This window comes from Ensifer sp. VA4 (genome assembly GCF_055710065.1).
The window spans coordinates 1-228,197 of record NZ_JBVQPO010000011.1; the positions used below are offsets into that span (position 1 = coordinate 1).

Annotated in this window: 201 protein-coding genes, 9 pseudogenes and 2 riboswitches (1 of these 212 running past the window's edge); of the genes and pseudogenes, 94 read left to right on the forward strand and 116 right to left on the reverse strand. The window is 62.2% G+C overall.

Annotated elements, in window-relative coordinates:
• The 3 genes from AC0C6X_RS19565 to AC0C6X_RS19575 all read right to left on the reverse strand — a co-directional run.
• The coding region (locus tag AC0C6X_RS19565; protein WP_472954716.1) for an aminotransferase class I/II-fold pyridoxal phosphate-dependent enzyme at positions 1–497 on the reverse strand (497 nt) is incomplete at its 3' end.
• Positions 498–1,607 carry an NAD/NADP octopine/nopaline dehydrogenase family protein gene (locus tag AC0C6X_RS19570; RefSeq protein WP_472954717.1) on the reverse strand — a complete coding sequence of 370 codons (1,110 nt, stop codon included), beginning with the start codon at positions 1,605–1,607 and terminating at the stop codon, positions 498–500.
• The gene (locus tag AC0C6X_RS19575; RefSeq protein ID WP_472954718.1) at positions 1,598–1,966 is read right to left on the reverse strand and encodes a TOBE domain-containing protein; all 369 of its coding nucleotides are present in this window, start codon (positions 1,964–1,966) and stop codon (positions 1,598–1,600) included. The genes AC0C6X_RS19570 and AC0C6X_RS19575 overlap by 10 nt, the downstream gene beginning before the upstream one ends.
• Between AC0C6X_RS19575 and AC0C6X_RS19580 the strand changes: the two genes are divergently transcribed.
• Entirely contained in the window at positions 1,965–2,156 is a 192-nt protein-coding gene (locus AC0C6X_RS19580) for a hypothetical protein (protein WP_246304713.1), read from the forward strand. The two genes, AC0C6X_RS19575 and AC0C6X_RS19580, sit on opposite strands and share 2 nt — an antisense overlap.
• Positions 2,157–2,170: 14 nt before the next feature.
• Here AC0C6X_RS19580 and AC0C6X_RS19585 read toward each other — a convergent pair.
• A pseudogene (locus tag AC0C6X_RS19585) lies at positions 2,171–2,401 on the reverse strand (hypothetical protein); the annotation flags it as partial.
• Positions 2,402–2,536: 135 nt separating this feature from the next.
• On the opposite strand from AC0C6X_RS19585, the gene AC0C6X_RS19590 reads away from it, so the two are divergent.
• Positions 2,537–3,451: a LysR substrate-binding domain-containing protein gene (locus AC0C6X_RS19590; RefSeq protein WP_173519804.1), complete on the forward strand. Its 915-nt coding sequence runs from the start codon at positions 2,537–2,539 to the stop codon at positions 3,449–3,451.
• Between the two features lie 73 nt (positions 3,452–3,524).
• Positions 3,525–4,067 carry a GNAT family N-acetyltransferase gene (locus tag AC0C6X_RS19595; RefSeq protein WP_173519803.1) on the forward strand — a complete coding sequence of 181 codons (543 nt, stop codon included), beginning with the start codon at positions 3,525–3,527 and terminating at the stop codon, positions 4,065–4,067.
• Here AC0C6X_RS19595 and pobA read toward each other — a convergent pair.
• Positions 4,061–5,233, reverse strand: a complete 1,173-nt coding sequence (gene pobA / locus AC0C6X_RS19600; protein WP_173519802.1) for a 4-hydroxybenzoate 3-monooxygenase — start codon at positions 5,231–5,233, stop codon at positions 4,061–4,063. The genes AC0C6X_RS19595 and pobA overlap by 7 nt on opposite strands.
• Before the next feature lie 128 nt (positions 5,234–5,361).
• Between pobA and AC0C6X_RS19605 the strand changes: the two genes are divergently transcribed.
• On the forward strand, positions 5,362–6,249 hold the full coding sequence (locus AC0C6X_RS19605) for a helix-turn-helix domain-containing protein (RefSeq protein WP_173519801.1): 888 nt from the start codon (positions 5,362–5,364) through the stop codon (positions 6,247–6,249).
• Positions 6,250–6,279: 30 nt separating this feature from the next.
• Here the strand turns inward: AC0C6X_RS19605 and vapC are convergent, their stop codons facing one another.
• Positions 6,280–6,690: a type II toxin-antitoxin system tRNA(fMet)-specific endonuclease VapC gene (gene vapC / locus AC0C6X_RS19610; RefSeq protein ID WP_173519800.1), complete on the reverse strand. Its 411-nt coding sequence runs from the start codon at positions 6,688–6,690 to the stop codon at positions 6,280–6,282.
• The gene (gene vapB / locus AC0C6X_RS19615) at positions 6,690–6,923 is read right to left on the reverse strand and encodes a type II toxin-antitoxin system VapB family antitoxin (protein ID WP_173519799.1); all 234 of its coding nucleotides are present in this window, start codon (positions 6,921–6,923) and stop codon (positions 6,690–6,692) included. The genes vapC and vapB overlap by 1 nt, the downstream gene beginning before the upstream one ends.
• Positions 6,924–7,133: 210 nt before the next feature.
• Between vapB and AC0C6X_RS19620 the strand changes: the two genes are divergently transcribed.
• Positions 7,134–8,582: an NCS1 family nucleobase:cation symporter-1 gene (locus tag AC0C6X_RS19620; protein ID WP_173519798.1), complete on the forward strand. Its 1,449-nt coding sequence runs from the start codon at positions 7,134–7,136 to the stop codon at positions 8,580–8,582.
• A gap of 467 nt (positions 8,583–9,049) precedes the next feature.
• Here AC0C6X_RS19620 and AC0C6X_RS19625 read toward each other — a convergent pair whose 3' ends face one another.
• On the reverse strand, positions 9,050–9,712 hold the full coding sequence (locus AC0C6X_RS19625; RefSeq protein ID WP_472954719.1) for a sulfite oxidase-like oxidoreductase: 663 nt from the start codon (positions 9,710–9,712) through the stop codon (positions 9,050–9,052).
• 88 nt (positions 9,713–9,800) lie between these two features.
• On the reverse strand, positions 9,801–10,556 hold the full coding sequence (locus AC0C6X_RS19630) for an IclR family transcriptional regulator (RefSeq protein ID WP_472954720.1): 756 nt from the start codon (positions 10,554–10,556) through the stop codon (positions 9,801–9,803).
• Positions 10,557–10,733: 177 nt separating this feature from the next.
• Here AC0C6X_RS19630 and AC0C6X_RS19635 point away from each other — a divergent pair, with 177 nt between their 5' ends.
• The 3 genes from AC0C6X_RS19635 to pcaF are packed head-to-tail and all read left to right on the forward strand — an operon-like array spanning position 10,734 to position 13,594.
• A complete protein-coding gene (locus AC0C6X_RS19635) occupies positions 10,734–11,594 on the forward strand; it encodes a CoA transferase subunit A (protein ID WP_173519795.1) in 861 nt (286 codons plus the stop codon).
• 12 nt (positions 11,595–11,606) lie between these two features.
• Entirely contained in the window at positions 11,607–12,389 is a 783-nt protein-coding gene (locus AC0C6X_RS19640; protein ID WP_472954722.1) for a CoA-transferase subunit beta, read from the forward strand.
• Positions 12,389–13,594, forward strand: coding sequence for a 3-oxoadipyl-CoA thiolase (gene pcaF, locus AC0C6X_RS19645; RefSeq protein ID WP_173519793.1), 1,206 nt, complete (start codon positions 12,389–12,391; stop codon positions 13,592–13,594). Before AC0C6X_RS19640 ends, pcaF begins: the two co-directional genes overlap by 1 nt.
• 77 nt (positions 13,595–13,671) lie before the next feature.
• On the opposite strand, the gene AC0C6X_RS19650 is transcribed toward pcaF, so the two are convergent.
• The 18 genes from AC0C6X_RS19650 to AC0C6X_RS19735 all read right to left on the reverse strand — a co-directional run bounded on the left by AC0C6X_RS19650 (position 13,672) and on the right by AC0C6X_RS19735 (position 35,163).
• The gene (locus AC0C6X_RS19650) at positions 13,672–14,397 is read right to left on the reverse strand and encodes an amino acid ABC transporter ATP-binding protein (RefSeq protein WP_173519792.1); all 726 of its coding nucleotides are present in this window, start codon (positions 14,395–14,397) and stop codon (positions 13,672–13,674) included.
• The gene (locus AC0C6X_RS19655; RefSeq protein WP_472954725.1) at positions 14,375–15,034 is read right to left on the reverse strand and encodes an amino acid ABC transporter permease; all 660 of its coding nucleotides are present in this window, start codon (positions 15,032–15,034) and stop codon (positions 14,375–14,377) included. Before AC0C6X_RS19655 ends, AC0C6X_RS19650 begins: the two co-directional genes overlap by 23 nt.
• Positions 15,031–15,702: an amino acid ABC transporter permease gene (locus tag AC0C6X_RS19660; protein WP_472954727.1), complete on the reverse strand. Its 672-nt coding sequence runs from the start codon at positions 15,700–15,702 to the stop codon at positions 15,031–15,033. Before AC0C6X_RS19660 ends, AC0C6X_RS19655 begins: the two co-directional genes overlap by 4 nt.
• Before the next feature lie 115 nt (positions 15,703–15,817).
• Positions 15,818–16,603, reverse strand: coding sequence for a transporter substrate-binding domain-containing protein (locus tag AC0C6X_RS19665; RefSeq protein ID WP_472954729.1), 786 nt, complete (start codon positions 16,601–16,603; stop codon positions 15,818–15,820).
• Positions 16,604–16,607: 4 nt separating this feature from the next.
• The gene (locus tag AC0C6X_RS19670) at positions 16,608–17,357 is read right to left on the reverse strand and encodes a GntR family transcriptional regulator (protein ID WP_472954730.1); all 750 of its coding nucleotides are present in this window, start codon (positions 17,355–17,357) and stop codon (positions 16,608–16,610) included.
• A 261-nt stretch (positions 17,358–17,618) separates the two neighbouring features.
• Positions 17,619–19,631 carry a beta-galactosidase gene (locus AC0C6X_RS19675; RefSeq protein WP_472954894.1) on the reverse strand — a complete coding sequence of 671 codons (2,013 nt, stop codon included), beginning with the start codon at positions 19,629–19,631 and terminating at the stop codon, positions 17,619–17,621.
• 120 nt (positions 19,632–19,751) lie between these two features.
• Positions 19,752–20,786, reverse strand: coding sequence for a LacI family DNA-binding transcriptional regulator (locus AC0C6X_RS19680; RefSeq protein ID WP_472954731.1), 1,035 nt, complete (start codon positions 20,784–20,786; stop codon positions 19,752–19,754).
• Positions 20,787–20,870: 84 nt separating this feature from the next.
• Positions 20,871–22,574, reverse strand: coding sequence for an amylo-alpha-1,6-glucosidase (locus AC0C6X_RS19685; RefSeq protein WP_247960665.1), 1,704 nt, complete (start codon positions 22,572–22,574; stop codon positions 20,871–20,873).
• A gap of 4 nt (positions 22,575–22,578) precedes the next feature.
• Positions 22,579–23,391, reverse strand: a complete 813-nt coding sequence (locus AC0C6X_RS19690; RefSeq protein ID WP_173519785.1) for a carbohydrate ABC transporter permease — start codon at positions 23,389–23,391, stop codon at positions 22,579–22,581.
• Positions 23,384–24,340, reverse strand: coding sequence for a carbohydrate ABC transporter permease (locus AC0C6X_RS19695; RefSeq protein WP_472954733.1), 957 nt, complete (start codon positions 24,338–24,340; stop codon positions 23,384–23,386). The genes AC0C6X_RS19690 and AC0C6X_RS19695 overlap by 8 nt, the downstream gene beginning before the upstream one ends.
• 19 nt (positions 24,341–24,359) lie before the next feature.
• Positions 24,360–25,589: an ABC transporter substrate-binding protein gene (locus AC0C6X_RS19700; RefSeq protein WP_247960667.1), complete on the reverse strand. Its 1,230-nt coding sequence runs from the start codon at positions 25,587–25,589 to the stop codon at positions 24,360–24,362.
• A 20-nt stretch (positions 25,590–25,609) separates the two neighbouring features.
• Positions 25,610–26,758: an ABC transporter ATP-binding protein gene (locus AC0C6X_RS19705; protein ID WP_472954734.1), complete on the reverse strand. Its 1,149-nt coding sequence runs from the start codon at positions 26,756–26,758 to the stop codon at positions 25,610–25,612.
• A gap of 193 nt (positions 26,759–26,951) precedes the next feature.
• Complete coding sequence (locus tag AC0C6X_RS19710; protein WP_472954736.1) at positions 26,952–29,984, reverse strand: aminotransferase class III-fold pyridoxal phosphate-dependent enzyme; 3,033 nt, start codon at positions 29,982–29,984, stop codon at positions 26,952–26,954.
• A gap of 14 nt (positions 29,985–29,998) precedes the next feature.
• Entirely contained in the window at positions 29,999–30,658 is a 660-nt protein-coding gene (locus AC0C6X_RS19715; RefSeq protein WP_472954896.1) for an SDR family oxidoreductase, read from the reverse strand.
• Positions 30,659–30,668: 10 nt separating this feature from the next.
• Positions 30,669–32,324 carry an amino acid ABC transporter permease gene (locus AC0C6X_RS19720; RefSeq protein ID WP_472954738.1) on the reverse strand — a complete coding sequence of 552 codons (1,656 nt, stop codon included), beginning with the start codon at positions 32,322–32,324 and terminating at the stop codon, positions 30,669–30,671.
• 80 nt (positions 32,325–32,404) lie between these two features.
• On the reverse strand, positions 32,405–33,151 hold the full coding sequence (locus AC0C6X_RS19725; RefSeq protein WP_173519779.1) for a transporter substrate-binding domain-containing protein: 747 nt from the start codon (positions 33,149–33,151) through the stop codon (positions 32,405–32,407).
• A gap of 25 nt (positions 33,152–33,176) precedes the next feature.
• A complete protein-coding gene (locus AC0C6X_RS19730) occupies positions 33,177–34,241 on the reverse strand; it encodes a LacI family DNA-binding transcriptional regulator (protein WP_246304575.1) in 1,065 nt (354 codons plus the stop codon).
• Between the two features lie 166 nt (positions 34,242–34,407).
• Entirely contained in the window at positions 34,408–35,163 is a 756-nt protein-coding gene (locus tag AC0C6X_RS19735) for an SDR family NAD(P)-dependent oxidoreductase (protein WP_173519778.1), read from the reverse strand.
• Positions 35,164–35,501: 338 nt separating this feature from the next.
• Between AC0C6X_RS19735 and AC0C6X_RS19740 the strand changes: the two genes are divergently transcribed.
• From AC0C6X_RS19740 to AC0C6X_RS19765, 6 genes are all read left to right on the forward strand, one after another.
• Positions 35,502–36,089, forward strand: coding sequence for a L,D-transpeptidase (locus AC0C6X_RS19740; protein WP_173519777.1), 588 nt, complete (start codon positions 35,502–35,504; stop codon positions 36,087–36,089).
• 190 nt (positions 36,090–36,279) lie between these two features.
• On the forward strand, positions 36,280–36,411 hold the full coding sequence (locus AC0C6X_RS19745) for an ABC transporter (protein ID WP_077963089.1): 132 nt from the start codon (positions 36,280–36,282) through the stop codon (positions 36,409–36,411).
• Positions 36,412–36,563: 152 nt separating this feature from the next.
• Positions 36,564–37,136, forward strand: a complete 573-nt coding sequence (locus tag AC0C6X_RS19750) for a hypothetical protein (RefSeq protein WP_173519776.1) — start codon at positions 36,564–36,566, stop codon at positions 37,134–37,136.
• Between the two features lie 227 nt (positions 37,137–37,363).
• A complete protein-coding gene (locus tag AC0C6X_RS19755) occupies positions 37,364–37,951 on the forward strand; it encodes a protein-S-isoprenylcysteine O-methyltransferase (RefSeq protein WP_173520202.1) in 588 nt (195 codons plus the stop codon).
• Between the two features lie 10 nt (positions 37,952–37,961).
• Entirely contained in the window at positions 37,962–38,744 is a 783-nt protein-coding gene (locus AC0C6X_RS19760; protein WP_173520201.1) for a hypothetical protein, read from the forward strand.
• Positions 38,741–39,619: an SDR family NAD(P)-dependent oxidoreductase gene (locus tag AC0C6X_RS19765; protein WP_173519775.1), complete on the forward strand. Its 879-nt coding sequence runs from the start codon at positions 38,741–38,743 to the stop codon at positions 39,617–39,619. Before AC0C6X_RS19760 ends, AC0C6X_RS19765 begins: the two co-directional genes overlap by 4 nt.
• Before the next feature lie 181 nt (positions 39,620–39,800).
• Here AC0C6X_RS19765 and AC0C6X_RS19770 read toward each other — a convergent pair whose 3' ends face one another.
• The 3 genes and pseudogenes from AC0C6X_RS19770 to AC0C6X_RS19780 form a co-directional block, all read right to left on the reverse strand.
• Positions 39,801–42,683 carry a DNA translocase FtsK gene (locus tag AC0C6X_RS19770; RefSeq protein ID WP_173519774.1) on the reverse strand — a complete coding sequence of 961 codons (2,883 nt, stop codon included), beginning with the start codon at positions 42,681–42,683 and terminating at the stop codon, positions 39,801–39,803.
• A 481-nt stretch (positions 42,684–43,164) separates the two neighbouring features.
• A pseudogene (locus tag AC0C6X_RS19775) lies at positions 43,165–44,074 on the reverse strand (nucleotidyltransferase and HEPN domain-containing protein).
• 692 nt (positions 44,075–44,766) lie between these two features.
• Positions 44,767–46,110, reverse strand: coding sequence for an aminotransferase-like domain-containing protein (locus AC0C6X_RS19780; RefSeq protein ID WP_247960672.1), 1,344 nt, complete (start codon positions 46,108–46,110; stop codon positions 44,767–44,769).
• 126 nt (positions 46,111–46,236) lie between these two features.
• Here AC0C6X_RS19780 and AC0C6X_RS19785 point away from each other — a divergent pair, with 126 nt between their 5' ends.
• The 3 genes from AC0C6X_RS19785 (at position 46,237) to AC0C6X_RS19795 (ending at position 50,156) form a co-directional block, all read left to right on the forward strand.
• Entirely contained in the window at positions 46,237–46,995 is a 759-nt protein-coding gene (locus AC0C6X_RS19785; RefSeq protein WP_173519772.1) for a sulfite exporter TauE/SafE family protein, read from the forward strand.
• 690 nt (positions 46,996–47,685) lie between these two features.
• On the forward strand, positions 47,686–48,936 hold the full coding sequence (locus AC0C6X_RS19790; protein WP_247960673.1) for a bifunctional alpha/beta hydrolase/OsmC family protein: 1,251 nt from the start codon (positions 47,686–47,688) through the stop codon (positions 48,934–48,936).
• 557 nt (positions 48,937–49,493) lie between these two features.
• Positions 49,494–50,156 (forward strand): hypothetical protein, encoded by a 663-nt coding sequence (locus tag AC0C6X_RS19795; RefSeq protein WP_173519770.1) that lies wholly within the window; start codon positions 49,494–49,496, stop codon positions 50,154–50,156.
• A gap of 348 nt (positions 50,157–50,504) precedes the next feature.
• On the opposite strand, the gene AC0C6X_RS19800 is transcribed toward AC0C6X_RS19795, so the two are convergent.
• Positions 50,505–51,398, reverse strand: coding sequence for a LysR family transcriptional regulator (locus AC0C6X_RS19800; protein ID WP_173519769.1), 894 nt, complete (start codon positions 51,396–51,398; stop codon positions 50,505–50,507).
• Positions 51,399–51,552: 154 nt separating this feature from the next.
• Here AC0C6X_RS19800 and AC0C6X_RS19805 point away from each other — a divergent pair, with 154 nt between their 5' ends.
• The 3 genes and pseudogenes from AC0C6X_RS19805 (at position 51,553) to AC0C6X_RS19815 (ending at position 53,341) form a co-directional block, all read left to right on the forward strand.
• The gene (locus AC0C6X_RS19805) at positions 51,553–52,203 is read left to right on the forward strand and encodes a hydrolase (RefSeq protein ID WP_173519768.1); all 651 of its coding nucleotides are present in this window, start codon (positions 51,553–51,555) and stop codon (positions 52,201–52,203) included.
• Positions 52,204–52,368: 165 nt separating this feature from the next.
• Positions 52,369–52,461 (forward strand): annotated as a pseudogene (locus AC0C6X_RS19810) (alpha/beta fold hydrolase); the annotation flags it as partial.
• Between the two features lie 247 nt (positions 52,462–52,708).
• Positions 52,709–53,341, forward strand: a complete 633-nt coding sequence (locus AC0C6X_RS19815) for a tyrosine-type recombinase/integrase (RefSeq protein ID WP_173519767.1) — start codon at positions 52,709–52,711, stop codon at positions 53,339–53,341.
• Between the two features lie 87 nt (positions 53,342–53,428).
• Here AC0C6X_RS19815 and AC0C6X_RS19820 read toward each other — a convergent pair whose 3' ends face one another.
• Positions 53,429–54,463, reverse strand: a complete 1,035-nt coding sequence (locus AC0C6X_RS19820; RefSeq protein WP_173519766.1) for an AraC family transcriptional regulator — start codon at positions 54,461–54,463, stop codon at positions 53,429–53,431.
• Positions 54,464–54,841: 378 nt separating this feature from the next.
• Between AC0C6X_RS19820 and AC0C6X_RS19825 the strand changes: the two genes are divergently transcribed.
• Both AC0C6X_RS19825 and AC0C6X_RS19830 read left to right on the forward strand, forming a co-directional pair.
• Positions 54,842–55,537: a glutathione S-transferase family protein gene (locus tag AC0C6X_RS19825; RefSeq protein WP_173519765.1), complete on the forward strand. Its 696-nt coding sequence runs from the start codon at positions 54,842–54,844 to the stop codon at positions 55,535–55,537.
• Positions 55,538–56,296: 759 nt separating this feature from the next.
• Positions 56,297–56,770 carry a YbhB/YbcL family Raf kinase inhibitor-like protein gene (locus tag AC0C6X_RS19830; RefSeq protein WP_173519764.1) on the forward strand — a complete coding sequence of 158 codons (474 nt, stop codon included), beginning with the start codon at positions 56,297–56,299 and terminating at the stop codon, positions 56,768–56,770.
• Between the two features lie 494 nt (positions 56,771–57,264).
• Here the strand turns inward: AC0C6X_RS19830 and AC0C6X_RS19835 are convergent, their stop codons facing one another.
• The 11 genes from AC0C6X_RS19835 to AC0C6X_RS19885 form a co-directional block, all read right to left on the reverse strand.
• Positions 57,265–58,338 carry a lipocalin-like domain-containing protein gene (locus AC0C6X_RS19835; protein WP_173519763.1) on the reverse strand — a complete coding sequence of 358 codons (1,074 nt, stop codon included), beginning with the start codon at positions 58,336–58,338 and terminating at the stop codon, positions 57,265–57,267.
• On the reverse strand, positions 58,328–60,736 hold the full coding sequence (locus tag AC0C6X_RS19840; protein WP_472954744.1) for an ABC transporter permease: 2,409 nt from the start codon (positions 60,734–60,736) through the stop codon (positions 58,328–58,330). Before AC0C6X_RS19840 ends, AC0C6X_RS19835 begins: the two co-directional genes overlap by 11 nt.
• Positions 60,733–61,389 carry an ABC transporter ATP-binding protein gene (locus AC0C6X_RS19845; protein WP_173519761.1) on the reverse strand — a complete coding sequence of 219 codons (657 nt, stop codon included), beginning with the start codon at positions 61,387–61,389 and terminating at the stop codon, positions 60,733–60,735. Before AC0C6X_RS19845 ends, AC0C6X_RS19840 begins: the two co-directional genes overlap by 4 nt.
• A 230-nt stretch (positions 61,390–61,619) precedes the next feature.
• Entirely contained in the window at positions 61,620–61,868 is a 249-nt protein-coding gene (locus AC0C6X_RS19850; protein WP_173519760.1) for a hypothetical protein, read from the reverse strand.
• A gap of 221 nt (positions 61,869–62,089) precedes the next feature.
• The gene (locus AC0C6X_RS19855) at positions 62,090–64,600 is read right to left on the reverse strand and encodes a spermidine synthase family protein (protein WP_472954746.1); all 2,511 of its coding nucleotides are present in this window, start codon (positions 64,598–64,600) and stop codon (positions 62,090–62,092) included.
• A complete protein-coding gene (locus AC0C6X_RS19860) occupies positions 64,597–65,238 on the reverse strand; it encodes a protein-L-isoaspartate(D-aspartate) O-methyltransferase (RefSeq protein ID WP_246304574.1) in 642 nt (213 codons plus the stop codon). The genes AC0C6X_RS19855 and AC0C6X_RS19860 overlap by 4 nt, the downstream gene beginning before the upstream one ends.
• A 562-nt stretch (positions 65,239–65,800) precedes the next feature.
• Entirely contained in the window at positions 65,801–67,690 is a 1,890-nt protein-coding gene (locus tag AC0C6X_RS19865; RefSeq protein WP_173519758.1) for a bifunctional sugar phosphate isomerase/epimerase/4-hydroxyphenylpyruvate dioxygenase family protein, read from the reverse strand.
• 28 nt (positions 67,691–67,718) lie between these two features.
• Entirely contained in the window at positions 67,719–68,579 is an 861-nt protein-coding gene (locus AC0C6X_RS19870) for a shikimate dehydrogenase (protein WP_472954748.1), read from the reverse strand.
• Positions 68,580–68,670: 91 nt separating this feature from the next.
• On the reverse strand, positions 68,671–69,684 hold the full coding sequence (locus tag AC0C6X_RS19875) for a TRAP transporter substrate-binding protein (RefSeq protein ID WP_173519756.1): 1,014 nt from the start codon (positions 69,682–69,684) through the stop codon (positions 68,671–68,673).
• A 59-nt stretch (positions 69,685–69,743) separates the two neighbouring features.
• The gene (locus AC0C6X_RS19880) at positions 69,744–71,024 is read right to left on the reverse strand and encodes a TRAP transporter large permease (protein WP_173519755.1); all 1,281 of its coding nucleotides are present in this window, start codon (positions 71,022–71,024) and stop codon (positions 69,744–69,746) included.
• A 10-nt stretch (positions 71,025–71,034) separates the two neighbouring features.
• Positions 71,035–71,598: a TRAP transporter small permease gene (locus tag AC0C6X_RS19885; RefSeq protein WP_173519754.1), complete on the reverse strand. Its 564-nt coding sequence runs from the start codon at positions 71,596–71,598 to the stop codon at positions 71,035–71,037.
• Positions 71,599–71,894: 296 nt separating this feature from the next.
• Here AC0C6X_RS19885 and AC0C6X_RS19890 point away from each other — a divergent pair, with 296 nt between their 5' ends.
• From AC0C6X_RS19890 to AC0C6X_RS19910, 5 genes and pseudogenes are all read left to right on the forward strand, one after another.
• The gene (locus AC0C6X_RS19890) at positions 71,895–72,548 is read left to right on the forward strand and encodes a TetR/AcrR family transcriptional regulator (protein WP_173519753.1); all 654 of its coding nucleotides are present in this window, start codon (positions 71,895–71,897) and stop codon (positions 72,546–72,548) included.
• 66 nt (positions 72,549–72,614) lie between these two features.
• Positions 72,615–72,821, forward strand: a complete 207-nt coding sequence (locus AC0C6X_RS19895) for a DinB/UmuC family translesion DNA polymerase (protein WP_173519752.1) — start codon at positions 72,615–72,617, stop codon at positions 72,819–72,821.
• Between the two features lie 12 nt (positions 72,822–72,833).
• A pseudogene (locus AC0C6X_RS19900) lies at positions 72,834–73,029 on the forward strand (LLM class flavin-dependent oxidoreductase); the annotation flags it as partial.
• 155 nt (positions 73,030–73,184) lie between these two features.
• The gene (locus AC0C6X_RS19905; protein WP_173519751.1) at positions 73,185–73,418 is read left to right on the forward strand and encodes an AbrB/MazE/SpoVT family DNA-binding domain-containing protein; all 234 of its coding nucleotides are present in this window, start codon (positions 73,185–73,187) and stop codon (positions 73,416–73,418) included.
• Positions 73,415–73,825, forward strand: coding sequence for a type II toxin-antitoxin system VapC family toxin (locus AC0C6X_RS19910; RefSeq protein WP_173519750.1), 411 nt, complete (start codon positions 73,415–73,417; stop codon positions 73,823–73,825). Before AC0C6X_RS19905 ends, AC0C6X_RS19910 begins: the two co-directional genes overlap by 4 nt.
• A gap of 85 nt (positions 73,826–73,910) precedes the next feature.
• On the opposite strand, the pseudogene AC0C6X_RS19915 reads toward AC0C6X_RS19910, so the two are convergent.
• The 11 genes and pseudogenes from AC0C6X_RS19915 to AC0C6X_RS19965 all read right to left on the reverse strand — a co-directional run.
• A pseudogene (locus AC0C6X_RS19915) lies at positions 73,911–74,699 on the reverse strand (IS1595 family transposase); the annotation flags it as partial.
• A 167-nt stretch (positions 74,700–74,866) separates the two neighbouring features.
• Positions 74,867–75,904, reverse strand: a complete 1,038-nt coding sequence (locus AC0C6X_RS19920; protein ID WP_472954753.1) for a Gfo/Idh/MocA family protein — start codon at positions 75,902–75,904, stop codon at positions 74,867–74,869.
• 7 nt (positions 75,905–75,911) lie between these two features.
• Entirely contained in the window at positions 75,912–76,361 is a 450-nt protein-coding gene (gene aroQ, locus AC0C6X_RS19925) for a type II 3-dehydroquinate dehydratase (RefSeq protein ID WP_173519728.1), read from the reverse strand.
• 33 nt (positions 76,362–76,394) lie between these two features.
• Positions 76,395–76,763: a 5-carboxymethyl-2-hydroxymuconate Delta-isomerase gene (locus tag AC0C6X_RS19930; protein WP_173519727.1), complete on the reverse strand. Its 369-nt coding sequence runs from the start codon at positions 76,761–76,763 to the stop codon at positions 76,395–76,397.
• Positions 76,764–76,777: 14 nt separating this feature from the next.
• Positions 76,778–77,638: a shikimate dehydrogenase gene (locus AC0C6X_RS19935; protein WP_173519726.1), complete on the reverse strand. Its 861-nt coding sequence runs from the start codon at positions 77,636–77,638 to the stop codon at positions 76,778–76,780.
• A gap of 18 nt (positions 77,639–77,656) precedes the next feature.
• A complete protein-coding gene (locus tag AC0C6X_RS19940; protein ID WP_173519725.1) occupies positions 77,657–78,430 on the reverse strand; it encodes an amino acid ABC transporter ATP-binding protein in 774 nt (257 codons plus the stop codon).
• A gap of 7 nt (positions 78,431–78,437) precedes the next feature.
• The gene (locus tag AC0C6X_RS19945) at positions 78,438–79,262 is read right to left on the reverse strand and encodes a transporter substrate-binding domain-containing protein (RefSeq protein ID WP_173519724.1); all 825 of its coding nucleotides are present in this window, start codon (positions 79,260–79,262) and stop codon (positions 78,438–78,440) included.
• Between the two features lie 41 nt (positions 79,263–79,303).
• Entirely contained in the window at positions 79,304–79,954 is a 651-nt protein-coding gene (locus AC0C6X_RS19950) for an amino acid ABC transporter permease (protein ID WP_173519723.1), read from the reverse strand.
• 9 nt (positions 79,955–79,963) lie between these two features.
• Positions 79,964–80,632: an amino acid ABC transporter permease gene (locus tag AC0C6X_RS19955; protein WP_247959134.1), complete on the reverse strand. Its 669-nt coding sequence runs from the start codon at positions 80,630–80,632 to the stop codon at positions 79,964–79,966.
• A gap of 45 nt (positions 80,633–80,677) precedes the next feature.
• Positions 80,678–81,499, reverse strand: coding sequence for a sugar phosphate isomerase/epimerase family protein (locus tag AC0C6X_RS19960; protein ID WP_173519721.1), 822 nt, complete (start codon positions 81,497–81,499; stop codon positions 80,678–80,680).
• Entirely contained in the window at positions 81,499–82,236 is a 738-nt protein-coding gene (locus AC0C6X_RS19965; protein WP_173519720.1) for a GntR family transcriptional regulator, read from the reverse strand. The genes AC0C6X_RS19960 and AC0C6X_RS19965 overlap by 1 nt, the downstream gene beginning before the upstream one ends.
• A gap of 252 nt (positions 82,237–82,488) precedes the next feature.
• Here AC0C6X_RS19965 and AC0C6X_RS19970 point away from each other — a divergent pair, with 252 nt between their 5' ends.
• From AC0C6X_RS19970 to AC0C6X_RS19985, 4 genes are read left to right on the forward strand one after another with little or no spacing between them, the layout of a single operon-like run.
• Entirely contained in the window at positions 82,489–83,382 is an 894-nt protein-coding gene (locus AC0C6X_RS19970) for an intradiol ring-cleavage dioxygenase (RefSeq protein WP_173519719.1), read from the forward strand.
• Between the two features lie 24 nt (positions 83,383–83,406).
• A complete protein-coding gene (locus AC0C6X_RS19975; protein WP_018237596.1) occupies positions 83,407–84,189 on the forward strand; it encodes a fumarylacetoacetate hydrolase family protein in 783 nt (260 codons plus the stop codon).
• Positions 84,190–84,197: 8 nt separating this feature from the next.
• Positions 84,198–84,989, forward strand: a complete 792-nt coding sequence (gene hpaI / locus AC0C6X_RS19980; protein WP_173519717.1) for a 4-hydroxy-2-oxoheptanedioate aldolase — start codon at positions 84,198–84,200, stop codon at positions 84,987–84,989.
• Positions 84,976–85,659, forward strand: a complete 684-nt coding sequence (locus AC0C6X_RS19985; protein ID WP_173519716.1) for a transporter substrate-binding domain-containing protein — start codon at positions 84,976–84,978, stop codon at positions 85,657–85,659. Before hpaI ends, AC0C6X_RS19985 begins: the two co-directional genes overlap by 14 nt.
• An 84-nt stretch (positions 85,660–85,743) precedes the next feature.
• Here the strand turns inward: AC0C6X_RS19985 and AC0C6X_RS19990 are convergent, their stop codons facing one another.
• From AC0C6X_RS19990 to AC0C6X_RS20005, 4 genes and pseudogenes are all read right to left on the reverse strand, one after another.
• A complete protein-coding gene (locus tag AC0C6X_RS19990) occupies positions 85,744–85,929 on the reverse strand; it encodes a hypothetical protein (RefSeq protein ID WP_173519715.1) in 186 nt (61 codons plus the stop codon).
• Between the two features lie 113 nt (positions 85,930–86,042).
• Positions 86,043–87,119: a plasmid partitioning protein RepB gene (gene repB, locus AC0C6X_RS19995; protein ID WP_173519714.1), complete on the reverse strand. Its 1,077-nt coding sequence runs from the start codon at positions 87,117–87,119 to the stop codon at positions 86,043–86,045.
• Positions 87,120–87,124: 5 nt separating this feature from the next.
• Entirely contained in the window at positions 87,125–88,378 is a 1,254-nt protein-coding gene (gene repA, locus AC0C6X_RS20000) for a plasmid partitioning protein RepA (protein ID WP_173520199.1), read from the reverse strand.
• 258 nt (positions 88,379–88,636) lie between these two features.
• Positions 88,637–90,039: pseudogene (locus AC0C6X_RS20005) on the reverse strand (M20 family metallopeptidase).
• On the opposite strand from AC0C6X_RS20005, the gene AC0C6X_RS20010 reads away from it, so the two are divergent.
• Positions 89,920–90,273 (forward strand): hypothetical protein, encoded by a 354-nt coding sequence (locus AC0C6X_RS20010; protein ID WP_472954900.1) that lies wholly within the window; start codon positions 89,920–89,922, stop codon positions 90,271–90,273. The pseudogene AC0C6X_RS20005 and the gene AC0C6X_RS20010 overlap by 120 nt on opposite strands.
• 201 nt (positions 90,274–90,474) lie before the next feature.
• On the opposite strand, the gene AC0C6X_RS20015 is transcribed toward AC0C6X_RS20010, so the two are convergent.
• Together AC0C6X_RS20015 and AC0C6X_RS20020 are read right to left on the reverse strand one after the other, a co-directional pair.
• On the reverse strand, positions 90,475–91,377 hold the full coding sequence (locus AC0C6X_RS20015; protein WP_173519713.1) for a LysR family transcriptional regulator: 903 nt from the start codon (positions 91,375–91,377) through the stop codon (positions 90,475–90,477).
• A gap of 141 nt (positions 91,378–91,518) precedes the next feature.
• Positions 91,519–91,905, reverse strand: coding sequence for a BRA0787 family protein (locus tag AC0C6X_RS20020; protein ID WP_173519712.1), 387 nt, complete (start codon positions 91,903–91,905; stop codon positions 91,519–91,521).
• 394 nt (positions 91,906–92,299) lie between these two features.
• On the opposite strand from AC0C6X_RS20020, the gene AC0C6X_RS20025 reads away from it, so the two are divergent.
• A complete protein-coding gene (locus tag AC0C6X_RS20025) occupies positions 92,300–93,517 on the forward strand; it encodes an SfnB family sulfur acquisition oxidoreductase (RefSeq protein WP_472954764.1) in 1,218 nt (405 codons plus the stop codon).
• 80 nt (positions 93,518–93,597) lie between these two features.
• Positions 93,598–94,995 carry an LLM class flavin-dependent oxidoreductase gene (locus AC0C6X_RS20030; protein WP_173519710.1) on the forward strand — a complete coding sequence of 466 codons (1,398 nt, stop codon included), beginning with the start codon at positions 93,598–93,600 and terminating at the stop codon, positions 94,993–94,995.
• An 87-nt stretch (positions 94,996–95,082) separates the two neighbouring features.
• Here AC0C6X_RS20030 and AC0C6X_RS20035 read toward each other — a convergent pair whose 3' ends face one another.
• The 7 genes from AC0C6X_RS20035 to urtA all read right to left on the reverse strand — a co-directional run bounded on the left by AC0C6X_RS20035 (position 95,083) and on the right by urtA (position 102,985).
• On the reverse strand, positions 95,083–96,315 hold the full coding sequence (locus AC0C6X_RS20035) for an acyl-CoA dehydrogenase family protein (protein ID WP_472954767.1): 1,233 nt from the start codon (positions 96,313–96,315) through the stop codon (positions 95,083–95,085).
• Positions 96,316–96,426: 111 nt separating this feature from the next.
• Positions 96,427–96,885: an RrF2 family transcriptional regulator gene (locus AC0C6X_RS20040; protein ID WP_173519708.1), complete on the reverse strand. Its 459-nt coding sequence runs from the start codon at positions 96,883–96,885 to the stop codon at positions 96,427–96,429.
• Between the two features lie 354 nt (positions 96,886–97,239).
• The gene (urtE, locus tag AC0C6X_RS20045) at positions 97,240–97,935 is read right to left on the reverse strand and encodes an urea ABC transporter ATP-binding subunit UrtE (RefSeq protein ID WP_173519707.1); all 696 of its coding nucleotides are present in this window, start codon (positions 97,933–97,935) and stop codon (positions 97,240–97,242) included.
• Between the two features lie 35 nt (positions 97,936–97,970).
• A complete protein-coding gene (urtD, locus tag AC0C6X_RS20050) occupies positions 97,971–98,735 on the reverse strand; it encodes an urea ABC transporter ATP-binding protein UrtD (RefSeq protein ID WP_247959139.1) in 765 nt (254 codons plus the stop codon).
• Between the two features lie 5 nt (positions 98,736–98,740).
• Positions 98,741–99,901 (reverse strand): urea ABC transporter permease subunit UrtC, encoded by a 1,161-nt coding sequence (urtC, locus tag AC0C6X_RS20055; RefSeq protein ID WP_472954772.1) that lies wholly within the window; start codon positions 99,899–99,901, stop codon positions 98,741–98,743.
• Positions 99,898–101,514 (reverse strand): urea ABC transporter permease subunit UrtB, encoded by a 1,617-nt coding sequence (gene urtB / locus AC0C6X_RS20060; RefSeq protein WP_247959141.1) that lies wholly within the window; start codon positions 101,512–101,514, stop codon positions 99,898–99,900. The genes urtC and urtB overlap by 4 nt, the downstream gene beginning before the upstream one ends.
• 178 nt (positions 101,515–101,692) lie before the next feature.
• The gene (gene urtA, locus AC0C6X_RS20065) at positions 101,693–102,985 is read right to left on the reverse strand and encodes an urea ABC transporter substrate-binding protein (RefSeq protein WP_173519703.1); all 1,293 of its coding nucleotides are present in this window, start codon (positions 102,983–102,985) and stop codon (positions 101,693–101,695) included.
• A gap of 379 nt (positions 102,986–103,364) precedes the next feature.
• Here urtA and AC0C6X_RS20070 point away from each other — a divergent pair.
• Positions 103,365–104,713 (forward strand): annotated as a pseudogene (locus AC0C6X_RS20070) (adenylate/guanylate cyclase domain-containing protein).
• Here AC0C6X_RS20070 and AC0C6X_RS20075 read toward each other — a convergent pair.
• The 3 genes from AC0C6X_RS20075 to AC0C6X_RS20085 form a co-directional block, all read right to left on the reverse strand.
• The gene (locus AC0C6X_RS20075) at positions 104,635–104,997 is read right to left on the reverse strand and encodes a hypothetical protein (RefSeq protein ID WP_472954774.1); all 363 of its coding nucleotides are present in this window, start codon (positions 104,995–104,997) and stop codon (positions 104,635–104,637) included. The pseudogene AC0C6X_RS20070 and the gene AC0C6X_RS20075 sit on opposite strands and share 79 nt — an antisense overlap.
• A gap of 92 nt (positions 104,998–105,089) precedes the next feature.
• Entirely contained in the window at positions 105,090–107,024 is a 1,935-nt protein-coding gene (locus AC0C6X_RS20080; protein WP_472954776.1) for a DUF5054 domain-containing protein, read from the reverse strand.
• Between the two features lie 11 nt (positions 107,025–107,035).
• Positions 107,036–108,076, reverse strand: a complete 1,041-nt coding sequence (locus AC0C6X_RS20085) for a LacI family DNA-binding transcriptional regulator (RefSeq protein WP_173519700.1) — start codon at positions 108,074–108,076, stop codon at positions 107,036–107,038.
• Between the two features lie 230 nt (positions 108,077–108,306).
• On the opposite strand from AC0C6X_RS20085, the gene AC0C6X_RS20090 reads away from it, so the two are divergent.
• From AC0C6X_RS20090 to AC0C6X_RS20125, 8 genes are all read left to right on the forward strand, one after another.
• Entirely contained in the window at positions 108,307–109,668 is a 1,362-nt protein-coding gene (locus tag AC0C6X_RS20090; protein ID WP_472954779.1) for an extracellular solute-binding protein, read from the forward strand.
• A 111-nt stretch (positions 109,669–109,779) separates the two neighbouring features.
• On the forward strand, positions 109,780–110,688 hold the full coding sequence (locus tag AC0C6X_RS20095) for a carbohydrate ABC transporter permease (protein WP_173519698.1): 909 nt from the start codon (positions 109,780–109,782) through the stop codon (positions 110,686–110,688).
• Positions 110,688–111,524: a carbohydrate ABC transporter permease gene (locus AC0C6X_RS20100; protein WP_472954782.1), complete on the forward strand. Its 837-nt coding sequence runs from the start codon at positions 110,688–110,690 to the stop codon at positions 111,522–111,524. Before AC0C6X_RS20095 ends, AC0C6X_RS20100 begins: the two co-directional genes overlap by 1 nt.
• Before the next feature lie 13 nt (positions 111,525–111,537).
• Entirely contained in the window at positions 111,538–112,641 is a 1,104-nt protein-coding gene (locus AC0C6X_RS20105; RefSeq protein ID WP_173519696.1) for an ABC transporter ATP-binding protein, read from the forward strand.
• A gap of 7 nt (positions 112,642–112,648) precedes the next feature.
• Positions 112,649–114,052 (forward strand): CehA/McbA family metallohydrolase, encoded by a 1,404-nt coding sequence (locus AC0C6X_RS20110; RefSeq protein ID WP_173519695.1) that lies wholly within the window; start codon positions 112,649–112,651, stop codon positions 114,050–114,052.
• A 181-nt stretch (positions 114,053–114,233) separates the two neighbouring features.
• Positions 114,234–117,617 carry a hybrid sensor histidine kinase/response regulator gene (locus AC0C6X_RS20115; protein WP_173519694.1) on the forward strand — a complete coding sequence of 1,128 codons (3,384 nt, stop codon included), beginning with the start codon at positions 114,234–114,236 and terminating at the stop codon, positions 117,615–117,617.
• On the forward strand, positions 117,604–118,533 hold the full coding sequence (locus tag AC0C6X_RS20120) for a response regulator (protein WP_173519693.1): 930 nt from the start codon (positions 117,604–117,606) through the stop codon (positions 118,531–118,533). The genes AC0C6X_RS20115 and AC0C6X_RS20120 overlap by 14 nt, the downstream gene beginning before the upstream one ends.
• Positions 118,534–118,631: 98 nt before the next feature.
• Positions 118,632–119,132, forward strand: a complete 501-nt coding sequence (locus AC0C6X_RS20125) for a hypothetical protein (RefSeq protein WP_173519692.1) — start codon at positions 118,632–118,634, stop codon at positions 119,130–119,132.
• Positions 119,133–119,174: 42 nt separating this feature from the next.
• On the opposite strand, the gene AC0C6X_RS20130 is transcribed toward AC0C6X_RS20125, so the two are convergent.
• Positions 119,175–119,786 carry a glutathione S-transferase family protein gene (locus tag AC0C6X_RS20130; RefSeq protein WP_173519691.1) on the reverse strand — a complete coding sequence of 204 codons (612 nt, stop codon included), beginning with the start codon at positions 119,784–119,786 and terminating at the stop codon, positions 119,175–119,177.
• Positions 119,787–119,880: 94 nt separating this feature from the next.
• Between AC0C6X_RS20130 and AC0C6X_RS20135 the strand changes: the two genes are divergently transcribed.
• The gene (locus AC0C6X_RS20135; RefSeq protein WP_173519690.1) at positions 119,881–120,600 is read left to right on the forward strand and encodes a helix-turn-helix transcriptional regulator; all 720 of its coding nucleotides are present in this window, start codon (positions 119,881–119,883) and stop codon (positions 120,598–120,600) included.
• Between the two features lie 78 nt (positions 120,601–120,678).
• Here the strand turns inward: AC0C6X_RS20135 and AC0C6X_RS20140 are convergent, their stop codons facing one another.
• Positions 120,679–122,004 (reverse strand): dicarboxylate/amino acid:cation symporter, encoded by a 1,326-nt coding sequence (locus AC0C6X_RS20140; RefSeq protein WP_173519689.1) that lies wholly within the window; start codon positions 122,002–122,004, stop codon positions 120,679–120,681.
• Between the two features lie 228 nt (positions 122,005–122,232).
• Between AC0C6X_RS20140 and AC0C6X_RS20145 the strand changes: the two genes are divergently transcribed.
• The 4 genes from AC0C6X_RS20145 (at position 122,233) to AC0C6X_RS20160 (ending at position 128,321) form a co-directional block, all read left to right on the forward strand.
• Positions 122,233–124,101: an ATP-binding protein gene (locus AC0C6X_RS20145; protein ID WP_472954787.1), complete on the forward strand. Its 1,869-nt coding sequence runs from the start codon at positions 122,233–122,235 to the stop codon at positions 124,099–124,101.
• Between the two features lie 3 nt (positions 124,102–124,104).
• Positions 124,105–125,469, forward strand: coding sequence for a sigma-54-dependent transcriptional regulator (locus AC0C6X_RS20150; RefSeq protein WP_472954789.1), 1,365 nt, complete (start codon positions 124,105–124,107; stop codon positions 125,467–125,469).
• Positions 125,470–125,565: 96 nt separating this feature from the next.
• A riboswitch (TPP riboswitch) is annotated at positions 125,566–125,694 on the forward strand.
• A gap of 90 nt (positions 125,695–125,784) precedes the next feature.
• Entirely contained in the window at positions 125,785–127,605 is a 1,821-nt protein-coding gene (gene thiC / locus AC0C6X_RS20155; protein WP_173519686.1) for a phosphomethylpyrimidine synthase ThiC, read from the forward strand.
• Positions 127,606–127,817: 212 nt separating this feature from the next.
• Positions 127,818–128,321 carry a hypothetical protein gene (locus AC0C6X_RS20160; protein ID WP_247959152.1) on the forward strand — a complete coding sequence of 168 codons (504 nt, stop codon included), beginning with the start codon at positions 127,818–127,820 and terminating at the stop codon, positions 128,319–128,321.
• A 223-nt stretch (positions 128,322–128,544) separates the two neighbouring features.
• Here AC0C6X_RS20160 and AC0C6X_RS20165 read toward each other — a convergent pair whose 3' ends face one another.
• Genes AC0C6X_RS20165 through AC0C6X_RS20175 form a run of 3 tightly spaced genes read right to left on the reverse strand, consistent with a single transcriptional unit; the run spans position 128,545 to position 132,209 of the window.
• Positions 128,545–129,795: an allantoate amidohydrolase gene (locus AC0C6X_RS20165; RefSeq protein ID WP_472954792.1), complete on the reverse strand. Its 1,251-nt coding sequence runs from the start codon at positions 129,793–129,795 to the stop codon at positions 128,545–128,547.
• Positions 129,796–129,824: 29 nt separating this feature from the next.
• The gene (locus AC0C6X_RS20170) at positions 129,825–131,000 is read right to left on the reverse strand and encodes a M20 aminoacylase family protein (protein ID WP_173519683.1); all 1,176 of its coding nucleotides are present in this window, start codon (positions 130,998–131,000) and stop codon (positions 129,825–129,827) included.
• 3 nt (positions 131,001–131,003) lie between these two features.
• Positions 131,004–132,209, reverse strand: a complete 1,206-nt coding sequence (locus AC0C6X_RS20175; RefSeq protein WP_173519682.1) for a diaminopropionate ammonia-lyase — start codon at positions 132,207–132,209, stop codon at positions 131,004–131,006.
• Between the two features lie 157 nt (positions 132,210–132,366).
• Here AC0C6X_RS20175 and AC0C6X_RS20180 point away from each other — a divergent pair, with 157 nt between their 5' ends.
• A complete protein-coding gene (locus AC0C6X_RS20180; protein WP_173519681.1) occupies positions 132,367–132,861 on the forward strand; it encodes an Lrp/AsnC family transcriptional regulator in 495 nt (164 codons plus the stop codon).
• A gap of 188 nt (positions 132,862–133,049) precedes the next feature.
• Positions 133,050–133,499 carry a pyridoxamine 5'-phosphate oxidase family protein gene (locus tag AC0C6X_RS20185; RefSeq protein WP_173519680.1) on the forward strand — a complete coding sequence of 150 codons (450 nt, stop codon included), beginning with the start codon at positions 133,050–133,052 and terminating at the stop codon, positions 133,497–133,499.
• Between the two features lie 73 nt (positions 133,500–133,572).
• Here the strand turns inward: AC0C6X_RS20185 and AC0C6X_RS20190 are convergent, their stop codons facing one another.
• The 7 genes from AC0C6X_RS20190 to AC0C6X_RS20220 form a co-directional block, all read right to left on the reverse strand.
• Positions 133,573–134,409: a universal stress protein gene (locus AC0C6X_RS20190; RefSeq protein WP_173519679.1), complete on the reverse strand. Its 837-nt coding sequence runs from the start codon at positions 134,407–134,409 to the stop codon at positions 133,573–133,575.
• Between the two features lie 142 nt (positions 134,410–134,551).
• Complete coding sequence (locus AC0C6X_RS20195) at positions 134,552–135,796, reverse strand: Gfo/Idh/MocA family protein (RefSeq protein WP_173519678.1); 1,245 nt, start codon at positions 135,794–135,796, stop codon at positions 134,552–134,554.
• 87 nt (positions 135,797–135,883) lie between these two features.
• Positions 135,884–136,900 (reverse strand): LacI family DNA-binding transcriptional regulator, encoded by a 1,017-nt coding sequence (locus AC0C6X_RS20200; protein ID WP_173519677.1) that lies wholly within the window; start codon positions 136,898–136,900, stop codon positions 135,884–135,886.
• Positions 136,897–137,853 (reverse strand): ABC transporter permease, encoded by a 957-nt coding sequence (locus tag AC0C6X_RS20205; RefSeq protein ID WP_173519676.1) that lies wholly within the window; start codon positions 137,851–137,853, stop codon positions 136,897–136,899. The genes AC0C6X_RS20200 and AC0C6X_RS20205 overlap by 4 nt, the downstream gene beginning before the upstream one ends.
• Positions 137,850–138,842: an ABC transporter permease gene (locus AC0C6X_RS20210; RefSeq protein ID WP_173519675.1), complete on the reverse strand. Its 993-nt coding sequence runs from the start codon at positions 138,840–138,842 to the stop codon at positions 137,850–137,852. Before AC0C6X_RS20210 ends, AC0C6X_RS20205 begins: the two co-directional genes overlap by 4 nt.
• Positions 138,842–140,347, reverse strand: coding sequence for a sugar ABC transporter ATP-binding protein (locus tag AC0C6X_RS20215; protein WP_173519674.1), 1,506 nt, complete (start codon positions 140,345–140,347; stop codon positions 138,842–138,844). Before AC0C6X_RS20215 ends, AC0C6X_RS20210 begins: the two co-directional genes overlap by 1 nt.
• A gap of 162 nt (positions 140,348–140,509) precedes the next feature.
• Complete coding sequence (locus tag AC0C6X_RS20220) at positions 140,510–141,535, reverse strand: ABC transporter substrate-binding protein (protein ID WP_247959154.1); 1,026 nt, start codon at positions 141,533–141,535, stop codon at positions 140,510–140,512.
• 426 nt (positions 141,536–141,961) lie between these two features.
• On the opposite strand from AC0C6X_RS20220, the gene AC0C6X_RS20225 reads away from it, so the two are divergent.
• The 6 genes from AC0C6X_RS20225 (at position 141,962) to AC0C6X_RS20250 (ending at position 148,042) form a co-directional block, all read left to right on the forward strand.
• Positions 141,962–142,780, forward strand: a complete 819-nt coding sequence (locus tag AC0C6X_RS20225; RefSeq protein ID WP_173519672.1) for a DUF3100 domain-containing protein — start codon at positions 141,962–141,964, stop codon at positions 142,778–142,780.
• A gap of 15 nt (positions 142,781–142,795) precedes the next feature.
• The gene (locus tag AC0C6X_RS20230; protein WP_472954797.1) at positions 142,796–143,311 is read left to right on the forward strand and encodes a hypothetical protein; all 516 of its coding nucleotides are present in this window, start codon (positions 142,796–142,798) and stop codon (positions 143,309–143,311) included.
• A 69-nt stretch (positions 143,312–143,380) separates the two neighbouring features.
• A complete protein-coding gene (locus tag AC0C6X_RS20235) occupies positions 143,381–144,538 on the forward strand; it encodes a M20 aminoacylase family protein (protein WP_173519670.1) in 1,158 nt (385 codons plus the stop codon).
• 24 nt (positions 144,539–144,562) lie between these two features.
• Positions 144,563–145,480 (forward strand): LysR family transcriptional regulator, encoded by a 918-nt coding sequence (locus AC0C6X_RS20240; RefSeq protein ID WP_247959155.1) that lies wholly within the window; start codon positions 144,563–144,565, stop codon positions 145,478–145,480.
• 118 nt (positions 145,481–145,598) lie between these two features.
• Positions 145,599–146,483, forward strand: a complete 885-nt coding sequence (locus tag AC0C6X_RS20245) for an NAD(P)-dependent oxidoreductase (RefSeq protein ID WP_247959156.1) — start codon at positions 145,599–145,601, stop codon at positions 146,481–146,483.
• A 17-nt stretch (positions 146,484–146,500) separates the two neighbouring features.
• Positions 146,501–148,042 carry an aldehyde dehydrogenase family protein gene (locus AC0C6X_RS20250; protein WP_376741704.1) on the forward strand — a complete coding sequence of 514 codons (1,542 nt, stop codon included), beginning with the start codon at positions 146,501–146,503 and terminating at the stop codon, positions 148,040–148,042.
• Positions 148,043–148,116: 74 nt separating this feature from the next.
• Here the strand turns inward: AC0C6X_RS20250 and AC0C6X_RS20255 are convergent, their stop codons facing one another.
• Positions 148,117–150,018, reverse strand: a complete 1,902-nt coding sequence (locus tag AC0C6X_RS20255; RefSeq protein ID WP_247959157.1) for a methyl-accepting chemotaxis protein — start codon at positions 150,016–150,018, stop codon at positions 148,117–148,119.
• A gap of 291 nt (positions 150,019–150,309) precedes the next feature.
• Entirely contained in the window at positions 150,310–153,930 is a 3,621-nt protein-coding gene (locus tag AC0C6X_RS20260; protein WP_472954800.1) for a hydantoinase B/oxoprolinase family protein, read from the reverse strand.
• A 126-nt stretch (positions 153,931–154,056) separates the two neighbouring features.
• Here AC0C6X_RS20260 and AC0C6X_RS20265 point away from each other — a divergent pair, with 126 nt between their 5' ends.
• From AC0C6X_RS20265 to AC0C6X_RS20305, 9 genes are all read left to right on the forward strand, one after another.
• Complete coding sequence (locus tag AC0C6X_RS20265; RefSeq protein ID WP_173519665.1) at positions 154,057–154,641, forward strand: winged helix DNA-binding protein; 585 nt, start codon at positions 154,057–154,059, stop codon at positions 154,639–154,641.
• Positions 154,642–154,654: 13 nt separating this feature from the next.
• A complete protein-coding gene (locus AC0C6X_RS20270; RefSeq protein ID WP_472954802.1) occupies positions 154,655–156,487 on the forward strand; it encodes an ABC transporter ATP-binding protein in 1,833 nt (610 codons plus the stop codon).
• 106 nt (positions 156,488–156,593) lie between these two features.
• Positions 156,594–158,066 (forward strand): ABC transporter substrate-binding protein, encoded by a 1,473-nt coding sequence (locus AC0C6X_RS20275; protein ID WP_472954803.1) that lies wholly within the window; start codon positions 156,594–156,596, stop codon positions 158,064–158,066.
• A 61-nt stretch (positions 158,067–158,127) separates the two neighbouring features.
• Complete coding sequence (locus AC0C6X_RS20280) at positions 158,128–159,051, forward strand: ABC transporter permease (RefSeq protein WP_173519662.1); 924 nt, start codon at positions 158,128–158,130, stop codon at positions 159,049–159,051.
• 4 nt (positions 159,052–159,055) lie between these two features.
• The gene (locus AC0C6X_RS20285) at positions 159,056–159,910 is read left to right on the forward strand and encodes an ABC transporter permease (RefSeq protein ID WP_173519661.1); all 855 of its coding nucleotides are present in this window, start codon (positions 159,056–159,058) and stop codon (positions 159,908–159,910) included.
• Complete coding sequence (locus AC0C6X_RS20290; protein ID WP_472954806.1) at positions 159,907–161,646, forward strand: M14 family metallopeptidase; 1,740 nt, start codon at positions 159,907–159,909, stop codon at positions 161,644–161,646. Before AC0C6X_RS20285 ends, AC0C6X_RS20290 begins: the two co-directional genes overlap by 4 nt.
• A 363-nt stretch (positions 161,647–162,009) precedes the next feature.
• A complete protein-coding gene (locus AC0C6X_RS20295) occupies positions 162,010–162,684 on the forward strand; it encodes a response regulator transcription factor (protein ID WP_173519659.1) in 675 nt (224 codons plus the stop codon).
• Complete coding sequence (locus tag AC0C6X_RS20300; RefSeq protein ID WP_472954808.1) at positions 162,681–164,018, forward strand: sensor histidine kinase; 1,338 nt, start codon at positions 162,681–162,683, stop codon at positions 164,016–164,018. The genes AC0C6X_RS20295 and AC0C6X_RS20300 overlap by 4 nt, the downstream gene beginning before the upstream one ends.
• 207 nt (positions 164,019–164,225) lie before the next feature.
• Positions 164,226–164,852 (forward strand): outer membrane protein, encoded by a 627-nt coding sequence (locus AC0C6X_RS20305; protein WP_173519657.1) that lies wholly within the window; start codon positions 164,226–164,228, stop codon positions 164,850–164,852.
• Between the two features lie 109 nt (positions 164,853–164,961).
• Here the strand turns inward: AC0C6X_RS20305 and AC0C6X_RS20310 are convergent, their stop codons facing one another.
• The 8 genes from AC0C6X_RS20310 to AC0C6X_RS20345 all read right to left on the reverse strand — a co-directional run bounded on the left by AC0C6X_RS20310 (position 164,962) and on the right by AC0C6X_RS20345 (position 174,885).
• On the reverse strand, positions 164,962–166,491 hold the full coding sequence (locus AC0C6X_RS20310) for an FGGY-family carbohydrate kinase (RefSeq protein ID WP_247959160.1): 1,530 nt from the start codon (positions 166,489–166,491) through the stop codon (positions 164,962–164,964).
• Between the two features lie 162 nt (positions 166,492–166,653).
• A complete protein-coding gene (locus AC0C6X_RS20315) occupies positions 166,654–167,496 on the reverse strand; it encodes a class I fructose-bisphosphate aldolase (RefSeq protein ID WP_173519655.1) in 843 nt (280 codons plus the stop codon).
• Positions 167,469–169,217, reverse strand: a complete 1,749-nt coding sequence (locus tag AC0C6X_RS20320; RefSeq protein ID WP_247959161.1) for a glycerol-3-phosphate dehydrogenase/oxidase — start codon at positions 169,215–169,217, stop codon at positions 167,469–167,471. Before AC0C6X_RS20320 ends, AC0C6X_RS20315 begins: the two co-directional genes overlap by 28 nt.
• Positions 169,218–169,229: 12 nt before the next feature.
• Positions 169,230–170,225, reverse strand: coding sequence for an aldo/keto reductase (locus tag AC0C6X_RS20325; protein WP_173519653.1), 996 nt, complete (start codon positions 170,223–170,225; stop codon positions 169,230–169,232).
• Positions 170,222–171,232 carry a sugar-binding transcriptional regulator gene (locus AC0C6X_RS20330; RefSeq protein WP_173519652.1) on the reverse strand — a complete coding sequence of 337 codons (1,011 nt, stop codon included), beginning with the start codon at positions 171,230–171,232 and terminating at the stop codon, positions 170,222–170,224. Before AC0C6X_RS20330 ends, AC0C6X_RS20325 begins: the two co-directional genes overlap by 4 nt.
• A 1-nt stretch (position 171,233) precedes the next feature.
• On the reverse strand, positions 171,234–172,223 hold the full coding sequence (locus AC0C6X_RS20335) for an ABC transporter permease (protein ID WP_247959162.1): 990 nt from the start codon (positions 172,221–172,223) through the stop codon (positions 171,234–171,236).
• Between the two features lie 28 nt (positions 172,224–172,251).
• Entirely contained in the window at positions 172,252–173,796 is a 1,545-nt protein-coding gene (locus AC0C6X_RS20340; RefSeq protein WP_173519650.1) for a sugar ABC transporter ATP-binding protein, read from the reverse strand.
• A 60-nt stretch (positions 173,797–173,856) separates the two neighbouring features.
• Complete coding sequence (locus AC0C6X_RS20345; protein WP_247959163.1) at positions 173,857–174,885, reverse strand: substrate-binding domain-containing protein; 1,029 nt, start codon at positions 174,883–174,885, stop codon at positions 173,857–173,859.
• A 235-nt stretch (positions 174,886–175,120) separates the two neighbouring features.
• Between AC0C6X_RS20345 and AC0C6X_RS20350 the strand changes: the two genes are divergently transcribed.
• Entirely contained in the window at positions 175,121–176,104 is a 984-nt protein-coding gene (locus AC0C6X_RS20350; protein WP_247959164.1) for a LacI family DNA-binding transcriptional regulator, read from the forward strand.
• A 65-nt stretch (positions 176,105–176,169) separates the two neighbouring features.
• Here AC0C6X_RS20350 and AC0C6X_RS20355 read toward each other — a convergent pair whose 3' ends face one another.
• Genes AC0C6X_RS20355 through AC0C6X_RS20375 form a run of 5 tightly spaced genes read right to left on the reverse strand, consistent with a single transcriptional unit; the run spans position 176,170 to position 181,204 of the window.
• Positions 176,170–177,435 carry an ABC transporter substrate-binding protein gene (locus AC0C6X_RS20355; RefSeq protein ID WP_247959165.1) on the reverse strand — a complete coding sequence of 422 codons (1,266 nt, stop codon included), beginning with the start codon at positions 177,433–177,435 and terminating at the stop codon, positions 176,170–176,172.
• A 23-nt stretch (positions 177,436–177,458) separates the two neighbouring features.
• A complete protein-coding gene (locus tag AC0C6X_RS20360) occupies positions 177,459–178,295 on the reverse strand; it encodes a carbohydrate ABC transporter permease (protein WP_173519646.1) in 837 nt (278 codons plus the stop codon).
• Positions 178,292–179,206: a carbohydrate ABC transporter permease gene (locus AC0C6X_RS20365; protein ID WP_472954815.1), complete on the reverse strand. Its 915-nt coding sequence runs from the start codon at positions 179,204–179,206 to the stop codon at positions 178,292–178,294. The genes AC0C6X_RS20360 and AC0C6X_RS20365 overlap by 4 nt, the downstream gene beginning before the upstream one ends.
• Entirely contained in the window at positions 179,199–180,365 is a 1,167-nt protein-coding gene (locus AC0C6X_RS20370; protein WP_247959166.1) for an ABC transporter ATP-binding protein, read from the reverse strand. Before AC0C6X_RS20370 ends, AC0C6X_RS20365 begins: the two co-directional genes overlap by 8 nt.
• A complete protein-coding gene (locus AC0C6X_RS20375) occupies positions 180,362–181,204 on the reverse strand; it encodes a metallophosphoesterase family protein (RefSeq protein ID WP_173519643.1) in 843 nt (280 codons plus the stop codon). Before AC0C6X_RS20375 ends, AC0C6X_RS20370 begins: the two co-directional genes overlap by 4 nt.
• A 422-nt stretch (positions 181,205–181,626) precedes the next feature.
• Between AC0C6X_RS20375 and AC0C6X_RS20380 the strand changes: the two genes are divergently transcribed.
• The 5 genes from AC0C6X_RS20380 (at position 181,627) to AC0C6X_RS20400 (ending at position 186,727) form a co-directional block, all read left to right on the forward strand.
• The gene (locus tag AC0C6X_RS20380) at positions 181,627–182,715 is read left to right on the forward strand and encodes an ABC transporter ATP-binding protein (protein ID WP_173519642.1); all 1,089 of its coding nucleotides are present in this window, start codon (positions 181,627–181,629) and stop codon (positions 182,713–182,715) included.
• 31 nt (positions 182,716–182,746) lie between these two features.
• Positions 182,747–184,045: an ABC transporter substrate-binding protein gene (locus AC0C6X_RS20385; protein ID WP_173519641.1), complete on the forward strand. Its 1,299-nt coding sequence runs from the start codon at positions 182,747–182,749 to the stop codon at positions 184,043–184,045.
• Between the two features lie 201 nt (positions 184,046–184,246).
• On the forward strand, positions 184,247–185,161 hold the full coding sequence (locus AC0C6X_RS20390) for an ABC transporter permease (protein WP_173519640.1): 915 nt from the start codon (positions 184,247–184,249) through the stop codon (positions 185,159–185,161).
• Between the two features lies 1 nt (position 185,162).
• Positions 185,163–185,984: an ABC transporter permease gene (locus AC0C6X_RS20395; RefSeq protein ID WP_173519639.1), complete on the forward strand. Its 822-nt coding sequence runs from the start codon at positions 185,163–185,165 to the stop codon at positions 185,982–185,984.
• Positions 185,985–185,989: 5 nt separating this feature from the next.
• Complete coding sequence (locus AC0C6X_RS20400; protein WP_173519638.1) at positions 185,990–186,727, forward strand: aspartate/glutamate racemase family protein; 738 nt, start codon at positions 185,990–185,992, stop codon at positions 186,725–186,727.
• On the opposite strand, the gene AC0C6X_RS20405 is transcribed toward AC0C6X_RS20400, so the two are convergent.
• Positions 186,685–187,629: a LysR substrate-binding domain-containing protein gene (locus tag AC0C6X_RS20405; protein ID WP_173519637.1), complete on the reverse strand. Its 945-nt coding sequence runs from the start codon at positions 187,627–187,629 to the stop codon at positions 186,685–186,687. The genes AC0C6X_RS20400 and AC0C6X_RS20405 overlap by 43 nt on opposite strands.
• A gap of 63 nt (positions 187,630–187,692) precedes the next feature.
• Here AC0C6X_RS20405 and AC0C6X_RS20410 point away from each other — a divergent pair, with 63 nt between their 5' ends.
• The 5 genes and pseudogenes from AC0C6X_RS20410 to nrdF all read left to right on the forward strand — a co-directional run bounded on the left by AC0C6X_RS20410 (position 187,693) and on the right by nrdF (position 192,778).
• Positions 187,693–188,070: a hypothetical protein gene (locus tag AC0C6X_RS20410; RefSeq protein WP_173519636.1), complete on the forward strand. Its 378-nt coding sequence runs from the start codon at positions 187,693–187,695 to the stop codon at positions 188,068–188,070.
• Positions 188,071–188,346: 276 nt separating this feature from the next.
• Positions 188,347–188,571, forward strand: a riboswitch (cobalamin riboswitch).
• 290 nt (positions 188,572–188,861) lie between these two features.
• Complete coding sequence (gene nrdH / locus AC0C6X_RS20415) at positions 188,862–189,083, forward strand: glutaredoxin-like protein NrdH (protein ID WP_173519635.1); 222 nt, start codon at positions 188,862–188,864, stop codon at positions 189,081–189,083.
• A 12-nt stretch (positions 189,084–189,095) separates the two neighbouring features.
• Positions 189,096–189,512 (forward strand): class Ib ribonucleoside-diphosphate reductase assembly flavoprotein NrdI, encoded by a 417-nt coding sequence (gene nrdI, locus AC0C6X_RS20420; protein WP_173519634.1) that lies wholly within the window; start codon positions 189,096–189,098, stop codon positions 189,510–189,512.
• A gap of 41 nt (positions 189,513–189,553) precedes the next feature.
• A pseudogene (nrdE, locus tag AC0C6X_RS20425) lies at positions 189,554–191,634 on the forward strand (class 1b ribonucleoside-diphosphate reductase subunit alpha).
• 169 nt (positions 191,635–191,803) lie between these two features.
• On the forward strand, positions 191,804–192,778 hold the full coding sequence (gene nrdF, locus AC0C6X_RS20430) for a class 1b ribonucleoside-diphosphate reductase subunit beta (protein ID WP_173519632.1): 975 nt from the start codon (positions 191,804–191,806) through the stop codon (positions 192,776–192,778).
• Positions 192,779–192,866: 88 nt separating this feature from the next.
• Here nrdF and AC0C6X_RS20435 read toward each other — a convergent pair whose 3' ends face one another.
• On the reverse strand, positions 192,867–194,063 hold the full coding sequence (locus AC0C6X_RS20435; RefSeq protein WP_173519631.1) for a multidrug effflux MFS transporter: 1,197 nt from the start codon (positions 194,061–194,063) through the stop codon (positions 192,867–192,869).
• Between the two features lie 207 nt (positions 194,064–194,270).
• On the opposite strand from AC0C6X_RS20435, the gene AC0C6X_RS20440 reads away from it, so the two are divergent.
• On the forward strand, positions 194,271–194,951 hold the full coding sequence (locus AC0C6X_RS20440; RefSeq protein WP_173519630.1) for a TetR/AcrR family transcriptional regulator: 681 nt from the start codon (positions 194,271–194,273) through the stop codon (positions 194,949–194,951).
• Positions 194,952–195,163: 212 nt separating this feature from the next.
• Here AC0C6X_RS20440 and AC0C6X_RS20445 read toward each other — a convergent pair whose 3' ends face one another.
• A complete protein-coding gene (locus AC0C6X_RS20445) occupies positions 195,164–195,448 on the reverse strand; it encodes an acylphosphatase (RefSeq protein ID WP_173519629.1) in 285 nt (94 codons plus the stop codon).
• A gap of 584 nt (positions 195,449–196,032) precedes the next feature.
• Here AC0C6X_RS20445 and AC0C6X_RS20450 point away from each other — a divergent pair.
• Positions 196,033–196,647, forward strand: a complete 615-nt coding sequence (locus AC0C6X_RS20450; RefSeq protein ID WP_173519628.1) for a type IV toxin-antitoxin system AbiEi family antitoxin domain-containing protein — start codon at positions 196,033–196,035, stop codon at positions 196,645–196,647.
• Positions 196,640–197,185, forward strand: a pseudogene (locus AC0C6X_RS20455) (nucleotidyl transferase AbiEii/AbiGii toxin family protein); the annotation flags it as partial. The gene AC0C6X_RS20450 and the pseudogene AC0C6X_RS20455, both read left to right, overlap by 8 nt.
• A gap of 32 nt (positions 197,186–197,217) precedes the next feature.
• Here the strand turns inward: AC0C6X_RS20455 and AC0C6X_RS20460 are convergent.
• From AC0C6X_RS20460 to AC0C6X_RS20480, 5 genes are all read right to left on the reverse strand, one after another.
• A complete protein-coding gene (locus AC0C6X_RS20460; RefSeq protein WP_472954825.1) occupies positions 197,218–198,462 on the reverse strand; it encodes an MFS transporter in 1,245 nt (414 codons plus the stop codon).
• Positions 198,462–200,858, reverse strand: a complete 2,397-nt coding sequence (locus AC0C6X_RS20465; protein WP_472954828.1) for a TonB-dependent siderophore receptor — start codon at positions 200,856–200,858, stop codon at positions 198,462–198,464. Before AC0C6X_RS20465 ends, AC0C6X_RS20460 begins: the two co-directional genes overlap by 1 nt.
• Before the next feature lie 117 nt (positions 200,859–200,975).
• A complete protein-coding gene (locus tag AC0C6X_RS20470; protein ID WP_173519625.1) occupies positions 200,976–201,926 on the reverse strand; it encodes a FecR family protein in 951 nt (316 codons plus the stop codon).
• A 99-nt stretch (positions 201,927–202,025) separates the two neighbouring features.
• Entirely contained in the window at positions 202,026–202,535 is a 510-nt protein-coding gene (locus AC0C6X_RS20475; RefSeq protein WP_472954831.1) for a sigma-70 family RNA polymerase sigma factor, read from the reverse strand.
• 235 nt (positions 202,536–202,770) lie between these two features.
• Positions 202,771–203,688 carry a LysR family transcriptional regulator gene (locus AC0C6X_RS20480; protein WP_247959172.1) on the reverse strand — a complete coding sequence of 306 codons (918 nt, stop codon included), beginning with the start codon at positions 203,686–203,688 and terminating at the stop codon, positions 202,771–202,773.
• 92 nt (positions 203,689–203,780) lie between these two features.
• Here AC0C6X_RS20480 and AC0C6X_RS20485 point away from each other — a divergent pair, with 92 nt between their 5' ends.
• From AC0C6X_RS20485 to AC0C6X_RS20495, 3 genes are all read left to right on the forward strand, one after another.
• Positions 203,781–204,173: a VOC family protein gene (locus AC0C6X_RS20485; protein ID WP_173519622.1), complete on the forward strand. Its 393-nt coding sequence runs from the start codon at positions 203,781–203,783 to the stop codon at positions 204,171–204,173.
• The gene (locus AC0C6X_RS20490; RefSeq protein WP_210266654.1) at positions 204,160–204,831 is read left to right on the forward strand and encodes an SDR family oxidoreductase; all 672 of its coding nucleotides are present in this window, start codon (positions 204,160–204,162) and stop codon (positions 204,829–204,831) included. Before AC0C6X_RS20485 ends, AC0C6X_RS20490 begins: the two co-directional genes overlap by 14 nt.
• 127 nt (positions 204,832–204,958) lie before the next feature.
• Entirely contained in the window at positions 204,959–205,975 is a 1,017-nt protein-coding gene (locus AC0C6X_RS20495; RefSeq protein WP_472954832.1) for a zinc-binding alcohol dehydrogenase family protein, read from the forward strand.
• A 48-nt stretch (positions 205,976–206,023) separates the two neighbouring features.
• On the opposite strand, the gene AC0C6X_RS20500 is transcribed toward AC0C6X_RS20495, so the two are convergent.
• The 3 genes from AC0C6X_RS20500 to AC0C6X_RS20510 all read right to left on the reverse strand — a co-directional run bounded on the left by AC0C6X_RS20500 (position 206,024) and on the right by AC0C6X_RS20510 (position 208,422).
• Positions 206,024–206,518 carry a GAF domain-containing protein gene (locus AC0C6X_RS20500; RefSeq protein WP_173519619.1) on the reverse strand — a complete coding sequence of 165 codons (495 nt, stop codon included), beginning with the start codon at positions 206,516–206,518 and terminating at the stop codon, positions 206,024–206,026.
• A gap of 184 nt (positions 206,519–206,702) precedes the next feature.
• Positions 206,703–207,755, reverse strand: a complete 1,053-nt coding sequence (locus AC0C6X_RS20505; protein WP_173519618.1) for a serine hydrolase domain-containing protein — start codon at positions 207,753–207,755, stop codon at positions 206,703–206,705.
• A 94-nt stretch (positions 207,756–207,849) separates the two neighbouring features.
• On the reverse strand, positions 207,850–208,422 hold the full coding sequence (locus tag AC0C6X_RS20510) for a TetR/AcrR family transcriptional regulator (RefSeq protein ID WP_173519617.1): 573 nt from the start codon (positions 208,420–208,422) through the stop codon (positions 207,850–207,852).
• 89 nt (positions 208,423–208,511) lie between these two features.
• Between AC0C6X_RS20510 and AC0C6X_RS20515 the strand changes: the two genes are divergently transcribed.
• The 3 genes from AC0C6X_RS20515 (at position 208,512) to AC0C6X_RS20525 (ending at position 212,058) form a co-directional block, all read left to right on the forward strand.
• Positions 208,512–209,420, forward strand: coding sequence for an SDR family oxidoreductase (locus AC0C6X_RS20515; protein ID WP_173519616.1), 909 nt, complete (start codon positions 208,512–208,514; stop codon positions 209,418–209,420).
• Positions 209,421–210,134: 714 nt separating this feature from the next.
• Positions 210,135–211,154, forward strand: coding sequence for a hypothetical protein (locus tag AC0C6X_RS20520; protein WP_376741702.1), 1,020 nt, complete (start codon positions 210,135–210,137; stop codon positions 211,152–211,154).
• 82 nt (positions 211,155–211,236) lie between these two features.
• The gene (locus AC0C6X_RS20525) at positions 211,237–212,058 is read left to right on the forward strand and encodes a L,D-transpeptidase (RefSeq protein WP_173519615.1); all 822 of its coding nucleotides are present in this window, start codon (positions 211,237–211,239) and stop codon (positions 212,056–212,058) included.
• 31 nt (positions 212,059–212,089) lie between these two features.
• Here AC0C6X_RS20525 and AC0C6X_RS20530 read toward each other — a convergent pair whose 3' ends face one another.
• Both AC0C6X_RS20530 and AC0C6X_RS20535 read right to left on the reverse strand, forming a co-directional pair.
• Positions 212,090–212,806: a L,D-transpeptidase gene (locus AC0C6X_RS20530; RefSeq protein ID WP_173519614.1), complete on the reverse strand. Its 717-nt coding sequence runs from the start codon at positions 212,804–212,806 to the stop codon at positions 212,090–212,092.
• Positions 212,807–212,989: 183 nt separating this feature from the next.
• On the reverse strand, positions 212,990–213,745 hold the full coding sequence (locus AC0C6X_RS20535) for a L,D-transpeptidase (RefSeq protein WP_246304567.1): 756 nt from the start codon (positions 213,743–213,745) through the stop codon (positions 212,990–212,992).
• 115 nt (positions 213,746–213,860) lie between these two features.
• On the opposite strand from AC0C6X_RS20535, the gene AC0C6X_RS20540 reads away from it, so the two are divergent.
• The 3 genes from AC0C6X_RS20540 to AC0C6X_RS20550 all read left to right on the forward strand — a co-directional run bounded on the left by AC0C6X_RS20540 (position 213,861) and on the right by AC0C6X_RS20550 (position 216,558).
• Positions 213,861–214,523: a response regulator gene (locus AC0C6X_RS20540; RefSeq protein ID WP_173519613.1), complete on the forward strand. Its 663-nt coding sequence runs from the start codon at positions 213,861–213,863 to the stop codon at positions 214,521–214,523.
• On the forward strand, positions 214,523–215,896 hold the full coding sequence (locus AC0C6X_RS20545; protein ID WP_173519612.1) for an ATP-binding protein: 1,374 nt from the start codon (positions 214,523–214,525) through the stop codon (positions 215,894–215,896). Before AC0C6X_RS20540 ends, AC0C6X_RS20545 begins: the two co-directional genes overlap by 1 nt.
• A gap of 227 nt (positions 215,897–216,123) precedes the next feature.
• Positions 216,124–216,558, forward strand: coding sequence for a GFA family protein (locus AC0C6X_RS20550; protein ID WP_173519611.1), 435 nt, complete (start codon positions 216,124–216,126; stop codon positions 216,556–216,558).
• 1 nt (position 216,559) lies between these two features.
• On the opposite strand, the gene AC0C6X_RS20555 is transcribed toward AC0C6X_RS20550, so the two are convergent.
• On the reverse strand, positions 216,560–218,236 hold the full coding sequence (locus AC0C6X_RS20555) for a SulP family inorganic anion transporter (protein WP_173519610.1): 1,677 nt from the start codon (positions 218,234–218,236) through the stop codon (positions 216,560–216,562).
• 289 nt (positions 218,237–218,525) lie between these two features.
• Here AC0C6X_RS20555 and AC0C6X_RS20560 point away from each other — a divergent pair, with 289 nt between their 5' ends.
• Complete coding sequence (locus AC0C6X_RS20560; protein ID WP_173519609.1) at positions 218,526–218,843, forward strand: potassium channel family protein; 318 nt, start codon at positions 218,526–218,528, stop codon at positions 218,841–218,843.
• 50 nt (positions 218,844–218,893) lie between these two features.
• Here AC0C6X_RS20560 and AC0C6X_RS20565 read toward each other — a convergent pair whose 3' ends face one another.
• The 3 genes from AC0C6X_RS20565 to AC0C6X_RS20575 form a co-directional block, all read right to left on the reverse strand.
• On the reverse strand, positions 218,894–219,496 hold the full coding sequence (locus tag AC0C6X_RS20565; RefSeq protein WP_210266651.1) for a nitroreductase family protein: 603 nt from the start codon (positions 219,494–219,496) through the stop codon (positions 218,894–218,896).
• Positions 219,497–219,542: 46 nt separating this feature from the next.
• On the reverse strand, positions 219,543–219,755 hold the full coding sequence (locus AC0C6X_RS20570; RefSeq protein WP_376741701.1) for a hypothetical protein: 213 nt from the start codon (positions 219,753–219,755) through the stop codon (positions 219,543–219,545).
• Positions 219,756–220,035: 280 nt separating this feature from the next.
• Positions 220,036–220,236, reverse strand: a complete 201-nt coding sequence (locus AC0C6X_RS20575) for a hypothetical protein (RefSeq protein WP_247959175.1) — start codon at positions 220,234–220,236, stop codon at positions 220,036–220,038.
• A gap of 100 nt (positions 220,237–220,336) precedes the next feature.
• Here AC0C6X_RS20575 and AC0C6X_RS20580 point away from each other — a divergent pair, with 100 nt between their 5' ends.
• The 5 genes from AC0C6X_RS20580 to AC0C6X_RS20600 all read left to right on the forward strand — a co-directional run bounded on the left by AC0C6X_RS20580 (position 220,337) and on the right by AC0C6X_RS20600 (position 226,640).
• On the forward strand, positions 220,337–221,227 hold the full coding sequence (locus AC0C6X_RS20580; protein WP_173519607.1) for a LysR substrate-binding domain-containing protein: 891 nt from the start codon (positions 220,337–220,339) through the stop codon (positions 221,225–221,227).
• A 90-nt stretch (positions 221,228–221,317) separates the two neighbouring features.
• The gene (locus AC0C6X_RS20585; protein WP_173519606.1) at positions 221,318–222,142 is read left to right on the forward strand and encodes an N-formylglutamate amidohydrolase; all 825 of its coding nucleotides are present in this window, start codon (positions 221,318–221,320) and stop codon (positions 222,140–222,142) included.
• The gene (locus tag AC0C6X_RS20590) at positions 222,139–224,022 is read left to right on the forward strand and encodes a flavohemoglobin expression-modulating QEGLA motif protein (protein WP_472954840.1); all 1,884 of its coding nucleotides are present in this window, start codon (positions 222,139–222,141) and stop codon (positions 224,020–224,022) included. The genes AC0C6X_RS20585 and AC0C6X_RS20590 overlap by 4 nt, the downstream gene beginning before the upstream one ends.
• A 69-nt stretch (positions 224,023–224,091) precedes the next feature.
• Positions 224,092–225,138 (forward strand): glutathione synthetase, encoded by a 1,047-nt coding sequence (locus AC0C6X_RS20595; RefSeq protein ID WP_173519604.1) that lies wholly within the window; start codon positions 224,092–224,094, stop codon positions 225,136–225,138.
• Between the two features lie 227 nt (positions 225,139–225,365).
• Complete coding sequence (locus tag AC0C6X_RS20600) at positions 225,366–226,640, forward strand: sugar MFS transporter (RefSeq protein ID WP_376741722.1); 1,275 nt, start codon at positions 225,366–225,368, stop codon at positions 226,638–226,640.
• Positions 226,641–226,698: 58 nt separating this feature from the next.
• Here the strand turns inward: AC0C6X_RS20600 and AC0C6X_RS20605 are convergent, their stop codons facing one another.
• Together AC0C6X_RS20605 and AC0C6X_RS20610 are read right to left on the reverse strand one after the other, a co-directional pair.
• A complete protein-coding gene (locus tag AC0C6X_RS20605) occupies positions 226,699–227,451 on the reverse strand; it encodes an ABC transporter ATP-binding protein (protein ID WP_173519603.1) in 753 nt (250 codons plus the stop codon).
• Positions 227,445–228,197: the 3' portion of a FecCD family ABC transporter permease gene (locus AC0C6X_RS20610; protein ID WP_173519602.1), read on the reverse strand. Its footprint extends 318 nt past the window's final position; 753 of the gene's 1,071 nt are visible here — the last part of the coding sequence; the start codon falls outside the window, past its right edge — the gene reads right to left on this strand; the stop codon is at positions 227,445–227,447. The genes AC0C6X_RS20605 and AC0C6X_RS20610 overlap by 7 nt, the downstream gene beginning before the upstream one ends.

The following is a 228,197-nucleotide window of genomic DNA, read 5'->3' on the forward strand; positions in this document are numbered from 1 at the left end:
TTCAGTTCCTCCTCCAGCGCCGCCATGTCGTTGTTGGCATAGCGGAAACGCTTGGCCTTGGAGAGGCGCACGCCGTCGATGATCGAGGCATGGTTGAGCGCGTCGGAGATGATCGCGTCCTCTTCGCTAAGCAGCGTCTCGAACAGGCCACCATTGGCATCGAAACAGGAGGAATAGAGGATCGTATCTTCCATCCCGAGGAAGGAGGAGATGCGCGCCTCGAGTTGCTTATGCTCTTCCTGCGTGCCGCAGATGAAGCGCACGGACGCCATGCCGTAGCCGTAGCGGTCGAGCGCCTTCTTGCCCGCCTCGGCGAGTTCTTCGTTGTCGGCAAGGCCGAGATAGTTGTTGGCGCAGAAGTTGAGCACCCGGTCGCCCGAGGCGACCTCGATTTCGCCCGCCTGCTTCGACGTGATGACACGCTCGGACTTGTAGAGCCCGGCCGTCTTCAGGCCCTCGAGTTCGGAACGAAGATGAGACAGGAAGCGTTCGGTCATTCAGGCACGTCCCTCGGCTCGATCGGCAGCGGCAATGGGCGGAAAGCCGGTGCGACACAGGGCGTCGAGACCTTCGAGACCCAGTCGCTCGAGGCCCAGTTCGGGCAAGAGATCGTTCTCGCCTTCGAAGTCCCGGCCATACATGGCCGAGAAGATGCGGATGCCTGATTCATGCAGGATCGCCGGGCAGCCAGCGAGGCGCGCGAGCTGCGCCGTGACTACCAGGCCGAAGGGGACATCTTCCGTCACGTAGCGGCTGTCCGCTGTCGCAGGGCCGGTGCCGTTGTTTCCGGCCTGGTACATTTCCTGGTTCATCTGCGAGATGGTACTGACGGGCACATGGAACGACAGGTGGAAATGCTGGAAGATGTCGCGCACCTTCAGGTCCAGCTTCTCGGCTATGGCCAGGCGCTCGCGATCGAGCGTCTCCAGAAGGCGGCCGATATTGGGGGTGACGTTTTGCGCCTGCACCCAGCTTTCGCCGCGCTCCATGCGCGACATGTTGCCGAGCGCGATGCCGAGGTGGTTTTGCGGGTTCAGGTTCGAAAGGGCGATGGCCAGCAGGCTGCCGCGGTCGACGAAATGTTCGCCGAACAGCGCCGTGCAGACCGCATGCCCGCGCGCACTCTCCGATGTGGGAACGGTCGCCAGGTCGACCTGCTTGCGGATCGTATTTACGTGCACGACCGCCGGGCCGAGCTTCCGGCCGCTGACGATCGTCGTGCCCCAGGCAACGATCGGCACGGTGATACCGCGCGCCGCAAGCAGCGACGAAAGATAAAGCGCTCCGAACGAGGTATGCGAACTGAAGATCACGACCTGCCCGGCCGTCAGATGCGGTGCGATCGCATCCAGCACGAAGCGGTGGCCGTAGGCCGGCAGCGCGATGAGGACCGCATCCGCATCGATGACCAGATCTTCCGCGCCTTTCGCAACGGCCGGAAGGAAAGTGCCTTTGACGGCACCTTCGGCCGTCAGGCTTTCCCCCTCGGCAAGTGCCAGGGTTCCCGTGCCAGACGGCGACCAGAGCGTTGCCTTGTGTCCGAGCTTTTCCAGAAGGGCGGCAGTGCCAAAGGCAATAGAGCCAGCACCCGCAATACCTACACGCATGTCGTTTTCCATTTCATTTGATAGTCGCCGACGTGCGCCGTCGAGACGTCGTTTCCATGAAGCGTTGCGGGACGGATGAGCGTGGTCGCCTCCGAGGACCAGCCAACCCAGATGTCGTCGCGGCCGAGCCCTTCCACTTCGCTCGGACAAACGAGCGCGTTGAGTAGATGCCCCTCGCCGAATTCGACCTTGAGCGATGTATGGTTGCCCTTGAAAACGCGCTGGCGGATGCGCCCCTTCACCCGGTTGACGACACCCGGTTCGCCTGCCGAACATTGGATCGCTTCCGGCCGCAGCACGACGTAGATCGCGTCACCGGCCTTGGGCGACAGCGCGCCCGCGGACGCCTTGAAAGTCATGCCGTTCCATCGGATTTGCGCCTTCCGCCGTCAGCAGGTTGTGCTGTTTGCCCTGGTGGTCCGTCAGGCGGACGCGAACCTCAATGCCGCTGTCCTTCTGGAACTGCTCGATGAAATCCTGCGGCAGGAACTTGTCATAGGTGGTGATTTGAGAACCGAGCCCTCAGCGCGCGCCGATCGAATGATGTAGGGCGCGGCGAGCACCGTAGCGCCACCTGCGCCCAGCAGCTTGAGCGCGTTCCTGCGATTGATTTTCTGCCCGAATACCATTGTTCCTCCGCTCGCCTCCCAGCGTGACTTGATGGCGCCGGTGCGCGCATGCGCGCTCTTCCGGTCCTGTCGCCAATCGCGCAACCGGATCGATCCGGTTGCAGCCTGCCTATAGATAGGCGCAGCAAATTTGACCCGTCTAATTGTTTTTAAGCCTGCGCCCATTCCAAAAGGTTATAGCTAGACATCTAAGCCGGAACCGCGAAGGGCTATATTTTGCACAGGCCTCGCGAGCTGGATTGTCAACCTCTGCGCGCAAAGCTAGGGTGAAGGCAGGTCGGCCCTGTGAGAAGTTATGGGATGAAGCGCGCACCGAACCTGCGACAAATCGAGGCTCTCAAAGCCGTGATCGAATGCGGCACTGTCAGCCGTGCCGCGGAAGTCCTGCATATCTCGCAGCCCGCGGTGAGCAAGCTCCTGGCGCATCTCGAAGAAGATACGGAACTTGAACTGTTCGATCGCATCAAGGGGCGGCTCATTCCTTCGGAGCATGGGATGCGGCTCTACAAGGAAATCGATCGAGTGTTTGCCGGCATCAAGCAGATCGAGCGTGCCGTCGACCTGATCCGGCGCGAGGAACTCGGGCAGATCTCGCTCGGCGTGATGCCGGCGCTTTCCGGCCTCTTCATCAGCCACACCAACAAGCGCTTTCTCGCCCGGCACGGCGATGCCTACATCTCGGTGGTGATCCGCAGTTCGCAGTTCATCGTCGAATGGCTTCTGTCCAAGCAGGTGGATATCGGCCTGATCAACCGCAATACGGACAACCCCTATATCGAGTGCGTTCCGCTCCGCGGCGGAGACCTCGTCTGCATCGCGCCGCGCGATCATCGCTTCGCTGCGAAACAGGAGATCGTGCCCGGCGACATCCACGGCGAACCCTATATCGGCTTTGCCGCGGACAACCGCATCCGGCAGAAGATCGAAAGCACACTCGATAGCTACGGCACCCGCCTGAACTACATCATGGACGCGACCCTTGCGCCGGCGGTGTGTGAAATGGTCGCCAATGGACTGGGGATCGCCATCGTCGATCCGGTATTCGCCTTTGGCCAGCGCGACCGGCTGACGATCAAACCCTTCCTCCCCAGCATCGCATCGGATCTCAGCCTCTGCTGGCTGCGCGATACGAGAAACCGTCACCTAGTCGACGCCTATGTCGAGGCGACCCGCGCCACGGTCCAGGATATGCGGCTGGCGATGGATGCAATCTGAGACTGCGCGCGGCTGCGGCTTTACAAGCTTCGGCCTGCAACCCAGATTGCTGTCCCGACAGAATTGGTGATCCATGCCGACCGCTCCCCTCCTCGTTGACGCATTTTCCGAAGCGCACATTCCCGAGATGCTCGATTGGTTTTCGAGCCTGGAAGCGCTGGTGCAATGGGGCGGCCCTGGTCTCTCCTTTCCACTGCAAGCCGCACACATCGAGGCGATGCTTGCGGGAACCAAAGCTGCCGAGCCTGAACGGTTGATGTTCGCCGGCCTGGTCGGCGGCAAGCTCGCCGGCCATGCACAGGTCGCGCTTGATTGGCAGAACGGTGTCGGCCGCCTCAGCCGGGTTGCCATTAACCCTGCCATGCGCGGTCGCGGCCTCGCCCGGCCGTTTCTGCGTGAGGTGACCGAGCGGTTCTTCGCCAACCGCTCTTTCGAGCGGCTGGAACTCAACGTCTACACCTTCAACGAGGCAGCGATCCGCACGTACCGTAGCCTCGGCTTTCGTGAGGAAGGCGTGCGGCGTTGCTCGGCCAAGGTCGGGGATGCCCGTTGGGACACAGCAATCTACGGACTGCTCAGGGGCGAATGGCTCGAGCGCGCCCTCTGCTCTCAGTAAGGCAATCCGACATAGTTCTCGGCCAGCACCGTCTCGGCGGCAACCGAGTGGGTGAGGTAGTCGAGCTCGGCTTCCTGGATCCGCTGGTCGAAATCGCCGGTGCCCGGGAAACGATGCAGCATGGTGGTCATCCACCAGGAGAACCGCACCGCCTTCCAGACACGCGCGAGCGCCCGTGCCGAATAGGCATCGATCCCGGCATTCGAGTGATCCTGATAATGCTCGAGCAGGCCTTCGAAGAGATAGTGCACGTCGCTGGCCGCGAGGTTCAGCCCTTTCGCCCCGGTCGGCGGCACGATATGGGCGGCATCCCCGACCAGGAACAGACGACCGAAGCGCATCGGCTCGGCGACGAAGGAGCGCAGCGGCGCGATCGACTTTTCGAAGGAAGGACCGGTCACCATCGCCTCGGCATGGTGCTGCGGCAGCCGCCGGCGCAACTCGTCCCAGAAACGTTCGTCGGACCAGTCCTCGATCCTTTCGCTCACGGAGCATTGAATGTAGTAGCGGCTGCGCGTCTGCGAGCGCATCGAGCAGAGTGCGAAACCGCGGGGATGGTTGGCGTAGATGAGTTCATGATCGACGGGCGGCACGTCGGCCAGAATGCCGAGCCAGCCGAAGGGATAGACTTTCTCGAAGGTGCGGAGCGCCTTTTCGGGGACCGACTTGCGGCTGACGCCGTGAAAGCCGTCGCAGCCGGCAATGAAGTCGCAATCGATGCGCTGCGTCGTGCCATCCTTCTCGAAAGTGACGTAGGGCCGTTGGCCGTCGAAATCATGCGGCTCGACATGGCCGGCCTCATAGATGGTCGTCGCACCCGATCGCTCGCGATGTTCCATCAGGTCACGCGTCAGTTCCGTCTGGCCATAGACCATGACGCGCTTGCCGCCGGTCAGATGCTTGAGATCGATGCGGTGGTCGCGACCGTCGAAGGCAAGCGAGAAACCGTCGTGCGGAAGTCCCTCCTTGTGCATTCGTGCGCCTGCCCTGGCGCGATCCATCAAGCCGACCGTCCCCTCCTCCAGCACGCCGGCGCGCACGCGCCCAAGGATGTATTCCTTGCTGACGCGGTCGAGAATGACGTTGTCGATGCCGGCTTCCCTCAGCAATTGCCCAAGCAAGAGCCCGGATGGGCCCGACCCGATGATGACGACCTTGGTGCGCATGCTCTCCTCCAGAATTGTCTTTTGGCACAATTGTCTTTTGGCAAAATCTGCGCCGAGCGGACTTCGCTCTCAATGGACAAATCCGCCATGAAATTGCACAAATCGAACATGGCTTTGGGATACGTGAGATGAAGAGGACGGTTCCGACCTATGACCTCTATGGCGAAAGGATCGGCGAGCGGCCGGATTTCTGGCTGCATTGCGAGACGATTCCGTCACGCAGCAGCCTCTATCATTGGGAGATCGGGCTCCATCGCCACGAGAGCTTCTTCCAGATCTTGTACATTGCCGCCGGTTCCGGCGACGCCGTCTTTGGCGACGCGGTGCATGCCATAGAGCCTCCGGCCGTGATCATGGTTCCACCGGCGCTCAGCCACGGCTTCCGCTTCTCACGCGACATCGACGGCTTCGTCTTCACCATCCCGGCCTCGCATCTCAAGACATCTCCCGGCGAACGCAGCCGTCTCGGTGCATGGCTGGCCAGCCCGCATCTGACTCGGCTCGACGACCGCGAGGATGCGGCCTACATCGCAGCAACCCTCACCCGCCTGGCCAGGGAATGGGAAACCAACCGCAGCAATCGCGCCGACCTTTTGGATGCCTATCTGACCTCGGCCCTGACGCTGACGGCGCGTCTCGACGAGGCAAGCGACGAGCGGGACGATACGGCCGATAGCGAAAACGAACAGCGGGTCCAGCGCTTCCAGGCGCTCCTGCAGCAACACCACCGCTCGCACTGGCCAGCCGCAGCCTATGCCCGCGAACTTGGTCTGTCGCCGACCCATCTCAACCGCATCACGCGCGCCATCATCGGCCTCAGCGCCCACGAGATCATCTCGCGAAAGCTTGTCGGCGAGGCGCGGCGCGAGCTGGTCTTTACCCGCGCCAGCGTGCAGGAAATCAGCTTCCGCCTCGGCTTTGCCGATCCTGCCTATTTCTCCCGCTTCTTCCTGCGCCACACCGGCATGACGCCGCGTGCATGGCGGCTCGCCGAGCGGGAGAGACTTGGTGCGTAGTAACGCGACGCAGTTTCGTCGGGTTTCGCGTCACGGCGCCGGAACAGTCCAATCCTCGACGCGAAGGCCTGGCACCCGATCGAATTCGCGTCGGTTGTTTGTCACCAGTATCAGCCCCTGCGATCGCGCGTGGCCGGCAATCAATTGATCGTAAGGACCGATCGGCGTGCTGGTGCGCGCAAGCTCGGCGCGCAACTGGCCGCTGTGGCTCGCTGCTGCCTGATCATAGCTGAGGACCTCCAGACGTGCCGAAAGGCCTTCGATTACGGGCAGGTTCTGTTCAGGCATCGCCGATCTCTCCGCGCCATAGATCAATTCCATGAGCGTGATCGAGCTGATGCATAGTTGGCCGTGGTGCCTGTTGAACGCCTCTCGCACCGGCTGCGGCCGGTTCTTGACCGTAAAAATGCAGATATTGGTGTCGAGCATATATTTCAGCATCAGAGAGCCTCGCGCTCCTGGGGCGCCGGCTGCTCTCTCGCTGACATGAAATCGGCCGTTGCAGCCTGACCGTCGAACCAACTGTCCCACGACTCGCCGGCAGGCGTTATGATCCGCGCTCGCCCTACCGCAACAATATCGACACGTTTAACATCATCAGGCAGCGCGACGGCCTTGGGCAGCCGAACCGCCTGACTACGATTGCTCCGAAAAACGGCACCTTGTTCCGCCATAACCGCCTCCGGGATATACCTCGTGTATATCCAATATGATTGCCGCTTCGGGATATATCAAGAGTATACAGATTTCGCTGCCGCGCCCGCGCCGTTGCCGTAGCTGCCACGCGACCGGGCGACGGCAAAAAGACTTTTGCAACGACTCAAAACGGGAGCAGAATCAATGCTCGGGTCCGAGGGGGACCCGGAGGATATACGGAGGAAGACATGGCAGTACGCGATCCGTCGCCCTCGTTGTACAACGAGGATCTGGCACCGGCCGAGGAGCGCCGGTGGGGCGCTTTCAGCATCTTCAATGTGTGGACATCCGACGTACATAGCCTGTGGGGCTATTACCTCGCAGCGAGCCTGTTCCTGCTCTGCGGCAGCTTCATAAACTTCGTCATCGCGATCGGCATCGGGTCGCTGGTGATCTTCTTCCTGATGAGCCTCGTCGGCAATGCGGGCGTGCGCACCGGCGTGCCCTTCCCCGTGCTCGCCCGCGCCTCCTTCGGGACGTTCGGTGCCAACGTTCCGGCACTCGTACGCGCGGTCGTCGCCTGCTTCTGGTATGGCGCGCAGACGGCCGCCGCCTCAGGCGCGATCGTCGCGCTTCTCGTCCGCAACGAAAGTATGCTGGCGTTTCACCAGAACAGCCACATGCTCGGCCACTCGACGCTCGAGGTCATCTGCTATGTCGTCGTCTGGTCGCTGCAATTGCTGATCATCCAGCGCGGCATGGAGACCGTTCGAAAATTCCAGGACTGGGCCGGCCCCGCCGTCTGGGTGATGATGCTGATCCTCGCCGTCTATCTAATCGTCAAATCCGGAACCTTCTCCTTCGGCTCGGAAATCCCGCGCGATGTGCTCATCGAAAAGACCAAGGATGCGGGCGTACCCTGGGAGCCCGGCACCTTCCCGGCGCTTGCGGCGGTCGCTGCCACCTGGATCACCTATTTCGCCGCGCTCTATCTGAACTTCTGCGACTTCTCGCGCTATGCGACGGACGAGAAGACGCTGCGCAAGGGCAATCTCTGGGGCTTGCCGATCAACCTCCTCGCCTTCTGCCTGGTCGCGGGCGTGACGACGACGGCGGCCTTTGCCGTCTATGGCGAGGTGCTGCTGCATCCGGATCAGATCTCGGCGAAATTCGAAAGCTGGTTCCTGGCATTGCTCGCGGCCTTGACCTTTGCCGTGGCAACGCTCGGCATCAACGTCGTGGCGAATTTCGTATCGCCCGCCTTCGACTTCGCCAATGTCTTTCCGCGGCAGATCACCTTCAAGCGCGGCGGCTACATTGCGGCCCTGATCGCCCTCATCCTTTATCCCTTCGCGCCGTGGGAAACGGGAGCCGCGCATTTCGTCAACTTCATCGGTTCGACAATGGGGCCGATCTTCGGGGTGATGATGGTCGACTACTATCTGATCCGCAGAGCCCAGCTCAACGTCGAAGCGCTCTACCATGAGGATGGCGAATTCCGCTTCAAGAGCGGATGGCATAGCAACGCCTTTATCGCCTTTGCGTTCGGCGCCCTGTTTTCGTCGATCCTGCCGACATTCACGAATGTCCTTCCGGCCTGGTGGGGAACCTATGGCTGGTTCTTCGGTGTCGCGATCGGTGGGGCTATCTACTACGTACTGAGGATCGGCGCGCGCAAGCCGGCCTTTGCCTCCTAGCTGTCCAACGCCGTACCTAGCCGAACGACTGGGTACGGCATCCATGCGATCACGAGCCTCGGCTTGGGCAGCCGAGAATTGGGCGAACACCTTCCTCCGACATCGACCAGCGTCGCTTGTAGGGAGATGTAGCGTTCGAGCAGAGCCGACCATCACGACAGGGATCGTACAGATGCTGTGTGCTGCGTTGCGGATCGTTCGCAATCCACAGTCCTTTGTCGTCGGCATGGCCTGCACCCGCGCCGAACAGCATCATCCACATTGGCAAGACGACCAATCGCATCGACAACCGCGCTTGTTTGAAAACGTTGTTGCCGAACTTTGGGGGGAGCGGATTACGGGAGCATTGCGGAAGGCCGGAAGGATCGGCCGTCCATTCAGACGGCATCGAGCTCTTCTGGCGCTACCAGCCCGCGGGCCTGCAGTCGCTGATGGATCCGGAAAAGCCTTGGGAGGCGGCGAAGATATCAGTCGTCGGAATAGCGCTCCTCGCGCCACGGGTCGCCGCGCATGTGGTAGCCGTTCTTCTCCCAGAACCCTGCGGCGTCTCTGGCGCGAAAATCGATGCGCGTCAGCCATTTGGCGCTCTTCCACAAATAGAGGTGCGGAACGACGAGCCGCATCGGCCCGCCATGGGTGCGGCTGATCGGCTGCCCCTCCCAGTCCGTCGCCAGGATCGCATCCTCGGCGGCGAAGTCTTCGAGCGGCAGGTTGGTCGTATAGCCGTCATAGCTCGTGAGCATGACATGGCTCGCTTCGGGCTTCGGCATGACATGATCCAGCAGATCACGCGTCGCGACACCCTGCCAGCGGTTGTCATAGCGCGACCAGGTGGTGACGCAGTGCATGTCCGAGAGCCTGTCACTCTGCGGCAACGCCTTGAAGTCGGCCCAGGCGAGCGATAAGGGATGCTCGGCAAGGCCGGTGATTTCGAGCCGCCAGCTTTCCGTCGGAATGATCGGCTGCTGACCGAGGTCAAGCACCGGCCAATCCTTGACCAGATGCTGACCGGGCGGCAGGCGTTCGTCTTCCGGTCGGGCGATCCGTCCGGTCAGGAACTTGCCGTCCGCGGCCCAGCGCCGCTTCGTCGTCGTGAGCTTGGTTTCCGGCGGATGCGTGTCGTCGGTCATGAATCTCTACTCCCCAGCCCGGGTTCCTCGCCAAGTGAAAGTAAGAAGGGCGCAGCCGCGGAACGTCAAGCACAGGCGGGTAAAGTTGCTATCGCAGGACCACACGCAGGGCGGCCTGCGTTTCCTTGAGCAACGGCAGATAGCGCTCCACCATCTCCGCCGCAGCTACATGCGCGGCCGGTGCGCCGATGTTCAGCGCCGCGACAATCCGGCCGCGATCATTTTCAAGCGGCACGGCAATCGAACAAAGACCGAGTTCCAGTTCCTGATCGATAAGCGCGTAGCCTTGCTCGCGCACGCGGCGGAACTCGGCGATCAATTCCTCCGGATCGGTTTTCGTATAGGGCGTGTTTGCCTTGAGGTTCGAGCGCGAAAGGATGTCGCGCGCCTCTTGCTCCGGCAAAGCAGCGAGCCACACCCGCCCCATGGAGGCGCAATAGGCAGGCAGTCGCGAACCCGTCGTCAGGTTGATCGACATCACCCGCTTCTGCGAGGCCCGGGCGATGTAGACGATTTCGGTGCCATCCAGCACCGAGGCCGAGGCGCTCTGCCCGGCGCGGTCCGAAAGCTGGTCGAGATAGGGCTGGATGATCGTCGGCAGCGGCGTTGCCGAAAGATAGGCATGGCCGAGCCTTAGGATCTTCGGCGTCAGCGCGAAAAACTTGCCGTCATAGTCCGCGTAGCCGAGTTCGGAGAGGGTCAGCAGCGAGCGACGCACCGTCGCCCGGTCGAGACCGGTGATCTTCGACGCCTCGGCGATCGACAGCTTCGGCCGTGTTTCATCAAAGGCTTCGATCACCGCCAGCCCTCTGGCAAAGCCGCTGACGAAATCGGTCTCTCGCATTGTCGCCTCCCAAATCACGACAGTGACTTTGTGCGATATACGAACAAAAGTCAAATAACGCACAAAATATTTGACCGCACTTTCTGATCGGCGCTTATTGGCATGCGGAAGAGCAAGCCGCCTCGCCGCCGAAAAATTGCCGGGGCCGCAAACAGAAAAGCATCAGAGAGAGGAAACATGGCGAAGATCGTTTCGCTCGCCGAGGCCGTCGGCGACAATGTCAGGGATGGCGACACCGTCGCCATGGAAGGCTTCACCCATCTGATCCCCTATGCCGCGGGCCATGAGGTGATCCGCCAGGGCCGCAAGGATCTCTTTCTCGTGCGCATGACGCCGGACATTCTCTACGACCAGTTGATCGGCGTGGGCGCGGCGCGGGGCATGAAGTTTTCCTGGGGCGGCAATCCCGGCGTCGGCTCGCTGCACCGGTTCCGCGATGCCGTCGAAAACCAGTGGCCGCAACCGCTCGAAATCGAGGAGCACTCCCATGCGGCGATGGCCAATGCCTATGAGGCGGGCGCCGCCAACCTGCCCTTTGCGACGCTGCGCGGCTACATTGGCGCCGACCTGCCGAAGGTGAACCCCAACATCAAGTCGGTCACCTGCCCCTTCACCGGCGAAGTGCTGGCCGCCGTGCCGGCGATTCGCCCAGATGTCACGATCATCCATGCCCAGCGCGCCGACCGGAAGGGCAATGTGCTGATCGAAGGCATCGTCGGCGTGCAGAAGGAGGCGGTTCTCGCCGCTAGGCGCTCGATCGTCACGGTCGAGGAGATCGTTGACGAACTCAACCCGCCGTCGCCCAATTCGCTTGTTCTGCCGAGCTGGGCAATCACGGCTGTTGCCCATGTTCCGGGCGGCGCCTTCCCATCTTATGCGCACGGCTATTATCCGCGCTCCAACGCCTTCTACATCGGCTGGGACGAGATCGCCCGCGACCGCGACAGCTTCACCGCCTGGATCAAGGAAAATGTTTTGAACGCCAAGCCGGAAGACTTCGCCAAGCATGCCGGCAACAAGCCGGCAAAGGCGGCCTAAAGGGAGGATAAGATGAGCGACTTCACCCCCACCGAAATGATGACGATCGCCGCCGCCCGGGCCCTTTCCAACGACGACGTCTGCTTCGTCGGCATCGGCGCCCCATCGGCTGCCTGCAACGTCGCGCGGCTGACGCATGCGCCGGATATCACGCTGATCTACGAGAGCGGCACGGTCGGAACCAAGCCGGACGTGCTGCCGCTTTCGATCGGCGACGGCGAACTCTGCGATACAGCGCTTTTCACGGTCTCCGTGCCCGAGATGTTCCGCTATTGGCTGCAGGGCGGGCGCATCACCACCGGTTTCCTCGGCGGCGCCCAGATCGACAAATTCGCCAATCTCAACACCACGGTCGTCGGCCCCTACGATCACCCGAAGGTGCGACTTCCCGGCGGCGGCGGCGCCCCGGAAATCGCCTCCAATTGCGGCCGCATCTTCATCACCATGGCGCTGTCGAAGCGCGGCTTCGTCGAAAAACTGCCCTTCATCACCTCCATGGGCCATGGTGAAGGCGGCAATCATCGCGAACGGCTCGGCATGAAGACCAAGGGACCGACCCGGGTCATCACCGATCTCTGCATCCTGGAGCCGGATCCCGAGACCAAGGAACTGACCGTCGTTTCGGTCCACCCTGGCGTGACGCGCGAGCAGATCGTCGACAATTGCCGCTGGGCGATCAAGTTCGCCGAGCAGGTGATCGAAACGCCGGCGCCAACGGAACTGGAACTTGCGACCCTTCGCGATATCAATGCCCGCACCAAGAAGGCGCATCAGGGCGACAAGGAGGCTGCGTGATGGCCGAGGCATTCATCTGCGACTACGTGCGCACCCCGATTGGCCGCTTCGGCGGTTCGCTTTCCTCGGTACGGGCCGACGATCTCGGCGCGATCCCGCTTCGCGCCCTGATGGAGCGAAACGCCAATGTCGACTGGGACGCGGTCGACGACGTCATCTTCGGCTGCGCCAACCAGGCGGGCGAGGACAACCGCAACGTCGCGCGCATGTCGCTTCTGCTCGCCGGTCTGCCGGTCGGCGTGTCGGGCACGACGATCAACCGGCTCTGCGGCTCCGGCATGGATGCGGTGATTACCGCGGCCCGCGCGATCCGCTCGGGCGAAGCCGAACTGATGATCGCCGGCGGCGTCGAGAGCATGTCGCGCGCGCCCTTCGTGTTGCCAAAGGCCGACACCGCCTTCTCGCGCAACGCCGAGATCTACGACACGACGATCGGCTGGCGCTTCGTCAATCCTGTCATGAAGAAGCAATACGGCGTCGATTCCATGCCGGAGACCGGCGAAAATGTCGCCGAAGACTTCCGCGTGAGCCGCGAGGATCAGGACGCCTTTGCCGTCCGCAGCCAGGCGAAGGCGGCGGCGGCGCAGGCGAATGGACGACTGGCGAAGGAGATCGTTGCCGTGACGATCCCGCAGCGGAAGGGCGAGCCCGTCGTCGTCGATCGCGACGAACACCCGCGCGCAACCACGATGGAAGCGCTTGCCAAGCTCGGCACGCCCTTCAAGAAGGAAGGCGGCACAGTGACCGCCGGCAACGCCTCCGGTGTCAACGACGGCGCAACCGCCCTGATCATTGCATCGGAAGCGGCGGCGAAGAAGTATGGCCTGCGACCGATTGCCCGCATCCTCGGCGGCGCGACCGCCGGCGTTCCGCCGCGCATCATGGGTATCGGGCCAGCGCCGGCGTCGAAGAAACTGATGGCGCGCCTGGGCCTCAAGCAGGAGCAGTTCGAGGTCATCGAACTCAACGAAGCCTTCGCCTCGCAGGGGCTTGCCGTCCTGCGCGACCTCGGCATTGCCGACGACGATCCGCGTGTCAACCGCAACGGCGGCGCCATCGCACTCGGCCATCCGCTCGGCATGTCCGGCGCCCGCATCACCGGCACCGCCGCGCGCGAACTGCACGAAACCGGCGGGCGCTATTCGCTCTCGACCATGTGCATCGGCGTCGGCCAAGGCATCGCGGTGGCGCTGGAGCGCGTCTAGCGCTCCACGACACCGCGACGTAAGACCACGGTTTGGCATAGCGCCAATCTCGCTTGGACCGGGCCGGTCTCGGCCTCTCAATGGAGGCCGAGAAACTGCTTCAGTTCCGGTGTCTGCGGACGGGCGAAAACCTCTTCCGGCGGCCCCACCTCATGGACACGGCCCTGATGCATGAACACGACCCGCGAGCAGACGTCGCGAGCGAATTTCATCTCATGCGTCACCATCAGCAGCGTCATGCCTTCTGCGGCAAGCTCGCGCACGACGGCAAGCACCTCGGCGACCAGCTCCGGGTCAAGGGCCGAGGTGATCTCGTCGCAGAGCAGCGCGATCGGCTGCATGGCAAGCGCACGCGCGATCGCCACGCGCTGCTGCTGCCCGCCTGAAAGCTCATCGGGATAAGCGTCGAACTTGTGTGCAAGACCGACTCGTTCCAGCATCTTGCGAGCGATCGTCTCCGCCTCCGGCTTCGGCGTCTTCTTCACGACCATCTGCGACAGCATGACGTTGCCACCGACCGTCAGATGCGGAAAAAGATTGAACTGTTGAAAGATCATTCCGACCTTCAGTCGCAGTGCCTTCAGATGCACCTCGTCGTCGAGGAGCTGCGCACCGGCAACTGAGATCGAGCCTTTGTTGATCGTCTCGAGGCCATTGATGCAACGAAGCAGCGTCGATTTGCCAGAACCGCTCTTGCCGATGATGGCGATGACTTCGCCCGGCGCAACGTCAAGATCGATCCCCTTCAAAACTTCGTTCTCGCCGTAACTCTTGCGGACTTCAGTGATTTCGATGAGCGACATTGAGCTTCCTTTCGAGGATCTGGCTGCTCTTCGACAGGGGCCAGCAGAGCGCGAAATAGATCAGGGCAACGAGGCCATAGACGGTGAAGGGCTGGAAGGTGGCGTTGGTGACGACGGTGCCGGCCTTCGACAGTTCGACGAAGCCGATGATCGAGGTCAGCGCCGTGCCTTTGATGACCTGAACGGAAAACCCGACGGTTGGCGGAACCGCAACTTTCATCGCCTGCGGCAGGATGACGTAGCGCATCTGTTGCAGCCAGCCCATGCCGAGGCTGGCGGAAGCCTCCCATTGCCCCTTGGCAACCGCTTCGACACATCCGCGCCAAATCTCCCCGAGAAAGGCTGCGGTCCAAAGGATCAGCGCCAATCCGGCGGCAAGCCAAGCCGGCACGTCGACACCGAATAGGCCCAGCCCGAAGAAGGCGATGAAGAGTTGCATCAGCAGCGGCGTGCCCTGAAACAGCTCGATGTAATAGCGGGCGAGTGATCGCAGCGATTTGCGTTTGCTGATGCGCAGGAATAGCAAGCCAAGCCCGACGATGCCGCCGCCCAGGAACGAGACAAGCGAGAGGACGATTGTCCACCGCGTCGCGAGCAGAAGGTTGCGCAAGATATCCCAAATGGTGAACTCGATCATCGCGCGGTCCTCCGTGGGAAAATGAACCCGCCGACGATCGCCAGCGCCTGGCGAAGCAGGATCGCCAGGACGAGGTAGATGATCGTGGATACGATGTAGGCCTCGAAGGCCCGGAAAGTCCTGGATTGAATGAAGTTGGCGGCGAAGGTGAGATCTTCGGCGGCGATCTGCGACACGACGGCGGAGCCGAGCATGACGATGACGACTTGCGATGAAAGGGCCGGCCAGATGCGCTGGAGCGACGGAACCAGCACGACGTATCGAAATGTCTCGAAGCGAGTCATCGCAAGACTGGCGCCTGCCTCGAACTGCCCCCTTGGCGTCGCCTGGATGCCGGCGCGGATGATCTCGCAGCTATAGGCCCCGAGATTGACGATCATGGCGATATTGGCGGCTTGCAGTTCACTAAGCTGCAGTCCCAGGGACGGGAGGCCGAAGAAGATGAAGAAAAGCTGGATCAGGAACGGCGTGTTGCGGATCAGCTCGACATAGGCTGCGACCACCGGCTTGAGCCAGGCTGGACCCAGCGCCCTCGCCCAGGCGCAGCAGATGCCGAGCGAGATGCCGGCGACGGCGCCAACCGCGATCAGTTGAACGGTGATCCCTATCCCTTTGATGATCTGAGGATAATATTCGAGCAGCCAGCCAAATTCGAACTGGTAATTCAAGGCGTACCCCTGGTTTGACGAGTATCCGCCGGCGCCGTCCCGCCTGGAGCATCCCCCGTGCGTTCAGACGAAAGCACTAAGGATGCTCTAGCGGCGAGGCAGCGCGGCTGGTTGGTCAGAGATCGGTCGGCAAGTCTGTGCCGAGCCACTTTTGCGCAATGGCGTTCAGCGAGCCGTCGGCCTTGGCGGCAGCGATGATGCCATTGACCTTTTCAAGAAGGGCAGGCTGCTCCTTGCCGAGCCCGATGTAGCAGGGCGAGTTCTTGATCAGGAACTTCAGCTCCGGCCGCTTCGGCGGGTTCTTGGCGAGAATGGCAGCCGCCACCACGTTGCCGGTCGCGACAGCCTCGACCTGCCCCGACAAGAAGGCGGAGATCGTACCGTTGTTGTCTTCATAACGCTTGATGACGGTATCTGCCGGCGCGATCTTGGTCAGCTCCAGGTCTTCGACCGCGCCGCGGGTGACGCCTACGACCTTGCCGGTGAGTTCCTCCGGCGTGGTGACCGCGAATTCCGCGGGCGCGAACACGCCATTGAAGAAGGGCGCATAGGCGGCGGAGAAATCGATGACCTTCTCCCGATCCGGATTCTTGCCAAGGCTCGAAATCACCAGATCGACCTTGTTGGTCTGCAAGTAAGGAATCCGGTTCGCGCTCGTAACCGGCACGAGTTCGACCTTCACGCCGAGCTTGTCTGCGATCAGATTGGCCATGTCGACGTCATAGCCCATCGGCGCCATATCCGTGCCGACACTGCCAAAAGGTGGGAAATCCTGGGGAACGGCAACGCGAAGCGTGCCGCGCGACGTGATGTCGCCAAGCGCGTCGGCATGGGAAACCGAGCCGAAGCCGATGGTCGCGGCCATCGCCGCCATGGCGATGAACAGTCGTCTTGCGAGCATTGAGTCATTCTCCTTCTTGGGTTTGCGGTGTTTCGCTGCGTGACGTCCTCGACGGCGAAGTCACGGTCCTTGGAGGAAGCGAGAGGGATCGCCGGAGATCGGCCAGAGGATCGGGATGCCTCGTCAGGTCCAGTCCGGTTTCCACCTCGTCCAGGTGCTCGACGGAGAGCGCGGCGGCTCTCGAAAAATCCCCCTGCTCCATCGCTTCGACGATACGGCAGTGCCCGAGGTGTGATTGCAGGGCGTGGAAATCCGACTGATAAAGCATCGAAATCAGAATGGTTCTGGCCGTGAGATCGCGAAGGATCTCGATGAGAACGGCATTGTCCGCCAATTCGGCCACACGAATATGGAAGTCGCCCATCAGGCAGGTGAGGCGCTGGCGGTCGCCGGTTTCGATCGCCGCCTTCTCTTCAGCAAGATGGGCATGCAACCTGTCGCGGCCACTCTCCGTCAGCGGTCGCATGCTGCGTAGCAGCCCGGCTTCGATGACGCGCCGGGCGTCATAGACCATCGTCGCCTCTTCGGCTGATGGTTGCGCAACGAACCAGCCTCTCCGTGGGCTGACATGAACGATGCAGCGTGCCTCGAGGCGCATCATCGCTTCGCGCACCCGGGTCCGCGACACGCCGAAGAGAGCGGCCAATTGGTTCTCGCTGAGCCGCGTTCCGGGTTTTATGCGGCCCGAGAGGATACCGGAGACGATGGATTTCTCGATCGGATTATGGACGGTCGGTGCGGCTCTATCTTGCATACAAGACAGGAATGCAAAGCCTGTGCCAATCTCATATAGCCGCATTTTCAAGAGCTTGCGGGAGATGCACCCTCAGCCTTGGCTGTTCAGGTGCATGCAGCTCGCTTTTTAGGCACCGCATTTCGAGCTGCGGTGCGTCGCTCTTGTTCTTTCGGAATAAATGCCTCCTTCCGTGCACGCGCGCTCACAGCGCGCAGCTGGACCGATGCGCGCTGTGACAAGCGATATCGTTTTGGAAACAGGCGTGTTCCCGCTTCCCGATTACTCCGACCAGATCGCGACATCGACGGGGCCAAGCTTGCGGCCGCCGACATGGAAGGTCGCGTTGGCAGGCGCCGGCACGTCCACGGCCGTCTTGCCGTAGTTGAAGGCGAAGGTGAGCTTGCCGCGGCGGGTGATGCGCAGGTCGCCCAAATCCGCCAGTGCCTCGACCGAGGCCCAGCCCAGCGCATCGCCGATCACCTTCTTCAGCAGTTCGCCGCGGGCGCCGGTTGCGAGGTACCGCGCCTTGTCGTTGCCGACGAGCGCCGGCGCGCCGTTGCGATAGTCGCCTTCGAAGGTCGCGAGCACGATCTCGCTCGTCCTGACGGTCTCGCGCCAGACGCCGGCCGGATAGGTCTCGTTGCCATAGAGCACGCTCTCGCCGTGAAACTCCGGCAGTGACTCGACCCGTGACACGCTGAGGTCGATCAGTGAGGCGAGCGGACCCGGCGGCAGGCCTTCCGGAATGTGCATATCCCTGGTCTTGCTACCGCTGCGTGGTCCGAACAGAATCCTGGCGCCAGACGCGGCGAGCTTCTGAACGAAAGCCTGGTCGGGGATCACAAGGTCGGGCGCGAGTACGAGCTGGTAGCCTTCGAGGTCCGAATGCTGGCCGATGAAATCGACGTCGACGCCGAGGCGGGCAACGGTCGAGTACCAGTCGAGCGCGATTGCCGACGCCAGGTAGGTGCGTCCCTGCGGCAGCGCGCGTGTCGCCCAGCGCGAATTGTAGTCGAGCAGGATCGCGACCTTTGCCTTCTGGCGGCGTTCCCCCTTGGGAAGCCGCTTCATCTCTTCTGCCACCTGCGCGACTTCGAGATAGCCCTGGTCCGCCTCACTGTTTGGCAAGAGCAGTCCGGCATGGAATTGTTCCTGCGCAAACGGCACCTGGCGCCAGCGGAAATAAGAGACCATGTCGACGCCATGGGCATAGGCGAGCCAGGTCCACAGCCGCACCATGCCGTCGGCGGGTGACTGGTTGTGCGACGCCCAGTTCACCGGACCCGGCTGCTGTTCCATCACCCAGACGCGACCATTGCCGACGGCGCGGTAGAGATCGTGGTTGAAGGCGGGCTGGTCCGGATCGCCGACGCGGAAGTAGCGGCCCTTGTCTTCCGACGAGAGCCGGCCGTTCAACAACCCGCCCATCGGATAGACGTCCCAGGACGCGATATCGATATCCTCGCCGACCTTGTAGTGATCGAAGTCGGTATTCTGCGACATGAAGTTGTGCGTCACCGGACGGCTCGGCGAATGCTTGCGGATGATGTCGACTTGCGTCTTGTTGAAGGTTTTCACCTGGTCTGAAGAGAAGCGGATATAATCGACGATATGGGTCGGGCTCGGCTCCTCCACAAGGTTGTTCGGAAGATCGACTTCGTCGAAGCTGAGATAGTTCATCGCCCAGAAGGCTGTGCCCCAGGCGCGGTTCAGTTCCTCGACCGTGCCATAGCGGGCTTCAAGCCATTCGCGGAAAGCGCGGAGCGCCTCGTCGGAATAGCTGTAGATCGTGTCGTGGTCGCCGTACTCGTTGTCCGTCTGCCAGGCGTGCACGAAGGCATTCTTGCCGTAGCGCTCGGCCATGGCTTCGGAGATGCGCGCCGCCTCGATGCGATAGCGGCGACTGGAAAAGCAATAGTGACGACGAGCGCCGAACTTGCGCACCACACCCTTGGCGTCGACGGGCAGAATGTCGGGATAGCGATCGATCAGCCACTTCGGTGGCGCGGCGGTCGGCGTTCCCAAGATCACCTTGAGGCCGGCATTGCCGAGCACGTCGATGGCATCATCCAGCCACGCCCAATGGAACTCGCCCGGCCGCGGCTCAATCTTCGCCCAGGCGAATTCACCGATGCGCACCCAGGCAAGGCCGAGCTCGACCATGCGGCGGGCGTCCTCTTCCCATTTCTCGCGTGGCCACTGCTCCGGATAGTAGCAGACGCCGAGTTCCAGCATGTCCGTCTGCTGCTCTTTGGCGTTGAAGCGGTTCGATCTCGTCAAGGGCATGTGCACGGGTCGGTCCTTCGTCATTCTCTCGGCCGGTTGGGTCCGGCCTGGGGTTTGTCTGGCGCCCAAATATAAACGTTTATATTCTGAAGCATGAGTGAGCGGCCCTTCCGGACCACGGTTCCATCAACGGTTCGGATTCAAGCGATCGTCGCAGCGCTCGATCAGATCGGGCATCAGGAGCGTTTGCAGCGCCTCCGGCGGTTCACCTTCCATGCGCCTCAGGATGTAGGCGCCGAGCAGGCTGCTCGGTTCGCTGATCGGCAGGTAGTAGGTGGTGATCGGCGGCGCGAAATATTGGCTGACATTGAGATCGTCGGTGGCATTGATCACGGCGTCACGCCCATGCACCAGTCCGCGCTCATGGAAGCCCGAGAAGGCACCGAGCGCGGAGGCTTCGTTGGCGCAGATATAGGCGGTCGGCGCATCGCTGAGTTCCGACATCGTCAGCACGTTCTCCCGACCGAAGGCTGGCGTCAGCCGGCCATGGGCAACGAGCGCCGGATCATAGGGAAGCCCCGCCGCCTCCAGGGCGTGTTTGTAGGCTTCCAGCCGCGTGATACCGTAGCTCAGGTCCGAGAGCGGGTTGAGCAAAGCAATCCGGCGGTGGCCGCGCTCGATCAGCCGTGCCATCGACACCCGGATCATCTGCTCGTTGTCGGCATCGACATAGGCATGCGGTGCGTTGTGGATGCTGGTGCCGTAGGTGACGAAGGGGAAGTCCGCCGCCTGCATGGTGCGGATGCGCGGATCGTCGGCGCGCGTGCCTGAGATGATGATGCCGTCGGCCTTCTTCAATGACACGATCTGCTTGATGACCGCCTGGCTTTCTTCGAAATTCCGGACGGCATAGAGCGAGACGCGATAGGGGCTGTCTTCCAGCGCCCAGGAAATACCGCTCAAGAGCTGGGCGTATTCGACGCCTTCCCATTCGTTCTGCTTCGGGCCCGGCGCCGTCATGATCGCGGCGACCTGATAGGTCTTGCCGGTGCGCAGTTGCACGCCATGCATGTTCAGTTCATAGCCGACGCGTGTCGCCGCCGCGATCACGATCGCGCGCGTTTCCGGGCGAACCTGAGGCGAATGCTTCAGGGCCTTGGAAACGGTGGCGATGGAAAGCCCCGTCTCCTGCGCGATGGTCTTGATCGTCGGTCTCTGCATTGCGTCTCGACTCGTCACGGTTTGTTAGATCACGATTATGATAAGTTGGAGAGGGGTGTGTCGGAAAAACGCAACCATTTTTCGTCACCCCGCCCTCATGCTGAGCGATGCCGCCAGCACGAGATAGACTGCGGATGTCCAGGCGAATGCCCGATCGCGAAGGCCCTTCCCCGAGCGCGCATCGAAGTTTTCGGCCATACCGCTTTTGCTTGCAAGTGAACAGAACTTTTCCGCAACCGCATACGCAAGCTCAATCTTCCCTTGTCGGCGCAGACCATCCCAGAGAAGCAGCGTCGTCGGCGCCCAGATCGGCCCGCGCCAATAGCCGTCGTCCTCGTAGAAGGAACTCTGCGGGCTCTCGGTCGCCGGTCCCCATTCGGTAATGAAGCCGCCGGCGACGAGACGAACCACGAGCTTTTCGCGCATGTCGGGTGTCAGTCGCGCGCCCAAGAGCAGTGGCATGAACTGGATGAGATTGTTTCCGGGCAAAACGCGCTCCGGGGCTTGCGCCAAGCGCGCGCCAAAAGTTTCGCCGGCCCACAGCCGCTCGAACAGCAGCGCCTGCAACTCGTCCGCTTTTTGCCGCCACATCGTCTGGCGTTCTGCGTCGTCCTCCAGCAGGTCCGCCAGCGTCTCGCAGGCAAGGATCAGGAAAACCGGCAGGTCCGGCGAAATCACCGGGCCGCCTTCGGCAAAGAAGGTCGCATTGTCCCAGCCGCTGTCATTGCCGTGGAAATAGGACGGCAGGCTCTTCGCATCCTTGCGCCCATAGGTCAGCCAGTAATCGACCTGGCGGCCAACGGCATCACGCAGATAACACTTGCGCTCTGCCGTGAGGAAGCCTGGCTCGGCAGCCGCGATCAGCGACACCGCCCAGCCATGCACAGGCGGCTTGGTGAAAGCGTAGAGCACGTCGCGGTCGTTGATATAGTCCGGCAGCAGACCCGAGGCGTCCTGATGGTCGAAGATCGCCGCGAACTGGTCGAAGGCGAGGTCCTGATCGAAGGCGGCGACACCAAGGGCTGAGAAGGCGTTGTCCCAGCTCCAGATGTTGATCATGTGGTTCTTGGACATGTAGATCGCCGGCCGCGTCAGCGCGCCGCCCGCCGGCACGCCATTCGCCCAGAGCAGATAGCTCGCCAGCCGATGCGCCTCTTCCTGGCCGCGAACGCCCTTCGGAACGCGCGCGTACCATTCAGCAAACTCGGCCGTTGCGCCGGACAGCGCCTCCGCGAAACGGCCGGGCCGATCGACAGGTGGCACGGTGCGGAAAAAGTCCACATTGCCCTCGAAGACGTCGGGCGCTGAAAAGGAAAAGGACACGTCTTCGGAATGATCGCGCTGCCAGGCGCCCGTGACCTTCAATTCCCCAGTGATCGCCCGAGGGATGAACTTGACGTTCTCGACCGCAGCAACGAGGCAATCCTCGCCCTTGGGCGTGCGGTAGACATAGTCGTAGCGCGAGCCCTCCAAATGGAAGCGGACGCCGGCCTGCTTGCCGGATATGTGCAGCCTTTCTCCTTCGCCGATGACGAAGCTGACCATACCCTCGCCGATGCGGGCGTCGAGCCGCTCCGGGGAAAGCACCGGCTCGGGCGTCGCGGTCTTGCCCTCCGCATCGAGAAATTCGACGCGGCAGAGGCGACCGAGCGAGGGCCGCTCGTCGCCACCGGCAACGTGGCGCAGATAAAGCGCCCGCTCGCCATCGCGGCCCGGTACCCGCATCATCGAGAGCGTCAGGAACCGGCCCCTACGGCTGAAGGGGACGTAGTTGATATCGAACAGCATGCCGCTATCCCTTCACCGACGAGCTGACCGCGCCATCCATGATGTAGCGCTGGGCGACGAAGAAGAGTGCCAGCGGCGGCAGGCAGAGGATGACGGTGATCGCGGCGATTGATGTCACGTCCACCTCGTGCAGGCCCTTGAACATGGAGAGGCCGAGCGTCAGCGTGTACTTCGATTGGTCGTTCAGGAAGATCAAAGGGCCGAGATAGTCGTTCCAGGCGTTCATGAAGTGGAAGGTGCCGACCAGCACCAGCGCCGGCATCATCAACGGCAGGTGGATGCGCCAGTAGATGTCGAAGGCATTGGCGCCGTCCATGCGCGCGGCCTCATCGATCTCCATCGGCACGGTCATGATGTACTGGCGCAGAAGAAAGACGAAGAAGGCGTCGGCAAAGTAGGCCGGCACGATCAACGGCTTCAGCGTGTTGATCCAGCCAAGAAGGTTGAACTCCATGTAGAGCGGGATCATCTTCACGTCCCACGGGATCATCATGGTGGCGAGCAGCAGGATGAACAGCGGGTCGCGGCCGGGGAAGCGGAAGCGGGCAAAGCCATAGGCGACGAGCGACGAGGATATGAGCTGGCCGATCGTCGACAGCACCACGACGATCACCGAGTTGGCGAGATAGGTGCCGAAGGGCTGCTTGTTCCAGGCGGCGGCAAAGTTTTCCCAATGCCATTCCGACGGCCAGAAGACCGGCGGAAACTGGTAGAGTTCGGCGGTGCTTTTGATCGCCGTCATGAAGGTCCAGTAGAACGGCGCAATGAACAGCGCCGAGAGCAGGATGAGCGCGGAATAGAGCACCGTCTTACGCATTGTGCTCTCCATCGTTCTGGCGGACTTCGCCTTCGTAATAGACCCAGGCGGCCGACCAGCGCATGACGGCGATGCTGAGCAGAAGGACGATGATGAACATCACCCAAGAGCCGGCGGCGGCGTAGCCCATGTCAAAGTATTTGAAGGCGTTGTCGTAGATATACATGGCGAAGAAATAGGTGGAGCCGAGCGGTCCGCCCTTGGTCAGAAGCAGCGCGATCGTCAGTTGCTGGAAGGCGGAGATGATCGAGGTGATAAAGGTGAAGAGCAGCATCGGCCCGAGCATCGGGAGCGTGATGAACAGCGTCTGCGCCCAGCCAGGAACGCCGGAAACCGTCGCCGCCTCATAGAGTTCCTTCGGGATCGCCTTGAGGCCGGTCAGGAGGATCAGCATCGTGCCGCCAAGCCCCCAGAGGCTGGCGATGATGATCGCGACGATCGCCAGGTTCGGATCGCCGAGCCAGTTCGGCCCCTCGATGCCGACGAAGGAGAGCATGAAGTTCAGGAGGCCGTATTCCTTGCTGTAGATCCAGCTCCAGATCGTCACGAGGGCCACGCCGGAAATGACGCTCGGCAGATAGAAAGCGGTGCGGAAGAAGCCGCTGGCGAAGGTGATATGGTGCAGCATCAGCGCCAGCAGGAACGACATGACGATGTTGAACGGCACGTAGATCGCTGCACACTTCACCGTGATCCAGAGGCTCTCCCAAAACTGCGGGTCCTCGAAGAGCATGGAGCGGTAGTTGTCGAGGCCGACGAAGCTGCGCTCGCCGACGACCGGCCAGTCGTAGAAACTCATCGTCAGTGAGAAGACGAGCGGGCCGAGCGTGAAGAACAGGAACCCGAGGATCCACGGGGAGATGAACAGGTAGGGCGCCGCATAGCGCGCGATGGCGGAGCGCTTGCGCCTTGCCACCTTTGGCTCTGCACCGGCATAGGTCATATCCATCTCCCCATACTCCCTTCGCTTACTTGATCAGACGCTTGGAGCGGTTGACCGCATCGTCGAGATGCTGCTTGGCGTTGCCCTGATCGATCATCGTTGCTTCAATTGCGCGGGCGAGATTGTCCTGGACCTTGCCCCAGTTGGCGTTCTTCAGGAACGCATGGATCTCGGTGTTCGAGGTGGCGAGAATGTCGAAGAAGGGCTTGTAGATTGGGTCCTTGATCATGCCCTTCTCTTCGGCGACGCTGGTGCGCACCGGCAGATCGTTGACGCGCATGGCGACGGCTTCGGGCGAGGAGAAGAACTTGACGAACTCCCAGGCGAGGTCCGGATGGGCCGCATCCTTGGCGATCGAGATCGCCGAAACGCCGAGCGCCGAATGGGCCGTCTTGTCGCCGAACCTCGGCAGTGGTGCCACGCCATACTTGATGCCCGACTGATCGATGCCGGACTTCGACCACATGGCGCTCTGGAACATGGCGATCTTGCCGCCCTTGAAGAGCGTGCTGCCTGATGTGTCGTCGCCGAGGTTCAGCGTGATCGCTTCCTGCTTTTTGGCCATGTCGGCGAACATGTCGAGCACCTGCGCGGCCGCATCGCTGTTCATGTAGCCGTCGATCTCTTTGCCGTCTTCGGAGATGTATTTGGTACCGTTCGACCAGAGGAACTGCTCGAAGTCGTAAGGATCCGGCTTGGCGTCGACGGCGAAGCCATAGACCTTGTTCGGCTCGTCGCGGAACTTGGCCGCCTTGGCGCGCAGATCGTCCCAGGTCCAGCCGTCCTTTGGCTCCTCAATGCCGGCCTTGGCGAACATGTCCTTGTTGTAGAAGACAACTTGCGTGGTGAAGCCCGACGGCATGCCGTAGGTCTTGCCCTCGACGCGCGTCGTATTCATCAGGCCCTTCGGGAAATCGTCCGGCTTGATCTCGGCCGCGTCCTTGGCGATCAGATCGTCCAGCGGCTTCAGCGACGTGTAGTATTGCGGGAAGTTCCACATATACATCACATCCGGCGGATTGCCGGCGCCGAAGGCGGCAATCAACTTCTGATCGTAGCCATCCGCGTAGGGCTCGACCTGGACCTTCACGCCCGGGTGCTTCTCCTCGAACTTCTTGGCGATATCCTGCTGGATCGCCAGGCTTTCGTCGGTATCCCAGGTTGCAAAACGCAGTACTTCTTCTGCCCGGGCTGTCGTGGTTCCGGCCATTGCCAGAACCATCAGCGAGCCGATGATCGACTTCCTGTTGAGCATGCTTCTCCTCCTCATTCGGGTCACGCGACCCGCTTTGCCTTTTCCTGATTGATGAGCGTCTGCGTCTCGACATCGAGCCGTCGCGCGACCGCCCGACCATCGCCGTCGAACAGATGGCAGTGCTCGGCCGGCAGGCGCAGATGCACGCGCTCGCGCGCCGAAACCGGGTGTGTGCCGCGCACGACGGCGGTCATGTCGCCGCCGTTTTGCAGGCTGATATGAACATGGCTTTCTGTTCCGAGCCGCTCGACCAGGCGCACGTCGCCGACGAGATGCCCCGCCTCAGCCGAAACCAGCTCGATCTTGTCCGGACGAATCCCGAGCGTCACCGACTTTGCCCCGGCAATCGGCGCGGCGTTAAGCATCTCGAGCGTCAGCGGATGGGCGAGACCACCGCCGGCAAGCGTCACGGATGCGTCGACCTGCCCGGTTACTCCTGTCGTCACGAAGTTCATGCGTGGCGAACCGATGAAGCCGGCAACGAACAGGTTGGCCGGTTGGTAGAAGAGTTCGAGTGGGGTGCCGAACTGGCTGACCTTGCCCTTGTCGAGCACCACGACACGATCGGAGAGCGTCATCGCCTCGACCTGATCGTGGGTGACGTAGATCATCGTGACGCCCAGGCGCTCGTGCAGGGCTGCAAGCTCGACGCGCATGGTGACGCGGAGACCCGCATCGAGGTTCGAGAGCGGCTCGTCGAGCAGGAAGAGTTTTGGTTCGCGCACGATCGCACGACCGATCGCCACGCGCTGGCGCTGGCCGCCGGATAGCTGGCGCGGCTTGCGGGCGAGCAGTTCCTTGATGCGCAGGATGTCGGCGGCATTCTCGACGCGGCGATCGATCTCGTCGCGCTTCATGCCGTTCAGCGCCAGACCGAAAGACAAGTTCTTGCGCACGTTCATATGCGGGTAGAGCGCATAGTTCTGGAAGACCATGGCGATGTCGCGCTTGGCCGACGCCACCTCGGTGATGTCGCGCTCGCCGAGGTGGATGGAGCCGCCATCCAGATCCTCGAGCCCGGCGATCGAGCGAAGCAGGGTGCTCTTGCCACAGCCCGACGGGCCGAGGAAGCAGACGAACTCGCCATCGGCGATATCGAGGTTGATACCCTTCAGGACTTCGAGCGAACCGAAGCCTTTGCGCAAATTTTCGATGCGGATCGCTGCCAACGGGCCCTCCCTGCCGGCCAGCGCTTAGCAGAGGCCAATGGCATGAGCTATGCGCGTTGTTAAACGTTTATATGAACGATAAAAACGTTTAACTTTCTTGTAAAGGAAAAAATCGCGTTGATCAGATTTTGCTGTCGAAGGTCACGTGCAAAAGCAAAACGGCCGCCGAACGGCGACCGTTTGGTCATTCCTGTCAGGGCGTTAGACGCCTGAGCGTCTCATCCAAAGCGTTGAGGAAGTAATCGCAATCCTCGGCGCTGAAGGGCGCCGGCGGCTTTACCTTCAGCACATTGTGGTGCGGCCCCTCGCTGCTCAAGAGAATGTGGTGCCTGCGCTTCATCTCGGCGATGACGAAGTCCAGTTCGCGCGCGGCCGGCTCCAGCGTCTCGCGGTCGCGCACCAATTCGATGCCGTTGAAGAGGCCGTGGCCGCGGACGTCGCCGACGATCGCATGCTTTCCGGCAAGCGCCCGCGCGCCATCCATCAACCGGTCGCCGACCACACGGCAATGATGCATCAGCCGTTCGTCGCGGATGACGTCGAGCACCGCAAGGCCGATCTCGGCCGAAACCGGGTTGCCGCCGAAGGTGTTGAAATACTCCATGCCATTGGCAAACGAGGCGGCGATTGCCTCCGTCGTCATGACGGCCGCCATCGGATGGCCATTGCCGATCGGTTTGCCCATGGTGACGATATCGGGCACCACGCCCTGCAGTTCATGCGCCCACATGTGGCTACCGACGCGGCCGAAGCCCACCTGCACCTCGTCGGCAAGGCAGAGGCCGCCGGCGGCGCGCACATGCGCATAGGCCTCGCGCAAATAGCCTTCCGGCAGCGTCAACTGCCCGCCGGTGCCAAGAATGCCCTCGCTGAAAAACAGCGCCGGGCGGCGGCCATCGGCGGCAAGCGCTGCCACCTGATTGCGGACGTCCTCAGCATATTTGCGGCCGGCATCCGCATCCCCGTAGCGATAGCGCCCGCGGTAGAGATCCGGCATCTCGGCGACCTTCACATGCGCCTTCTGCCCCTCCCCGCCCCTGCCGGCGAACTTGTAGGGGCTGACGTCGATCAGGCTCGACAGATGGCCGTGATAGGCGTGATCGACGGTGATGATGTCGCGGTTACCGGTATAGGCACGCGCCAGCCGGATCGCCAGGTCATTCGCCTCGCTGCCGGAATTGACGAAGAAGCAGACATTCAGCGGATCCGGAAACTGCGCGGCAAGCCTTCGGGAATATTCGACCAGACTATCGTGCAGGTAGCGTGAATTGGTGTTCAGCCGCTGCACCTGCGCCTGCGCGGCTTTGACGACGCGCGGGTGGCAATGGCCGACGTGACAGACATTGTTGACCATGTCGAGCCAGCGCGTCCCCTCCTCGTCGATAAGATGCGCGCCCTCGCCGCTGACGATCTTCAGCGGTGCTGCGCTATAGGCGATGCTCAGCGACCGGCCGATACGGCGATGGCGCTCTCGCACCAGGAACGCCTTGTCGCGCGCGACGATCACCGACACCGGCACCGAGAGACCAAGCACGACACTCGGGTCCGGGCTCACCTCGCGCCACACCTGCCATTGATCGCGCACGCCGACGCCATGCATGCGGCCGCCAAGGCCGAGATGGTCGGTGACGATCTGGAAATGCAGGTGCGGCGCCCAGTTGCCGTTCTCCGCGACCGTGCCGAAGGCGGCGAAGACCTCGCCCTTGGCGATCGATTGCCCCTCGCAGAGCTTGGCGACGCTTTCGCGCGACAGGTGACCGTAGAGCGTCCAGAAGTGCACGCCGCTGTCGACCTCATGTTCGAGCAACACGGTCGGCCCAAAGCCATAGGCGACAGCATCATCGTGAATGAAGGCAACCTTGCCGGCAAAAGGTGCGGAAACCGGCTCGCCCGCCGGGGCGAAAATATCGACGCCGAGATGCACCGACCGACGTGCGCCCTTCGCTGCCGTTTCGTAGGCCTCGCCCTGATAGATCCCGCGGTCCTCGCCATAGCGACCAATGCCGAAGGCGGCATGTTCGCTGCCGATCTCAGCCGCGATCCTGGCCTCGGCCTCCGCCGCATCGAGGCTTGCCCATTGCGCAGCCTCCGGACCGGAGGCGGAGAAATCGAGCACCGTCACTTTCGCCTTGCTGACCGAGGGCCGTATGATCGATGCGAAGTCATGGGCGTTCTTTTCCAGCCAGCGGACGACCGCGGCCGCCTGCGGGATCGGCGCAAAGCCACAGGCGTCGCGGATGCGCGCCACGGCGATCTTACGGTTCTCGCTCCGCAGGCGATTGAGTTCGCGCCAGACATCCTCCTGACTGACGAGCAGGTAGGTGTTCTCGGGGTTCTCGCGGATCTGCTTGGCCGCCATGCACATGCTGACAGCGTAACGGGTCAGCACCAGATCGAAAACCAGTTCGACTTCCGCTTCGCTCAAGCGATTGACCTGATGGTAAGCACCGGCGAGCGCTGCGATGGTCCCAACCGGATCGTCCGATCCGATCAGCGCATAGGCCGAGGCGACGGCGACTTCGATCACGCGCCAGGTCTCGACCATGTCGCCGAAATCGAGCAGGCCGCTGACCTGACCCGTCTCGTCGAGCAGCACGTTGTAGTCATTGGCGTCATTGTGAATGACCTGCATCGGGCAGGTCGTAAGGCGCGGCAGAACCGCCGAGGTGAAATGATCGAGGATCGCGTCGACTGCCGCACGCTTGTCGGTGCCATCGATCAGCTCGACGGGTTTGCGATGCATGTCGGCCCGGCCGATGTCCCAGGCATAGAGCCGCTTGGCGCCGGCGTGGGAAAAGTCTTCCAGGCTGCGATCAAGGCCTGCCAGCAGGTGCCCGAGGCTTTGCACGCTGGCTGCGCTACGCATCGGCGCCTTCGCCCAGATGTCACCGGGCAGCCAGGAGAGAAGCCGCGCCGTACGCGCGCCGCGAAGTTCGATCTTGCTGGTGACGGCTCCAGAGCGGTCGCGAAGGGCCCGGGAAATCGGCAGGTCCGACGCCTTGGCGGCGAGGTGCTCGAGCACCGCCACCTGCATATCGAGTTCATTCGCGTCGCCGGCTGCGTGCAGCTTCAGAAGGAACTCCTGGCCATCGGCAGCGGAGACGCGATAATTGAGATCGTGCTCACCCGGCAGCGGCGAGAGGCTTGTCTCGATGCCGTAGGTCTCGCTGAGCCAGCCGCGGATCGTTGCCAACTCCTGCTCGGTTCTCAAATCTCTGTCTGCCATTTTCACTGTTCCTGTCACCACGAAACCCGCCGTCCTTCATAGGCGCGGAAGCTGCCGCTATCAGTCAAAACCGTCTTGTCGATGATCGCCTTCAGTCCAGCCGCGCTCTCTGCGACCGAAACGACGGCCTCGCTGCCGCCCATATCGGTCTGCACCCAGCCGGGATGCAGCGAGACGACGGAGATCCCGTCGCTGTTCAGGTCCTGCGCAAGCTTGACCGTCGCCATGTTCAGCGCTGCCTTCGAACAGCGATAGGCATAGTCGCCGTCGTCATCGTCGAGCGTGCCCTCGGCAAGCGAGCCGGCGCGGCTGCTGATGTTGGCGACCACCCGGCGCTCGCCGGCGCGCAGGTTCGCAAGGAGCGCTCGCGTCACCAGCAGCGGCGCCAGCGCGTTCACCCGCATCACATCGAGAAAGCCTTTCGTATCGAGTGTCGCGAGGCCACCAATGTCGCCGCGTACGGCCGCGTTGTTGATCAGCACGTCGATCGCGACGCCCTGGAGCGCCCGTCCAAGCGCATCAATCGAGGCAGGATCGGTAACGTCGAGCGCCAACCGATCCCTTGCATCTGGAGGGACCGGCCCGCGCTGACACGCGATGACCCGCCAGCCGTCCGCGGCGTAGATCCGCGCCAGTTCGGCGCCAAGTCCGCGGGAGGTGCCTGTAATCAGCACCGTCTGAGGTCTAGCGGTGCTTGATGTCATATTTCCGCTCGATCATGTTAACGAGGCTTGCCGCCGCCAGCGTCAGGAAGATGTAGAAGATCGCCGCCGAGTTATAGGGTGCAAACGGCAGGAAGCTTGCCGACTGGAACTCGCGCATGCGCTGGGTGATATCGCGGATCGACAGGATCGACAGCAGCGACGTATCCTTGAGGATCGCGATCAGCTCGTTGCCGAGCGGCGGAATGATGATCCGGAAGCCCTGCGGCAATACGACGAGCCGCGCCGTCTGCCAGCGGTTGAGACCGATGCTGCGCGCCGCCTCGATCTGGCCAACCGGTATGGCGTTGATGCCCGAGCGGAAGATCTCGGCGAGATAGGCCGAATAGGCAAGCGCCATGGCGACAATACCGCGCATCAGGTTTGGCGGGTCGAGCACGCCTTGCGTCGCATCTTTCAGTGCACCGCTCAAAGGCAGGCCGACATAGAGCACGATCACCAGCATCGGGATGCCGCGGATCGTATCGACGATGAATTCCGATCCGATCGCCAGCGGATGGCGCTGATGCAGGTAGCCGCCAAAGCTCAAGAGGCCGAGAATGATGGCAAGCACGGCGATGGTGACGCCGGCGGCGCGATCGCCATCATTCAATGCTTCGCTTTTCCAGAGGACCGGCATGTTGGTTGGTGCGGAGGCCGCCGGCAGCAGGGCCGCGGATACACCTTCGCCCTTGGCGATCGAGGCGAGCGCCTCAGTCGGGCCGACGAAGGTGCGCACCGGCGTTTCCGTCTGCGGGGCGCCATCGTATTGGCCGAAGCGCACGGCGCTGATCAGCCCCGCCGGTGTGTTGGTGACGATGCCGACCTTGCCGTCCAGCGTGCCCGCAAGCACATAGGCGTCGCGCGGCTGCAGCAGGAACCAGCCCGAGGCGAGCGCCAGCACCAGCGTGGCAAGCGCGAAATAGAGGCTGGTTCTGGCCGTTGATCTGAGCTGCAGCAGCCCGACCCAGACGAGGCCCATCAGCGCCGCCAGGATATAGGCGGCGATAGCCGCGCGGATGGTGGTCGCGACCCCTGCTGCAAAGGCGATATGGGCGAAAAAGAAGACGAAGACGAGACCCGCGCCGTTGACGAGGCCGGTGGTCCAGCGGGCAAAACGCCGCGCCTTTCCGTCGGAAGAGGCATCGGAACGACTACTCAGGAAATGGAGACCAAGTCCGACCACAGTGACAGCGAAATAGCTCGGAAACAGCCAGGCCTCGACGCCGCGCACCACAAGGTCGGCCGCCTCGGTCAGTTGCCGGGGCGTCACACCCTTGACGATCAGCGTCGACTTGAACGGATCGACGCCGTTGGCGACGACGGAGGCAACGAAGGGATGGATGTTGTGGCCAACGACGAGCACTGCGGCCGCAGCGAGATTGAGGAGCGCCGCCAGATTGGCCAGGCGCGGACGCGGCGCCTTGGCGCGCGAAAAGATGAGCACGGCAATGCCCGAGCAGAATGCGATTGCCAGTGCCAGAAAACCGGGCACGACGACGGAGGAGCCGTTTTCCACGCCGAGGATCGCCTTGAGCGAGCGCTGGTAGTCGCCGGAGGAGATGAAGAGATAGATGATGAAAGGCAGCGCGGTCAGGATGATCAGATTGCTCGGACGCACGCTTCTCAGGAACGACATTCATTCCTCCGGGGGCATGGACAAACAGACGGAAGACCCGGAGCGCGATGCGCACTCCGGGTCCGATTGGCATTGCGCGCTTATTTCAGGCCCCAATACTTGTTGATGAGCTGGTCGAGCGTGCCGTCGTCCTTGATCATCTTCAGGCCTTCGTTGAAGGCCGCGACGTTTTCATCGCCCTTGCGGAAAACGAGGCCGAGCGGATCTGATTCGAGGTCCTTGATGGCAACGACGAGTTCGCCGGCGAATTCGCGTTCGTAGGCGGCAGCGTTGGCGCCGTTGATCACGACGCCGTCGACGTCCTTGTTCTTGAGCGCGATGATCGCGGCGCTGAAGGTATCATAGGCGGCAACATTCTCCTTGCCGACGACACTCTCGGCAACCTGCGCGTCCGTCGTGTTCGCTTGGGCGGAGAGCTTTCTGCCGGCGTCCTTGAAGCGGTCGAGGGTGATGCCCTGATCTTCAACCCGCATCAGCACGGCCTGGCTGTTGACGATATAGGGATCGGAGAAGTCCATCGCCTTCTTGCGTTCCTCGGTGATCGAGACGCCCGATGCGACGAGGTCGAAATTGCCCTGGTCGAGGGCCGCGAAGATGCCGTCCCAGCCGGTGGTGATGAATTCGGCCTGGCAGTTGATCTTGGCGCAGACGGCATTGACCACGTCGACGTCGAAGCCGACGACCTGTCCGGTTGTCGGATCAATGCTCTCCATTGGCGGCGAGGTCGTGTCGGAGCCGACCTTCAGAAGCTTACCGCCGAGATCGGCGGCGTGGGAAACGCTCGAAGCAAGGGCCGCAACGGCCAGGGCAATCATCAGTCTTTTCATGGTTCTCCTCCTTGGATGATCAACTTTAAAGGCGGCCGCCGAGATTGTCGGGCTGGCGCGCGATCAGTGTCGGCCTGAAGACCTGCCGCAACGCCTTGGGGTCCTCGCCCTCCATGCGCCGTAGCAGGAACTGTCCGAGCGTGCGGCCGAGCACTTCGATCGGCTGGTAGAAGGTGGTGATCGGCGGGGTGAAATAGGCGCTGACATTGATGTCGTCATAGGCGATGACGTCGACGTCGACGCCGACCTGGCGCCCGAGGCTGCCGAGGCCCGAAAGCACGCCGAGCGTGGTGGATTCGTTGATGCAGACGAAAGCGGTCGGGGCATCGTCCAACTGCAGGAAGGCGATCACCGTCTGCCGACCGAAATGGGTCGAGAGATCGCCTTCGGCGATCAGCTCCATCGGCGCATCGAGGCCCGCCTCGCGGAAGGCCCTGACGAATCCGTCCACCCTGTCGAGCGCATAGGAAAGCCGCCGCTCCGGGTTGACGAGCGCGATCCGCCTGTGGCCGCCGGCAATCAGCCGTGCGGTCGCCGCATGCGCCGCCCATTCGTTGTCGATGTCGACATGGGCGTAGACGAGATCCTTGCGGCAGCGTCCCATCGAAACGAAGGGGAAGTGCTCGGCAACGAGCAGATCGATCCGCGGATCTTCCGCGAGAATGCCGGAGAAGATGAGCCCGTCAGCCAGTCCCTGATCGACGATCCGGCGTGCGGCTTCGGCGCCGTCGGCGGCATCGCGGATGACGTGCACCGACATACGATAATCCGTACCTTCAAGCGCCTGACTGATGCCGCTCAAGGTCTGCGTATATTCGACGCCGTCCCATTCGTAGTCGCGCGCTGCGGTCACCGGCATCAGGACCGCCGCTTGGAAGCTCTTGCCGGTGCGAAGCGCCATGCCGCGCGCATTCGCCTGATAGCCGACTTCACGCGCCGCCTTGAAGATGAGGTCACGGGTCGCCGGGGCGACCACGGGAGATTCACGCAGCGCCTTCGAGATCGTGGCGATGGAATAGCCGGTCATCTCGGCCAAGGTCTTGATCGTCGGCGTCGGCGCGCGCTGCGCCCTGTGCATCTCAGTCGCCATGCAACCTCCCCAGGCGTCGGCCTTTCCTGGAGATTAGACGTAGCAGCCAATAAAAACGTTTTCAAGGAAAATAAAAACGTTTTTATTGAAACAAGGCATTTCGCGCCAGAACGCCCGCTGGACCAGCGGATAGATTGTGCTGCAATCAGTGAGTTGTTCAGCCTGCTCAGTGAGCGGTGTAGGCGCCGTCCACGAGATGAACGCTGCCGGTAATAAAGCTCGCCTGCTCCGACAGCAGGAAACAGATCAGGGCCGCAACCTCTTCTGGCGTACCGCGACGCCCCATCGGTTGCAGCGACATCATCCGCCTGCTGCTTGCGACGTCCGCATTGTCCGAGGACAGTGGCGTGTCGATCCAACCCGGCGCCACGGCATTGATGCGAATCCCTGCGCGGGCATACTCGATCGCGGCCGCCTTCGTCAGCCCGACCACTGCGTGCTTGGCGGCCGTGTAGGCGGCGGCAGTCGGCAGAGCAACCGAGCCGAGAATGGAAGCCGTATTGACGATAGCGCCCCCTCCGCACCCTGACATGGCCGCGAGCTCGTACTTCATACAGTAGAAAACGCCGTGCAGATTGACGTTCATCAATGCGTGCCAACCATCAATCGGGTAGTCGGCTGTCGCCTTGCGGACGCCCTCGACCCCGGCATTGTTGACCGCCAGATGTAAGCCGCCACAGGTCTGCAGGGCAAACGCCACCAGCTTCTCCACAGCGACCGCATCGGCAACGTCGACCGCGACGTTATGGGCCTTGCCCCCCTTCGAGCGGATATCCTCGGCGACCAGACGCACAGCGTCAGCATCGACATCGGCAGCGATCACTTCCGCCCCCTCTGCCGCGAGTTGCCGACACACGGCTGCGCCAATTCCGGAACCTGCGCCGGTTACGACCGCAACCTTGCCAGCGAAGCCTAGATTCATTCTATCATTCCTAACTGTCACGCTCCGACTAATCGAGCGCGCACGACATCGCAAGTCATTTCATGACCTTCATTTGGGAGGCAACAACTTTCCAGCTATCCGACCGAAATAACACGCAGAATGGCGATATTCTTTGAGGCAATTCATACCATAACGCCTCGGTCCTCCTAAAGAATATACAATCTTTTCAGTGATTTTCCCCACGGCGCAAGCAAAAAGCGACGACCGTTCAGGCATCTATCCTATCGCCGCTATTGGTTTGACTGATTGGAACTTGGCTGCAAAATATTGTCATGTTAAAAGCGAGTCGAGGGGACCATTTTTCTCAGCAGGTAAAGATGGACAATCACCGCATTACACGGAGAGCCCTGGTCATCGGCAGCCTTGCTCTGCTGACCGGGTGCAGTTCAAGCTGGCAGGGCGTTTCCCTTCCATCCTTGTACGGCGGAACCCCCGGCGTGGACCCTCGCTACCGACGACGGCACGTGCGCTTTGAAGGCGATGAGCCCGCGGGAACTATCCTCGTCGACACAACCCAGCGCTATCTCTATGCGATTGAAGATGGTGGTTGGGCGATGCGCTATGGCATTGGCGTCGGTGAAGAGGGGCTTACACTCAAGGGACGGGCCGTCGTCGGCCGAAAGGCCGAATGGCCATCATGGACGCCGACCGCAAGCATGATCCGACGCAAACCGGAACTGGCGCAATACGCTGGTGGCGTTTCCGGCGGCCCGCACAACCCGTTGGGGGCGTCAGCGTTGTACCTTTATCGCAATGGGCAGGATACCAAGTTCCGCCTCCACGGCACGAATGCGCCTTGGACCATTGGGCAGGCCGTTTCCAATGGCTGCATCCGACTGACGAATAATGATATCGTCGATCTTTATTCCCGAACGCCAATTGGAACTCCGGTATTGATCATTTGATGGCGTACTCTATCTGACTGCGGTATTGGGGTAAGGCCGACATGCTTTTGGCGCACTGTTTAAAATTCGGTAACGATAAACCGGATGACCAGTGTGCCCTTTCCGCACTAGGCCGAATCTTGAATTGCCACTAATACTATGAATGTTGCCTTCGAATACCCATTCCGACCAGAGAGGAAAGGACTTATTGATGAGCAGAATTCTAATCGTTACAGTTGCGTTGCTTTCGGTTGCCAGCCTCGCCGCCTGCGGGACCATCGGCAAAGGAAAAGGCAAGGCGCCGCCACCAGTGGCCGAAGAACCAGCGCCCGTTTACAAATAGTTACAGACCTTAGTTCGGGGAGGGCCTCACGGTCCTTCCCGCCCTATCTGATCGTGGCCGGCCCGGTCACACGTCGCAGCACGGGAGATCGGAACGCCCCCTAAAGTGGCAAATCCAAAGGCTCATCAGAATTCGGGAGATATGGCGCAGTAATGAAGCGTTCACGAGGTCGTATTTCGTTCGCTGTCTTGGCCGCATTGGCGGTTACGGCATGTCAATCGCAAGATAAGAGTCCTCAGCCACGGTTTGTCTCAAGCGTTGCGGGCAGCGCGACACAGCAGCGCGAACAGGGCTATTTCATCGAATTTCGCTCTCGTTATGCGCTCAGCTACGGCCACTCCTATGTGGTTTTTGGCCGCCTCAGCAAGTCGGGGGCAATGGTCAATCCGGAGGTTGCCGGACTTGCCCCGGCAACAAACGATACCGCTCCCTACGTTCTCGGCCATGTTCTGCCCGTCCCGGCTGAAACCGGCGCGAGCGACGGGGACCTGGAGGAACAGTACCGGTCTGCAAGTTGGCGCGTCATGTTGACCGAACCGGAGTATCGGGACGTCGTCGCCAAGATCCGAAAGCTCAAAGGCGAAGCCAAATTCTGGCATGCGTCGCTCTACAACTGCAATGCCTTTGTGGCCGACATCGCGCGCTCCATGGGCTACAAGACTCCCGGCATCTGGCTCAGACCGCAGCAATTCATTACAAGGCTTCGCGAAATGAACGGCGGTTGAATTTGACCTGCCCCAGCGCCGCGCGTCTTATCAGATGCCCAAAGAACGATTGCGCCGCCAACAGTTGCCCTTTATGCCCGTAAACGGCGATCGAAATCCGACCAAGCCATTGTGCCTCGCGACTGCAGCACCGGCACGTGTCAGGCGGGAGCGATCATGCCGTTTGTACTTGACAACCGCAGCGGCGTTCAGCACCGCAGCGGGAACTTAGGTGGTTCAACGTGAACATATCCGTCGCCTCCATCGGCGAAATCCTCTGGGTCATAGGCATTGTGGCTTGGTATGTTGTCCGCTACCCATTCGAGCGCCGCGCAAGGCGTGTACGGGTGATGAGCAGTCGGCGCTCACCAACCGATACTGTGGGCCTGGCCGCCGCCCTGCTGGGCCTTGCCATTGTGCCTGGGCTTTATGTTGCAACGGGAATCCCGAGATTTGCCGACTATCCCGCACTTCCATGGATGGTGGGCCTTGGCGCGCTCATCTTTGCCATGGCGCTGTGGACATTCCGTCGGACCCACAAGGCACTCGGCCGCAACTGGTCGATCTCGCTGGAGATTCGCGAAAAGCATCAGTTGATCAGCAATGGGCCCTACGCCCTCGTGCGCCACCCGATGTATACGAGTTTCCTGCTCATGGGAATCGGCCAGATGTTTTTGCTGTCAAACTGGGTGGTTGGGCTTGCGGGCATCCTCGGCTTCGCTTTGCTTTTTTTCTTGCGCGTGGGCAAGGAGGAGCGCCTGATGCTGGAATTCTTCGGTCCTGAATATCGCGCCTACATGGACAGGACGAAGCGGATAATACCCTATCTTTATTAGAGGTGGCATGATGCGGGGCCGACCGGTCAAGCTTTCTGCAGGACGACGCCTTGTCGGGGATCTCATGAGGTTTTCGATAGCCGTGCCGCGGGTTACGGTACAAAGGCAAATGAACATCCGCGCGCTGCAGAGCGCCAGGATCAGCCAGTCAGAACGCCCGTCATGGACGGTCCTCTTTCTCAAAGGTTATGGGCTTCTTTCGAGGGAGCTCCCGGAGTTTCGTCGGGCTTATGTCAAGCTGCCGAAAACGCAGCTCTATGAATACCCGGGAAGCATTGCGTCCATTGCGCATGAGCGCGAACACGAGGGTGAAAAGGTTGTGCTTCTCAGTACGATCAAAACGCCGGAGCGCCGGTCCATTCCCGAGTTGAGCGTCTTGCTCCAGGAGGCGCGATCACGTCCGGTGCTTGAGATCCGGGAGTTCCGACGCGCACTGAAGATTGCGCGGTTGCCGACGCCGCTGCGACGGCTGCTGATGTGGCTCAGTCTGAACATGGGACGTCAACGGGGTCATCGATTCGGCACCTTTCAGTTGTCCGTCTATTCCGGTCTCGGCGCCGAGTCGCTCAATCCGCTGACGCCGCTCACGACGCTCCTCAACTATGGACCGATCGGCGAGGACGGATCGGTCACTGTGCGCATTCACTATGATCATCGCGTCATGGACGGAGCCAACGTGGCGCGTGCCTTAGTTCGTTTCGAAGAAATACTGAACGGAGAGGTCGCTGAGGAAGTGGCGAGCCTGTCCGAAGTTGGAATCCCGCCAATTGCGGCGTCGGAGTCGTCGGCATGACGTCAGATCAAAAGCCACAGCCGGCAATCGTCGTCGTCGGAGCGTCCAGGGGCATAGGCAGAGCAATTGCCGAGCTTGCCGCACGGGACGGTTCACCCGTCGTCCTGATCGCGCGATCGATGGAAAACCTGCGAGCGGTGGAAACCACGATCGTGCAGGCGGGCGGCACGGCATTCGCCCTTGCGCTCGACCTCACCTCAGACGACGCAACGACGGACCTGGAAGAATTCCTGTCAAGCCGAGACCTCGTCTGCGACGTTCTCGTCAATAGTGCCGGCTACGGGTTGCGCGGCGGGGCGACTGCTTTGCCAATTGCTGACCAGATTGGAATGATCGACGTCAACATTCGCGCCCTGGCTGACCTGACATTGCGCCTGTTGCCTGGCATGGTGGCACGACGCCGTGGTGGCGTCATCAACCTGGCTTCGGTTGCCAGTTTCGTCCCCGGCCCGTACATGGCGATGTATTATGCAAGCAAGGCATTCGTGCACTCCTTTTCCGCAGCACTGCATCAGGAGACCCGAAAGGCGGGCGTAGCGGTGACCTGCGTTGCGCCGGGGCCGGTATCGACCGAATTCCTCGAAAAGTCTGGCGCCAATAGGGCTGCATTGTTCAAGGTTTTGCCAAAAGTCACTCCGGAATATGTGGCAATATGCGCCTGGCGAGGCTTCAAAGCACGCCGGCGGCTGGTCATTCCCGGCATTTCCGCGAAACTGGCGATCTTGACGGCGGGAATACTTCCCTCTGCGGCGTTATTGCCGCTGGTCGGCCGGCTGCAATTGCGCGGCAACGACCCCTGCCCTTGCGGATCCGGCAGGATGCTCAAGAACTGCTGCCGCGCAGGCCACCCCAAAAGCGGGACAGCCTCGGCTTGATCCGTCCGTGTGGACCGCGCAGACAAGCGCGTCGCTATCGCAATACCGTCGCGCACCTTTGCGCGACAGGCCGCCAACCGGATATCTAAGTATAAGAAGAACAAAGAAGCGCTCCGTGTCGCCGCACTGCGGGAACACGGAGCGCTTCAAATCGACACCGGTTGCGGAAGGCGAACCCCAATCAATCCATGTCGTCGTTGTCGGGCGCACTCATGTGATCGCGGTTGCCGTAGATGATCTCGCGCTTGCCGACATGGTTGGCGGGACCGACGAGGCCTTCCTTTTCCATGCGTTCGACCAGCGAAGCGGCACGATTGTAGCCGACGCCGAGGCGGCGCTGAATGTAGGAAGTCGAGCACTTCTTGTCGCGCAGGACCACCTTGACCGCCTGGTCGTAGAGTTCGTTGCCGTCTTCGGAGGCAAGCGCGCTCTTGTCGAAAATGGGGGTCTCTTCCTGGGGCTCCTCTTCCTCCTCGTCGGCCGTGACGGTCTCGAGGTATTCCGGACGCCCTTGGGTCTTCAGATGCGCGACCACGTGTTCGACCTCCAGGTCGGAGACGAAGGGACCGTGGACGCGGGCGATGCGTCCACCGCCCTGCATGTGCAGCATGTCGCCTTGGCCGAGCAGTTGTTCGGCACCCTGTTCGCCGAGGATCGTGCGGCTGTCGATCTTCGAGGTGACCTGGAACGAGATGCGGGTCGGGAAGTTCGCCTTGATCGTGCCGGTGATGACGTCGACCGACGGACGCTGCGTCGCCATGATCAGGTGGATACCGGCGGCACGCGCCATCTGCGCCAGGCGCTGGATCGCGCCTTCGATCTCCTTGCCGGCGACCATCATCAGGTCGGCCATCTCGTCGACGATGACGACGATATAGGGCATCGGCGCCAGATCCATTTCCTGCTGCTCGAACAGCGGCTCGCCGGTGCCCTTCTCGAAGCCGGTCTGAACCGTGCACATCACGGGCTCACCCTTTTCGCGGGCGGCAGCGGCGCGCTGGTTGTAGCCGTCGATGTTGCGCACACCGAGCCTGGACATCTTCCGGTACCGGTCTTCCATCTCGCGCACGGCCCATTTCAGCGCCATCACGGCCTTTTTCGGGTCGGTAACGACGGGGGTGAGCAGGTGCGGGATGCCGTCATAGACGGAGAGCTCGAGCATCTTCGGATCGACCATGATCAGACGGCACTCTTCCGGCTTCAACCGGTAGAGCAGCGACAGGATCATCGTGTTGATCGCCACCGACTTGCCCGAGCCGGTGGTGCCGGCGACGAGCAGGTGCGGCATCTTCGCAAGCTCGGCGATGACAGGCTCACCGCCGATGGTCTTGCCGAGGCAGAGTGCCAGCTTGTAGCCAGTCTTGCGGAAATCGACGGATTCGATCAGCTCGCGGAAATAAACGGTCTCGCGGGTGGCGTTCGGCAGTTCGATGCCGATGACGTTGCGCCCGGGGACAACCGCGACGCGGGCCGAAAGCGCCGACATGGAGCGGGCGATATCGTCTGCGAGGTTGATGACGCGGGACGATTTCACACCGGGTGCCGGCTCGAATTCATAGAGGGTGACGACCGGGCCAGGGCGAACATGGATGATCTCCCCCTTGACGCCGAAGTCCTCTAGCACGCTTTCGAGCAGACCAGCATTCTGTTCGAGCTGCTCCTGGGTCATGAAGAAGCCCTGGCCGACTGGCGCTTCCTGCAACAAGTCTTCGGACGGGAACTCGTAGCTGTCGGCGCTCGAGGCGCGATCGGTGGTGCCAATGGGCGGCAAGGCACTCGGCGCACGCGTGACCTGGGCCGGCATGGTGATCGCCGCCTTGGAGGCGACCGGCGCAGGCTGCTCGATTTCGACCGGTTCGGCATCGATGATTTCCGGTTCGGTGGTAACGACGACCGCAGGTGTCTCGGCAATCGCAGCGGGGGCCGGAGCAATCGCCGTAAGGGGCTCGGCGGCGACAGCAGGCTGCAACGGAGCTGGAACATCCTCTGCCTTCGCGCCGCGGACATCGACGACGCGAAACAGCGAAGTGATCGCCGTCGGCGGCATGCGGCGGATTTCGACCGGACGCACCGGTGCCGACGGGACAGTAGCAACGGGAGGGGGCAACGGCGCAATCTGCACGGGCGCAGGGGTCTCGACGAAGGGCTTTGGGTGCGTGGCTTCCTCGGCAGCGATTTGGACATCATCGGCCGGGCCGAATTCGAAGAAAGCGAAGTCGGACAGGAAGCTCGAACGCACGGCGCTATGATCGGCAGCCGGGCTGGCCGGTTCTGGAGCGGGCGCGGGCTGAACTTCCGCGACAGGTTCGGAAACGACGATCGGCGTCGTGAGAACCGGCGCAAGCGAGACGCTGTCATCGGCCGGAGCCTCGGCGCGCTCGAGCATCGCCGGCTCGATCGTGTTCTGTGCCGCGGTCCAGGTCGGGAGCTGGTTGGTCAGCATGCGCAACAGTTCGGATGGGCTATAGGACGGCAGTGTGACCTCGGCCCGCGGCCCGGCGCCAACAGCAGGAGCGGATGCTTCCGTCTGCACCGGTTCGGCCGGTACCGTCACGGCGAGCTCGATTACTTCGGCAGAAGCTGGCACAGGCTCCACCACCACCTCGACGGTTGCCGCGTCGACTTCGGCCGCCGACGTTTCGCCGGTGGCGGTTTCGCGTTCCCCGACCTGCGGCGCGCGCCGCTTCATGAATTCGCGCTCCGGCGTACGGGTGAAGCGGACGTTCGGCGCCAGGAAGAAATGGCTCTCCCAGGTCGAATCGCCATAGTGGCCGGCAATCTCCGACAACGTCGGCAGCGGCTCGCTGGTCGTCGCGGTCACCTGTGCCGGCGCATAGGCCGAGCCCTGACCATAAAGGCGCGTCGCGCGGCCAAACGTTTCGGCCTGCTGGTTGGCCGGACGGCGGGGCGCCGCCGGCGCCTCGTACAACTGATAGGGGTCGGCGGTTTCCGCCTCATGGGTGGGCATACCGCTCAACGCATCGTCATGCGGACCATCGAAATAATCCGCCTGGTTTGCATCATGCAAAGCAGCCTGTGAGAAGTTTGTCCTGGGAATACGCATGGGTCCTGGAAGAGCTAGAGACATCGCCGCGGGGCCTTCTAAGCGATAGGAAATGAAGGTTAACAAGTCCCTTCCAACGCCCCGTATCGAGCCGACAGCCGGGGTCTATAGCCGCCTTCCCCGAGGCGAGAAACGTCCTCAACGCCCGGCGCCCCAATGGGCCCCGCGGCGTTCCGTCGCCGCGGTCACTGAGAAGAAAAATATTTCTGGAGGAAAGCCAAACTGGCGCATGGGGCCAGCGCATGTGGTGGCGCGCTATCAGTGCCACCGGGAAAACGAATCGGGCCGACGCGCAGTTGAATGGCGGGATTGCAGTCTCTCACCGCCTGCCTCCTTGCGCCGCTGAATTTCCCGAAACCGATCGCGGTTGCGATTGCCGATGGAAGCGGCCTACCCTGAAGAGAAGATCGTCGGGAGTGACGATGCCTTGCATGATCGCGCGGTCGAACCATCGACCCGACCATCCGACCAAGACGAGGGCTCAGGTGGCGTCCGCTGCCCGAGCCAGCTCGGTCAGCCGCTCCTGACAGATCGTCTCGACGAGGCGAAGGAGATGCTCGGTCCGCTCGAGAAGCCAGCTGAGCCCTTCCTCGGTGATCTCGAAGTGCTTGGAGTAGCGTGCCTTCACATAAGCTTCGTTCGAAATGTTGTACCAGGCGCTGAAGCGGTGCTGATCCCGCGGCCAGGCCTCGACGAGCCGCCGATCACGATCCTCGGCGAGACCGCGGAGAAATTTGAGGTTGTGCGACGGCGGGCTGTAGTTGGTAAGGGTGAGGAGCACGCAGGAATAGGCAGTCTCTACTGCTTGGTGCAAATTAAACGCTGCGTGATTTCGTTGCTTGTCAGAGATGGCGTATCGAGCCAACTGACAAAAGTAATTCGCGCTCGCATATTGTCTTTCGAAATGCTCGTTCGCCACCCTAAGCGCGTCGGCCGGCGAGAGTCGTTTCGGCTCGGCCAGCGGCCGGTCATCGAGTTCGTAGAGCACAATGCCCTCGCGCAGAATGTCGACGAAGAAATACTGTCCGTCCGCAAGGAAGTTGTTCACCTCCCGGGCGCCATGGATGATCAGCCCAACCGGCGTCGAGACGCCCTTGTCCCAAATCAGACGGTCGGTCGCCTTGTCAGTATTGCGGTTCTGCGAGCTTCTTCGAATTGACGATGACGAGGATATCGTAATCCGAGCGATAGCCCTTCATCGTATGCGGTTCGTCAACAAAGGTGCCGCGGGCGTAGGAGCCGAAGAGGATGATCTTCAGGATCCGCCCACACTTCTTGAAGTCGGCCGAGCCACCCTCGAGCGTATCGGCAAACTCCTCGTGGATGATCTCCACAACGCGGGCAAGCTCGCGCTGCTTCTTCTCGGGCAGATGTTCGAGGCTCGCTTTCATATGCAACCGATAGGATAAAGACGACTCGTCGTCTACTACAGGAATTATGAGTAAGACACGCCTGCGATCGGTGGCCCAGGTCAGCGTCTCTTAAGCCTCCTCGACCGCGCGCAATTCAACCTTAAGCCAGCCGGAACATCGTGACCAAGCAAGCAGAACGTCTGGGTGCCGTAACGCCGCGGGCGCAAAATCGCGCCGCGCGCCCAGCTCGGTGCAATCGCAAGGGTAAAATGAACCTCCTGGAAGCGCCCACGCTGCGGCACAGCCGAGGGAAACATGAACACGCCGGAAGTCATCAACACCGGCTCGCGCCGATTGGGCGGGCAGCGACTTCGAGCTACTTTTGCACGCAGCGAATGGGGGCCGGATACTGCCCGACCAGTTCGTCAACGGTCAACAGCGTGACACCGACGGAATCTCAAATTAAATGCCAACCAAGAAAGAAACGGCCGCATTCTTATGGTTGGGTGCCAAACGACAGAATACCCGGCATGCAAGAAATGGGGCGATTTCGGTTTCGCCATCGGCAAAGGTCCGTCCAATGGCTCTTTTTGAGCATCGGCCGGATGGTATCGATCGGCCTCGATGACATTGGATTCATCTAAGAGTGCGACAAATCTTCCCTTTCCCATGCGTTCTTCGGGCCCACGTTGCGCCACCGCCGCATATCTACAGGAGGCAGCTCAGAGCCACTATTCCGTAGAATAGAGGTCTTCCTCTCTCGCATTCAACAATCCGGCCAACGTGCGCAGACCGCTATCGAGTTGGTCCATCGTAGGGGTCGCCAGCGCCAGTCTGACAGCATTTGGCGCATGGCCGGGCATGACCGCGAAGGTCGTGGAGGGAGTCAATGCGATATCGCGCCTGGCGGCAGCAACGACGAAACTTTGCGAACGCCAGTGGGGTGGCAGCGTGAGCCAAAGGTGGAAGCAGTTCCGGTTCGCCTGCACTTCGAAGCCAGAGAGGCGGTCGGCCGCGAGTTTCTGCCGGGAACGCGCGTCAAGCCGCTTCAACCTGACCAGCTCGGCAACGGTGCCATCGCCCATCATCCGCAGCGCTGCGGCGAAGGCAAAGCCCGACGTGGACCAGCCGCCGGAACGCACCGATGCCATCATGCTCTCACGCAAGCGCAGCGGCGGGACGATGAATCCGAGCGACAGGCCCGGCGCGACCCGCTTGGACAGGCTGTCGACGACGACGCACGATTCCGGCGCGAGCGCGGCGAGCGGCAGGTCGTCCTCGAGAAAACTGTAGACGCGATCCTCGATGACCGGGAGGTCGAGGGCTTCGACGACCCGGATCAGATCGCTTCGCCGCGCCGGAGACATCGTCGTGCCGAGCGGGTTCTGCGCCGCCGGCTGGACGTAAATCGCCGAGAGCCGGGCCTCCTGGTGCGCCTTCAGCACCGAGTCCGGCCGCACGCCGTCCTCGTCCATCGCTAGTGGCACCAGCATGATGCCCAACCGGACGGCAATCCCCTTGATGAAGGGATAGGTCAACGCCTCCACGCCGCATCGGCCGCCGGTCGGAACGAGGGCGGCGAGCGCCGCGCCAATGGCCTGCCGACCGTTGCCGGTAAAAACGAGCTGCTCGGTCGTTGGGGACCATCCGCCTCGTGACAGAAATTCGGCGGCCACGCTTCGCTCCGCGGCCGTTCCGGTGCTGGTTACCTGCCGCAACGCAACGTCGAGGGCCGCGAGCTTTTCCAAGCCCGCGAGGCTCCTCCCGATCAGCGCAGTCTGTTCGGGCAGAATTGGATAGTTGAATTCCAAGTCTATCCGGATGCCACGCGGTTCGCCGAGCGCCTCCGCGCCGCGCCGGGGCTCACCCGACACGAACGTGCCTCGGCCCACTTCCCCCACAACAAGGCCGCGACGCAGCAATTCCGAAAAGACACGGCTCGCCGTCGAGGCGGCAATCTTGTGCTCATAGGCAAAGCGGCGCTGCGGCGGCAGGCGGTCGCCCGGTTTGAGCGTGCCGTTCGCGATCTCTGCAGCGATGGCGTCGGCCAGCCTGATATAGTCGGAGTTCGACATTTATTGCTCCGAGTACAATGTTTCGATTGCACCGAGTATTATCTGCGATCATTCTTCTCCTATCAACCCATTTGTATTGAAAACGCAGACGCTCAGCGTCGCGGGCGTTAACGCGGAGCCATTGCCATGGAGCTGACCCTTGCGACCATTCTCGTTGCCTTTGCCGGCGTGTTTCTAATCAGCTTCATGCGCGGCGCATTTGGCGGCGGCTTCGCCATCATCGGCGTCCCGCTGCTGTCGATCGTGATGGATCCGGTTGCGGCCGGCGGTCTGCTCGCGCCGTTGTTCATCGCTATGGACGTCTACGCACTGCGTTACTGGAAGCCCTCAACCTGGTCGAAGCCGGACCTTGTGCTGCTTGTTCCCGGGCTGGTGACCGGTATCGGGATTGGTTATTTCGTGTTCCGAGCCCTCGATCATCGGGCCATCGCAATTTTGATGGCGGCGATTACTCTCGCCTTTGTCGGCCTCTGGCTGATCCGGGGCGCCGAGGTGACGCCTCATCCGCGTTCGGGGCCAAAGGCCGTTGCCGCCGGCTTCACCTCGGGGATCACCACCATGGTGGCCCACTCGGGCGGGCCGCCGCTGGCGATGTATCTGCTGCCGCTCGGCCTCAGCAAGGAAATCTATGCGGGAACCACGAGCCTGTTCTTTACCGTCGGCAACGCGACCAAGCTCGTGCCCTGGTTGCTCCTGGCGCAGCCATCGGCCGCGACTTGGAAACTGATGGTGCTGTGCCTCCTCACCATTCCGATCGGGGTGTGGTCGGGCTGGCGGCTGCACGGGGTGCTGGACCAGCGCCAGGTCTATCGCGCCTGTTACGGGCTTCTGGTCGTGACAGCGTTGAAATTGTTATGGGACGGCGTTTCTGGATACGTCGCCTGAATTCAGGCCGCCTGTGTCGCATCGTGCCTCATAATAATTATGCGTTTCGCCGACACACGCTCGTTTTGTCGGTACAATCGTCGATTGGCAGCCTGGCGGGAAGCGGGAAGCGGAGGTGCGCGACAGAGCAAATAGCCCTCCTTCTCGGAGAATCACTCAATCATTCCAGGGACTATGGATGACGGCTGGCGTGTTCGACGCAGTTCGATAAGGGACGAGGTCCTTTCGGAAATGCCCTCAGTCTTCATGTCGACGTGGAGCTGTGAAGCGGGACACGGAAGTGACGCGCTTCCACTTGATACATTATCCGATCTTCGTGGCCCAAAGGGCGAACATCACAGCAACAAGGCTTGCAAGGCTCTTGGAAGCACAGTTCTGTCCGGCCCGTAAGGCGCGTCCACGCTTAGGTCTGCAAACGACAGCATTGCGCCCCAAGTCGGACACTGAGCAGAGCACGGTGGTATCCTAGAAGCGGACATGCATAGATGGCGCCGAGCTGCAGGTTTGCGCCACTTCCAGAGCTTACCTCGGAAGCTGCGATCGACGCGTTTCGACTCCCATGCCCTTGCTTGTCACACGGGGTCCAACGGTAGGCGCCGTCGTGTATGGTGGCGCCTGAAAAGACGCGCAAAGTTGTAGGTCCCTTGGGGATGTAGAATGAGCATTTCCTTCACAGCAAAGGAGCGCACCATGTCTTTCAACACGCAACGGCTCCAATTTCCCGGTCATTCCGGCGCAATCCTTGCCGCCCGCCTCGATCTGCCCAACGGGCCATTACGTGCCTACGCAATATTTGCCCATTGCTTCACCTGTTCCAAGGATCTGGCGTCGGCGCGCCGCGTTGCGGCCGAGCTTGCGCGCGAAGGCATCGCCGTCCTGCGGTTCGATTTCACGGGATTAGGATCGAGCGAGGGCGAATTCGCCTCGACAAACTTCTCGTCCAATGTCGCCGACCTGCTTTCGGCCGCCGACTATCTGCGCCAACACTATGAGGCACCGTCGTTGCTGATCGGCCACTCGCTCGGCGGTGCAGCGGTTCTCGCCGTCGCCGGGGACATTCCCGAAGTGCGCGCCGTGGCCACCATCGGCGCGCCGGCCGATGTCGGCCACGTGTTGAAGAACTTCGGAACGAGCCTTGAGGAGATCGAGAAGAGCGGCGAGGCAGATGTCGATCTTGCCGGGCGCACGTTCCTTATAAAAAAGCAATTCGTCGAAGACGCGCGCGGGCAGCGCATCAAGGATGCCGTTGCCAGCCTGAAAAAGCCGCTCCTCGTCCTTCACGCGCCGCTGGACCAGACGGTCGGGATCGAGAACGCCACCGAAATCTTCCTCGCGGCCAAGCATCCCAAGAGCTTCGTTTCGCTGGACAAGGCCGACCACCTGCTCACCGACCCTGAGGACGCAGCCTTCGCCGGCCGGATCATTTCGGGATGGCTGACGCGCTATCTCGCCGCCGACACGCCGCAGGGCACGCAGCCAATCGAACATGTCAGGGTGATGGAGACGGGCGAAGGCAAGTTCCAGAACGCGGTTCAGGCCGGCGGCCATCGGCTTTTCGCCGACGAACCCGAAACCGTGGGCGGTCTCGATTCCGGCCCGTCACCCTATGATTTCCTGTCGATCGCGCTTGGCGCCTGCACCTCGATGACGCTGCGCCTCTATGCCGAGCACAAGGGGCTCGCGCTCGGCCGCATCGGCGTCGACGTCTCACATGCCAAGATCCACGCCAAGGACTGCGAGGAATGCACAGAGTCGGAGCGCAGCGGCAGCGCCAGGATCGACCATTTCGAGCGCGTCATCTCCGTCGACGGCGAGGTATCGGAGGAGCTTCGCGGCAAGATCGTCGAAATTGCCGGCAAATGCCCGGTCCATCGCACGCTCGAAGCCGTGGCGAAGATAAAAACCGTCGTGAAATCAGGGCCCCGAATGACGGGGCGATAGCATGAACGGGCTCTTGAGCTGGCCATGTCCTCGCGTGTCTCAACGATTAGGCTCTGAATGGGAGCCGAAACGGCTGCAGGATATCTTGAGCGATTCTTGGATAACGAGGGCGATTCCGCTCTTTTCGCAGCATTGGCTTTTTGGCGCGCATTGCGTCGCTCAGCAACTTGCGCGCCAACTTCCGCCTTCCACCCAGCCCCCGCGGCTTCCTCCTTGGGAGGTTTTTCAACGCGGGCCGACGCAGGCCCAGCCGCCACCCTCACGCAGCGGCCCGCATCGAAAAACCTTCACCATTGCGGCCATCGTGTAGATCGAACTCTGATCCCAGAAGCGGCCGCTCCGCAGAGCCGGCAACATCAGCCTTGAAGTCAAGCCGTTGCGAAGGCAGCGAACGGTGAGGCGACTTTCTCCTCGTGGTCGCGCAGCCGTTCCAAATTCTCCGTCCGCGACGTATCATTCGGAGGCGCATTGGGCGCGATGCTTAGAATCGCAACCGCCCAAGCGACTACACAGGAGTCGGCCGATGACGAGCACACGAATTTCGCAGGGTGCCTGACATGGACACGCCTTCTCGCCCCAGAACCACCGGTGTGCGGCAATTCCTTGATCTTGAGCAGCAGCGCGATTGGATAGCGGGCAAGATCGACTTGCCGGACGCGGGCGACCGCTCAGGGTCCCTGGAACAGCGCTTCAAATATGTCGCTCGATTTGAGAAGCTACTTAGTCGCCCGCAAGCGGGGGAAGTGCTGGAGATTCTCGGGCTATACGGTCCAAACTGCATTCCCTTGCTGCGCAAGACCGAGCGCTACTACTGGTCGGTTTCCTGTCTGCCGTCGACCTCGGACAAGCCGCTCATACGCGTCAATGCGAGCTGGATGGAGCTTTTCACGCTCTATGCTCAAGGCGAGGATATCCGCGCCAGATTCATCGTGCATCTTTCGGATTTCACTACAGATCGTTCAGCAACGCCGAGCCGGGTGGACGAACCCTTTCTCGAGCAAAGCGTCGCGATGCCAGAGGACGTCAGTTATTTCTTCCCGCGTGGTGCGGACATTTTCGGCATCAATGTGCGCGGCTCTGTCTCGATCCGCAAACTCCTCGGGAGCCGCCGCGTGGTGCGCGCCATTCGCACGTTCAACCTGACGCACATGAACCGCGGGCGGAACGCCTATCAGGCGAGCCATTGCTACAGCGTGGCGGATTACATGCAGGCAGATTGAGGGGTTCTTTAACGCACGTCATCCTGGTGAACTCACCGTCGCCAGCGGCGGCCGCATCTCGCGAGGTCGAAAAGACAACTGAGGCACACTCGCGCTTGACCAGCTCGGCCGAACGCGAGCACCGACCTCGGCCGGTGTGCGCCCCCACGCCAGTCGTTGAGGTCGATTGGGTTTCGTCCCGAAAACGGCCAGTCAACCATTGCATAAGAAGGCAGCCTCAGGTCCGGAGCCCAGCGAAAGCTGTGTCGCAGTAAGTGGAACGTGTGGGCAATGTCGTCACGCTCGGCGGCTCGCAGTAGAGCGACCGTCGAACGCAATTCTTTGATAAGTCTTCGCCCCGTTCGTTTTTTAACGGTCGAGACCCCAAACGTCCGGGTTCCGTTTGAAGTACTCAGTCAGCATTTCGGTAAGCACACGCACTTTCCGCGTGGGATGCTGACCCGGCGGGCGGACGACATACGCCGCCCCCGGAGGGACCGGATAGCGTGTCATGATCGGGACCAGAGCGCCGGAGGCCACATATTCATATGTGATGCAATCGGGGAGCCAGGCGATGCCGAGACCTGCCGCCGCCGCAGCGGCAAGCGCCGTAGCGCTGTCGGCCTTGAACCTGCCCTGCGGCTGAACCGTGACGATCTTGTCGCCATCCATGAACTGCCAGGCTTCCGTTCCCTGCATGAGGGCCTGATGAGTGACGAGTTCGTCCAGGGTCTCAGGTGACCCGTGCGCTTTGATGTAATCCGGGCTGGCGACAAGCTTTCCATGGATCGGCCCGACGCGCTTCGCGATCAGGTTTGAGTCTTGGAGGTAGGCACCCCGAATCGCGCAATCAAAACCCTCTGCGATGAGATCGACGAAGCGATCGCTGTAGGAGGTATGGATGTGAAGCTGCGGGTGCTGGCGCGCCATGTCCGCAAGCACGGGAGCGAAGTGGGTCGGGCCGAACGTAAGCGGCATGGCAACCCTCAGGCGGCCGCGCAACTCACCGGTGGGGAGGATCGTTTCCTTGGCGGTGTCGATCTCGGCGCTGGCTCTGGCCGCATGGTCCCTGAACGTGATTCCCGCTTCCGTGAGCGCGGCGCCGCGGGTCGTTCGTGCAAGAAGCTGGACGCCAAGCTCCGCTTCGACCCGGAAGAGTCGCCGGCTGACGATCGATTTGGAGACGCCAAGCCGGCGCGCGGCGGCCGATACGCCCCCGGCATCGGCCACTGCGACGAATGTCTGTAGGTCTTCGATGTCCATTCCGGCGTTCCTTATTTCGCGACACAGCTTGCCCGACTATGGCACTACCGCACCACCAAAAGGAACAGCAAATTGCGTCCAGGCAACGTCGCCCGCTGGCGCATGTCTCCCGTGAACCGATCGCCGTCCATAGCGGCAGAGAAAGGAAGTCTTGATGACCCCTCGTAACGGCCTCGATTCGCTTCTTCGTCCCGAAGATTCGGTCCTCGTTCTGATCGATCACCAACCTTATCAACTCGCGAACCTGAACAGCCACGATCCGCATATGGTGGTCAACAACACGACCGCGCTGGCGAAGCTAGCAAAAGCCTTCAATGTTCCGACCATTCTCACCAGCGTGATCGCGGCGCGCGGTGGACTTCTCTTTAAGCAGATCACCGACGTATTTCCGGACCAGGAAGTCATCGATCGCACCTGGGTGAACACCTGGCAGGACGAGAATGTGGTGAACGTCGTCAAGGCGACCGGCCGCAAGCAACTGATCATCGCCGGCCTGTGGACCGAGGTCTGCGTCGCAATGCCTGTCATCCAGGCCGCCGGCGAAGGCTGGGACGTGACCGTGATCACCGACGCGTCGGGCGGGATTTCGAAGGAGTCTCACGAAGTTGCCATCCAGCGCATGGCCGCGGCCGGCGCGAACGTGATGACCGTGATGGCGCTCGCTGGCGAATGGCAACGCGATTGGGCGCGCACCGAGCATGTCGAGGAGCTGACCGATATTCTCATCCAGCACTTCGGCGGCAGCGGCATCGCGTATCTTTGGGAGCAGCAGCTTCTCAACACGCCGGTGCCGAGCGAAGGCTGACCCGGACCGGCATGGCGAGCATTCCGGTGAGGGTCGGAATCGATCCGTTTGCCGGCCCTCGCCATCCTCACCTCACAGGACGCCATGTGATGTCAGCGATGAATGCTATGGCGCAGATGCTGGCCCCGGCCGATCCGGCAGCCGGTGAAGCCTGCCGCCGAAACGGCTCTGAAGACCTATCCCGGTTTCTCGCACGGGATGCTGACAGTGAACGCTGATGTGCTGAACGCCGACCTTCTGGAGTTCATCACGAACTGAAGTGGCTGCGGGGCGTGGCTCCCGGCCCCGTCCCGCAGTTCGAGTCGACGCTTGAAAAGGTGTGCGTGCGTCGGTGGAGCACAAGAACTCCATCTCGTACTACAGAAGCGCTGCGCTCATAGTGGCCTCACTGCGCGTTTGTCAGCTAATTTTATTACTGGGACCGAAACCAGACGGTCTGCCATCGGCCCCCTCACTGTTCTCTCGAGTTCTTCACGCGGCCAAGTTTGGTCAAAGGAGAACAAAAATGGGTGTTGCACAATATGATCCAAACGCACTGGGACGACCGGCTTGGAACGCGGGCCGAAAGGTCGGCGTCAAGTGGCCTTTAAAGCAGCGACAGATTTGGGCGATCCGCTTCTTCCTCGATCGGGAAAGACGCATGAGAGATCGCGCGCTGTTTGATCTCGCAATCGACAGTAAGCTCCGAGGCTGCGATCTTGTTAAGATAAAAATCGGAACCCTCGTCACAGGTCAAGAAATTCGAAGCCGCGCCATGGTCGTCCAGCAAAAGACCGGTCGTCCCGTACAGTTCGAGATCACGGCCGAAGTCAGGGCAAGCCTGCTTGCATGGCTTGAACGGAGAGGCGGAACAATTGACGACTACGCCTTTCCCAGTCGAGTTGATCATGCCGATCATCTCAGCACTCGCCAGTATGCCCGATTGGTCGATGAGTGGGTGACTGCAATTGGGCTAAGACGCGAAGACTACGGCACACACTCGCTTCGACGCACGAAGGCCGCGATGATCTACAAAGCGACGGGCAATCTTCGTGCAATCCAGATCCTGCTCGGACATACCAAGATCGAGAACACAGTCAGGTACCTTGGTGTGGACATCGAGGATGCGCTAGAACTAGCGGAGCATACAGAGATTTGACCGAGGGCGACCCCGCACTCCGCGGGGCCGCACCCATTGGGGAGAATGTTTCCGTTTTAGCAGTTCGATCGAGCGGCTGATCTCTGCTTAACTGTCGTCCGAAACAGCCATTGTCGATGGGGACATGATCCGACGCCACTGGCCGGGCGTCATGTTTTCCCACTCACGGAACGCACGATAGAACGAATTGGTGTCCTGGTATCCGAGCAGGAAGGCCACTTCCTCTATGTCAATCGAGGGATCGGAGAGAAGCTGGGAACCGAGTTCCTGTCTGGCTTCGGTCAGAAGAGCACGGAATGTCGTGCCTTCCGCGGTAATACGCCGCTGGAGGGTGCGCTCGCTCAGCCCCAGTTCGTGCGCCACGGCTCCAACGTCCGGGCGCCCACTGGCCATGGCGCGCTTCAATGCGCCTTTTACTAGGTCACCGAGTGTGGCCCGCGCCTCAATCTCACGCACTGCGTTTGCCAGCGCGGGGGTTAGCATCAGGAGCAGTTCGGGGTTGTGCCCAGGAAATGGCAGGTCGAGGTCCGGCGCATTCAGCACCATGCGATCACGTTTCGCCCCGAAATGGATCGGACAATCGAAGAAAATGCCGTGCTTGTCCGTTCCGGGATTTGGCCGCCGCAATTCCACCGAGATTGGCCGCAGGTGACGGCCAGTGCCGCGTCGGCCGAGTTCCAGCAAAAGGGCAAAGCTTGCGTCCACCGACAGCGGCGGCTCCGGTTCGGTGCCCCCAGGCCACTCGATCGTCACGGCCACTTTGCCGTCGCGCTCCTCGAAACAAAGGCGGTCAGGGCTGCACAGGCGGTTGAAGCGGGCGATCCGCGCCATGCCGTCCCGAAAGTCGGCAGCGTAGGACGCCACCAGAAATGCAAGCTTGTGATTGGCGGTGCTGGTCTCGCTCACCATCCTGATGCTGAAGGCGGGGTCCTCGGAGAGCGCCTCTATGGCATTCCAGATTGCGAAAAACTGTGTCGTGCTGATGACGGCGGAATTGTCGAGATGAAGCGTCGCAGGAAGCCTGGCATGTCGCAGGACCGCTGAAGGCCGCAGTCCCAGTTGTTCTAGCGATTGCCAGAATGGCCTCGGCAATTTGCATCGGTCAGAAGGCACTTTGGTCATGGCTATCTCTCTTTACTCCAGTTGGAGATCGCAGGTGGCGGAATGGCCTACGGCATGCCTTGCCCTGCGGCGGCATGACGCCATCGGCCAAATCACACCGCGGCAATTGCGCTTTTCAAGGCACATCTCGGGGCTAGCGCCCGCCGTACGGACGGCGCAAGTGCTACACACTGGCTGGCGTATACGGTAGCGCTTTTGGCGCTTTTCGCAAGTCCGTTGGCGCCGTCTGCTAGTGCGCGCACTGCGTTCTGTCCTTATCTTCTGCTCTTGTGGTGCCGGTGTTGAACACTGCACCCGGCAACAGCGAAATGTCGACCCGGCAGCCCTGCAACATCACAAGCAAGGGAGCCGATCCGGAACAGCCATCAATCAGGAGATTTGAACGTGACGCTCACATTTTACACCAATCCCAATTCCCGCGGCCGCATTGTACGCTGGATGCTGGAGGAAATCGGCCAGCCCTACGAGACGGTGGTCATCGATTACCAGAAGACCAGCGCATTCGACGCGTGGGGCGGGGCGGCTCTTGAACGACCGGTGTCTGGCGATCCCAATGACGAGCGAGTCCGCTTCTTCACGCAGGTCAATCCCATGGGCAAGGTGCCTGCGATCGTGCATGACGGCCACGCCGTGGCCGAAAGCGGCGCAATCATCGCCTATCTCGCAGAAACCTTTCCGCAAGCCGGTCTGGCGCCTACCGCGGAAGAGCGTGCCGATTATTATCGCTGGATGTTCTTCGCCGCCGGTCCGATCGAACAGGCCGTCACCAATCACCGCGCCAAATTCGTGCCAGCACCGGAGCAGGAGTTCTTCTTCGGCTACGGCAGCTATGAGCGGACGCTGGATGAACTGGAACGCGCGGTCCAGGCGCATCCTTTCATCGCAGGCGATCGATTCACAGCTGCAGACATCTATATCGGCTCGCATCTCGGCTGGGGCCTCGGCCTCCAGACCCTACCTCCGCGTCAGACGTTTCTCGACTATATCGGAAAACTGGTGAACAGGGACGCTTTCAAGCGGGGCGTGGCCAAGGACGAGGAATTGATAGCGCAAGCTGCGGCCCGTGCCGCATAGGCATGTCGCCTTCACGCCCGGGTTCGGAGAATACCGTCTCGAGCATAGCTGCGCCCGAGAGGCAGGCTGAAATATCCGGCAATACCGCGCCGCACGCATGAGACCACGCTTGAGCTACTCCTCCGGGCAACCGCATGCGTGCGCCTCAAGTGGCTCCGGATTTACTCCGGCCGTTGACACGTGGAGGGTTTGAAGCTGCACACGCGAGCGGCGACCCGGAGTCGGAGCATACCGTCAGCCTTACCCGTGTGAATGGCCCCTCTCCCTCAAGTTTACCTGACAGCGGACAGTCAGCAGTCGGCCCCAACTGAGACGCTCGGATTCGTGCCGACTAAGGATCCGTTCTTCCCGCTTACGGACGTTCAGATCAAAGGCGGTAACGCGAACACTCCATCCGCCTGCGATGTTTGGAAGCCGGCAACATGCCGCTCAGTTCGGATCTCTCCGATCCCTCGCCTTGAAGCGTTTCGAACCGTAACCCGCAATTCGAAGGAGCTATTTGCGCTCCCACGATATGTTGGGCGTTGGCATCCTCGTCCATCCAAGATCCTATGAAAATGTCCGATATAATCGACAGACATTCGCGCTAATTTTGCTGACGCAGGCAAGCGTGTCGTTATAGGTTTCGGGTCGACGCCCTGGACATCGCGCACCAATAGGCCGATGCTGTTACTGGTCTGGAGACGCCCACAGATTACGTGGGCAAGGGTATATCGTGAGGGGCAACGAAACGGTTTCGTGAATTCGCCGAGGCTCCATATGGCGTTCACTATCGCATCGCCCGCCTTTAACAATGGCGGAACCATTCCCAGGCGCTACACCTGCGAAGGGCAAGGTATTTCCCCGCCTCTCGAATGGACAGACGTTCCGAACGGAACCAAAAGCCTTGTATTGATCGTCGACGACCCGGACGCACCGGATCCTGCTCATCCGAAGATGACATGGATACACTGGATTGTTTTCAATCTGCCCCCCGACCTGAAGGGGCTTGTGGAAGGGATTTCGCAACTGCCATCAGGCGCCCAGACAGCGAGGAATGGGTGGAACAGCAATGCGTATGGCGGCCCTTGTCCTCCGATCGGTGTGCACCGCTACTTCTTCAAGCTCTACGCACTCGATGACCGGCTCACCCTATCGGCGGCGGCTAGCAAGGACCAAATTGAAGCGCAAATGCGCGATCACGTCATTGCCGGAACCGAGCTGGTCGGCACCTATGGCAAAACAGGGAAGTGACCGATGTCGACCGATGCACTCGACATACCTTGTCGCCGATTGATCTATTGGAAAATGCTGCCTCTATGATTTGATCCGTTATTGAGAACAAAGCTCCAAATCTGGAAGACATACATCGCTAACGCAACAGCCCGTGTCGTCGTTCCATGGGTGGTATGGGCCGGACAACACCTGTGACGATGAGTGGCGGCACCGCCGTATTCAATTCCCGGTGACACACGCTTTCCTCTGCATCACCAGAGAACACCTCCGAGGTCAGACCAGGCGCTGATCGCCATCTACGTGAAGCACCGTTCCTGGGATGAAACCATTGCGCATGCCGCAACCCTCCGCAGGCCCGGCGGTGCGATAGAAACTGCCTCCTGCCCCTCCTGCTACTGCATGTCTCCTTGAATCGACCTCGATTTAAGGACGAAGACATGCAGCAAATCAAAGTCCTACAGCGACCTTTGCGCGTCTGATAAGACGCGCGGCGCTGTAGCCTGTGGTTTGGGCTAGTACCCGGTCATCTCCAGGTAGCCCCTGCCACTGACGCTGCCGTCGAAGACGATCGGGCCTTCCCAATACGGTACCGACGTTGACATCCACGCATGATCGTTCAGAGGCTGGGTTGTGACGTCAAAGCCGCGACTGGGAATCCGGACATTCCAAGAAACAGGAATTTGGCGCCCTGCGACTTTCGCGGTTCGCACGGGAACGATCTTGAGAGCCGCCGCGGGCAAGGGATCCGGTCGCCCGTCGGCAGTGACCCAGGTGGCGGAGGTGTATCCCTCTCCTTCATCTCTGAGACGGAAGCCCATGAGCTTCTCGCCTGTATCGAGATGCAGCGAGAACCAATCCCAACCGATCTGGTCTTCCGCGAGCGGCTGTGACGACCACTCGCGGTCAAGCCAAGCCTTCCCCGTCACCTCTACATTGCCGGCCGGTAGCGAAAGCGAGCCGGTGACCGCATAGAATGGTTGCGAATAGTAGTAGCTGGCCTGTCCCTTCGCTGATTTCAGCGAATAGCCGTTGTCGCCCTGTGGCACCAGCGGACCGGTCGCCGAAAGGCGGAGTTCATAGCCGAATTCCTCTGCCGTCGCAGACAGGCTGAGGTCGGCCAATTGGTCCGCTCCCGGGGCGGCTTGTCCCTTCATCTGCCAGTCATCGATCCAGGCGGAAAACGGCTCCGCGACAACTCCAGCCTGCCCCACTCCCCCGCGGGACATACGTTCTGAGACGAAGTGGTCCTTTGAAGAGGTGACGGCTGCATGCCCCATCCAGAGCTGTGGGCTCGACCACTCTCTGGCCTCACCCGGAGCCAGCGCTGACCGGAAAAGGGTCCACTGCGCTCCGTATTGAGTTCCGTCAGGGGCCTCAAGATTGGCCGTCAGGTACCACCACTCGATCCGGAAGTCCGGATGTGGGCCGTGGTCGGCGGGGAAACGAAACAGCAGGCCGGGCCGTGGCACCGAAAATCCTTCCGCCGGCGAGCCGAGGTCACCAAAGCCCTCGGAGGCCGCATGGCTTCCGGACAAGCTGACCATGGTCGTCACCGCAAAAGCGATCGCAATCGATCTAACGCTCATTGGCGAATACCTTCAGAAGTTCCGATGGCGCGAGTCCTGTCAGTCGGCGAAGCGGAATCAACGCGGAAACGACCGCAGCGGCGAGTGCGACGAGTCCGAGCCTGATCCACTCGTAAGGAAAGATATACATAGGCAGACGCCAGCCGAAAGCTTCGACGTTCACCACCGCGAGAAGCACCCACGCCAGCGCCAGACCGAGGGGCAGAGCGGCAATAAATGTCGCCAGCCAGAGCACCAGCGTCCTTAGAACTTCAAGAAGAGCGAGATCGCGTCTCGTGACCCCCAGGGCCCACACGGGCGCAAGCTGCGGGAGGCGCATTTCCGAAAGCGTGAAGAGGCTCGAGAACATAGCCAATGCCGCAACCCCGAGCGTGAAAATGTTCAACGCGCCCGTAACCAGGAATGTGCGATCGAAGATCCGCCGTGACTGTTCCTTCAGTGCCGCTTGATCGACGACGTTACCGGGTGGTAGGCCGAATTCGTCCGAGAGCCTTGATCGTAGGTCCGCGACCTGATCAGGCTGGATCCGCAGACCGTAGCGCAGGCGCGAGACTTGCGGGTAGCGAGAGGTAAGGGCGTTTAATCCGGCGATGACCTGGCCCTTTGGGTTTCCGTAATCCGAATAGACCCCGACAACCGCCGCCCTCCAGTCACCCGCCAGTTCTAGCTGATCGCCGATGCGGAGCTGGTCCCGCCTCCAAAACTGTTCGTTGACCAGTACGCCTTGACCGGACGCCACCCGATCCCAGACGTCCGGCATGCCAATGATCAGGGGCCAGTGCTTCCTGTAGGTCGGATCGTCAACGACACCGAAGATCTGCATCGGTTGCCCCCGGATCTCGGCATCTACGCTGGAGATCGGCAACAACGAATCCACCTTCGTTGCAAGCCATGTCCTGAGCCTGTCTGCCTCGCCCTCATTCCGGGCCGCGACGTAAAGCTCGGCGGCGAGGCGTTGGTCGAGCCAGCCGACGAACGTGAGACGGAAGCTCGACACCATGGTTCCAACGCCGACGTTTGCCGCCAGCGCAAGAAGCAACGCCATGAGCGCAAGGGAAAGTCCGGGGAGTTGCTGCCGCGCATCCGCCCAGAACCACCTGACAAGCGCGCACGAAGACGTCCGCTGCATCACGGTGAAGAATCCAGAGAGCACGGTGGGGAGAAGCAGCGACGCCCCGAGCAGAAGGCAGCCAAGTATGGCAAAGCCCGCCGCGAGTCCTTCAGCCCACAGAAGAAGAGTTCCCGAAAGGGCTAGCAAAACGGCTGCGGCTAGTACCTGAAACCGCCGCCCCGCTTGCCACGATCGCCCCCAGGTCTGGGGCTGGGCCGCGAGCAAAGGCACCCTCGTCAAGCGCAACATGCTCTGTGCCGACGAAACCAATGTTCCGGCCACCGCGATGGCAAAACCAGAAATCCACCACTCCGGACGCAGGGAAAGCGTGCCAGGCACGCTGGCTCCGTAGAGTCCTTCCAGGGTTGCGGCCACTCCGGGCAGCAACAGCGACGCGACCAGATATCCGATCGCGACGCCGACTGCCCCGGCGGAAAGCGCGAAAAAGACAAGCTCGGCGAGCAGCAGAACGGCAAGCGCACGCAACGAAACGCCGAGGCAGCGAAGCGTTCTGAAGGTCGGCCGCCGTTGCTCGAAGGCAAGACCGATCGTCGAATACACAATGAACAGCCCCACCGCGAAGGCGAGAAAACCGAAGGCCGTCAAATTGAGATGGAAACTCTCGGTTAGATGCTCGACGTCGGTTTCTGCATTCGGCTCGCGAACTGAGAGCGTTGGAACAACCTTCTCAAGTGGTTCCAGACCGGAACGTTGGTTTTCGGCGATCACAATCCGACTGAGTTCGCCCTCTCTTCTCAATAGCCTCTGGGCCATACCGATATCGATGAAGGCGGCGCCGTCCAGCATCCGATCCGAAATACGCAGCGCGAGGTCGGTCTGTCCGCGCAATTTCTCCGCTGTTGCGGGAGAGACGACCAACATGCCCGGCGGCGTGATGAAGGAAAGCAAGTCTCCGCCAATTCCCAGATCGACGGTGTTAGTCTGCGCGGGCATCGTCAGTGGCTCGATGCCGATCACCTTTAACCGGGTGACACCGAACCGATAGTCTCCCTCCAAAACTGGTGATACGTTCCAGCCCGCCCGCCTGAGCCGCACGAAGGCGGATTGAGGAATCGGGCTGCCGTTTGGAGAAACCAGGTTCGCCAATCCGTTCTGGTCGAGCACAGCCGCGGCGCGGCTGTAGCTCGCGCGGGCTTCTGCGTTGATCGCCTGCACTCCGGTCCACAGGGCCGTTGCCAGCGCCAGGCCGGACAAGAGAGTGCCGAGCTGCAGCGGTCGTCGTCGCCAGTGGGACAGAAGTGCCGTGGCTGCGGTCCACATCTTCATTCGATCTTCCCGGACCGCAAATGCAGCTGCCGGTCGAGCCTATCCGCCAGTCTTTGCGAGTGTGTCACCAGGAGCAGTGTCGATCCGGTTCCCTTCGACAGCGAGAGCATCAGTTCCAGGACAGCGTCTCCATTGGCCTCGTCCAGGTTTCCTGTGGGTTCGTCCGCCAGGACTAGGCCGGGACGCGCGGCAAGGGTTCGTCCGACCGCCACCCGCTGCTGTTGTCCGATGGAAAGCTGCTCAGGATATCTGGTCAGCAATGTCCCGATTCCGAGGCGGGCCACGAGTTCATTTTCCCACGGGGGATCATGGCGCCCCGCTAGCTTGGCATGGAACGCGATGTTCGCGGCCACGTCTAGTGACGGGACAAGATTGAACTGCTGAAATACGAGGCCGACTTCTGTTCGCCTGTAAGCAGCGCGTTCCCGGTCATTCAGCTTGGAGATGTCTCGGCCCCCGATCACGATCTCGCCTGAATCCGGACGGTCGAGACCGGCTACGAGATGCAGGAGGGTGCTCTTTCCGCTACCCGACTCCCCTGTCAGGGCAACGCTGTCTCCTTGGTCGAGATCGAGATTGACCCCTCTCAACACTTCGAGCCGCCCTTCGGCAGTCTCATAGGATTTTCTAACGTTGCGGAGAGCGATCACCATGGCGGCCAAGATCAGGACGATAGCACATATTTAATTCTCCACGGCCGCTTGGAAAGGCCGACAGTGCGGAGATGCGAATACTGACCGAGTCGTACGTCAGGTTCATCGCAAACGGCTCGTCTCCCGAAGGATACAAAACTGTTTTCGGCCGTCTTACCGCTTGTTCGGGGATGAGCTTGACCCCGGGGCCCGGACCGGGCTGATGCCCCACTTGAAAAGCCGACAATGTGTCATAGGGTGCCGCGGGAGTCCGGCGGTTGCGAACGTTGATACATCGTCAGCGCCCACTGCGTAAGAAATTCGTCCAGATACAAAATGTAAACGTCACCCTCGCTGCCCCTGACCTTGAAGTAGCGGTAATCGGCGCCATGCCACTGATCGAGGTTTTCGACCACATCGATCTGCCGGCCGTTGAGGTAAAATCGTCGGAGCTTCTTGACACCACCTTCGTCCACGAAGGTTTCGACCTGAACTTGCATGGCGCTCTCGCCGTTCTCTGGGCCGAAAGGCAATGAACCACGCCTTCTGCTAGCCGAGCGGGATCTTTCTTGGACAAATAGCTGAGGGTGGGCGAGAAGAAAGGGGTGCACGGCCCCCTCGCCTCGTGTCTTGGACGCCGTTCGACTGCTTGAGGCGCCTTCCACCTGTTTGCACAAGCTTACGTCGCACGCCGCGATTGGCATCGAACGGTGTGCCAACATCAGTTGCGGGAGGGGCCATTCCGCTTATCTCGCGAACGGTTCAGATTTGAAATAGAGCCTTGCGACGTCCGCTGATCGTGTCGATACCACGACCCGGCGAGTAAAGCCGGCGCGGCAAGATAAAGGATCGTGGCTATAGTCACGACACCCGTGAACCCGATATGCGTTGCAAGCAGTGCGGCGAGGATCGCGCTCAGCACCGACGCACAGCCATTGATCCCCCACGCCCAGGGAAGAAATTCCTCCGAGCATGCGCCGATGTGGCCGAGGCCGAGGGGGAACGGCATGCCCATGAAGACAGCGAGCGGCGCTATGAGGAGGAGCGCGATTGCGATCTTCGCGGCATCCGGAAGTATCAGCAGCCGTTCGAATATCACGGGCAGCGCGAGCAGGTAGCTCCCAGCCAGGAATGCGATCACCACGACAGCGAGGGTTATGCCGCGCACTGCCGATCCGCTTCCGACCGCCACCACCCAGCGTGCGGCCAGGGTGCTACCGAGACCTGCGAAGACAAGGAAACCCGCAAGCACAACAGCGACGGCGTAGAGCGGGTGGCCGAGGAACAGCACGAAGCGCTGGATGAAGGCGATCTCGATGAACAGGAAGGCTAGGCCCAAGGCAAAAAAATAAAGCCCGAAGCGCAGCCGGGGTACGGCACTCCCGAGCGCGCGCCGGCGAAGCCAGAGCGGCAGCAGGATCAGGACGGCACTTATGATCGCGGCCTGCACGAGCGTCGCCGCCAGGATCAGGTAGCCCCAGTCGAGCATCGCTGCCCCTCCTTGAGTGCGCAGCTTCAGGAGTTCGGGCAGGGCTTGCCAACGGAAAAAGTCGAAGAAATAGGGCTTATTGTCAGTGGCCGGCACGATGTTGAACTTGTAGCGCTCGGTGAAGTCGGCTCTCTCAGGGCCGATGAGAGCGAGGGCTCCCTCGTAGAGATATTCCTGGTCGAGTTGATTGTAGCGGTTCACGTCGCTCGCGGAGATGCCCGGCACCCAGGAGACATCAAAGAAATTCTCGGCCGCGAAGGCGCGAATGGCTGCGACGTCCTCACTGCTAAAGGACGACTTGGCGACGAGCAGGGTTGCGGTATTCCAGCTCCGGATCAGCGCCAGGTGCCGGCCGGGCTGGGACACGCCATCCGCGTCAAGCGCGGCGATAGCGGTGGCGAATAGCTTGAGGATGTCGCGCGGAGGCGCCCGTAGCCAGCGCGTGACGGCGACGATGCCATCTGGTTTCAGTACCGCCAGGTAATCCCGCAGTGCCTCCACGGTGTAGGTGTAGTTCTCATGCATGCTTTGTACCCCGGCCGCGGCCGCGCTGAAGGAGTCAAGGAGCGGCATCTGGATCAGGTCGTAACGCTCACCAGCGGACGCAGCGAAGGCGCGCGCCTCGGCTAGATGCAGATGCACGTGCGGAAGGCTGAAGATGCCGCCGATGAACTTCGCGAAACGATTGCGAGCCAGGTCGATCATCTGCGGGTTGATCTCTACAGCGTCCACGATGTTGGCTCCGGCGCGTAGCGCCAGCAGCACCTGCTCGCCGCCACCAGCACCGAGGACCAGCACGCGCGGCCGCGCAAGCATTCGGTACGGGAGCGCCGCCGTTGTCCGCTCGAGATAGGCGACGGTCGCCGGATCGCCGCTATAGGCGGTCATCGCCGTAATACCATCGCCATCGCTGAAGACGGCGAGTTGCGCGGGCGGCTCTTGGGTGTTGGCGAGGCTGAGGCCCGGCGCGTGCCGGAAAGGGACGCTCGGGCTTGCCACGACTGTCAGTAGTCCGAGCGGGCTTGATCGCTCTTCGACCATCTGCGCGCTTGGGACGTCGAGAGCCAGGCTTAGGCCCTTGTACTGCGACATGTGCGGTGCGGTGGCCGTAAAGGACGGTGGCAGCCACACCGCGATGACCGCGGCTGCAAGCCAAAGGCTGCCCGCGGCGAACCGCCGACGGCGAGCCATGCCTGTCGCGGCGAGGGCAGCCGCCGCAAATGCCAACGCCGCGATGTAGCGCAGTGCCACAGAGGGAAAGACCAGGAACAACAGTCCGATGATACCCAGTGCGCCGACCCCAGCGCCGACCAGGTCGAAGGCATAGACGCGTCCGATCTGGCCAGGATGGCGACTGAAGGCAAGGCCGATACAGGTTGCACCAAAAAAGAACGGCAGGATGAGCAGTGCATAGCTGGCAGCGAGCCAACCGAGCTGGCCCGGATTCCAGACGACCTCGAGCGCGTTGAACGGCAGGCGTTCAGCACCCGCGAAGCTGGCGACCGCAGTAATGCCGAACAGCGCTGCCGACGCTGCGAAGGCGGTCGAGTACCGTTTCACCAGAGGACGGCGGGCCAAGGCAACGAACGTACCGCTCGCACCAAAGCCCAGGAGGGCAATGCTTATGATCATATAGGCAATTTGATGCCATTGAATGATCGAAAAGAGCCGCATCAGCAGCACTTCGTAAGCAAGGGTTGCCGCTGATATCAGAGCAACCGGCAGTAGGCGCCCCGCTCTCATCGGGCCCTACCTCCCCTCAGTGGCACAAAGGCCACCGGCAGCAACTGCCGGGTCGTGATGCTTCCGTCCCGTCGCTTCTCGACCAACATGAGAAACTGGGTCGCGAAGGGGCCTCCCACAGGGACGACCATACGGCCTCCCTTGGCAAGCTGCTCGACCAGCGGCGGCGGGATGTGGCTGGCAGCGGCAGTTACGACGATACCGTCGAAAGGCGCGTGCGCAGCCCAACCATAGTAACCGTCGCCCACCTTCACCTCGACATTGTCGAAGCGGAGCTCCGCCAAGCGGGCGGCTGCCCTTTCGCCCAGCTCCGGTATGATCTCAATCGAGTAAACCTTCGCTGCGAGCGGCGACAAGACGGCTGCCTGATAACCCGAGCCAGTACCGATCTCGAGAACAACGTCACGAGGTCCGACGTTGATCAGGTCGGTCATCAGCGCGACGATGAAGGGTTGCGAAATGGTCTGGCCGTATCCGATCGGCAGTGGCCGATCTTGATAGGCCTCGCCGCGCTGCTCCTCGGGCACAAAAAGGTGGCGCGGCACCTTTCCCATCGCCTCCAACACAGCCGGATCGATGCCCTGGCCTTCGACCGCTGACGGCGCCGAGCGGGCGTGCGATTTGATCGTCTCGATCATCGCTGCACGCTCGCCAAGGCGATCCTGAGCGGGCGCGGATGTCGAAACCACGGCGGCAGCGCTTGCGAGAACCGCCGCCATCAACGCTTGGCATTGGGCTAGAGGACGCATGAACGTTCTCCCGGCTGTAACGCGAGAGTATAGTGGCGGCGGCATTTTGAACAAACCTCGCGCGGTCACTCTGCGCAAGGCTGCGATGTCACCTACGGTGTTCCGCTCGATACATTATGCGATTATTTTGGCCCATAAAGAGAAACGGCTGTACAGGCCTGATGTGGTCGCCCAAACCATACCAGGCGAAAACGCTGACCCCCGCGCTGAAGTTCTATGTGGCAGTTTGCGACGTTGGCGACGGTGTGCTTGCGAACTGGGATGCTGTCTTCGCCAACTCGGCGAGGATCGAGGTGCCGAGCAACGTCAAGCATAACCAGCGCCAGACGGAACAGGGGAATGGCAGGTCACACCAAGCATGGCGCCGTTCTCGGCAGCGGAGAATGTCGCCTGACGACCACCGTTACAACTCCCCTGAGCCAATCGGTGTCCCGAGTCTATCGCTTGGCGACTAGCTTTTCGGCAGCCCGTCTGGCCTCAAGTACTTTCTCAGCGCCGCGATGCGAAAGATAGCGTTGGCGGCTCCGTAGCCGCGATAGCCGCGTCTTTCGACGATTTCAAAGAAAAAACCTTCTCCAAAGGTCGGGCTGTAGAGCTGGAAATATTCGCCGCCGTCATCGCGATCATAGAGAATGTTTTCGGACTTCAGCTGATCGATAAGCTCCGCATCGAGACCGAAGCGGGCTTCGACGTCGTCGTAGTAATTCGGCGAGATCGGCAGTGCGTTGAAGCCGTTTTTCCGCAATGCTTGCGCCGTCGCGAAGATATCTTCGGTGGTGAAAGCAAGGTGCTGTACGCCGGAGCCGAAGGTTTCGGCGATGAAGCGGCCAGCCAGCGTATTGCGGTTCTCCGTGCCGTTCAGCGTCAGACGCAGCGTGCCCGCGTCGTTTTCCACGACCTGGCTGCGCACGATGCCGGCCGGATCGATAATGTCGACCATGGGTGTTTTATGCGCATCCAGTAGCGATGTGTAGAAGAGCAGCCAGGTCAACATCTCCTCGTATTTGACGGTCTGAGCGATGTGATCGATGGTGGACAGTCCGGCCGGGATGACCGAGCCTTCGTCTCGCACCGGATCGAATTCGATCTCCCAGATCCTGGAGAGCTCGGATTTTTCGTCCAGGAAATAGATGAGGCCCCCGCCAACACCGTGGATCGCCGGGACCAGGAGTTCACCTGGGCCGACCGGCTGCTCGAAAGGTTCGGCGCCAAGCGCCCGCGCCCGTTCCACGGTCGCGGCCGCATCGTCCACCATGAGGCCGAAGGCATAGGCGGACGTGCCGTGTACCAGATAGGACGCGCTGGCGAAGCCTTCCCGCTCGGTATTGACGACCAGATTGATTGCGCCCTGGCGGTAGACTACCACCTGCTTCGTCCGGTGCTGTGCCGCCTTCTTGAAGCCGATGGAAACGAGCAGCGCTTCGAGCTCGCCTGCTTCTTCCTCGGAGGCACTGAACTCCACGAAGGCCACACCCTTGACATCAACGCGCGGAGGCATCTTTGGAACCGGCAACCGTATATCCGCTTCGGCGCGCCTGACCTGGTCCCCGAGATAGATCAGCGAGCGATATCCGTCGACGGCAATCGCATTGGCGTTGCCGCCACGAAATTGGTCATTGAAGATTTCGAGCGACAAATAGCCGTCATAGCCAGTTGCCGCCACCGCGCGGGTAAAGTCGGTCACCGGCAAGTCGCCCTCGCCCGGCATGTTGCGGAAGTGCCGGCTCCAGTAGAGCAGATCCATATCGATCAGCGGGGCATCGGCGAGCTGGACGATGAAAATCTTCTCCTTGGGAATCGAGCGGATCGAGTTGACTTCGATTTTGCGCGACAGCGTATGGAAGCTATCGAGGATCAGGCCAATGTTTGGATGATCGGCGCGCCGGACAATCTCCCAGGCGTCGCGATGATCGCTGATGTGGCGGCCCCAGGCGAGTGCCTCGTAGCCAACGCGCAGATCCCGCTTCGCGGCGCGTTCCCCGAGCTCGCGAAAGTCAGCGGCCGCCCGGTCAAGTCCACCCAGTGCCGCCGGCGACACATTGGAGCAGACGAGGACGAGGTCGGTACCAAGCTCCTGCATCAGGTCGAACTTGCGCTCCGCCCGGTCGAAAGTCCGTGTCCGAAGCGGCTCGGGCATGCCCTCGAAATCACGGAAGGGTTGGAACAGGCTGATCTCCAGACCGAAGTCACGCACCATCCGGCCAACTTCGCGTGGGCTCTCGTCGAAGGCGAGGAAATCGTTCTCGAAAATTTCGACACCGGCAAAGCCCGCTTTGGCGATGGCATGCAGCTTGTCCTTGAGATCGCCGCTGAGCGAAACCGTTGCTATCGAGGTCTTCATCGTTCATTCCTCGCTGGAGTTCTCGGCGTCAGCCGGTCATCGCCTTGAAATGGTTGAGCATCCGCGCCGCGTCCGGCTCGAGCCCTGTAAACAGGCGAAAGGCGCCGACCGCCTGGAAGACGGCCATTCCGCCGCCGTCGAGCGTGCGGCAGCCGCGTCGTCTGGCTTCCGCGAGCAGCGCCGTTTCGAGCGGGAAATAGACGATCTCGGCGACCCAATGGCGCGGATCGAGAAGGTCGCCGTCGAGCGGCAGCCCCGGATAATTCGCCATGCCCGTCGGCGTGGCGTGGATCAGCCCCGACGCCGATCGCATTGCAGCCGCGAGGTCCGTGCCGGCTGAGATGTCCGCTTCGGGGAACAGGGCGGTCAGCATCTCGGCAAGCGACTGCGCCCGATCCGGCTCGCGATCGAAAACAGCAAGGCGCTTCAAGCCGAGCGATAGCGCGGCGTAAGCGGTCGCGACGCCCGCGCCGCCTGCCCCGAGCTGCACGGCAAAGGAAAGGTCGGCATCCGGCAGCCCGCGCGTGAAACCTTCGGCAAAACCCCACCAATCGGTGTTGTGGCCATAACGCCGCCCACCCTTGAGCACGACGGTATTGACGGCGCCGAGCCGCTGCGCATCAGGTGCAAGCTCATCGAGATAGGCTATGACTGCCTGCTTGCACGGATGGGTGATGTTGAGGCCTGCAAACCCCTGCCGTTCAGCCTCGGCAAGCAGGCGCGGCAGGTTGTTTTCCGTCGCGTCGATTTCGCGAAGGTCGATCAGCTCGTACGCATAGCGAAGCCCCTGAGCTGCGCCTTCGGTCATGTGCATCGCCGGGGTCAGCGACGCTTGAATGCCCGCGCCGATCAGACCGGCCTTCAAGGGTCTTACAAGCGTTTCGGTCATGGTTTGCGTTTCCATCCTCAAAAGCCCGCAGCAACGGGCAGCCAGCCTCCGGCCCGCCGTGCCTTGCGGACGGGCCGGAGTTTTCGCCCTGTTACTGGCCCCGTGCGGCGCCGATCTCCTTGAACAGCGCCTGCACCGTCTCCGTGCCAATCTCGGCGCTAAACTTCTCGATCACCGGCTTGACGGCATCACGCAGCTTCTGCGTCTCCTCGGGGCTGAGTTCGCTGATTTCCATTCCGGTCTTGCGGATTTCCTCAAGGGCTGTGGCATCCGCTTCTCGCGACACCTTGCGCTGATAATCGCGCGCTTCGGTTGCAGCCGCCTGCAGGACGGTCTTTTCCTCGTCGTTCAGCCCATCCCAGAACTTCTTGCTGACGAGCACGATCTGCGGATTGTACTGGTGACGGGTCAACGTCATGTATTTCTGCACTTCATAGAACTTGGCGTTCAGGATGTTTGCGGCCGGGTTTTCCTGCCCATCGACCGTCCCGGTCTCAAGCGCGGTATAGAGTTCGGTATAGGGCAGCGGCACGGCGTTGGCGCCGAGCGTGTTGAAGAGCTCGATCGGGATCGGGGACTGGATCGTGCGGATCTTCAGACCCTTGATGTCCTCGAGCTTCGTCACTGGATGGCGATTGTTGGTGAGATTGCGGAAGCCGAGCTCCCAGTAGCCGAGACCGACGAGGCCGGTATCCGGCAGAAGCTTGAGGAGACTGTCGCCGAAGGCACCGTCCATCACCTTGTCCGCCTCCGCACCGCTGTCAAAGAGGAAGGGAAGGTCGACGGCGCCGAACTGCTTGACGTTGTTGGCAAGAATGCCGGCGTTAAGTACCGTCATCTCTATGACGCCGCCCTGCAGCGCCGAGACGGTCTGGACGTCACCACCGAGCGTGCCGCCCGGAAAGAGCTTCACCTCGATCTTGCCGCCGCTCTTGTCCTTCACGAGTTCGGCGAACTTCTCCATGCCCATTACCTGCGGGTGACCCTTGTTGTTGGCCGAAGCGAACTTGATGGTCTGGTCGCGTATTTCGGCAAGCGTCGGCCCTGCCGTCAGCAAAACGAGCGGCAAGGCAAGCCCTAGGGCCATTTTCGTCAGTTTCAACATGTTCTCCTCCCAGATTTGGCCGGTATTTCCGCCGGTCGTGTTGAAGCGTGCAATTTCTGTCAGTGCCCGAACCAGGTAACCGGAACGGTCACCAAGGCGGGGAACAGGACGAGCAGGAACAGGACGATCAGTTCGGCGACCAGGAAGGGCAACACGCCCTTCATCAGGTCTTCCATCGACAGTTTCGAGACGCCGCAGATAACGTTCAGAACCGTGCCGACCGGCGGTGTGATGAGGCCGATCGAATTGTTGATGATGAACAGCACGCCGAAATAGACCGGGTCGATGCCTGCCTGCTTGATGATGGGCATCAGAACCGGCGTCATCACGAGGATGGTCGGCGTCATATCCATCGCAGTGCCGACGAGCACGATGAGAACCATGATCGTCATCAAGAGAAGCGTCTGGTTGTCCATCAGGGGTTCGATCAACGAGGCAAGCGCGCCGGGGACGTCAGCAACGGTGATCAGCCAAGCGGAGACCGCGGCACAGGCGACCAGGAACATAACGACAGAGGTGATCTTTGCCGCCGACACGAAGACATGAAAGAGCTGCGCCGGCGGCAGTTCGCGATAGACAACCATGGCGACGAAGAGCGAGTAGACGGCAGCAATAACGCCGGCTTCGGTTGGCGTGAAGACCCCGAACTTAAGGCCAACGATGATGATGACGGGCAGCATGAGGGCCCAGATGCTGTCGACGAGCGCCTTGAACCGCACTGCCCCGCTCTGCCTTGGCGGCAACTCGAACTGCTCCTTGCGGGCAACGATCAGCCAGGTGACGCAAAGGGCCACGGCTATCATCAGCCCCGGGAAAATACCGGCGAGAAAGAGCTTGGTAATCGAGACGCCGCCGACGACGCCATAGAGGATGAAGCCGATCGACGGCGGGATGATCGGTCCGATCACCGAGGCGGAGGCGAGCAACCCGCCGGCGCGCGCCGCGTCATGACCGCTCTTCAGCATCATCGGCAGAAGCAGCGCCCCGAGGGCAGCCGCGTCGGCGACGGCCGAGCCCGAGAGACTGGAAAGAATACAGGCGGCGAAGATCGCGACGAAACCAAGGCCGCCGCGGACATGGCCGACCATCGCCATTGCCAGCGCGACGATGCGGCGGGAAAGCCCTCCGGTGTTCATGACCTCGCCGGCGAGCAGGAAGAATGGCACGGCCATCAGCGGAAAGCTATCGGCACCGTTCAAGACGTTCTGTGCCACGATCTGTGCGTCGAAGAGACCTAGGTAGAGCATCAGCGCGACACCGCTGATAATGAGGGCGAAGGCTATCGGCACGCCGAGCGCCATGGGTCCGAGAAGTGCGCCGAGGAATATCGTAACGGTCATCACAAGATCCTCAGCGCTTGACGGAAACGGGGCCGAGCACCGGCTCGGGAAGATCGTCCAGCGCCATCTCGTCCTCGCTGTCGCGCACCAGTTCGGCTGTTGTCACATCGATACGGCCTGTGGCGATGGCGAAGGCGTCGGCAAGCAGGATCAGGAATGCAGGGACACCAAAGGCGAGACCGGCGCCGTAGAAGAAGCCCATCGAGAGCCCGGTCGCCGGCGCGCCGACGTGAAGATTAATCAGCGTCTGTGCCCAACTGCCGCTGATCATCAGCCATGTCGCGAAAAGCATCAGCGCATAGCCCGAGAGCACCGCGATCCTTGCCGCAAGGGGCGGCAGTCGTTTGATGACTGTATCAACGCCAAGATGTCCGTGTTCGCGCATGGCGACGACGGCGCCGAGGAAGGTAACCCAGACGAAAAAGATGCGCGACAGCTCCTCCGAGACCGTGATGCCTTGGTTGAACGCATAACGCAGAACGACATTGCCGAAGACGAGCACAACCATGCCGGCGAGCAGCAGGGCAATCGCCACCTTCAGCGCGAAGAAATAGAAATCGATGATGCGGGTCATGCGCTCCTCCCAAAGCGGCGTGCCGTCTTGACGCCCGAGCGTCGCAGTGGCGACGATGGGCGGCGTCAGGGGCACGGTGCGAGCACGACCTCCTCCGGCCGTCTTCGCTCATTACAAAATGTACGAACTAGTACGTATGTCAAGTGGACTCTCTTGAAAGAGCCCGACAACCTCAATATGACTTCCAAGGGAGACGAAATGAGGAGGCCTGTGGCCCGCCTGTTTCGATTTGGTTTTATTGGGAAAATTTCGGCTGGTGAAAGATATCGGCTGATGTCGGGAGTGACGACGAAAGAATGGCAGGGCGGGCTGAGGCAAGTCGGAAGAACGATCCGGAACGAACCAAGGAAGACATCCTTGTCGTCGCCACGGAGGAGTTCTCGACGCATGGCCTCGCCGGCGGGCGCGTCGATGCGATCGCAGAACGGACCCGAACCTCCAAGCGCATGATCTATTACTATTTCGGAGGCAAGGAGGGACTTTACCTCTCCGTGCTAGAGCGCGCCTATCGCAAGATCCGCACGCTTGAGGAGGATCTGAAACTCGCTAGCCTTGCGCCGGAAGAAGCGTTGCGCACGCTGATCTCCAGTACCTTCGACCACGACGAGGCCAATCCCGATTTCGTGCGATTGGTCAGCATCGAAAACATCCACCACGCAGCACATATGCTTCGTTCCGAAGCCATCCGTGATCTGAATGTCTCAGTCATCGAGACGATCGCTGGCATTCTGGAGCGCGGTGTCGCTGAAGGCGTCTTCAAGCGAAAGGCCGACCCGATCGATGTGCACATGCTGATTAGCGCCTTCTGCTTTTTCCGCGTTTCGAACCGCTACACATTCGGCATGATCTTCCGCCGCGATCTCTCTGAGCCAGAGACGATTGGCAGGCATCGAACCATGATCGCCGATGCCGTTATCAGCTACCTGAAAAATGCAGACGGACCGATTTGACGACTGGTCGAGCGACGGTACTTAGGTCGGCTACGCCCGTGCGACGACAATGTTCCAAAGCCTGAGGTGAAATGGGGTGATTTCACACAGGTCACCCGGAGCAAGGCCGTCACCTTCCCGATCGCAAGCGCCGGCGAACTCGCCGACGTCTCGACGCTCCTGCTCTCGCCGCTTTTCCCGGTCGCGAAAGGTATTCGGCTTTTGGGTGTGTTGCTGTCATCGCTCGACAGTGCAACCATCGAAGACAAACATCAACTCGCGCTCACACTTTGAGCTTGTCCGGCCGCCCCCGGCAGGTTCGGTGGCGGCGGGGCGAGTACCACATGGCTGGTTGGCTGTGCCGAGGATGTCGCCCGCTCGCTGCGCAGGTACGAAGAACTGGGCATCACGCATTTCGTGCTTTACGCCCTATCTCCAGGAAATCAGGCGCCAGGGCAAGCAGTTGCTTCCGCTTCTGCGTGACAACAGTTTATCGGCATGACGGTAATCAGGTTCCGATGCGCCCCGAGCAAGCGCTAGCCAACGTCCAATTTTGGCGCCGGAGCGCTTCCTGGTGATTGTTCGTCGTCCCATTCTCTAGAAAACCGGGCCGCGAAGTAACACTTTCTAGAAATCATTCCTTACAACGGTTCGACAATGACGACAACGGTTACAGCTAAGGGGCAGATTACGATCCCCAAACCGGTGCGCGACCTCTTGGGTATAGTGCCTGGGAGCAAGGTTGATTTCCGCCGTGCACCGGATGGGAGCATAGTGCTCGTCCATGCCGCTAAGAAACAGCAACCCAGCCGCTTCGCACAGCTGCGGGGGCACGCCGGCAAAGGGCTGGATACGGACGCGATCATGGCCCTCACGCGTGGCGAACCGTGACATTCGTAGACACGAACGTTCTTCTCGACATCGTAACAGACGATCCGAAATGGGCCGATTGGTCCATAGCGCAACTCGAAAACGCAAGTCTTGAGGGGACACTGTGGATCAACGATATCGTCTATGCAGAACTCGCCGTTCGCTACGATCGAATCGAAGAAGTCGACGCGCTCCTTGATCAAGCCGGGTTAGAACTCGCGCCAGTCCCGCGGGAGGCTCTCTTTTTGGCAAGCAAGGTTTTCACACGTTATCGCAAAGTAGGGGAAACGAGAACTGGCGTTCTCCCGGATTTCTTTATCGGAGCCCGTGCGGCCGTCAGCGGGCTACCGTTGCTCACGCGTGATGTTGCTCGCTATCGAACCTATTTCCCCACATTGACATTGATTGCGCCGGACTTGCCGACCTAACCGCACCTGATTGAGACAGCGGTCGCACCGGGACGACGCTGCCAAGCGGTGGTGCGCCTTCGTTCCGGTGGATACATGGCCCTTATCAACCAAAGACAGCGACTGCTGATTTGACGATGATCCCACCAGCCGGACTTCTGCGCAGTTGACGGCCGGTCGCGGCGCGAAAGATTTGCGGCAATTGCAGCGCCGGCGGCACTCGCGACCACATGGTTTTCATGCGTTCCCGGCCATTTCGGGTTTTCCGAACAGCCTGGCCCGTCACAATGCGCTGTGACCAGCGGAAACCGATCTCGTGGAAATACAGGTCGGCATGCTGCGGGCTGATATGATGAAAGACGCCGGCAATGGTGCGGCGGACACGGGAATTGAAACCTTCGACCGAATTGACATGGACGGCGTCACGAACGTATTCGCGGCTGGAATGCTTCACGGTGTCATGCCTGGCATAGTTCTCGCCAAGAGCCATGAACGCTGTCGCCTCATCGCTCATCAAATAGGCATCGGGGTCGATCTGCGCTTCGGCGGCGCGCGCCGCTGCCCGGAGCGAAAGACCCGTCACCACCGCAGCACGCGCGTCACCGGCCGGAGTGCCGGGTGTGACGTCATCTGGCCGTTGAACGATCACCATGACCGGCGTCTTCTGGGTATTCGGCAGACCTTTTCGGCCTCGTCCAGGCGGTGGATCATCCGGATTTATTCTTGCTCGCCCACCGAGATAAAAATGTTCGATCTCCACCGTGCCATCGAGCATGTGCTCGCGCGCCACCATGAGACGCAGCGCGTGTCCCATCCGCCAGGCCGTCGGTTGGCTTACCCCCAGAGCCTCGGCCAGGCGCACCGAGGATAAACCTTTATCCGACTGCAGCATCATTTCTGCCTTAAGTCGTTGCCGAAGCAGGCGCGTTTCGATGGCAGCGAAGACAGAGCGGCGACGATTTCCTCCGCCAGAAGCGCGATGCCTAACGTCGGTGTTGAGCCAGCGTTCTCATCGCATCGGATGCAAGGAGCGGGCGAGCAGGCGGTCACATTACTCAGGCGTCAGTTCAACTCGATACGTTGTCCCGTTGCCGCCGAGCTTTTTACCGCATCGATTACCCTCAAGGTTTCGAGCCCCTCACGCCCGCTGACAAGCGGCGGTTCGTCTCCGCGGATCACCTTGCAGAACTGCCTGATCTGCAGGACGAGCGGGTCCTCGTCGTCGACCTCGATACGCTTTTGGTCAAATGGTTCCCACCAACTCCGTTTACCAGGATTGCGCCAGACCTCGAGCGACGGAACAGCCAGCGACCCGTGCGTTCCTCCGATCATGTAACAGGATTGCTCGGTTTTGGGGTAAGCCGGATTCTCTCCGCTTGTCATCTCCCAGCTCCACGGTGCGACCACCGCGTCCGAGACTGTCGCAGTTCCCAAAACTCCATTCTTGAACTCGATCAGGATCACAGCCGTTTCCTCAACTGCGTTGCCGCGCACCGCGCTGGACTCGCGTGCCTGAACCGCGGCCACATCGCCGAAAAGGTAGCGCAGATTATCGACATCATGGATGAGATTGAGGAAAACCGGCCCCGCACCGCGCTCACGACGCCACGAGATGTCGAAGTATTCGTCGGGCTTGAACAGCCAGAACATCGCATTGACAACAAGAACGCGGCCGAGCTTCCCGCTTTCGATGATTTCCTTTGCCTTCTGCGTCACCGGGTTGTGTCGGCGGTGATGGCCGGTCAAAAGAGGAACACCTTTTGCCTCAGCCGCTGCGATCAGCTTTTCCCCGGATATAATGTCGTCGGCGATAGGCTTCTCGATGAGTGCGGGAATGCCGGCTTCAACGGCTTCTAACCCGTTCTGAACGTGAGCCGGGTTTGGCGTAGCCACGATGATCCCATCAGGTCGGTCTGCGGCAATCATGTCCGCAAAGCTTGGAAACCACTTCACGCCGGCTTCCTTGGCAATGGTCTCGCCAACCGGCGTGGGATCGACCACGGCACTGAGTTGCGCCGAGGGCTCGGTCAGGACGTGCTGAATATGGCGCTTACCGATGAGGCCTGCGCCAAGTACGGCCAGCTTAACCCGTTGGGTCATGATCACCTCAGCCCTTGCTCGCGGCCTTGATCATTGTCGCCGCGCGCCGGATGCCAAGCTGGTATCCTTCCGTTCCAAGGCCGCAGATCACGCCGTCCGCGCGGTGCGAAACGAACGAATGGTGTCGGAAGGTTTCGCGCTTGTGCACATTGGAGATGTGGATCTCGATCACAGGCCCTTCAAATGTGTTCAGAGCGTCGAGGATGGCGAGTGAGGTATGGGTGAAGGCTGCCGGATTGATGACGATACCCGCACCGTCCTCGCGCGCCTCATGAATCCAATCGATGATCTCGTATTCCCGGTTGCTCTGATGAAAGCGGATTTCATGGCCGAGTTCGGCTGCCAGCTTGCGACAGTCCGCCTCCACGTCTGCGAGCGTTTCGTGCCCGTAGATGTGCGGCTGGCGTTTGCCAAGCAGGTTGAGGTTTGGTCCATTGAGAACGTATATCAGGCTCATAGTATAGTGTCCTTCTTGAGCACGTTTTTCTGGTCAGACGAACGCGATTGCTTGAACAGCAAAATCAGGGTCCGACTCGTAGAGATCTGCGCGCAAGCCGAGCCTTCCCGCTTCGAGAGCAGGCGAGGCGATCGCCCGCGCGGCCTCGAGAACGGCAGTAAGAAGCTTCTGCTTGGTCTCTGCAGTACGACCCGGTGCCACCCTCAGGATGATTTGGATGAAATGGTTATCGACATGCTCATCGCCCACGCAGGAGTATGTCGCCTCCCGCGCAAGCGTGCGCACGGCGGACGGTTTCACAAGACCGCCATCGCGAACGCAGCGATGCACGGTCTGCGTCAGCCGGTCCATGGCTACATGCTCGCCTGCGCCCCGGCTATAATCGATGATGATATGCGGCATTTGGGATCTCCCCATCAAACCGACAGGCGGCACAAGTCCGTAAAGTGACGGGACATGCGCTCTGCGTCGGGTGTTATCCCGGTGAACAGCTCGAAAGCCGCTGCTGCCTGATAGACGGTCATGCCGCCGCCACGAAGGGTCCGGCAGCCTTTTCTTTCGGCGAGAGCAAGGAGCTCTGTGACGAGCGGCATATAGACGATGTCGGCGACCCAATGCCGTGGCAGAAGCCATTCCGGGTCGATCGGCAAACCAGGATGGCTTTTCATACCCGTCGGCGTCGCGTGGATAAGCCCATCGGCGGAACGCAGGGCGCCGCCGACATCCGTCGTGGCACGAGCGCAATCCCTTGAGAACCGATTGTTCAACTGCCCAGCCAAGGTTTCTGCCCGTTTCGAATCCTGGTCAAAGACCGATAATTTCTCAATACCGAGCTTGATTGCGGCATGCGCCACGGCGACACCGGCGCCGCCGGCGCCGAGCAGGACGGCATGCGCCTTCGCGACGTCAGAAAGGCCGTGCTGGAAATTCTCGTAGAAACCATACCAATCAGTGTTGTGGCCGATCCTCTCGCCGCCCCGAAACACCACGGTGTTGACCGCACCGAGCATCTCTGCATCCTCGGAAAGGCGATTGAGGTGGGCGATCACCGTCTGCTTGCAAGGATGTGTAATGTTGCTCCCGGCAAAACCGCGCCGCTCTTCCTCGTCGAGGAGGTCCGGCAGCGCCGAGGCGGGAAGGCCTCGTTCGGCGAAGTCAAGAAGTTCGTAATGGTAATCGAGGCCCTGGTGTCGAGCCTCCGTTTCGTGCAACGCCGGGGACTTTGACATTTGGATGTCGGCACCGATCAGTCCTACGAGGAATTTCTTGTCGCGCATTGGCATCGCTTTCGAACGTCAGTGGTGAGCCAGGATTTCGCCGAGAAAGGTTTTCGTGCGTTGGTGCTTGGGCGACTTGAAGAAGACTTCCGGTTCGGCCTCTTCGACGATCTCTCCGGAGGCCATGAAGATGACGCGATCAGCGACCTGGCGGGCAAACCCCATTTCGTGCGTGACACAGATCATCGTCATGCCATCACGGGCGAGCCCGATCATGGTGTCGAGCACCTCCTTCACCATTTCAGGATCGAGGGCAGAGGTCGGTTCGTCGAACAGCATGACCTTCGGCTCCATGCAGAGCGCGCGAGCGATGGCAACGCGTTGCTGTTGTCCGCCGGATAGCTGCGCAGGATACTTTTCCGCCTGGTCAAGGATTCGAACCCGCTCGAGATATTTTCGAGCCAGTCGCTCTGCGTCAGTGTGGCTTGTGCCTCGAACACGCATCGGGGCGAGTGTACAGTTCTGAAGTACGGTCATGTGGGGGAAGAGATTGAAGCTCTGGAAGACCATTCCCACTTCGCGACGTATCGCATCGATGGATTTGGTGCTTCCGTCCAGTACCTGACCCTCGACGACGATCTTGCCTTCCTCGATCGTTTCGAGGGCATTGATGCAGCGGATTAACGTTGATTTCCCGGAGCCTGACGGCCCGCAGAGGACGATTTTTTCGCCTTTGCGGACCGACAGACTGATGGATTTCAAGGCATGGAAAGCGCCGTACCACTTCTGCACGTCCTCAAGGGAAATCAGCGTCGGTTGATCGTTTGCGGTATTGAGCACGGAACCCTCCATTTGGGCTTTAATTGACGGTGAACGGGATGTTCGGGATGGATTCCGGGAACTGCGGCAGATCGATCGCCATCCACTTCTTCGTGATGGCGGCCAGGTCACCATTGGCCTTGATCTTGTCGATGAAGGCGTTGACGGCTTCGTTCCAGTCCTTCTCGCCGAGACGGGTCCCGACGCCGTTGTAGGTCGTCAGAAAGTTAATCTTGCGCTCATAGGTGCCAGCACTCGCCCCATCCAGACGCTGACCATAGAACTGGTTGCCGCCAACCGCCTTTACCTGTCCGGAGATGAGAGCCTGGATGGTTGCGGCGTCGTCATCAAAGCGGCGGACCGTTGCGGTGGATCCGACGGCGTCCGTTACTGCCTTATCCTGCGAACTGGACTTCGGAACGCCGATCTCCCATCCCGCAATGTCTTCAGGTTTCGAAACCGTGTCGGACTTCGCGGCATAAAGCGAAATCGTGTTGGCGGCGTAGGGCTTGCTGTATTGAATTGATTTCGCGCGCTCTTCCGTCATCGCCATCGTTGCGAACAAGATGTCGACTTTGCCGGTCGTAAGCGCCGGAATTCGGTTGGCAACGGCGAGCGGCTGGAATTGAACCTTCACGCCTAATTCCTTGGCAAAAAGGTTGGCGACGTCAGCGTCGAAGCCGTCCTGCACGCCGCTTGTGTTGACGAACCCCCATGGCGCATTGTCGCCCTGGATGCCGACCACAAGCGTGCCCTTTGCCTTGATTTCCTCCACACTTGCCGCAGAGGCGGTGGCAGCGCCAACGGTTGCGAAGGCAACGGTTGCCAGTGCAAGTCCGAGAAAACTCCTACGATTGTTATGCATGCTTATTCTCCTCCTCAAGAGTTTTGCTTCGAGCGAAGCGGTTAGCGGGCAGCTTTCGCCATCCGTTTTTCGAGGCCACTTCCGGCATGGGAGAGCGGCCAGCAAATGATGAAGTAGATTGCGCCGACGATCCCGAAGACGAGCAGCGGGCGATAGGTCTGGTTTGATATGATCTGGCCGGCGCGAGTCAGTTCAATGAAGCCGACAATTGCTGCCAGCGACGTGCCCTTGATGAGCTGGACAAGGAAGCCGATCGTGGCCGGCATCGAGATTTTCAGGGCCTGCGGCAGGATGACGTCTTTCATCCGCGAAACATAATGCAGGCCGAGGGCGTTGGCCGCTTCCGTCTGGCCCTTCGGCACAGCCTCGATCGAGCCGCGCCAGATCTCTCCCAGGAAGGCGCTGGCATGAAGCGTGAAGGCGATTGCGACCGCGATCCACGCGTTGACCTCGATGCCCAACAGCGCAACGCCGTAATAGACAACGAAGAGCTGCATCAGAAGGGGCGTGCCCTGGAAGACGCCGATAAAGCCTGCGGTGATCCTCCGGGCGACTTTCGTCTTCGAGGTGCGCAACAGCGCGATCAGGATTCCGAATATCCCCCCGCCGATAAAGCCCACGATCGCGAGCAGCACGGTCCACTTCAAACCCTGCATCAAAAAGAAGAATTCATTTTCGCCGATGGGACCCATGATTGCCTCCTATCGCGTCGGGTAATTGAAGTATTGGCGAGAAATGAGGGCAAAGAGGCCCATCATCAGGCTCGAGATAACCAGGTAGATAGCGGTCACCGTGAAATAGACTTCGAAGCTGCGGAAGGTGTCAGACTCGATGCGCTGAGCGGCCGAGGTCAGTTCGTAGGCGGCGATCGACGTGCAGACAGACGTTGTCAGTGTCAGCATGATGAACTGGCTTGTGAGCGAGGGATAAATCGCCCGCAGCGCCGGCTTGAGCACGATGAGCCGGAAGACGTCCGCCTTGTGCAGACCAAGTGCGAAACCTGCCTCGATCTGGCCGCGCGACACGCTCTCGACCCCGCCTCGAATGATCTCGATTGCGTACGCCCCACCATTGATGCCGAGGGCAATAATCGCCGTAACGGTCGGATTGAGGCGAATGCCCATGAGAGGAAGGGCAAAATATATGAAGAAGATCTGCACGAGGAATGGCGTATTACGCACGACCTCAACGAAGATGATCACGAGAGTGCGCGTGATCTCACTCTTGGAAGTCCTTGCAACAACGCCCAGGATTCCGATGACGAGCGCGAGGAGCATCCCAGCCAACGCAAGGCCAAGCGTTCCAAGCGAACCCCATAGCAATTCCGGGGCGCGGTCGAGGACCGCACCGAAATCGAACGTATAGGACATGTAAGGCTTCCTCCCTCCGACCGGTCACGCCGGGTCGGCGCCGGATCAATGATCCGATTTCAAAATCCCTAGTGCGCTGTCGTGCAGATGTTTTAGATGTGCCTCCGGGTCCGCCGGCCCGACGAGCGGCACTTCAACCGAGATAGCAGCACCGGCTTCGGTTGCCGCCCAGAGGTCCTTCAACGGCAATTCGCCTTCTCCAGGAGCGAGCCTGCCGCTTCTCGCCTCGGCGATCATTGCTTCCGATGTTTTGGGCGCAGGCCCGCGGACGTCGCAAAGCTGGACGTGTTTCACCCTCCCTGCATTCGCGCGAAGCTCGTCGATCGAGGCGCCGTTTCGGAAGAAGTGAATCCCGTCAACGAGGGCACCGGCGTTCTCTGCTCCACAGGAATTCACGACCGCTACGCTGTCGTGAAAGGTTCTTACCGTCCGCCAGCCCATGTTTTCGATGTCGACTGACAGGCCATATCGCGCCGCGAGGGCGCAAAACTCAAAAAAGTTCGTGGCAAGACGGCCGCCGTCTCGATCATCGCCGCAAACACTCAGCCGGCGCGCCCCGATGTTCGCAGCGGCTGCCACAGTCGCCTCGTGGGAGGCCGCAACGAAGTTCTCGTCGATCACGAAGAACTCGATATCGAACACCTTGATGCCTTCGCCATTGGCAATTGTCTTGAACTCCTCGGCACTATGGCTGCCCACCGGCAACTCGTAGAAAGGGGCTCCGGGAAAGGCAGGGTGCAGGCGCAGACCTATCGACGCAAAACCCGCCCGAGCAGCCGTCACGGCGAATTGCTTGGGCGGCAGCGCGATGGATGAAAAATGCGCCACGCCCAGTTCGAGGCTCGGCCCTGGCGTCGCGACGACCATCACAAGATCCCCTTTGTCGCGAGGTGATTGCGCAGATTGGTTCCCGTGCGGTGGATATGCTGACGCAACATATCGCACGAATAGTCCAGATCCCGCGCGACGGCTCCCTGAGCAATCTCACTGTGCTCCTGGCTGACGTTGCGGTCACCCGACGTGCGGGTCAGAAACACCCGACGATAACGATCGTTGAGATTAAGAAGCAATCTGCAGAAATGGAGCAGGATCGGCTTCCCGCAGCCAGCTATGAGTGTCAGATGAAATTCGCGGTGAAGCTCTTCCCAGCGCTCCAGTGTCTCTGGCCGATCCGCGTCACGCTCGGTGCGGTTTAGGCGATGCAGCGCGCGCATGACGTTGCCCTCCCACTCCACATCGCCGAGCCGCATGGACTCGCGAAGCGCAAAGACTTCAAACTCTTCGCGCAGGGTGGTGACTTCTTCCAGATTGGCCAGGGAAATTGATGAAACGCGGTAGCCGCGATTGTCCTCGAACTCCACTAGGCCGTCCGATATCAGCCGTGCCAACCCTTCACGCAGCGGACTGAGGCTCACGTTGAACGTCTTGCGCGCCTTGTCGAGATTAATCTTGCTGCCGGCCTGAAGCTCGCCGGAGATGATCGCCTCGCGAAGTCGGGATGCAAGCTGGCTCCCAATTGTGTTTTTGCCGTCGTCGAGAAAGCCAGAAGACGATGGAGCATCTTCTGTCGTCGGAGCAAGAGCGCCGTCATCATTCGGTACCATCGTTCCTTCCAAGGCTCCCTTAACTAATTGTCGATGATCGATACAATAAACGATTATTGATGTCAACTTTCGCGCGCTAAATTCTGCAAAAAGCAAGGCCTCAGCCTCCCTTGTGCGATTATTATGTAATTAAATCAAAGCACTTCACGTCACTGTCTTTCTTCTCTCGGCTTATTGCTGTCGAACGAATGTTCCGCGGACTTGACAAATAATCGATTATTCTGGTAGTCGGAGAAATCGGGAGGTAGCCATATGGTGATCAAAACTGAAAGCGATCTGACGCCAGCCGTCCTCGCTGTGATGAATCGCACTGAAGAACCCCGCCTGCGGGAAATCCTCGTGGCGATGGTCACGCATCTTCATGCCTTCGTGCGCGAGGTTCGACTGACGGAGGTCGAGTTTCGGGAGGCGACAGCCATACTGAATGAGATCGGGAAGCTGCATACTGACCACCACAACGAGTTTGTGCTGATGGCCGGTTCTCTTGGCGTGTCTTCACTTGTTTGCCTGTTGAACAATGGCGACAGGGGACAGACTGAGACCTCCCAGTCGCTGTTGGGCCCATTCTGGCGCCTCAACTCTCCGCGAGTCGAAAATGGCGGGTCGATCATCCGATCCGAGACGCCGGGCACGCCCTTGTTCGTGCATGCCAGAGTCGTTGACCGCGACGGCAAGCCAATTGCCGGCGCCGAAGTGGATGTGTGGCATGCATCTCCCGTCGGTCTTTATGAAAACCAGGACCCGGACCAGGCCGAGATGAACTTGCGCGGCAAATTCACGACCGACGAGCAAGGTCGGTTCTGGTTCAGGACCGTCAAGATGGTCGGGTATCCGATACCGGTCGATGGCGTGGTCGGACGCCTGCTCAAAGCTCAGGGACGACATCCGTACCGACCAGCGCACCTGCACGCACTGATCTTCAAGCATGGATACAAGACGCTGATTTCCCAGGTCTTCGACCCTAGCGACCCGAACATCGACTCCGATGTTCAGTTCGGGGTCACGGCAGCGCTGACCGGCGACTTCATTCGGCATGAGGAGCCCCATCCGACCGAAGCAGATATTCCCGGTCCGTGGTTCTCGCTCGACTACACCTATGTCATGGAACCCGGCGAAGCCGTTTTGCCGCGTCCCCCAATCAAATAAATCACGATCAGCCGAGCAAACGATATGATTACCGAAGAAGAACGCCGGGCCGCGGCAGACGCGCTGCTCAAAGCTGAAATCGAGCGCAAGCCGATCATACAGCCTAGCGAGACCTACCCGAACCTCGAACTCGAGGACGCCTACCGGATCCAGGCCTTGTGGGCGGAGGCGAGGGTAGCCAAGGGCGCACGGATCGTCGGGCATAAGATTGGCCTGACGTCACGCGCAATGCAGATGGCTTCGAAGATGACGGAGCCGGACTACGGCTGCATTCTTGACGATGCGCTTTACAACGACGGAGCGCAGATCAGGGCTGACTTGTTTATCAAGCCGCGCCTCGAGGTTGAGCTGGCCTTTGTTATGGGTGAGGATCTCGTCGGGCCCGGCACCAGGATCTATGACGTCATGCGTGCGACCGAGTTCGTTGTCCCGGCGCTCGAGATTATCGACTACCGGACCGAAGTCCCTCGAGCGATCACCGATACCATTGCCGACAACGCGGCTTTCGGCGCCCTCGTCGTTGGCGGCCGTATAATTCGCCCGATGGACATTGATATCCGTTGGGTCGGAGCAACTCTTTCCAAGAACGGCATTATCGAGGAGTCGGGCGTGTCGGCGGCGATCATGGGACATCCGGCAGCCGGCATCGCGTGGCTGGTCAACAAACTTCATGCTGTGGGCGGTGGCCTGAAGAAGGGACAAATAGTCCTGGCCGGCTCCTTCACGCGTCCTGTCGACATCGCGAAGGGTGATGTCATTCAAGCCGACTATGGCCCTGTCGGCTCCATCGGCGTGTCGTTCGTGTGAGGTGCCAGATGGAACATCCTGTCAATCGGTTCAAGCGGAAGCTCCTTGCTGGTCAAAGTCAGATCGGGCTGTGGTGTGGCCTGCCGGGAAACTATGCCGCGGAAATCGTCGCGCCTTCAGGTTTCGACTGGCTCTTGTTCGACACGGAACATTCTCCAGGTGACGTTCTGACCGTCCTGCCACAATTGCAAGCGGTCGCACCATACGACGTTTCCCCAGTTGTCCGCCCGGCCATCAACGACACCGTTCTCATCAAACGTTTCCTGGATATTGGTGTTCAGACACTGCTCATTCCCTACGTTCAAAACGCGTTAGAGGCGAAAGCCGCAGTCGCGGCGGTGCGATATCCTCCGGATGGAATTCGTGGTGTTTCTGCCCTGACGCGCGCCACTCGTTTCGGCCGAGTTGCGAACTATGCGCAAAATGCGGAACGGGAAATTTGCCTGTTGCTGCAAGTTGAGACGCGGGAAGCACTCGGCAACCTCGAGTCGATTGCCTCGGTAGAGGGCGTGGATGGGGTATTCCTAGGACCGGCAGACCTGGCAGCGAGTTTCGGACACAGGGGCCAACCGAGCCACCCGGAAGTGGTCGATGCAATTGTCGACGCGATTGAACGCCTGAAAGCGTTGGGCATGCCTGCGGGCATTCTTACCCCGGATGAGAAGTTCGCGGCACGGTGCATCTCACTGGGAACACTATTTACTGCCGTTGGTGTCGATGTCGCTGTCCTGGCAAGGGGATCGGAAGCACTCGCGGCACGATTTGCATCGCAAGGAGCGTACCGCGATGCCGGAACGTGACGAACTCCTCACTGAAATCGCACCGATGGGAGTCATCAGAGCGGCGGTCAACATGTCGAATGCCGCACTTGTCCAACACGATCCAGTGACAGGCGATCTAACAGGGCCGAGCGCGCAGATCGCAATCGCACTTGCGGCAGAACTCGACTGCGGTTTGTCGCTGGTTCAATACGGATCGGCCGCTGACATTCTTGCGGCTGCCGAAGGCAACGAGTGGGACGTTGCGTTCATTGCTTCCGATCCGTCACGTGCCGACAGGTTCTCCTTCTCGCCCCCCTATACCACGGTGACCGCCAGCTTTCTGGTGTCAGACAGTAGCCCGCTAGGTAGCGTGGAGCATGTTGATGTCGAAGGGATGCGCATTGCCGCCGCCAGAACCGCTGCCTATACAAAGCAGCTTGAGCGACAGGTTAGAAATGCAATTGTCCTCCATACTGAAAATCCCGCCTCCGCTTTGGACATGCTTGTATCCTCCCGGTGCGATGCGGCGGCGGGCTTGACCGAGTCCCTGTCACGTTTCTGCGAAGAGAATTCAGGTTTCCGCGTTGTTGAGGGGACATTCTCGAAAGTGCCGCAGGCGATCGCTGTGCATCGGAGGTGCGTTCACGCTTCAACCTTCCTGTCGGAATTCATCCAACAGCATTGCAGTGCGGGTAAGCCGAACAACTGAAGCAGGTGGCGGGACACGGGAGGGAACCGTGCAGAGGGGACGCGACACGTCAAGTCCCAAATAGTTATGGAATCCTGTTCCCTCTCAAGCGTTCCCACTCGGAGGTTCATGCTTCGTTGAGCCTTGGCGTACGATGTCGAGCAACTCTTGTTCCGGAAGGTTGGCGGTGGCCGTGCGCTGGATCATGGGCGCGTGCTTCGTGGTGCTGGCGCGGCGCCGGATGGCGGCAAGAATGGCGACGGCCGCTTGGAATGGCTGGCGGATCGCCATGTCATCACTCGCCTACCATCCTCAAGTATCCCCGATGATTAGACGGGGATCGCGATGGTTTAAGCTGAAATTGGTTGCGGGGCACGACTGCGACCCTAAGCGAGGTCCCGCCGTCAGCCTTCGCGCTCGGATGCAAAGGCGGCATGGTGTTTGGCGAGGAGCGCGGCCACCTCGTCGATGAAAGCCGGATCGACGTCCGACGCAAATTCGATTCGGGCGTTCTTGCCGTCGCGCTTGAGCTTGGCGAAGACCCTTCCGCCGGCGTCGACCAGCGTCTCCGGCTTCACCGTTTCCGACTTCGGCTTGCGCGACAGCCGGGTGAAGAGAATCTGGAAGCGATGATCGCTTTCGGCTTCGAGGAAGCGGCGTGAGCGGCTTTCCTCCTGCGCGACCTGCACCGCAGCCTCGTCTTCGAGCAGCGCGCCAAACGCCATCCAGCGCTCGCGGCCGACCTTGGGCGCCGGGCCGATGGCGCGCGCGATCACCGGCGGCACGCCTTCGGCCACCTGGATCAGACGCGATAGCTCGCTCTTCTGCACGGCAAGCGCCTCGCCGATCACCTTGCGGTCAAAGCCGCGGTCGGCGAGCGCGGAAGCAAACATCGCCCGCTCGATGAAGGAGAGATTGCGCCGCTCGGCGTTCTCCTTGCCCTGGGCGAGCACCAGTTCGTCGTCGGTCAGCGGCCGGACAATCGCCTTGACCTTGATGCCGAGGCTACGGACGGCGTTGAGGCGCCGGTGGCCATAGGCCGTCTGGTAGCGCCCCTGCTTCTCCGGATGCGGTCGCACCAGGATCGGCGATTGCTGGCCGCTGTCGCGAATGCTGTCGGCGAGCGCCAGGAAATCCGGATCATCGGTCTCACCGTCGGTCAGCCGGTCCTCGATGAAGGAGGCATCGATCAGGTCCGGATCGAGTTCGACCACGCGCTCGCCCTGGTGCAAGGCTTCACGGAGCGCGCGCGCCTCTTCCGCTTCGCGGGTGATGGTGCCGAGTGAAAGGCCCATGGCCTTGATCGCGCCAGAGGCTGCCCGCGGCACTTCGGCGAGCGGCGCCTTGGCCGCCAATGGCTTGGCTGGCTGCGCGTTCGTTACAGCGGCGGGCTGCGTTTCGTCAGCCGGTGCGGCCGGGACCGATGCCGGCACGTTGCCGGAGAAAAGGGCGCGCAGTTCGTTCTTGCGGTTACCAGCCATGTCGATCAGCGCCCCCATGCCGCATGAATGAGTGCTTCTATCTCGCCGTTGACGGCGTTCAGCGATTCGACCGCGCGGTCGTAGGTGGCGCGCGTGAAATTCTCGCGCCCCACCTCGTATAGCGTCTGTTTCGTCAGGCCCGCATCGGAGACCGCGGTGGATTTCACCATGGCCGATGTCAAAACACGGTCGCCGAAGAGCGAGCGCATGAAGCCGACAATCTGCGCCTGCGGCCCGTCATTCGGTTCGAAGCGGGTGACGAGATAACGCAGGAAATCGAAATTCAGCTCGCCGCCGGCCTCACGCACGACGCTGAGGAGATCCGACGTCATATAGAGGAACTGGTTCATCGAGGCGACGTCGAGCATCTGCGGATGCACGGTGACGATGACGGATGTCGAAGCGCAGAGCGCCGAGAGCGTCAAGTAGCCGAGTTGCGGCGGGCAGTCGATGATGACGACGTCGTAGTCGTCGGCGACGCTGGCGAGTGCGGTCTGCACGCGGGCGAAGAACAGCGGGCCGGCGTCGCTGCCATTGTGGCGGGCGCTCAGTGCCTGCGGCGTCGTGTGCTCGAATTCCTGAAGTTCGAGGTTGCCGGGCACGAGGTCGAGACCATCGAAATAGGTCTTGCGAATGATGTCCTTCAGTGGCCGCGCTTCGGCGTCGTAGCGGATCGCGCCGTAGAGCGTGTCGTTGCCGGTGAGGTCGAGCTCCGGTTGGTAGCCGAAAAGCGCCGACAACGACGCCTGCGGGTCGAGATCGACGGCCAGCACCCTATGGCCGGTCATGGCCAGATATTGGGCGATATGCACCGACGAGGTGGTCTTGCCGGATCCGCCCTTGAAGTTGGTGACCGAGATGACCTGAAGATGCTCGCCCGCCTCCGCATCGCGCCATTTCAGGTAGCTGCGGGCCTTGGCGGCATTACCCTTGGCCAGCGCCTGTTCGGCCAGATGACGGCGCAGCGCATTGATGTCGGTGAGCGAATAGGAACGGCGACCACCGAGCCCCGTGTCCGGCTGTGGCCCTTCTCCGGCAAGCGAGAGCTGGCGCAGATAGCCGTCGGAGACGCCGATCAGCTTGGCCGCCTCGCCGGAGGTGAAGCTTCGTAGCGTCTTCATCGCGGTCGGCGGGAAAAGCCGCTCACGCATTGCCTTCAGCTGTTCGGAAAGGGCGCGCGCATCCGCGGCGATCGCTTCGTCTGCCGGACGGCGCGCCTGGGAGTGATCCGCGTCCTGCCTTGCCTGGGTTGCCGTCATATTCATTCCGCCATACTCCTTGCATGCACCTGACGGCCCGACGCGGCCGGAGAGCATTAACAGAGATTCCATTCAAATACGGCCATTCAGCACTTATTCGAAAAAGTCCGTAACAGACATGCCCGAGCCTATGATTCGCGTCAAGGCTTGGACCACGATCGGAGGCAACGACGAACGGCAGGCCGAAGATGCCAATCTCGCAAAGAAAAATGCCCGCGACGGCGGCGCGAGCGTTCGATAAAGCCGTCAAATCGGCCTTCAGAGCTTGGGGCCGATGTGAGACGGTATCGGACACTGATAGGGTTTATCCTTGGTTTTTTCACGCCACTCCGCCTTTGCGCGCGCCAGCAGGTCGGCATCAAGGATCAGATCGAGACCCGTCGCCGCCAATGATTTAGCCGCATGGGCGAAGGCCTTGTGCGCGGCCGGGCTCTTGCCCTGTGCGACGACCTGCGAGGTATGCGGCGCGGTTCCGATCGCCCAGGCGGGCGCCCAGCACTGTGCCGTCGGGGTGATCCAGCTCACATCGCCGACATCGGTCGAGCCGGCGCGGAAATGCGACTGCCCCTCGAAATCCCGGAGACCGAGATGCATGCCGGTCGAGCCGTCGAGACGGCTGTAGCGAAGACGTCGCCCTTGATCTGGTAAAGCCGGATGCTGCTCGAGATCGCCTCCGGCGTCAGCGTCTTCTGGATTTCCTTGGCAAATGCGATGTCGGTCTCGTCGAAGGGAACCGGGCCGAGCGTCACCATGTTCTGGTGGATCGCCGTTTCCAAGGCGATGTTGGGCAGGAGGTTCGTGGCTGCCCGCTCGAAGACGATCTCGACCTCGGTCTCGGTCATCATGGCGGCGCCCTTGGCGATCTTATCAATGCGAGCAGCGAGGGCCAGCGCCTCGGGCATCTGCGGCGCGCGAACGAGATAGAGCGCCTCGGCGCGCGCCTGGACGACGTTTGCCGCCTTGCCGCCGGCATCGGTGATCGCATAGTGCACGCGGCAATCCTGCGGCATGTGCTCGCGCAGGAAATTGACGCCGACATTCATCAGTTCCAACGCGTCGAGCGCGCTGCGGCCGAGATGCGCGCTATTCGACGCATGCGCCGAGACGCCCTTGAAGCGATAATAGATTTCGAGAACGGCGAGATTGTTGGTCGAGCGGACACCGTTGAAGGGCGCCGGGTGCCAGGTCAGCGCCGTATCGACATCGGCAAAGACGCCGGCGCGCGCCATGAAGGTCTTGCCGGAACCACCCTCCTCGCCGGGGCAGCCGTAATAGCGTATCCTGCCCGGCAGCCTGTTCTCTTTGAGGTAGCGGGCAAGCGCGACGGCGGCAAGCATCGAGCCGGTGCCGAGCAGATTGTGGCCGCAGCCATGGCCCGTACCACCCTCGACCGCCGCCTGCGGTTCGGAGACGCCGGCAACCTGGCTCAAGCCGGCCAGCGCATCGAACTCGCCAAGGAAGGCGATCACCGGGCCACCGTCGCCGATCTCGCCGACAAAGGCGGTGGCTATTTCGGCGAGCCCGCGCGCCACGCGAAACCCGTGCTTCTCCAGCATGGCGATCTGGGCGGCAGCCGACTTCTCTTCATGAAAGCTCAGTTCCGCATGGCCCCAGATCGCGCTTGGGTCGATTTGCGAGCACGGCGCGAGCGCGGTGAACAGGTCGACTCCAAAAACATAAAAAAGCACGAAGGCGACATTCTACGGCTCTCCCAATTGCTGTCTGATGACGACCGCTTCGAAATCCCTGAGCTGGCGCGGGAGCATCTGAAACAGTTCCTTGAAACGGTGGAAGACAGGTCCAAACGTGATCTCGCGGACATCGGCGTTTCCGACACGATGGATAAAGTAAAAGCCGTTCTGTCGAGTGTCTTTCTGACGAAAGCGGAAGTGTAATGCTGACCCCTATGACAATCGTGCCAAAGTGCACAAACGCGTTTCCGCTTACTGATTTCCCTCAACAATTTCAGCCGAAAATGTCGAAGTTAAAAGGCCTATCGATCAGCCAGGCGAGCACCATCGGGTCGTTCGATGTGCCAAATACAATAGCTAAAGCAAAGTATTATTCGCCGCGGGCGGGTCGATCAGCCCAAACGCTCACAGCTCGTGAACGGTGGCGACCTGTCGCTTCAGGCAGTCGATGAGCGCCTGAGCCGCGAGCGACAAGGGAACACCGGACGCAGTCGCAACGCCGAAATCCTGGGTCAGGTGCGGCGAGAATGGTCGGATCTCGATCGGCAGATGGCGATGCAAGTTGGCGAAGAAGCTGCTGATGATGGCAACGCCAAGGCCATAGGCCGCATAGGCGCATGCCGAACTGTTGCTGTGGGTCTCGATCTTGACCTTCTGCGGCACGCCCGCCTTGCGGAAGATCTCGTCGAGCATGACCCGTGTCGGCCGGCGGCGGCCAATCAGGATCAATGGCACGCCGCGCAGTTCCTTGGGCGTGAGGGTATTGTGTGCCGATAGGGCATGTCCCTTTTCCATCACGCAGACGCTGACCCCGGTTGCGACCGGCTGCATCTCGATGCCGGCGCTCAGTTGCCCCTCATAGCGCAGGAAGCCGAAGTCGATGATGCGCTGTTCAACCAGACGGGCGATGGCCACGGTCGTATCGAAGAAGGTCTCGATCCGCACGCCGGGAAAATCCTTGGCGTAGTCGGAAAGCATCGCCGGAGCAAAGGTTTCGGACATGCTGTTCGGCAGACCGATGCGCACGACCTCGGGACCGACGGCGCCGCTGCGCAGATCTTGCGCCAGGTTGGTGAAGCGGTCGATACCCAAGAGGATGTGCTCGGCATCCTCGGCAAGTTTCATCGCCTCGGGTGTCGGTATCAACCGGCCCTTGTCGCGAGCAAACAGCGTCAGAGACAGGTCTTCCTCGAGCTGCTGCAGGAGCCGGCTGACGCCGGACTGGCTGAGCCCCATGGTCTTGGCGGCCGCGATCGTCGATCCGGTCGCCAGGAGCGTGCGCAACACTTCCAACTGTCGAAAATTCACGCCGCTTCGCCCCTCGAGCTACAACCTTTTCCCGTGTTTACGGGGCGCTCCTTCAAGGAAGAGGGTGGGTTGAATGCGGTAAAATCGAACGGACGCTTCAACTTGAGGAGCGCGCGAACGCGCTCCTCGAAAAGCGTTTCGTCAGGCGTTGGCACGCACCGGATGATTGAAACGCTCGGCAAAGACCTCGATCGATCCGCTGCCGAAGTTGCGCAACTGGCGTCTGGTCAAGACAGACATGACCCTCGCCGCGGTCGACACCGTCATTTCATCGAGCGGACCTTCACCGCTCCAGGGTTTGTTCAGCCGATCCGTGACAATGCCGATGAGGTTCGCCGGCATGATGTCGGTGCAAGGTTTCATCCATTCGAAGACCTCGCTGATCGGAAGCAGCTTACCTTCGAACGCAACGAGCGGCTCGGGCATACCCGCGCCCCAGTCGTCATAGGCCTCCAGAGCATCGCGAAACAGGTTCTGCAGCGTGATGGGGGCGTGCCCTTCGTGTAGAGCAGGCAGGAAATTCGTCATTTGTGTCTCCTTCAGTGTTCAAGGCCGGGAAACGCGAATGGCCAATTCTGTCAGCATGTATTTGTGTTCGTGTCAGGTGGCCGATATTCTGTGGCCACGCGACTGGTCAAACTGCGGGCGATGACGCAATGCGCAAATCGGGCGATGGTTCCCTGTGCCGCAGACATTTTTGGCGGAAAGCCGGCACGCATGAACGCCGCGTGCCTCGACCTAGGTATTGTCTCATGGTCTCCCCCCGACTCGATATTAACGATCCAGCCCCGAAGGTAAACACCGGTCGCCATCGCGGCAGAAAGGAAAATCTCAAATCGATAATTTCTATAGAATATACTATCTTACTCGGTCTTGCCAGATAATTCACTGATATGCACCTCAATCGATAGGGAGCAGTCACATGGGAACGATCTCGCGGCTTTCAGAGAAGACACGAGCCCCGGCGCACCGGATCGAGAGCGAGGAGGAAGCGCTGTCGATCGCCCGGGACTTGGCTGCGGAATTCGCCAAGAGCGCCAATGAGCGGGATACGGATCGCATCCTGCCCTTCGACGAACTCGATGCGCTGGCTCAATCCGGCCTGCTCGCGATCACCGTGCCGCCGGAATATGACGGCATCGACGTTTCCAATGCGGTTCTGGCGGAGATCACCGCCATCCTCTCGGAGGCAGATTCCTCGATCGGTCAGATCCCGCAGAACCATTTCTACATCCTGGAAGCGCTGCGCACCGACGGGACGGAGGAACAAAAGGCCTTCTTCTTCGGCCGGGCGCTGGCCGGCGACCGCTTCGGCAACGCCCTTTCCGAGCGCGGCACGAAAACCGTCGGCGACTATGCGACGCGGCTGACGCCCGATGGCCTCGGCTTCCGACTGAACGGCCGCAAGTATTATTCGAGCGGCGTGCTGTTTGCCGAATGGATCGTCGTCTTCGCACTCGATCCGAATGAAAAGCTGACCATGGCCTTCGTGCCGCGCGGTGCGGAAGGCTTACAGATCATCGACGACTGGGATGGCTTCGGACAGCGCACGACCGGCAGCGGCACGACCGTGCTGCAAGATGTCCATGTCACCGCCGATGCGGTGGTGCGCCACCACCGCGGCTTCGAGCGACCGACGACGATCGGCTCCGTCGGCCAGATCATCCACGCCGGCATCGACCTCGGCATCGCCCGGGCGGCCTTTGCCGAAACCCTCGAGTTCGTACGCAACCATGCGCGGCCCTGGATGGACAGCGGCGTCGAGCGCGCAGCGGATGATCCCCTCACGATCGCCCGCATCGGCCAGCTCGCCATCCGCCTGGCGGCGGCGACAGCCACCGTCGAACGGGCGGGCAAGAAGGTCGATGTCGCGCAGATCAACGGCACCGAGGAAAGCGTCGTCGAGGCAACGCTTGCCGTTGCCGCGGCGAAGGTTCTGACCACCGAGATCGCTTTGGAAGCGAGCAATACGCTCTTCGAACTGTCGGGAACCGCCTCGACGAGGATCGGGCTCAACCTCGACCGGCATTGGCGCAACGCCCGCACCCACACGCTGCACGACCCGGTGCGCTGGAAGCATCACGTCGTCGGCAACTATCACCTGAACGGCGTCAAGCCGCCGAAGAACGGCGCGCTTTGATCCCATCGATAGCGCACAGGCGGCCCGAGGCGTGATCGGCACTTCGGGCAATGCCCAAACCTTGCCCGAAGGAGAGCTCCATGAGTCGCGAAATCCGGCTGAATGCCTTTGACATGAACTGCGTCGGCCATCAGTCGCCAGGGTTGTGGACCCACCCGCGAGACCAGTCCTGGCGCTACAAGGATCTCGACTATTGGGTCCATCTGGCGAAGACGCTCGAGCGCGGCAAATTCGACGGGCTGTTCATCGCCGACGTGCTCGGCGTTTATGATGTGCTGAACGGCAATGCCGAGGCGGCGCTTCGGCATTCCGCCCAGATCCCGGTCAACGACCCCTTACAGCTGGTGCCGACGATGGCCTATGAGACGGAACATCTGGGCTTCGGCCTGACGGCGTCGCTCTCCTTCGAACACCCTTACACCTTCGCCCGCCGCATCTCGACGCTCGACCATCTGACCAAAGGGCGCATCGGCTGGAACATCGTCACCTCCTACCTGAACAGCGGCGCACTCAACATTGGCCAGGCGCAGCAGACGCGCCATGACGACCGGTATGATCTAGCCGAGGAATATCTCGAGGTCTGCTACAAGCTCTGGGAGGGGAGTTGGGAAGACGGAGCGGTGGCGCGCGACCGCGCGACCGGCATCTTCACCCATCCCGAAAAGGTGCATCCGATCAACCATCGCGGGCGTCATTTCACGGTTCCGGGCATCCATTTGAGCGAGCCATCGCCGCAGCGCACGCCGGTGCTCTACCAGGCGGGCTCTTCGAGCAAAGGCAAAGACTTCGCCGGGGCACACGCCGAATGCATCTTCGTCGCGGCACCGTCGAAGGCGGTGCTGAAACGCTATGTCGCCAATGTTCGCGAGGCGGCAGAGCGCGCCGGCCGAAACCCGCGCGAAATCCTCGCCTTCAATCTGCAGACGGTGATCCTCGGCGAAACCGATGCCGAGGCGAAGAAGAAGTTCGACGAGTACCGCAAGCACGTTTCCTACGAAGGCGCTTTGGCGCTGATCTCCGGCTGGACGGGCATCGATTTCGGCCAGTTCGCTCAGAACGAACCCTTGCGCCATCGCTACACCAATGCGGTGCAATCCGCCGTCGAAACCTTCACGACTATCGATCCGGACCGGGTCTGGACCGTTCGCGAAATGGCCGACTGGGTGGGCATCGGCGGCTTCGGCCCCGTCTTCGTCGGCTCACCGGCGACGGTTGCCGACCTCATGCAGGAATGGGTCGAGGACACCGACGTCGACGGCTTCAACCTCGCCTATGCGGTGACGCCCGAAACTTTCGAGGATACGGTCGATCTGCTCGTGCCGGAACTGCAGAAGCGCGGCGTCTACAAGACCGATTATCGCCAGGGCACACTCAGGGAAAAGCTCTTCGGTGGCGGGCCAAGGCTGGTGGCGCCGCATCCGGGCGCCGGCTATCGGGATCTTGGGGCAACGAGAACAGCGATCGCAGCTTCGGCTTAAGGGCAAGGCTATCGTAGAGACGCCGCCGGGACTTGGTCCAGGCGGCGTTTTTCTTGCAGGCAAAGCTAATCGTGCCGGTGGGTAGGTTCAGCTATAGAGACTGACCGGCGGTATCCGCCCGTTCAGCGCGAAGTCGCCAACCTCGCGGGCCTTGTAGGCGACCGGGTCATGCAGCGTGTGGGTGCGGACATTGCGCCAGTAGCGATCGAAGTGATAGTACCCCGCCGTGGCCCGCGCGCCCATCAACTCGAAGACCTTCGTCGTCACGTCGAGCGAGACATGGGTCGAGTGAACCTTGGCCGCGTAGACCTCGATCGCGGCTTGGCCACGCGCCTCGGCCGTCACCGAGCGGCCCTGCGACAGCGCCGCTTCGACGAGGGCGGCCGCCGCATCGGCCAAGGCGATCGACGCCTTCAGATTTGCCTGCAATTCGCCAATCCGTTCGAGAATATAGGGATCATCGCTGGCGCGTTCGACGCCAGATGTGATCCAGGGGCGCGTCGTGCTACGCACATAGTCGAGGGCCGCGGCAAGCGCGCCTTCGGCCGTGCCAAGGTAGAAATTCACGAAGACGAGCTGGATCAGCGGCGTGTTGAATGTTGCCTGCACCGGGGGCGGATCGGAGGGATCGGCCAGCGGCAAGATGAAATCGCGCTCGTAGACGGGAAAATCGCGGAACTCGACACTGCCGCTGTCCGACAGGCGCTGGCCGATATTGTCCCAATCATCGTTGGCGACATAACCCGGCCGATCGGTCGGCACGACAAAGTTGGCGATCTTGCCGTCGATCGCAGCGTTGACGTTGATGCGGTCGGAGACATGGGCGCCGGTCGAAAAGGTCTTGCGGCCGTTCAGCACATAATGGCCACCACGCCGCTCCAATGTCAGGCTCGGATCGCGCGGGTTGACCGCGGCTCCCCAATAGAGCTGCCGCTCGACGGTCTCCGCCCCAAGCACCCAGGCCTGTTTGGGATCGGCAGCGGCCCAGTAGACATACTGGCTGTTGACGTAGTGATAGCCAAGCAATTGGCCGATCGAGCTTTCGCCACGCGCGATGATGCGCACCAGCCGAAGCCCGTCTACCCAGCTCAAGCCCGCACCGCCAACCTCCGGCGAATGCAGCGTGGTCAAAAGGCCGGCCTGGCGGAGTGCCTCGATCTCTTCACGCGGCGGTGCGCCGACGCGATCGAGCTCGGCGCCTCGGCGAGCGAAATCCTGCGATAGTGCCTCGGCGCGGACAAACAGCTTCCGCCGCTTTTCATCTTGTGCGTTGCTACTGCTGGCCGGTGTTTGTTCTCTGAGGAAATGTACGTTGCTCATCCGCCTCTCCTTGGCTGAGGCAGAATAATACAATTATTCTATAGACAATAACAGCAACGTGATTCCACACGGATGCGGCCACTGGAAATGTCCTACCGGCCGTTGACCGCTTCAGCCGGCCTCCGCATCGCGCAGCCCCACGATCTCAGAGGCATTGTCGTTGGCTGCAAACTGCTCCAGCGTCATGTTGTCGAGGATCGAGGCGATCGCGTCGCGGACATCGCTCATCGACTTGCGCACATGACAGTTCACCGGATCGGTGCAATCGTCGCAGGCTTCGAAGGCGGTGCGGCTGGCACAGCGGATCGGCGCGAGCGGCCCGTCCAGCGTGCGGATCACCTGGCCGATGCGAATGTCGGAGGCGGGTCGGGACAGCGAGTAGCCCCCGCCTGGACCCTTCTTCGAACGAAGGATGCCGGCATTGCGCAATTCGAGCAGGATCGCGTCCAAGAACTTCTTCGGAATATTGTTCCGCGTCGCGATCTCGGTGATGAAGGCGGTCTCTCCGGGCTCCAGTTGAGCCAGGTCGACAAGGGCCTTGAGCCCGTATTTTCCTTTTTTGGTCAACATGTGACTTCGCTTTCGTGAACAAGAAGGCCGCCACAAGTCCTTTCCTCGGGCATCCGCCGGAGGCAATGGGTTGTGACGGCCGCACTCTTTCGCTTAGGATGTGTTACACCCAAACCGCACCATTCTCAAGAAATTACGTAAGTTACTGCATAGATTTAGTGCGCTTTGTTGGCGCTTTCATGGCAAGGCGAGAATTTCACCGGGAAGACCGCTGGCGTGCAAGCTTATTCCGCAGGCAAGCAATCGCCAGAAGGCGAAATTTGCAGCCTCTATCGGAACGAAGAGGGAACGAGTAGCGCCGCACTTGAACCGCCAGCGCGTCGAGACCGCCGTCACCGATATCAACGAAAGCGATTACACCGTGAGATGACGCCGCGCTTCTGCCGTGTCCAGCGTCTCGGGCGGCCCCTCGTGAACCACGGCGCCGCGGTCCATGATATAAACGTGATCGGCAAGTTCCCGGCAAAAGTCGAGATATTGTTCGACCAGCAGGATTGCCATGCCGGTCGAGTCCCGGAGGTAGCGGATTGCCCGACCGATATCCTTGATGATCGAAGGCTGGATGCCCTCGGTCGGCTCGTCGAGCACCAGTATCTTCGGGCGCGTAACCAGCGCCCGGCCGATCGCCAGCTGTTGTTGCTGGCCACCGGAGAGATCCCCGCCGCGACGCCCGAGCATCGAGCGAAGAACCGGGAAGAGATTGAAGACGTCCTCCGGTATGGAGCGATCTGCGCGCTTCAACGGCGCGTAACCTGTTTCGAGGTTTTCCTTGACCGTCAGCAATGGAAATATCTCACGGCCCTGCGGCACGTAGCCGATGCCTTCCTTGGCGCGACGGTAAGGTGCCATGCCCGCGAGTGCCACGCCGTTGAAGCCGATCGCACCGGCGCTGACCGGATGCTGGCCGGTGACGGCGCGAAGCAGGCTCGACTTGCCGACACCGTTGCGCCCGAGCACGCAGGTGATCCTGCCCATCTCGGCGTTGATCGACACATTGCGCAGCGCCTGTGCGGCACCGTAGTGAAGATTGACGTTCTCGACGCTCAGCATGACGCGCCCTCCTCAAACAATTCCGGCATCGAAAGTCAGCGCCCGAGATAGTTCTCGATCACCTTCGGATCACTGCTGACGAAGTCGATCGAGCCTTCCGCCAACACCGTTCCTTCGGCAAGACAGGTAACCTTGACCCCCAATTCGCGGATAAAACCCATGTCGTGCTCAACAACGACGACGGATCGGGTCTTGGCGATCTCCTTGAGCAGAACGGCAGTCTCGGCCGTCTCCGCATCGGTCATGCCAGCGACCGGTTCGTCGACCAGCAGCAGTTCCGGCTCCTGAGCGAGCAGCATGCCGATCTCCAGCCATTGCTTCTGGCCGTGCGAAAGGTTGGCGGCGAGATCATCGCGGCGGGTCGCGAGCCGGATGGTCGTAAGGATTTCCTCGATGCGGATCTTGTCCTCGGCCGTCAGACGATAGAAGAGCGTTGGAAATACCCCCCGATTCCGGTTGAGAGCAAGTTCGAGATTGTCCCACACCGTATGGCTTTCGAAGACGGTCGGCTTCTGGAACTTACGGCCGATGCCGAGCGATGCAATCTCCGCCTCGTCCTTCTTCGTCAGGTCGATCTCGCCCTTGAAGAAGACCTGCCCCTCGTCAGGCCGGGTCTTGCCGGTGATGATGTCCATCATCGTCGTCTTGCCGGCACCGTTCGGACCGATGATCGCCCGAAGTTCGCCGGGCTCGATGACGAAGGAGAGCCCGTTCAGCGCCTTGAAGCCGTCGAAGGAGACGGAGACGCCGTCGAGATAGAGAATGCTCGTCGGCTTGCTCTGGCCGATGGTCTGGTTCATGTCGCTTACTCCGCCGCCATGGGTTCAATCGCCAGATTGTCCGGCGCTTCGTTCGCGCGCGCCTTTCGTTCAGCGCGACGGCGGGCGAAATAGGCGCCGGCCGTACCGACGACACCCTTCGGCAGGAACAGGGTAACGAGCACGAAGAGACCGCCGAGCGCAAAGAGCCAGAACTCCGGAAATGCCGCCGTAAAGATGCTCTTCCCCCCGTTGACGAGGATGGCGCCGACGATCGGGCCGACCAGCGTGCCGCGCCCGCCAACCGCCGTCCAGATCACCACCTCGATCGAATTGCCGGGCTCGAACTCGCCGGGGTTGATGATGCCGACCTGCGGCACGTAAAGCGCGCCGGCGATGCCGGCCATCATCGCCGAGACGGTGAAGGCGAAGAGTTTGATGTGTTCAACCCGATAGCCGAGGAAGCGTGTCCGGCTCTCGGCGTCGCGCACCGCCACGAGCACCTTGCCGTATTTCGAGCGCACGATCGCAGCGGTGAGAATAAGGCAGAGCGCCAGCATCAGCGCCGAGGCGGCAAAGAGCACGGCGCGCGTGCCATCCGCCTGGATGTTGAAGCCGAGAATGTCCTTGAAGTCGGTCAGCCCGTTGTTGCCGCCGAAGCCCATGTCGTTGCGGAAGAAGGCGAGCAACAGCGCATAGGTCATCGCCTGAGTGATGATCGAGAGATAGACGCCGTTGACGCGCGAGCGGAAGGCGAACCAGCCAAAGACAAAAGCAAGCACACCCGGCACCAGCACGACCATCAGCACGGCGAACCAGAACATGTCGAAGCCGTACCAGAACCAGGGCAGTTCCTTCCAGTTGAGGAACACCATGAAATCCGGCAGCAGCGGATTGCCATAGGAGCCGCGCGCACCGATCTGGCGCATGAGATACATACCCATGGCATAGCCGCCGAGCGCGAAGAAGGCAGCATGCCCCAGCGAAAGGATGCCGCAGAAGCCCCAGACGAGATCCAGCGCCAGTGCCAGCAGCGCATAGGTGAGATACTTGCCGAACAGCGACACCAGGTAGGTCGGCACGTGCAACGGATGGTTGGGCGCGGTCAAAAGGTTGAGCGCTGGAACGAGGAGCGCAAGGCCGAGGAGGATCGCCACGACAATGAGGATGCTGCGATCGAGCGATTTCATCAGAAACGAGGTGATCATGCTTCGACCGCCCTTCCCTTGAGCGCGAAGAGGCCGCGCGGTTTCTTCTGGATGAAGAGGATGATCAGAACCAGGACGAGGATCTTTCCAAGCACGGCGCCGGCATAGGGTTCCAGAAACTTGTTGAGGATGCCAAGCGAGAAGGCGCCGACGAGCGTGCCCCAGAGATTGCCGACACCGCCGAAGACGACGACCATGAAGCTGTCGATGATGTAGCCTTGGCCGAGATTGGGCGAGACATTGTCGATCTGCGAAAGCGCCACTCCCGCCATGCCGGCGATGCCGGAACCAAGCGCGAAGGTGAGTGCGTCGACGAAGGGCGTGCGGATGCCCATGGAGGACGCCATGCGCCGGTTCTGCGTGACGGCCCGCATGCGCAGGCCCATCGGCGTTTTCTTGAGCAGGAACAGAAGTGCCGCGAAAACCGTCAGCGCGAAGACGATGATCCACAGCCGGTTCCAGGTGATCGTCAGCCCGCCAAGATCGAAGGCACCAGCCATCCAGGATGGGTTGCCGACTTCGCGGTTCGTAGGCCCGAAGATCGAGCGCACCGCCTGCTGCAGGATCAGCGAAATTCCCCAGGTGGCAAGCAGCGTCTCGAGCGGGCGACCGTAGAGAAAGCGGATGACGCCGCGTTCGATCGCAAGGCCGACGGTGCCGGTCACCAGAAAGGCGAGCGGCAGCGCGATCGCCAGCGACCAGTCGAAAAGACCGGGATAAGAGTTGCGTATGACCTCCTGCACGAGGAAGGTCGTATAGGCGCCGAGCATGACCATCTCGCCATGGGCCATGTTGATGATGCCCATGACGCCGAAAGTGATGGCAAGCCCGATCGCCGCCAGCAACAGGACCGAGCCGAGCGACAGGCCGTACCAGACGTTCTGGCCGGCGTTCCAGAACGCCTGGGTCTGTTCGATGCGGGCAATTGCCGCTTCGATGTCGAGTTTGAGCGCAGCATCGGCATTTGCGAGTGCGGATGTCAGAACGGCAAGCCCGGTGCGTCCATTGCCCTTGGCGAGGAGTGTTATCGCCTGACGCTTTTCCTCGTCGCTTCGCTCTGACAGAAGAAGCGTGACGGCGCGTGCCTCGTCGAGAACCTTGCGAACAGTTGCATCCTTTTCGGTCGCAATCGCGGCCTCGATCGCGTCGAGCGCATCGGCGTTCGGCGTCTGCAGCATGGATTGCGCCGCCTTCAGCCGCGCGCTCGTGTCATCGCTGAAAAGGGTCAAGCCGCCAAGCGCGCTGCGCACGGCGCGACGCACGGCATTGTTGACTTTGACCTTCTGCATGGCCGCCTTCGGCGCTTGCCCAGCTTCCATTCCCGTCACTGGATCAATCAGCAGCAGGTCCGCGCCTTGCACTTTGACGAGGAAGACCTTGCCGTCGGACTTGCGCTGGTAGAGTTCTCCCTCGCCCAGCGCCTCGAGCACGGGAATGACCTTGGCGTCGCCTGTCTTGGCGAGCGACGAGATTCGCTCGTCCATATCCGAGAGTTTCGCGACGCCGAGCTGGTCGACCAGCGCGCCAAGGTCGTCCGCCGCACGGGAGCCTACCACATGGGTCGAAATCAACAGGCAGAGCGCAACAAACAGGATCTGCAGAATTCGGTACATTGCCCTCTCGCTCGGGTCTTGCGCGTCGCGTGGGCGACGGGCGCTTCGGTCGAGGTTTTTGCGTTAAGATCCCTCCGCCCGGCCGCATCACCGGACGAAGGGATGCTCGCCCCCGGATTTCGTCATGCAAGGATTGGCCGGGCGGACTGCCCGCCCGGTCTATGACTACGTGATGAAATCAGGAGCCTTTGCCGCCGCATTTGCCGGTGGCGACGTTGAAGTTGCCGCAGGACATCGGCGCGCGCCAATCGGAGATCAGGTCCTTCGAGTCGGGCAGATAGTCGGACCATTCGTCGCCGACGACGAGGCCGGGCGTTTCCCATACGGTCTCGAACTGGCCATCGCCCTGGATCTCGCCGATCAGCACCGGCTTGGTGATGTGGTGGTTCGGCATCATCGTCGAATAGCCGCCGGAAAGGTTCGGCACCGAGATGCCGATCATCGCGTCGAGCACGGCATCCGTATCGGTCGTGCCGGCCTTCTCCACGGCCTTCAGCCACATGTTGAAGCCGATATAGTGCGCCTCCATCGGGTCGTTGGTCACGCGCTTGTCGTTCTTGGTATAGGCCTTCCAGGTCTTGATGAACTCAGCATTGGTCGGCGTATCGACCGACTGGAAATAGTTCCAGGCCGCGAGATGCCCGACGAGCGGGCCTGTATCGAGGCCGGCGAGTTCCTCTTCGCCGACCGAGAAGGCGACGACCGGAATGTCTTCGGCCTTGACGCCCTGGTTCGCCAGTTCCTTGTAGAAGGGCACGTTGGCGTCGCCGTTGATGGTCGAGACGACTGCCGTCTTCTTGCCGGCCGAACCGAACTTCTTGATGTCGGAAACGATCGTCTGCCAGTCGGAATGGCCGAAAGGCGTGTAGTTGATCATGATGTCTTCAGGCTTCACGCCCTTGGAAATCAGATAGGCCTCGAGGATCTTATTGGTCGTGCGCGGATAGACGTAGTCGGTACCGGCGAGCACCCAGCGCTCGACGCTTTCGTTTTCCATCAGATAGTCGACGGCCGGGATTGCCTGCTGATTCGGCGCGGCCCCGGTGTAGAAGACGTTTCGCTGGCTTTCCTCGCCTTCGTACTGGACGGGATAGAAGAGGATCGAGTTGAGCTCCTCGAAGACCGGCAGAACCGACTTGCGCGACACCGAGGTCCAGCAACCGAAGACGGCCGAAACCTTGTCGACCGAGATCAGCTCGCGCGCCTTTTCGGCAAAGAGCGGCCAGTCGGACGCCGGGTCGACGACGACGGCTTCGAGCTTCTTGCCGAGCAGGCCGCCCTTCTTGTTCTGCTCGTCGATCAGCATCAGCATGGCATCTTTCAGCGTCGTCTCGGAGATCGCCATGGTGCCGGAGAGCGAATGCAGGATGCCGACCTTGATCGTGTCATCGGCGGCAAAGGCGCCGTTGAATGCCGTCGTCGACAGGACGGCTGCGAGGAATGCGCCGGTGACGCTTGCCCTGATAGTCATCTGATGGAACCCCTCTCGTTCTGGAGCAGCGCGGCTTTCGAGTTTTTTGCCGTTGCTTGAGGGATCATCGGACAGTCACGCTGCACTGCACATACGTCATTCTACGTAGATGCCGGGGGCAAAGAGGAAGTGCCTGGCGATACGCGCCGCAGACGAGGCCACCCGTTCATTTCCTTCGATCCCGCCAACGCTTGACCTTGCCATCGTTGGAAACGCTAAACCAGACCGACCCACCCTCAGTGGACCTTTTGGCCTCGCCACACATTCGACGCGAATCGAACGGTAGCAAGGCTGATAGTTGGCAACTTTTGGTGACAGCTTTTAGCCGGTGGTCGTCCGCGGGCACGGGCAAGATATTCAAACCTCAGGGCCGACAAACATGACGTCCTCACTACACCCCCAATGGGATTTTGCCCGCGAGATACGCTCGATCTTTCTTCGCTTGGTCGCCTTTGCGATCCTTTTGGCAAACCTGCTGCTCGGCGGCAACGAGGGTGCCGAACGAATGCATTCGATCGTGGTCGTCAGCTATCTGGTCATCAGCGTCGCTTCGGTGGCAATGGCGCGCTATCTGCCCGGGCGCTCGTGGCTGAAGACGGCGTTCGTCGTCCTTGACGCCCTGTTGGTCGCGCTGTTCCTTTACGCACACATCCTCGCCGGGCCGGTCAACGAAAACCACAATCTGACGACGACGAGCCTGGTCGTGGCGTTCATCCTGCTCGTCCATGTCGGCCTCAAGCTGGAAAGACGGCTCGTCCTCATTTTCTGCGGCATCGTGCTCACGTCCTGGGTGGCGATGCTGGCAATTACGGCCGCAAGACATCCTACCGCGGGGGTGTTCCCGCTGCTCGGCTCGTTCTTCAATCAGGATCTCGGCCTGACCGTCAGTTTCGGTTTCACCGCCTTCGCCATCTATCTTCTCGCGCCGGATCACGACCGGACGCGCAAGGAGGCCCTCAAGGCTGACCAGCGGCGCCTCAATCTCTCCCGCTTCTTCTCGCCGCTTGTGGTCTCGGAACTGCAGGAGCGTGGAGGCGCTCTTCGTCTGGAACGCCGGAATGCGGCATCATGTTCGTTGATCTGCGCGATTTCACTCGTTTCGCCGAGACCGCACCTGCTCCGGAACTCGCCTTTGTGCTGGCTGAGTATCGCCAGCTCGTCTCGCAGACGATTTTCGAGCATGGCGGCACCGTCGACAAATTCATTGGTGACGGCGTGATGGCGGTCTTCGGTCAGCCGAGGCCCATGGACGACGATGCAGATCGGGCAATGGCCTGCGCCCTCGATCTCGTCGACGCCCTGACCGACTGGAAAAATCACAACGCCCTCAACGGCCACCCCGCCCTCGATGCCGGCATCGGCCTGCATTACGGCAAGGTGGTCGGCGGCGTGCTGGACAGCGGTTGCCACAGCGAATTCACCGTCATTGGCGACGCGGTCAATGTCGCCCAGCGCCTGGAAAGCTTGACCAAATCGCTTGATGCACCGCTGGCGATATCGGCTGCGCTGATGACGCGCCTCATGGCTCCGGTCCCGCCAGCCAACTGGATGGCGCAGAAGGACGTCACGCTTCCCGGACGCAGACTGCCTGTCGATGTCTGGTATCTGCCCCGCCACGCCGGCGGCCTGTCCGCCGCCGTAACCTCGCCTTACAAGACAGGCACCATACAAACAGCTCTCCAGAGATCGGCTTTCCAATCAACCGGCGCCGACGCCAGCACCGGATAGTCGACGCCCCGGACGGAGACTTTCGCCGGCTCGCTGCACTTCACCAGCGCACGGTGCTTTCCGGGATCATGGTACACGCTCCCATCGACAACCCGCCGGGAGGAGATCGAGATCAGCACATCGTAGTCGTACCCGGGCAGCAGTGCCGCGCGGTTGCCGGCAAGTGCAAGGCTAACGACCGTGTCGTCGCTGAAATGTTCCGCATGGAAGACCGCCAGCTCTCCCGCGATCGCGCTTGTGATGGATAGCCCTCCGATGACGAGGGCGATGACAGGGCGACGCATTCCGACCTCCCATGGTTCGGCCGCCAGGGCATCCTATCATCGATGGCGTAGCCCCGCACTCGGAATGCGCGCAATCGCGGGCCTTGCGCCAATTACCCGTCGACGAAACTGAGCTTGAAGCGTGTGGTGAAATCGCCGCCCCACCACATCGGGAAGTTGGTGCCCCACTTGTTGTTGTGGATGTTGAAGCGGACGCCGGCGGAATAGTCGGGCAGGTCCTTGCAAAAGGCCATGAACGGCCATGCCTGAGGCGCGACCAACGGCGTGTCGAGGTTCTCGACCATCAACTCCACGCCCGATTCCGGCCGCCCCCGCACGGCCGTGACCGCCTGCAATTGGGCGCCACCGGCGCGGGCAAAATTGTCGGTGTCGTGCCAGAGGCCCATTTTGCGCACGGTCCAGGCAGAGCGCCCCTCGGGCGTGAAAGACAGGAAGCTCGCCTCCGGCATACGGTTGGCATTCTTGCCGTAAAGTGTCAGCCGGACGTCGAGGCCGGTTGAGGTCGCGGAAAACTCCAGCGCAATATCAGCCGGGGCACCGCATTGCTCTACCGCCTCGGCCGGCATCGCCGCGACGATCGATGTGGCCGTCGTGCCTCGAAGCTCCGGTCGATAGGCTTGCGAGCGGGCCTCGGTGACGTGAGCAAGTCCGGGCTTGTCATGATCGAGCACAGCCCAGTCCATCCAATGAGTCAGATAGCTATCCATGTGCCGGCGGACATCGCCGGCATCATAGCTTTCATAGCGGTAGGCCATCAGCGATCCATTGGCGCCGCGGACCTTTCGGCCGTCGGGTGCAGTCAGCGCGGCGACGTCGCCCGTCCCCGGATCGAGATCGATGCTCCATCCGCCGACCTCAAGCCGCGTTGCGGCACCGGTGGGCACGGGTCGCGGCGCAACCGTGAGATCGGCAAGGGCTGCCTCGGCGCGGGCCGCATCCTCGACCTCCAGTTCCGCCACCGCCTGGTCGAGATAGGCGCGCTGCTCCCGCCACGAAGCCTCCGTGTATTGAAAGCGCGGATCGGCCCCTCGTGCCGCCTCGAAGGCAGGGCGCGCCCAGGCCTTTTCGTCGCGCAGGAAGGATTTGATATCGACGCCGCAGGTGTGTTCGACGACCAGCGTCAGCTTGCGCCCGAAAGCCTGACGGCTCGCCGTCATCTGCTCTTCCGTGAAGCGACCATAGAGCCGCTGCAACGCGAGATAGCGGGCTATCTTTTCCGGGTCCGTGCCGCTGCCATGGATCCAGCTATCGCCGAGTTCCTTCTCCACGACCGGAAAACGCGCGCGCGCGTCCCACATCAGCGCACCATAATCCTCAAGCGTCGCGGCACGCACGGTGGCGCCGGGCTCGTGCTTCAGAATATCGCGGTACGCCTCGGCCGTCTGCGACACGCTCTGCGGGCCGATATTGTCGCTCGTGTGGGCAAAGCTCAGACCGTCGGAAAGGCCTTGCGGGAAATAGGTCTCGCCATAGGAGCGCTGGTACATGACGACGATTTCCTCGCCGCCCGGCGCCCGCCAGCGGAAGACATCGGGAATTTCCGGCGGCGGCGAAGCCGAGTTCACGCCGATATGCAGGAAGCGTACGCCCGCTTCCGCAAGCAGCGGCACCATGCCGAGTGTATGGCCGGGCACGTCGGTCATCTTGGCGGCGGTCGTCGTCAAACCGAAGCGGCGGTCGAGCTCCTGGGCATAGGAGAGCCCGGCGTGGAAAAGCTCCGGCGACATCAGCTCCGTATGGGTCGTGAAGGGCAGCGCATGCCAGCGGATCAGACCGCGCTCGATCGCCTGTTCCAACCGCGCGACCTCTTCCTTCGAACGCGAATGCAGGTGGTCCCAGATCAGCCAGGCACCGGTCGTCCATATGAATTGCGGTTCGTGCGGATTCTCGTTGTAGAAATGCGCCCCGGTTTCGATCGCCTGCGGAATGAAGCGCTCGTGGTACTGCTGACGGATCTTTTCGGCGTGATCGGTGAAGCCGATGTCGAGATGAGTCTTGAAGACGACGTGAATGCGCTTTTCGATCATGTTCATTACCTTCAGCCGACGGTGCCCCGCACGATCAGGCGGGTGTTGAGTGTCTCGGTGAGCGGCTCGGCATCGGGTGCCCGAAGTCGCATGAGGATCAGGCGAACGAGCGCGCGCACCCGCTCTTCGAGGTCGATGCGCACGGTGGTGAGGTTGTAGCTCTTCCAGTGCGACTGGGGGATGTCGTCGAAGCCGACGACCTTGACGTCATCGGGCACGGAAAGGCCAAGTTCGTGGCGGAGCGCATCGATGGCACCGAAGGCGCCGACGTCGTTGGCCGCGAAGATCGCGTCGGCCCCCTCACCGATCCGAAAGAGATCGAGCGTCGCCTGATAGGCGGTGTCGTAGGTATAGTCGCCGGGAAGCACGATCGGCGCATCCATGCCGCGCTCGGCAAGCGTCTCCTTCAGCGTGCGCTCGCGCTCGGCATTGGCGAGCGATTGCGCCTTGCCGCCGAGATAGGCGATGCGGCGCGCGCCATAGCCCTGAAGCAGGGCCACGGCCTGCTCGATGCCGTTCTTCTGCCGGACAAGCAGCCGATCGTAGAGGGTGCCGGATGCCGCCCCCGCAAACTGCGCGACGTCGTCGTAGATCACATAGATCGGCACGGCGCGATCGAGAAAACCGCACAGCACGTCCGGCAGGATGTTCTCGGTGAAGGCGATTACCGAATCGGGATTGAAGCCGCGCATATAGGTAAGCAAGCGCGGGTCCATGCTGAAATCGGCCTTCACCTTGAAGAGAAGGGTCGCGAAACCTTCCGCCTGCAATGCCGTCGTCAGCGCGTCGATCTCCTGGCTTTCCCAAGGGCTGCAGACGTCGGGCACGATCATGCCGACAAGGTGCGAGCGGCCGGTGACGAGCGAACGCGCCGCCATGTCGGGCGTGTAGTTTAGTTCGCGCGCCACCTTGAGGATACGGTCGCGCTTCTCCGGCTTCAGCGAGGCGTTCGGGTTGAAGGCCCGGGATACGGCAACGCGGGAAACATTGGCTTCGCGCGCCACCTGGTCTGCGGTGGCTCGGGCGGCTTTCTTGTCGGCGCGATCGTTCATCTATCCGTCACAAAATGAAAACGTGTTCACCAACAAAAGAGAACAACCTATCGATTTCGTCAAGCAGAATAGCAATTCTAGTCGTAATCGTAGAAAGAATAGATCGTCTATGTTGACAAAAATGAAAGCGTGTTCATTCTTGATCGTCGTCGGGACAGCGGACCTGGAGGAGGGCCGGACTGTCACAGCCAGACACTTTGGTCCGGAGTGGACCGCCGGGAGGAGAAAACATGCGTACCAGGTTTCATTCCCTGTTGCTCAGCGCGGCCGCAGCCATAGCCTTTGCGGCGCCGGCGAGCGCCACCGAACTCAACATCACCTGCCGATGCGTCGTCGGCGGCGTCAACAGCGGCATGGCAGAGTGGATCGAACAGAAGGTCATTCCAGCCTTCACCGAGAAGATGAAGGCCGAAGGCAAGGACGTCACCGTCAAGCTGACGCAGTTTGGCGGCGAAGACGAGCAGCTGACGCAGCAGCTCGCACTCGACTTCTCCACCGGCGCCGGCCCCGACGTCTCGGGCTTCGACGGCTTCCTCATCCCGAGCTTCGTTCAGGGCAACCTTCTCAAATCACTCGAGGAAGTGGCCGGTCCCGACGTTGCGAAATGGGACGGCTGGCAGCACATTTCCGACGGCACCAAAGCTCTGATGAGCTACCAGGGCAAGCCCTACGGCATCGCGCTTGGCACCGACGCGCGCATGATCTTCGTGCGCAAGGACCTCTTCAAGTCCGCCGGGCTCGACGCCGACAAGTGGCAGCCGAAATCCTGGGAGGATCTGCTCGAAGCCGCCCGCAAGATCAAGGCGGCGGCACCCGAAAGCTTCCCGCTGCAGCTCAATGCGGGAGTCTCGATGGGTGAGGCAACGACGATGCAGGGCTATTGGATGGCACTGCTCGGCACCGGCGAGCAGGTCACCGACGACAGCGGCAAATACATCGTTTCTAGCCAGGGCATTCTCGACACGCTAAAGCTCTACAAGACTATCTATGTCGATGAGAAGCTCGGCGACCAACGCGCGCAGTTGCTTGCTGACGGCCGCAACCGCACCTTCGCCAATTTCCGTGACGGCAAGACCGCAATGCTGGTCGAAGGCGACTGGTTCTACCGCTCCGTCACGGCACCCGGAGCCGAGTTTGCGGTGGCCGATCGCGACAATGTCATGACCTGGAAGAGGATGCCGGCAACAGCACCCGGCAAGGGGCTTCGCGGCCAGGACTTCGTCACCGTCTCGGGCGGCACCGGCTTCGTCATCAACCCGCATACCGATGCGCCTCAGGAATCCTGGGCATTGCTTTCCTTCATGAACAGTAAGGAGCAGCTCACGGCCTTCCAGGAGATCCAGCCGGCGATCCGCATCCGCGATGACGTAGCGATCCCGAATTCGCCGTTCCTGACGGAAACGGCGACGACACTGCTGCCGATCACCACGGCCCGGCCAAACGATGCCAACTACAACAAGATCTCGACCGAGATCCAGCGTATGACGGAAAGCGTCGTTTCCGGCGAGCTTTCGCCCGAGGATGCGATGGCCCAGTACAAGGCGGCGGTCATTGCCATCGTCGGCGAAGAAAACACCGTCAGCACGCTCTGAAAGCCGCGCGGGGTGAAAGCGGAAACTCATTCGGCTTCCTCATCCCGCCCCCATCCAGCGACCAGCGCGCCCGGCCCTCCAGCGGTCGGGTGACCGATCCGGAAAAAGGGCATGAAGAAATTCTCACTGCTTTCGACGCGCGCCGGCGCACTCTTCCTTGCGCCTGCGACGGCTCTCGTCGGGGTCTTCGTCATCATTCCTTTCTTCTGGGTGATCTTCGTCTCCTTCACCAATCGCACGCTGCTCGGCCGCACGGCGGTCGACCCTGATTTCGTCGGGCTGCAGAATTATTTCGCCCTCTTCAACCCCGCGACCTTCTTCACCCGCGGCCAGTTCGGCTTTTCACTGATCCTGACGATCCAGTTCGTGCTGCTTTCGGCGCTGATCGGCCAGGCGCTTCTCGGTCTGCTGCTCGCCTGGCTTAGCCAGTCAGTCACGCCGACGCTCAAATCCTTTCTGCAGACGGCCGTCATCGCCGCCTGGATCCTGCCGGAAGTGGTGATCGGCTTCGCCTGGTTCGCCTTTCTCGACTACGACAACGGCACCCTCAACATGATCCTGCGCGGCCTCGGCCTGCCGCCCGGCGACTGGCTGCTGCAGCAGCCCTTCTGGGTGATCGTGTTTTTCAACACCTGGCGGGGAGCGGCCTTCTCGATGATGCTGTTCAACTCGGCCTTCCAGTCGATCCCGCCGAGCTACTTTCAAGCTGCCGACGTTGCCGGCGCCACCTCCTGGCAGAAGCTGCGCGACATCGCGCTGCCGCTGATCCGCGGTCATGTCGTGACGGACCTGATCCTCATCACCATGTGGACCTTCAACGTCTTCACGCCGTTCCTGCTCACCCATGGCGGGCCGTCCTATCGCACCGAGATCCTCTCGATCTACACCTATCGCATCGCTTTCAAGGATTTCGAATTCGGCAAAGGCGCTGCCGTCGGCGTCGTCATCATGCTGATCAACCTGGCATTCGCGCTCGTCTATCTTCGCATAGCCCATAAGAAGCCGGTGGAGGCGGAATGATGCAGAAGAGGACGCAGAACAACATCTTCGTAAGGCGTACGGTCTTTGCGGCTGCCGCCACCTTCCTCGGCACGGTCTTCGCACTGCCGCTCGTCTGGTTCATCTTCGCCCCCTTCAATGCCCGAGCCGAACTCGGGCTTGCCATCCCTTCGCCCTTCACGCTGTCGAATTTCGCGACCGTCTTTGAGAACACCTTCGCCATGCAGGCGCTCTTGAACAGTCTCATACAGGCGGCAGGCGGCGTGGTGCTGGTCGGCGCGGCGGCGACGCTCGCGGCCTATGCGCTCTCGCGCTCGCCGATCCCGGGCAAAGGCGCCGTCACCTATATCCTGCTGCTCTTTTCGTCCGTGGTTTCAGGTTCGGCGGCAATGGTGCCGATTTTCCTGATCATCTCGGCGGCCGGGCTGATCGACACCCATCTCGCCGTCATCCTCGTCTTCGCCGGCGGGCTGTTACCGACGGCGATGTTCATCCTTCGCGACTTCATCGACGCCATCCCGCGCTCGTATGAGGAAAGCGCGATGGTCGCGGGTGCCTCGCCGCTGCAGGCTTTCTTCGATGTCGCGCTGCCGGTCATCCGGCCCGGCATCGTCGTGGTCGTCGTCTGGGCCTTCGTCAACATCTGGGGCAGCTTCCTCATCCCCTTCATCCTGCTGCGCAGCGACAAACTGATGCCGGCTTCCGTTGCCATCTATTCCTTCTATTCGGAAGCCGGCACGCCGATCGTCACGCTGCTTGCCGCCTATTCGCTGATCTATTCGCTGCCGGTCATCGCCCTCTATCTCTTCGTGAACTGGAAATTCGGTTTCCGGTTCTTCGGTGGCATCAAGTCGTAATCGGAAATCCGCCATGGCCTCTGTCGAATTCCAGAACGTCTCCAAGAGCTTCGGCGCTTTCGTCGCCGTTCCCGACATCAGCTTCCAGATCGCCGATGGCGAGTTCATCTGCCTACTCGGCCCTTCCGGCTGCGGCAAGACGACGAGCCTTCGCATGATCGCCGGCCTCGAAACGCCGACGTCGGGCCGGGTGATGATCGGCGGCCGCGACGTCACCTATCTGCATCCGAAGGACCGCGGCATTTCCATGGTCTTCCAGGATTATGCGCTCTATCCGCACATGAACATCGCCGACAACATCGCCTATCCCTTGAAGGTGCGCGGCGAGCAGGAAACCAAGCGCCACGCCCGGGCCAAGGAGGTGGCCGACGTGCTGAAGATCGGCGATCTCCTGAAACGCCTGCCGAGCCAGATTTCCGGCGGCCAGCAGCAGCGCACCTCGCTCGCCCGCGCGCTCGTCTATCCGAGCGAGGTCTACCTTTTCGACGAGCCGCTCTCGAACCTCGACGCCAAACTGCGCCTAGAAGCGCGCGGTTTCTTGAACCATCTGCAGCGCGACATGGGCATGACGGCGGTCTATGTCACCCACGACCAGGCCGAGGCCATGGCGCTCGCCACCCGCATCGCGGTCATGGACAAGGGCCGGATCGTGCAGTTTGCGCCGCCGATCGAGATCTATCGCCGGCCGGCGACCACCTTCGTCGCCAATTTCGTCGGCAACCCGCCGATGAACCTCGTTGCCGTCGAAGCATCCATCGGCGAAGGCGCGCTGCATCTCAGCGCTGACGGTCTTCAGGTCGCGCCGATCGAACTTAACGACGCCATCGCCAAAGCGGCAAAGGCCGGAAAGATGACGCTCGGCGTCCGACCAGAGCATTTGCGCGTCGCCGGTCCCACCGACCACAACATTCTTTCTGGCGAACTCTTCGCCAATGAGAACATGGGGCCGGAAAGCCTCGTCACCCTCGAGCGCGGCGACAATGGCCGCGTCACCGCGCGCATCTTTACCGACGACGAGATCAAAGTCGGTACCTCGGTGCACCTCGCCTTCGATGCCAGGCACGTCACCCTCTTCGACGACAGCGGCGCGCGCATTCCCGCGGCCGGCGAGCGCTGAGGCGGCCATGCAGGAATTCGCCGTGCGGATCACCCGCAAGCACCAGGCCGCCGATCCCTATTTCTATGTGCCCTTCGATGTGCCGGACGGCGTGACACGGATCGACGTGACGCTCAGCTATCCCAAGTCTGAGGGGTGCATCGTCGATCTCGGCGTGCTTGACCCGCGTGCCACGGACTATCCGACGGAGCGGGGCTTTCGCGGCTGGAGCGGCGGCGCACGCGACCGCTTCTTCGTCGCCATCGACGACGCCACACCCGGCTATATCCATGGCGCGATACCACCCGGACGATGGATGGTCATGCTGGGTCTCTACAAGATCCCTGACGACGGCGTCGAGGCATTGGTGACCGTAGACTATGACAGCAGCCCGCGCGCGATCGCACCGCAGCCGGCGCGACAGTTCCCGATACGCAAGGGACCCGGCTGGTATCGCGGCGACCTGCACTGCCACACCTTCCATTCGGATGCGGCAGGCTCGCCGGAACTGCTGCACGCGGCCGCGCGCCAGGCAGGGCTCGACTTCCTCGCGGTTGCCGACCACAACACGATCACCCAGCGACGCTATTTTCATCCGCACTCTTCTCCAGACCTCGTCTTCGTAAGTGCCATGGAAGTCACCACCGCCATCGGCCACGCCAATGTCTTTGGTGTCGACGACTGGATCGATTTCCGCATGACGAGACCCGAGCACGCCCATACGCTCGCGCGCCTGGTGCATGAGCGCGGCGGACTGCTTTCGATCAACCACGACAAGCCGACGATCCCCTGGGACTACGAGGTGCCGAAGATCGATTGCATGGAGGTCTGGCAATCCCACTGGCTTGCCTGGAACTGGGTGTCCTTGGAGCGCTACCAGCAGCGCCTCGCCTCAGGCCTGAAGATCTCCGCCATCGGCGGCAGCGACTTTCACCAGCCCGCCCGTTTGATGCCGGAAGGCCCCCTGGTCCTCGCCCGTCCGACGACAGTGCTTCATCTCGAGGAACTATCCGAAGAGGCCGTGCTCGGCGCCATGAAATCCGGCCGCGGCTATGTCACGGAGAGCCCAACGGGACCGCATCTGGAACTCACTGCCAATGGTGAGCCGATGGGATCGACCGTCGCCGGCCCCGTGGCAGCGGATGCGCAGGTTCGAGGCGCCAAAGGCGACAAGCTGATGTGGCTCGATGCCTCGGGCGTCATCGGTGACCAGGTGATCGAAGCCGACGACTGGACCGGCCAGTACGTCGGCGCGCCCGATCGCTTCCTGCGCACCGAGATCGTTGCAGCTGCAAGCCGCGGCGGGATCGTCGAGACATTCCGGGAGGCCCTTCGCGGCAAGGCCCTCCCCTGGCAGCTTTGCGAGGACGATCTCGTGAACCGTACGATCCGCCGCGCCATCAGCAACCCGATCTATTGCCGGCCCAGCTAACGGCACACTGCACTCAAGAACTTCCGGGCAGCCATCCGGTTCGGCACTTCGACAGCCAAAACCGGAGGGTCCGGTTTTTCCGTGCGGACCGTCACATTTCTCTGTTGCAGCAATTTTAAGCAGAAAACATCCGTGCTAAGAAAAAGTGCAGAAACTCCCTCGACGGCACGTTAGGAACCCCATGGCGGCACGCCAGCGCATCATTCCCATAAGGCGGGAGTACAATCGTTGGGTCGCCAACCAGACGCTTGAAGACTATGCGTTGCGCTTTACCGCCAAGAGCGCGCGGCGCTTTTCCTCCGAGCGCATCTCGCAGACCGCCATCGGCGCCATCTCCTTCCTGGCACTGGAAGCTATCGGCGGCGCCATCACCATGTCCTATGGCACCACCAATGCGATTGTCGCGATCCTGGTCGCAAGCCTAATGATCCTGACCGTGGGACTGCCGATCAGCCGCTACGCCATCCGTCACGGGGTCGACATCGATCTGCTCACCCGCGGCGCCAGCTTCGGCTATATCGGCTCGACGCTGACCTCGCTGATCTATGCGAGCTTCACCTTCATCCTCTTCGCGATCGAGGCCTCGATCATGTCGGGGGCGCTCGAACTGGCGCTCGGCATCCCCTTGTGGGTCGGTTACATCGTCAGCGCTGCCGTCGTCATCCCGCTCGTCACTCACGGTGTGCGGCTGATCAGCAAGTTCCAGCTTTTGACCCAGCCCTTCTGGATCGTGCTCAACATCCTGCCCTTCGTCTTCATCGCATTCGCCGATTGGGAGAAGGTCGGCTCTTGGCTTGCCTATTCCGGCATTCATCACGCTTCGGGCCCTCCCGGCACGTTTGCGCCGTTCGGTCTCGTCGAATTCGGTGCAGCGTCGGCCGTGATCTTCGCGCTAATGGCGCAGATCGGCGAGCAGGTCGACTTCCTGCGTTTCCTGCCGCCGGACGGGCAGCGCAAGCTGCATCATCGCATCGCCGTCTTCCTCGCCGGTTCCGGCTGGGTGATCGTCGGCGCGCCGAAGCTGCTTGCCGGGTCCTTCCTCGTCGTGCTGGCGCTTTCGAGCGGCGTGCCCTCGACCAGAGCCGCCGATCCGGCGCAGATGTACTACACCGCCTTCGGCTACATGATCCCGTCCGAAGCGGCTGCGCTGCTCTTGATGGTCGCCTTCGTCGTCGTGTCGCAGCTGAAAATCAACGTCATGAATGCCTATGCCGGCTCGCTTGCCTGGTCGAACTTCTTTTCGCGCCTGACCCACAGTCACCCGGGCCGCGTCGTCTGGCTGGTCTTCAATGTCGCCATCGCGCTTCTCCTGATGGAGCTCGGCATCTACCGGCTGCTTGAAGAAACGCTCGGCGTCTTCTCGATCATCGCCATGGCCTGGCTTTGCACGATTTCGGCCGATCTCTTCGTCAACAAGCCGCTCGGCCTTTCACCGCCGGGCATCGAGTTCAAGCGCGCCCATCTGTACGACATCAATCCGGTGGGGCTTGGCGCCATGGCGATCTCGGCGACGGTAGCTTTGACGGCGCATTTCGGCGCCTTCGGAGAGATCGCCGCTTCGCTGGCGCCTTATATCGCGCTCGTCGTCGCCTTCATCGCCTCTCCGCTAATTGCCTGGCTGACAGATGGCAAATTCTACCTCGCCCGCAAACCGCGCCGAAGCTGGGCAAACCAGAACGAAATCGCCTGCTCGATCTGCGAGCATCCGTTCGAGCCGGAGGACATGGCCTGGTGCCCGGCCTATGCTGCGCCGATCTGTTCGCTTTGCTGTTCGCTCGACAGCCGTTGCCATGACATGTGCAAGCCGAAGGCGCGCTTCAACGCCCAGGTCGCAGCCGTCGCCAACACCCTGCTTCCGCGCACCGTCACGGAAAAGCTCGCGACGCGCCTCGGCCGCTACGCGATCTCCGCGGTGCTCTCGATTGCCGGCATCGGCGTGATCCTGGCGATGATCGCGCACCAGACCGCCGGCGCGTCGCCAGAGACTGCCGCCGTCGTCGAACGCACCATCGCCGTCGTCTTCTTCGTCTTTGCCGTGCTCGCCGGCATTGTCTCCTGGTTCTATGTGCTCGCCCATGACAGCCGCGTCGTCGCGGAAGAAGAATCCTCGCGCCAGAACACCCTCCTTCTGAAAGAAATCGCCGCCCACAAGAAGACGGACGCGGCGCTGCAGCAGGCGAAGGAAACGGCGGAGGCGGCCAATCGTGCCAAGAGCCGCTACGTCGTCGGCCTCAGCCACGAACTCAGGACGCCGCTCAACGCCGTGCTTGGCTATGCCCAGGTGCTGGAGCGCGACGAGACCATTCCGCCGGCCCGACAGGGCGCGATCAAGGTGATCAAGCGCAGCGCCGATCATCTCTCCGGCCTGATCGACGGGCTACTGGATATCTCCAAGATCGAGGCCGGCAAGCTGCAGGTCTATTCCAACGAGATCAACATTCACGACTTCCTCGACCAGATAGTCGAGATGTTCCGACCGCAGGCGCAGGCCAAGGGCATCACCTTCGAGCACGAGCGCACCGCGAGCCTGCCGCGCTACGTGAAGACCGACGAGAAGCGTCTGCGCCAAATCCTCGTCAACCTTCTCTCCAACGCGCTGAAGTTCACCGAGCGCGGCGGCATCCGCCTGGAGGTCGCCTATCGAAGCCAGGTTGCGACCTTCATGATTGCCGATAGCGGCCGCGGCATTGCCGAGAAGGACCTGCCGCGCATTTTCGACCCCTTCCAGCGCGGCGAGGCCGAGCATCAAGGCAGCATGCCGGGCCTCGGCCTGGGGCTGACGATCACCAGGCTTCTGACGCAGACGCTCGGCGGCGAAATCGCCGTGACCAGTAAGCTCGGCGAAGGCACCAGCTTCCGCGTCCGGCTGATGCTTTCGGCGGTCGACCGCCCGGCGCTGGCAGCGCCCGTCCGGCGCATCACCTCCTATCTCGGCCCGCGGCGCACGATCGTCGTCGTCGACGATAATGCCGATCATCGCGCCCTGATGCGTGAAATCCTCCTGCCCATGGATTTCACGGTCTTCGCCGTTCCATCCGGGGGCGACTGCCTCTCTCTCCTTGAAGACGTCAGCCCGGACCTCTTCCTGATCGACATTTCGATGCCGGGCATGAACGGCTGGGAACTCGCCGGGCGGCTGCGCGAAACTGGACAAACGGCGCCGATCATCATGCTGTCGGCCAACATCGGAGACGGCTCGACCACCGGATCTTTCACCGGCCACGACGACACGCTCGCCAAGCCCTTCGTCGTCGGGCAACTCGTCGACAAGCTTGCGGTCCATCTTGGCCTGACCTGGATCCACGAAGGCGAAGAAAAGCTGCATACCGCCCCAGTTGCCCGGCCGATGACGCGCCCGCACCTCCACCACGTCCAGGAACTGATCCGCCTCGGCGAGATCGGCTACATCAGAGGCATCGAGGCCAAACTGACGGAGATTGCGATGGAGCCCGAACATCAATCCTTCGTCGAAGAAGCCCGTTCCTACGTGCAGGCCTTCGATCTCTCCGGCTACGACGCCTTCCTCAAGAACAGCACCCAAGAAGGAGGCGATGCTCGTGGCTGAGACCTACGACCGCCGGGACATCGTTCTGCTCGTCGACGATTCACCGGAAGCCCTCGGCTTCCTCACCGAGGCCCTGGAGCAATCGGGCTTTTCCGCGCTGATCGCCACGTCGGGCAACGCCGCGCTTTCGATCGCGGAGCGCATAACCCCCGACGTCATTCTGCTGGACGCCGTCATGCCCGGCATGGACGGCTTCGAGACCTGCCGACGCCTCAAGGCCAATGCCGCCGTCGGCCAGACACCGATACTGTTCATGACCGGATTGACGGAGACCGAGCATGTTGTTCGCGCCCTCGAGGCTGGCGGCGTCGACTATCTGACCAAGCCGATCAACATCGACGAACTCAGGGCGCGCATCCGCGTTCATCTGTCCAATGCGCGCTCGGCCCAGAGCGCGCGGGTCGCGCTCGATGCCGCCGGGCGCCACCTGCTGGCGGTTCGCGCCGATGGCAGTATCTGCTGGTCGACGCCCCAGGCGACCCGCCTCGTCAATGCCGCAACCGGCCGCGACGATGGATTGAGTACGGTCACGAAACGCATCGCGCACTGGATGGAAAACCGCGGTCGAGGAACGTCATCGCACGAGGATAGCTTCACGCTCGACCAGCCGGGCCAATCGGGTCTGCAGATATCCTATCTCGGCGGCATCGGTCCGAACGAATATCTCTTTCGCCTGACGGCCGAGAACCGACTGACGGACGATGAAATGCTCCGCCAACATTTCGCACTGACGCAACGGGAATCCGAGGTGTTGCTCTGGATCGCCAAGGGCAAGGCGAACCGCGACATCGGCGAGATCCTGGGCCTGAGCGCGCGTACGGTGACCAAGCATCTGGAACAGATCTATGTGAAGCTCGGAGTCGAGAACCGGGCGTCGGCCGCCGTCAAGGCCACACAGGTTCTGCACGGAATCTGAGACGAGGAACGGAACATCCGCCACGCTGACAGCGTTCGGCTAGTGATCCAGACGCCGACTATTGTACTATCGACACCGCTGAACGGAGGATTGCATCCATGCCTCGTTGGTTGTCGCTTGTTGTCATGGCCGCGCTCGCCCCTGGCGTTGCGCGCGCGGACGAGGGTGCATTCCTGAAGTCGTTGGGTGGTAGCTGGGCGGGCGTTGGCGTCGTTCGTATCCGGGCGAACATGTCCCCAATCAACGTTTCCTGCAGCTTCAACTCCGAGGCAACCGGTCTCGCGCTGTCAATGGCCGGTGTCTGCCGGGGGATGCTGCTGATCTCGCGCTCCATCGACGCAAAGCTGCGCTACACGGGTTCGACCTATAGCGGCTCCTATCTCGGCCCCCGCGGCGGGCGCGCCGGGCTCAATGGCCGTCGCCGCGGCGACGCGATCAACCTCACCATCCGTTGGGCCAGGGACGTCAACGGCGACCGCCGGGCCGATCTGACCGTGCGCAAGATCGGCACCAACGGAATGCAGTTGACGACGATTGACGTCGATCCTGCTTCGGGTAAGCACGTGGTGACGAGCGAGATAAACCTCAAACGACAATAGCGGAGGAATGCTACCCTCTCCGCGCGTGGCCATTAAGCGCAGTCAGGCCGCGGCCGCAGTGCGGGTATCGTAGTCGGCGGTCCATTGCAGCGACGGACGCGCGCCACAACGCTCGACCCATGCCTTGACGGCATTGCTGTCCGGTGTCGCTGCAGGATACCAGGCAAAGGGCGAATGCAGCAGCAGGTCTACGGCCGTGTAGTGGTCGCCCATCAGATAGGGGCTATCCTTCAGCGCGCTTTCAAGGCGCTCGGCCATCTGCTTCGGACCGCGGAAGGTGAAATCCAGATAGGGATGGGAAAGCCCCGCTGCCTGCATGATCAGGACGGGCTCGACCACGCCCGCATACCAGGCAAGCCAGCTCAGATACCGGCCGCGTTCCCGGTCGCCTGCAAGCGGCGCCAGCTTCTTTTCCGGGAAGAGATCGGTCAGATACTGGATGATCGCAATGCTTTCCCAAAGCACGACGCCATCATGCACAAGCAGCGGCACCTTGCCCTCCGGGTGCGGATTCTTCGGGTCCTTCCGACCACTGCCGTCTCCGCGGGTGATGTCGACGATCTCGATCTCCACCTTGTCGATGGCGTCGAGTTCGCGAAGCAGCGTGATGATGCGCGACGAGCGCGAGCGCGGGGCGTGAAACAGCGTCAGCATGATGAGGTTCCTTGGTTGCGTTTGCGGATGCGGGTCTTATACAGTCGCCCAACTGCCAGTTTTCGTCAGTAGGCTTCGTCTATCTTCCAAAGCCATGGCCCGTAGTGATCGTCTGTTCCGCCTGCTCCAAGCGCTTCGCACGTTGCCCTCTCCGGTAACGGCCGCTCGCCTTGCCGAGGAAACCGGGGTGTCGATGCGCTCGCTCTATCGCGACATCGACAGCCTGCGGGCCGCCGGCGCCGTGATCGACGGCGAACGCGGTTTCGGCTACCGGCTGACGGAGGACATCGCCTTGCCGCCGCAAACCTTCACGCGACTGGAGATCGAGGCGCTCGTGCTCGGCCTCGCGGAAGTGCAGCACATGGGCGAGCCAGACCTCGCGGCGGCGGCAGCTGCGGTGCTTTCCAAGATAACGGCGACGTTGCCCGACAGGCTGCAGCGCCAAGCGCTCCATGCCGCGTCGCAGGTCTACCGCTTCGAACGCAGGGATCCGCCGGTGGCTGATGTCGGCCTTTTGCGCGAGGCCTGCTGGCAGGAGCGCGCCGTCGTCATCGGCTATGTGGATGCAAACCAGCAGCGAACGGACAGGGAGGTTTTGCCGCTCGCGATCGTCTATCTGGAACGGATGCTGGTGCTGCTCGCCTGGTGCTGCCTGCGCCAGGATTTCCGCAAGTTCCGCATCGACCGCATCGCCGATATCAGGATGACGGACGAGAGTTTCCGTCCGCGCCGGGTGCCGATGCTTCGAGAGTTCATCGCCTACTTGAACGGTGGCGCGCCTGACCGGCCGAAAATGAAACTGGCCGGCCAGTAAACCCAAACGACAACGCGGCCCGTGTTGCCACGAGCCGCGTCCGGACTGCATTTCGCAGTCATGCCTTGGGAGGCAAGCTTATTCGGCGGGCTGAAGCGCCGGCTGCGGAATGGCGACAGGCGCACGGCCGCCGAGCGTCGCGGCCATCTGCGCTTCGTCCAACTCACCTTCCCACTTCGCGACGACGATCGTGGCGACCGCATTGCCGACGAAATTGGTGAGCGCACGGCATTCCGACATGAAGCGGTCGATGCCGAGGATCAGCGCCATGCCGGCGACCGGCACGGCCGGCACGACCGAGAGCGTTGCGGCCAGCGTGATGAAGCCGGCGCCGGTGATGCCGGCGGCACCCTTGGAGCTCAGCATGGCGACGAGCAGCAGCAGTACCTGGTCGCCGAGCGACAGCTGGATATCCATTGCCTGGGCGATGAACAGCGCCGCCAGCGTCATGTAGATATTGGTGCCGTCGAGGTTGAAGGAATAGCCGGTCGGGATGACGAGACCGACGACCGAGCGCTTGCAGCCGGCCTTTTCCATCTTGCTCATCAGCCCCGGCAGTGCAGCCTCCGAGGAAGAGGTACCGAGCACCAGCAGCAGTTCTTCCTTGATGTAGCGGATGAGCGCGAGGATCGAGAAACCGTTGTAGCGAGCGACGGCGCCGAGAACCAGGAACACGAAGAGGAAGGACGTGAGATAGAACGTGCCGATCAGCATCGCCAGGTTGGCAATCGAGGCGACGCCGTATTTGCCGATGGTAAACGCCATGGCGCCGAAGGCGCCGATCGGGGCAGCCTTCATCAGGATGCCGACGAGCTTGAAGACCGGCAGCGTCAGCGCATGCAGGAAGTCGACGACCGGCTCGGCTTTCTTGCCGACCATCGCCAGCGCGAGACCGAAGAGAACGGAGATGAACAGCACCTGCAGGATGTCGCCTTCTGCAAAAGCACCGACCAGCGTCGTCGGGATGATGTTCATCAGGAAGCCGGTGATCGTCTGCTCATGCGCCTTCTCCGCATAGGTCGTCACGGCCTTGACGTCGAGCGAGGCGGGATCGATGTGCATGCCGGAGCCGGGCTGGACGACATTGGCGACGATCAGGCCAATGACCAGTGCCAGCGTCGAGAAAGTCAGGAAGTAGATCATCGCCTTGCCGGCGACGCGACCGACCTTGGCGAGATCGGTCATGCCGGCAATGCCGGTCGCAACCGTCAGGAAGATGACCGGCGCGATGATCATCTTGACGAGGCGGATGAAGGCGTCACCGAGCGGCTTCAGCTCGGTGCCGAGCGACGGATAGAAATGGCCGAGCAGAATGCCGGCCGCGATCGCCGCCAGAACCTGGACGTAGAGATGCCGATAGAAAGGTGTCTTGCCGCGCGGTTCCGCGGATTGGTCGATAATCATGAGATCCTCCACTGGACCCAGTCCGGCGTCATGCCGGGCCTCCCGGGTCAATTTCCGATGCGCGACAGCTCGGGCTGTCATGAGGATGCCATTTGCAACAGACGTGCCAGTTCTCTGCGGATGGAGCCAAGCCGTTGAATCGATGGGAATGTTTTGTGTGTTCGGCCCCAAGCACGCGAACATTTGAGCGGATTTCCGCACAAGCCATCTGGAAATCTGGGCGGATAAATGCACAATCCACCCATGTCCAAACCCTCCGCCGCCCTCGTCGATCTGCAAGATCTCGATCAGCCCATGCGCCGTGCCTGGCTGTTGTTCGCTGGCCTCGCTCTGGCACTCGTCGTCGCCGGCCTTCTCGTTGCGGGCGAATATGGGCGCAAACAGGCGCTCGAAACGGTCGCCGCACAAAGTCGGATCGATGCCAATCTGAAGGCCTCGCTGTTGCGCGCCGTGCTCGAACGCCAGCGCGCCACGCCGCTGGTGCTTGCCGACGACGTCGAGGTGAAGGCGGCACTTTCAACAGGTGACGGCCAGGCGCTGCAGCGACTGAACGAAAAGCTGGAGGCGCTCTCCGCCAACACCGATGCCGCCGTCATCTACGTGATGGGCACCGACGGCGTCGCGCTTGCCGCCAGCAATTGGCAGGAGCCGACGAGTTTCGTCGGCAACGACTACGCGTTTCGCGAATATTTCCGTCTGGCGCTGCGCGACGGCAAGGCCGAGCATTTTGCCATGGGTACGGTCAGCAAACGGCCGGGCCTTTACATTTCGCGGCGGGTGGACAGCCCCGACGGCCCGATCGGCGTCGTCGTCGCCAAGCTGGAATTCGACGACGTCGAGGCGGAATGGCTCGCCTCCGGCAAACCCGTTTATGTGACCGACCGGCGCGGCATCGTGCTGATCACCAGCTTTCCATCCTGGCGCTTCATGACGACCAGAACCATCCCGCAAGACCGTCTCGCGGCCATCCGCGACAGCCTGCAATTCGGCGACGCCTCGCTACTGCCCCTTCCCTTCCGGGACGTCGAAGCGACCAGCGACGGTTCCAGCGAGTTGCGCGCCCTGCTGCCCGGCGACAGCGAGCGACGGTTCCTGCGCGTCGAAACCATGGTTCCGACGACGAGCTGGCGGCTGGAGCAACTGGCGCCGCTGGACGGCGCGCTTGCTGCCGCGACCCGCGAGGCGCGCCTGATCGCGCTGGCGATCATCGTGCCGCTCCTCACTCTTGCCGCCTTCCTCCTGCGCCGGCGCCAGAGGCTCGCGCTGGTTTCCGCGAGGGAACGTGCCGCCCGTGACGAACTGGAGCGCCGCGTGGCGGAGCGTACCCGTGACTTGAGCCTTGCCCGCGACCATCTGGAAACGGAGATCGCCGACCACAGGCGCACCGGCGAGAAACTCCAGGCAGTTCAGCAGGAGCTGGTCCAGGCGAACCGGCTGGCGATCCTCGGCCAGGTGGCCGCCGGCGTCGCCCACGAGATCAACCAGCCGGTCGCCACCATCCGCGCCTATGCCGACAATGCCCGCACCTTCCTCGACCGCGGCCAGCAGGAAACGGCGGTGGAGAACCTCGCGAGCATCGCGGAACTCACCGAAAGGGTCGGCACCATCACCGACGAGCTCCGCAGCTTCGCCCGCAAGGGCCGCTTCGTGGCCGAGCCGACACCGATGCGCGAGGTGGTCGAAGGTGCGCTGATGCTCCTTCGCAGCCGCTTTGCCGGCCGCATGGATGCGATCGTCGTCGACCTGCCGGAAAACGGGCTCAGCGTGTTCGGCAGCCGTATCCGTCTTGAACAGGTCCTGATCAATCTCCTGCAGAACGCGCTCGAAGCGCTCGGCAATCGGACCGACGCCGAAATCCGCGTGCGTTGCGAGAACGGCCCCCCCGGCACCGTTTTGCTTGTCGTTGCCGACAACGGCCCAGGTATCCCGCAGCATATCCGCGAGGATCTGTTCACACCGTTCAACACCTCCAAGGACGAAGGGCTCGGCCTCGGTCTTGCCATCTCCAAGGAGATCGTCGCCGACTATGGCGGCGAGATATCAGTCGAAACCAGCGACAGGGGCACCGTCTTCACGGTCCGCCTGAAAAGGGCCTGAGCGATGCAGCCGACCGTTTACCTCATCGACGACGACAACGATCTGCGCAAGGCGATGAAGCAGACGCTGGAGCTTGCCGGCCTTGCCGTCACCTCGCTTGCAAGTGCCGCCGAAGCGCTGGAGACGCTCGACGCCAATTTCGACGGCATCGTCGTCAGCGATATCCGCATGCCGGGCATCGATGGCCTGGCGTTCCATCGCCGCATCGCCGCCTTCGATGCCGATCTGCCGGTGATCCTGGTCACCGGCCACGGCGATATCCCGATGGCGGTGCAGGCATTGCAGGATGGCGTCTATGACTTCATTCCCAAGCCCTTTGCCGTCGATCGGCTGGTGCAGAGCGTGCGGCGCGCGCTCGAAAAGCGCCGGCTCGTCATGGAGAACCGCGCGTTGAAAAGGGCGGCGGAGACGGCCGGCGACAGCCTGCCGCTGATCGGCCAGACACCGGTCATGGAGCGGCTGCGGCAGACGATCCGGCACATCGCCGACACGGATGTCGACGTGCTCGTCGCCGGCGAAACCGGCAGCGGCAAGGAAGTGGTTGCCACCCTGCTCCACAATTGGAGCCGGCGCCGCAACGGCAACTTCGTCGCGCTGAACTGCGGCGCCCTGCCGGAAACGGTGATCGAAAGCGAACTCTTCGGCCACGAACAGGGTGCCTTCACTGGCGCCTTGAAGAAGCGCGTCGGTCGCATCGAACACGCCAGCGGCGGCACGCTGTTCCTCGACGAGATCGAGGCGATGCCGCCGGCGACCCAGGTCAAGATGCTGCGTGTTCTTGAAGCTCGCGAGATTACGCCGCTCGGCACCAATCAGGTCCGTCCCGTCGATATCCGCGTCATCGCCGCCGCAAAAATTGATCTCGGCGACCCGGCGCAGCGCGGTGACTTTCGCGAAGATCTCTACTTTCGATTGAACGTCGTGACGTTGTCGATCCCGCCGCTGCGCGAACGCCGTGACGACATCCCGCTGCTCTTCTCGCACTTCCTGACCCGGGCAGTCGAGCGCTTCAAGCGTGACATGCCCGTCATCTCACCGACCGTGCAGCAGCACCTGATGACGCACAACTGGCCTGGCAATGTGCGCGAGCTTTCGCATTTTGCCGAACGCGTCGCGCTCGGCGTCGAAGGCCCGTTGGGGCAGCCCGTTGCCTCGGCCGAACAGTCCGGTTTCGCGCTGCCGGAGCGGCTCGAACGCTACGAGGCGGAGATCCTGAAGGAGGCGCTCCGAGCCCAGCGCGGCGACGTCAAGGCGACCATCGAAGCGCTCGGCATTCCGCGCAAGACCTTTTACGACAAGCTCCAGCGCCACGGCATCAACCGCGCCGACTATGCGGAGCGTGGAGGATCGGTGAAGGCCGACCGCTGAGTTCCACGGTAGACTCGATATACCCGCAGTACGCGCAATCGGATCGATAAGCGGATTAACGCTTGACGACCCGTGCCGTTCGATGGCTATCTCTTGGGCATTCACCAGGGGGGTCCCGCAAGGGGCTGAGATTCTGCTGGATGGCCGGCTCGCCGGCTGTGGCGCAGTGACCCGTTGAACCTGATCCAGTTCATACTGGCGTAGGGACGGTGCAGATATCGAAGCCAGGATTCCGTGCGTTCAGCACCTGGCGGCGCGTCTTTCATCCTTCCGGCATCAGAACTGGGTCTCCAATCGCAAACTTGGAGCCTCGTCATGAATATTGCCACAAAGCCCGCAGCCCTCTCGGTCACCCAAGGTCCGCTTCCGGCATCCCGAAAAGTTCACAAGGCCGGCATCCTGCATCCGGATCTCCGCGTGCCGATGCGTGAGATCGCGCTGCACCCGACCTCGGGCGAACCGCCGGTCACGGTCTATGATTCCTCCGGCGCCTATACCGCCGACGATGCCGAAATCCGCATCGAGGAGGGGTTGCCGCGGCTCCGCCGCAACTGGATCGTCGCCCGCGGCGATGTGGAAACCTACGAGGGGCGCACCGTCCGGCCAGAGGACAACGGCTTTGCCAGCGGCGACCGGCTGACGCCGACCTTCCCGTTCCAGCATGCGCCGCTGAAGGCAGTGGCCGGCAAGGCGGTAACCCAGCTTGCCTATGCCCGCGCCGGCATCATCACGCCCGAAATGGAATTCGTGGCGATCCGAGAAAACCTCGGCCGCGATGCGGCGCGCGCGAAAGCGCGCGATGGCGAGAGCTTCGGCGCCCATATCCCCGACCATGTCACACCGGAATTCGTGCGCCAGGAAATCGCCAGCGGCCGGGCGATCCTGCCCGCCAACATCAACCATCCGGAATCCGAGCCGATGATCATCGGCCGGAACTTCCTGGTGAAGATCAACGCCAATATCGGCAACTCCGCCGTCACCTCGTCGATGGCCGAAGAGGTCGAAAAGATGGTCTGGGCGACCCGCTGGGGCGCCGACACGGTCATGGACCTTTCGACCGGCCGCAACATCCACAACATCCGCGAATGGATCATCCGCAATTCGCCGGTTCCGATCGGTACCGTGCCGCTCTATCAGGCGCTGGAAAAGGTCAACGGCATCGCCGAGGACCTGACCTGGGAGGTCTACCGCGACACGCTGATCGAGCAGGCCGAACAGGGCGTCGACTATTTCACCATCCATGCCGGCGTGCGGCTGCATTACATTCCGCTCACCGTCGACCGGGTGACCGGCATCGTCTCGCGCGGCGGCTCGATCATGGCCAAGTGGTGTCTGCATCATCACAAGGAGAGCTTCCTCTACGAGCATTTCGAGGAGATCTGCGACATCTGCCGCGCCTATGACGTCTCCTTCTCGCTCGGTGATGGCTTGCGCCCCGGCTCGATCGCCGACGCCAACGACGCGGCGCAATTCGCCGAACTGGAGACGCTCGGCGAACTCACGAGGATCGCCTGGGCCAAGGATTGTCAGGTGATGATCGAAGGCCCCGGTCACGTGCCGATGCACAAGATCAAGGAAAACATGGACAAGCAGCTCGCCGTCTGCGGCGAGGCGCCGTTCTACACGCTCGGACCGCTGACGACGGATATCGCTCCCGGCTACGACCACATCACCTCCGGCATCGGCGCCGCGATGATCGGCTGGTTCGGCACCGCCATGCTGTGCTACGTCACGCCGAAGGAGCATCTGGGCCTGCCGGACCGCAACGACGTCAAGGTGGGCGTCATCACCTACAAGATCGCCGCCCACGCCGCCGACCTCGCCAAGGGCCATCCCGCCGCGCAGGTGCGCGACGACGCGCTGTCACGCGCCCGCTTCGAGTTCCGCTGGGAAGACCAGTTCAACCTGTCGCTCGACCCGGAGACAGCCCGCAACTTCCACGACGAGACGCTGCCGAAGGAAGCGCACAAGGTGGCGCATTTCTGCTCCATGTGCGGCCCGAAGTTCTGCTCGATGCGGATCTCGCACGACATTCGGGCGGAAGCACAGAAGGAAGGGCTGGAGGCGATGGCCGCCAAGTATCGCGAAGGCGGCGACCTCTATATGCCGGTCGGCGAAGTCGAAGCTGGGAGTTAACGCGCAACACGTCGGGAGGGACGCCTCGCAGTCCCTTCCGACAGCAAGGCGGATGCTGGCCGTGGGCGACTAGCTTGCCCCTGTATCGGTTGAACGATATGTAAGCCTCACGCAAAAGTCGTCGCCAGCGAACCCGTCATTCACGCCAAGCTGCCGTCTGCTGTGGTGCTCTTGCAAGACGACGAAAAAACGCCGCTTACGAGGAGAATGACGTGAGGACACGCCTGCTGAGACTGACGGCCCTGTCGATAGGCGGCTTCGCGGCACTCGCTGGAGATCTGCCACGCCTCAACGACAGCGGAAGTCTTGCCGCGGGCTTTTCCTGGATTTCCGCCGCCCATGCGGACGACACCGATGGCGGCAGCGGGAATAGTGAAAATGGCGCTGATGGCAGCGACCAAGGTGGCGAAAACGTCGAGGGCGGCGGAAGCAACGGCGCAGAGGGTGGCGGCGATTGGGGCACCGGTGACGGCAGCGGCGTAGGCGGCGTGCCCGGTGGTACCGGCGCAGGCGGCGGAGGTGCTGCCGTCATCGACAGCGATAGTCATAGCGAGCGCCACTCATCCTCGCGCGACTCACGGGATTACGGACCAAGCGGCAACGTATGGTACGGCGGCAGCAGTTTCCTCAACCTTTTCCGCCGGACACCGGAAAGGCGCTTCCAACATAGCCAGCCTGAATCGTCTGGCCGGCAGAAGACCGTTCACACGAAATGAGAGCCTTGAAGGCAGGTCAACTTCGTCGCAACGGAGGGGACCTGCGCTACTTCTCGAAACCAGACTCCGGATGTCCGTGTAGGCACGAGTTCTGACGCGCGAGAACCAGCTCAACTGGCGTCACGGCTTTGCATTCGAGAAATGTCTATCCCGATCACGACCTGCCGGAGTGCGGCGTCGGCGCTATGGATACAGAGCATCGTCTTTCTCGCCGCGTATGTTCCTAACGGCCTTTCCAGCCGCTGCCAACCATCCGTTCGACCACATCGAGCAGTACATTGGCGCCGGCGACGAGGTCGGCGGGTTCAGTGTGTTCCCGCGGATTGTGGCTGATACCCTCACGGCTCGGCACGAAGATCATTGCGGCTGGAGAGATGCGTGCGATCATCTGCGCATCATGACCGGCGCCGGAGGTCATGCGCCGGCTCTTCAGGTCGCGCGCCTTCGCCGATGCCTCAATCGCCGCGACAATGTGTTGGTCGAATGCGACCGGCTGGAACCGCGCCAGACGTTCGACGGAAATCTCTACGCCTTCCTCCCTGCCGACACGCGCGAGAAAATCCGAAAGCGCCGCTTCGAGTGCCTGCAGACGGTCCTCGTCCGGGTCGCGCAGGTCGACGGCGAAGACCGCGCGTGACGGGATGACGTTGATCGCGTTCGGTTCGAAGCGCATGGTGCCGATCGTCGCCACGCTCGGCGCATTCGAGCGATCGATCCACTCACGCAGGAACAGGCCGACACGGGCGGCGGCAAGTCCGGCGTCCCGGCGCATCGCCATCGGGGTGGTGCCGGCGTGATTTGCCACACCGTCGATGGTGACCCGCTGCCAGGAAATGCCCTGCAGGTTCTCGACTGCGCCGATCGCCATCCCCTCCCGCTCCAGCACCGGCCCCTGCTCGATATGGAGCTCGACATAGGCATGGGGCTTGAGAAACCCCGGCTCGACAGCGCCGGCATAGCCGATCCGCTCCAGTTCGTCGCTCAGCACCGAACCATCGGTGCCGACGGTTGCCAGTGCGGTCTCGACAGAAAGGCCCCCGGCATAGACGAGTGAGCCGAGCATATCGGGTGCAAAACGCACACCTTCCTCATTGGTGAAGGCTGCCACGACGATCGGCCGGGCCGGCGTCACGCCACGCTCCGTCAAGGTCTCAATCACTTCCAGCGCGGCAAGCACGCCATAGCAGCCGTCATAGATGCCGGCATTGATGACCGTGTCGATATGCGAGCCAAGCATGATGGGTTCTGCGTCAGCACTGCTCGCGTCGCGCCAGACGCCGAAGATGTTGCCGATCCGGTCGATCACGACGTCGAGCCCCGCAGCCTTTATCCAGGCGACGAGGCGGTCGCGGCCCGCCCTGTCGTTGTCGGACCCGGCCAGTCGCGTCAATTGGCCCTGAGGATCGCGACCGATTTCGCCAAGCTCGCGAATGCGCCCGGTCAGGCGCGCGGCGTCGATGGAATACAATGGCATCCTTGTCCTGCTTTCATGCCGTTTTCTGATCAGGGCCGGGTGTCCGCGGGCGCCAGTCGCTGCCGGACGATCTCGGCGTGGTAGCGCGCGCCGAAGATCAGGGCATCGTCGTTGAAGTCGTAACGCGGATTGTGCAGCGGCGCCGACGCCTCACCGTTACCGATGAAGACGAAGCAGCCCGGCACATGCTCAAGAAAGCGCGCGAAGTCTTCCGAACCGGTCATCGGCTCGGCCGCCGTTGCGAGGTTCTCGGAGCCGAACACGGAATCCGCCGCGGCAAAGGCGTGTCCGGTCAGCACCGGATCGTTGATGAGCGGCACGAACTCGCGTGTGTAGTTGACCTCGACTTCGCAGCCATAGGCGTCCGCCGTGCCCTTGGCGATCACGCGCATCTCCGCCTCGATCTTCGCGCTGACCTCCGGCCGGAAGCTGCGGGCATCACCGAGGATCCGGGCGTGGCCGGGCAAGGCATTGCGCGTGCCGTCCGTCAGCAGTTCCGTCACCGAAACGACGCCGATGTCCGTCGGTGACAGGCGGCGCGAGACGATCGTCTGCAGATTGACGACGGTGGCGCAGGCGGCAACAAGCGTCTCGTTGCCCCAATGCGGTCGCGCCGCATGTCCGCCAACCCCGGTCAGCACGATCTCGAAGTTGTCCTCTGCCGACATGATCGCGCCCGCGCGGGTTTCGAAACGGCCGACCGGCAGCCCCGGCATGTTGTGCAGGCCGTAGATCTCGTCAAAGGGGAAGCGTTCCATCAGGCCGTCGTTCAGCATCGCGAGCGCGCCCTTGCCCCACTCCTCCGCCGGCTGGAAGACGAAGCACACGCTTCCGTCGAATCCGCCGTCTTCGGCGAGCATCTTGGCAGCGCCCAGCAGCATCGCCGTGTGGCCGTCATGGCCGCAGGCGTGCATGGTGCCGGGCCGGGTCGAGCGATAGGACAGCTCTCCCTGCTCCGGAATGCGGAGTGCATCCATGTCGGCGCGAAGCGCGATTGCGCGATTGCCGTTGCCGCGCTTCAGCCGGCCAACGACGCCGGTGCCACCGACGCCTTCCACCACCTCGTCGAGCCCGAACTCCCGAAGCTTCGCCGCGACGAAGGATGACGTGCGCTGCTCCTCGAAACCGAACTCCGGATGCGCGTGCAGGTCCTGGCGCCAAGCCCTCATTTCCTCGACAAGCTGATCAAAATCCAGTTCCGCCATGGGTCACCCTCTTTCGTTCGAGTTGTTCGCAACCGCCTCGGGCGGCAATCCGACCAGGGCGGCATAACGCTCGGGGTCCGTCGCCCCCTCGGTATTGATGACGAAAACGCGCGACTGCGCCGTCAATCCGAGCGCTTCGCGCAGTGCCGGATCCCGGGCCACCGCCAGTAGCCCGGCCAGACCAACGCCACCGCTTTCACCGGAAACGATCGCCGGGTCGGCGCCGGCAGGGCGCGCCAGCCTGTTCATGACCGAAACGGCATCCTCTTCGGCGACGGTCATGAAGGCATCGGCCGCGCGCGACAGGATGCGCCAGGCAACGAGCGACGGCTCGTAACATTCGAGCATCGCCATGATCGTCGGTTCGCCATGCGCCACCTTGACGGGATGTCCGGCCTTGGCGCTTTCGTAAAGGCAGGCAGCCCGCGCCGGATCGACGACGACGAAACGCGGACGCTTCGCGCCATAGCGCAGCGCCAGATGTCCCGCCGTGGCGGCGGCAATACCACCGACGCCCGCCTGCACGAAGACATGGGTCGGCGGCCGATCCATTTGCCGAAGTGCTTCGCTGAGGAGCGCCGTGTAACCCTGCATCACCAGACCAGGGATATATTCGTAGCCCGGCCAGGACGTGTCGGAGACCACGGTCCAGCCGTGCGCCTCGCAGACCCGCGCGGCCTCCTCGACGGAATCGTCGTAGGTCCCGGCCACCCGAACGATCTCGGCGCCATAGTGGGCGATCGCTTCTATGCGCTTCTCGCTGACACCGGAATGCACGAAGATCACCGACTTCGCCCTGACGAGCCTGGCGCCCATGGCGACGGAGCGGCCGTGATTACCATCCGTGGCGCAGCCGAAGGTCATGCCGGCGGCAATCGCCCGGACCTCAGGCTGATCGAGATCATCGAGATCGAGGCTACGCCCGAGGCGCCGTTCCGCCTCCTCGATCACCAGGCGTATCACCGCGTAGGAGCCGCCAAGCGCCTTGAAGCTTCCAAGACCCAGGCGATGGCCCTCATCCTTGACGAAGACGCCGGCGACGCCGATCTCACTCGCCAAGGCAGGCAAAGCATGAAGCGGCGTTGGCCGATGATCCGCGCGCCGGGCAAGCTGCTGTTCGACCTTTTCGGCGGCCGCGAGCGACAGCATATCCGCATCTTCAGGCGCAAGATGATGGCCGAAATCGGCATGGGTATTGGCAAGGAACATGGTGCAATCTCCGTAGACCTGCGAAAATCTATTTCATTGCGAACGAGAAATGCGCTCTAAATGGCCAAAGCAAATGCAAGTTTGTAAAGTTGGACCGGCCAGAGGGCTGATGTCCCGCTCACGGCTCGCTGCGAACTCAGCAACCGACAGGCCCCGGATGACCTCCTCGAAAAAGCCCCAGATCGAACTCGACCGCTTCGATCTTGCGATCCTCGCCATCCTGCAGAAGGACAATTCGATACCCCAGCGCCAGATCGGCGAGGCGGTCAATCTGTCCGCTCCGGCCGTCCAGCGGCGGATCAAACGCATGGAGGAAACCGGCGTCATCCGCGCCAATGTCGCGCTGGTCGATCCCGCGAGCGTCAACCAGGCGCTGACGATCCTGGTGGAGGTGGAGGTCGAGAGTGAGCAGATCGCCCTGCTCGACGCGGCAAAGGCGGCGTTCACCGCCGCGCCCGAGGTGCAGCAATGCTACTATGTCACCGGCGACATCGATTTCATGCTCGTCGTGATCGTGCCGACAATGGCCGATTATGAAGCCTTCACGCGGCGGATGTTCTTCGGCAATCCGAACATCAAGCGCTTTCGCACTTTCGTGACGATGGACCCCGTCAAGGTCAGCCTGTCCGTGCCGATCGAAACGTCACGCTGAGCCACGCGGCGACTTCTCCGCGGGCACCTTTTCGCCGCTTCCGCATCGAGCGGCCGCCCGGCGCCGACCGCGCTTTACGAGAACGGCGACGCCCCTGAGGCTGAGCGAACTTGAGCGAGATCAATGCCTCGATATCCGATCGGCGGAGACTGACGGTTGAACATCTCTTTCAAAAAAGGAGAGACCACATGTTGATCAGAGAAATGACGCGGCAGGAATGTCTCGACCTTGTCGCTGAAAACCACATCGCCCGCCTGGGCTGTGCCCGAGATGGCCAGCCCTATGTCGTTCCCATCCAGTATGCCTTGGCCGCCAACCGGCTCTACAGCTTTTCCATGCCGGGGCAGAAGATCGACTGGATGCGCGACAATCCGCGTGTCTGCGTACAGATCGACACGACAGCGGACCGGCAGAATTGGCGAAGCGTCATCATCCACGGCCGCTTTCAGGAACTACCGGACACGAAGCAATGGCATCGCGAGCGCATGAACGCCTGGTCGTTGCTCGAACAGCGCGTCAACTGGTGGGAACCGGGCGGCCTGAAGCCCGGGAAACAGCCCGTTGCCGGTGCATCCCCGCATCTCTTCTTCGAAATCGAGATCGACGACGTAAGCGGACGAGCGGCCTCTGCCGGCTGATCGCCGCGGGCGCGCTGGCAAATGGCTGCGCGCCGCGCCCCGTCCCTGCCGGTCGGTGCCATAAGCATGGGGATCAATGCGCCATGAGCACGGGGATCACCGCGTTTTCGAGCATCGAGCGGGTGACCCCGCCAAAGACGCGCTCGCGCATTCTGGAATGTCCGTAGGCGCCCATGACGATCAGATCGGCCGCCACATCCGACGCAAACCGGTTGATCACGTCGTCAACCCTGTGTCCGCCGCTCGGCAGTCTCTCGACGGAGACGGAAACGCCGTGCCGGGCAAGGTAGCCGGCGATATCAGCGCCGGGTTCCTCGCCGTTCTTGCCATAGGCGGCACGAGGATCGACCATCGTAACGTAGACGGTCTCGGCTCCGGCCAACATTTCGAGCGCTTCACGCGCTGCGCGTGCAGCTTCCAGTCTGGAATTCCAGGCGAGCACCACGGTCCTCGGATCAAGCCGTGCGGGCTTGCCCTTGGGCATGATGAGGACCGGGCGAGCGGAACTGAACAACGTTCCATCGATGGTGCGTGAACGCAACTCCGGATCCAGCGTCAGGCCATCACCGACCAGCGTCAGGTCGGCGTAGCGGGCGCGCTCGCCGATCTCGTCATCGGCCCAGGCAGCCTCGGTGTATTTCGTCTCGACGCTGAACGAGATGCCTTCCTTGGTCAGAACATCGGTTGCTCTTGCCACGCAGGACTCGAGCTTGTCGACGTCGCGCTGCCGCTCGTTCAGCCAATCGACGGAGATGGCGGCGGCATAATCCCCGATCGGTGGAGATGCGGCGAGCTTGACGATCAACAGGGAGAGGTGGGCGTTTGCGGATGCACAGACTTGTGCTGCCGCACGCAGATGCTCTGCGGAATGATCGACGCCGACGACGGCGAGAATGGTCTTGTATGTCATCGCGTTTTCTCCTCGTGACCAGATCTTGGGTTTGGATCAGCGTAGTAGAACCCCGAGCGACGGCATTGATCCCCGTCAACAGAAATCGCGGACATGAGCGTATAATCCCGGCCACCATTTCCTGAGGCCGGAAATACAGCCATCAGGCGCTCCGGCGCGCGACGACCGGCACGTAATGCTCGAGTTCCGGCGCCGGAAAGTTGAGTGTCGCATTGATCTCCGCCGAGCGGTAGAGGCCCATCAGCATCTCGACGACGGCGAGTCCGTCCTCGAAGGTTTCGAGCGGCTTCCCTCCCTTGCGAAAGCACTCGACCATGTGGCGGTTCTCATCCGTATAGCCGTAGACGCCGGCTTCGTCCTCGAGCACCGGCATCAGACCCTGTTCGGCATTCTGCTTCTCGACGAGATCCTCGCCTTCGGAGCCCTTGACCTCGCGCGACATGAAGATCTTGAGGCCGGTGCTCAGCGAATTGTATTCAAGCGCATATTCCGGCCCGAGCAGTTCCAGCTGTATGCGCAGCCCGGCGCCGACATAGGCCCAGGAGGTGGTGGCCTCGATCATCAGCTCGTTGCCATCCTGGTCTTCGAGCGTCACCGTGGCACGGGCGAAATCCTCCGACGGCCGTTTGCGGTAGTCGACCTCGCTGCCGAAGCGCTTACGCAGCTGCTCGGCGTAGTTCGGTCGCGTCCATTTCAGGTTCGCGACCGTGCCGTTCACCGCCTTGATCTTCAGCGAATTGCGCGGTGCTCCGGGCGCCGTCAGCAGGTAGCGCGCCACCTCGACGCTGTGGCACATCATGTCCGAGAGCACGCCGCCGCCCTGCTTGTCGCCCTGCCAGAACCAGGGCTCGTGCGGACCGGAATGTTCCTCGGCCGCCCGCGCCAGATAGGGCCGACCCGTGGTGGAGGCGGCGCGCCGCCAGATGATCTCCTTGCCGCGCAGTACCGGCGTGCAGAACACCTGGTTTTCGAGGTAGCCATGGTTGAGGCCGGCATCCTCGGCAAGCGACAGCATCTCGCGCGCCTCGGCGACGGTGCGGGCGAGCGGCTTTTCGCAGGCAACGGCGAAGACCTTGCTGCGGCCCTCCTTGATTGCCTTGTGCAACGAACGCATCACGTCGAGGCGGGTGTAGTTGGGCGAAAGGATCCAGATCGCGTCGACGTCATCGGCCGTCAGCAGCACCTCCAGGCTTTCATGGGTGCGGCAGGTTCCGAGGCCGAGCGCGGCGACCTCCTTCGCAAACTTCTCCCGATTTTCCGGCTTGCGGCTGAAGACGCCGGTCACCTCGACGTTGCGCACGCCGATCATCGATTTCAGATGGAAATGGGCGATGAAACCCGACCCGACGAAACCCACGCGCAGCGTCTGTTTCGGTAGCTGTGTCATTCTTTTCTCCCGGGCTGTCTCTACGCAATTCCAGGAAAGTTGTGAAACGGGCTTCCGTCCGGAATTGCGTCATTTCAAAGAGTCAGATCATTTCCGCGGCGGCGCGGTACTGCCACGAATGTTGAGAGCGGTCGGCAGGACGATTGCCGGAGCGGCGACATCGTCGCCGGACATGATGTTGAGAAGCAGCGACATCGCGGTGCGGCCGATATCCGCGCGCGGCTGGCTGACCGTCGTCAGCGGCGGATAAAAGGCCTTGCTCAAGTAGAGGTCGTCGAAGCCGACGACGGACACATCGCCGGGCACGTCGCAGCCGAGACGGCGCAGCGCATGAATCGCGCCATAGGCCATCTCGTCGTTGGCGACAAAGATCGCCGTCGGCGGTTCCGGCAGATCGAAGAGCTCGGCCGCGCGCGCTTCGCCACTCTCCAGCAGGTAATCGCCACGGACTTCATAGCCATCAGGGATCGGCAGGCCGGCCGCCTGCATCGCCGCCCGGTAGCCATCGCGACGATGGGTCGCCATCACCTCCGGCAATGGCCCGGAGATGTGGGCGATGCGGCGGTGACCGAGCCCGATCAAATGTTCCACGGCGCTACGCGCCGCTGCGGCATTGTCGATCTGCACATGCGGAAAACCTGAGGTCTCGATCAGTTCCAGCGCGACCACGACGGGCAGATGTGAAAGACCGGCACTTTCGCCCGGTCGCGGCGCCGGCAGCTTGCCGGTCATCAAGATCATGCCGTCGGCATGGCCGTCGCGCAGCATGTTGAAATATTCAACCTCGCGATCCGGGTCGTTCTCGGTGTTGCCCATGAGAACGGCGTAGCCCGCCTCGCGCGCCGTCGCCTCAACACCCTTGAGGATCTCGAGATAGAAAGGGTTGCCGACGTCGCGGACGACGAGCAGCACCGACATCGACCGTCGGGTTCGCAAATTGCGGGCACTGACATTCGGCCGATAGTTGAGCTCGCGGGCAAGTTCGTGGATGCGTTTGCGCGTCTCGTCGGTCACCAGCGAAGAGCCGCTGAGCGCACGCGAAACGGTGGCGACCGAGACGCCGGCGCGCTCTGCGATGTCCTTGATCTTCGGCCGCTCGCTCATGCCCGCATCGCCCGCCCGCGGCCGTAGAACAGCATGAGAAACAACAGCGTCGCGCCGAACACCATCTGGCGGCCGGACTCGTCGATGTTGACCGTGGTCAGGATGCCCTGGAGGATGACGAGCAGCAACGCGCCCGCCATGGTGCCGGTGTAGCCGCCCTTGCCGCCGGCAAGCGAGGTGCCGCCGAAGACCACCGCTATGATCGAGGAAAGCATGTATTGCTCGCCGACATTGGCGAAAGAGGAGCCGGAATAACCGAGCAGGCAGAGCCCGGCGATCGCGGCAAACATGCCCGAGATCATGAAGAGGCCGATGCGCATGAGGCGGACCGGAACGCCGGCCATGTAGGCGGCATGTTCATTCGAGCCGATCGCATAGATGCGGTGGCCGAAGACGGTCCGGTTCAGCATGAGGGCCATGAACAGGCCGATGGCGATCCAGAGCCAGATGATGCCGGGAATGCCAAGCAGAAGCGGCTGGGTGACGAAGGCGGAGAGGCCGGGTGCCGCCCGACCTGAAGGAATGCCCTGGCGGATGACGACGAGCAGCCCCTGTAAAACGCCGAGCATGCCGAGCGTCATCACCAGCGGCGGGATGCGCAGAAGCGTGACGCCGAGGCCGTTCAGCAAGCCGAAAAAAGCACCCGCAGCAAGGCAGGCAAGCACTGCCGGCAGGATCCCGCCGTCGGCGCCATTCATGACGTTGCCGGCGATGATGGCGGAGAGCGAGACGACACCGCCTACGGAGAGATCGATGCCCTCGCGGCCGCCGAGGATGACGACGTTCTGGCCGGCCGCGACGATGCCGAGCAGCGAGGCGACGATCAGCAGGCGCAGGATCTGATCGGCCGAAGCGAAACCGGGAGACAGGCTTTCGCCGAGGACAAGCAGCACGACGATGAGGATGAGCGCTACGACCAACGGCTGTTTGAAAAAGGTGGTGATCGCTGTCATGCGTGTGCCCTCCGTCCGGCGAGCACACCTGCCATCAGCACCAGGAGGATGGCGAGGCCCTGGACGAAGTTCTGCCATTCCGACGGCGTGCCCATGAAGAAGACCAGCGAATTGACGAGGCCGATCGTCAGCGCACCCAGGATCGAGCCGACCACCGTTGTCCAGCCGCCGGCGAGCGCGCTGCCGCCAAGCACCACGGCGGCGACGCTGTAGAGCGTCATTTTGCCACCGACGAGCGGATCGCCGCTTGCGGTGTCGCCGGTCAGGCAGAATGCCGCGAGCGCCGAGAACAGCCCGCAGAGCAGGTAACCCTTGATGCGTACGGCAACGACGGGAAGCCCCGTCTGATAGGCCGCCTGCTGGTCGTCGCCGACTGCCAGGAGTTCGGTGACGATGCGCGTGCGCGACAGCAGAAAGAGCAGAACGGCGAGTGCCGTGAGCGCGTAGAACACGAAGGGGACGCCGAGAAGCCGCCCGCCATAGGTGCGCCAGAAGAGCGCCGGCGCCGGCGTGCCGGCGACCGGCATCACATAGAGCGCCAGACCGGTAAAGAAGATGCTGGTCGCAAAGGTCGCAACGATCGCCTGCAGCCGCAGCGCGGCAACGACGAGTCCGTTGACCAGGCCGCAGGCAAGCCCGATGAGGACGCCGAGCGCCAGCGCGAGCAGCACGGCGCCGGCGCCACCGCCCCAGCGCTCCATCAGCACGACGATGGCGACGTTGACCAGCGACAGCGTCGCGCCCGCGGAAAGATCGATGTCACCGGCGGAGACAACATAGGTCTGCGCAATCGCCAGCATGACCAGCGCCAGATAGGTGCTGAAAAGACCCGTCAGCGAGCGGAAGCTCAGGCTGTTTGGCGAAAAGATGCCGTTGAGCGCCAGAAGCGCGACAATGATGACGAGCGCCGGAAGGAAAGGGTAGCGCTCCAGCCAGGAGCGGAAGCCGCCTGCCCCGAAAGATCGAATGTCTGTCGTGGTCGATGTCATCACGCGGCCTCGTATGCAGCCTGGTAGAGATTGTAACGCGTGCGATCGTCGCCGGTCAGTTCGCGCGTCACCGAGCCGCCATTAAAGACAAGGATACGGTTGGCATTGCCGAGCAGCTCGGCATCCTCGGACGAATAGAGCAGAATACCAAGCCCCTCGGCCGCGAGCTGCCGGATCAGCGCGAAGAGATCGGCCTTTGCCGAAAGGTCGATGCCCTTGGTCGGATCGTCGAGCAGGAGCACGTCGGGCCGGTCGATCAGCCAGCGGGCGATGATCACCTTCTGCTGGTTGCCGCCGGAAAGCGAATTGATCGGATGGAAGAGGCTCGCAAATTTCGTGTGCATCGCCTCCAGCGCCGGCATTGCCTTGTTCCTGAGGCGAGAAGGCCGCGCGATCATCAGCCGGTCGCGAAGATAATGGATCGGGGTGACATTCTCGATGATCGGACGGCCGCGGATCACCCCGTCACGGCCGCGGTCACCCGAGACATAGGCGCAGCCGCGCCGGATGGCATCGCGCGGGCTTTTGGCGTCATAGCGCTCGCCGCCGATCGTCACCGCGCCCGACGTCACAGGGTTCGCGCCGAAAATCGCCCGCAGCAGCGCCGATTGACCCTGACCGTGCAGGCCGCCGAGGCCGAGGATCTCGCCGTGCGCGACCTCGAAGCTGACATCGCGAAAACCCTTACCTGAGAGATTCCGCACGGAGATTGCCGCCTTCGCCTGGGTTTCCACCACCGCTGGCGCGGCGGACCGCGCCGCCGGCATATCGCTGGCACCACCGACCATCAGCCGGATGACCGTTGCCGGGTCGATGTCGGAAAGCTTCAGTGTCTCGATGGTCTCGCCGTCGCGGATGATCGTCACGCGATCGCCGATCGCGGTGATTTCGTCCATGCGGTGCGAGATGAAAATGATGCCACGTCCTTGCGCCTTCAGGCCACGCAGGATTTCGAAGAAGCGATCGACCTGGGCGCGGTCAAGCGCCGAGGTCGGTTCGTCGAAGATCAGTATTGGCGCTTCGCTCGCGAGCGCCTTCATGATTTCGACCAGTTGCCGCTGGTCGGCCCGGAGATTGCCGACGAGCGCCTGCGCATGGAAGCCTTCGCCGGCAACCTGCGAGAACAGAGCGATGTAGCGCGCCGCCCGCGCCTTCAACGCCTGGCGGTCGATGAAGAGGCCGGCCTTCACCGGCAGCGCGGAGAGGCAGATGTTCTCCTCGACCGAACGACGGTTGGCCAGACTGAGCTCCTGATAGAAGACGCCGATGCCGGCAACGCGCGCGGCTTGCGGTCCGGAAATCGTCACCGGCTTGTCATTGATCAGGATCTGGCCGGCGTCAGGGCGAACGCTGCCGGCGATGATCTTGCAGAGCGTGCTCTTGCCGGAGCCGTTGGAGCCCATCAGCACATGCACTTCGCCGGCGGCGACCTCGAGGTCGCCGCGGCGTAGCGCCAGCGTTGCGCCGTAAGCCTTGCTCACGCCGTTCAATCTCAGTTTCGACATCGGCTGTCGTCCGTCATTTGGTTGCTTGCCGCATCGCCTTTCAGGCCGGCCTCGCGCGGGCTCAACTGCAGCTGATTTCATGCCCATCGCGGCCCTGCCCTCGGCAGTCGTCGGCGACGGTCGCCGGACAACTCCTATGAAGTTACCCGGCGGAACCAAGGCTTACTTGAACAGCGCCGTCGCGTCGTCGATCGAAAGCGCACTGGTGTAGGAGTAGTAACCGGGCTTGCCGTCGAGCTGCTTGGCGGCGTCTGCAAGGTTCTTGGAATCGATGAACGGGATCGGCAGATACATGGCGTTCTTGTACTGCCCCGCCGTTGCCGGTTCCTTCAACTCCTTGCCCTGCAGCATTAGCACCGCGACGTTGAGCGCGCTTGCCATCACACCCGGCGGGTTGACGGTCGCGCCGGAGTTCAGCTTGTCCTTCACCCAGAGATCGATGAAGTCCTTGCGGATTTCGCCGGTCGCGGCGATCTGACTGGTCTTGCCGGCATCCATGATCGACTTCCATGCACCGGCCGCCATGCCGTCCTGCACGACGACGCCGTTGATGTCAGGATAGGTCGCAAGGATGTTCTGCATGGCCTGCTGGCCCTGCGCCTGATCCCAGTTTGCATTGACCTCGTTGACGACCTGGATATCCGGATAGTCCTTGAAGATGCTCCTGTAGCCGGCGACGCGCATCTCGTTGGCCGGATGGCCGGCGACGCCGTTGATCGCAACCACCTTGCCCTTGCCGCCGAGCGTTTCGGCGAGCCACTTGGCACCGGCCGCACCCCAGGCCGTCTGGTCGATGCCGACATAAATCGCGTCCGGCGAGGAAACCTCGGCGTCCGTTGCGATCACCAGAATGCCGGCTTCCTTCGCCTGGGCAAAGATCGGATCGAAGGCCGTCGGGCTGTTGGGGTTGATGATGATGGCGTTAACGCCCTCCGCGATGAAGTTGCGCACATGCGCAATCTGCCCGGGCACGTCGACATTGGCGCTCTGGACGGAGACTTCGACGTCGACGCCCTTTTCCTTCCATTTCGCCGCGGCCTCCTTGGCCTCGTCGATCATCTGTGTACGCCATTCGCTGCCCACCCAACCGTTGGACAGGCCGATCTTGAAGGTCTCGGCATTGGCGAAAGAAGCGGAAATAGCAATGGTTGCGACAGCGCCAAGCGCTGCGGCGATAAATTTCTTCATAAGATCCTCCCAAATCTTGCGAATTCCATCAAGCCAGAAAATGTAATCGATTTCAATGGACTTTCACGGGCTTTTGTGAGGTGCGCCCCAACATTCCGGCAGCACCGGCGACAACCAGTGGAACGCATCGGAAGAACGGCCACGGGAGGTGCAATGCCCCTTGGCTCCCCCTTCCCGCTGTGCAACAGCAAAGACAGAGGCGGCGACGATTCGTCGTGACGCCAACTGGAATGAAATGCAGGATTTGAGCCATGACATAAAGGCGCTGCGGGGTGGATCCCGATTGCCGCCGGAGTGACGGCGCACCCGTTGCTCAAATCGCAACACTTCGTTGCTTGCGGGCCGACTAGCCGCAATTTGCCCTCACCCCCTACTGTGAAACCTGGGTAAAGAACAACAACTGGCTCCCAACCAGAGGAGAACATCATGACCGGGAAAACCGGAGCCGCCTCCGGCGCGCTCTATCTGCATCTCATTGTGCTGGCGATCGTCATCGTCTCCGAGCTGATCGGCATTCAACGCCTTCCGATCGGCATCGGCACCGTCATCTTCCTGCCGATTCTCTATGCCTTCGCGCTCGGCATCCTTTTCAATCCTGCCATTTTCAAGGCAAGCGCCAAGTTCCTGTCGCGCGATGCGGTCAAGCTTTCCGGAGCGATGATCACCGTTGCCATCATGCCGTTCATCGCCAAGTTCGGGACGACCGTCGGCCCGCAGATCTCGAAGATCATCGAGGCCGGCCCGGCGCTCGTGCTGCAGGAACTCGGCAATCTCGGCACGATCCTCATCGCCTTTCCGGTCGCCGTCTTTCTTCTCAGGATGGGTCGCGAAGCCGTCGGCGCGACCTATTCGATCGATCGCGAACCGAACCTCGCACTGATCGCCGACAAATACGGTCTCAACTCGCCGGAAGGCGCCGGCGCCATGGGCGTCTATGCCACCGGCACACTGATCGGCACCTTCGTATTCGCCATCATGCCGCCAATCGTCCACGGCCTCGGTGTCTTCGACGTGCGGGCGCTCGCCATGTCCTGCGGCGTCGGCTCCGGCTCGATGCTCGCCGCCTGCACCGGCGGGCTCGTCGCCGCTGTCCCTGACCAGAAGGACATCATCCTGGCGCTCGCCGCCGCCAGCAACATCCTGACCTATGCCACCGGCCTCTATGTCGGCATGTTCGTCGCGCTGCCCTTGACCGAGTGGCTCTACAACAAGGCTCGGCCGTCCGAGCGTCGCGCTCAAGCCTGATCGGGAGAGACAATCATGGCCAACCAGACCAACACCTCCGCCACCTACGCAGACGATCTCCCGCTTGCCGCCGAGGACGAGCGCAAGATCGACGTCATCGGCCATGCCGGCCTGCTTTTGATCGCCTGCGCCATCGGCCTCGTCGCCAACTGGGTCGGCACAGGCACCTCGCCGCTGACGGCGCTGCCGGGTATGGCAACGCTCTACGTCGCCTGCATTGTCGGCCTGGCGCTCGCCCGCTTCGTGCCCTTCTATCTGCCTGGAGTCGCCTGGGTGTCGCTGATCGCGATCCTCATCACCATCCCCGGCGTGCCGGGTGCTGCCTGGGTCAGCGAAAAGGTCGAACACCTCAACTTTCTTGCGCTGGCGACACCGGCGCTCGCCTATGGCGGCCTCGCCCTGACGGCGAGCGAGTTTGCGATCGCGCGCCGCTCGGGCTGGAAGATCGTCATCGTGGCGATCTGCGTGATGATCGGCACCTATATGGGTTCCGTCGTCGTCGCTGACCTGTTCCTGCGCCTTGGGCAGTAATCGAGACCATATTGATCGGCCGGACCACTTGGACCGGCCGGCCATTCCTCCATTCACAGGACGCATGCCATGAAACGCCACGACATCAGCCCCGAGCGCATCGAGGAAACGATCCGCTGGCGCCATCACCTGCATGCCTGTCCGGAGCTGGCCTTCGAGGAACGACAAACTGCGGCTTTCATCGCCGGCAAGCTCGCGGAATGGGGCATCCAGCTGAAGGACGGTTACGGCGGCACCGGACTCGTCGGCACATTGAAGCGTGGCGCCTCGAGCCGGGCCATCGCCATCCGCGCCGACATGGACGCACTGCCGATTGTCGAAGCGAGCGGCGTCGCCTATGCATCGCGAACTGCGGGAAAAATGCATGCCTGCGGCCATGACGGCCATGTGTCCATGCTGCTCGCGGCCGCCCGCCAGGCGAGCGAGATGGATTTTGACGGCACCGTGCACTTCATCTTCCAGCCGGCCGAGGAGGCCGAAGGCGGCGCGCGGGTCATGGTTGCCGACGGGCTCTTCCGTGACTTCCCCGCCGATGCCGTCTATGCGCTGCACAACTGGCCGGCGCTCGATGTCGGCTCGGTGGTCGCCCGCGACGATGCCATGATGGCCGCTTTCGGCGTCTTCGAGATCACGATTTCCGGCCGGGGCGCCCATGGCGCCATGCCGCATGAGGGCGCAGACCCGCTGGTCGCGGCCGCCCAGATCGTCACCGCATTGCAGACGATCGCCAGCCGCAATGTCTCGCCGCTCGAAGCGGCCGTCATCTCGGTGACGCAGATCCACGGCGGCGACGCCTGGAACGTGATCCCGGAGAAGGCGGTGATCCGCGGCACGACACGCTGGTTCGACAGGTCGGTCGGCGATACGCTGGAAAACCGCATGCGCTCGCTCGTCACGGCGCTCGCCGAGGGGCTCGGCTGCAACGCTGAGCTCGACTATCAGCGACGCTACCCAGCAACGATCAACGACGCCGCGGCTGCGGCCCTGGTGCGCTCCGTCGCAGCCAAGGACCCTGCGCTGACCGTCGTCGACGCGCCGCCGAGTATGGCGGCCGAGGACTTTGCCTTCATGCTCGACGAGCGCCCCGGCTGCTACCTGTGGCTCGGCGCCCGGCGCGAGGGCGCAAACCCGGGGCTGCATTCGCCGCACTATGATTTCAACGACGCGATTATCGGCCAGGGCGTCAATCTCTGGACGCGCCTGATCGCGACATCGCTTGGCCGTTGACCCCAAGGGGATTCCGTCGCATCCATGACCGCCATGGACGTACTCGACGCGAAGGCGCTCAGGATATTTATGGCGGTTGCGCGCATCGGCTCGATCCGGGGCGCAGCGGAGCATATGGGGCTTGCTCCGTCCGTCGTCAGTCGGCAGATCGCCGATACCGAGCGTGACATCGGCCTATCCCTCTTCGAGCGGACGGCCAGAGGCACGGTGCTCACCGATGCCGGCGAGCTGGTTCTCGAACATGGCAAGCGGGTGCTCGAGGACAACGGGCTGCTCGCCGAACAGCTCGATCAGATCCGCGGCGTGCAGCAGACCCGCATCCGCATTCGCTGCGGCGAAGGCTTCATGGCCGATCTGGTCGAAAACGGGCTTTCGTCGTTCGCGAAGGCGCATTCCTACGTGCGCTATATCGTCGAGCTCGGCAGCACCGAAGATGTCGTCGATGCCATCGCCAACAGCGACGCCGATATCGGCATCGCCTACACCCCCTTCACCGACCCGCGCATCCGGGCGCTGGCGATCGCCCGCCAACCGCTCTGCGTGATCGTGCCAACCGGCCACCCTTTGTCGGAGCGCAGCGACCTGAAACTCGCGGATTGCCTTACTTCGCCTTGCGCCCTGCTCGGCAAGGGCAACGGCGTGACGCAATTGGTGGCGCGGGTGGCGGCCGATGCTGGACTGGCGCTCGCCCCATTGCTCGAAACCCATTCTATCGAAGTGCTGCGCCGCTTCGTCGCCGCCGGACTCGGCGTCACCTTCTTGCCGCGTACGGCCGTTGCCAGCGAAATGGCGCGCGGCGCCATGCAGGCTCTCGACCTTGCCGACCCGCTGCTTCGCGAAGCAAGCGCTCATCTGATGGTGCGCGCGCACCGACGCCTGCCCCTGTCGGTCGAAAAGCTCGCGCAGCACCTCGCACGCGAGATGCAGTCCTTCCGCGACTGACCCGCCCCGCCCGTTGCCACGCCAGCAACACATTGTACCGGGCGCGCCGTCTACCCGCTCACCAGCCCGCATGCCACCTTCCCCGGATCATCAAAACCATATGAGGGTGCAGCGAACTATGACGGCGGAACGGACAAGTGTTGGCGTGGTGGGATTGGGCGCCATGGGGCTTGGCATGGCGACGGCGCTTGCCGCCAAGGGCTTCGCGGTCAAGGGATTCGACCTTTCAAAAGCACGGCGCGCCCTCGCGGTCGACGGTGGCGTCTCCCCCGTCGCCTCGCTCGACGAGGTCTTCGTCGATACCGACTTCATCGTCTTCTCACTGCCGACCGCCAAGGATGTCGCAGCGGTGGTGGAAGCCAATCTCGACGCGCTGAAGTCCGCGGGCCGACGCGTCGTCATCATCGACACCTCGACATCCGAACCGGACGTCTCACGCGATCTCGCAGCGGCCCTCGCCGACATCGGCCACGGCTTCATCGATGCACCTGTCTCCGGCGGACCGGCCGGTGCCGCAAGCGGCAAGCTGACGATAATGATCGGCGGCAGCGATGCGGATATTGCGGTTGCCGGCCCTGTGATCGATGCCATGTCGGCAAAAGCATTGCATGTGGGTGCGAGCGGTGCCGGCAACGTCGCCAAGCTTGTCAACAACCTGCTTGCCGCCGCCCATATGGTGACGACAGGCGAGGGCCTGAAGCTGGCGCTCGCCGCCGGACTCGATCCGGAAGCGGCATTGAATGTGCTGAACGCGGCTTCTGGAAAGTCGATGATAAGTGAGGTGCATTTTCCCACATGGGTGATGAACGGCCGCTTCGACAGCGGTTTCACCATGGGCCTGATGCGCAAGGATGTGCGGCTTGCGAGCGAACTTGCCGCGCGCACCGGCACCGACCTGCCGCTCTCGGGCGCCGTCGCGAAGCTCTGGGCCGAAAGCCCGCTCGACAATGCCGAGGACTTTACCCGCATGGGCACCTTCCGCCCCGTGGCCAACGACAACTGAGACAAAAGGGAACGATGATGAACGACATGACCATGCCCGCCAAGGCCGAACGCATCCGCGCCCTCTTCCACGGCTTTTTATCCGGCAGCGAGATCGGCAGCTATGTCGATGGCGCGCTGGTATCCGGCTCCGGCGACGAACAGAAGCTGACGGATCCGGCGACCGGCGAAATCTTCGCGACCTTCAAAGACGCCGGCACGGACGTCGTCGACGCCGCAATGCAGGCTGCGGCGCGCGCCCAGCGCGAATGGATTACCATGACCGCCTCGGCCCGTGGCCGGGTGATGAACGAAATCGCCCGCAAGATCCGCGAGCGCGCCGGCGAGATTGCTGAACTGGAAAGCCGCTCCGCCGGCCGGCCGATCCGCGATATCCGCGGCGAGGCGGTGCGGGTCGCCGAGATGTTTGAATATTACGCCGGCTGGTGCGACAAGCTGCACGGCGAGGTTATACCCGTGCCGACCTCGCACTTGAACTATACCCGCAACGAGCCCGTCGGCATTGTCGCGCAGATCACCCCCTGGAACGCGCCGCTCTTTACCGGCGGCTGGCAGATTGCCCCGGCGATCTGCGCCGGCAATGGCGTTGTCATCAAGCCTTCGGAATTGACGCCGCTCAGCACGCTGGTGCTCGGCGCGCTCTGCGAGGCAGGCGGCGCGCCGCGCGGCCTCGTCAACGTCATCGCCGGAAAGGGCGTGACGGCGGGTCAGGCGATGGTCGCGCATCCAAAGACGGCACTCGTCGTCTTCGTCGGCTCCGCGCTTGCAGGCTCGGCGATCGCGGCGGCGGCGGCAAAGAACGTCGTGCCCTGCATCCTCGAACTCGGCGGCAAGTCCGGCAACATCGTCTTTGCCGATGCCGATATCGACCGCGCCATCGTCGGCGCACAATCGGCAATCTTCTCCGGCGCCGGCCAGAGCTGTGTTGCCGGCTCACGTCTGCTCGTGCATCGCTCCGTGCACCAGCAATTCGTCGACCGCTACGTCCAGGCCGCCGAACGCATCCCGGTCGGCGATCCCTTTGCGGACACCACACAGATCGGCCCGATCAACAACGCCCGCCAATGGGCGAAGATCGAGGAAATGGTCCGCCAGGGTGTGGCCGAAGGGGCCAGCCTTGCAACCGGCGGCGCCAAGCCGGCTGCACTTCAATCCTCCGGCGGCTTCTATTTCGCGCCCACCATCCTCGACAACGTCAAGCCCGATATGACGATCGCCCGCGAGGAGGTCTTCGGTCCAGTCGTCGGCGTCTCGGTCTTCGATGACGAGGAGGAGGCGATCGCGCTTGCCAATGACAACCCCTATGGCCTTGCAGGCGCTGTCTGGACTGGCGATGTCGGACGCGCTCATCGGGTCGCATCCAAGGTGCGGGCCGGAACCTTCTGGATCAACGGCTATAAGACGATCAGTGTGATGTCGCCCTTCGGCGGCTTCGGCCGCTCCGGCTATGGCCGCTCCTCCGGGCGCGATGCGCTGATGGCCTATACTCAGACAAAGAGCGTCTGGGTCGAGACCGCCGAGAACCCGGCCGTCGTCTTCGGCTATTCACCGGAAGCCTGATCGATATCGACCTGCTGAAAACGATAACGGGCCGGCAATGGCCGGCCCGTTCGCATTCTTATCCCGACCCTCGATCAGGCAGCACGGCTCCAGCTCTCGCGGCCCGTCTGCGCTTCGAGCTTGAACTTCGCCAGCATGGCGCGAAGCTGCCGGCTTTCCTCGGCCAGCGTGCCGCTGGCCGCTGTCGTTTCCTCGACCATCGCCGCATTCTGCTGGGTCATCTGATCCATATGATTGACCGAGGTGTTGATCTCCTGCAGCGCGGTCGCCTGTTCGCGGGCGGCGGTCGCGATCGTGTTGACGTGGCCGCTGACATTGTTGACCAGCGTCTCGATTTCGAGCAGCGCCTCACCGGTGGAACGCACCAGCGTGACGCCGTTTTCGACCTCCGACGCCGAGCTGTGGATCAGCGTCTTGATCTCCTTGGCGGCGTTGGCCGAGCGCTGGGCCAGTTCCCGGACCTCTTGGGCGACGACCGCAAAGCCACGACCGGCCTCGCCGGCGCGCGCCGCCTCGACGCCGGCGTTCAGCGCCAGAAGGTTGGTCTGGAAGGCGATCTCGTCGATCACCGAGATGATCTGGTTGATGCGGTTGGAGGAATCCTCGATCCGGCCCATGGCATCGACTGCGCTGCGCACGATCGCTCCGGACCGGCCCGCACTTTCCTTGGTAGCACGCACCATCTCGTGCGCCTCGTTCGCCCGCTCGGACGCGGTACGCACGGTCGAGGTGATCTCGTCGAGCGCCGCGGCGGTCTCTTCGAGTGCTGCCGCCTGCTGCTCCGTGCGCTTCGACAGATCATTGGCGGCGGTGCTTAGCTCGGCTGAGTTATCGTTGATGGTGCTTGCGGCCGTGCGCACGTTCTGCATGGTCGAGCGCAAGGTCACCATCGTCTGGTTGACGTTCTTCTGCAGTTCGGCAAACGCGCCGTGAAACTCGCCGCGCATGTTCTGCGTCAGGTCGGCGTCAGCGAGTGCGGCGATGACGCGACGGACTTCATTGACCGTCTGGTCGACGCTTGAGACCAGCTCGTTGACGCTCGCCGCAAAGCGGTTGAGGTCGTCGTTTTCATAATCCTTGTTGATGCGGCCGGTGAAATCGCCGGCAACGGCCGAGGCGACGACGACGCTGATGTTCGATTGCAGGTCGCTGCTGCGGGCATGGAGTGCGGCTTCCTGCGCCTTCATTGCGCGCATGGCGATACCGTTCTTGCGGAAGACTTCGACGGCGCGGGCCATTTCGCCGATCTCGTCCTGGCGCGAGACATCCGTGCTGTTGCCGTCGAGCTTGCCGTCGGCAAGTTCGCTCATGGTCGCGGTAAGTTCGCGCACCGGCATGACGATGCCGCGGCGGGCAACGACGAGGCTGACGCCGACGCCGAAGAGAACGCAGGCCGCAGCGGCGGCAGCAAGAATGCTCATCGCGACGGACGATGAGTTGAGCGCCTCGGCGCGGGCAGCGGCCAGTTCATCACCGGAGTAGGTGCTGTAGGACTTGACTGTCGCCGTCACTGTCTTCTGCGCTTCGAGCGCCTTGTCGAGTGCAGCCTTGACGGCCGCCTCGTCTGTGCCCTTCTCGGCGGCAACGGCGACCATCGCCCGGATCTCGTCGAAATAGCCGTTGAGGGTCATGCGGACATCGTTGAGCAGCTTGTCTTCGGCGTCGTCCGCGACCGCCTCGATCTTCGTCAGACGACCGAGCATTTCCTCGGCGCGCTTCTCGGTTTCCTGGCCGAAATCGGCAGCTTTTTCGGGGGTTGCGGCGAGCTGGTAGGTCATGCGGCTAATGGCGATGATGTCGACGCGCAGGTCCATCGCCTCGCGCGCCGCCTCTTCGCGCGCGCCGACATCGATGATCGTCGCGCCGAGGGAGGAAAGACCGCGCGCACCGGCAAGCGCGATCAGAATGGAAGATATGCCCATGACCACGACCACAAGGCCGACCTTGGTCAATATCGAGAGGTTCTTGAAGGTCACTGCCGTGACTCCTGTGATGTCGCGATCGCGTTGTTGGGAGGACATGGTCAGCCATACCGGCGGGAGGAGGACCGGCTGTTTGCTGCGCCCGAAAGGGAGGAACTGGGGGCGCGCACTGACCAATAAGTACTTAGTAATTTCGAATTTAAATTAGGGTTAAGGAAGCGACCGTGGCTTTTCGCAGGCGCAGCAAAACTGGCAGTGGGCCGGAACCAAACAAAAGCGGGCGGACGATTTCTCCTCCGCCCGCAGACCGCCGCAGCAGTCTTGGGAGATCGTTATTCTCGATACTTACGGCCGGCCGTAGCCACCGCCGGTCGGCGTCACCACGGTGAAGGCTTCGCCGGCCTCGAGAATCGTGTGGGCGCAACCGGGCAATTCCTCCGTCCGGCCGTCATTGCGGCGCACGAGGTTGCGGCCAAGCTCGCCCGGGCCGCCGCCCTTGATGCCGAAGGGCGCTATGCGGCGATGGCCGGAGAGGATGGCGAAATCCAGCGTCTCGCGGGCGCGGATCGTGCGCTTCGTGCCATTGCCGGCATTCCATTGGCCCCGGCCGCCCGAACCGACGCGAATGTGGAAGTCTTCGAGCACGACCGGGAAGCGGGATTCGAGGATTTCCGGATCGGTGAGGCGCGAGTTGGTCATGTGGGTATGGACCGCGTCGGCGCCGTTATAGCCGGGACCGGCCGGCGCGCCCGAGCAGATGGTCTCGTAATACTGGTAGTTCTGGTTGCCGAAGGTGAGGTTGTTCATCGTGCCCTGGGCGGCCGCCTGGCTCTGGACCGCACCGAACAGGCAGTTGGTGACCGCCTGGCTGACCTCGACGTTACCGGCGACGACGGCGGCCGGATAGCGCGGCGTCAGCATCGTGCCCTCGGGGATGACTATGTGGATCGGACGCAGGCAGCCTGCATTCATCGGGATATCGGCCTCGACGAGCACGCGGAAGACATAGAGCACCGCCGCGCGGGTTACCGGCGCCGGCGCGTTGAAATTGTCACCGCGCTGCTCGGACGTGCCGGTGAAATCGACCGTTGCCTCGCGCTTGTCGCGGTCGACGGTGATCCTGACCACGATGCTGCAGCCCTGGTCCATCTCGTAGGAGAATTCGCCATCCGGCAACTGGTCGAGCACACGGCGCACGCTCTCGGCGGCATTGTCCTGGACGTGGCCCATGTAGGCCTCGACCACGTCTTCACCGAACTGGGCGATCATCTTCTTGAGTTCGGCGACGCCTTTCTCATTGGCCGCCACCTGCGCCTTCAGATCGTTGACGTTCTGCACGATGTTGCGCACCGGGTAGCGCGCGCCACTGAGAAGCGCTTCGAGCTCCGCCTCACAGAAGCGACCGGCATCGATGAGCTTGAAGTTGTCGATATAGACGCCCTCCTCCTCGATGTTGGTGGCAAGCGGCGACATCGAGCCCGGTGAGATGCCGCCGATGTCGGCATGATGGCCGCGGCTTGCGACCCAGAAACGGATCTCCTTGCCGGCGTCGTCGAAGACGGGCGTGCAGACGGTGAGGTCAGGCAGATGCGTGCCACCGTTATAGGGTGCGTTGATGAGGAACACGTCGCCTGGCCGGATCACCGGGTTCTCGCGGATCGCGGTCGCGACCGACGCATCCATGGAGCCGAGATGCACCGGCATATGCGGCGCGTTGGCGACGAGGTTGCCCCGGTTGTCGAAGACGGCGCAGGAGAAATCGAGCCGCTCCTTGATGTTCACGGAATAGGCGGTGTTCTGCAACGTCACGCCCATCTGCTCGGCGATCGACATGAAGAGGTTGTTGAAGATCTCCAGCATGACCGGATCGGCATGCGTGCCGATCGCACTCTGCTGCTTGAGAGCCTTCACGCGGGTGAGCACGATATGGTCCTTGGCCGTCAGTTCCGCCTGCCAGCCATCCTCCACGACGATGGTCTGGTTCGGCTCGATGATGATCGCCGGACCATCGAGCCGCTGGCCGGGCGCGATCTCCGCGCGCAGGAGGATCGGCGCATCGTGGAACTGGCCCTGCGAATAGAAGCGCGTGCGCCGCGCGATAGCCGGCGTTCCCTCGGTGACCGTGCCGCCTTCGCGCTCCATCTGGGCGGCGCCGCCGCCAACCGTCTCGACTTCGACGGCATCGATGACCAGCGCCTTGTTCCCAGCGACGAAGCCGAAGCGGCGCTTGTGCAGGATCTCGAACTCGGCGCGTAGACGGACGATGTCGTCATGATCAGGGAATGTCGCCTCGACGGCGAGCACCGTATCGGTGCCAGCGTAGCGGATATGGGCGCGCAAGTGTGTACGGATCGCGTCGCGGGGAATACCTTGCGCTTCGAGTTCGCCGAGGCATTCGACTTCCAGTTCGACACCAAGGGCGCCAAGCGCCGCCGGCGCCTCGTCATCGAGCGGGACGCCGAGCGCCTTCTGGCGCGTGGCGCGGATATCCGCAAGCCCCATGCCATAGGCCGAAAGCAGGCCGGACATCGGGTGTACGAGAATGCTCTTCATGCCGAGCTGATCGGCGACAAGGCAGGCATGCTGCCCGCCGGCGCCACCGAAGCAGCTCAGCGCATAGCGCGTCACGTCATAGCCGCGCTGTACGGAAATCTTCTTGATCGCCTCGACCATATTGGCAACCGCGATGCGGATGAAACCATCGGCTACATCCTCCGGGCTGCGACCATCGCCGATCTCGACCGCCATCGCCGCGAAACGGTCGCGCACGGTCTCGACGTCAAGGCGTTCGTCCTGGTTCGGGCCGAAAAGCGCCGGGAAAAACTCCGGCAGCAGCTTGCCGAGCATGACATTTGCATCGGTGACCGCGAGCGGGCCGCCGTTGCGGTAGCAGGCAGGACCGGGATTGGCACCGGCTGAATCGGGACCGACGCGGAAACGCTCGCCGTCGAAATGCAGGATCGAGCCGCCGCCGGCCGCCACCGTGTGGATCAGCATCATCGGCGCACGCACCCGCACACCGGCCACTTCGGTCTCAAACGCGCGCTCATATTCACCGTCGAAATGGGCGACGTCGGTCGAGGTCCCGCCCATATCGAAGCCGATGACACGATCGAAGCCTGCGGCTTCACCGGTCTTGGCAAGGCCGACCACGCCGCCCGCCGGGCCGGAGAGGATCGCATCCTTGCCCTGGAACATATCGGCCGCGGTCAGGCCGCCGGACGACATCATGAACATGACGCGCGCGCCGGTGCGCGCGACGTCGAGTTCGCTCGAAACCTGGGCGACGTACCGGCGAAGAACCGGAGAGAGATAGGCGTCGATCACAGTGGTGTCGCCGCGCCCGACATATTTGATCAGCGGCGAGACTTCGTGGCTGACGGAGACCTGTTCGAAGCCAAGCTCGCGCGCAAGCCGGGCGACGATCGCCTCATGCTCGGGATATTTGTAGGCATGCATGAAGACGATGGCGACGGCTTTGTAGCCCTTGCCCTTGAGGTCTTCGAGTGCCGCGCGCGCCTTTGCTTCATCGAGAGGCTGCTCGACAACGCCGTCGGCCAGCACGCGTTCGTCGAGCTCGACGATGTCCTGATAGAGCGCTTCCGGCTTGATGATTTCGGTCGCGAAGATCTTCTTGCGCTCCTGATAACCGATCTTCAGCGCATCGCGGAAACCCTTGGTGGTCACCAGCGCCAGCGGTTCGCCCTTGCGCTCGAGCAGCGCGTTGGTGGCGACCGTCGTTCCCATGCGCACTTCGCCGATGAGGCCGGTCGGGATCGCAGCGCCTGTCGCAAGGCCGAGATGCAGGCGAATGCCCTGAACGGCGGCGTCGCGATAGGCTTCCGGATTCTCCGAAAGCACCTTGCGCGCATGCAGCACCCCTTCAGGATCGCGACCGATGACATCGGTGAAGGTGCCGCCGCGGTCGATCCAGAAGTCCCAACTGCCGGTTTCGCGTGCGCTCATTGTCCATCCCTCTCGTTCGCGAGCCGCATTTTATCATTGCGCAAGCCCGGAAATTCATCAAAGCAGTTCGTTGACAAAATGTCGATAAAATGATGACATAAAATCGTCAAGATGAGGAAGAGCTGAATGACGAAGAAGTCGGAGGAGAGCTTCGAAGGTCGGGAATGGGCCGAAAATGCCCTGCCCGAACATCTAAAACCGGTCGCGGCCATCGGCCCAATCGTCTCTTCCGCACACCTTGCCGAAGGCGGCTCCCCCGGGCTCTCCGAAGTGGAATACGGGCTGATCCTCGCATCGCATGCCTTTCACCGCTGGATGATACGCTGCATGGCGGCCGCCGGCGTACCCGGTCTTTCCGCGATCGAAATCCTGATCCTGCACACGATCCGCCATCGCGATCGCGGCAAGAAGCTCGCCGACATCTGCCTGGTGCTCGATATCGAAGACACCCATGTCGCGACCTATGCCATCCGCAAGCTCGAAGCCGCCGGCCTGGTGACGACGGGCAAGGAAGGCAAGGAAAAGACCATCCGCATCACCGACAAGGGGGCAGAGGCCTGCACGCGCTACGCCCAGATCCGCGAGCGCCTGCTGGTTTCCTCCACCGCCAAAGCGCGTCCTTCTGAGGAGACGCTTTCCGAGATCGCCGCCGTCCTGCGTTTCATGTCGGGCGCCTATGAACAGTCCGCGCGCGCCGCGACCACATTGTAACGAGGAAGACCGCGTGACCGTCGATACGCCTGCACCACTGCTTGCCGTTGAGAAGCTTTCCGTCGCCTTCAACGGCAATCCGGTCGTGGAAGACCTGAGCTTCACGGTGACACCGGGACGCACGCTCGCGATCGTCGGCGAGTCCGGCTCCGGCAAGTCGGTAACGTCGCTCTCCATCATGCGGCTTGCCGACATGATGGGCGGCCAATTCCCGACGGGACGCATCCTGTTTTTCGGCAAGGACGGCGAGATCGACCTGACCGCCGCACCGCAGAAAACCATGCGCGCCATCCGCGGCAAGGAGATCGCAATGATCTTCCAGGAGCCTATGACGTCGCTGAACCCGGTCTTCACCATCGGCGACCAGGTCGCCGAAGTGCTGATGCTGCACGAGAAGATGACGAAGGCGGAAGCACTCGCCGAGACGCGCCGCCTGCTCGACATGGTGCGGCTTCCCGATTCCGCCGAACTGATCGGCCGCTATCCGCACCAGCTCTCCGGTGGCATGCGCCAGCGCGTCATGATCGCCATGGCGCTCGCCTGCCGGCCGAAGCTGCTGATCGCCGACGAGCCGACCACGGCACTCGACGTCACCATCCAGGCGCAGATCCTGACGATCATCCGAGACCTGCAAAAGGAGCTCGGCATGGCGGTGATCTTCATCACCCACGACATGGGCGTGGTCGCCGAGATGGCCGACGACGTCGTTGTCATGTGGAAGGGCCGCAAGGTCGAGGAAGGTCCGGTCGGCGAGATCTTCACCGCGCCCAAGCACCCCTATACCCAGACGCTGCTTTCCGCCGTGCCGAAGCTCGGCAGCATGGCGGGCGAGGAATTCCCGAAGCGCCTGCCGCTGACCGTCATGGTGGACGGCGAGCCGAAGCGCGTCGGCGACGTCCATATCCAGCGCACCGCCCGCTACGAAACCGCGCCGATCCTCTCGGTGCGCGATCTCGTGACCCGCTTTGATGTGCGCAAGAACCTCTTCGGCAAGGCGACGCACCGCGTGCATGCCATCGAAAACGTCAGCTTCGATATCTTCCCGGGCGAGACCCTGGCGCTCGTCGGTGAATCCGGCTCGGGCAAATCGACGATCGGCCGCACGATCCAGCAGCTCCAGGCCGCGACATCCGGCGAGATCCTCTTCGGCGGCCTCCCCGTTTCGGCGATGAGCTATGCGGAGCGGCAGCGATTGAAGCAGGAAATCCAGTACATCTTCCAGGATCCCTTCGCCTCGCTCGATCCGCGCAAGACCGTAGGCTTCTCGATCGCCGAGCCGATCCGTACCCATGGCCTGATCCTTGGCGAGAAGGACATCGAAAAGCGCGTTCACGAACTCTTGGAGCGCGTCGGCCTGACGGCGGCACACGCCAAGCGCTATCCGCACGAATTCTCCGGCGGCCAGCGTCAGCGCGTCTGCATCGCCCGCGCGCTCGCCTCGCGCCCCAAGCTGATCATCGCCGACGAGGCGCTTTCCGCCCTCGATGTCTCCATCCAGGCGCAGATCATCAACCTGTTCATGGAACTGCAGGAACAGGAAGGCCTCGCCTATCTCTTCATCAGCCATGACATGGCGGTGGTCGAACGCATGAGCCACCGCGTCGCCGTGCTCTATCTCGGCCAGGTGATGGAGTTCGGCAGCCGTGCCCAAGTGTTTGAAACGCCATCTCATCCCTATACGCGCCGGCTGCTTTCGGCCGTCCCCGTCGCCGAGCCCGGCAAGGGCCGCGAGCGCGCGATGCTGGAGGGCGAAATCCCGAGCCCCATCCGCCGTGTTGGCAACGAACCCGCGGTTCTGCCGCGCAAAGAAATCGCTCCTGGCCATTTCGTGGCCATGGACGCGTAAGCCGCCTTCTTTCCTAGAGAAGGCTGTCGAAACAGGAGTGAGTAAATGATCAACAAAAAGGGGGATCCACGCCGCTTTCATCGCGCTCGCGATGGCCGGCAGTTTCATGACCGCAGCCCCAGCCTCTGCCGCCGGCACGCTGACGGTATCGTCGCCGCAGGATCCGGGAAGCTGGGACCCGGTCGACACCTTCCTCGTCAACTGGGCATCCGTCGCCACCAACATCTACGATGGCCTCACCTATCGCGGCCCGGATCTCAAGCTCGCGCCCGGCCTTGCCACGTCGTGGGAAGAGCTCGACGGCGGCAAGCGCCTGCGCTTCACGCTGCGCGAGGGCGTCAAGTTCCACAATGGCGAGCCCTTCAACGCCGAAGCGGTGAAGTTCACCTTTGACCGCCTGCTCGGCGAGGAAGGCTCGAAAGGCCCGCAGAAGTCCAACTATGCCGTGATCGAGAAGGTCGAGATCGTCGACGAGAAGACCGTGGATCTTGTTCTCAAGGCTCCAGACCCGGTGCTGCTCACCAAGCTTGCCGGCTATGGCGCGATGATCGTGCCGCCGAACTACATAAAGGAGAAGGGCGAGGACTATTTCAACGCCCATCCGGTCGGAACCGGCCCCTTCAAGTTCGTCTCCTATGAGCCGAAGGTCGGGATCAAGCTCGAAGCCTTTGCCGACCACTGGGGCGGCGCGCCCAAGCTTTCGAATCTCAACTACCGCTTCATCTCGGAGCCGGCGACCGCCGTTGCCGAACTGCAGGCCGGCCGCGTCGATCTCGTCATCCCGCCGACCATTCCGATCGGTATGATCCCGACCATCCAGGACGACGGCAACCTCGAAATCGTCACCAGCCCGGGCCCGACTGTCTACGCGCTGCGCTTCAACACGCGCGACGGCATCACCAAGGATCCGAAGGTCCGAAAGGCGCTGATCCTCGGCGTCGACCGCGATACGATCATCCAGTCGATTCTCGGCGGCCAGGCAGACCCGATCGCCAGCTTCCAGGGTAAGCTCTCCTTCGGCTTCGACCCGGCGATGAAGCCGCTGCCTTATGATCCGGAACAGGCCAAGGCGCTGCTGAAGGAAGCCGGCGTGGCACCCGGTGCCTCGGTGCAGATCGACGTTCGCGGTAACGACGCGACCTTCAACGAAGTGGTGCAGGCAATCGCGAGCTACCTGCAGCTCATCGGCATCAACGCGACGATCAAGCCTTACGAAACCAACGTTCTCCTGAACGACATCATCCCGGCCGGCAAGACCGGCGCGATGTTCCAGCAGTCCTGGGGCGGCTGGACGCTCGACTACGACAACACCGCCTATTCGATGTACCACTCCGGCGAAAAGTGGAACCCCTACGACAAGGACGCGGAACTCGACAAGCTGCTCGAATCCCAGCGTTCGATCACCGATCGTGCCAAGCGCGAGGAGATCCTCAAGCAGATCGCCAATTACGCCGCCGACCGCGCGCTCGAAATGCCGCTCTATAACCTCAACGCCATCTTCGGCGTGAGCAAGCGGGTCAAGAACTTCGCGCCGGTACCGGACAGCCGCCTGCGGCTGACGGACGTGACGGTCGAGTAAACAATCCGGTCCGCCGCTTTACCTGTGAGGCGGCGGACCACTTTTTAAAAGGGCGGGTCACTTGGCCGGATTTCTGATCAAACGTTTTCTGCAGGCGGTCTTCGTCGTGTTCGTCGTGACCCTGACCGTCTCCTATGCCATTCGGTTCACCGGTGACCCCGCACTGATGCTGGCGCAGGGCGCCGGCAGCGTCACCGAGGAAGACCTCGTGCGCATCCGCGAAGGGCTCGGCCTCAACCAGCCGTTCCTGGCGCAGTATTTTGACTTCATCAAAGGCCTGTTCACGCTCGATTTCGGCCGCTCGTTCCTCGGCGGCACGCCCGTTTCGCAGCTGATCGCCTCGGCCTTGCCAGCGACCATGCTGCTTGCCTTCGCCTCGCTGATCGTCTCGATCGCCATCTCCATTCCGCTCGGCATCCGTGCCGCCGTCGCCCGCGGCAAATGGGCCGATCAGACGATCCGTATCCTGTCGCTGATCGGGCTTTCCTTCCCGAACTTCTGGCTGGCGATCATGCTGGTGCTGCTCTTCTCGATCGTGCTCAAATGGCTGCCGCCGAGCGGCATGGACGGCTTCGCAAGCTTCATCATGCCGGCGCTGACCATGGGCATCATCCTGACGGCGACGAACGTGCGACTGGTGCGCACCGCCATGCTGGAAACGCTGCAGTCGCAATACATCATGGTCGCCCGCGCCAAGGGCCTCAGTGAGAGCAAGGTGCTCTACAAGCACGCATTGCGTAACTGCGCGATCCCGCTGATCACCTATTTCGGCCTGCAATTCGGCGGCCTGCTTGGCGGCATCGTCGTCGTCGAGCTCGTCTTCAACTGGCCGGGCATGGGCACGCTCGCCTTCGATGCGGTCGCTTCGCGCGACTACCCCGTGCTTCAAGCCGTCATTACCGTGCTTTCGCTGATGATCGTGTTCGTCAACCTCTTGGTCGACATCGCCTACGGGCTCGTCGATCCACGCATCCGGACGGAGTGAGCCGATGACCACCAAGGCCGCCAACGCCCGCTTCGCCCGTTTCCGCAACCTCGAATTCATCCTCGGCGCGTTTCTGACCGGCAGCATCTGCCTCGCCGTCATCTTCTCCGGCGTGCTCTTTCCGGGAGGTGTCGACAAGATCGACCTGATGGCGCGCCTCACCCCGCCCTTCGTCAACTGGGCGCATCCGCTCGGCACCGACCCGCTGGGGCGTGACGTGCTCGCCCGCGTGGTCGCCGGCGGCAAGATCTCGCTGCTCGTCGGTCTGACCTCGGTTGCCGGCGCCGTCGTCGTCGGCGTGATCATGGGGCTCGTCTCCGGCTACTATCGTGGCTTCTGGGACATGCTCGTCATGCGTTTCGCCGACGTGCAGCTCGCGCTGCCGTTCATCCTGCTTGCGATCACCTTCATCGCCATCGTCGGCGGCGGGCTTGCCAACACCATCATCCTCCTGATCGTGTCGCAATGGGTGCAATATGCCCGGCTCGTTCGCGGATCGGTGCTGTCGCTGCGCGAGCGCGAGTTCATCCAGTCGGCCCGTGCCATCGGCGTGCGCGACTACAAGATCCTCTTCCAGCATCTGTTGCCCAATCTGATCGGGCCGGTCATCGTGTTGATGACGCTCAACGTCGCCAACAACATCCTGCTCGAAAGCAGCCTCACTTTCCTCGGCCTCGGCGTCGACCCGCTGATCCCGAGTTGGGGCGGCATGCTTGCCGACGGCCGCACCTATCTGCAGAACGCCTGGTGGGTCAGCGTCTTCCCGGGCCTTGCGATCCTGCTCACCGTTCTCGGCCTCAATCTTCTCGGCGACTGGCTGCGCGACAGTCTCGACCCAACCGGCAGAACTTCACGATGACGACGATTTTCGAAGGCGCTTTCGAGCGCACGCTCGACACCCTTCTTAGCACCTATGGCAAGGAGGCGGCCCGCGGCACCAAGCTCGAAGCCTGGCTTTTCGACGATGCCGCCAGCCGCAAGGCCGCCGAACAGAAGCTCGCGAGCTTCGGCGTGAAGGCCAAGCTCCGCAGCGCCTACAAGCCGTTGCTGCATTTTTTCCTCGAGGAAGTCGATCGCACGACGCTCGCCCGTGTCGTCGTCAGCTATCCCCAGCATGAAGGCGCGCCGCAGAACCGCTTCCTGCTGGAAGCTTATCCGCTCGCAGCACTCGTTGGCGACGCGAAGATCCGCTTCGAGGCCGGCAGCAAGGCCGCCTTTACCTATGACGTCGCGCTGACCTTCCACGACGGGCGTCAGGAAAACCATACAGTCTTTGCCCCCAACCGCATTCACTCCGATTTCGTCGGCGAAACGCTATTGTCACCGACAGGCTGGGTCCGTCTCGATGAGGGCTGCGACAAATGCCGCGAATGCCATCTCGAGACCGACTATGAGCGTCTCTTTTCCGGAACCATGCGGGCGATCGCCGATCATGCCTGGGGCGAAAGCGAGCCCTATTTCGAAGAGCTCAACATCCGCGTGACCCTGCCAATCACCGACTTCCGCCTGCCCGTCGGCGAAGAGGTGGTAAGCCTTCGCGAGGCAATGCACGAGGATTTCTACTTCTCTCTGCTCGAAGTCTTCCAGAAGAAGTCCGGCCGGCCGCTCGGCGACCGCGGGCTGAAACCTGGGCAGATCGTGCCGGAGATCGTCTTCGGTGTCGGCAGGCCCACCGTCGTCGTCGAAGTACGGCCCCTGCAGGCAGGTGATGGCGAGGGCGAAACCCAGCCGATCGAAACCGCTGAAGCGCCGCTCACGGTCGCCCAGATCCATGCCGAGCTCGCCGCGATCGCCGGGCAGCCGTTCGAAGCGCAATCGCGTGCCGGCCGGTCCGTCAAGGCCCGCTATCACAAGGGAAGTGATGCTGCTGTGATGATCAGCGGCGGTCAGCATCCAAACGAGACGACCGGCATCGTCGGCGCGCTTCGCGCCGCTCAGGTGCTCGCTGCCCGACCGGGCACGCATTTCACCATCTCGCCGCTCGAAAACCCCGACGGCTACGCCGTGCACCAGCGGCTGCGCGCGGACAACCCGCTGCACATGCACCATGCGGCCCGCTACACGGCGCTCGGCGACGACCTCGAATATCGCACCGGCACCGCGCTCAACGAGCGCGAAATCCGTAAAGAGGCCGAGCGCCTGACCGGTGCGCAGCTCCACGTCAATCTGCACGGCTATCCATCGCACGAGTGGACCCGTCCGCTGTCGGGTTACGTGCCCCGCGGCTTTGCCATGTGGACCCTGCCCAAGGGCTTCTTCCTGATCATGCGGCATCATGCCGAATGGGCGGCACGTGCGGAGCAGTTGATCGCGGAAGTCACCGTGAGGCTCGCCGCCGTCCCGGGTCTGCTCGCCTATAACGACGCCCAGATCGCGCTTTACGAGACCCATGCCGGCGAAACCGGCTTCCGCATCATCAATGGCTTCCCCTGCATGATCTCCGTCGACGACCGCCATACTGCGCCGCTGACGCTGATCACCGAATATCCGGATGAAACCATCTACGGTGATGCCTTCATCGCCGGCCACGACGCCCAGAAGGAAACGGTTCTCGCGGCCTACGAGGCGTTCCAGCGGATAATGGCTGTCGCCTAAACCCACGGAGCGACGGTATCCAACGCCGCCGCGCCAAAGCCCGGCCCTTGAATAGTCGCTGCCAGCGGCAAGCCGCCGCTGGCGACCTTAGCAATCCGACACCTTCGCGACCGGATACGGTAAAGCCGGAGGCGGCTGCCTTGCCGTGCCATTGTATGTGCCGCTACTGCATGTCTCCTTAAATCGACTTCGATTTAAGGACAAAGACATGCAGCAAATCAAAGTGCTACAGCGACCTTTGCGCGTCTGATTAGACGCGCGGCGCTGTAGAACCGGCACACGCTATGCACGCATGCGCCGCAACGTTGCTGCAATCCTTGTCGACCAGACGTGAGGCAACATTTATCGTGTTCGGAGAATTCAATGCGCCTGCTCCTTGTCGAGGACGAGCTGGAAATGGCGACCGCGCTCGGCGCCGCGCTCGGTCGCTACGACATGATCCTGGATCATGCGCCAACGCTCGACCATGCATTGGCTGCCCTGGCCAGTCGGGTGCATGACGGCATCATACTTGACCGGCAATTGCCCGATGGCGACGGGCTCTCGCTCATCCCACGCGTCCGTGCGCTGAAATCCGGAATTCCCGTGATCGTTCTGACCGCGCGCGGCGCGGTCGATGAACGTGTCCGTGGCCTCGACATGGGCGCCGACGATTATCTCGCCAAGCCCTTTGCCGTCGAAGAACTGTTGGCGCGCATTCGCGCCCTGATGCGGCGTTCGCCGGATATCGCCCCCATGACGGCGCGCATCGGCAAACTCGTCTTCGATTTCGACGGCAGGCAGGCGCAGGTGAACGGCCAGTTGCTCGACCTGCCCCGCCGAGAGCTGCTGGTGCTGGAAACGCTGGCGCGGCGGCAGGGCCGCACCGTGCAGCGCTCGACGTTGGAGGAGTCCGTCTACGGCTACGATGACGAGATCCAATCCAACTCACTCGACGCGCATGTCTCACGGCTGCGCCGCAAGCTTGCTGATTGCGGTGCCGGCGTGGAGATCCACAGCATCCGCGGCGTCGGCTATTTGCTGAGACCCTCGCCATGAGCACGTCATCCGTCAACTCGTTGAAGAAGCGCCTGATCTGGCAGATTCTCACCTTTCAGGTGCTCTTGTTGATGGCGGTCATGGCCGGCTTCATGGCGTTGTTGACCCGTGCCGATCTTGGCGGAAAATTCCTCGATGCCGATGCAGCTTCGGTCGCAGCCGGGGCGATCCGGCCGGAACCGGGCGGTGGACTGACGCTGGTCGAGACAGCGCAGTTGCTCGCCATGCGAGCCGAGTCCCCCGATTTCTGGTTCATCGCGAGAAACGAACGCGGCGACATAATCCGCAGCGGGCCCGTGCCTGATGCTTACCGCAGCATCGGCGAGCACCTGGATCGGATCGCCTTTGGCGATATACGGGACAGCGTCGAACCCTACACCCTCTCGTCGATCGTGCGCTCGGTCAGCACCGAAAGCGGCACCTACACGGTGCTTGCGGGCGGCGGTCGCCTGTGGAGCGCGTCCTTCGCCGTGTTCCTGCTGGCAAATCTGCTGCTGCTGCCGATTGTGCTGATCGTCGTGCTGATCCCGGTCTTCGCCATCCCGATCATCGTCAGGCGCGCCTTTGCCGGTCTCTCCGACATGGTCGACCAGGCCAGGAAGATCGATGTCGATCGCCGCGGCGCCCGCCTGTCGGATCACCACGTTCCGGCCGAGGTGCGACCGCTGGTCGAGGCTTTCAACGGCGCACTGCAGCGGCTCGATGAGGGATACGAGAGGCGACAGCGTTTCATCCTGGATGCGGCGCATGAACTCCGGACCCCGGTGGCGATCCTGCAGACGCGGCTGGAAAGCATGGATGCCGGGCCGCTCAGAAACCGGCTGCTGATCGATTCCAATCGCATCGCCGGGCTTGCCGAACAGCTTCTCGATCTCGAACGGATCGATCGCGATGACGCGGACTTCATCTCGCTTGACCTGGTATCGCTCTGCCGCGACGTCGCCGCGGATCTCGCTCCGCTGGCGCTTTCGGCCGGTTGCGACCTTTCCTTCGCGCCTGGCGTCGACCAGGTCCTCGTGCGCGGCGACGCCGGAGCCATCGGGCGCGCCGTCACCAACCTCGTGCGCAATGCCATCGAACATGCCGGCGGCCTCATAACCATTCGCGTCGAAAGCGGCGGCGTGATCGAAGTCACCGACGAGGGCCCCGGCATTCCCGAACGCGAGCGCGAGCGAATCTTCGAGCCGTTTCATCGCCTGCAGCCGCGTGATCACGGCGCTGGTCTCGGCCTGCATCTGGTGAGCGAGATCATTGGTCGCCACAAGGGTCATATTTCCGTCGTCGACGAGCCCTCCGGCGGCGCCTGCTTCCGCATCAACCTGCCTGCCGTGTAACCCAGGGTCGGCGCGGAAACGTAGTTAATACATAATTAATAGTAAAATCAGCATCTTAATTGATTTGCGCAATGTTGGCGCAATCCGTGAAGCCGACAAAGGACGTGCATCTTCCAAGCTTCGCGACCGCGCTACCCGGCACGAGACGCGAAACGGAAGACGGAAAGCGCCGCGAAGGGCGCCCTATCCAATCCACGGAGCAATATCATGCGGCATTCCAGCAAGTTTTCGATCTGGTCCAGTCTTACCCTGCTAGCCGTCCTCGGCGTCCAGCAGGCCCAGGCGGCCGACTTCCCCGCGACCGATTATCAGGATCCGCCAGCCTTTAGCTGGAGCGGCGCATATGTCGGTGCGCATGGCGGCCTCGGCTTTAGCGGCAGCCCTAACCCCTTCGCCGATCGCAACGGCGTCGCGCTCGGCGTCCAGGCCGGTTACAACTTGCAGGCCGGTCCTGGCATCGTCGGCGCCGAAATCGAGGGCTCCTATCTCGGCGACACCGAGCACAAGGTCAATGGCGGCAAGCTCAAGGAAAAATGGCGCGGCGCGATCAAGGCGAAGGCCGGTCTCACCTTCGACCAGACACTCGTCTACGGTACCGCCGGCTATGCGATGACCAATTACAAGAAGGGCGGCGACGTTCGTAACGATGTCGGCTTCAAGGGCGGCTATCTGCTCGGCGCCGGCATCGAACAGGCATTTGCCGGCGGTCTTTCGGCGAAGATCGAATACAACTACATCGCCACGCCGGATGTCCGCACCAGCACCGTTTCGGGTTCCAGCGAAAAGGACCTCAACAGCCACGTCATCAAGGCCGGCATCAACATGCGGTTCTGACGAGGCTGTTGGTGCGCGGTGGTGCCCCCGCTAAGCCGACGCTCTCTCCCGAAAGCAGATCTGCCTCTGAAGTGCCGGCAAACGGCAAAGCGCCACCCCGAAAGCCGGTTCACTCCGCCGCTTCCCTCACCGATGGCGCGGGTGTAGCCAGCCGGCGCCAAATCGGCGCCATGGCGGCGGCGATCTCGCCGTAGAGCGCGAAACGCCGGTCATAGTGTGCGCTGAGCGCGGCATTCGGCCGGTAGTGGCGCTCGGTTTGGACCATTGCCGCAGCACCGGCGGAGATGTCTGCGAAGAGGCCGATCCCGGCACCGGCCGCAATCGCGGCGCCCAACGCGCCGGTCTCCCGCGAGCGGGCAACTGTGACCGGCACGCCAAGCACGTCGGCAAAGATCTGCGGCCAGATGAGGCTACGCGATCCGCCACCCGAGAGCACCGCCTCATCGAAGCGCGCGCCGGCTGCACGCAGCGTCGCGATATGCTGGCGGTGGCCGAAGGCGACGCCTTCGAGCACGGCGCGGACCAGATTGCCCTTCGTGTGCCAGCCGGCAATACCGTAGAAGCCGGCACGCGCATTGCCGTCCTGCTGAGCGCCATAGAGAAATGGATGGTAGAGCGGATCGTTTGCCGCCGGCTCGACATCCGCCGCCAGTTGGCAGCAGAGGTCGAAGGGCGATCGGCCGTCGCTGGCATCGTGCGGAAAGAGTTCGCGCACCAGCCATTCGAGATTGGCAGCCGAAGTCGCGCTTGCCTCGATCGCCATATAACGCTTGTGATCGAAGGTCGACGACATGAAAAGCGGGCTCGATAGATCGGGCTGATCGATGATCACCTGGTTGATGCTCCAGGTGCCCGCGATGATGGAGGCCGCGCCAGTGCGGGTAACGCCGGAGCCGATCGCCGAGGCGACGACGTCGAAGAGACCGCCGACAACCGGCATACCCTCGGCGAGCCCGGTTTGCGCCGCTGCATCCTCGGTCACCCTGCCGACGATATCGGCGCTCTCGGCGAGGTTGGGCAAGAGGTCCATGCAGTCGCCAAGCCCGTAGGCCCTCATCAGCGCGTCGTCGTAGCGCCGGGCGGCAACGTCGATAAGCCCCGCACCACTCATATCGGAGACGTCGCTGACGCGGGCGCCGGTCAAACGATTGACGACGAAATCCTTGCAGAGAAACACCGTGCCGATCCTCGCAAAGAGCTCCGGCCGATGGCGCTTCAGCCAGGCAAGCAGCGTCGGCGTCTGTGATGGCCAGGGCCTCTGCCCGGCAACCGGGTAGGTGCGTTCGCCGACGCCTTCGGCCTGCCATTCCTCGACGAGGCCGGCGGCGCGGGTGTCGAGCGACTGGATGCCAAGCAACGGTTCGCCGTCGCGATCGAGGGCATAGAGGCCGTTGCCATGACCGGCGCAGCCGATGGCCACGATCTCGCTCGCCGGGATACCGGCGCGCTCGATGCAGGCGCGGATCACCACCTTTGCATGGCTCCAGAGCTCGCCAAGCCCTCGCTCCACGTGACCGGGTTTCGGCACATGGCTATGTCCCTCCTCCGCGGCCATCGCGATCTCGTTGCCGCGACGATCGAAGATCACAGCCTTGATCACGGTGTTTCCGGCATCGATCCCGAGCAGATACTCTCCCATAGGCGAACCCCTCCCAAGGTTCTCAATCCAGTTGCTGGAACGCTGCCGGTGTTCTCACAGCGGCAGCGTTCCTTTCGCGCCAAAGCATCCTTATACGTTCAACCGAATGCGCTTGCTCTAGTAGGCATCGCCGCTTCTGAAGCGCGAGCCCGATCGCCGATTTCAACCGCGCTGGTAGAGCGCGTAGGCCTCCTCGCCGCTTGCGTCCTCATGCACAATCGCCATCAGGCCGCGCACCACGGCGCTCGGATTGGCGTGCTGGTAGATGTTTCGGCCATAGACCATGCCCATTGCGCCTTGGCGCATCAAGGCCGAAGACTTGTCGAAGACGCTGCGCAGATCCTCCTTGCCGCCGCCACGCACCAGAACCGGGCAGCGGGCTGCCTCGACGACCCGGTGGAAATCTTCCGGATTGGTGGTCGGGTCCGCCTTCACGATATCCGCACCCATTTCGCGCGCGAGCCGGGTCAGCGTCACGATCTTCTCGGCATCGCCATCGACCATGTAACCGCCATGTTCGGTGACAGGCTGCATCACCAGAGGCTCGATCATCAGCGGCATGCCGTATTTCTCGCAATCGGCCCTGACCCGCGAGATGTTGGCGACACATTGCCGGAAGAGATCCGGCTCATCCGGCAGCATGAAGAGATTGACGACGACGCAGGCCGCGTCCATCGCCAGCGCGCCGATCAGCGGCTCAGCCTCGTTCTGCAACACCGCCCACATGTGCCGGTGGCGGATGCGGTTATAGGGATTGCCCATGTCGAGACGCATGACGAGCGCCGGCTTGTCCTTGCCGGGCACATCCTGCAGCAGGTCCGCCTGGCCGTAATTCATCTGGATCGCGTCCGGCGCGGCGGCGACCAGCGCCTTCACCACGGCGGACATATCCTCGAGGCCGTTGAGGAAGGACGGTTCGTTGCAGACGCCATGATCGATCGCCACATCGAGACAGCGCCCCCCACCAAAGAGACGGTTCATCCGGACCTTGCGGTTGTTTCGCATAATGCACTCCTTTGTTCGTTCCGTGCGGAAAGGGCTTCCTCGTCGACGCCATGGCGCTCGGCGAGAAGAGTAAGAAATCGCTTACGCTCCGCGGCAACCTGCACCGGCGGCCAGTGTTTTTCGGTCGCGAGCAAGGCGAGAACGGCGTCGGTCATATCGAGCGAAAGCTGTCCTGATATCGCCAGCGTCGTGCGGCGCAGCAGCAGGTCGTCGAGATGCTCAACCGCCTCGTTGTGGATCAGGAACTGCATCTCGCGTATTGAATAGTCAGGATGCGGCAGGGCGTGATCGGCACCGCCGGCGATGAAATCGGCGACCAGCGTCGAGTCGGTTCCGTAGCGCGTCAGCAGGACGTCGATCCGCGCCTGGCAAAGGCCGGTCGCCAAGGCGACATCGTGAATCCATGCGTCTCGATCCGATGGGAAATGCCTGCCACCGCCGATCGCGCGCTCGCCGGTCGACACGCGGCGCTGGCGCCCCAGGCGCTCCAGCGCGAGGTCGGCCGCCAACTCGCCGAAGGAGCGGAACGTCGTCCACTTGCCGCCGATCATACAGAGCACTGGCGCACCATCCTCAGCGCCACCCACGAACGTACAGAAATGGTCACGCGGGATGCGGCCGGTGAAACTGTCCTGACTCGCCGGCAGCGGGCGTACTCCGGCGAACTGGAACACCACCTCTTCCGGCTCGATCCTGATCGATGGAAGCACAAAGGCGAGCGATTGCAGGATGTAGTCGCGCTCGTCGCGCTCGCAGCGCACCGTCGAGGGATCATCGACACGGATGTCCGTCGAGCCCACCAGCACCTTGCCTAGATAGGGAAAGAGGATGCAGATGCGGCCGTCCTCGTTCTCGTAATAAATCATGTGACCGTCGAGCGCGTCCAAGAGCTTGGGGTTGTCGATGATGAGGTGTGATCCCTTGGTACCGCCCATCAATGGCGCCGGCTTTGACGTCGCGGGAAACAGAGCGCCGTTGGCGATATCGATCCAACCGCCGGTGGCGTTGATGATGAGGCTGGGCTCGATCGGAGCAACGGCACCGGTAACGCCGTCCTTTAGTTCGTAGCGCCCGGGTGCTGAAAGGGTCAGCTCCGCATAGTTGACCGTGCGGGCATGGGTACCGGCGGCGAGCCCGTCCTTCAGCAGCTCGATACCGAGACGTTCCGGCTGGCTGACCCAGGCGTCGTAATAGGTGGCGGAGCTCTTGATCTGTGGATTGAGCGCCGGCCAACGGGCGAGCGTCGCGCGCCGCCCGCGAAAGGCATGCCGCGGCAGGAGCGCCCGCCTGCGCGTCAGGAAATCATAGATGCCGAGACCAAGTTTGACTGCGATCGCGCCGCGACGGCTCGGGCGGCGCGTCAGCCCGAGGAACCGCACGGCGCCATTCGCAAGCCCTGAAAAGATATCGAAGATTGGCACCGTCGTCGGCAACGGCGCCACATAGTGAGGCGCATTCTTGAGCAACCGGTCACGCTCGACGAGCGATTCGCGCACCAGGCTGAACTCGCCGTTTTCGAGATAGCGAAGCCCGCCATGCACCATGCGCGACAGAGCCGCGCTTGCGCCCGAGCAGTAGTCGTGCTTCTCGACGAGCAGCACGTTCACCCCCTGCAACGCCAGCTCGCGAAAAACGCTGAGGCCGTTGATGCCGCCGCCGAGGACGCACACGTCCACCTTCGGGCTCTTGGCGAGCCCGTTGAAAATCTCTTCACGGTTCATGATGGCAGTCCGTTAGCTGTCCATGTTTACGAGCGTCGCCGCTATGGCCGCGTCGATCCCTGCAAGGTCGTCAGGATCGAACCGGATCGTTCCGGCCCGGGCGTTGTCGAGCGCCTGGGCCGGATTGCGCGCGCCGCAAAGCGCGAAGGTCACGCCCGGCTGCGCCAGCGTCCAGGCAATGACGAGCTGGGCGACCGTCGCGCCATGCTTCTCGGCGATCGGCCGGACCGACTTGGCAAAGGCCGCCACCTTCTCACGATTGCCGACCGAGAACCGTGGATTGTCCCGCCGCTGGTCGTCGCCCGAGAAGACACGCTCCGGCCCGATGCTGCCGGAGAGAAGCCCGAGCGCCAGGGAGGAATAGCTGAGCGTCGCGACACCGCTGCGCCTGGTCAGCGGCAGCAGCTCCGTCTCGATCTCGCGATCGATCATGCTGAAGCGCTCCTGGATCGCATCGAGCCCGCTGCCGGCGATGTATTGCTCCAATTCGCCGCGGCCGACATTGCTGGCACCGATCGCCTTGATCTTGCCGGCCTGGCGCAGCTCTTCAAGCGCGGCAAACGTTTCCTCGATCGGCGTCGTCGGGTCCTGCCAATGGGTGATGTAGAGGTCGATATAGTCGGTGCCGAGCCGTTTCAGACTCTGTTCCACCTCATGGAGGATTGCGTCGCGGCCGAGGTAGCGATGCACCGGCCTGCCGTCCTGGTCGAAGAAGTGCCGACCTTTGTTCGTGTGCCAGACGAGCCCGCATTTGGTGGCGATCACCGCCTTGTCACGGCGGCCGGCCAATGCCTTGCCGACAATCTCTTCCGAGCGCCCGAGGCCATAAGCCGGCGCCGTGTCGATCAGCGTCACGCCGGCATCGAGCGAGGCCTGGATCGCGGCAATCGATTCCCGTTCGTCGGTGCCGCCCCACATCCAGCCACCGATCGCCCAGGTGCCGAGCCCGACGGCCGACGCCTTCACGCCCGATCGGCCGATCTCGCGCATCAATTGGTCCCCGCTCATGCCAGAAGCCCCTTTTCGCTTGCCATGGCGAGCACGCGCTCGCCGGTCGCCTCGTCCGTCACCAGCGTGTCGAGGTGGTGCCCTCGCATGACACTGAGGATCGGCCCCGCCTTGTTCGGTCCGCTCGCCACGCCGATCTTCGTCGGGATCGAGGCAAACTCCTCGAGCGTCAGCGACACCAGCGACCGGTTGAGGCTGTAATCGCAGACCCGGCCCTTATCATCGAGCAGGTGAGCGAGCAGCTCACAGCTTGCGCCTGAACGTTCGATCGCCGCCCGGTCGGTGCTGGAAGACGGATGGAGGTCGTAGTAGCTCGAATCGTCGGAGAGGATCGAACCGATACCGACGACCGCGACCTTCGCTTCGCGCGCTCTTTTAAAGACGTCTGCCACTGAGCGCATGTTGATCAGCATCGCCCGTTCCGCTGCGCTGTCGGCAAAGAGCGGTGCATGGATCTGGTAGGACCGCCCGCCGAGCCGGTCGGCCATCAACGTCGAGACGTGGTTGACGTCGGTATAGTGCTTGCCCTGGACGCAGCCGGTCGCGGGGATGACCTCCACATCGAAGCGGCGTGGCGCCTGTAGCCCGGCAACGACGGCGCTGACGCCCTTGCCGCCGGTGATGCAGATGGTATCGCCGTCGCCGATCTCTTCGAGCAGCAATCGCGCCGCGGCCTCGCCGACCGCCTGGAGCGCGGTCTGCGGGTTGTCGGAAACGGTCGGCACGACGATCGCCCGACGGATGCCGCCGATCGCCAGCAATTGCTCCTCCATGTCGACCAGCGGTTCGATCGGCGACTTGATCCTGATCTCGACCAGGCCGAGCTGCCGGCCGCGCTTGATCAACCGATTGACGGTTGGCTGCGAGATGCCGAGGCGGTCGGCGATCTGCGACTGGGTCAGCCCCTCCAGGAAATGCAGGACGAGCGCCTGATGCATCTGCCTTGCGACGACAAGTTCCTCGCGTGCGTTTGAAACCGGGGTCAAAGTGGGTTTGGCAATCGGCATGTCAGGCGGCCTTCCGCTTATGAAGCAAGTGGTCGATGGAAACGGCGGCGAGCAGGATGCAGCCTTTGATCATGTCTTGCCAATAGACGGAGACGTCGAGCAGGATCAGCGAGCTGGTGACGACCGAAAGCAGCGCAATGCCGAGAATGGCGCCAAGGATGGTGCCCGAGCCACCGTTGAGCGAGGCGCCGCCGATGACCGCGGCGGCGATGATGTTGAGTTCCATGCCGACGCCGAAGGTCGGCGTCGCGGCACCGAAGCGCGACATGTAGATGACACCGGCGACACCCGCCAGCGTCGAGCACAGAACCGTCACCCAGAACTTCACCTGCTTCGTCTTGATGCCCGAGTACAATGCCGCCTTCTCGTTGCTGCCGGTATAGAACACCTTGCGGAAGGCGGTCGCCCGGCGCAGCAGGAAGTCGAAGAGCATGACGACGGCGACGAAGATCAGGATGACATAGGGGACGCCGTGGAAGGTGCCCTGCCCCACCGCCTTGAAGGACGCAGGCAGCGTGAAGAGCGACAGCGGCGTGCCCTTGGTGATGACGAGGCAGAGACCGCGCACGATCACCATGCCGGCGAGCGACGTGATGAAGTGGTTAAGCCCGACGACGGTGACGAAGAAGCCCATGATCATGCCGATCAGGCTGCTGGCGAGGATGCCGACCAACGAGGCCGTCCAGGGATCGACGCCGGTAAGAAACAGCGAGCCTGCCAGCACCATGGCGAAGCAGACGACCGAGCCGACGGCAAGATCGATGCCGCCGACGATCAGAAGAATCGTCATGCCGACGACGACGATGCCTTCGACCGAAAAGCTCATCAGCATGGCGCGCAGGTTGCCGAAGGTGAGAAAATGCGGCGAGGCGAAGCTCATGACGATGCCGAGCGCCAGGATGATGGCGATCAGCCCGGCTTCGCGCATCGCGCCTATGCGTTTCCAGGCAGGCGCCTGCCTCTCGCTTACAATCATCGTATCAACAGCCATTTCCGCCTCCCCGGCTCTTTCCCTTCTTTCAGGCGACATTTTCCGTCCTGCCTATCGCGGTGCGATCCGTCGGCGTCACTCCGGACGCCAGGCGGATCACCGCCTCCTCGCTCATTTCCGTATCATCGAGCTCACCGGCGATCGCGCCTTCGCGCACGACCAGCACCCGGTCGCAGAGTCCGAGCAGTTCCGGCAGTTCGGACGAGATCACGATGATGCCGATGCCGGCTTCGGCGAGCTCGCGCAGCAGCCGGTGGATTTCGGATTTCGCGCCGACATCGATGCCGCGCGTCGGCTCGTCCATCAGGATGACCTGAGGCCGCACCGCAAGCTGCTTGGCGATCGCCACCTTCTGCTGATTGCCGCCTGACAGCGACGACACCGGCATGTCGATGCCACCCATGCGAACGCCGAGACGCCGGACGAAGTCGCGGGCAAGGTCGGCCTCCGCCCTGGCATTCAGCAATCCGAGCCGCCCGGTCAGCGTCTTCAGATCCAGAACGGAAATGTTCTGCGCGATCGACAGATCGACGAAGACGCCGGAACCCTTGCGATCCTCCGAGAGGTAGACGATGCCGGCATCGACGGCATCGCGGTAATTGGCGATGTGCTGCGGCGTTCCGCGCAATGCGATCTCGCCCTTCGACTTCGCCCTGAGACCGCAGATCGCCTCGGCGATCTCCGTGCGGCCGGAACCGATCAGGCCGCCAAGCCCAAGGATTTCGCCGCGACGAAGATCGAAGGACACGGTGTCGATGCGGTCACCATCGCTGAGTTCCCGAACCGAAAGGATGGTCTCGTCCGAGCGTGTTTCCGGCGACTGTTTCGGCGGATAGAGCTGGCTGATCTCGCGGCCGACCATGCGGCGCACGATATCGTCAGGCGTCACGTCCGCAATCTTCTCGGTAACGACATGCCGGCCGTCGCGGAACACGGTGACCCGATCGCAGAGCGAAAAAATCTCTGCCATGCGGTGGCTGATATAGATAATGGAAATACCCGCGGCCTTGAGGTCGCGGATGATGCCGAAGAGCGCCTGCGCTTCCGCCTCCGTCAGCGCCGCGGTCGGCTCGTCGAGGATCAGCACACGGCAATCGAGCGTCAGCGCCTTGGCGATCTCGACCAACTGCTGGCTGGAAATGGTAAGAACGGCGACCTTGCGCCGGACGTCGATCGGCGCGAGCCGGTTCATCACGACCTGAGCCTCGCGCTCCAGCGCACCATAATTCATCAGCGGCGAGCGTCGGCGGTTGGTGGCGGCCATGAACATGTTTTCCGCCACCGTCGCATCGGGGCAAAGGGCAATTTCCTGGTGGACGAGGCCGATGCCGAACGCCTGGGCGGTCGCCGGTGAGGTGATCTTCACAGGTGCTCCATCAACGAGCACCTCGCCGTCGTTCGGCTGCAGCACGCCGGCGATGATGTTCATCAACGTCGATTTGCCGGCACCGTTTTCGCCGCAGAGCGCGTGGATCTCTCCTCGCTCCAACAGGAAATCCACCTCCGTCAACGCCTTCACCGCACCGAAATGCTTGGTGACGCGCCGGACCTCCAGAACCGGTTGTGCTGCCATGCCGTCCTCCACCCCGCATTCTTGGCTGCCCGGAGCGGGCCGGGCAGCCAATTCATATCCTTACTCGTCGATGCCCTTGGTGCCACGACGCTTCAGATACTTGTCCCAGTAGAAGTCGTCGGCATTGTCAGCGGTGACGATGGAAAGGCCATTGTCGACGAAGGGGATGCTCATCGGATTGAAGCCCGAGCGCTTGGCGTCGTTCATCGGGTCGATCAGATCCGGATGCTTGGCGAGCCAGAGCAGCATGAAACCCATATATCCCTGCATGCCCTGGTTCGGGTTGATCGAACCGAAGACTTCGCCGGCCTTGATCATGTCGAGGATGTTGGCGTTGACGTCGGCGCACATGACGAGCACCTTGCCGCCGCCTTCCTTGCTGGCCTGGGCGGCACCGATGGCGGAGTTGGCTTCCGGCATGAACACGGCGCCGAGGTTCGGATTGGCCTGGATGATGCTCATCAGACCCTGATAGGCCTTGTTCGGATCCTGGTTCGAGGCGGCGCGACCTACGAGCTTCATGTCGGGCCATTTCTCGGCCATGCGGCCGATGAAGGCGGCGATGCGCTTGTCGTGGTTGTCCTGGCCGGGGTTTTCGAGCACGGCAAATTCACCCTTGCCGCCCATCTTCTCGGCGATCGCATCGGCCGCATAGATGCCTTCGCGGGTATTGTCCGAGGTGATGAAGGAGACACGCTTCGACAGCGGCGAATCCGCAGCGAAGGTAACGACCGCCGTGCCCTGATCGATCGCCCGGTTGATCGGCTCGATGAACGGATCCGAGTTCATCGGATGCACCAGGATGCCGGCCGGGTTCTGGGCAAGCGCCTGGTCGAAGGTGGCGATCTGCTTGTTGACGTCGTATTCCGGCGTGCCGGTATATTCGGTCTCGCAGCCGAACTGCTGCCCGGCCTGCTTGAACATCTCATAGACCGGGAACCAGTATTCGACGCCCGATACCATGACGTTCATGACGTATTTTTCGCCGGGCTGGCAGCGAAACGGATTGGCCGTTTCGGCGCTCGCCGGAGCGGCCCAATATGACGTTGCAATGACCGCCAGAGCGGTCGTGCTGAAAAATTTGCGCACGCGTCCTCCTCGAGGCCGAAGCCCCTCCCAAAAAACCGATGGGCCGCCTGGTTGCGGCCACTGAATGATGAGTTTCGTCGGAACTCCTCCTCGACTTCCGACGATGGCGATTAAAGCCGTGGATTCAGCAACTGTCAATATAATTCACAGTATGAATAATAATTCTTGCACAATGCCTCGGGTCGCTTTCGCAAGACTTCAATCTGCTGTCATGGAGCGCAGCTACACAACGCCGATGGCAACCCTGCAACAGATCGCTTTCCAAGCCGGCTGCTCGCTGGCCACCGTCTCGCGCGTGCTGAACGGCGAAGGCCCGGTCAGCGACGAAATGGTGCGGCGAGTGCGCCGCGCGGCGGCTGAACTCGGCTATCGGCCGATGCAGGCGGGACGCACCACGGTGCGAAACCAGCCTGTCGTCGGTGTCCTGGTGCCGAGCGTCACCAATCCTGTGTTTGCCGCCTCGCTTGGCGGCATCCAGCATCGTATGCAGGCGGCGAACCACGGGGTGCTGATCGCGCAATCCAACTACGACCCGGCGCTCGAGGCACGCGCAGTGCGCTCGCTGCTCGAGCAGCGCCCGACCGGCCTGATCCTGACGCTTTGCGATGCCCGCACCAGCGAGGCGCTTTCGGCGGCGCTACCCCCGACGGTACTTCTCAACAACCTGCCGGTCACCCGCTTTGCCGCCGCCGTCACCGTCGACAATTACCGGGCCGGTTTCGAGCTCACCCGCCACATTCTGGACCATGGCCATCGGCGCATCCTCGTCGTCTCGGGCCACTTCCGCTCGTCCGATCGGGCACGCCTGCGCTACGATGGCTATGTGGCCGCCATGCAGGAGGCAGGCGTTCCACCAATCGAGGCGGTCGAGATCCCCTTCGTCGATGGCTACGAGAACCTCGACCTCGGGACGGTCCTGACGCACCACCGCCCGACCGCGATCATCGCCTCCAACGATCTCCTGGCACTCGGCGTGATTGCGGCGCTCCGGCGCGAGCGCCTTTCCGTTCCCGATGACGTCTCTGTCGCTGGCTTCGACGGCATTGCGCTTGGACGACTGATGAGCCCGACGCTCACCACGATCGCCATGCCCGACGGCGACATGGGACTGGCCGCTGCGGCGTTACTGCTCGACATGGCTGAAAATGCCTCCGACTGCCGTCATCTCAACCTCGAGTGCCGGCTCTATGCCGGCGGGACGGTTCAACGCCTCGGCTGATCGACATGAGAACGCCGCCCGCAGAGTTTCCTCCGGGGCGGCGACAATCATCGTGTCAATCGAGATCAGCTGCGCGGCAGCAGGCTTTCGACTTCGGCCGCAGCCTCGTCCAGTGCTTCTTTCGGCGTCGCCGACTGCTCGACGATGCGCGACAGGTTCTCGACGATCGTCTGGGTGACCTTTACGCCGTTGCTGCCGGGGAAGGCATACCAGGGACGCATCCGCGGCATCTGCTCGAGGCCGGCGCGGAACAGCGGGTTTTCCTTGTAGAAGTTGGCGAGATACTCGGGCGACTTGGCGGCAAGCTCGTTGTTCGGCACGTAGCCGGTGCCCGGAACGACAACCGAGGCGCCATAGGGGCCGGCGGCGAACTTCGCGAACTTCCAGGCGGCTTCCTGCTTCTCGGCATCTCGCGTCAGGATGACGACGGCATTGCCGCCGGTCGGCAGCTTGCCCTTTGCCGGATCGATGAGCGGAATGTGGGCGGTGCGCAGATCGAACTTGCCGCCGACATTCTTGATCGTGTTGCGCAGCGCCCCGGTGGTCTGGAAGGCAAAGCCGACCTTGCCGGCAACGAAGGCCTGCTCGCCGGCCTGCTTGGTCAGAACCGGCAGGCCGCCTTCCTTCACCATGCGATCGAGCACTTCGACGGCCTTCTCACCCTCCGGACCGTTGAAGGCAACCTTGCTTTCGTCTGCGCTCAGCATCTCGCCGCCGGCGCCAAACAGCAGTGCCGAGAACATCCAGTCGTCGCCCTGCCAACGGAAGTCGATACCCTCGTTGCCGTCGCCAAGCGCCTTGATCTTGCCGCCGAGCGCGATGACCTCGTCCCAGGTCTTCGGCGGATTTTCCGGGTCGCCGCCAGCTTTGCGCACCAGATCGGCGTTGTAATACATGATCGGGTTGGACGTGGCGAAGGCGAGGCCCACCTGCTTGCCGCCGACCTGGGCGAGTTTCAGGATGTTTTCGGAAAAGCCCTGTTCGGCCATGTTGCGGTCCTTGGCGATGAACGGGCCGAGATCGACGGGAATGTCGCGCTCGTTGACCATGCGCAGACGGTTGAGACCGATGAAGGTGAGATCGGGCATCTCGGCCGTACCGGCCTGCCGCATGATCGTCTGGATGCCTTCCTCATAGGTCGCCGAAGGATTGGCGAAGGTGATCTTGATGTCTGGGTTTTCTTCCATGAACTTCTTCGAGATCGTGTCCATCACGTCCTTGAAGAAGCCCGGCATCGGATAATGGACCGTCAGCACAGTCTCGGCATGGGCCGGTGCGGCGAGCATCAGCGATGCGGCAGCCGCGGTGAGAAGCTGTCTCAGATGTTTCATGGATGCGCTCCTGGTTGGACCGTTCAGCCTTTGAGTCCGGTCATGGTGATGCCCTCGACGAAGCGTTTCTGCGCCAGCAGGAAAGCGGTCACGAGGGGAAGGGTGATGATGAGGGTGGCGGCCATCAGCGCGCCGTAGTCGTCGCCGGATTCGGCAGCGCGGAAATAGAGCAGGCCGAGCGGCGGGGTAGCGTAATCCTGGTTGGTGACGACGATCAGTGGCCAAAAGAGATCGTTCCAGTGCGCGACCACCGAGAAGATCGCGAAGGCGGTGATCGCGGGCCAGGCATTCGGCACGATGACCCGCGCTACGATGCCCGCTTCCGACATGCCATCGAGCCGAGCTGCATGGATCAGGTCGTCGGGCATGGCGCGGAAGAACTGCAGGAACAGGAAGATCGCGAAGACCGAGATCGAAAAGGGAGCCACCAGCGCGGTGTAGGTGTTCAGCACCGAGAGCTTGTCGAAGGCGACATAGATCGGCAGCGCGGTCGCATGGATCGGCACGAGCAGGCCGAGCATGACCAGCACCATCATGGTCCGTGCAGCGCGGAACTTCAGCTTCGCCATGGCATAGGCGCAGGGGATGGCGACGACGATCTGGATGACGAAGATCAGCGCGCAGACGATGACGCCGTTGAAAAGCAGGGTTGTCATCGAGACGCGCGACAGCGCCTTCGTGAAGTTCTCGACATAGGACCATTGCTGAGGGATGAGCGAGAGCGACGAGGAGAAGATCTCGCTCTGTGGCTTGCCGGCGGTCGAGACCATGAAGATGTAGGGTGCAAGGAAGAGCAAAGCGCCAAGCGACAGGACCGTCAGGCGGGCGATGCGGGCGACGGAGAAAGCGTTGCTGGTCATGCGTAATGCACCTTCCGGTCGAGCACGCGGTACTGCAGGAACATCAGGACGACGAGGATTGCGAGAAAGACGACGGTCATCGCCGAGGCATAACCGACGCGCAGATAGACGAAGCCTTCCTGGTAGATGGTGAAGAGCAGCACTTCCGACGCCTTGTTCGGACCACCTTCGGTTAGCGTCTTCACCGTTTCGAACACCTTCACTGCATTGATGATGCTGATGGTGGTCACGAACAGCGTCGTCGGCCCGAGCATCGGCCAGGTCACCAGCCGGAAGCGATCGAACCAGGTCTTGGCGCCGTCCACTTCTGCGGCGGCATAGAGCTCGCGCGGGATTGCGGTGAGGCCGGCGAGAAACAGCACCATGTTGAAGCCGACCGACTGCCAGGTGCCGATGATCGACAGGCCGTAGAGCACCGTGCCGGAGGCGCCGAGCCAGTTGGGACCGGCGATACCGAAGAGCGCAAGGAAGGTGTTGATCGGGCCGATCGTCGGATGGAAGAGGAACTGCCAGACGGTCGCCATGGCGACCAGTAGCGAGGCGACCGGTAGGAAATAGACCGTGCGGAACAAGGCCTTGCCCTTGGTCTCTGCCTCGATCAGCATGGCGATTGCCAGTGCCAGCACGATCGAAACCGGCGTGACGATCGCTGTGTAGACTGCGGTGTTCCAGAGCGAGCGTCGGAAGGTGCGATCCGTGAAGAGTTCGGCATAGTTCTCGAAGCCGACGAAGCGCCAGTTGCTGTAGCCAAGTTCGAAATCGGTGAAGCCGAGCACGATCACCGCCGCCGTCGGCAGCAAAATGAAGAGGAAGAGCAGCACGATCGCAGGCAATGCGAGCAGCCAGGCGATGCGGGCTTCGCGTATCTCGGGCGCCGCGGTCGCCGTCTCCAATGTCAAAACGCTAACCATCAATCTTCTCCAGCGCGGCAGCGGCAGCGACCGGTTCGGCCAGCAGCCGGACACCTTGCTGGTCGAAGAGCATCGTCCGCTCGGGCATGATCTCGACGTCAACCGGTTGGCCGATGGTCCAAGCTGCGGCTTCGGCAGGCGTCGCCTTCGATGTCATCACCTCGCCGATCGCATCGAGGCGGGCGTGGACGATGACTTCCGAGCCGAGAAACTCCATGCGCTCGACCCGTGCGCTCAACCGGCGGGCACTTGCCGGATTGAAGCGAACGAATTCCGGACGGATAGCGAGCTTCACCGATGCATCCGACACCTGTCCCCGGTTCGCCAGCAGCACTAGGTCGCCGAAGCGCACGAGGCCAGCGACATCGGTGCGGGTTTCCAGCACGTTGATCTTCGGCTGACCGAGGAAACGGGCGACCTCGATATGCGAGGGATTGTCGTAGATCTCCTTGGGGGTCGCCAGTTGCAGCAAGTTGCCGCCGATCATCACCGCGACCCGGTCGGCCATCGACAGGGCTTCCGACTGGTCGTGGGTGACATAGAGCGTCGGCACGCCGGCGCGCCGATGCAGGTCGACAATCTCGCCGCGAGCATGCACACGCAGGTTGGCATCGAGATTGGAAAGTGGTTCGTCCATGAGGAAGACGGCCGGACGGCGCACCATGGCGCGGGCGAGTGCCACGCGCTGGCGCTGGCCGCCGGACATCTGGCCGGGCTTGCGATCGAGCAGATGATCGATCTTCAGCGCCAAGGCCATTTCCTTTACCTGGCGCTGGATGTCGGTGCGGATTTGCCTTTGCCCCGGCAGGAAATTGCCGATCCCAGGCAGGCGCTGCATTGCCGTCAGGCGTCGCATGGCGAGCGGCACGGCGATGTTCTGGCCGGCGGTCAGATGCGGATAGAGGGCGTAGGACTGAAAGACCATAGCAACGTTGCGATCGGCCGCCGCCATGCGGGCAACGTCACGGCCGCCGATGACGATCTCGCCGGTGTCGCCATGGTCGAGGCCGGCGACGATGCGCAAAAGCGTACTCTTGCCGCAACCGGACGGGCCGACGAGGGCGATGAACTCGCCCGCTTCCGCCTCCAGGCCGACGCCCTTCAATATGACATTGCCGCCATAGGACTTGGTGATGCCGCGAAGCGAAAGCACGCTCATTGCGCTGCCTCCACGTGAGGCTTCGTCTTCGCCGCTTGCGGATAGACCTCCTCAACGATCGGATCGAGCACGTGGCTCGTCAGCCCCGGAACGGCAACGATTTCGCTGGAAACGCTCGCATCGGTGAACGTGTGGACGACGGCGCCGACCAGCCGCTCGCCCGGCATCGGCCGTTCCAAAGTGTCGATGATGAAGGAGGTCGGCGGCGCCCAGACGAGCGCCGCTCCGGCATGTTCACCCGTCCACGCCCAGTGCAGATGACCGCTCGCATGCAGCGCCACGTCGGAACCTGCGATCAGGTCATAAAGACGCTGGCGCTGGCGGGGACGAACGCTCCAATAGCCGGTGTCGCCTTCCTGCGGCGCGTCGACGAAAAGCGGCTTGTGGGCGAAGATCGCCACCTTGCGCCGGTCGCGGCTTTGCAACTGCTCCTCGAGCCAGGTGAACTGCTTTTCCTCTTCCTCGTCCTCGAAGCCGAGCAGCAGGCTGTTGAGCCCGATCAGCCGCCAGCCTTCGTGATCGGAGACCCAATAATCCGGCCCTGCGAGCCCGCGCCAGCGGGCAAGCCGCTGTGCATCCACCGGCTGATGCGAACCCGGCAGGTGACCGACGTCATGATTGCCGGGCACGATCAATACCGGCATCGAGAGCTGGCCGATCAGCTCGAGCGAAAAGGTGATGTCGTCCTCGTGGTCGGCGCCGTCGATCGTCACGTCGCCGGTATGGATGACGAGATCGGGCGCCGTCGCCTCGATCCAGGCGCGAAGCGGCTCCCAGTTGTCGTTGAAATGGCTCTTCACCGGGCTGAGATGGGTATCGCTGATCTGGACGATCTTCATGGAAACGGCCTCCGACGATGGCTTCAGGGCGTGCGCGTCGGAGAGCTTTTATCTCCCCTCCGGCTGCGGTTGGCCGCAGTCTTTAGGGAGCTGCCATGTCAGTTTGGTAACAGCCGTTCTCAGTTGATTTTCAGTTTTTCCATGAAAGTTTCACCTTCGGGAGAAACAGGCGGTCGCGAAATCCGCCGGGAGCTCTTCCCTCGGAGGCTTGCGGCGCCTGCGCCCAAAAATTCATATTATTGTATACGATAATTTGCGCATATTGGCGACGAAAAGCTCAATTCATGAGCAGTCGCTCCGAAACAAGGATCTTCACCGGCGATGGCCGGAAAGGGCAAATACCCCATGAAAATATAGCCTTAGACGCGTCGATCGAAACTGGCACGATTGATGCTTCTCCTCTGTTGCAAGGAGAAAGCGTCATGTCGAAAGCCGCAGAGATCGATATCGTGTCCGTTTCCAAGATTTACGGCTCGACGACAGCCGTACATTCCATCAGCCTGAAAATCCCCGCCGGCAGCTATTGCTGCTTTCTTGGCCCATCGGGCTGCGGCAAGACCTCGACGCTGCGCATGATCGCCGGCCATGAAAGCATCTCGTCCGGCGACCTCAGGCTCGGCAATGTCGTCGTCACCGATTTTCCGCCGGCCAAGCGCAACACGGCGATGATGTTCCAGTCCTACGCTCTGTTCCCCCATCTCGACCTCGTCGACAACGTCGCCTTCAGCCTCAAGATGAAGGGGGTCGACCGTGACGCCCGCCGCGCCAAGGCGCTCGACATGTTGAAGCTGATGCAGATGGAGGCCTATGGTTCCAGGCGTCCAGCCCAGCTTTCCGGTGGCCAGCAGCAGCGCGTGGCGCTTGCCCGTGCGCTCATCACCGAGCCGGAGGCGCTGCTTCTCGACGAGCCGCTGTCGGCGCTCGACCCGTTCCTGAAGATCCGCATGCGGGCAGAGCTGAAAAAACTGCAGAAGACGCTCGGCATCACCTTCGTGCACGTCACCCACAGCCAGGAAGAGGCGATGGCGCTCGCCGATCTGATCGTGGTGATGAACAACGGCCGGATCGAGCAGGCGGCCGCACCGCGCATGGTGTTCGAGCGGCCGGCAACCGCCTTCGTTGCGCGCTTCATGGGCGACCACAACGTACTCTCGGGAAAGGTCCGGGCGATCACCGACAGCATCGTCGAAATGGAGACGGCGGAGGGTCAGGTCTTTGCGGTGCGCGACATCGCCCAGGAGATCGGCCGGCCGATAGACATCGGCATCCGCACCGATCGCGTGCGGCTCGATCCGCCGAGTGATAAGGGCCTCGGCTTCCAGGCCGTGGTTTCCAACATCGAATATCGCGGCGCGTCGGTGAAGCTGACTGCCATCGGCGCCGGCAGCGACGACTTCACGCTGATCGTCAGCGACAGCGACTATTTCAGGAAACCCGTGTCGGTCGGCGATGCGGTGTCCCTGAGCTGGACCCTGGAGGACGTCGTCCCCCTCGGCCGCCTTTCCGCATGAGCTACCAACGATCACAAAAGGGGAACTGCACATGACGACTGAAAACAAGACCGAAAAGCCTGGTGCCGGCCTGACACGCCGGTCACTGTTAAAGACCGGCGCTGCCGCCATCGGCGCGATCGCCGGGTCGGGCGCCATCACCGGCTTCCCGACGATCTGGGCCCAGAATCCGATCACGCTGCGCCAGTTCGGCACCGGCGTTTCCAACATCAACGCCATTGCCGAGAAGTGCAAGCAAGACCTCGGCATCACGCTGGAGATGACGGCGACAGATTCCGACGCCGCTGCCCAGCGGGCGGTGACCCAGCCAGACTCCTACGACATCGCCGACATCGAATACTGGATCGCCAAGAAGGTCTTCCCGGCCGGCGTAATGCAGCCAATGGACGTCAAGAAGATCAAGTACTTCGACAAGATCGTTCCACTGTTCATCGACGGCAAGCTGAAGCCCGAAAGCGTGGTCGCGCAAGGCACGGCGCCGCATACCGTCGGCTTCGTCGACGCGCAGGATTCCAAGACCTTTGCCAAGTCGCCGACCGACTGGATGACGCTGATCCCGACGATCTACAATGCCGACACGCTCGGCATTCGCCCTGATCTCGTCGGCCGGGAGATCACGACCTGGGCCGACATCATGGACCCCGCCTTCAAGGGCAAGACAGCGATCCTCAACATCCCCTCTATCGGCATCATGGATGCAGCGATGATCATGGAGGCCATGGGCAACATCAAATATGCCGACAAGGGCAACATGACCACGGACGAGATCGACAAGACGATCGACTTCCTGATCAAGGCCAAGCAGGACGGCCAGTTCCGCGCTTTCTGGAAGTCCTTCGACGAAAGCGTCAACCTGATGGCTTCGGGCGAAGTCGTCATCCAGTCCATGTGGTCGCCGGCGGTCGCCGCCGTCCGCTCCAAGGGCATCGCCTGCAAATACCAGCCGCTGAAGGAAGGCTACCGCGCCTGGGGTGGCGGACTCGGCCTTGCCGCCCATCTTCAGGGCGCCCAGCTCGACGCGGCCTATGAATACATCAACTGGTACCTGTCCGGCTGGGTCGGTGCCTATCTCAACCGCCAGGGCTACTATTCCGCCGCCATGGAGACCGCTAAGGGCTTCATGTCCGAGGACGAGTGGGGCTTCTGGGTCGAAGGCAAGCCCGCCAAGGGCGACATCCTGTCGCCGGAAGGCAAGGTGATGGAGAAGGCCGGTGCCGTGCGCGACGGCGGCTCCTTCGAGGAGCGCATGGGCAAGGTCGCTTGCTGGAACTCGGTGATGGACGAGGATCGCTACATGATCAAGCGCTGGAACGAGTTCATCGCTGCGTAGTCCCTAACGCTGGTGCCACCGCCCCGTCGGCAGCTTGCCCCTCACCCTAGTCCTGGACGTGCCAAAAGGGACGGCTGAGCCTCAAGTAAACGGTCAAGAGTGCGCGGGACTGCGCCACATATCCCTTCTCCCCGCAACCGGGGAGAAGGTGCCGGCAGGCGGATGAGGGGCAGCGCCACTTGAGACATGAAAGGAACGAAGATGGCTACGATCACGACGTCACAGTCAGGGCAGATCGAAACAGAGACGGCACCCCGCCGCCTTGTCATCCCGCACGGCCTTGCCTCCCACCTTCAGGCCACGCCGCTCCTCTTGATCCTCGGCTTCTTCTTCGTGCTGCCGATTCTCACCATCGTCGTCGTCAGCTTCTGGGATTATGACTTCGCGGGGCTCTATCCGGATTTCCTGACGATGAACTACGCCGATACGCTCGGCTCCTGGGTCACCTGGAAGACCTATCTCAACACCCTGAAGTTCACCGTCCTCGTCTGGGCGCTGACACTCTCAATCGGCTTCTGGGTGGCCTATTTCCTCGCCTTCCATGTCCGCACCACCACCATGCAAATGGTGCTGTTCCTCGTCTGCACCGTGCCGTTCCTGACCTCCAACATCATCCGCATGATCTCCTGGATCCCGGTTCTCGGCCGAAACGGCCTCGTCAATTCGACATTGATCGAGCTCGGCCTTATCCCGCAGCCGATCGAATGGCTGCTCTATTCCGATTTCGCCGTCGTGCTCGCCATGGTGCACCTCAATACGCTGTTCATGGTGACGCCAATCTTCAACACGCTGATGCGCATCGACCGTTCGCTGATCGAGGCGGCCCGCGACTGCGGCGCCTCCGGCGGCCAGATTCTCTGGAACGTCATCCTGCCGCTCGCCAAGCCGGGGATGGCCATCGGTTCGATCTTCGTCGTCACGCTCGTCATGGCGGATTTCTCGACCGTGCAGGTCATGTCCGGCGGCCAGAGCGCCTCCGTGGCACTGATGATGAAGAACCAGATGTCGCTGCTGCAATATCCGGCAGCCGCCGCCAATGCGGTGGTGCTGTTGATCGTCGTGCTATCGATGGTCGCCGCGATCCTGCGCGTCGTCGACATTCGTAAGGAGCTCTGACATGAGCAACGAAAGACGCGGCAAGGAATTCTACCTGCTCGCAGCCTTCTTTACCCTGTTCGTGCTGTTCCTCTACGGACCGCTTTCGGCAGTGCTGATCCTGTCATTCCAGGGACCTGACGGCGGTCTGACCTTTCCGTTGAACGGCGTTTCACTGCACTGGTTCTACAATCTCTTCGAAAAACAGGCGGTCGGCGATTTCGGCGCCTCGTTCCGCCGTTCCTTCACGCTCGGCCTGATGGTGATGGCGGTCAATGTCGTGGTCGCGCTACTCGCCGGCCTTGCCTTCCGCCGGCGCTTCCGCGGCGCCACCGTGCTCTTCTATCTGACCGTCGCAAGCCTCGTCGTGCCGTCGATCATCATCTCGCTCGGTATCGGTGTCGTCTTCCAGCAGTTCGGCCTGAAGCCCGCCTGGTATTCCTCCGGCTTCGGCGCCCACCTCACCTGGACCCTGCCTTTCGGCGTGCTCATCATGTTTGCCGTCTTCAACCGGTTCTCACCGTCCTATGAGGAGGCGGCGCGCGATCTCGGAGCGACCTCGTGGCAGACCTTTCGCCACGTGCTCCTGCCGATGATCGCCCCGAGCCTCATCGGCGTCGGCCTCTTCGGCTTCACGCTTTCCTATGACGAGTTCGCTCGCACGCTGATGACCTCCGGCAGCTACAATACGCTGCCGCTCGAGATCTATGGCATGACCACAAATGTGACGACGCCGGTGCTCTATGCACTCGGCACGGTCACCACGCTTTTCTCCTTCACCATCATCCTCGTTGCGCTTGCGGTCATTGTGGCCTTGCGGCGCCGCCAGGCAGAGCTGAGCTAGGCCAGATGCGCATCCTGATCGTCAATCCCAATACCACCTCGTCGATGACGGCCAAGGCCGCCGCGGCGGCGCGGGCCGTCGCCGGCCCCGCCACGGAAATTCTCGCCCGCACATCGAAGTCCGGACCGGCCTCGATCGAGGGGCATTATGACGGCGCGGTCGCACTTCCGGGCCTGCTTACAGAAATTCGCGACGGGGAAGGGGCCGGCGCCGATGCTGCGGTCATTGCCTGCTTCGACGACACGGGCCTTGAAGCCGCCCGCGCGCTTGCCCGTATTCCAGTGGTCGGGCTCTGCGAGTCCGCCGTCGCGACCGCTGCCATGTTGGCGCAACGCTTCACCGTGGTCACGACGCTCGAACGTTCCCGCGTCCTGATCGAGAATCTCGTCCGGCACTACGGCATGGGCAGCCGGGCCAAGGTGCGCGCCGCCGATATTCCGGTGCTCGAACTGGAAGACAAGGCCTCGAACGCGCTTGCCAAACTGCGACGCGAGATCGAACTGGCGCTTACTCAAGACGGCGCCGAGGCGATCGTGCTCGGCTGCGCCGGCATGGCAGACCTTGCCCGGGACCTGCAAGCCGATTACGGCGTTCCGGTGATCGATGGCGTCTCCGCCGCCGTCAAGCAGGCGGAGGCGTTGGTGTCGCAAGGACTTATGACCAGCAAGCGCGGTTCCTACGCATCACCACTCAGCAAGACCTATTCAGGCTTCATGAGCGCACTTGCGCCGACCACGGCCTGAGGGGATGCCGACCTCGAATCATCCATCGCGATCGCGAGCAGCGCATTCGACGCGTCCGCCTCGGCAAGGATCCAGTCGCGAAAAGCCTGAATCTTCTTCTGCCGTCGGCTGCTTTGCGGATAGACCAGCCAATAGGCGCGACCGTCCCTGACCAGATGTTCGAATGGCCGAATGAGCCTGCCGCTCTTCAGTTCCTCCATCAGGAAGGTCGATACGGCAATGGCGATGCCGTGTTCCGCCAGGGTGGTCGCGACATCCATCGCCTGGACGTCGAAGATCAGCTCGGTGCCGTTGCTTTCCGGCGGCTCTACGCCGGTCTCGATCATCCATCGGCGCCACCAGTTGGCATTGCCGAAACGCCGGACGCGCAGCACGTCGCAGGGCTGCCTGAGCTGGTGCTTTTTCATGAAGGCCGGCGTGCAGACCGGCATGTAATCGATCGGGAACAGTGGAAATACGTCGTTGCCGGGCCAGTCGCCGTTGCCGCTGCGCACTGAAAGATCGATGGCGTCGCGCTTGAAATCGACCAGATCGGTCGACATGTGCACCCTTATACTGATGTTCGGCTGGGCGGTCTGGAACGAGGCGAGCCTGGGGCCGAGCCAGCTCGAAACGACGGTCGGAAGCACGGAAATGTGCAGGTGATGTTCGGTCTTGTCGGCAATCTCGGAGAAGGCCGAGCCCAGCAGGTCGATCGCCTCCGTCACCTTAGGCGCCAACTGCCGCCCGGAGGCCGTCAACCGCACCTCGCGCGGAAGCCGTACGAAGAGCGGCGTGCCGATGCGCTCCTCCAGCAGCCGGATCTGGTAGCTGACGGCAGCCTGAGTCATCCCGAGTTCCTCGGCCGCACGGGTGAAACTCAGGTGCCTGGCGGCGGCTTCGAAGGCGCGCACCGCACTCATGGGAGGAATCTTGCTCATGGCGCTGAGATAAGCATTCTTTATGCCAGCATGCGAGAAATCGCTTTGCGCGAAGCGGCAAAATTCCTCACTTTTCTCGCGAACACAACAGCAAAAACAAAGAGGATAGCAATGCTTAGCGCAGTGCGATCAGCGATCCGTCATGTCCTGAAGCGGGCCGGAAGCACCCTCAATCCGACCATCGCCATCGATACGTTCAGCGAATTGCAGTTGAAGGATATCGGCCTGACGCGGGACCACGAGACCATCCGGGCGCGCGTCGGCGATGTTGCCGATCCATGGCACTGGTCGAAGGAAGACCCGTCATCCGCGCCGAAGCCCTCGCCAAAAAGCGACCGCACCAACACGCGGCCCTCCGTGACGATCTCGCCGCGCGCGCAGCCCGGCGAAAACAGGGACGTCAGCATCTCGCTTTGCGACTGACAGATTGCCGGGACAAAACGTACCCGGATCTTCTGGTGCAGCACCCCGTGAGCGAGCGGATCGCACCACAGAGACCTTCGGCCTGAAACCTCGCAATGGCCGCGGCGGTGCCCCGCCAGACATTGGCGGAGCACGCCAGTTTGTAGCCGACAAGCCTCCCCGGTGGGTTCCGCTGCAGTCCGCCGTTTACGTCCCGTTATCCATATCGGGGAGAAATGACCCTCCGCACCGGATCTCCGACGTCGCGCACCTATTGACGCAGATTGGCGATGAGATACTATATCTAGTGTTTGAGGTTCTTCCGATTCGCAAGGATTGGGAGCTAAGACGGGAATACGGTGCGCCGGCGGCTTTCCGCCCGGCTATGCCGTAGCTGCCCCCGCAACTGTAGACGGCGAGCGACTGTCCGGAATTGGACCACTGAGGCATGAGGCCTCGGGAAGGTCGGGATGGAAGCGTCGACCCGTGAGCCAGGAGACCTGCCTCGAGCAACAAACGTCCACGGGCGGGGTGTCCGGAGGGGTTGAGTGCGGCAGGATGAGCCTGCCTGGTCGTCTCGACATCTCCCCGGCAGCCTGTCGAAAGCTTCGGGGTGAAGTCATGCCTGCGTCATCGAATTTCCATCACTCGCCAATCAAGAGGCGCGGATTCCCGCGCAGCTGAAGAAGAGGCGTGCCCGGGCTCCATACCCGAGCAAGCCACAGCCATGACAGCCCTGCATTTCGCCGGATCGCGGTCGCGTGTCCGCGCGCCTTCTCTTGCCCCTATCCAGCCGACCAAACGAGGAAGATATGAACGTCACCGTCTACAGCAAGCCCGCCTGCGTCCAATGCACCGCGACCTACCGGGCGCTCGATCGCCAGGGCGTCAGCTACGAGGTCATTGATATCTCGGCCGACCAGGACGCGCTCGAGACGGTCAAGGGCCTCGGCTACATGCAGCTCCCCGTCGTCGTCGCCGGCCCCGAACACTGGGCGGGTTTCCGCCCCGACAAGATCAGCGCGCTATCTTAGAGGAGAGAAGCGGTGGGGCTTATCGTCTATTTTTCCAGCCGCTCGGAAAACACCCATCGCTTCGTCGAAAAACTCGGGCTTCGCGCAAAGCGTATACCGCTCGCGGAAAGTAAGGATACACTTACAGTCACCGAACCCTATGTGCTGGTCGTGCCCACCTATTGCGGCGACGACGGCCGGGGCGCCGTGCCGAAACAGGTAGTCCGCTTCTTGAACGACGCGGTCAACCGCTCTCACCTCCGCGGCGTGATTGCCGCGGGCAACAGCAATTTCGGCGCGACCTACGGGGTCGCCGGCGACGTCATCTCGGCCAAGTGCAGCGTGCCTTATCTCTATCGTTTCGAGCTAATCGGAACGGACGAAGACGTCGCCAATGTCAAAAACGGGATGGAACGATTTTGGACGTCACAACACGCGAACACCCCCTGAAGGCGACGGAAGCGGCGCTGGACTATCATGCGCTGAACGCGATGCTGAACCTTTATGACGAAGAGGGCCGGATCCAGCTCGACAAGGACCGGCTGGCGGCGAAACAGTACTTCCTCCAGCACGTCAACCAGAACACGTTCTTCTTCCATAATCTCAGGGAAAAGCTCGATTATCTGGTGACCGAGGGCTATTACGAACAGGAGGTCCTGGACCAGTACTCCTTCAACTTCGTGCGCGACCTCTATGACCACGCCTAGCCAAGAAGTTCCGTTTTCCAACCTTCCTCGGCGCGTTCAAATATTACACATCCTATACGCTGAAAACCTTCGACGGAAAGCGCTACCTGGAGCGCTACGAGGACCGCATCTGCATGGTGGCGATGACGCTTGCGCGCGGCAACGAGCAGCTTGCCCGCGATCTGGTCGACGAGATCATTTCCGGCCGGTTCCAGCCGGCGACGCCGACTTTCCTCAATGCCGGCAAGAAGCAACGTGGAGAGCGGGTTTCCTGCTTCCTGCTGCGGATCGAGGACAATATGGAAAGCATCGGCCGTGCGATCAATTCGGCGCTGCAGCTTTCCAAGCGAGGCGGCGGCGTGGCGCTGTCGCTTACCAATATCAGAGAGATGGGCGCACCGATCAAGCAGATCGAGAACCAGTCGTCGGGCATCATCCCGATCATGAAGCTGCTCGAAGACTCGTTCTCCTACGCCAACCAGCTTGGCGCCCGCCAAGGCGCAGGCGCCGTCTATCTGCATGCCCACCACCCCGACATCATGCGCTTCCTCGACACCAAGCGCGAAAACGCCGACGAAAAGATCCGCATCAAGACGCTGTCCCTCGGCGTCGTGATCCCGGACATCACCTTTGAGCTCGCCCGCAACAACGAGGACATGTACCTCTTCTCGCCTTATGACGTTGAGCGCGTCTACGGCATGCCGCTGACCGAGATTTCGGTGACGGAGAAGTATCGCGAGATGGTCGAGGATGCGCGCATCCGCAAGAAGAAGATCAAGGCGCGCGAGTTCTTCCAGATCGTCGCCGAGATCCAGTTCGAGAGTGGTTATCCCTACATCATGTTCGAGGACACGGTGAACCGGGCAAACCCGGTCGCCGGGCGCATCACCATGAGTAATCTCTGCTCGGAAATCCTGCAGGTGAGCGAATCCAGCGAATTCAACGAGGACCTCTCCTACGCCCGCATGGGCAAGGACATTTCCTGCAACCTCGGCTCGCTGAACATCGCCGCGGCGATGGACTCACCAAATTTCGGCCACACGATCGAAACCTCGATCCGCGCCTTGACCGCCGTCTCCGAAATGAGCCACATCTCCTCAGTGCCCTCGATCGAGAAGGGCAACGACGACAGCCACGCGATCGGCCTCGGCCAGATGAACCTGCACGGCTATCTCGCCCGCGAGCACATCTTCTACGGCTCCGAGGAAGGCATCGATTTCACCAATATCTATTTCTACACGGTCACCTATCACGCCATCAAAGCCTCGAACCGATTGGCGATCGAGAAAGGCCAGAGCTTCAAAGGGTTCGAGAACTCGAAATATGCGTCGGGCGAATATTTCGACAAATACACCGAGGCTGAATGGCTGCCGGCAACAGAAAAGGTGAAAGGCCTCTTCGACAGAGCCGGCATCCCCATCCCGACGCAGGAAGATTGGTTCGAGCTGAAACGGGCGGTGATGGACGGCGGTCTCTACAACCAGAACCTTCAGGCGGTGCCGCCGACCGGCTCGATCTCCTACATCAATCACTCGACCTCCTCGATCCATCCGATCGTCTCGAAGATCGAGATCCGCAAGGAAGGCAAGATCGGCCGCGTCTATTATCCGGCCGCCTTCATGACCAACGACAACCTGAAATACTACCAGGACGCCTACGAGATCGGACCCGAGAAGATCATCGACACCTATGCAGCGGCGACCCAGCACGTCGACCAGGGGCTGTCGCTGACCCTTTTCTTCCGTGACACAGCAACGACGCGCGACATCAACCGCGCCCAGATCCACGCCTGGAAGAAAGGCATCAAGACCATCTACTACGTCCGCCTTCGGCAGATGGCACTCGAAGGCACACAGGTCCAGGGCTGCGTCTCCTGCACGCTCTAACGCCGTATCCCCGACAGCTGCCCAGACTGCCCTCACCCCAGCCCTCGCCCCGTTTGCGGAAACGTGCCTCGCCGTTGGCTCAGACCCGCGCGGTAGTCACTTCTCCCCGCGTGCGGGGAAAGGTGCCGGCAGGCGGATGAGGGGCTGATATCACCGAAAGGCTCAAGCAATGACCATGCACACCAAACCCGCAAGCCGCATCCGCGCGATCAACTGGAACCGCATCGAGGACGACAAGGACCTGGAAGTCTGGACCCGTCTCACCGGCAATTTCTGGCTGCCGGAGAAGGTGCCGCTCTCCAATGACATCCCCTCCTGGGCGACGCTGAAGCCGGAGGAGCAGAAGCTCACCATCCGCGTCTTCACCGGCCTCACGCTGCTCGATACGATCCAAAACGGCGTTGGCGCAGTCCGGTTGATGGAGGATGCCGTCACCCCACACGAAGAAGCAGTGCTTTCCAACATCTCCTTCATGGAGGCGGTGCACGCCCGCTCCTACTCCTCGATCTTTTCCACGCTCTGCCTGACCCCCGATGTCGACGATGCCTATCGCTGGTCGGAGGAAAACGAGTTCCTGCAGAAGAAATCGGCGCTGATCATGGGAGAGTACGCCTCCGGCGATCCCCTGAAGAAGAAGGTCGCAAGCGTCTTCCTCGAAAGCTTCCTGTTCTATTCCGGCTTCTATCTCCCGATGTACTGGTCGAGCCGGGCCAAGCTTACCAATACCGCCGACATGATCCGGCTGATCATCCGCGACGAAGCCGTGCACGGCTACTATATCGGCTACAAGTTCCAGCGCGCTCTGGAGCGGCTGAGCGACGAACTCCGGCAGGAGATCAAGGACTTCGCCTTCGACCTGCTTCTCGAACTCTACGACAACGAGGCAAGGTACACCGAAGCGCTTTATGACGGCGTCGGCCTCACCGAGGATGTGAAGAAGTTCCTGCACTACAATGCCAACAAGGCGCTGATGAACCTTGGCTACGAGGCACTGTTTCCGGCCGAGGCCTGCAAGGTGAACCCCGCCATTCTCTCGGCCCTTTCGCCGAACGCCGACGAGAACCACGACTTTTTCTCCGGCTCCGGCTCCTCTTACGTCATCGGCAAGGCGGTGGCGACCGAAGACGAGGACTGGGATTTCTGAGCGCGAATCCCGGAGCACCGGCCGACACATGGAGAGCCACCCGAGGACATGCTGTCTTCTGGTGGCTCTGCATGTCACCGAAGTGCGGTTATTCTGCCGCGACCACCCGGCTACGGCCGATCGTTGCCTGCGTCAGCAGGAAGGCGGCGAGTGCGCAGGCAGCGATGGCGCCGGCCATTGGCAGGGCCGTTCCGTCGAAGAAGAAGCTGGCGACCACCATGGCGACGGCGGCGGTGACGAAGTGCAGCGTGCCCATCAGCGCCGAGGCCGTGCCGGCGATTTCGCCATGGTCTTCAAGCGCCAGCACCGCGGAGGTCGGGATCACCAAGCCGAGCACGCCATAGCCGACGAACAGGAAGGCGGCCATCACAGGCAACTGGTCGAAGCCGAGGCTCATGACGACGAACATCGTAACCATGGTGAGCGCAAAGGCGCCGACGGCGAGGTGCATCACCCGCACCAGGCCAAAGCGCTCGCCGAACCAGCCGGTCGCCTGCGACACCGCGAAGAACGACACAGCGTTCATCGAGAAGGCGATGCTGTATTGCGTCGGTGTCAACCCATAGTGGTCGATCAGCACGAAGGGCGAGTTGGCGAGATAGACCAGAAACCCGGAAATACCGAGGCCGCCGATGAAGGTGAGCGTCAGGAAGTTGCGGTCGGAAAGCAGCAAGCGGTAGGCGGCAAGCGCACTTGTCACGCTGCTGTCGGCTCGGTCCTTTTTCGGGCGAGTCTCCTGCAATTGCGTCGACAGGAGGATCAGGCCGATGAAGGCGGCGATCATCACGGCATAAAAGACACCGCGCCAGCCGTAAAACTGGATCACGGCGCTGCCGGCGAGCGGGGCCAGGATCGGCGAGATGCTGAAGACCAGCATCAGCAACGACATCAGCCGCGCGGCTTGCACGCCGGTGTGCATGTCACGGACGACCGCACGCGGAATGACCATGCCGGCGGCGCCACCAATCCCTTGCAGGAAGCGGAAGGCGATCAGCGTTTCGATATCGCTTGCAAGCGCGCAGCCGATGCTGGCGACGGTGAAGAGGCCAATGCCGAGATAGAGCGGCGCCTTGCGGCCCCAGATATCGGAAAGAGGCCCATAGATGAGCTGCGAGATGGCAAAGGAAATGAAAAACGAGAGCAGGCTGAGCTGCACGACCCCGTTCTCTGCTGCCAGGTCTTTGCCGATCGACGGCAAGGCAGGCAGATACATGTCGATTGCGAAGGGTCCGATCGCCGAAATCAAACCGAGGACGATGGCCGTGCGAAGGAAGGACGCTGTCATGGCAATGATCTTTCAGAAATCGTGACAACGCTCCTGGCGCGAGGCCGGCATCGCTGCCGTCGGGATTGAAACGCGAAAAATGACGGTCGTGCCAGGATCAGACGTTTGGAGACGTATCCGCCGCTGACTGATAAGTCCAATATTTTGGACACGCGTGTAAAATTAGACACCGTTGTCTAAATCGTCAATGGGCTCTATCTTCAATCGATGAAAAAACATGACCTCGCCTCGACGGACGCCCACGTGCAAAAGGGACAGCTCGCGAAACGCGTCTCGATCCTGGAGGCGGCTGCCGACGTATTCTGCCGCGAGGGCTTTTCCGGTGCCAGCATCGACGAGATCGCCGCCGAAGCCGGCGTGTCGCGCCAGACGGTCTACAACCACTATCGCGAAAAAGAGACGCTGTTCATGGCAGTGATCCAGGACATCATGGATCGCACCAATGGCGTCCTCTTTTCGATCCTGGCGACCTTTCCGGAACGGGCCGACAATCTCGAAGAAGACCTTGCCGCTTTCGCGGTGCGGCTCAACAAGAGCTGCATCTGCAACCAGGACGCCAAGTTCATCCAGAAGCTGATCGCGACGGAAGGCCACCGCTATCCGCATCTCTTCCAGTTCTGGCGGGAACAGGGCCCGGGCAAGACGGATCGGGCGCTTGCGGCACTCTTTGCGCGGCTCGCCCACCTGGCGCCGCTCGAAATCGATGACTTCGACCTCGCGGCGCGGCAATTCATCGCGCTGATAAAGGCAGACCTGCAGATGGGCGGGCTTTTCGGCGAGGCCCCAAGTGACGCAGAACTTGAAGATAGCGCCCGCAAGGCGGTGCGGACCTTCCTGCGCGCCTATGGCCGCGAGCAGAAAACGGGCAGTCTCGAAGCTCAACATTGATTGGCGAGCGGTCGATCATCGCCGGGCCAGGTCGCACTCTTCGGCAGTCGCCAGCTCAGGCAACGGTCTCTTCCTGCTGTGCCGGCTGCTCCAGCACCCGTGCTACACAAGCTCGCCTCTGATCTGATCGATGTTGTCGACTGATGGTCCGACGCCGAGCACATCCTTGACCCATTCCCGGCACATAAGGACCGACGGTTGCCACGCTGATCCTATCTGGTGATGCGAAAACCGCTGACGCCCTCCGGCGCCTCGACGAATTCGGTAACGACCTTCGAGACCCATGCTGCCGGCGGTCCTTCATGCAGACGCTCGAGCATGCGGGTAACCGCCTCCTCCGAGCCGCTGATCAAGGCGGCGACCGAGCCGTCGGCTTCGTTACGGACCCACCCGACGAGACCGAGCTTCTGCGCCTCGTCGCGCGCCCAAACCCTGAAGCTAACGCCTTGCACCCGCCCGAGGATTCGGACCAACGCCGTCTTGTTGGTCTCATTCATGATCGCGTCTCCGTCATCGTCTCCCACGCTATCTGGCGCGAGGTGGGGGAAAGGCAAGCCATCCGCGCAACGAACCTGGAGGGAGCTCTTCCGACGACGGCCCGGCAGGCTGAACCGCAGAAAGGCGCGATAAACTCCCTCGTTATCAATTTTATTTTTTCTTCGCGCATTTTTCTGTTCAAGCTCGGGGAATCCTCCGACGGCGGCGGCGCCTTCCCCGAGGACGAGCGCATTCTCTTGAGCGCCGAGATCATGCTGCGCCGTTCGGCGTAGGCCGATCCAGCAACAACCGGATTCGGTTTTCCGCCTGGGTTTCGACGTCTCGGAGGGACGGAGCCGAAGCGGGACAATATCGCCGCCGCGGTGTCCAGATAGCCATGCTCATGGTGGACGCGCAAAGGACTCTATCTCATGTTGCTCGCAAAACACCATCGTCTCATCAATGACGAAGCGCCTTAGTCCATCGTCGAGAAGTGCTTAATTTTGCTTCATGGTCACCCGCGCAAACTGAGGGCTTTCTCAAGCCTGAGAAAGGCGATACAAATCCTCGGATAATAGTTTCTGTGCGCCGAGTTTTCGTATCAATGTCTCGCTCCACTCAACGTCAAATCGCCCGGACCGTGCTCACCGAGCGCGGAATAGCACGCTTGGCGGAGCTTCGGAACGCTGGTGTGACAGCGGCAACCATGAGCCGGATGGAACGGGATGGCGAGGTGCTGCGGCTTGCTCGCGGTCTCTATCAACTTCCCGACGCCGAGCTCGATGCCAACCATAGTCTGGCAGAGATCGCCAAGCGCGTTCCGAAAGCCGTTGTGTGCCTTGTTTCAGCTCTCGCATTCCACGGCCTGACCGATCAGCTGCCGAGACACGTGTGGCTTGCCATAGGCCGCAAAGACTGGGCGCCGAAACCAGCTGGCACACCAATTCGCATCGTGCGTTTCACGGGAAGCCTACTCAACGAAAGCGTCGAAACCCATGTCATTGAAGGCGTTCCTGTGAAGGTCTTCGGGATTGCTAAAACAATTGCCGATTGCTTCCGCTATCGCAGCAAGATCGGCCTTTCTGTGGCGATCGAGGGGCTTCAGGAAGCGCTGCGGCAGCGCAAGGCCACGCCCGGCGACATTGCCAACCAGGCCGAACGTGGTGGTGTCGGCACCGTGATCCGTCCCTATCTCGAGGCACTGACCGCCAATGGCTAAGGAGATCAGAAATGTTGGCGCCTCGGTGCGGGCCCGCCTCCTGCAACTCTCCAACGCAAGCGGGCAAAGCTTTGACCTGGTTCTGACGCGTTTTGCCCTCGAGCGGTTGCTGTTCCGGCTCAGCCAGTCACCCCATGCGGATCGCTTTGTGCTGAAGGGCGCCATGCTGATGATGAGCTGGTTCGAGGATCCGCACCGCGGCACGCGCGACCTCGACCTTCTGGGCTTTGGCAGTCCCGAACCGGACCTGATGCTGGAGACATTTCGGGAAATCCTTGCGCAAAAGGTTGACGATGGCGTCATGTTCGATGCCGACACCCTGCGCGTGGATCGCATCCGTGAGGAGCTTGAATATGGTGGGCTCCGGCTACGGGCGGTCGCTTCGATCAGCGGCGCCCGGATCAACCTGAGGATCGACATCGGCTTTGGTGATGCGCTTGAGCCCGGGGCTGACATGCTGGACTATCCTTCCATGCTGGATTTCCCGGCGCCACGGCTGCGGGCCTATGCGCGGGAGACGGTCATCGCCGAGAAGTTTATCATTGCCGAAAGCTGGCATCGTTCCTTCAGTCAGCTAAACAGGCCGGCGTTCGTAGTCGACGGCCCGCGAAGGAGCAATGCCAGAATGGGCACGGCGGCGATGGAAACTCCTGCCGCGCAGATGAAGAACGCCGAGTAACCGAAACGCTCGGCGATCCAGCCCGCACCAAGGCCGCCGGCCATGCTGATCAGGCTGTCCATGCACTGAAAAAGCGTGAAATCGACGCCCGCCTGGCGCGGGTCGGCCCAACCCATGAACTGCGCGTAGAGCGCCACGAAGCCAATCGCCATCACGCCGGAGGAACTGGCGACGGCAAGCGTCATCACGAGCGACCACGAGCCGTCGCCGGACGCGCCGACATGGGCAAAGGCGATGAGCATCGCCACCTGCATGAGCAGCGCACCGACGAGCACTGCGCCCGCACCGCGGAGCCGGACGAGCAGACCGCCGAAGAGTGCTCCGCCGAAGCCGACGAGCATGTTGCCGACGCCGTTGAGCATGCCGACGGAGGCGAGGTCGAAGCCGTAGTCGATGAGGAAGGGGCCGAGCATCGCGAGTCCCCATTTCTGCGCGGAGACATAAATCGCCGCAAGCAGCAGACCTTTGCGCACCTCTGGCCGGCGCAGCGCCGCTTTCAGCGACGGCACATGGCTGCGCGTTGCGCTCGTCAGCCGCGAACCCGGACCGAGCAGGAAGGGAAGGCCGAGCATCAGCACGACGGCCGCCATCGTCCAGACAGCGGGCGCCCAGCCGAGCCGGTCGACGAGGACGAGAAACAATCCCGCGCTGATCGCCGAGCCGACATAGGAACCACCGACCTGGGCGGCATTGCCCCAGCCGTGATGTTCTTCCGCGAGCGTCTCGACCGCATAACCATCGCAGGCGATGTCAACCGTGGACGTGAAAAGCGCAATGAACACCAAGCAGACGAGCACCGGCCCGAGCCGCTCCGGCCCCAGCAGGCCGACGAGCGCCAGCATGACAGCGCAGAGCGTGCCGCCGGTGAGGACGATGACGGCCGAGCGGTTGCGGCCGGCCGCCGGCAGGCGAAAACGCTCCACCAGCGGCGACCACAGAAACTTCAACGCCCAAGGCAGCACAGTCAGATAGACGAGGCCGATCTCGCCGAGCGGCACGCCTTGCGTCCTCAAGACTGCCGGCAGGCCGAGCATCGTCAGCCCGCCGATCACGCTCTGCGCCACATAGAGCCCGCCGACCGCGAAGAAGATCGCAGCCGGCGACGGCCTTGTTGACGGCTTGGCCTCAAGCACCATCAGAAGCGATAGCGCACGCTGGCGACGACCTTGCGGCCCTCGTCGAAGTAGCAGAAGCCGGTGGTGCAAAGCTGTTCGACCTCGTTGAAGAGATTGGTCGCATTGAGCTGCAGCCGCACGCCCTCGAAGTTCGGATTTGCGGCACCGAGGTCGTAACGCGCCGACGCGTCGACGAAGGTGCGTGCCTCGTTGTTGAGGACAGGCGTGTGCACGTTGTCGCCGAAGCTCGATCCGACATAACGAACACCGGCGCCGACGCCGAGCCCTTCGAGGGGGCCTGACTGCACCTCGTAGTCGGCCCAGAGCGAGAACATGTGGTAGGGCGAGGAGTTCAACTGATTGCCGAGCGTTTCGGCGGTCAGTTTGGTGATCTCGACGTCGTTGTAGGAATAGGAGGCGATGAAGTTCCAGCCATTGTCGAGTGACGCCGTGGCTTCGAGTTCGAAGCCGCGCGACCGGAGGTCGAGCTGGCGCAGAAGATTCAGGCCGGAAGAGGTCTCGTAGACGGTGGCGTTTTCCTGGTCGATGTTGAAGACGGCGGCAGTGATCGTCGCGTTCTGGCCGGGGATCTCATACTTGACGCCCGCCTCCCACTGCTTGCCGAGCGTCGGCATGGCCGCCGTGTTGGTGCCGCCGAGATTGATGATCACACCCGGATTGGAAACGAAGGCCGTGCCGTAGCTGACATAGGGCATCATGCCATTCGGCAGGACATAGCCAAGCGCCGCACGCGCCGTCGTTTCGCTGTCGTCGCGGTTGAAGCGGCTTCCGTCGACCGAATACTTGTTGTCCACCCAGTCGTGGCGCAGGCCTGCGGTCAGGCGCCAGGCGTCATATTCGATCTGGTCCTGGAGATAGATGCCGATGCCGCTCTGCGACTGTTTCTGGGTGGAGGTCAGCTTCGGCACATAGGTGAAATCGTCGGTGAAGAGATCCGGCCCGCTGCCCTGCTTCGACGTATATTTCATGTAGCTGTAGTCGATGCCGGCAATGAGCTGGTGCGCGGCGGCACCGGTGTCGAAGTCGAACTTCAGATAGGTGTCGCTGGCAACGCCGGTATTGTCCTCGACGGTCAGGCCCGGATACTTGGCGAACACCCATTCCTGCCGCGTCGAAATGTCGGAATAGCGCAGCTTGTGATAGAGCGTGACGCCGTCGCTGAGTTCGTGCTCCAGCTCGTAGCCGATGCGGCCCTGCTTCTGGGTAAAATCGTTGAAACGGGCGTCGCCGCCATAGGTCGGAATCGCGCCGATCGACTTGCCGTCAGGCCCATAGCGATTGAGGTAACCCCAGGTACCTCCGGTGGTCGAATCCATATATTCGCCGAGCAGGGTGAACTTGGTGCCCTCGTCCGGCTGCCAGGTGAAGGCGGGCGCGATAAACAGGCGATCGTCCTTGACCGCCTCGATCTCGGTGCGCCCGTCGCGTGCAAGTCCCGTCATGCGGTAAAGCATCGTGCCTTCGTCGTCGAGCGGCCCGGAAACGTCGAAGGCACCCTGGACCCGTCCATAGGAACCGTACTGCACCTCGACCTCGCGCAATGGGTCGCTGGTCGGGCGCTTGGAAACGATATCGACGATACCGCCGGAGCTGCTCGCGCCATAGATCGACGCCGCCGGACCGCGCAATGTGGCGATCGCCTCGACGCCATAGGGCTCCAGCCGGAAGAGGCCGTTGGGGCTAGCGATCTGCCTGAGGCCATCGCGGAAGATGCCGGTGAGCGTCAGGTCGATGCCACGCACCTTGAAGGCGTCGAAGCGCGGTTCGGCGCCGTATTGGCCGACGCGGGCGCCAGGCGTGTAGTTCAGCGCTTCTTTCAGGTTCTGTGGTTTGAGATCCTGCAACTGCTTCTGGCTGATCACCGACATCGACTGCGGCGTCTGCATCACCGACGTATCGGTCTTGGTGGCGATACGCGCCGATTTCGCGACATAGCCGTCGGTCTCGACGATGCCCTCGGCACCGGTGCGCTCGCCGGTGGCGGTGATCTTTTCGAGCTGCGTGGTGCCGTCCTTGACGACGGCACCAGTGGTGATGGACGCGTCCGACGGATCGAAGATCTGCACGGTCTTCTCGCCGACGATGCGATAGCGAAGCCCTGTCCCATCCAGAAGCGATGCAACCGCTGCTTCGGTCGCGATCGTGCCGCTGACGCCCCTGGTTTGCTTGCCGTTGGTGAGCGTACTCGGATAGAGCAGGCGCAGGTCCGCTTGCTGGCCAAGTTTCAGAATGCCCGCTTCGAGGGATCCGGCGGGGACGGAAAACGCTCTTTGGGCCGTTTTCGTCACCGGCGCCTGTGCCTGCACTGCGCCCGTGCAAGCAATCAAAGAGACGCCGGCAAGTGCCAAGCGTGCGAAAGTACGGCGCCGTGAACCACGGCCTTCAAGAATGCTCATCCAAAATCCCCTACTCAACTCCTGGAGCACCGACTGTTCCTTTTGGGGCGGCACTGCCACTGTTGACTAAGAGCGTCGGGAGCTCGATCTCCTGACGTCGTTTGGAAGATTTTCTGCCTAACGCGACTGCACGACGACCATGAGCCCGGACAGCCTCATCACACGCAGCGGCAGGCTCGTCTCCAGCACCCGCAGCGCGTCATCGGTGTCATGCAAATCGAAGATGCCGGAAACCTCCAACGCGCCCGCCGTCTCGTCGAGTAGCAGGATGCGGCCGCGACGGTAGCGCTCGAGCGTGGCCAGCACGTCACGCAGCGGCCGGCGCGAGAAGACGAGCTTGCCATCCCGCCAGGCGGTTCCGGCAGCAACGTCTGCCTTTGACAGGGAAAGCCGCCCCTGCCTGTCGATCGTTGCCGTCTCGCCGGCGCCGAGAACCGCTTTGTTGCCGGATGCCTCGACCTCGACGCGGCCTTCCTCCACCTGCACGTCGGCCGCCTGATCGGCGCTCACGGTGCCGACGGAATAGCGGGTTCCGAGCGCCGTCGCGCTGATGGAGCCGTCTTCGACCACGAACGGCTTGAACGGATTCTTCGCGACGGCGAAGAAGGCCTCCCCTCTAAGGAGCCGCACCGTTCTGCGGTTCTGCTCGTAGCGGACCACAAGGGCCGTGTCGGTGTTCAGATCGACTTCGGTCCCGTCTTCCAGAGTAATGCGCCTGACTTCGCCGACACCCGTATAGTAGTCGGCGCGCCAACGGTCGCCGTAGGGCGTCGTCAGCGACAGGATCGCGACGCCGGCCGCCAGACAGAGCCCGACGAAACCGCCGACCCGTCGCCGGCGCTGCGCGCGCAATTCGCCCAGCCTCCCTGCGGGAATGGGCACATCTCCCAAGTCGCTCCACAAGGCACGCAATTCGTCGTAAGCAACCCGATGATCGGGGTGCTCAGCCACCCAGCGGTCGAAGGCTTCGCGGTCGGCAACCGTCGCATCCTCGGACTGCAGCTTCGCGACCCATGTCGCTGCCGCTTCCAGGATGCCGTCATCGATTGTCTGGCGATTGCCGCTCATTCATGCCTTCCGGTCGAACTGAAATGCCGCTTGGCGATCCGCTCCTGGAATCGCTCCCATCATCTTAGAGTTGAAAGGGCGGTTCTTCCTGACGTCCGCTCAGAAAATAATCTCGGCGCGCATTTTCCGGCATTCGAGAAGCGCGCGGATGATGTGTTTTTCCACCATGTTCCTGGAGATGCCAAGCTCGCTGGCGATCGCGCCGTTGCTCAACCCGTGCAGGCGACTGAGGATGAAGACCTGCTGGCAGCGGTTGGGAAGCCCCTCGATAATGCGGGCCATGATCAGGAGGCACTGGCGCGCATTGACGATCCTGTCCTGGATCGGCCGGTCTTCGGCGGCGCATTCCAGTCCTTCGCTGTCTTCCACGAACATCGCTCGTTCGCGCGCGGCTCGCTCGGACGCCACGCGCGCGACGGAACGGGCAACCTGAAACAGATAGGCTTGGGGATTCTCGATCAGGGTGGAGCGTGACGCCTCCAGCATGCGCATGAAGGTTTCCTGCGTGGCATCGACGGCGTCTTCGCGATTCCCGAGGCGCCGGCTGAAAAAGCGACGAATCCGGCTCTCTTCTCGCTCGTGGAGCCCCTGCACCATCGCATCGGTCATCAATCTGTCTCTCCAGCGCACGGCGTTGGCACCACAAGCGCGCAAGGTCCGGCGCTATCGTTTATCTTGAATACGTTACTCATGTTTTATAAGCGAAGCGGAGACGCGCTGCAATGTGCGGACCTGCGGCACGAAGAACCGAAACCGCAACGGGGCCGGTGAAGCCCCATATTGGAAAAGAACTGTTGCACGGAGGCCACGGCAGCCGACGATGGCGTAAGCGCGACCGCCGATGTCAGGTGCGTCGCGTGCTCGCCGGCACGTTCCCCAGGGAAGTCAGTTCCGAGGCAATGCGATCGATCAACAGCCGCACGCGTCGCGGCTGTACGCTTGCCGGCGGATAGACGATCTGCAGTCCTGTTTCTCCGGACGCGAAGTCCGCAAGCAACTCGACGAGTGCGCCAGAGGCAAGGTCCTCCGCAATATCCCAGACGGATTTCAGCGCGATGCCGTGGCCGGCACGGCACCATTCGGCCACCAATCCGCCGTCATTGGCAACGCGTCTGCCGCGCACCATGACCTTGTGTGGCTTGCCATCGACCTGAAAGGCCCATTCACGATCGAGATTGGCACCGAAACGCATGACGATGCAGTCGTGACGGGAGAGATCGTCCGGATGTTGCGGCCTGCCCATCACTTCAAGATAGGCAGGCGCCGCGCATACGGCGCGGCGGTTCTCGCCGAGCGTGCGCGACCGAAGCGCGCTATCGGCCAGAACACCATGGCGAATGGCGAAGTCCATGCCCTGTCCGACGAGATCGACGTAGCCATCGGTGAGGTTGAGATCCACCGTCACATCAGGGTGTTCGGCAAGAAAGCGATCGAGGATCGGCACGATGTAGCGCCGGCCCATATCCTCGGGCGCACTCAGGCGGATCGGTCCGGAAATGGTCCGGGTTCCCGATCGGATGCCGGCCTCCAGTTCTCCGGCCTCCGCCAGCAGGCGACGGGCGCCGTCCACCAGAATGCGCCCCTCTTCCGTCAGGCTGATCGCCCGCGTCGTCCGCTTCAGCAGGGCTGCGCCATAGTGCGCTTCGAGTGCGGCCAACCGCTCGGAAACGGAGGCGGGCGACAACCCCTTCTCGCGCCCGGCGGCGGAAAGCCCACCCTTTTCGACAATCAGGAGAAACAGGGCGAGGTTGTCGAGCAGCATCTTTCGCTTTCTCCGAAATATGATTTTGGAACTAAGCCAATTATCCGGATGCACCGCAATAGCTAAATTCCCTATCGAAAAGGAGGCGCGACATGCAGCTCGACCACGTCACAATCCGCACAGGCGACATCGACGCAACGCGCGCGTTCTTCGAAACGGTCTTCGATCTCACCATCGGCGAGCGTCCGTCGGCCATCCGGCGCATCCCCGGCTTCTGGCTCTACGCCGAGGGTAGGCCGCTCGTTCATATCATCGGCAGCTACGGCAACGGTTATGACCGTGCGGCCGAGGCGATCGACCATGTCGGCTTCCGGCTCGACAACTACGCCGCCTTTCGCGCCCACCGGCTTGCGTTTCCCTATTCGACGATGGATCTCGCCGAGATCGGCGAACGCCGACTGTTCATGCGCGCGCCCGGCGGTCCGCTGCTCGAAGCCGTCTTTTGCGCACCCGTTCCCATGGAGAATGACCGTGACATTCAATGACAACACCGTCTCCGTCGTCATCGGTGGCACCAGCGGCATCGGCGCCGCCGTCGCCAGCGCGCTGATGCAGCGTCCCGGCCGGGTCGAGATCGCCAGCCGCGCCACCGGCCTCGACATTGCCGACAGCACAGCGGTCGCCGCGTACTTCCACAAGCTCGGTCCGATCGACCACCTGATCGTCACCGCCGGTTCCGCCGCTCCGGGTGGCAAGATCAGCGATATCGACCTGAACGCCGCCAAGGCGGCCTTCGACGTCAAGTTCTGGGGTTCGGTCGTGCTCGCCCGCGAAGCGGCCCGCTACATGCGTGCCGGCGGCACCATTACCTTCACCTCCGGGTTCCTCGCCCGCCGGACAGTGCCCGGCACCTTCGTCAAGACGGCGATAAATGCCGCCCTCGAAGCCACGGCGAAGGTGCTGGCCAAGGAACTGGCACCGCTGCGCGTCAACGTCGTCAGCCCCGGGCTGACGCAGACGGAGGCCTATGCCGGCATGGCCGGCGAGGCGCGCGACGCAATGTTTGACCGCGCCGCCGCAACCTTGCCCGCCGGCCGCTTCGGGCAGCCCGAAGATATCGCCAGCGGCTATCTCTTCGCCATCGATAATCCCTTCGTCACCGGATCAGTGATCGATATCGAAGGCGGCGCCCTCGTCAGTTGACTGAGAACGCCCGAAGGCTTTGCTCGCCGCATGCACGACGCCTATTCTAGTCGGATCATCGTCGCCAGCCGTGACGGCCGAGAGAATTCGCAAAAGCAGACCGTTTACCCACTATAAGGAGCAAACCATGAAAGCCGTCGCCCTCACCCGTTATCTTCCGGTTTCCGACCCGGAGAGCTTCCTCGACGTCACCTTGCCGAAGCCGGTGCCCGCGGGGCGCGATATACTGGTCGCCGTCAACGCCGTCGCCGTCAATCCGGTGGATGTCAAGATGCGGGCGCCGAAGGACAAGATCGAGGAGACGCCACGCGTCCTCGGCTGGGATGCGAGCGGCGTGGTCGAGGCGGTCGGTCCCGGCGTGACGCTGTTCCGGCCCGGCGACGAGGTCTACTACGCCGGCGACCTGACGCGGCCTGGGACCAACCAGCAATACCACCTCGTCGACGAGCGCATCGTCGGACCCAAGCCGAAGAGCCTTTCATTTGCCGAAGCGGCGGCCCTGCCGCTGACGACGATCACCGCTTACGAAGCCTTCTTTGATCGCCTGGGGATCGACCGGGACGGCGCCGACCGCGGCCAGTCGATCCTGATCGTCGGCGGTGCCGGCGGCGTCGGCTCGATCGGCATCCAGCTTGCCAAGCGCGCCGGTCTCACCGTTATCGCCACGGCCTCGCGACAGGAAACCATCGCCTGGGTGAAAGAGCTCGGCGCCGACCATGTCGTCAGCCATCGCGAGCCGCTGGTCGAACAGGTCCGCGCGCTCGGTTTCAACCATGTCGACCACATCGCCATTTTCAACGACATGCGCCACTGGGACGCCGCCGTCGAACTGATCCGCCCTCAAGGCGGCATCGTCTCGATCGACAACACCGATGTGCCGATGACGATGGCCGGCATGAAGACCAAGGCGGCCAGCCTCCACTGGGAGTTCATGTTCGCCCGGCCGATGCACCAGACGCCCGACATGATCGAGCAGCACCGGCTGTTGTCCTTCGTCGCCGACGAGATCGATGCAGGCCGGCTGAAGACGACGCTTGCCGAAGTGCTGTCCCCAATCAATGCCGCGAACCTGCGCGAAGCGCATCGGCGCATCGAGACAGGGGCTGCCAAGGGCAAGATCGTCATCGAAGGCTTTGGCGACTGATGCCCGAGAGGCTGTGGTCGTCACCGCCGAACGGCGCTGCCGGCCTGATTAAGCGAAATCGCTCGCCGCGACATAGATTGCGGCGAGCGCCTCGAAACCGACCTGATCTTCGGCATCAAACCGGCCAGGGCTCGGGCTGTCGAGGTCGAGCACGCCCAGCAACTTCCCGTCCTTGACCAGCGGCACGACGAGCTCCGAGCGTGACGCCGCATCGCAAGCAATATGCCCGGCAAAGGCATGGACGTCCGGGACCAGCATCGTCCGCCGTTGCGCGGCGGCGGCGCCGCAGACGCCTCTACCAACGGGTATCCGCACGCAGGCGACCTTCCCCTGGAACGGCCCGAGCACGAGCTCGTCGTTCGAGCGCAGAAAATAGAAGCCAGCCCAGTTCAGATTCGGCACCAGATCGAAAACAAGCGCCGAGAGGTTGGCGGCATTGGCGATGAAGTCGCGCTCGTCGTGCAGCAGGCCACCGAGCTGGCCGGCGAGTTCACGATAGAATTCGGGCTTGTCGCCGGTTTCGATTGTCTTCGAGGCAAACACGGTCCTACCTTTCAAATCTCGGCATCACGCCGCTTGGTCGCTCAATGATCATGGCGGCTCGCCAACGGCGGATCGCGGCATTGCGACCATTGGCGCAGCAATATCACCATCCCAGGAGACAGCAAAACTGCGATTCAGGCGATATTTCTTAAAGCGATATATCGATACAGCCTGCCCCAGGTTCTCAGCCATCCGTTTCCGGATCGCCCTTCACCGCCGTGATGATTTCGCCGAGCACCAGATGCAGCGCATCGCGGTAGCCATTACGGGCCGAAGGCCCGCTCTCGGCCGATGTCATGACGACGGTCAGATCGAGGCTCGGCACGATGTAGAGCATCTGGCCGCCATAACCCCAGGCGAAATGCACGTCTTCACCGGCAATTCGGCGCTCAAACCAACCATAGCCGTAGGAGTCTCCGGAAAAACGCGAACTGGTGCGATGCTGCCAGGACGTTTCGATCCATGCCGGAGACACGACCTGCGCGCCCGAAGCCGTGCGGCCGCCGTTGCGGTAGAGTTCGCCGAAGGCAAGAAGCGAGCGGGCACTCATCGCCATCTGGTTGCCGCCGAGATAGATCCCCTGCGGGTCGCGATCCCAGGCCCCGATGCGGAAACCTTCGAGCGGCCCAAACCAGTCGCGCGCCAACGTGAGGGTCGACTTGCCGCTCACTTTCGTCAAGATCGCGGAAAGAAGATGGGTCGAGGCGGTCGAATAGAGCATCTCCCCGCCCGGATCGTCATCGAACGGCTGCGCGAGCGCCGTGCGCACCCAGTTGCGGCTGGCGACCCAACGGCCGTAGCTCGGCCCCGAAAGACGGCCAAGCCCGGCCTGCATTGATAGGAGGTTGCCGATAGTGATGTCATTGATGCGTGGGTCCGGCGAAGCGGGAAGTTCCGCCTTCAGGATCGGCGCGATCTTCTGGTCCGGACCTTCCAGCAGCCCCTTGTCGATGGCGATGCCGACAAGCGCCGAGATGATCGATTTCGACGCCGACTTTATGTTCGTGGCATCCGTCACCCGGTTGCCGCGATAGCCGCGTTCCGCCAGGATCTCGCCGTCGCGGGCGACGATCACGGTCTTCAGTGGTTCGAGTTCTGTGCGCGATGCCAATTCTTTGAGGAGAGCCGAAACCGGCGCCTGCACCTCGGCAGCAGCCGGCAGGGTGAAGAGCGCCCAGAAGACGAGCGTCGGGGCCAAGAGTGCCCGGGCGAAGACGGCGGCGGCAAATCTGATCATGGATCAGCATCTAAGACCGCCCCGCGCCCGCGTCATCCGCCGCGACGCCATTTCACGGTGATTTGAAATCCGGGTGACCGCCGGGCCGCCGACTTCAGTCCGCCGGCTGCCTTGCAAAGGCCTCCACGAAGCGCCGCAAACTTTGTTCGACGAATTCCGTGACCGGTGCTTGCGGGTCGAAACTCCACCAGAGCAGCGACCCCTGCCATTGCGACGCCATCAGCAGCCCTAATCCTGGAGCCGCTGCGGGCAATCCCGAAAGACACTCGTCAAGCACACCCGAAAGCACGTCGCGCCATTTGGCGCCCCGCGCGCGGAGCTTCGGATCGCGTAGGTCTTCGCGAAGAATCCGGAGATCGTCGGCATAGGATTCGATGGCGCCATAGTCGCCGGAAAGGCCGACGAGCAACGTAATGGCGCCCTCCGGTGTGCGAGGGACCGTCGCCACCAGTTCCGCCGTCTGCCGGTCGAGACCGTCCCAGGCCTGCGTCAGCGCACTCTGGATCAGTCGCGCCTTGTTTTCGAAACGCTGCACCAGCGTGGCACCGGAAAGCCCTGTCCTGGCAGCGAGCGCCGCAAAGGTCAGTCCATCCGGACCTTCGGCCCGCATCAACGCGAATGCAGCGGCCAGCACCTCCTCGTCGGGCATCGTTTTCGGGCGGGGCATCTTGACTCTCATTTATAACCGAACAATCATTTATATATAACATAGCCGAAAGAGAACGCCAGACGGCAACCGGCCTAAAGGAGGAAAACATGTCTCTCGCAGGAAAAATCGCGCTCGTCGCCGGCGCGACACGAGGCGGCGGGCGGGGCATCGCCGCCGAACTCGGCGCCGCCGGTGCCACCGTGTACGTGACAGGGCGAACCACGCGGCAGCAACAATCCGACTACGGGCGGCCCGAGACGATTGAAGAGACGGCTGAGATCGTGACCAGTCTGGGCGGCCAGGGGATTTCCGTTCAGGTCGATCATTTGCAGCCGGCACAGGTAAAGGCACTCGTTGATCGCATCCGCGACGAACAGGGACGGCTGGACATCCTGGTCAACGATGTCTGGGGCGGTGAATTGCTGTTCGAATGGAACAAGCCGGTCTGGGAGCACAATCTGGAAAATGGCCTGAAGCTGCTGCGCCTCGGCGTCGACACCCACCTCATCACCGCCCACTACGCGCTGCCGCTGATGATCGAAAGGCCGGGCGGCCTGCTGGTCGAGGTGACCGACGGCACCGCCGAGTACAATGCCGAGAACTATCGATTGTCGCCCTTCTACGATCTTGCCAAGGTTTCGGCCAACCGCATGGCCTGGGCCCACGCCAAGGATCTTGCCCCGCATGGCGCGACTTCGGTTTCAATTACCCCGGGCTGGATGCGCTCGGAGATGATGCTCGAGCACTACGGGGTCAGCGAGAACAACTGGCGTGATGCCACGAAGAGCCAGCCGCATTTCGTGATCTCGGAGACGCCACGCTTCGTCGGCCGCGCCGTCGCTGCACTCGCGGCAGATCCGGAGAAGGCCCGCTGGAACGGCCAGTCGCTTTCGAGCGGCGGGCTGGCTCAGGTTTACGGCTTCACCGATCTCGATGGCTCGCGGCCCGATTGCTGGCGCTACATGCGCGAAGTGATGGAGGCCAACAGGCCAGCCGATGCCACCGGATATCGCTGAGCGAACGAGGTGCCGCTCGCGAAAGAAACGCGATCGATCACGATGGCCGTCCAGCAAACTTGAAACGGCGCGCCGCCTCCTATAGTCGGAGTTCCAGGCAAACCCAGCGCGCCGCCGCTCCTCATGCGAAGGCGGCGCTATCGAGTGTTACTGAAGATGGCATCGCGGGATCGTTATTCGAGAAAGCTGGAATGCGCAAAATGCGGAGCCTCCGGCTTCGCTGAAGCGTCTGAGAACGACAGTGCCAAGAGCGGCAATCGTGGCTTTCTCATCGACGTCATGCCGAAAGGCTTTTCGACCGAACGCACCTCTCCCGATCCCGCCAAGCACATGGTCCGTTGTCGCTGCGGCAACGTCTTCGCCTTCAAACAGAAGACCGTCTACGCCCCCGGCAGCGAACCGCGGGACTGACGCGCCATCGCAATCCGGCCGCCGGCGTTGAGAAAAAATTCACCATCTTGTCTCAACATCGACCCAATCAGCGGGCAGCTAAGGCGGCGCGCGTTCAAGTTTTGTTGATCGCGGACCCCTGCGGCAAAGGCTTGCGGCCAGAGCTGCCACCGCTTAATCGCTGAAGTTGAAGCCGAGCCGACACGCGTTGTTTTGCGAATGACCGGCACCCGTACCGCCGGAAAGACGCTTGCGGCGAGAGTATTTCCAGGAGCCCGCATGCGGCGCGAGACAACAAAGAGCCTTTCTTCCGAAACACCCCAGATGGCCAAGTTTTTCGCGCAGATGCACCGCATGCGGCATGCGCTGGCGATCGGAGCGATGGCGGTTGTTCTGTCAGGCTGTACGGCGCTCGATGTCGACGACGTGCGCGAACCGCCGCCGATCCCCGCCAAGCTCATTGCCGCCATGGCCAAGAACGGCAGCAAGCCGGAAAGCCCGGTTCTGGTTCGCATCTTCAAGCAGGAAAGCGAGCTGGAGGTCTGGAAACAGAACAAGCAGGGGCAATATACGCTTCTGAAGACCTACCCCATGTGCCGCTGGTCGGGAAAACTCGGGCCGAAGACGAAGGTCGGCGACCGCCAGGCGCCGGAAGGCTTTTACCATGTTTCCGCCGGCATGCTGAATCCGAAGTCGCAATATTTCCTGTCCTTCAATCTCGGCTACCCGAACCGGCTGGAGTCGGCGCTCGGCTATACCGGCGAAGCGCTGATGGTGCACGGCGCCTGTTCGTCGTCGGGCTGCTACGCCCTAACAGATCAGGGCGTCGGCGAGATCTACTCCGTGGTCCAGCGTGCCCTTGCCGGTGGCCAGGGCACCTTCCAGGTGCAGGCCTATCCCTTCCGCATGACGGCTGAAAACATGGCCAAGCACCGCGGCGATCCGAATTTCGATTTCTGGAAGAACATCAAGCAGGGCTACGACATCTTCGAAACGACGAAGCGCCAGCCGAAGGTTTCCGCCTGCGGTCGCCGCTATGTCTTCAACACCGAGTTCGCGGACGGCGAGCCTTCCGATCCGCTCGCCGCCTGCCCGCCCGCGGTATCGACACCTGACGCCGGGCTCGTTGCGAAGCTGCAATCGGAAGACGTGAAGCTCGCGAGCCTGATGGCAAGCGAGACGCCGGCCCCGCTCAACGCCTATGTCGACGGTGGCATGCATCCGAGCTTCCGGGCGCTTCTCGAGAAAAACGGTGCTGAAAAGCTGGCCGCGAAGATCTCGGCAACTAAGTATCCTATCAGCCGACCCGAAGCGGCGCTGGCGGATCCCTACGCCGGCCTGTAATCGTTCGTCGGCTGGCGACGCACAAATGACTTAAAAGGTCGGTTGCATCGCCAGAAGCGAATACAGGACCATCGAGGGTTCCATGCCTGAAAGAGAGATCCGCCGCCGCACCTTCCTGCAACTCTCCGCGGGGATCGCGGCTGCCGGTCTAGCGGGTTGCGCTTCGACCCGGCCGACGGTGACGCGCACCTATGCTCCGGAGCCGGTCCCGGAAGCGAACGCGTTCCTTGCGGACATGTACGGCGAGAAGCCGAACGAACTTTATCCGCTGCCGGCCATTCCCTACGAGAAGATCGATCCTCGCTTTTACCGCCAGATGGTCGCCGATCCGACCGGCGAAAAGCCGGGCACGCTGGTGGTCGACGTCGGCAGCCACTTTCTCTACCGGGTCTACGAGAACGGCCAGGCGATGCGCTACGGCGTCGGCCTCGGGCGCGCCGGCTTCGCCTGGGCCGGCCGCGGCGTCATCCAGTACAAGCGCGAATGGCCACGCTGGAAGCCGCCGAACGAAATGGTGGCCCGCCAGCCCGAGTTGCAGCAGTTCAGCATCGAGGCGGGCGGCATGGATCCCGGCCTGAAGAACCCGCTCGGTGCCCGCGCCATGTACATCTTCCAGAACGGCGAGGACACGCTCTATCGCATCCATGGCTCGCCGGAATGGTGGACCATCGGCAAATCCGTGTCGTCGGGCTGCGTGCGCATGATCAACCAGGACGTGGTTGACCTTTACAATCGTGTGCCGAACGGCACGCCGATCGTCGTCACCGACCTGACCGGCGGCGGCATGGTACAATCGCAGCCGATGCCGGAGTCACAGCCACTTCCGGACCAGCAGCCGTTGCCTGAGCCGTCGGACTATATGCAGATGGGCCCGGACGGACTGCCGCCTCCGCAGCCCCTGTAAGGCGGCGCGTCCGGTTCAAGGCGGTAGCGCGCTACAGAACGAGAAGCGGCGTCTTGCCCCTCACCCGATCGTAGAGATCGATCGCGTCCTGCTGCAGCATGCGTACGCAGCCGGCGGACGCGTTCTTGCCGATCGAGCGCCACTGCGGCGAGCCATGAATGCGGTAAAGTGTGTCCTGACCGTTCTGGAAGATGTACATGGCGCGGGCGCCGAGCGGATTGTCGAGGCCCGGATCCATGCCGCCGGCTTCGATGCCGTATTTCTTGAGGTGCGGTTGGCGCGCGATCATGTCGTCAGGCACGGTCCAGCGCGGCCATTTCCGCTTCCATTGGACCACGGCGCGCCCCTTCCAGGCGCGGCCCGCCGCGCCGAGACCGACGCCGTAGCGGATCGCACGACCGCCCGGCAGCACCCAGTACAGGAACATCCTCTGGGTATCGACGACGATGGAATAGGGCGGCTCGCTGGTCACGTAAGCCACCTCCTGGCGCAGGAATTCCGGTTTGATCTCACCGTACTGGATGCCGGGAACGTCGTAGCCCTCGTCCTTCACCGGTGCGTAGGCCTTTGCATAATCAAAGGTCTTCGTCGGTCCGACCGCTGAACCCGATGCCTCCCCCGGCGGATTGCCGTTTCCGGCGATCGGTTCGATCAGCTTCGGCTTCGGTTCGGGTTTCGGGATCTGCGTGCAGGCGCTCAAGACGGAACTGGCGATCACCGCGAGCAGCGACCGGCGGGACAAATTCATCGACACTTTTTTCTATTCCAGGTTGGGATTTCAATTGGAAATTTTTCCGAGGAGAGGCCCAGGCTCTTGGGCCGAACCGTGACCGAAATGTGGTGAAAATCATTCTTTGGCGTGGATCGCCACCGCCGAAGGCACTCGCATTCGGAGTGTTGCAGAATTCCCGCGCCGCCACGGTTGCCCGTTCTATCCGATCGCCAGATGACGCTTTGTCGGATCTGGAATGACGACGATGGTGCTGCCGTCCCGCACCTGGTCGTAGAGATAGACGACGTCCTGATTGAGCAGACGAATGCAGCCGGACGAAACCGCCTTGCCGATTGAATGCGCCTCGGGACTGCCGTGGATGCGGTAGAGCGTATCCTTGCCGTCCTTGTGGATGTAGAGGGCACGCGCACCGAGCGGGTTCTTCAGGCCCGGGGGCATGCCGCCATTGGCGATGCTGTAGGGAGCGAGCTTCGGCTGGCGCGCCACCATCTCGTCGGGCGGTGTCCAGCGCGGCCATTGGCGCTTGTAGGCAACGACCGCGCGCCCCGACCAGGCGAACCCCTCGCGGCCGACGCCGATGCCGTAGCGCATTGCCCGTCGGCCGGGCAGCACGTGATAGAGATACTTCGCCGGCGTATCGACGATCAGCGTGCCGGGCCGCTCATCGGTCGGATAATCCACCTCCTGCCGCCAGAACTTCGGATCGACCTCGGCGACCTTGACTTCGGGAATCGGGAACTCTTCGTCCGGCATCGCATAGTACATCGGCGGCACGACCGATCCCGTCGTTGCCGGTACCGTTGCCGCCGCCGGGATCAGTACAGGCGTCGGGCCTGCGGTCGCACAGCCGGTGACAAACAGGGAGGCTGTGCCGACGAAAAGGCTGCGGCGGGTGAGCGTGATGCCGGTCTTGTGATCGGCCATGGATGAAGAGGGCTCGTTTGATTCGGTCATATCGGGCATTCAACGATTCGATTGTTGCAATGCCGCTTCACAGGGAAGGCCTACCTTAAGGCTGCCTTAAGGGAGCGCCTTAAAAGTTCGGCTCTCAAGAATGTGAGGAATAGCAATGCGAGTCCTGATCGTCGAAGACGACGATATCCTCAGAGACGGCTTGAAGGTGGGCCTGGCGCTGGCCGGCTTCACCACCGATGCCGTCGGCACCTGCGACGCGGCAGCAACCGCGCTCGCCGCCAACGGCTTCGACGCGATCGTGCTCGACCTGATGCTGCCAGACGGCTCAGGCATGGATATCCTCAAGGACTTGCGCTCCGGTCAGAATGACACTCCAGTGCTGCTGCTGACCGCCCGTGACACGGTTCGCGATCGGGTAGCCGGCCTCGACACCGGGGCCGATGACTACCTGGGAAAACCGTTCGACCTCGACGAGGTGGCAGCTCGGCTGCGGGCGTTGTCCCGGCGGTCTACGGGCCGCGCAACGGCTGCGCTCGAATGGGCGAGCTTGCGGCTCGATCCCGCTCGACGGTCGGTCGAACAGGCGGGCAGGCCGGTGCAGCTATCCCGGCGCGAATACTCCATCCTACATACGCTGATGGCACATCCCGGCCTCATCTTCTCGAAGACCAAGCTGGAAGACAGGCTCTACGGCTGGCAGGAGGAAATCGAAAGCAACGCCGTCGAGGTCCATATCCATCATTTGCGTAGCAAGCTCGGGCCCGGCCTGATCGAAACCGTCAGGGGCATCGGCTATCGCTTGGGCGGGGCCGGCTGATGCGGTCACTGCGCACGCGCCTCTTCGCCATCCTGCTGGTCACGACGGGCCTTCTCTGGCTTTCGGCCACGGTCTGGATCTTTCTCAGCACCCGCGCCGAAGTCGAGCGGGTGCTCGACGCACGGCTGATGGAGGCCGCGCGCATGGTGAATTCGCTGATTGTCAGCCCCGACATGTTGAAGGAAGAAGGCGACGCTGACGCCAACCGCCTGATACAAAGCGCGACCAAGATCCCGCTGCTCGAGCATCCGCACTACGATCGCCAACTCTCCTGTCAAATCTGGTCGCTGGACGGCACACTGATCGGCAAGTCCGACAGCGCTCCCGACACGACCCTTGCGCCACACGCGACGGGCTTCTCGGAAACCGTCATCAACGGTGAGACCTGGCGGGTCTTCGCGGTTGAGAACGCCAGCCTCGGAGTGCGCGTCCTCGTCGGCGACAACCTGCGTATCCGCGACCGGTTGGTCAACGATATGGTCAAGGGATTGCTGCTGCCGGCCCTGCTGATCATCCCGTTGCTCGCCGTCTTGATCTGGCTCAGCGTCGGGCGCGGTTTGGCACCGCTCAGGAAACTCGCCGGCGATCTCGCAGCGCGCGAGGCCTCCGATCTGCACGCGATCGAAGACCTCGGCACGACGCGCGAAATCAGCCCGGTTCTGAAATCCCTGAATGGTCTCTTCGCCCGTGTCGCCGGCGCCCGCGAGCGCGAACAGAACTTCATCGCCTTTGCCGCGCACGAGTTACGCACGCCCCTGGCCGGCCTGAAGACGCAAGCCCAGGTCGCGCTCGCGAGCGACGATGGCGAAATCCGCGAAAAGGCGCTCGGCCAGATCGTCGCCGGGGTCGACCGCACCGGAAAGCTGGTGCGACAATTGCTGGACATCGCTTCGGTTGGGGCCTCAGAGAGCGCCGAACCGGCAGCCGACTGCGATGTCGGTGAAATGCTGACGGCCCTTCGGACTGAACTCGTCGGCCAGGCTCACAGGGTCGATGTCGCCATCGACGCGCAGCTGTTCGGTCTCAGGATCGGCATGGATCCGAACCTCTTCCGGCTGGTGGCACGCAACCTCCTGGAAAACGCCCTCAACCATTCGCCGCCGGGCGCAACGGTCTCCTGCAGTTGCAAGATGGAGGTGGACCGCCTCGTCTTCGCGATCGAAGACATGGGACCCGGCATTCCCGACGAGGAGATGCCGCATGTTACCGAGCGCTTCTTCCGTGGCCGCTTCAAGACGGCGGTCGGCAGCGGCCTCGGCTTGAGCATCGTCGAACAGGCGCTGGATCGCACCGGCGCGGAACTCGAACTCCGCAATTGCCAAAGCGGCGGCCTGTCAGCGCGCATCGTGCTGCCGCCGAGCCTCGTGCGGTGAGCTTGCGCCAGAGCCGGACGTGCGGCTTTGCACAACTGTCTGCCGTTCCGCAATTCCCGCGGAAAACCGTTTCACCCTTCGCGACGCCGCCAGGACTCCCGGCAACTCAAACTAGCTCGAAAGAAGGCGTTGACCTCACGACCAGGCGTGACACGCTCAGGCGTGGGTCACTTCGGTCATCCGCGAGGACCATACTCCGGGTGGCGCGAGCCGAGAGGAGACGAGTCATGGCAGGGAACGGTAGCTACAACGGAACGTGCTTCTGTGGCGCAGTCGAGATCGAAGTGAGCGGCGACCCGACCGCCATGGGCTTTTGTCACTGCAGTTCGTGCCGGACGTGGTCGGCGGGGCCGGTGAACGCCTTCACGCTCTGGCCGCCGGAGAAAGTCCGGATCGTCAAGGGCGCCGATAATTTCGTCGGCTATCAGAAGACCGCGACGAGCGTGCGCAAATGGTGCAAAGTCTGCGGCGGTCATCTCATGACCGAGCATCCGCTGTGGGGCGTGACGGACGTCTCTGCTGCCGTCATCCCGGCATTGCCGTTCAAGCCCGCGCTCCACGTCAACTATCAGGAGACCGTGCTGCCAATGAAGGACGGCTTGCCCAAATATCGCGATTTCCCACCAGCTTTCGGCGGCACCGGGGAATTGATCGGGGAATGAGTCAGGCCGCGGCCGGAGCGGCGTTCTGCAGGTAGTGCTGCAGGGCGGTGCGGGTGTTGACGAACAGGCGATCGGGGCCGAGCTGATCGGCAAAACCGGAAGCCCGCACATAGGCGAGCACGTCCGGGTTCAGCTCGGCCAGCCAGACGGTAACCCCGTGTTCGCTGATGCGGCGCTCGCCTTCCATCATCATCTGCAGCGCGGAATACTCGATATCGAAGACGCGGCTCATGTCGAGCACGAGAATCCTGGGCTTGTGCTTGGCGACCAGCATCTGCGCCTGGTCTGCCACCTGCTGGGCATTGGCAAAGAACAGGCGTCCCTCCGGCCGAATAATCAGCAAGCCTTCAAAGGTCTCGTCGTCTGGATGATCCGGTGACAGCGGCCGGAGCCGATCGGTGCCACGCTTGCGGCCAACGACATGCACCTTCGGTGCCGAAGCCTGGCGGGCCAGCCCGATGAACGACAGGATGATCGCGATGATGATGCCTTGGAGCGTGCCGAAGAACAGCACGCCGAGGAAGGCCGCAAGCGCCCATCGAAACTCCATCCGCCTGACCTTGCGCACCGACCAGAAATCCGCCGGCTTGATGAGGCCGACCGAGTAAACGATGACGATCGCCGCGAGGACGGCCTGCGGCAACAGGCCGAGCAAAGGCGCCAGGACGAGCATGGTCGCCGCCGCGGCCGCAGCAGTGACCAGCGACGCCACTTGCGAATGCCCGCCGACGGCGCGCACGACGGCGGTTTGCGATGTGCCGCCACCGGCGCTCATAGCGCCGAACAAGGCACCGGCGAGGTTTGCGGCGCCCGTCGCCAGCAGCTCGCGGTTCGCCCTGATCGGCGGGTCGGAGGGAGCGGCAAATGCACGCCCGGCGGCGATGGTCTCGGTGAAGCTCATCAGCGCAATCCCCAGAGCACCGGGCAGAAGCTCTCGGGCGAGACCGAGGCTAGGCAGGGTGATCGACGGCAGCGACTGCGGAATGAAGCCGACGATGGAGACGCCGAGTGCCTCGAGACCGGCAAGCCAGGAAAGCGCAATACCCGCCGCCACGGCCAGAAGCGGCGCCGGCGAATGCGGCCAGAGCCGCTCCATCGCCAGCAGCGCCACCAGGGCGGCAGCCGCAATCGCCAAGGTGAGCGTCGAGGTTTCCGGCAAGTGGCCGACGATGCTGACGATATCCCGGAAGAAGCCTTCCTTGGTGATGTGAAGGCCAAGCAGCTTCGGCACCTGGTCGAGCACTATAACGAGGCCGATGCCGGCCTTGAAGCCGATCAGGACCGGCGAGGAGATGAAATTGGCGACGAAGCCGAAGCGGAGAACGGAAGCGAGGATAAGAATCCCGCCGGTCATCGCCGTCAGCGTCGCGGTTGCCGTTATCAGCCTGCCGGGATCGCCATCGGGGACGGCAAGCCCGAGCTGCGTTCCGGCGAGGATCGCAAGGGTGGTCGTCGACGAGACGCTCAGGACCCGGGAGGTGCCGAGAAGCGCGTAGACGATCATCGGCACGAAGGCGGTGTAGAGACCGACACTGACAGGCAGACCGGCGACCGTGGCATAGGCCATCGCCTTCGGCAGAACCACGGCAGCGGCCGTGAGACCTGCAATCACATCGAGCCGTAAACCCGTGGTGAAACCGCGACCGTCGCCGACAGGCGAATGCTCGTTCGATGCCATCCGGACCGCCCTCTGACAGAAGCTTTCATGAAGTAATTCTAAAGCGATAGCACTGGGTAAAAACCGTTGCAAGGAGCGCCGCGGCCGGAGATCGGACGTCGGTTCCCGTCTCTCAACGCAGCCGCTGGCAGGCTGCTCGACTTGCGGCTATCTTGACGGTGGCGGATGCGGAGCCGAGCGGGAATCCCGGCGACAGACGCGAAACGGGATCGTTGGCATGGCGGGCTTCCAGTCCCGCGAAAGGGAGGATTGCGTGGCGGCATCTCATCGCAGGAGCCATTCGAAAAGAATGCGGCGCCTGTTCTTCTCGAATCTTTACCAGCAGCTTCAGGTGCTGTGGCCGATCTTCTCCGCGATCCTGATCGTGATGACCGGATCCGGTGTCATCATCGGCCAGATCGAGGACTGGCGGCTCGATGAGGCTCTCTATTTCACCTTCGTCACCGGGCTGACGATCGGCTACGGCGACATCACGCCGAAATACCTGACCGCACGGGTGCTGGCTCTGGTGATCGGTTTTTCCGGCATCGTCCTGACGGGCCTCGTCGCGGCCATCAGCGTGCAGGCGTTGAATGCAACCAGCAGGAATGAATCGGACGATCGCTGAGGAGAGCGGATGCCAGCGTGCCCGCTCTCCCGCTGCAAGCCTGCCGCGGCTCAGCCGGCCACGAAGCGCCCCTCGGACACGATCTCGGAGAGGGCCTTGCGCGGGCTCGGCTGTTCGCGCTGCTTCAGGGCCTCCGGCAACAGTGCCTTGTCGCCCTGACGGCCGATCGCGGCGGCGGCCTCGATCCGGAAGTTTTCGGGCACTTCGAGTTCGGCCCGCGCGCGATCATAGTCGATGCCGGCCATACCGTGCGCCTGCCAGCCGGAATGGGCCGCCTGCAGGGCGAGCGCACCCCAGGCCGCGCCCGCATCGAAGGAATGGGTGTAGGAGGGCACCTCTTCGCTGGCGCCCGGCGGCAACAGCGACGTCTTCGACAGCACGAAAATGAGGGCCGAGGCTTCCTTTGCCCAACTGCGGTTGAACTCGTTCAGAAGGCCGAGCAGCTTCTCCCAGTCCCGTCCGCCGCGGCGAGCATAGACGAAATGCCAGGGCTGGGCATTGTAGGCGGATGGCGCCCAGCGGGCGGCCTCCAGGATTTCGAACAGCGCGGCCTCGGAAATCTCTTCGCCCGAATAGGCCCGCGGCGACCAGCGTTCGAGGAACAGCGGATTGATCGCGTGGTCCGCGACACGTGAATTCACATGCAATGTCATGGGGATGGTCCATTCATCGGCGACGCGCTGCCGCCGTTCGGGTTGGTCATTGGCGGCCGAAGCTTTCGTATCGATCGCAACGACTCCTCAAGGTCGAGATCTCATCGGAGAGTTCGGCGATACGGTTCCTGAGCTCATTGGCCGTTCCGTCCTCGATATCGTCGAAACCGAAACAGTCCCGCGCCTCGTGCAGTTCCAGCCGGCCCTGCAAGACCTCGCGGATTGCGCTCAAGCGCTCATATTGCCGCAGCATACTCATCTCAGACCTCGTTTCAGCAGTCGCCGCAACTCGCGCCGACCGGAGAGCGTTTCTGCCCGGCCCAATTCCTGACCGAGCTTCTCCGAGATTATCCACACAAATGGTAGATTAAAGGAAATCTGACCCAAAGAGCGGGCGAGACGTGAAAAAACTGCACCGCCTTTGGTTCATGCCGCAGGCGCAAGCGGCGGGGAGATGGATGGGTTTGCCGGCAACGCTGTCGCACCCTGCGGCATGGGTGGGACCTGGGCGATGGGAGGCTCGCCCAGGTCGGGAGACGTCAAGCGGTGGGCAGGTCCTTCGCGTCGGGGCGGTTGCCATCGAGGAAGCCCATGTCCCGCTTCAGATGATCCGACAGGTCCCTGACGTCGACGACATCAAGCACCGGGCGCTTCCGGGCGAACAGAAACGCCAGCCAGGAGCCCGCGGAAAAATCGTTTGTCGACGAAAAACTACGTACTTGAATGGTTGTCATAGCCATCATCCTCTTCATCAATCCGTCTAATGGACGGACCTTGAAAATGGTTATGAACCACATCACCTTCCAATCGAATTTCGCTCACCATACATAAGGCCATTTGATGCATAAGACACTTCCGCTCCCGCCATTGACGGCGATACGCGTCTTCGAGGCGGTTGCCCGGCATGGAAGCTTCACCAAGGCCGCAACCGAGCTCGGCATGACCCAGGCGGCGGTGAGCTATCAGATCAAGGTTCTCGAGGATCGTGTCGGCGCGCCTCTGTTTTTGCGCCGGCCGCGCCAGATCGCCCTGACCGAAGTGGGGCAACGGCTCGCACCCGCCGTGACGCAAGCCTTCGAGCAGCTCAGCGAAGCCTACGTGACGGCGCGCGGCGGTGCCCAGGGAACGCTGGTGATCAGCACGATCGCCACCTTCGCCTCCAACTGGCTGGCACGGCGCCTTGGCTCCTTCCAGATCGCCCACCCCTCGCTTGCCGTCCGCCTTCAAACCGAGCCCCACCTGGTCGACTTCAGCCGCGAAGAGGTCGATATCGGTATTCGCTCAGGCGGCGGCGACTGGCCGGGGCTTGCGGCACACCGGCTCATCAACGCCGATTTCACCCCCATGCTCAGCCCGAGCCTCGCCGCAAGCATCGGCGGGGTGAAAGAGCCGGCCGATCTCCTGCGTCTGCCGCTGCTCGATCCGGGCGACCCCTGGTGGGCCAAGTGGTTCATGGCCGCAAATGTGCCGGCCGAGGGCCTCTCGAGCCGTCCGGGCGCAAGCATGGGCGCACAGGTCTATGAGGGCAACGCCGCGACGGCCGGCCAGGGCGTCGCAATCCTGACGCCCGCCTTCTTTGCCGCGGAATTAGCCGATGGGCGCCTCGTCCAGCCCTTCGATCTCCTCTGTAACGACGACCAGGCCTACTGGCTGGTCTACCCGGAAACGCGGCGCAATTCGTCGAAGATCAGCGCCTTCCGTCAATGGATCCTGGGCGAGCTCGCAGCGTGAGCCCAACATTTTTGCCTCGTTCCGGAACTCTCGGGCATGCCCGGGAGTTGCATTCCCGAAGCGCCCATAACGAGGGTCACGGGAGCGATCATGCAACGCGCGCCGACGGAACAGTTCCGTTCAGCCACTGAGAACGCCTGGTGGACTGTCCATCGCGGCGATGGACCGATCGTCGGCACCGCGATCCACAATGGGCATGCCATGCGCAGCGACGCCCGGGCGCTGGTGGCCCTGACGGACGAGCAAAGGCTGCGCGAAGAGGACCCATTCACCGAGTTTATCATCCGGGATCTCGCCAACCGCATTGTCGTCCATCGATCCCGCTTTGAGGTCGACATCAACCGTGCCCGTCCCGGCGCGGTCTATCTCCAGCCGGCTCAGGCTTGGGGCCTTTCCGTCTGGCGGGAGCCGCCGTCGGCGGAGCTGATCGAGGCCTCCCTTGCCCTCCATGACGAATACTATGCCATGCTGCGGTCGATGCTGACGGCAATCGAGCGCCGCCATCAGCGATTCATCGTTCTTGACGTGCACAGTTACAACCATCGACGCCAGGGGCCGGAGGCCGAACCGGCCGATATCGCCGAAACACCCGAGGTCAATATCGGAACCTCGTCCATGGACCGGGTCAAATGGGCCGGCGTCATCGACACGCTGATATCAACCGTCAGCGCCACCACGGTCGCGGGCCGGCCGGTGGATGTGCGCGAGAACATCGCCTTCCAGGGGCGCGGGGAACAGACGCGCTTCATCCACGAGCACTTTCCCGATACCGGTTGCGCGATCGCGATCGAGTTCAAGAAAACCTTCATGGACGAGTGGACTGGCAAGCCGGATCTCGAAGCGCTGCGGTCGCTGCGCACACTGGTCGGATCGCTCGCTCCGGTCCTGACCGAGGCGCTCGCGAGGCAGCGATGACGGACCGGACACCCATGCTCGCCGGTCCTGGATCGGAGTGGCTTGATGAAGCCATTGTCCGACTGAAGAGTGGCCGTGCCGTGCGACGGGACTTCGGCGAGGGTGGACGGCTGCACATCGACCGCCTGCTTCCCTTCCTCTGCGTTCATATCACCGCCGAGCACCAGCAGCCGGTCGCGCGCGACATCGCCCAGGCGAATGCCGCCTATCTGCTGGCGCCGAGCGTCGATATCGCCGCCGCCGTCATCGAACGGGTCGGCCGCGTGATCGAAGAACGACTGGGCATGTTCATCGTTCTCGAATTTGCGGAACTCGAAAGCGACGATCCGCCCGCCAAGGACGCGCCTTTCCTGCCGCCGTTCCTGATCGAGGTTGTCGCCGGGACGACCGGCGCCGAGCAGATTGCCGCGAAAGCACTGATCGAGACAGCTGCAACGATCGAAGGAAAGTTCCGAACGCCACATGTGACGCTCGTCGAGCGAAACCCGGATGCGACCGCGCGGCGGAAATCCCTGGCGATCGACTATCCTCATCTCACCGTACGCTTCGCGCCGATCTATTGCGAGCCCGGCACCCGCCGCATCTATCCGCAATTGCGCGAGCGGCTGGTCGCAAGCGTCTTCGATGCCGGCCTTCGGGCCATCACAGCCTTCGCCCGCGCCAGGTCTGACGACTTCCGGATACCGACGCACCGTGCCCTTGGCCGGAAGGCCTTCGTCGATGCGGTCGTGCGCGCCGATCGCGGCATGGACGACATCGCCTCCAGCTTCGATTTCCTGCTCGCGGTAACGCCGATCAACGCCGAGGCCGCCTGGGCTGACTTCGCGTCGAGCGGCTTTTCGCGAAGTCCCCGCCTCTACTATCGCCCGCTGACGCTGCAGATCGAAACGGCCAAGCGCAAACTCTTCACCCTCAATTTCGAGCATCTCGAAGATCCGCTGCTCTACGCCCTCTATCGCGAAAAGCAGCAGGAAGTCGATCTCCAACTCTCGATGATTTCCGCCCGCGAGACCCGCAAATTCGTTGAACTCGGTCGCGCCCTCTACGGCCCGGTCGAAGACGAGCTTCTCGACGCCGCTTCCGACGTCCTTGCGGAAACCGCCACCGATGGCAACACGTCGCCGACATCCGACAACAAGCGCGGCTGCGACTACATAAGGGAGCGTGGGCAGGCGATGATATCAGCCTATCGGCGCCAATCGCCCGATTTCACCGCGTCCGTCGAAATTCGCGACGATCTGCCCGCCGGCCTGCTCGTTTCGCGTGGCCAATTGCTGATCGCCCGAAGCTCGGCACTCGACGCCGACCGCGTCGAGGCGCTGCTCAATCATGAGGTGGGCGTGCACCTGCTGACCTACTTCAACGGCTCGGCACAGGGTCTCAGGATTCTGCGCTCGGGCCTTGCAGGTTACGAGGGCATGCAGGAAGGGCTCGCCGTTTTCGCCGAATACTTGAGCGCCGGCATGACCGCAGATCGGCTGCGGGTGCTTGCGGCGAGAGTTGTCGGCTGCGCTGCCCTGCTCGACGGCGCCGAGTTTCCGGAAACCTACCGGATGCTCGTCGATGACCACGGTTTCGGGACCGCCGAGGCCTTCAACATTACGCTTCGCATCTATCGCGGCGGCGGACTGGTCAAGGACGCGATCTACATGCGCGGCCTGCTGCAGCTTCTCGACCACCTCGCCGACGGCGGCAGTCTCGAACCCTTCTGGATGGGCAAGATCGCCGCGTCGCATTTCGGTGCAATCCAGGAACTCAATTTGCGCGGCCTCCTTGGTGCCGCGGCCATTCGCCCTATTTTTCTCGATGACGTCAAAGCGCGCGACCGGCTTCAAAGAGCCGAGAGGGGAATGACCCCGCTCGACATGGTCGCAGACTAGAGCGCCGTGCGTTCCGATGAACGCACTGAGATCGCAGCATATGTCGGAGTCGGACCACTAGGAAACCGGATGCGCATCGCCTTTTTCGTCAACTCGATCGAGGGTGAAGAGACGTTTTACGCGACGACGTCGCTGGCGCTTGCAGCGCTCGCCCGCGGCCACGAGATTGCCTACATCACGCCCGGCGATTTCACCCTGAGGCCCGATGGCCGGCTGACGATCCACGCCCTGAAACTCGGTTCGGCGAAGCCGCCCAAGGCCGAGGCCTTCATCGCCGCATTGCGAAGCGGCGCCACACAGCACGATATCCTGGACATTGCCGAAATCCAGGTTCTGTTTCTCAGAAGCGATCCGTCGGAAGACACCGGCCCTCGCTCCTGGGCCGCCCACTCCGGCGTGATCTTCGGACGGCTTGCAGCCGAACGCGGGACAATTGTCGTCAACGACCCCGACGGCCTGGCACGAGCGCAGAACAAGCTCTATCTTCAGGGCTTCCCCGAAATCGTTCGGCCGACCACACTGATCTCAAAGCACATCGAGGAGATAAAGGCTTTTGTCGACGAGCACCCCGGGGGCGTCATCCTCAAGCCGTTGCAAGGCTCCGGCGGCAAGAACGTCTTCAAGGTCAGTTCCAGCCACGAGACGAACCTCAATCAGATCTTCGAGGCGGTCTCCGAGATGGGCTATGTGATCGCGCAGGAATATCTGCCGGCAGCGACCGAAGGAGACGTCAGGCTGTTCCTGATGAACGGCCGGCCGCTCAAACGCGGCGATACCTATGCCGCGGTTCGGCGCGTCCCGGCGGACGGCGAGCTGCGGTCCAACATGCATGTCAACGGCAGGCCGATCGCCGCGGTGATAACGCCCGAAATGCTCGCCGTCGCCGAACAGATGCGTCCCAAGCTGGTGCGCGACGGCATGTTCCTTGTCGGGCTCGACGTGGTCGGCGACAAGCTCGTCGAGGTGAATGTCTTTACCCCCGGGGCCCTGCCCGAGATCGCCGAGCTTACCTCGATCGATTTCAGTGAGGATATCGTGGCGGCGCTTGAACAGAAGCTCGACATCAAGCGGGCCAACGGCGGCACCCTTTCCAATCGCGAGCTTGCTACCCTCTGACCTGCAGTCAGTGCCCGCGGCAGTTCCACCTGCCCGGCGATCGGGGAAATCCTGCCTTTCGCACTGTCAAAACCCCGCTCGCGCGGTATAAGCGCCGCGCAGCCCGGGCATCTTCGTGCTCCCAAACAAAGATCACCGGCTGTCGCCGGCGCGTCCAATTGGACGCCCTCCCAAGGCCCAAGCTCCGGCGTCAACGACATCATGAGGTTAAACCATTGGCAGGTATCATCACCAAGGGCTCTGAGCCCGCGCGCGCGGTCTCATCCGCGTCATCGGACGCCACGGGCTATCGATTTGCCCTCTTCGCACTCACCTCACTGTTCTTCATGTGGGGCTTCATCACGTGCCTGAACGACATTCTGATCCCGCATCTGAAGAACGTCTTCTCGCTCAACTACACGCAGTCGATGCTGATCCAGTTCTGCTTTTTTGGCGCCTATTTCATCGTCTCGCTTCCTGCCGGCGCGCTGGTCAAGCGCATCAGCTACAAATGGGGGATCGTGCTCGGTCTCGTCATCGCCGCGGTCGGCTGCGCGCTCTTCGTACCGGCGGCAAGTTATCGCATCTATGCGCTGTTCCTCGGCGCTCTCTTCGTGCTGGCGAGCGGCATCACGCTGCTGCAGGTCTCGGCCAACCCCTATGTGACCGTGCTTGGTCCGCCGGACACGGCCGCAAGCCGCCTGACGCTGACCCAGGCCTTCAACTCCCTCGGCACCACGCTCGCCCCGATGTTCGGCGCGACGCTGATCCTGTCGGCTGCGGTCGTCGCGACTGCCGATCCGACGCCAGAGCAACTTGATGCTCTAAGGCTCGCGGAAGCGAGCGCGGTCAAGCTGCCCTATCTGCTCCTTGCCGCCGCCTTCCTGCTGCTTGCGGCGCTTTTCGCCGCCCTGAAGCTGCCGACCGTCGAAGTGCATGACGAGATCGAGCCGATCACCGACGCCAAGTCGGCCTGGCACTATCGGCACCTGGTTCTCGGTGCGATCGGCATCTTCGTCTATGTCGGCGCGGAAGTCAGCATCGGCAGCTTCCTCGTCAACTTCCTGAATCAGCCCGACATTGCCGGCCTCTCCGAAGCCGACGCCGCCCACTATGTGATGTATTTCTGGGGCGGAGCGATGATCGGCCGGTTCATCGGCGCGGTTGCGATGCGCTTCGTCGACGACGGCAAGGCGCTCGCCTTCAACGCGGTCGCAGCGATCATGTTGCTGCTCCTCACCGTCTTTGCCGGCGGCCGCGTTGCCATGTGGTCGGTCCTGGCGATCGGGTTCTTCAACTCGATCATGTTCCCGGCGATCTTCAGCCTGGCGCTCTACGGTCTCGGGAAATACACGAGCCAGGGCTCGGGCATCCTGTGCCTGGCGATCGTCGGCGGCGCGCTCCTGCCGCTGATCCAGGGCGGACTTGCCGACACGCTCGGCATCCATCTCGCCTTCCTGATGCCCGTCGCCTGCTATGCCTATATCGCCTTCTACGGCTTGAAGGGGCACAGGCCGACCTGATTACGAAAATCCGCACTTCGCCGCCGCGGCGGCGAAGTGCCTCATGCCGGAACAGCGCCTACAGCGACTCGTCGACGATGACGACAGGACGCCCCATCGAGCAAGCCTCGACACGCGCCTCGACGCGGTAGACGGAGCGCAGCATGTCCGCGGTGATGACCTCATGGGTCGGACCGCTCGCGAGCACCGAACCGCCGCCGATGACGATCGTGTCGTCGCAATAGCGCAGCGCATGGTTCAGATCGTGCAGCGCGATCAGCACCGCCATTCCCGATTGCGCCGACAGGCGTTTCATGAAGCCGAGCACCTCGATCTGGCGGAAGAGATCGAGCGCCGAGGTCGGCTCGTCCATCAACAGCACTTCGGGCTTACGCACCAGGGCCTGGGCAATGGAGACGAGCTGGCGCTGGCCGCCGGAGAGCTCGCCGAGGCCGCGAAAAGCGAGATCGGCGATCCGCAGTTCTGAAAGCACCCGATCGATCTCCGAGAGCTCGCTGTCCTTCACCTTCCAGCCGGAGCCCTGCTTGGCCGACAAGAGCACCGATTCATAGACTGTGAGCACGGCATTGGCGCCGGTATCCTGCGGCATGTAGCAGATGCCCTCGGTCCCCTTGGCGGTGTCGGACAGATGGACGGTTCCGGGCCCGGACGTCAGGCTTGCTATGCGCTTGAACAGCGTCGACTTGCCGGCCGCATTCGGACCGATCACCGCCGTCAGGCCGCCGCCTCTGAGCACGCCGGTATTGACGTCGGACAGCACGGTTCGCCGGCCATAGGTCGCGCCGACTTTTTCCAGCGTCAGGCTTACCATGCGCGCCTCCTATTGGTGAAAATCAGCACGAAGAAGAAGGGCACCCCGACGAGTGCGGTGATGACGCCGATCGGCAGCACGGCACCCGGGATCAGCATCTTGCTGACGACGGAGGTGACCGAGAGCAAGAGTGCCCCGCACAAAACCGAGGCGGGAAGGAAGAAGCGCTGATCTTCTCCGACCAGCATCCGGGCGATGTGCGGCGCGACGAGGCCGACGAAGCCGATCGTGCCGACGAAGGAAACCGGAATCGCCGCAAGCAGGCTCACCGTCATCATCGCTTCGAGCCTTAGCCGGCGAACATTGATGCCGAAACTCGCCGCCTTGTCGTCGCCGAGCCGAAGCGCCGTCAGCGCCCAGGCGTGCCGTGCGAAGAGCGGCAGAGCGAAAAGCAGCACGGCACCGGTGATCCAGACCTTCGGCCAGGTTGCCTTGGTGAGGCTGCCCATCGTCCAGAACACGACAGCGGCCAGCGCCTGTTCGGAGGCGAGATATTCGAGCAGCGACAACGCGGCATTGAAGGTGAAGACGAGCGCGATGCCGAGCAGCACGATCGTTTCCACCGTGACGCCGCGCATGGTGGAGGCGAAATGGATGAAGAGTGCTGCCAGCATCGCCATCAGGAAGGCGTTGATCGGCACCATGTATTGAACCGCGACCGGAAAGACCGCGACGCCGGCAACGAGGCCGAGGGCCGCGCCAAACCCGGCAGCGGCGGAAATGCCGAGCGTGAACGGACTTGCGAG

Excerpts from the sequence above, each read along its gene's own strand:
- AC0C6X_RS19920 (WP_472954753.1), bottom strand. The coding sequence starts at position 75,904 with ATGACCCAACGGGTTAAGCTGGCCGTACTTGGCGCAGGCCTCATCGGT.
- pobA (WP_173519802.1), bottom strand. The coding sequence starts at position 5,233 with ATGCGCACCAAGGTCGTCATCATCGGGTCGGGCCCATCCGGGCTCTTG.
- AC0C6X_RS19830 (WP_173519764.1), top strand. The coding sequence starts at position 56,297 with ATGGCGTTCACTATCGCATCGCCCGCCTTTAACAATGGCGGAACCATT.
- AC0C6X_RS20025 (WP_472954764.1), top strand. The coding sequence starts at position 92,300 with ATGGGAACGATCTCGCGGCTTTCAGAGAAGACACGAGCCCCGGCGCAC.
- AC0C6X_RS20335 (WP_247959162.1), bottom strand. The coding sequence starts at position 172,223 with ATGGCTGTTGATACGATGATTGTAAGCGAGAGGCAGGCGCCTGCCTGG.
- urtB (WP_247959141.1), bottom strand. The coding sequence starts at position 101,514 with ATGTACCGAATTCTGCAGATCCTGTTTGTTGCGCTCTGCCTGTTGATT.
- AC0C6X_RS20190 (WP_173519679.1), bottom strand. The coding sequence starts at position 134,409 with ATGACATACAAGACCATTCTCGCCGTCGTCGGCGTCGATCATTCCGCA.
- AC0C6X_RS20505 (WP_173519618.1), bottom strand. The coding sequence starts at position 207,755 with ATGATCAGATTTGCCGCCGCCGTCTTCGCCCGGGCACTCTTGGCCCCG.
- AC0C6X_RS20260 (WP_472954800.1), bottom strand. The coding sequence starts at position 153,930 with ATGAGCGCACGCGAAACCGGCAGTTGGGACTTCTGGATCGACCGCGGC.
- AC0C6X_RS20355 (WP_247959165.1), bottom strand. The coding sequence starts at position 177,435 with ATGAAACATCTGAGACAGCTTCTCACCGCGGCTGCCGCATCGCTGATG.
- AC0C6X_RS20590 (WP_472954840.1), top strand. The coding sequence starts at position 222,139 with ATGACGGACCGGACACCCATGCTCGCCGGTCCTGGATCGGAGTGGCTT.
- AC0C6X_RS20525 (WP_173519615.1), top strand. The coding sequence starts at position 211,237 with ATGCCTGAAAGAGAGATCCGCCGCCGCACCTTCCTGCAACTCTCCGCG.
- AC0C6X_RS20220 (WP_247959154.1), bottom strand. The coding sequence starts at position 141,535 with ATGAAGAAATTTATCGCCGCAGCGCTTGGCGCTGTCGCAACCATTGCT.
- urtD (WP_247959139.1), bottom strand. The coding sequence starts at position 98,735 with ATGAACCAGACCATCGGCCAGAGCAAGCCGACGAGCATTCTCTATCTC.
- AC0C6X_RS19695 (WP_472954733.1), bottom strand. The coding sequence starts at position 24,340 with ATGGATATGACCTATGCCGGTGCAGAGCCAAAGGTGGCAAGGCGCAAG.
- AC0C6X_RS19835 (WP_173519763.1), bottom strand. The coding sequence starts at position 58,338 with ATGAGCGTTAGATCGATTGCGATCGCTTTTGCGGTGACGACCATGGTC.
- AC0C6X_RS19720 (WP_472954738.1), bottom strand. The coding sequence starts at position 32,324 with ATGTCGTTCCTGAGAAGCGTGCGTCCGAGCAATCTGATCATCCTGACC.
- AC0C6X_RS20535 (WP_246304567.1), bottom strand. The coding sequence starts at position 213,745 with ATGACCGAATCAAACGAGCCCTCTTCATCCATGGCCGATCACAAGACC.
- AC0C6X_RS19795 (WP_173519770.1), top strand. The coding sequence starts at position 49,494 with ATGGACACGCCTTCTCGCCCCAGAACCACCGGTGTGCGGCAATTCCTT.
- AC0C6X_RS20265 (WP_173519665.1), top strand. The coding sequence starts at position 154,057 with ATGACGAAGAAGTCGGAGGAGAGCTTCGAAGGTCGGGAATGGGCCGAA.
- nrdF (WP_173519632.1), top strand. The coding sequence starts at position 191,804 with ATGACCATGCACACCAAACCCGCAAGCCGCATCCGCGCGATCAACTGG.
- repB (WP_173519714.1), bottom strand. The coding sequence starts at position 87,119 with ATGGCTGGTAACCGCAAGAACGAACTGCGCGCCCTTTTCTCCGGCAAC.
- AC0C6X_RS19855 (WP_472954746.1), bottom strand. The coding sequence starts at position 64,600 with ATGAGAGCGGGGCGCCTACTGCCGGTTGCTCTGATATCAGCGGCAACC.
- AC0C6X_RS19780 (WP_247960672.1), bottom strand. The coding sequence starts at position 46,110 with ATGTCGAACTCCGACTATATCAGGCTGGCCGACGCCATCGCTGCAGAG.
- AC0C6X_RS20165 (WP_472954792.1), bottom strand. The coding sequence starts at position 129,795 with ATGCCATTGTATTCCATCGACGCCGCGCGCCTGACCGGGCGCATTCGC.
- AC0C6X_RS20275 (WP_472954803.1), top strand. The coding sequence starts at position 156,594 with ATGACCGCAGCCCCAGCCTCTGCCGCCGGCACGCTGACGGTATCGTCG.
- AC0C6X_RS20300 (WP_472954808.1), top strand. The coding sequence starts at position 162,681 with ATGAGCACGTCATCCGTCAACTCGTTGAAGAAGCGCCTGATCTGGCAG.
- AC0C6X_RS19570 (WP_472954717.1), bottom strand. The coding sequence starts at position 1,607 with ATGCGTGTAGGTATTGCGGGTGCTGGCTCTATTGCCTTTGGCACTGCC.
- AC0C6X_RS19875 (WP_173519756.1), bottom strand. The coding sequence starts at position 69,684 with ATGTTGAAACTGACGAAAATGGCCCTAGGGCTTGCCTTGCCGCTCGTT.
- AC0C6X_RS20225 (WP_173519672.1), top strand. The coding sequence starts at position 141,962 with ATGACCGGGAAAACCGGAGCCGCCTCCGGCGCGCTCTATCTGCATCTC.
- AC0C6X_RS20090 (WP_472954779.1), top strand. The coding sequence starts at position 108,307 with ATGCGTACCAGGTTTCATTCCCTGTTGCTCAGCGCGGCCGCAGCCATA.
- AC0C6X_RS19575 (WP_472954718.1), bottom strand. The coding sequence starts at position 1,966 with ATGACTTTCAAGGCGTCCGCGGGCGCGCTGTCGCCCAAGGCCGGTGAC.
- AC0C6X_RS19710 (WP_472954736.1), bottom strand. The coding sequence starts at position 29,984 with ATGGCAGACAGAGATTTGAGAACCGAGCAGGAGTTGGCAACGATCCGC.
- AC0C6X_RS20385 (WP_173519641.1), top strand. The coding sequence starts at position 182,747 with ATGACGACTGAAAACAAGACCGAAAAGCCTGGTGCCGGCCTGACACGC.
- AC0C6X_RS19620 (WP_173519798.1), top strand. The coding sequence starts at position 7,134 with ATGGCAGTACGCGATCCGTCGCCCTCGTTGTACAACGAGGATCTGGCA.
- AC0C6X_RS20105 (WP_173519696.1), top strand. The coding sequence starts at position 111,538 with ATGGCCTCTGTCGAATTCCAGAACGTCTCCAAGAGCTTCGGCGCTTTC.
- AC0C6X_RS19790 (WP_247960673.1), top strand. The coding sequence starts at position 47,686 with ATGTCTTTCAACACGCAACGGCTCCAATTTCCCGGTCATTCCGGCGCA.
- AC0C6X_RS20485 (WP_173519622.1), top strand. The coding sequence starts at position 203,781 with ATGCAGCTCGACCACGTCACAATCCGCACAGGCGACATCGACGCAACG.
- AC0C6X_RS20110 (WP_173519695.1), top strand. The coding sequence starts at position 112,649 with ATGCAGGAATTCGCCGTGCGGATCACCCGCAAGCACCAGGCCGCCGAT.
- AC0C6X_RS19930 (WP_173519727.1), bottom strand. The coding sequence starts at position 76,763 with ATGCCGCATATCATCATCGATTATAGCCGGGGCGCAGGCGAGCATGTA.
- AC0C6X_RS20595 (WP_173519604.1), top strand. The coding sequence starts at position 224,092 with ATGCGCATCGCCTTTTTCGTCAACTCGATCGAGGGTGAAGAGACGTTT.
- nrdH (WP_173519635.1), top strand. The coding sequence starts at position 188,862 with ATGAACGTCACCGTCTACAGCAAGCCCGCCTGCGTCCAATGCACCGCG.
- AC0C6X_RS20510 (WP_173519617.1), bottom strand. The coding sequence starts at position 208,422 with ATGCCCCGCCCGAAAACGATGCCCGACGAGGAGGTGCTGGCCGCTGCA.
- AC0C6X_RS20570 (WP_376741701.1), bottom strand. The coding sequence starts at position 219,755 with ATGAGTATGCTGCGGCAATATGAGCGCTTGAGCGCAATCCGCGAGGTC.
- AC0C6X_RS19940 (WP_173519725.1), bottom strand. The coding sequence starts at position 78,430 with ATGGAGGGTTCCGTGCTCAATACCGCAAACGATCAACCGACGCTGATT.
- AC0C6X_RS20320 (WP_247959161.1), bottom strand. The coding sequence starts at position 169,217 with ATGAACCGTGAAGAGATTTTCAACGGGCTCGCCAAGAGCCCGAAGGTG.
- AC0C6X_RS19735 (WP_173519778.1), bottom strand. The coding sequence starts at position 35,163 with ATGAATCTAGGCTTCGCTGGCAAGGTTGCGGTCGTAACCGGCGCAGGT.
- AC0C6X_RS20310 (WP_247959160.1), bottom strand. The coding sequence starts at position 166,491 with ATGGGAGAGTATCTGCTCGGGATCGATGCCGGAAACACCGTGATCAAG.
- AC0C6X_RS19630 (WP_472954720.1), bottom strand. The coding sequence starts at position 10,556 with ATGCGAGAGACCGATTTCGTCAGCGGCTTTGCCAGAGGGCTGGCGGTG.
- AC0C6X_RS19625 (WP_472954719.1), bottom strand. The coding sequence starts at position 9,712 with ATGACCGACGACACGCATCCGCCGGAAACCAAGCTCACGACGACGAAG.
- AC0C6X_RS19850 (WP_173519760.1), bottom strand. The coding sequence starts at position 61,868 with ATGCAAGTTCAGGTCGAAACCTTCGTGGACGAAGGTGGTGTCAAGAAG.
- AC0C6X_RS20075 (WP_472954774.1), bottom strand. The coding sequence starts at position 104,997 with ATGCGTCGCCCTGTCATCGCCCTCGTCATCGGAGGGCTATCCATCACA.
- AC0C6X_RS20230 (WP_472954797.1), top strand. The coding sequence starts at position 142,796 with ATGGCCAACCAGACCAACACCTCCGCCACCTACGCAGACGATCTCCCG.
- AC0C6X_RS20400 (WP_173519638.1), top strand. The coding sequence starts at position 185,990 with ATGCGCATCCTGATCGTCAATCCCAATACCACCTCGTCGATGACGGCC.
- urtA (WP_173519703.1), bottom strand. The coding sequence starts at position 102,985 with ATGACTATCAGGGCAAGCGTCACCGGCGCATTCCTCGCAGCCGTCCTG.
- AC0C6X_RS19955 (WP_247959134.1), bottom strand. The coding sequence starts at position 80,632 with ATGTCCTATACGTTCGATTTCGGTGCGGTCCTCGACCGCGCCCCGGAA.
- AC0C6X_RS20325 (WP_173519653.1), bottom strand. The coding sequence starts at position 170,225 with ATGAGCGGGGACCAATTGATGCGCGAGATCGGCCGATCGGGCGTGAAG.
- vapC (WP_173519800.1), bottom strand. The coding sequence starts at position 6,690 with ATGCTGAAATATATGCTCGACACCAATATCTGCATTTTTACGGTCAAG.
- AC0C6X_RS20315 (WP_173519655.1), bottom strand. The coding sequence starts at position 167,496 with ATGCGAAACAACCGCAAGGTCCGGATGAACCGTCTCTTTGGTGGGGGG.
- AC0C6X_RS19770 (WP_173519774.1), bottom strand. The coding sequence starts at position 42,683 with ATGCGTATTCCCAGGACAAACTTCTCACAGGCTGCTTTGCATGATGCA.
- AC0C6X_RS20085 (WP_173519700.1), bottom strand. The coding sequence starts at position 108,076 with ATGAACGATCGCGCCGACAAGAAAGCCGCCCGAGCCACCGCAGACCAG.
- AC0C6X_RS20235 (WP_173519670.1), top strand. The coding sequence starts at position 143,381 with ATGAAACGCCACGACATCAGCCCCGAGCGCATCGAGGAAACGATCCGC.
- AC0C6X_RS19970 (WP_173519719.1), top strand. The coding sequence starts at position 82,489 with ATGGTGATCAAAACTGAAAGCGATCTGACGCCAGCCGTCCTCGCTGTG.
- AC0C6X_RS19595 (WP_173519803.1), top strand. The coding sequence starts at position 3,525 with ATGCCGACCGCTCCCCTCCTCGTTGACGCATTTTCCGAAGCGCACATT.
- AC0C6X_RS19965 (WP_173519720.1), bottom strand. The coding sequence starts at position 82,236 with ATGGTACCGAATGATGACGGCGCTCTTGCTCCGACGACAGAAGATGCT.
- AC0C6X_RS20245 (WP_247959156.1), top strand. The coding sequence starts at position 145,599 with ATGACGGCGGAACGGACAAGTGTTGGCGTGGTGGGATTGGGCGCCATG.
- AC0C6X_RS19700 (WP_247960667.1), bottom strand. The coding sequence starts at position 25,589 with ATGCTCAACAGGAAGTCGATCATCGGCTCGCTGATGGTTCTGGCAATG.
- AC0C6X_RS19975 (WP_018237596.1), top strand. The coding sequence starts at position 83,407 with ATGATTACCGAAGAAGAACGCCGGGCCGCGGCAGACGCGCTGCTCAAA.
- AC0C6X_RS19690 (WP_173519785.1), bottom strand. The coding sequence starts at position 23,391 with ATGCGTAAGACGGTGCTCTATTCCGCGCTCATCCTGCTCTCGGCGCTG.
- AC0C6X_RS19845 (WP_173519761.1), bottom strand. The coding sequence starts at position 61,389 with ATGGTGATCGCTCTCCGCAACGTTAGAAAATCCTATGAGACTGCCGAA.
- AC0C6X_RS19640 (WP_472954722.1), top strand. The coding sequence starts at position 11,607 with ATGAGCGACTTCACCCCCACCGAAATGATGACGATCGCCGCCGCCCGG.
- AC0C6X_RS19870 (WP_472954748.1), bottom strand. The coding sequence starts at position 68,579 with ATGACCGAAACGCTTGTAAGACCCTTGAAGGCCGGTCTGATCGGCGCG.
- urtE (WP_173519707.1), bottom strand. The coding sequence starts at position 97,935 with ATGCTGAGCGTCGAGAACGTCAATCTTCACTACGGTGCCGCACAGGCG.
- AC0C6X_RS20475 (WP_472954831.1), bottom strand. The coding sequence starts at position 202,535 with ATGACCGATGCGATGGTGCAGGGGCTCCACGAGCGAGAAGAGAGCCGG.
- AC0C6X_RS20185 (WP_173519680.1), top strand. The coding sequence starts at position 133,050 with ATGTTGATCAGAGAAATGACGCGGCAGGAATGTCTCGACCTTGTCGCT.
- AC0C6X_RS20350 (WP_247959164.1), top strand. The coding sequence starts at position 175,121 with ATGGCAACCCTGCAACAGATCGCTTTCCAAGCCGGCTGCTCGCTGGCC.
- AC0C6X_RS20205 (WP_173519676.1), bottom strand. The coding sequence starts at position 137,853 with ATGACAGCGATCACCACCTTTTTCAAACAGCCGTTGGTCGTAGCGCTC.
- AC0C6X_RS20580 (WP_173519607.1), top strand. The coding sequence starts at position 220,337 with ATGCATAAGACACTTCCGCTCCCGCCATTGACGGCGATACGCGTCTTC.
- AC0C6X_RS20200 (WP_173519677.1), bottom strand. The coding sequence starts at position 136,900 with ATGAGCGAGCGGCCGAAGATCAAGGACATCGCAGAGCGCGCCGGCGTC.
- AC0C6X_RS19635 (WP_173519795.1), top strand. The coding sequence starts at position 10,734 with ATGGCGAAGATCGTTTCGCTCGCCGAGGCCGTCGGCGACAATGTCAGG.
- AC0C6X_RS19805 (WP_173519768.1), top strand. The coding sequence starts at position 51,553 with ATGACCCCTCGTAACGGCCTCGATTCGCTTCTTCGTCCCGAAGATTCG.
- AC0C6X_RS20380 (WP_173519642.1), top strand. The coding sequence starts at position 181,627 with ATGTCGAAAGCCGCAGAGATCGATATCGTGTCCGTTTCCAAGATTTAC.
- AC0C6X_RS20120 (WP_173519693.1), top strand. The coding sequence starts at position 117,604 with ATGCTCGTGGCTGAGACCTACGACCGCCGGGACATCGTTCTGCTCGTC.
- AC0C6X_RS20530 (WP_173519614.1), bottom strand. The coding sequence starts at position 212,806 with ATGAATTTGTCCCGCCGGTCGCTGCTCGCGGTGATCGCCAGTTCCGTC.
- AC0C6X_RS20285 (WP_173519661.1), top strand. The coding sequence starts at position 159,056 with ATGACCACCAAGGCCGCCAACGCCCGCTTCGCCCGTTTCCGCAACCTC.
- AC0C6X_RS19860 (WP_246304574.1), bottom strand. The coding sequence starts at position 65,238 with ATGATCGAGACGATCAAATCGCACGCCCGCTCGGCGCCGTCAGCGGTC.
- AC0C6X_RS20035 (WP_472954767.1), bottom strand. The coding sequence starts at position 96,315 with ATGAGCAACGTACATTTCCTCAGAGAACAAACACCGGCCAGCAGTAGC.
- AC0C6X_RS20520 (WP_376741702.1), top strand. The coding sequence starts at position 210,135 with ATGGCCAAGTTTTTCGCGCAGATGCACCGCATGCGGCATGCGCTGGCG.
- AC0C6X_RS20115 (WP_173519694.1), top strand. The coding sequence starts at position 114,234 with ATGGCGGCACGCCAGCGCATCATTCCCATAAGGCGGGAGTACAATCGT.
- urtC (WP_472954772.1), bottom strand. The coding sequence starts at position 99,901 with ATGATCACCTCGTTTCTGATGAAATCGCTCGATCGCAGCATCCTCATT.
- AC0C6X_RS19605 (WP_173519801.1), top strand. The coding sequence starts at position 5,362 with ATGAAGAGGACGGTTCCGACCTATGACCTCTATGGCGAAAGGATCGGC.
- AC0C6X_RS19765 (WP_173519775.1), top strand. The coding sequence starts at position 38,741 with ATGACGTCAGATCAAAAGCCACAGCCGGCAATCGTCGTCGTCGGAGCG.
- AC0C6X_RS20550 (WP_173519611.1), top strand. The coding sequence starts at position 216,124 with ATGGCAGGGAACGGTAGCTACAACGGAACGTGCTTCTGTGGCGCAGTC.
- AC0C6X_RS20130 (WP_173519691.1), bottom strand. The coding sequence starts at position 119,786 with ATGCTGACGCTGTTTCACGCCCCGCGCTCGCGCTCGTCGCGCATCATC.
- AC0C6X_RS20390 (WP_173519640.1), top strand. The coding sequence starts at position 184,247 with ATGGCTACGATCACGACGTCACAGTCAGGGCAGATCGAAACAGAGACG.
- AC0C6X_RS20145 (WP_472954787.1), top strand. The coding sequence starts at position 122,233 with ATGCACAATCCACCCATGTCCAAACCCTCCGCCGCCCTCGTCGATCTG.
- AC0C6X_RS19655 (WP_472954725.1), bottom strand. The coding sequence starts at position 15,034 with ATGATCGAGTTCACCATTTGGGATATCTTGCGCAACCTTCTGCTCGCG.
- AC0C6X_RS20140 (WP_173519689.1), bottom strand. The coding sequence starts at position 122,004 with ATGATTATCGACCAATCCGCGGAACCGCGCGGCAAGACACCTTTCTAT.
- AC0C6X_RS19740 (WP_173519777.1), top strand. The coding sequence starts at position 35,502 with ATGGACAATCACCGCATTACACGGAGAGCCCTGGTCATCGGCAGCCTT.
- AC0C6X_RS19885 (WP_173519754.1), bottom strand. The coding sequence starts at position 71,598 with ATGACCCGCATCATCGATTTCTATTTCTTCGCGCTGAAGGTGGCGATT.
- AC0C6X_RS19935 (WP_173519726.1), bottom strand. The coding sequence starts at position 77,638 with ATGCGCGACAAGAAATTCCTCGTAGGACTGATCGGTGCCGACATCCAA.
- AC0C6X_RS20030 (WP_173519710.1), top strand. The coding sequence starts at position 93,598 with ATGAGTCGCGAAATCCGGCTGAATGCCTTTGACATGAACTGCGTCGGC.
- vapB (WP_173519799.1), bottom strand. The coding sequence starts at position 6,923 with ATGGCGGAACAAGGTGCCGTTTTTCGGAGCAATCGTAGTCAGGCGGTT.
- AC0C6X_RS19985 (WP_173519716.1), top strand. The coding sequence starts at position 84,976 with ATGCCGGAACGTGACGAACTCCTCACTGAAATCGCACCGATGGGAGTC.
- AC0C6X_RS20555 (WP_173519610.1), bottom strand. The coding sequence starts at position 218,236 with ATGGCATCGAACGAGCATTCGCCTGTCGGCGACGGTCGCGGTTTCACC.
- AC0C6X_RS20210 (WP_173519675.1), bottom strand. The coding sequence starts at position 138,842 with ATGACATCGACCACGACAGACATTCGATCTTTCGGGGCAGGCGGCTTC.
- AC0C6X_RS20480 (WP_247959172.1), bottom strand. The coding sequence starts at position 203,688 with ATGCTGCTCGACAACCTCGCCCTGTTTCTCCTGATTGTCGAAAAGGGT.
- AC0C6X_RS19680 (WP_472954731.1), bottom strand. The coding sequence starts at position 20,786 with ATGCAGAGACCGACGATCAAGACCATCGCGCAGGAGACGGGGCTTTCC.
- AC0C6X_RS20150 (WP_472954789.1), top strand. The coding sequence starts at position 124,105 with ATGCAGCCGACCGTTTACCTCATCGACGACGACAACGATCTGCGCAAG.
- repA (WP_173520199.1), bottom strand. The coding sequence starts at position 88,378 with ATGACGGCAACCCAGGCAAGGCAGGACGCGGATCACTCCCAGGCGCGC.
- AC0C6X_RS20040 (WP_173519708.1), bottom strand. The coding sequence starts at position 96,885 with ATGTTGACCAAAAAAGGAAAATACGGGCTCAAGGCCCTTGTCGACCTG.
- AC0C6X_RS19880 (WP_173519755.1), bottom strand. The coding sequence starts at position 71,024 with ATGACCGTTACGATATTCCTCGGCGCACTTCTCGGACCCATGGCGCTC.
- AC0C6X_RS19945 (WP_173519724.1), bottom strand. The coding sequence starts at position 79,262 with ATGCATAACAATCGTAGGAGTTTTCTCGGACTTGCACTGGCAACCGTT.
- AC0C6X_RS20340 (WP_173519650.1), bottom strand. The coding sequence starts at position 173,796 with ATGGCAGCACAACCGGTTCTGGAGGTCCGGCGCGTCACCAAGCATTTC.
- AC0C6X_RS20240 (WP_247959155.1), top strand. The coding sequence starts at position 144,563 with ATGACCGCCATGGACGTACTCGACGCGAAGGCGCTCAGGATATTTATG.
- thiC (WP_173519686.1), top strand. The coding sequence starts at position 125,785 with ATGAATATTGCCACAAAGCCCGCAGCCCTCTCGGTCACCCAAGGTCCG.
- AC0C6X_RS20465 (WP_472954828.1), bottom strand. The coding sequence starts at position 200,858 with ATGAGCATTCTTGAAGGCCGTGGTTCACGGCGCCGTACTTTCGCACGC.
- AC0C6X_RS19815 (WP_173519767.1), top strand. The coding sequence starts at position 52,709 with ATGGGTGTTGCACAATATGATCCAAACGCACTGGGACGACCGGCTTGG.
- hpaI (WP_173519717.1), top strand. The coding sequence starts at position 84,198 with ATGGAACATCCTGTCAATCGGTTCAAGCGGAAGCTCCTTGCTGGTCAA.
- AC0C6X_RS20605 (WP_173519603.1), bottom strand. The coding sequence starts at position 227,451 with ATGGTAAGCCTGACGCTGGAAAAAGTCGGCGCGACCTATGGCCGGCGA.
- AC0C6X_RS20470 (WP_173519625.1), bottom strand. The coding sequence starts at position 201,926 with ATGAGCGGCAATCGCCAGACAATCGATGACGGCATCCTGGAAGCGGCA.
- AC0C6X_RS19800 (WP_173519769.1), bottom strand. The coding sequence starts at position 51,398 with ATGGACATCGAAGACCTACAGACATTCGTCGCAGTGGCCGATGCCGGG.
- AC0C6X_RS20135 (WP_173519690.1), top strand. The coding sequence starts at position 119,881 with ATGGCCCGTAGTGATCGTCTGTTCCGCCTGCTCCAAGCGCTTCGCACG.
- AC0C6X_RS19750 (WP_173519776.1), top strand. The coding sequence starts at position 36,564 with ATGAAGCGTTCACGAGGTCGTATTTCGTTCGCTGTCTTGGCCGCATTG.
- AC0C6X_RS20290 (WP_472954806.1), top strand. The coding sequence starts at position 159,907 with ATGACGACGATTTTCGAAGGCGCTTTCGAGCGCACGCTCGACACCCTT.
- AC0C6X_RS20250 (WP_376741704.1), top strand. The coding sequence starts at position 146,501 with ATGAACGACATGACCATGCCCGCCAAGGCCGAACGCATCCGCGCCCTC.
- AC0C6X_RS19590 (WP_173519804.1), top strand. The coding sequence starts at position 2,537 with ATGAAGCGCGCACCGAACCTGCGACAAATCGAGGCTCTCAAAGCCGTG.
- AC0C6X_RS20560 (WP_173519609.1), top strand. The coding sequence starts at position 218,526 with ATGCGGCGCCTGTTCTTCTCGAATCTTTACCAGCAGCTTCAGGTGCTG.
- AC0C6X_RS19990 (WP_173519715.1), bottom strand. The coding sequence starts at position 85,929 with ATGGCGATCCGCCAGCCATTCCAAGCGGCCGTCGCCATTCTTGCCGCC.
- AC0C6X_RS20405 (WP_173519637.1), bottom strand. The coding sequence starts at position 187,629 with ATGAGTGCGGTGCGCGCCTTCGAAGCCGCCGCCAGGCACCTGAGTTTC.
- AC0C6X_RS20180 (WP_173519681.1), top strand. The coding sequence starts at position 132,367 with ATGACCTCCTCGAAAAAGCCCCAGATCGAACTCGACCGCTTCGATCTT.
- aroQ (WP_173519728.1), bottom strand. The coding sequence starts at position 76,361 with ATGAGCCTGATATACGTTCTCAATGGACCAAACCTCAACCTGCTTGGC.
- AC0C6X_RS20495 (WP_472954832.1), top strand. The coding sequence starts at position 204,959 with ATGAAAGCCGTCGCCCTCACCCGTTATCTTCCGGTTTCCGACCCGGAG.
- AC0C6X_RS20445 (WP_173519629.1), bottom strand. The coding sequence starts at position 195,448 with ATGAATGAGACCAACAAGACGGCGTTGGTCCGAATCCTCGGGCGGGTG.
- AC0C6X_RS19950 (WP_173519723.1), bottom strand. The coding sequence starts at position 79,954 with ATGGGTCCCATCGGCGAAAATGAATTCTTCTTTTTGATGCAGGGTTTG.
- AC0C6X_RS20395 (WP_173519639.1), top strand. The coding sequence starts at position 185,163 with ATGAGCAACGAAAGACGCGGCAAGGAATTCTACCTGCTCGCAGCCTTC.
- AC0C6X_RS20375 (WP_173519643.1), bottom strand. The coding sequence starts at position 181,204 with ATGAAGATCGTCCAGATCAGCGATACCCATCTCAGCCCGGTGAAGAGC.
- AC0C6X_RS19665 (WP_472954729.1), bottom strand. The coding sequence starts at position 16,603 with ATGCTCGCAAGACGACTGTTCATCGCCATGGCGGCGATGGCCGCGACC.
- AC0C6X_RS19820 (WP_173519766.1), bottom strand. The coding sequence starts at position 54,463 with ATGACCAAAGTGCCTTCTGACCGATGCAAATTGCCGAGGCCATTCTGG.
- AC0C6X_RS20540 (WP_173519613.1), top strand. The coding sequence starts at position 213,861 with ATGCGAGTCCTGATCGTCGAAGACGACGATATCCTCAGAGACGGCTTG.
- AC0C6X_RS19725 (WP_173519779.1), bottom strand. The coding sequence starts at position 33,151 with ATGAAAAGACTGATGATTGCCCTGGCCGTTGCGGCCCTTGCTTCGAGC.
- AC0C6X_RS20585 (WP_173519606.1), top strand. The coding sequence starts at position 221,318 with ATGCAACGCGCGCCGACGGAACAGTTCCGTTCAGCCACTGAGAACGCC.
- AC0C6X_RS20370 (WP_247959166.1), bottom strand. The coding sequence starts at position 180,365 with ATGAGCGTGCTTTCGCTTCGCGGCATCACCAAGTCCTATGGCGGCAAT.
- AC0C6X_RS19650 (WP_173519792.1), bottom strand. The coding sequence starts at position 14,397 with ATGTCGCTCATCGAAATCACTGAAGTCCGCAAGAGTTACGGCGAGAAC.
- AC0C6X_RS20565 (WP_210266651.1), bottom strand. The coding sequence starts at position 219,496 with ATGACATTGCATGTGAATTCACGTGTCGCGGACCACGCGATCAATCCG.
- AC0C6X_RS20195 (WP_173519678.1), bottom strand. The coding sequence starts at position 135,796 with ATGACACAGCTACCGAAACAGACGCTGCGCGTGGGTTTCGTCGGGTCG.
- AC0C6X_RS20305 (WP_173519657.1), top strand. The coding sequence starts at position 164,226 with ATGCGGCATTCCAGCAAGTTTTCGATCTGGTCCAGTCTTACCCTGCTA.
- AC0C6X_RS19960 (WP_173519721.1), bottom strand. The coding sequence starts at position 81,499 with ATGGTCGTCGCGACGCCAGGGCCGAGCCTCGAACTGGGCGTGGCGCAT.
- AC0C6X_RS19865 (WP_173519758.1), bottom strand. The coding sequence starts at position 67,690 with ATGAAGACCTCGATAGCAACGGTTTCGCTCAGCGGCGATCTCAAGGAC.
- AC0C6X_RS20515 (WP_173519616.1), top strand. The coding sequence starts at position 208,512 with ATGTCTCTCGCAGGAAAAATCGCGCTCGTCGCCGGCGCGACACGAGGC.
- AC0C6X_RS19760 (WP_173520201.1), top strand. The coding sequence starts at position 37,962 with ATGCGGGGCCGACCGGTCAAGCTTTCTGCAGGACGACGCCTTGTCGGG.
- AC0C6X_RS19745 (WP_077963089.1), top strand. The coding sequence starts at position 36,280 with ATGAGCAGAATTCTAATCGTTACAGTTGCGTTGCTTTCGGTTGCCAGC.
- pcaF (WP_173519793.1), top strand. The coding sequence starts at position 12,389 with ATGGCCGAGGCATTCATCTGCGACTACGTGCGCACCCCGATTGGCCGC.
- AC0C6X_RS19840 (WP_472954744.1), bottom strand. The coding sequence starts at position 60,736 with ATGAAGATGTGGACCGCAGCCACGGCACTTCTGTCCCACTGGCGACGA.
- AC0C6X_RS19785 (WP_173519772.1), top strand. The coding sequence starts at position 46,237 with ATGGAGCTGACCCTTGCGACCATTCTCGTTGCCTTTGCCGGCGTGTTT.
- AC0C6X_RS19730 (WP_246304575.1), bottom strand. The coding sequence starts at position 34,241 with ATGGCGACTGAGATGCACAGGGCGCAGCGCGCGCCGACGCCGACGATC.
- AC0C6X_RS20330 (WP_173519652.1), bottom strand. The coding sequence starts at position 171,232 with ATGCCGATTGCCAAACCCACTTTGACCCCGGTTTCAAACGCACGCGAG.
- AC0C6X_RS19670 (WP_472954730.1), bottom strand. The coding sequence starts at position 17,357 with ATGCAAGATAGAGCCGCACCGACCGTCCATAATCCGATCGAGAAATCC.
- AC0C6X_RS20095 (WP_173519698.1), top strand. The coding sequence starts at position 109,780 with ATGAAGAAATTCTCACTGCTTTCGACGCGCGCCGGCGCACTCTTCCTT.
- AC0C6X_RS20295 (WP_173519659.1), top strand. The coding sequence starts at position 162,010 with ATGCGCCTGCTCCTTGTCGAGGACGAGCTGGAAATGGCGACCGCGCTC.
- AC0C6X_RS19890 (WP_173519753.1), top strand. The coding sequence starts at position 71,895 with ATGGCAGGGCGGGCTGAGGCAAGTCGGAAGAACGATCCGGAACGAACC.
- AC0C6X_RS19905 (WP_173519751.1), top strand. The coding sequence starts at position 73,185 with ATGACGACAACGGTTACAGCTAAGGGGCAGATTACGATCCCCAAACCG.
- AC0C6X_RS20435 (WP_173519631.1), bottom strand. The coding sequence starts at position 194,063 with ATGACAGCGTCCTTCCTTCGCACGGCCATCGTCCTCGGTTTGATTTCG.
- AC0C6X_RS20575 (WP_247959175.1), bottom strand. The coding sequence starts at position 220,236 with ATGGCTATGACAACCATTCAAGTACGTAGTTTTTCGTCGACAAACGAT.
- AC0C6X_RS20020 (WP_173519712.1), bottom strand. The coding sequence starts at position 91,905 with ATGACGAATTTCCTGCCTGCTCTACACGAAGGGCACGCCCCCATCACG.
- AC0C6X_RS20100 (WP_472954782.1), top strand. The coding sequence starts at position 110,688 with ATGCAGAAGAGGACGCAGAACAACATCTTCGTAAGGCGTACGGTCTTT.
- AC0C6X_RS20365 (WP_472954815.1), bottom strand. The coding sequence starts at position 179,206 with ATGGTTAGCGTTTTGACATTGGAGACGGCGACCGCGGCGCCCGAGATA.
- AC0C6X_RS20450 (WP_173519628.1), top strand. The coding sequence starts at position 196,033 with ATGTCTCGCTCCACTCAACGTCAAATCGCCCGGACCGTGCTCACCGAG.
- AC0C6X_RS20360 (WP_173519646.1), bottom strand. The coding sequence starts at position 178,295 with ATGACCAGCAACGCTTTCTCCGTCGCCCGCATCGCCCGCCTGACGGTC.
- AC0C6X_RS20545 (WP_173519612.1), top strand. The coding sequence starts at position 214,523 with ATGCGGTCACTGCGCACGCGCCTCTTCGCCATCCTGCTGGTCACGACG.
- AC0C6X_RS20440 (WP_173519630.1), top strand. The coding sequence starts at position 194,271 with ATGAAAAAACATGACCTCGCCTCGACGGACGCCCACGTGCAAAAGGGA.
- AC0C6X_RS19685 (WP_247960665.1), bottom strand. The coding sequence starts at position 22,574 with ATGCTGTTCGATATCAACTACGTCCCCTTCAGCCGTAGGGGCCGGTTC.
- AC0C6X_RS19580 (WP_246304713.1), top strand. The coding sequence starts at position 1,965 with ATGCCGTTCCATCGGATTTGCGCCTTCCGCCGTCAGCAGGTTGTGCTG.
- AC0C6X_RS20125 (WP_173519692.1), top strand. The coding sequence starts at position 118,632 with ATGCCTCGTTGGTTGTCGCTTGTTGTCATGGCCGCGCTCGCCCCTGGC.
- AC0C6X_RS20080 (WP_472954776.1), bottom strand. The coding sequence starts at position 107,024 with ATGATCGAAAAGCGCATTCACGTCGTCTTCAAGACTCATCTCGACATC.
- AC0C6X_RS20175 (WP_173519682.1), bottom strand. The coding sequence starts at position 132,209 with ATGTTCCTTGCCAATACCCATGCCGATTTCGGCCATCATCTTGCGCCT.
- AC0C6X_RS20170 (WP_173519683.1), bottom strand. The coding sequence starts at position 131,000 with ATGGCGGAACTGGATTTTGATCAGCTTGTCGAGGAAATGAGGGCTTGG.
- AC0C6X_RS20215 (WP_173519674.1), bottom strand. The coding sequence starts at position 140,347 with ATGTCGAAACTGAGATTGAACGGCGTGAGCAAGGCTTACGGCGCAACG.
- AC0C6X_RS20460 (WP_472954825.1), bottom strand. The coding sequence starts at position 198,462 with ATGGTGCTTGAGGCCAAGCCGTCAACAAGGCCGTCGCCGGCTGCGATC.